This is a genomic window from Streptomyces sp. NPDC023481, assembly GCF_055560195.1.
The window spans coordinates 1-222,768 of sequence record NZ_JBVHJE010000014.1 but is presented as its reverse complement, the minus strand read 5'-3'; the positions used below and the strand labels follow the sequence as shown (position 1 = coordinate 222,768).

General features: G+C 72.5%; 203 protein-coding genes, 1 tRNA gene, 4 pseudogenes and 1 riboswitch. Of the genes and pseudogenes, 93 read left to right on the top strand and 115 right to left on the bottom strand.

What is annotated here, in order from left to right; genetic code table 11:
• From ACZ3ZD_RS26185 to ACZ3ZD_RS26170, 4 genes and pseudogenes are all read right to left on the bottom strand, one after another.
• A pseudogene (locus tag ACZ3ZD_RS26185) lies at positions 1-117 on the bottom strand (GTP 3',8-cyclase MoaA); the annotation flags it as partial.
• Positions 118-162: 45 nt separating this feature from the next.
• Positions 163-1,152 carry a GTP 3',8-cyclase MoaA gene (gene moaA / locus ACZ3ZD_RS26180; RefSeq protein WP_467401906.1) on the bottom strand — a complete coding sequence of 330 codons (990 nt, stop codon included), beginning with the start codon at positions 1,150-1,152 and terminating at the stop codon, positions 163-165.
• A gap of 170 nt (positions 1,153-1,322) precedes the next feature.
• Positions 1,323-2,948 (bottom strand): solute symporter family protein, encoded by a 1,626-nt coding sequence (locus tag ACZ3ZD_RS26175; RefSeq protein ID WP_467401904.1) that lies wholly within the window; start codon positions 2,946-2,948, stop codon positions 1,323-1,325.
• Entirely contained in the window at positions 2,945-3,301 is a 357-nt protein-coding gene (locus ACZ3ZD_RS26170) for a DUF485 domain-containing protein (protein WP_467401901.1), read from the bottom strand. The genes ACZ3ZD_RS26175 and ACZ3ZD_RS26170 overlap by 4 nt, the downstream gene beginning before the upstream one ends.
• A 284-nt stretch (positions 3,302-3,585) precedes the next feature.
• Here ACZ3ZD_RS26170 and ACZ3ZD_RS26165 point away from each other — a divergent pair, with 284 nt between their 5' ends.
• A complete protein-coding gene (locus ACZ3ZD_RS26165; RefSeq protein ID WP_467401897.1) occupies positions 3,586-5,112 on the top strand; it encodes a S8 family peptidase in 1,527 nt (508 codons plus the stop codon).
• A 66-nt stretch (positions 5,113-5,178) separates the two neighbouring features.
• The gene (locus ACZ3ZD_RS26160) at positions 5,179-6,564 is read left to right on the top strand and encodes a CoA transferase (RefSeq protein WP_467401894.1); all 1,386 of its coding nucleotides are present in this window, start codon (positions 5,179-5,181) and stop codon (positions 6,562-6,564) included.
• Positions 6,565-6,627: 63 nt separating this feature from the next.
• On the opposite strand, the gene ACZ3ZD_RS26155 is transcribed toward ACZ3ZD_RS26160, so the two are convergent.
• Together ACZ3ZD_RS26155 and ACZ3ZD_RS26150 are read right to left on the bottom strand one after the other, a co-directional pair.
• Positions 6,628-7,671 carry a zinc-dependent alcohol dehydrogenase family protein gene (locus ACZ3ZD_RS26155; RefSeq protein WP_467401892.1) on the bottom strand — a complete coding sequence of 348 codons (1,044 nt, stop codon included), beginning with the start codon at positions 7,669-7,671 and terminating at the stop codon, positions 6,628-6,630.
• Between the two features lie 133 nt (positions 7,672-7,804).
• Positions 7,805-8,515: a VIT1/CCC1 transporter family protein gene (locus ACZ3ZD_RS26150; protein ID WP_467401889.1), complete on the bottom strand. Its 711-nt coding sequence runs from the start codon at positions 8,513-8,515 to the stop codon at positions 7,805-7,807.
• A gap of 193 nt (positions 8,516-8,708) precedes the next feature.
• Between ACZ3ZD_RS26150 and ACZ3ZD_RS26145 the strand changes: the two genes are divergently transcribed.
• The 5 genes from ACZ3ZD_RS26145 (at position 8,709) to ACZ3ZD_RS26125 (ending at position 13,500) form a co-directional block, all read left to right on the top strand.
• Positions 8,709-9,692 (top strand): DEDDh family exonuclease, encoded by a 984-nt coding sequence (locus tag ACZ3ZD_RS26145; protein WP_467401887.1) that lies wholly within the window; start codon positions 8,709-8,711, stop codon positions 9,690-9,692.
• A gap of 98 nt (positions 9,693-9,790) precedes the next feature.
• Positions 9,791-10,024, top strand: a complete 234-nt coding sequence (locus ACZ3ZD_RS26140) for a hypothetical protein (RefSeq protein WP_078894583.1) — start codon at positions 9,791-9,793, stop codon at positions 10,022-10,024.
• Positions 10,025-10,073: 49 nt separating this feature from the next.
• The gene (locus ACZ3ZD_RS26135; protein ID WP_467401881.1) at positions 10,074-10,871 is read left to right on the top strand and encodes an SURF1 family cytochrome oxidase biogenesis protein; all 798 of its coding nucleotides are present in this window, start codon (positions 10,074-10,076) and stop codon (positions 10,869-10,871) included.
• Between the two features lie 83 nt (positions 10,872-10,954).
• The gene (locus ACZ3ZD_RS26130) at positions 10,955-12,739 is read left to right on the top strand and encodes a glycoside hydrolase family 15 protein (protein ID WP_467401878.1); all 1,785 of its coding nucleotides are present in this window, start codon (positions 10,955-10,957) and stop codon (positions 12,737-12,739) included.
• A 5-nt stretch (positions 12,740-12,744) separates the two neighbouring features.
• The gene (locus ACZ3ZD_RS26125; RefSeq protein WP_467401875.1) at positions 12,745-13,500 is read left to right on the top strand and encodes an SDR family oxidoreductase; all 756 of its coding nucleotides are present in this window, start codon (positions 12,745-12,747) and stop codon (positions 13,498-13,500) included.
• Between the two features lie 78 nt (positions 13,501-13,578).
• On the opposite strand, the gene ACZ3ZD_RS26120 is transcribed toward ACZ3ZD_RS26125, so the two are convergent.
• From ACZ3ZD_RS26120 to ACZ3ZD_RS26105, 4 genes are all read right to left on the bottom strand, one after another.
• Positions 13,579-14,382 carry an enoyl-CoA hydratase/isomerase family protein gene (locus ACZ3ZD_RS26120; RefSeq protein WP_467401873.1) on the bottom strand — a complete coding sequence of 268 codons (804 nt, stop codon included), beginning with the start codon at positions 14,380-14,382 and terminating at the stop codon, positions 13,579-13,581.
• Positions 14,383-14,498: 116 nt separating this feature from the next.
• Positions 14,499-14,720: a helix-turn-helix domain-containing protein gene (locus ACZ3ZD_RS26115; protein WP_004002281.1), complete on the bottom strand. Its 222-nt coding sequence runs from the start codon at positions 14,718-14,720 to the stop codon at positions 14,499-14,501.
• 334 nt (positions 14,721-15,054) lie between these two features.
• Complete coding sequence (locus ACZ3ZD_RS26110) at positions 15,055-16,653, bottom strand: ABC-F family ATP-binding cassette domain-containing protein (RefSeq protein ID WP_467401871.1); 1,599 nt, start codon at positions 16,651-16,653, stop codon at positions 15,055-15,057.
• 93 nt (positions 16,654-16,746) lie between these two features.
• On the bottom strand, positions 16,747-17,451 hold the full coding sequence (locus ACZ3ZD_RS26105; RefSeq protein ID WP_467401869.1) for a PQQ-binding-like beta-propeller repeat protein: 705 nt from the start codon (positions 17,449-17,451) through the stop codon (positions 16,747-16,749).
• Between the two features lie 189 nt (positions 17,452-17,640).
• Here ACZ3ZD_RS26105 and ACZ3ZD_RS26100 point away from each other — a divergent pair, with 189 nt between their 5' ends.
• A complete protein-coding gene (locus tag ACZ3ZD_RS26100) occupies positions 17,641-18,057 on the top strand; it encodes a VOC family protein (protein WP_467401866.1) in 417 nt (138 codons plus the stop codon).
• Between the two features lie 65 nt (positions 18,058-18,122).
• Here the strand turns inward: ACZ3ZD_RS26100 and ACZ3ZD_RS26095 are convergent, their stop codons facing one another.
• The 3 genes from ACZ3ZD_RS26095 to ACZ3ZD_RS26085 all read right to left on the bottom strand — a co-directional run bounded on the left by ACZ3ZD_RS26095 (position 18,123) and on the right by ACZ3ZD_RS26085 (position 21,683).
• Positions 18,123-19,541 (bottom strand): hypothetical protein, encoded by a 1,419-nt coding sequence (locus ACZ3ZD_RS26095; RefSeq protein WP_467401863.1) that lies wholly within the window; start codon positions 19,539-19,541, stop codon positions 18,123-18,125.
• Positions 19,542-19,708: 167 nt separating this feature from the next.
• Entirely contained in the window at positions 19,709-20,836 is a 1,128-nt protein-coding gene (locus tag ACZ3ZD_RS26090; RefSeq protein ID WP_467401860.1) for an alpha/beta hydrolase, read from the bottom strand.
• A 130-nt stretch (positions 20,837-20,966) separates the two neighbouring features.
• On the bottom strand, positions 20,967-21,683 hold the full coding sequence (locus ACZ3ZD_RS26085; protein ID WP_467401858.1) for a class II aldolase/adducin family protein: 717 nt from the start codon (positions 21,681-21,683) through the stop codon (positions 20,967-20,969).
• Between the two features lie 202 nt (positions 21,684-21,885).
• Between ACZ3ZD_RS26085 and ACZ3ZD_RS26080 the strand changes: the two genes are divergently transcribed.
• The 10 genes from ACZ3ZD_RS26080 (at position 21,886) to cobI (ending at position 35,634) form a co-directional block, all read left to right on the top strand.
• Positions 21,886-22,743, top strand: coding sequence for a lysozyme (locus ACZ3ZD_RS26080; protein ID WP_467401855.1), 858 nt, complete (start codon positions 21,886-21,888; stop codon positions 22,741-22,743).
• A gap of 143 nt (positions 22,744-22,886) precedes the next feature.
• On the top strand, positions 22,887-24,140 hold the full coding sequence (locus tag ACZ3ZD_RS26075) for an inorganic phosphate transporter (RefSeq protein WP_467401852.1): 1,254 nt from the start codon (positions 22,887-22,889) through the stop codon (positions 24,138-24,140).
• 33 nt (positions 24,141-24,173) lie between these two features.
• Positions 24,174-24,401 (top strand): hypothetical protein, encoded by a 228-nt coding sequence (locus tag ACZ3ZD_RS26070; protein ID WP_467401849.1) that lies wholly within the window; start codon positions 24,174-24,176, stop codon positions 24,399-24,401.
• Positions 24,402-24,540: 139 nt separating this feature from the next.
• Positions 24,541-24,703, top strand: a riboswitch (cobalamin riboswitch).
• A gap of 104 nt (positions 24,704-24,807) precedes the next feature.
• A complete protein-coding gene (locus ACZ3ZD_RS26065) occupies positions 24,808-25,752 on the top strand; it encodes a cobalamin biosynthesis protein (RefSeq protein WP_467401847.1) in 945 nt (314 codons plus the stop codon).
• On the top strand, positions 25,749-27,257 hold the full coding sequence (locus tag ACZ3ZD_RS26060) for a cobyric acid synthase (RefSeq protein ID WP_467401844.1): 1,509 nt from the start codon (positions 25,749-25,751) through the stop codon (positions 27,255-27,257). Before ACZ3ZD_RS26065 ends, ACZ3ZD_RS26060 begins: the two co-directional genes overlap by 4 nt.
• Positions 27,254-30,904: a cobaltochelatase subunit CobN gene (cobN, locus tag ACZ3ZD_RS26055; RefSeq protein ID WP_467401841.1), complete on the top strand. Its 3,651-nt coding sequence runs from the start codon at positions 27,254-27,256 to the stop codon at positions 30,902-30,904. The genes ACZ3ZD_RS26060 and cobN overlap by 4 nt, the downstream gene beginning before the upstream one ends.
• Positions 30,901-32,898 carry a putative cobaltochelatase gene (locus tag ACZ3ZD_RS26050; protein WP_467401838.1) on the top strand — a complete coding sequence of 666 codons (1,998 nt, stop codon included), beginning with the start codon at positions 30,901-30,903 and terminating at the stop codon, positions 32,896-32,898. Before cobN ends, ACZ3ZD_RS26050 begins: the two co-directional genes overlap by 4 nt.
• The gene (gene cobO, locus ACZ3ZD_RS26045) at positions 32,898-33,497 is read left to right on the top strand and encodes a cob(I)yrinic acid a,c-diamide adenosyltransferase (protein WP_467401835.1); all 600 of its coding nucleotides are present in this window, start codon (positions 32,898-32,900) and stop codon (positions 33,495-33,497) included. Before ACZ3ZD_RS26050 ends, cobO begins: the two co-directional genes overlap by 1 nt.
• Positions 33,491-34,906 carry a cobyrinate a,c-diamide synthase gene (locus tag ACZ3ZD_RS26040; protein ID WP_467401832.1) on the top strand — a complete coding sequence of 472 codons (1,416 nt, stop codon included), beginning with the start codon at positions 33,491-33,493 and terminating at the stop codon, positions 34,904-34,906. Before cobO ends, ACZ3ZD_RS26040 begins: the two co-directional genes overlap by 7 nt.
• On the top strand, positions 34,903-35,634 hold the full coding sequence (gene cobI / locus ACZ3ZD_RS26035) for a precorrin-2 C(20)-methyltransferase (RefSeq protein ID WP_467401829.1): 732 nt from the start codon (positions 34,903-34,905) through the stop codon (positions 35,632-35,634). The genes ACZ3ZD_RS26040 and cobI overlap by 4 nt, the downstream gene beginning before the upstream one ends.
• A gap of 14 nt (positions 35,635-35,648) precedes the next feature.
• Here the strand turns inward: cobI and ACZ3ZD_RS26030 are convergent, their stop codons facing one another.
• Positions 35,649-36,386: a ZIP family metal transporter gene (locus tag ACZ3ZD_RS26030; protein ID WP_467401827.1), complete on the bottom strand. Its 738-nt coding sequence runs from the start codon at positions 36,384-36,386 to the stop codon at positions 35,649-35,651.
• An 82-nt stretch (positions 36,387-36,468) separates the two neighbouring features.
• On the opposite strand from ACZ3ZD_RS26030, the gene cobM reads away from it, so the two are divergent.
• The 5 genes from cobM to cobC all read left to right on the top strand — a co-directional run bounded on the left by cobM (position 36,469) and on the right by cobC (position 42,594).
• Positions 36,469-37,287, top strand: coding sequence for a precorrin-4 C(11)-methyltransferase (gene cobM / locus ACZ3ZD_RS26025; RefSeq protein WP_467401824.1), 819 nt, complete (start codon positions 36,469-36,471; stop codon positions 37,285-37,287).
• Positions 37,284-38,777: a precorrin-6y C5,15-methyltransferase (decarboxylating) subunit CbiE gene (gene cbiE / locus ACZ3ZD_RS26020; protein WP_467401821.1), complete on the top strand. Its 1,494-nt coding sequence runs from the start codon at positions 37,284-37,286 to the stop codon at positions 38,775-38,777. The genes cobM and cbiE overlap by 4 nt, the downstream gene beginning before the upstream one ends.
• Positions 38,774-40,477, top strand: a complete 1,704-nt coding sequence (cobJ, locus tag ACZ3ZD_RS26015) for a precorrin-3B C(17)-methyltransferase (protein WP_467401818.1) — start codon at positions 38,774-38,776, stop codon at positions 40,475-40,477. Before cbiE ends, cobJ begins: the two co-directional genes overlap by 4 nt.
• A gap of 130 nt (positions 40,478-40,607) precedes the next feature.
• A complete protein-coding gene (locus ACZ3ZD_RS26010) occupies positions 40,608-41,525 on the top strand; it encodes a sirohydrochlorin chelatase (RefSeq protein WP_467401814.1) in 918 nt (305 codons plus the stop codon).
• Positions 41,515-42,594, top strand: coding sequence for an Rv2231c family pyridoxal phosphate-dependent protein CobC (gene cobC, locus ACZ3ZD_RS26005; protein WP_467401812.1), 1,080 nt, complete (start codon positions 41,515-41,517; stop codon positions 42,592-42,594). The genes ACZ3ZD_RS26010 and cobC overlap by 11 nt, the downstream gene beginning before the upstream one ends.
• A gap of 42 nt (positions 42,595-42,636) precedes the next feature.
• Here cobC and ACZ3ZD_RS26000 read toward each other — a convergent pair whose 3' ends face one another.
• Positions 42,637-43,428 carry a helix-turn-helix domain-containing protein gene (locus ACZ3ZD_RS26000; protein WP_467401809.1) on the bottom strand — a complete coding sequence of 264 codons (792 nt, stop codon included), beginning with the start codon at positions 43,426-43,428 and terminating at the stop codon, positions 42,637-42,639.
• A 114-nt stretch (positions 43,429-43,542) separates the two neighbouring features.
• On the opposite strand from ACZ3ZD_RS26000, the gene ACZ3ZD_RS25995 reads away from it, so the two are divergent.
• Together ACZ3ZD_RS25995 and ACZ3ZD_RS25990 are read left to right on the top strand one after the other, a co-directional pair.
• Positions 43,543-43,896, top strand: a complete 354-nt coding sequence (locus ACZ3ZD_RS25995; RefSeq protein WP_467401806.1) for a nuclear transport factor 2 family protein — start codon at positions 43,543-43,545, stop codon at positions 43,894-43,896.
• Positions 43,893-44,240 carry a DUF1330 domain-containing protein gene (locus ACZ3ZD_RS25990; RefSeq protein WP_467401803.1) on the top strand — a complete coding sequence of 116 codons (348 nt, stop codon included), beginning with the start codon at positions 43,893-43,895 and terminating at the stop codon, positions 44,238-44,240. Before ACZ3ZD_RS25995 ends, ACZ3ZD_RS25990 begins: the two co-directional genes overlap by 4 nt.
• A 45-nt stretch (positions 44,241-44,285) precedes the next feature.
• On the opposite strand, the gene ACZ3ZD_RS25985 is transcribed toward ACZ3ZD_RS25990, so the two are convergent.
• From ACZ3ZD_RS25985 to ACZ3ZD_RS25965, 5 genes are all read right to left on the bottom strand, one after another.
• Positions 44,286-45,194: an SCO1860 family LAETG-anchored protein gene (locus ACZ3ZD_RS25985; protein ID WP_467401801.1), complete on the bottom strand. Its 909-nt coding sequence runs from the start codon at positions 45,192-45,194 to the stop codon at positions 44,286-44,288.
• Between the two features lie 143 nt (positions 45,195-45,337).
• Complete coding sequence (locus tag ACZ3ZD_RS25980; protein WP_467401799.1) at positions 45,338-46,429, bottom strand: amidohydrolase family protein; 1,092 nt, start codon at positions 46,427-46,429, stop codon at positions 45,338-45,340.
• Positions 46,430-46,527: 98 nt separating this feature from the next.
• Positions 46,528-47,322, bottom strand: coding sequence for an amino acid ABC transporter ATP-binding protein (locus ACZ3ZD_RS25975; RefSeq protein WP_467401796.1), 795 nt, complete (start codon positions 47,320-47,322; stop codon positions 46,528-46,530).
• Positions 47,319-48,152, bottom strand: coding sequence for an amino acid ABC transporter permease (locus ACZ3ZD_RS25970; RefSeq protein WP_467401793.1), 834 nt, complete (start codon positions 48,150-48,152; stop codon positions 47,319-47,321). Before ACZ3ZD_RS25970 ends, ACZ3ZD_RS25975 begins: the two co-directional genes overlap by 4 nt.
• Complete coding sequence (locus ACZ3ZD_RS25965) at positions 48,149-48,997, bottom strand: transporter substrate-binding domain-containing protein (RefSeq protein ID WP_467401791.1); 849 nt, start codon at positions 48,995-48,997, stop codon at positions 48,149-48,151. The genes ACZ3ZD_RS25970 and ACZ3ZD_RS25965 overlap by 4 nt, the downstream gene beginning before the upstream one ends.
• A gap of 137 nt (positions 48,998-49,134) precedes the next feature.
• Between ACZ3ZD_RS25965 and ACZ3ZD_RS25960 the strand changes: the two genes are divergently transcribed.
• From ACZ3ZD_RS25960 to thpD, 5 genes are all read left to right on the top strand, one after another.
• Positions 49,135-50,235 (top strand): pyridoxal-phosphate-dependent aminotransferase family protein, encoded by a 1,101-nt coding sequence (locus ACZ3ZD_RS25960; RefSeq protein WP_467401789.1) that lies wholly within the window; start codon positions 49,135-49,137, stop codon positions 50,233-50,235.
• A 322-nt stretch (positions 50,236-50,557) separates the two neighbouring features.
• The gene (ectA, locus tag ACZ3ZD_RS25955) at positions 50,558-51,076 is read left to right on the top strand and encodes a diaminobutyrate acetyltransferase (RefSeq protein WP_467401786.1); all 519 of its coding nucleotides are present in this window, start codon (positions 50,558-50,560) and stop codon (positions 51,074-51,076) included.
• Between the two features lie 13 nt (positions 51,077-51,089).
• On the top strand, positions 51,090-52,361 hold the full coding sequence (gene ectB / locus ACZ3ZD_RS25950; RefSeq protein ID WP_467401785.1) for a diaminobutyrate--2-oxoglutarate transaminase: 1,272 nt from the start codon (positions 51,090-51,092) through the stop codon (positions 52,359-52,361).
• A 22-nt stretch (positions 52,362-52,383) separates the two neighbouring features.
• On the top strand, positions 52,384-52,788 hold the full coding sequence (locus tag ACZ3ZD_RS25945) for an ectoine synthase (RefSeq protein ID WP_467401782.1): 405 nt from the start codon (positions 52,384-52,386) through the stop codon (positions 52,786-52,788).
• Between the two features lie 7 nt (positions 52,789-52,795).
• The gene (gene thpD, locus ACZ3ZD_RS25940; RefSeq protein ID WP_467401779.1) at positions 52,796-53,689 is read left to right on the top strand and encodes an ectoine hydroxylase; all 894 of its coding nucleotides are present in this window, start codon (positions 52,796-52,798) and stop codon (positions 53,687-53,689) included.
• 67 nt (positions 53,690-53,756) lie between these two features.
• Here thpD and ACZ3ZD_RS25935 read toward each other — a convergent pair whose 3' ends face one another.
• From ACZ3ZD_RS25935 to ACZ3ZD_RS25915, 5 genes and pseudogenes are all read right to left on the bottom strand, one after another.
• On the bottom strand, positions 53,757-54,818 hold the full coding sequence (locus ACZ3ZD_RS25935) for an aminotransferase class V-fold PLP-dependent enzyme (protein WP_467401776.1): 1,062 nt from the start codon (positions 54,816-54,818) through the stop codon (positions 53,757-53,759).
• A gap of 96 nt (positions 54,819-54,914) precedes the next feature.
• A complete protein-coding gene (locus ACZ3ZD_RS25930) occupies positions 54,915-55,634 on the bottom strand; it encodes a DsbA family oxidoreductase (RefSeq protein ID WP_467401774.1) in 720 nt (239 codons plus the stop codon).
• Between the two features lie 76 nt (positions 55,635-55,710).
• Positions 55,711-56,183: pseudogene (locus tag ACZ3ZD_RS25925) on the bottom strand (GNAT family N-acetyltransferase).
• A gap of 86 nt (positions 56,184-56,269) precedes the next feature.
• Positions 56,270-56,878, bottom strand: a complete 609-nt coding sequence (locus ACZ3ZD_RS25920) for a DUF1349 domain-containing protein (protein WP_467401772.1) — start codon at positions 56,876-56,878, stop codon at positions 56,270-56,272.
• Positions 56,875-58,404: an aldehyde dehydrogenase (NADP(+)) gene (locus ACZ3ZD_RS25915; protein WP_467401769.1), complete on the bottom strand. Its 1,530-nt coding sequence runs from the start codon at positions 58,402-58,404 to the stop codon at positions 56,875-56,877. Before ACZ3ZD_RS25915 ends, ACZ3ZD_RS25920 begins: the two co-directional genes overlap by 4 nt.
• Positions 58,405-58,511: 107 nt before the next feature.
• On the opposite strand from ACZ3ZD_RS25915, the gene ACZ3ZD_RS25910 reads away from it, so the two are divergent.
• From ACZ3ZD_RS25910 to ACZ3ZD_RS25890, 5 genes are all read left to right on the top strand, one after another.
• Positions 58,512-59,285 carry an IclR family transcriptional regulator gene (locus ACZ3ZD_RS25910; protein WP_467401767.1) on the top strand — a complete coding sequence of 258 codons (774 nt, stop codon included), beginning with the start codon at positions 58,512-58,514 and terminating at the stop codon, positions 59,283-59,285.
• A gap of 24 nt (positions 59,286-59,309) precedes the next feature.
• Positions 59,310-59,783: a GNAT family N-acetyltransferase gene (locus tag ACZ3ZD_RS25905; protein ID WP_467401764.1), complete on the top strand. Its 474-nt coding sequence runs from the start codon at positions 59,310-59,312 to the stop codon at positions 59,781-59,783.
• Between the two features lie 65 nt (positions 59,784-59,848).
• Positions 59,849-61,303 carry a peptidoglycan D,D-transpeptidase FtsI family protein gene (locus ACZ3ZD_RS25900; protein WP_467401761.1) on the top strand — a complete coding sequence of 485 codons (1,455 nt, stop codon included), beginning with the start codon at positions 59,849-59,851 and terminating at the stop codon, positions 61,301-61,303.
• Between the two features lie 208 nt (positions 61,304-61,511).
• A complete protein-coding gene (locus tag ACZ3ZD_RS25895; protein WP_467401759.1) occupies positions 61,512-62,081 on the top strand; it encodes a SigE family RNA polymerase sigma factor in 570 nt (189 codons plus the stop codon).
• Complete coding sequence (locus tag ACZ3ZD_RS25890) at positions 62,078-62,935, top strand: hypothetical protein (RefSeq protein WP_467401756.1); 858 nt, start codon at positions 62,078-62,080, stop codon at positions 62,933-62,935. The genes ACZ3ZD_RS25895 and ACZ3ZD_RS25890 overlap by 4 nt, the downstream gene beginning before the upstream one ends.
• An 81-nt stretch (positions 62,936-63,016) precedes the next feature.
• Here ACZ3ZD_RS25890 and ACZ3ZD_RS25885 read toward each other — a convergent pair whose 3' ends face one another.
• The 16 genes from ACZ3ZD_RS25885 to ACZ3ZD_RS25810 form a co-directional block, all read right to left on the bottom strand.
• A complete protein-coding gene (locus tag ACZ3ZD_RS25885; RefSeq protein WP_467401754.1) occupies positions 63,017-63,814 on the bottom strand; it encodes an HAD family acid phosphatase in 798 nt (265 codons plus the stop codon).
• An 82-nt stretch (positions 63,815-63,896) separates the two neighbouring features.
• Entirely contained in the window at positions 63,897-65,006 is a 1,110-nt protein-coding gene (locus tag ACZ3ZD_RS25880) for a pectinesterase family protein (protein WP_467401752.1), read from the bottom strand.
• A 69-nt stretch (positions 65,007-65,075) separates the two neighbouring features.
• Complete coding sequence (locus ACZ3ZD_RS25875) at positions 65,076-66,362, bottom strand: pectate lyase family protein (protein ID WP_467401749.1); 1,287 nt, start codon at positions 66,360-66,362, stop codon at positions 65,076-65,078.
• A 56-nt stretch (positions 66,363-66,418) separates the two neighbouring features.
• The gene (locus tag ACZ3ZD_RS25870; RefSeq protein WP_467401747.1) at positions 66,419-67,198 is read right to left on the bottom strand and encodes a rhamnogalacturonan acetylesterase; all 780 of its coding nucleotides are present in this window, start codon (positions 67,196-67,198) and stop codon (positions 66,419-66,421) included.
• A gap of 16 nt (positions 67,199-67,214) precedes the next feature.
• Positions 67,215-68,558: an ABC transporter substrate-binding protein gene (locus tag ACZ3ZD_RS25865; protein WP_467401744.1), complete on the bottom strand. Its 1,344-nt coding sequence runs from the start codon at positions 68,556-68,558 to the stop codon at positions 67,215-67,217.
• A 111-nt stretch (positions 68,559-68,669) separates the two neighbouring features.
• Positions 68,670-68,804, bottom strand: a complete 135-nt coding sequence (locus ACZ3ZD_RS25860; protein ID WP_467401741.1) for a hypothetical protein — start codon at positions 68,802-68,804, stop codon at positions 68,670-68,672.
• Positions 68,801-69,646: a DUF6807 domain-containing protein gene (locus tag ACZ3ZD_RS25855; protein ID WP_467401739.1), complete on the bottom strand. Its 846-nt coding sequence runs from the start codon at positions 69,644-69,646 to the stop codon at positions 68,801-68,803. The genes ACZ3ZD_RS25860 and ACZ3ZD_RS25855 overlap by 4 nt, the downstream gene beginning before the upstream one ends.
• On the bottom strand, positions 69,643-70,785 hold the full coding sequence (locus ACZ3ZD_RS25850; protein ID WP_467401736.1) for a Gfo/Idh/MocA family protein: 1,143 nt from the start codon (positions 70,783-70,785) through the stop codon (positions 69,643-69,645). The genes ACZ3ZD_RS25855 and ACZ3ZD_RS25850 overlap by 4 nt, the downstream gene beginning before the upstream one ends.
• 181 nt (positions 70,786-70,966) lie before the next feature.
• Positions 70,967-71,851: a carbohydrate ABC transporter permease gene (locus ACZ3ZD_RS25845; protein ID WP_467401734.1), complete on the bottom strand. Its 885-nt coding sequence runs from the start codon at positions 71,849-71,851 to the stop codon at positions 70,967-70,969.
• The gene (locus ACZ3ZD_RS25840) at positions 71,848-72,783 is read right to left on the bottom strand and encodes a carbohydrate ABC transporter permease (RefSeq protein ID WP_467401730.1); all 936 of its coding nucleotides are present in this window, start codon (positions 72,781-72,783) and stop codon (positions 71,848-71,850) included. The genes ACZ3ZD_RS25845 and ACZ3ZD_RS25840 overlap by 4 nt, the downstream gene beginning before the upstream one ends.
• 131 nt (positions 72,784-72,914) lie before the next feature.
• Positions 72,915-74,648 carry an L-arabinonate dehydratase gene (gene araD / locus ACZ3ZD_RS25835; protein WP_467401728.1) on the bottom strand — a complete coding sequence of 578 codons (1,734 nt, stop codon included), beginning with the start codon at positions 74,646-74,648 and terminating at the stop codon, positions 72,915-72,917.
• A complete protein-coding gene (locus ACZ3ZD_RS25830) occupies positions 74,645-75,556 on the bottom strand; it encodes a dihydrodipicolinate synthase family protein (protein ID WP_467401725.1) in 912 nt (303 codons plus the stop codon). The genes araD and ACZ3ZD_RS25830 overlap by 4 nt, the downstream gene beginning before the upstream one ends.
• Entirely contained in the window at positions 75,553-76,209 is a 657-nt protein-coding gene (locus ACZ3ZD_RS25825; protein WP_467401723.1) for a GntR family transcriptional regulator, read from the bottom strand. The genes ACZ3ZD_RS25830 and ACZ3ZD_RS25825 overlap by 4 nt, the downstream gene beginning before the upstream one ends.
• 162 nt (positions 76,210-76,371) lie before the next feature.
• Positions 76,372-76,653, bottom strand: coding sequence for a hypothetical protein (locus tag ACZ3ZD_RS25820; protein WP_467401720.1), 282 nt, complete (start codon positions 76,651-76,653; stop codon positions 76,372-76,374).
• 38 nt (positions 76,654-76,691) lie between these two features.
• Complete coding sequence (locus tag ACZ3ZD_RS25815; RefSeq protein ID WP_467401717.1) at positions 76,692-76,997, bottom strand: hypothetical protein; 306 nt, start codon at positions 76,995-76,997, stop codon at positions 76,692-76,694.
• Positions 76,998-77,090: 93 nt separating this feature from the next.
• Positions 77,091-77,699 carry a TIGR03086 family metal-binding protein gene (locus ACZ3ZD_RS25810; protein ID WP_467401716.1) on the bottom strand — a complete coding sequence of 203 codons (609 nt, stop codon included), beginning with the start codon at positions 77,697-77,699 and terminating at the stop codon, positions 77,091-77,093.
• A 187-nt stretch (positions 77,700-77,886) separates the two neighbouring features.
• Here ACZ3ZD_RS25810 and ACZ3ZD_RS25805 point away from each other — a divergent pair, with 187 nt between their 5' ends.
• Positions 77,887-79,119 carry an MFS transporter gene (locus tag ACZ3ZD_RS25805; RefSeq protein ID WP_467401714.1) on the top strand — a complete coding sequence of 411 codons (1,233 nt, stop codon included), beginning with the start codon at positions 77,887-77,889 and terminating at the stop codon, positions 79,117-79,119.
• Here ACZ3ZD_RS25805 and ACZ3ZD_RS25800 read toward each other — a convergent pair.
• Positions 79,056-80,219: a hypothetical protein gene (locus tag ACZ3ZD_RS25800; RefSeq protein ID WP_467401711.1), complete on the bottom strand. Its 1,164-nt coding sequence runs from the start codon at positions 80,217-80,219 to the stop codon at positions 79,056-79,058. The genes ACZ3ZD_RS25805 and ACZ3ZD_RS25800 overlap by 64 nt on opposite strands.
• On the bottom strand, positions 80,216-81,157 hold the full coding sequence (locus ACZ3ZD_RS25795; RefSeq protein WP_467401708.1) for a 5-dehydro-4-deoxyglucarate dehydratase: 942 nt from the start codon (positions 81,155-81,157) through the stop codon (positions 80,216-80,218). Before ACZ3ZD_RS25795 ends, ACZ3ZD_RS25800 begins: the two co-directional genes overlap by 4 nt.
• A 264-nt stretch (positions 81,158-81,421) precedes the next feature.
• Here ACZ3ZD_RS25795 and ACZ3ZD_RS25790 point away from each other — a divergent pair, with 264 nt between their 5' ends.
• From ACZ3ZD_RS25790 to ACZ3ZD_RS25760, 7 genes are all read left to right on the top strand, one after another.
• The gene (locus tag ACZ3ZD_RS25790; protein WP_467401704.1) at positions 81,422-82,231 is read left to right on the top strand and encodes an NAD-dependent epimerase/dehydratase family protein; all 810 of its coding nucleotides are present in this window, start codon (positions 81,422-81,424) and stop codon (positions 82,229-82,231) included.
• A 285-nt stretch (positions 82,232-82,516) separates the two neighbouring features.
• On the top strand, positions 82,517-83,287 hold the full coding sequence (locus tag ACZ3ZD_RS25785; RefSeq protein WP_467401703.1) for a DeoR/GlpR family DNA-binding transcription regulator: 771 nt from the start codon (positions 82,517-82,519) through the stop codon (positions 83,285-83,287).
• A 93-nt stretch (positions 83,288-83,380) separates the two neighbouring features.
• Entirely contained in the window at positions 83,381-84,751 is a 1,371-nt protein-coding gene (locus ACZ3ZD_RS25780) for an ABC transporter substrate-binding protein (RefSeq protein ID WP_467401700.1), read from the top strand.
• Complete coding sequence (locus ACZ3ZD_RS25775) at positions 84,748-85,686, top strand: carbohydrate ABC transporter permease (RefSeq protein WP_467401698.1); 939 nt, start codon at positions 84,748-84,750, stop codon at positions 85,684-85,686. The genes ACZ3ZD_RS25780 and ACZ3ZD_RS25775 overlap by 4 nt, the downstream gene beginning before the upstream one ends.
• The gene (locus ACZ3ZD_RS25770; RefSeq protein ID WP_467401695.1) at positions 85,683-86,507 is read left to right on the top strand and encodes a carbohydrate ABC transporter permease; all 825 of its coding nucleotides are present in this window, start codon (positions 85,683-85,685) and stop codon (positions 86,505-86,507) included. The genes ACZ3ZD_RS25775 and ACZ3ZD_RS25770 overlap by 4 nt, the downstream gene beginning before the upstream one ends.
• Complete coding sequence (locus ACZ3ZD_RS25765; RefSeq protein ID WP_467401693.1) at positions 86,504-87,493, top strand: zinc-dependent alcohol dehydrogenase family protein; 990 nt, start codon at positions 86,504-86,506, stop codon at positions 87,491-87,493. The genes ACZ3ZD_RS25770 and ACZ3ZD_RS25765 overlap by 4 nt, the downstream gene beginning before the upstream one ends.
• Positions 87,494-87,573: 80 nt before the next feature.
• Positions 87,574-88,755 (top strand): TerD family protein, encoded by a 1,182-nt coding sequence (locus tag ACZ3ZD_RS25760; protein WP_467401991.1) that lies wholly within the window; start codon positions 87,574-87,576, stop codon positions 88,753-88,755.
• Positions 88,756-88,822: 67 nt separating this feature from the next.
• Here the strand turns inward: ACZ3ZD_RS25760 and ACZ3ZD_RS25755 are convergent, their stop codons facing one another.
• The 3 genes from ACZ3ZD_RS25755 to ACZ3ZD_RS25745 all read right to left on the bottom strand — a co-directional run bounded on the left by ACZ3ZD_RS25755 (position 88,823) and on the right by ACZ3ZD_RS25745 (position 92,528).
• Positions 88,823-89,395 carry a TetR/AcrR family transcriptional regulator gene (locus ACZ3ZD_RS25755; protein WP_467401690.1) on the bottom strand — a complete coding sequence of 191 codons (573 nt, stop codon included), beginning with the start codon at positions 89,393-89,395 and terminating at the stop codon, positions 88,823-88,825.
• A 67-nt stretch (positions 89,396-89,462) separates the two neighbouring features.
• Positions 89,463-90,914, bottom strand: a complete 1,452-nt coding sequence (locus ACZ3ZD_RS25750) for an alkaline phosphatase PhoX (RefSeq protein WP_467401687.1) — start codon at positions 90,912-90,914, stop codon at positions 89,463-89,465.
• Positions 90,915-91,100: 186 nt separating this feature from the next.
• Positions 91,101-92,528, bottom strand: coding sequence for a hypothetical protein (locus ACZ3ZD_RS25745; protein WP_467401684.1), 1,428 nt, complete (start codon positions 92,526-92,528; stop codon positions 91,101-91,103).
• A 265-nt stretch (positions 92,529-92,793) separates the two neighbouring features.
• Between ACZ3ZD_RS25745 and ACZ3ZD_RS25740 the strand changes: the two genes are divergently transcribed.
• Entirely contained in the window at positions 92,794-94,629 is a 1,836-nt protein-coding gene (locus ACZ3ZD_RS25740) for an endonuclease/exonuclease/phosphatase family protein (protein ID WP_467401681.1), read from the top strand.
• Between the two features lie 54 nt (positions 94,630-94,683).
• Here ACZ3ZD_RS25740 and ACZ3ZD_RS25735 read toward each other — a convergent pair whose 3' ends face one another.
• Genes ACZ3ZD_RS25735 through ACZ3ZD_RS25720 form a run of 4 tightly spaced genes read right to left on the bottom strand, consistent with a single transcriptional unit; the run spans position 94,684 to position 96,537 of the window.
• Positions 94,684-95,217, bottom strand: a complete 534-nt coding sequence (locus ACZ3ZD_RS25735) for a DUF3618 domain-containing protein (protein WP_467401677.1) — start codon at positions 95,215-95,217, stop codon at positions 94,684-94,686.
• Positions 95,214-95,633: a phage holin family protein gene (locus tag ACZ3ZD_RS25730; protein WP_467401675.1), complete on the bottom strand. Its 420-nt coding sequence runs from the start codon at positions 95,631-95,633 to the stop codon at positions 95,214-95,216. Before ACZ3ZD_RS25730 ends, ACZ3ZD_RS25735 begins: the two co-directional genes overlap by 4 nt.
• Positions 95,634-95,686: 53 nt before the next feature.
• Complete coding sequence (locus ACZ3ZD_RS25725) at positions 95,687-96,391, bottom strand: hypothetical protein (RefSeq protein ID WP_467401672.1); 705 nt, start codon at positions 96,389-96,391, stop codon at positions 95,687-95,689.
• On the bottom strand, positions 96,388-96,537 hold the full coding sequence (locus ACZ3ZD_RS25720; RefSeq protein WP_467401669.1) for a hypothetical protein: 150 nt from the start codon (positions 96,535-96,537) through the stop codon (positions 96,388-96,390). The genes ACZ3ZD_RS25725 and ACZ3ZD_RS25720 overlap by 4 nt, the downstream gene beginning before the upstream one ends.
• A gap of 171 nt (positions 96,538-96,708) precedes the next feature.
• On the opposite strand from ACZ3ZD_RS25720, the gene dapA reads away from it, so the two are divergent.
• Positions 96,709-97,632 carry a 4-hydroxy-tetrahydrodipicolinate synthase gene (gene dapA / locus ACZ3ZD_RS25715; protein ID WP_467401666.1) on the top strand — a complete coding sequence of 308 codons (924 nt, stop codon included), beginning with the start codon at positions 96,709-96,711 and terminating at the stop codon, positions 97,630-97,632.
• A 91-nt stretch (positions 97,633-97,723) separates the two neighbouring features.
• Here the strand turns inward: dapA and dapD are convergent, their stop codons facing one another.
• The 3 genes from dapD to ACZ3ZD_RS25700 all read right to left on the bottom strand — a co-directional run bounded on the left by dapD (position 97,724) and on the right by ACZ3ZD_RS25700 (position 99,635).
• On the bottom strand, positions 97,724-98,710 hold the full coding sequence (gene dapD, locus ACZ3ZD_RS25710; protein WP_467401664.1) for a 2,3,4,5-tetrahydropyridine-2,6-dicarboxylate N-succinyltransferase: 987 nt from the start codon (positions 98,708-98,710) through the stop codon (positions 97,724-97,726).
• Positions 98,711-98,775: 65 nt separating this feature from the next.
• Entirely contained in the window at positions 98,776-99,312 is a 537-nt protein-coding gene (locus ACZ3ZD_RS25705; RefSeq protein WP_467401661.1) for a TetR/AcrR family transcriptional regulator, read from the bottom strand.
• The gene (locus ACZ3ZD_RS25700) at positions 99,312-99,635 is read right to left on the bottom strand and encodes a DMT family transporter (RefSeq protein ID WP_467401659.1); all 324 of its coding nucleotides are present in this window, start codon (positions 99,633-99,635) and stop codon (positions 99,312-99,314) included. The genes ACZ3ZD_RS25705 and ACZ3ZD_RS25700 overlap by 1 nt, the downstream gene beginning before the upstream one ends.
• A gap of 106 nt (positions 99,636-99,741) precedes the next feature.
• Here ACZ3ZD_RS25700 and ACZ3ZD_RS25695 point away from each other — a divergent pair, with 106 nt between their 5' ends.
• Positions 99,742-100,491 (top strand): AbfB domain-containing protein, encoded by a 750-nt coding sequence (locus ACZ3ZD_RS25695; protein WP_467401656.1) that lies wholly within the window; start codon positions 99,742-99,744, stop codon positions 100,489-100,491.
• A 66-nt stretch (positions 100,492-100,557) separates the two neighbouring features.
• On the opposite strand, the gene ACZ3ZD_RS25690 is transcribed toward ACZ3ZD_RS25695, so the two are convergent.
• From ACZ3ZD_RS25690 to ACZ3ZD_RS25655, 8 genes are read right to left on the bottom strand one after another with little or no spacing between them, the layout of a single operon-like run.
• Entirely contained in the window at positions 100,558-100,890 is a 333-nt protein-coding gene (locus ACZ3ZD_RS25690) for a metal-sulfur cluster assembly factor (RefSeq protein ID WP_059248670.1), read from the bottom strand.
• Positions 100,887-101,354 (bottom strand): Fe-S cluster assembly sulfur transfer protein SufU, encoded by a 468-nt coding sequence (gene sufU / locus ACZ3ZD_RS25685; RefSeq protein ID WP_467401652.1) that lies wholly within the window; start codon positions 101,352-101,354, stop codon positions 100,887-100,889. The genes ACZ3ZD_RS25690 and sufU overlap by 4 nt, the downstream gene beginning before the upstream one ends.
• Before the next feature lie 18 nt (positions 101,355-101,372).
• A complete protein-coding gene (locus tag ACZ3ZD_RS25680; protein ID WP_467401650.1) occupies positions 101,373-102,629 on the bottom strand; it encodes a cysteine desulfurase in 1,257 nt (418 codons plus the stop codon).
• Positions 102,626-103,390, bottom strand: coding sequence for a Fe-S cluster assembly ATPase SufC (gene sufC, locus ACZ3ZD_RS25675; protein ID WP_467401647.1), 765 nt, complete (start codon positions 103,388-103,390; stop codon positions 102,626-102,628). Before sufC ends, ACZ3ZD_RS25680 begins: the two co-directional genes overlap by 4 nt.
• Positions 103,391-103,397: 7 nt before the next feature.
• Positions 103,398-103,724 carry a non-heme iron oxygenase ferredoxin subunit gene (locus ACZ3ZD_RS25670; RefSeq protein ID WP_467401645.1) on the bottom strand — a complete coding sequence of 109 codons (327 nt, stop codon included), beginning with the start codon at positions 103,722-103,724 and terminating at the stop codon, positions 103,398-103,400.
• Positions 103,721-104,941 (bottom strand): Fe-S cluster assembly protein SufD, encoded by a 1,221-nt coding sequence (gene sufD, locus ACZ3ZD_RS25665; protein WP_467401642.1) that lies wholly within the window; start codon positions 104,939-104,941, stop codon positions 103,721-103,723. The genes ACZ3ZD_RS25670 and sufD overlap by 4 nt, the downstream gene beginning before the upstream one ends.
• Before the next feature lie 54 nt (positions 104,942-104,995).
• Positions 104,996-106,417 (bottom strand): Fe-S cluster assembly protein SufB, encoded by a 1,422-nt coding sequence (sufB, locus tag ACZ3ZD_RS25660; protein ID WP_467401640.1) that lies wholly within the window; start codon positions 106,415-106,417, stop codon positions 104,996-104,998.
• Positions 106,414-107,148: a helix-turn-helix transcriptional regulator gene (locus ACZ3ZD_RS25655; protein ID WP_467401637.1), complete on the bottom strand. Its 735-nt coding sequence runs from the start codon at positions 107,146-107,148 to the stop codon at positions 106,414-106,416. Before ACZ3ZD_RS25655 ends, sufB begins: the two co-directional genes overlap by 4 nt.
• A 239-nt stretch (positions 107,149-107,387) precedes the next feature.
• Between ACZ3ZD_RS25655 and ACZ3ZD_RS25650 the strand changes: the two genes are divergently transcribed.
• The 4 genes from ACZ3ZD_RS25650 to ACZ3ZD_RS25635 are packed head-to-tail and all read left to right on the top strand — an operon-like array spanning position 107,388 to position 110,995.
• The gene (locus ACZ3ZD_RS25650) at positions 107,388-108,203 is read left to right on the top strand and encodes an AAC(3) family N-acetyltransferase (RefSeq protein ID WP_467401634.1); all 816 of its coding nucleotides are present in this window, start codon (positions 107,388-107,390) and stop codon (positions 108,201-108,203) included.
• A gap of 31 nt (positions 108,204-108,234) precedes the next feature.
• Positions 108,235-109,158: an ABC transporter ATP-binding protein gene (locus ACZ3ZD_RS25645; RefSeq protein ID WP_467401632.1), complete on the top strand. Its 924-nt coding sequence runs from the start codon at positions 108,235-108,237 to the stop codon at positions 109,156-109,158.
• A gap of 50 nt (positions 109,159-109,208) precedes the next feature.
• The gene (locus ACZ3ZD_RS25640; RefSeq protein WP_467401988.1) at positions 109,209-109,925 is read left to right on the top strand and encodes an ABC transporter permease; all 717 of its coding nucleotides are present in this window, start codon (positions 109,209-109,211) and stop codon (positions 109,923-109,925) included.
• Between the two features lie 59 nt (positions 109,926-109,984).
• Positions 109,985-110,995: a COX15/CtaA family protein gene (locus ACZ3ZD_RS25635; RefSeq protein WP_467401629.1), complete on the top strand. Its 1,011-nt coding sequence runs from the start codon at positions 109,985-109,987 to the stop codon at positions 110,993-110,995.
• A gap of 235 nt (positions 110,996-111,230) precedes the next feature.
• Here ACZ3ZD_RS25635 and ACZ3ZD_RS25630 read toward each other — a convergent pair whose 3' ends face one another.
• From ACZ3ZD_RS25630 to ACZ3ZD_RS25620, 3 genes are all read right to left on the bottom strand, one after another.
• Positions 111,231-112,337 carry an amidohydrolase family protein gene (locus ACZ3ZD_RS25630; RefSeq protein ID WP_467401627.1) on the bottom strand — a complete coding sequence of 369 codons (1,107 nt, stop codon included), beginning with the start codon at positions 112,335-112,337 and terminating at the stop codon, positions 111,231-111,233.
• Between the two features lie 89 nt (positions 112,338-112,426).
• On the bottom strand, positions 112,427-112,747 hold the full coding sequence (locus tag ACZ3ZD_RS25625) for a hypothetical protein (protein ID WP_467401624.1): 321 nt from the start codon (positions 112,745-112,747) through the stop codon (positions 112,427-112,429).
• A 70-nt stretch (positions 112,748-112,817) separates the two neighbouring features.
• On the bottom strand, positions 112,818-113,774 hold the full coding sequence (locus ACZ3ZD_RS25620; protein WP_467401985.1) for a heme o synthase: 957 nt from the start codon (positions 113,772-113,774) through the stop codon (positions 112,818-112,820).
• A gap of 378 nt (positions 113,775-114,152) precedes the next feature.
• Between ACZ3ZD_RS25620 and tkt the strand changes: the two genes are divergently transcribed.
• The 5 genes from tkt to pgl are packed head-to-tail and all read left to right on the top strand — an operon-like array spanning position 114,153 to position 120,784.
• Positions 114,153-116,240: a transketolase gene (gene tkt, locus ACZ3ZD_RS25615; protein ID WP_467401622.1), complete on the top strand. Its 2,088-nt coding sequence runs from the start codon at positions 114,153-114,155 to the stop codon at positions 116,238-116,240.
• 33 nt (positions 116,241-116,273) lie between these two features.
• The gene (gene tal, locus ACZ3ZD_RS25610) at positions 116,274-117,392 is read left to right on the top strand and encodes a transaldolase (RefSeq protein WP_467401620.1); all 1,119 of its coding nucleotides are present in this window, start codon (positions 116,274-116,276) and stop codon (positions 117,390-117,392) included.
• 1 nt (position 117,393) lies between these two features.
• Positions 117,394-118,932: a glucose-6-phosphate dehydrogenase gene (zwf, locus tag ACZ3ZD_RS25605; RefSeq protein WP_467401617.1), complete on the top strand. Its 1,539-nt coding sequence runs from the start codon at positions 117,394-117,396 to the stop codon at positions 118,930-118,932.
• Positions 118,929-120,005: a glucose-6-phosphate dehydrogenase assembly protein OpcA gene (gene opcA / locus ACZ3ZD_RS25600; RefSeq protein WP_467401615.1), complete on the top strand. Its 1,077-nt coding sequence runs from the start codon at positions 118,929-118,931 to the stop codon at positions 120,003-120,005. Before zwf ends, opcA begins: the two co-directional genes overlap by 4 nt.
• Positions 120,002-120,784: a 6-phosphogluconolactonase gene (gene pgl, locus ACZ3ZD_RS25595; protein WP_467401612.1), complete on the top strand. Its 783-nt coding sequence runs from the start codon at positions 120,002-120,004 to the stop codon at positions 120,782-120,784. The genes opcA and pgl overlap by 4 nt, the downstream gene beginning before the upstream one ends.
• Positions 120,785-120,831: 47 nt before the next feature.
• Here pgl and ACZ3ZD_RS25590 read toward each other — a convergent pair whose 3' ends face one another.
• The 5 genes from ACZ3ZD_RS25590 to ACZ3ZD_RS25570 all read right to left on the bottom strand — a co-directional run bounded on the left by ACZ3ZD_RS25590 (position 120,832) and on the right by ACZ3ZD_RS25570 (position 127,478).
• Positions 120,832-121,671 carry a carbohydrate ABC transporter permease gene (locus ACZ3ZD_RS25590; RefSeq protein ID WP_467401610.1) on the bottom strand — a complete coding sequence of 280 codons (840 nt, stop codon included), beginning with the start codon at positions 121,669-121,671 and terminating at the stop codon, positions 120,832-120,834.
• A 39-nt stretch (positions 121,672-121,710) separates the two neighbouring features.
• Complete coding sequence (locus ACZ3ZD_RS25585) at positions 121,711-123,063, bottom strand: ABC transporter permease (RefSeq protein WP_467401607.1); 1,353 nt, start codon at positions 123,061-123,063, stop codon at positions 121,711-121,713.
• 11 nt (positions 123,064-123,074) lie between these two features.
• Positions 123,075-124,400: an ABC transporter substrate-binding protein gene (locus tag ACZ3ZD_RS25580; RefSeq protein ID WP_467401605.1), complete on the bottom strand. Its 1,326-nt coding sequence runs from the start codon at positions 124,398-124,400 to the stop codon at positions 123,075-123,077.
• Between the two features lie 28 nt (positions 124,401-124,428).
• Complete coding sequence (locus tag ACZ3ZD_RS25575; protein ID WP_467401602.1) at positions 124,429-126,075, bottom strand: glycoside hydrolase family 13 protein; 1,647 nt, start codon at positions 126,073-126,075, stop codon at positions 124,429-124,431.
• A gap of 131 nt (positions 126,076-126,206) precedes the next feature.
• Positions 126,207-127,478, bottom strand: coding sequence for an ABC transporter substrate-binding protein (locus ACZ3ZD_RS25570; protein WP_467401600.1), 1,272 nt, complete (start codon positions 127,476-127,478; stop codon positions 126,207-126,209).
• Positions 127,479-127,611: 133 nt separating this feature from the next.
• Between ACZ3ZD_RS25570 and ACZ3ZD_RS25565 the strand changes: the two genes are divergently transcribed.
• Genes ACZ3ZD_RS25565 through ACZ3ZD_RS25555 form a run of 3 tightly spaced genes read left to right on the top strand, consistent with a single transcriptional unit; the run spans position 127,612 to position 131,170 of the window.
• The gene (locus tag ACZ3ZD_RS25565) at positions 127,612-128,118 is read left to right on the top strand and encodes a PadR family transcriptional regulator (protein WP_467401596.1); all 507 of its coding nucleotides are present in this window, start codon (positions 127,612-127,614) and stop codon (positions 128,116-128,118) included.
• A complete protein-coding gene (locus ACZ3ZD_RS25560; RefSeq protein ID WP_467401594.1) occupies positions 128,115-128,867 on the top strand; it encodes an ABC transporter ATP-binding protein in 753 nt (250 codons plus the stop codon). The genes ACZ3ZD_RS25565 and ACZ3ZD_RS25560 overlap by 4 nt, the downstream gene beginning before the upstream one ends.
• A gap of 20 nt (positions 128,868-128,887) precedes the next feature.
• Entirely contained in the window at positions 128,888-131,170 is a 2,283-nt protein-coding gene (locus tag ACZ3ZD_RS25555; protein WP_467401981.1) for an ABC transporter permease, read from the top strand.
• A 62-nt stretch (positions 131,171-131,232) separates the two neighbouring features.
• Here the strand turns inward: ACZ3ZD_RS25555 and pgi are convergent, their stop codons facing one another.
• From pgi to uvrC, 12 genes are all read right to left on the bottom strand, one after another.
• Complete coding sequence (gene pgi, locus ACZ3ZD_RS25550) at positions 131,233-132,885, bottom strand: glucose-6-phosphate isomerase (RefSeq protein ID WP_467401591.1); 1,653 nt, start codon at positions 132,883-132,885, stop codon at positions 131,233-131,235.
• Between the two features lie 52 nt (positions 132,886-132,937).
• Positions 132,938-134,191: an MFS transporter gene (locus ACZ3ZD_RS25545; RefSeq protein ID WP_467401587.1), complete on the bottom strand. Its 1,254-nt coding sequence runs from the start codon at positions 134,189-134,191 to the stop codon at positions 132,938-132,940.
• 156 nt (positions 134,192-134,347) lie between these two features.
• Complete coding sequence (locus ACZ3ZD_RS25540; RefSeq protein ID WP_003976875.1) at positions 134,348-134,683, bottom strand: RNA polymerase-binding protein RbpA; 336 nt, start codon at positions 134,681-134,683, stop codon at positions 134,348-134,350.
• 204 nt (positions 134,684-134,887) lie between these two features.
• Positions 134,888-135,124: a preprotein translocase subunit SecG gene (secG, locus tag ACZ3ZD_RS25535; RefSeq protein WP_358639936.1), complete on the bottom strand. Its 237-nt coding sequence runs from the start codon at positions 135,122-135,124 to the stop codon at positions 134,888-134,890.
• A 108-nt stretch (positions 135,125-135,232) separates the two neighbouring features.
• Positions 135,233-136,009, bottom strand: coding sequence for a triose-phosphate isomerase (gene tpiA / locus ACZ3ZD_RS25530; protein WP_467401583.1), 777 nt, complete (start codon positions 136,007-136,009; stop codon positions 135,233-135,235).
• A gap of 6 nt (positions 136,010-136,015) precedes the next feature.
• Positions 136,016-137,227 carry a phosphoglycerate kinase gene (locus ACZ3ZD_RS25525; RefSeq protein WP_467401582.1) on the bottom strand — a complete coding sequence of 404 codons (1,212 nt, stop codon included), beginning with the start codon at positions 137,225-137,227 and terminating at the stop codon, positions 136,016-136,018.
• A 134-nt stretch (positions 137,228-137,361) separates the two neighbouring features.
• On the bottom strand, positions 137,362-138,369 hold the full coding sequence (gap, locus tag ACZ3ZD_RS25520; protein ID WP_353756370.1) for a type I glyceraldehyde-3-phosphate dehydrogenase: 1,008 nt from the start codon (positions 138,367-138,369) through the stop codon (positions 137,362-137,364).
• A 310-nt stretch (positions 138,370-138,679) separates the two neighbouring features.
• The gene (locus ACZ3ZD_RS25515) at positions 138,680-141,634 is read right to left on the bottom strand and encodes a M14 family metallopeptidase (protein WP_467401578.1); all 2,955 of its coding nucleotides are present in this window, start codon (positions 141,632-141,634) and stop codon (positions 138,680-138,682) included.
• Positions 141,635-141,786: 152 nt separating this feature from the next.
• Complete coding sequence (gene whiA / locus ACZ3ZD_RS25510) at positions 141,787-142,776, bottom strand: DNA-binding protein WhiA (protein WP_467401575.1); 990 nt, start codon at positions 142,774-142,776, stop codon at positions 141,787-141,789.
• Positions 142,767-143,834, bottom strand: coding sequence for a gluconeogenesis factor YvcK family protein (locus tag ACZ3ZD_RS25505; protein ID WP_467401573.1), 1,068 nt, complete (start codon positions 143,832-143,834; stop codon positions 142,767-142,769). The genes whiA and ACZ3ZD_RS25505 overlap by 10 nt, the downstream gene beginning before the upstream one ends.
• Positions 143,831-144,874 carry an RNase adapter RapZ gene (gene rapZ, locus ACZ3ZD_RS25500; protein WP_467401570.1) on the bottom strand — a complete coding sequence of 348 codons (1,044 nt, stop codon included), beginning with the start codon at positions 144,872-144,874 and terminating at the stop codon, positions 143,831-143,833. The genes ACZ3ZD_RS25505 and rapZ overlap by 4 nt, the downstream gene beginning before the upstream one ends.
• Positions 144,871-147,180, bottom strand: a complete 2,310-nt coding sequence (gene uvrC, locus ACZ3ZD_RS25495; RefSeq protein WP_467401568.1) for an excinuclease ABC subunit UvrC — start codon at positions 147,178-147,180, stop codon at positions 144,871-144,873. The genes rapZ and uvrC overlap by 4 nt, the downstream gene beginning before the upstream one ends.
• Positions 147,181-147,615: 435 nt before the next feature.
• Between uvrC and ACZ3ZD_RS25490 the strand changes: the two genes are divergently transcribed.
• Positions 147,616-148,563 (top strand): hypothetical protein, encoded by a 948-nt coding sequence (locus ACZ3ZD_RS25490; protein ID WP_467401565.1) that lies wholly within the window; start codon positions 147,616-147,618, stop codon positions 148,561-148,563.
• Between the two features lie 21 nt (positions 148,564-148,584).
• On the opposite strand, the gene ACZ3ZD_RS25485 is transcribed toward ACZ3ZD_RS25490, so the two are convergent.
• Positions 148,585-149,013, bottom strand: coding sequence for a Rieske (2Fe-2S) protein (locus tag ACZ3ZD_RS25485; protein ID WP_467401563.1), 429 nt, complete (start codon positions 149,011-149,013; stop codon positions 148,585-148,587).
• A 320-nt stretch (positions 149,014-149,333) separates the two neighbouring features.
• Between ACZ3ZD_RS25485 and ACZ3ZD_RS25480 the strand changes: the two genes are divergently transcribed.
• Together ACZ3ZD_RS25480 and ACZ3ZD_RS25475 are read left to right on the top strand one after the other, a co-directional pair.
• The gene (locus tag ACZ3ZD_RS25480; protein WP_467401560.1) at positions 149,334-150,461 is read left to right on the top strand and encodes a LacI family DNA-binding transcriptional regulator; all 1,128 of its coding nucleotides are present in this window, start codon (positions 149,334-149,336) and stop codon (positions 150,459-150,461) included.
• Positions 150,458-151,378 (top strand): carbohydrate kinase family protein, encoded by a 921-nt coding sequence (locus ACZ3ZD_RS25475; protein ID WP_467401557.1) that lies wholly within the window; start codon positions 150,458-150,460, stop codon positions 151,376-151,378. Before ACZ3ZD_RS25480 ends, ACZ3ZD_RS25475 begins: the two co-directional genes overlap by 4 nt.
• Before the next feature lie 169 nt (positions 151,379-151,547).
• On the opposite strand, the gene uvrA is transcribed toward ACZ3ZD_RS25475, so the two are convergent.
• Complete coding sequence (gene uvrA / locus ACZ3ZD_RS25470; RefSeq protein ID WP_467401555.1) at positions 151,548-154,595, bottom strand: excinuclease ABC subunit UvrA; 3,048 nt, start codon at positions 154,593-154,595, stop codon at positions 151,548-151,550.
• A 224-nt stretch (positions 154,596-154,819) separates the two neighbouring features.
• On the opposite strand from uvrA, the gene ACZ3ZD_RS25465 reads away from it, so the two are divergent.
• The 5 genes from ACZ3ZD_RS25465 (at position 154,820) to ACZ3ZD_RS25445 (ending at position 159,282) form a co-directional block, all read left to right on the top strand.
• Positions 154,820-155,506 carry a maleylpyruvate isomerase family mycothiol-dependent enzyme gene (locus ACZ3ZD_RS25465; RefSeq protein WP_467401552.1) on the top strand — a complete coding sequence of 229 codons (687 nt, stop codon included), beginning with the start codon at positions 154,820-154,822 and terminating at the stop codon, positions 155,504-155,506.
• A gap of 104 nt (positions 155,507-155,610) precedes the next feature.
• Complete coding sequence (locus ACZ3ZD_RS25460; protein WP_467401550.1) at positions 155,611-156,267, top strand: MBL fold metallo-hydrolase; 657 nt, start codon at positions 155,611-155,613, stop codon at positions 156,265-156,267.
• A gap of 407 nt (positions 156,268-156,674) precedes the next feature.
• On the top strand, positions 156,675-157,559 hold the full coding sequence (locus ACZ3ZD_RS25455) for an ABC transporter substrate-binding protein (protein WP_467401547.1): 885 nt from the start codon (positions 156,675-156,677) through the stop codon (positions 157,557-157,559).
• Complete coding sequence (locus tag ACZ3ZD_RS25450; protein ID WP_467401545.1) at positions 157,556-158,485, top strand: amino acid ABC transporter permease; 930 nt, start codon at positions 157,556-157,558, stop codon at positions 158,483-158,485. The genes ACZ3ZD_RS25455 and ACZ3ZD_RS25450 overlap by 4 nt, the downstream gene beginning before the upstream one ends.
• A 68-nt stretch (positions 158,486-158,553) precedes the next feature.
• Positions 158,554-159,282, top strand: a complete 729-nt coding sequence (locus ACZ3ZD_RS25445; protein ID WP_467401978.1) for an amino acid ABC transporter ATP-binding protein — start codon at positions 158,554-158,556, stop codon at positions 159,280-159,282.
• Positions 159,283-159,298: 16 nt separating this feature from the next.
• Here the strand turns inward: ACZ3ZD_RS25445 and aroQ are convergent, their stop codons facing one another.
• Positions 159,299-159,772 carry a type II 3-dehydroquinate dehydratase gene (aroQ, locus tag ACZ3ZD_RS25440; protein ID WP_467401542.1) on the bottom strand — a complete coding sequence of 158 codons (474 nt, stop codon included), beginning with the start codon at positions 159,770-159,772 and terminating at the stop codon, positions 159,299-159,301.
• A 207-nt stretch (positions 159,773-159,979) separates the two neighbouring features.
• Between aroQ and ACZ3ZD_RS25435 the strand changes: the two genes are divergently transcribed.
• Positions 159,980-161,251 carry an MFS transporter gene (locus ACZ3ZD_RS25435; protein WP_467401976.1) on the top strand — a complete coding sequence of 424 codons (1,272 nt, stop codon included), beginning with the start codon at positions 159,980-159,982 and terminating at the stop codon, positions 161,249-161,251.
• 26 nt (positions 161,252-161,277) lie between these two features.
• Here the strand turns inward: ACZ3ZD_RS25435 and ACZ3ZD_RS25430 are convergent, their stop codons facing one another.
• The 5 genes from ACZ3ZD_RS25430 to ACZ3ZD_RS25410 form a co-directional block, all read right to left on the bottom strand.
• Positions 161,278-162,378, bottom strand: coding sequence for a calcium:cation antiporter (locus ACZ3ZD_RS25430; RefSeq protein ID WP_467401540.1), 1,101 nt, complete (start codon positions 162,376-162,378; stop codon positions 161,278-161,280).
• Positions 162,379-162,560: 182 nt separating this feature from the next.
• On the bottom strand, positions 162,561-163,562 hold the full coding sequence (locus tag ACZ3ZD_RS25425; RefSeq protein WP_467401974.1) for a TerC/Alx family metal homeostasis membrane protein: 1,002 nt from the start codon (positions 163,560-163,562) through the stop codon (positions 162,561-162,563).
• 325 nt (positions 163,563-163,887) lie between these two features.
• Positions 163,888-164,466: a TerD family protein gene (locus tag ACZ3ZD_RS25420; RefSeq protein ID WP_467401537.1), complete on the bottom strand. Its 579-nt coding sequence runs from the start codon at positions 164,464-164,466 to the stop codon at positions 163,888-163,890.
• A gap of 173 nt (positions 164,467-164,639) precedes the next feature.
• Positions 164,640-166,778 carry an excinuclease ABC subunit UvrB gene (uvrB, locus tag ACZ3ZD_RS25415; protein WP_467401535.1) on the bottom strand — a complete coding sequence of 713 codons (2,139 nt, stop codon included), beginning with the start codon at positions 166,776-166,778 and terminating at the stop codon, positions 164,640-164,642.
• Positions 166,779-166,818: 40 nt separating this feature from the next.
• Complete coding sequence (locus tag ACZ3ZD_RS25410) at positions 166,819-167,697, bottom strand: MHYT domain-containing protein (RefSeq protein WP_467401532.1); 879 nt, start codon at positions 167,695-167,697, stop codon at positions 166,819-166,821.
• A gap of 278 nt (positions 167,698-167,975) precedes the next feature.
• Between ACZ3ZD_RS25410 and ACZ3ZD_RS25405 the strand changes: the two genes are divergently transcribed.
• Entirely contained in the window at positions 167,976-168,848 is an 873-nt protein-coding gene (locus tag ACZ3ZD_RS25405; RefSeq protein ID WP_467401530.1) for a glycerophosphodiester phosphodiesterase, read from the top strand.
• Between the two features lie 40 nt (positions 168,849-168,888).
• Entirely contained in the window at positions 168,889-169,443 is a 555-nt protein-coding gene (locus ACZ3ZD_RS25400) for a methylated-DNA--[protein]-cysteine S-methyltransferase (RefSeq protein ID WP_467401529.1), read from the top strand.
• A 33-nt stretch (positions 169,444-169,476) separates the two neighbouring features.
• Here the strand turns inward: ACZ3ZD_RS25400 and ACZ3ZD_RS25395 are convergent, their stop codons facing one another.
• A complete protein-coding gene (locus ACZ3ZD_RS25395) occupies positions 169,477-169,908 on the bottom strand; it encodes a VOC family protein (RefSeq protein ID WP_467401526.1) in 432 nt (143 codons plus the stop codon).
• Positions 169,909-170,007: 99 nt separating this feature from the next.
• Between ACZ3ZD_RS25395 and ACZ3ZD_RS25390 the strand changes: the two genes are divergently transcribed.
• On the top strand, positions 170,008-170,916 hold the full coding sequence (locus tag ACZ3ZD_RS25390; RefSeq protein ID WP_467401524.1) for a pseudouridine-5'-phosphate glycosidase: 909 nt from the start codon (positions 170,008-170,010) through the stop codon (positions 170,914-170,916).
• Positions 170,913-171,836: a carbohydrate kinase family protein gene (locus ACZ3ZD_RS25385; RefSeq protein ID WP_467401521.1), complete on the top strand. Its 924-nt coding sequence runs from the start codon at positions 170,913-170,915 to the stop codon at positions 171,834-171,836. The genes ACZ3ZD_RS25390 and ACZ3ZD_RS25385 overlap by 4 nt, the downstream gene beginning before the upstream one ends.
• A gap of 185 nt (positions 171,837-172,021) precedes the next feature.
• Here the strand turns inward: ACZ3ZD_RS25385 and ACZ3ZD_RS25380 are convergent, their stop codons facing one another.
• Positions 172,022-172,816, bottom strand: coding sequence for a methyltransferase (locus ACZ3ZD_RS25380; RefSeq protein ID WP_467401518.1), 795 nt, complete (start codon positions 172,814-172,816; stop codon positions 172,022-172,024).
• Between the two features lie 175 nt (positions 172,817-172,991).
• Here ACZ3ZD_RS25380 and corA point away from each other — a divergent pair, with 175 nt between their 5' ends.
• On the top strand, positions 172,992-174,119 hold the full coding sequence (gene corA / locus ACZ3ZD_RS25375) for a magnesium/cobalt transporter CorA (RefSeq protein WP_467401516.1): 1,128 nt from the start codon (positions 172,992-172,994) through the stop codon (positions 174,117-174,119).
• A 72-nt stretch (positions 174,120-174,191) separates the two neighbouring features.
• On the opposite strand, the gene ACZ3ZD_RS25370 is transcribed toward corA, so the two are convergent.
• A complete protein-coding gene (locus tag ACZ3ZD_RS25370) occupies positions 174,192-174,824 on the bottom strand; it encodes a nucleoside/nucleotide kinase family protein (RefSeq protein WP_467401513.1) in 633 nt (210 codons plus the stop codon).
• A gap of 274 nt (positions 174,825-175,098) precedes the next feature.
• Positions 175,099-175,491, bottom strand: coding sequence for a winged helix-turn-helix transcriptional regulator (locus ACZ3ZD_RS25365; protein ID WP_467401511.1), 393 nt, complete (start codon positions 175,489-175,491; stop codon positions 175,099-175,101).
• A gap of 98 nt (positions 175,492-175,589) precedes the next feature.
• Between ACZ3ZD_RS25365 and ACZ3ZD_RS25360 the strand changes: the two genes are divergently transcribed.
• The 4 genes and pseudogenes from ACZ3ZD_RS25360 to ACZ3ZD_RS25345 form a co-directional block, all read left to right on the top strand.
• Positions 175,590-176,282, top strand: coding sequence for an NAD(P)-dependent oxidoreductase (locus tag ACZ3ZD_RS25360; RefSeq protein ID WP_467401508.1), 693 nt, complete (start codon positions 175,590-175,592; stop codon positions 176,280-176,282).
• 58 nt (positions 176,283-176,340) lie between these two features.
• The gene (locus tag ACZ3ZD_RS25355) at positions 176,341-177,039 is read left to right on the top strand and encodes a DUF2293 domain-containing protein (RefSeq protein WP_467401505.1); all 699 of its coding nucleotides are present in this window, start codon (positions 176,341-176,343) and stop codon (positions 177,037-177,039) included.
• 594 nt (positions 177,040-177,633) lie between these two features.
• Positions 177,634-179,121, top strand: coding sequence for a glutamate synthase subunit beta (locus ACZ3ZD_RS25350; RefSeq protein ID WP_467401503.1), 1,488 nt, complete (start codon positions 177,634-177,636; stop codon positions 179,119-179,121).
• A gap of 42 nt (positions 179,122-179,163) precedes the next feature.
• Positions 179,164-179,501: pseudogene (locus tag ACZ3ZD_RS25345) on the top strand (PLP-dependent aminotransferase family protein); the annotation flags it as partial.
• 76 nt (positions 179,502-179,577) lie between these two features.
• Here ACZ3ZD_RS25345 and ACZ3ZD_RS25340 read toward each other — a convergent pair.
• A complete protein-coding gene (locus tag ACZ3ZD_RS25340; RefSeq protein ID WP_030348027.1) occupies positions 179,578-179,832 on the bottom strand; it encodes a DUF397 domain-containing protein in 255 nt (84 codons plus the stop codon).
• Positions 179,833-180,693 (bottom strand): helix-turn-helix domain-containing protein, encoded by an 861-nt coding sequence (locus ACZ3ZD_RS25335; protein ID WP_467401499.1) that lies wholly within the window; start codon positions 180,691-180,693, stop codon positions 179,833-179,835.
• A gap of 442 nt (positions 180,694-181,135) precedes the next feature.
• Here ACZ3ZD_RS25335 and ACZ3ZD_RS25330 point away from each other — a divergent pair, with 442 nt between their 5' ends.
• The gene (locus tag ACZ3ZD_RS25330) at positions 181,136-181,960 is read left to right on the top strand and encodes an ATP-binding protein (protein ID WP_467401497.1); all 825 of its coding nucleotides are present in this window, start codon (positions 181,136-181,138) and stop codon (positions 181,958-181,960) included.
• Positions 181,961-182,013: 53 nt separating this feature from the next.
• On the top strand, positions 182,014-182,412 hold the full coding sequence (locus tag ACZ3ZD_RS25325) for a hypothetical protein (protein ID WP_467401971.1): 399 nt from the start codon (positions 182,014-182,016) through the stop codon (positions 182,410-182,412).
• An 86-nt stretch (positions 182,413-182,498) separates the two neighbouring features.
• Here ACZ3ZD_RS25325 and ACZ3ZD_RS25320 read toward each other — a convergent pair whose 3' ends face one another.
• The 4 genes from ACZ3ZD_RS25320 to ACZ3ZD_RS25305 form a co-directional block, all read right to left on the bottom strand.
• Positions 182,499-182,675 (bottom strand): hypothetical protein, encoded by a 177-nt coding sequence (locus tag ACZ3ZD_RS25320; protein WP_467401494.1) that lies wholly within the window; start codon positions 182,673-182,675, stop codon positions 182,499-182,501.
• Between the two features lie 199 nt (positions 182,676-182,874).
• The gene (locus tag ACZ3ZD_RS25315) at positions 182,875-183,519 is read right to left on the bottom strand and encodes a DUF899 domain-containing protein (protein WP_467401492.1); all 645 of its coding nucleotides are present in this window, start codon (positions 183,517-183,519) and stop codon (positions 182,875-182,877) included.
• A gap of 223 nt (positions 183,520-183,742) precedes the next feature.
• Complete coding sequence (locus ACZ3ZD_RS25310; protein WP_467401490.1) at positions 183,743-185,596, bottom strand: FUSC family protein; 1,854 nt, start codon at positions 185,594-185,596, stop codon at positions 183,743-183,745.
• A gap of 194 nt (positions 185,597-185,790) precedes the next feature.
• A complete protein-coding gene (locus ACZ3ZD_RS25305) occupies positions 185,791-186,486 on the bottom strand; it encodes a uracil-DNA glycosylase (RefSeq protein WP_467401487.1) in 696 nt (231 codons plus the stop codon).
• Between the two features lie 156 nt (positions 186,487-186,642).
• Here ACZ3ZD_RS25305 and ACZ3ZD_RS25300 point away from each other — a divergent pair, with 156 nt between their 5' ends.
• Positions 186,643-187,275, top strand: a complete 633-nt coding sequence (locus tag ACZ3ZD_RS25300; protein ID WP_467401485.1) for an RNA-binding S4 domain-containing protein — start codon at positions 186,643-186,645, stop codon at positions 187,273-187,275.
• A gap of 50 nt (positions 187,276-187,325) precedes the next feature.
• Here the strand turns inward: ACZ3ZD_RS25300 and ACZ3ZD_RS25295 are convergent, their stop codons facing one another.
• Positions 187,326-187,781, bottom strand: coding sequence for a DoxX family protein (locus tag ACZ3ZD_RS25295; protein WP_467401482.1), 456 nt, complete (start codon positions 187,779-187,781; stop codon positions 187,326-187,328).
• Positions 187,782-188,000: 219 nt separating this feature from the next.
• Positions 188,001-188,535, bottom strand: a pseudogene (locus tag ACZ3ZD_RS25290) (acyltransferase domain-containing protein).
• Between the two features lie 132 nt (positions 188,536-188,667).
• Here ACZ3ZD_RS25290 and ACZ3ZD_RS25285 point away from each other — a divergent pair.
• Positions 188,668-188,958 (top strand): DUF6343 family protein, encoded by a 291-nt coding sequence (locus ACZ3ZD_RS25285; protein WP_467401479.1) that lies wholly within the window; start codon positions 188,668-188,670, stop codon positions 188,956-188,958.
• 127 nt (positions 188,959-189,085) lie between these two features.
• On the opposite strand, the gene ACZ3ZD_RS25280 is transcribed toward ACZ3ZD_RS25285, so the two are convergent.
• The 4 genes from ACZ3ZD_RS25280 to rpsA form a co-directional block, all read right to left on the bottom strand.
• Positions 189,086-189,466, bottom strand: coding sequence for a tetratricopeptide repeat protein (locus ACZ3ZD_RS25280; protein ID WP_467401477.1), 381 nt, complete (start codon positions 189,464-189,466; stop codon positions 189,086-189,088).
• A 50-nt stretch (positions 189,467-189,516) separates the two neighbouring features.
• Positions 189,517-190,143, bottom strand: a complete 627-nt coding sequence (gene coaE, locus ACZ3ZD_RS25275; protein WP_467401474.1) for a dephospho-CoA kinase — start codon at positions 190,141-190,143, stop codon at positions 189,517-189,519.
• A 61-nt stretch (positions 190,144-190,204) separates the two neighbouring features.
• A complete protein-coding gene (locus ACZ3ZD_RS25270; protein WP_467401472.1) occupies positions 190,205-191,143 on the bottom strand; it encodes a PAC2 family protein in 939 nt (312 codons plus the stop codon).
• A gap of 247 nt (positions 191,144-191,390) precedes the next feature.
• On the bottom strand, positions 191,391-192,884 hold the full coding sequence (gene rpsA / locus ACZ3ZD_RS25265; RefSeq protein ID WP_009322963.1) for a 30S ribosomal protein S1: 1,494 nt from the start codon (positions 192,882-192,884) through the stop codon (positions 191,391-191,393).
• 221 nt (positions 192,885-193,105) lie between these two features.
• Here rpsA and ACZ3ZD_RS25260 point away from each other — a divergent pair, with 221 nt between their 5' ends.
• A complete protein-coding gene (locus ACZ3ZD_RS25260; RefSeq protein ID WP_467401467.1) occupies positions 193,106-194,098 on the top strand; it encodes a class I SAM-dependent methyltransferase in 993 nt (330 codons plus the stop codon).
• A 71-nt stretch (positions 194,099-194,169) separates the two neighbouring features.
• Positions 194,170-196,680: an ATP-dependent helicase HrpB gene (gene hrpB / locus ACZ3ZD_RS25255; RefSeq protein WP_467401464.1), complete on the top strand. Its 2,511-nt coding sequence runs from the start codon at positions 194,170-194,172 to the stop codon at positions 196,678-196,680.
• Here hrpB and pgfA read toward each other — a convergent pair.
• The 3 genes from pgfA to ACZ3ZD_RS25240 all read right to left on the bottom strand — a co-directional run bounded on the left by pgfA (position 196,670) and on the right by ACZ3ZD_RS25240 (position 199,748).
• Positions 196,670-197,662: a cell envelope lipid trafficking protein PgfA gene (pgfA, locus tag ACZ3ZD_RS25250; protein ID WP_467401461.1), complete on the bottom strand. Its 993-nt coding sequence runs from the start codon at positions 197,660-197,662 to the stop codon at positions 196,670-196,672. The two genes, hrpB and pgfA, sit on opposite strands and share 11 nt — an antisense overlap.
• 27 nt (positions 197,663-197,689) lie before the next feature.
• The gene (locus ACZ3ZD_RS25245) at positions 197,690-197,824 is read right to left on the bottom strand and encodes an SPW_0924 family protein (RefSeq protein ID WP_401388011.1); all 135 of its coding nucleotides are present in this window, start codon (positions 197,822-197,824) and stop codon (positions 197,690-197,692) included.
• 172 nt (positions 197,825-197,996) lie between these two features.
• Positions 197,997-199,748, bottom strand: a complete 1,752-nt coding sequence (locus tag ACZ3ZD_RS25240) for a lytic transglycosylase domain-containing protein (RefSeq protein WP_467401456.1) — start codon at positions 199,746-199,748, stop codon at positions 197,997-197,999.
• Between the two features lie 318 nt (positions 199,749-200,066).
• Between ACZ3ZD_RS25240 and ACZ3ZD_RS25235 the strand changes: the two genes are divergently transcribed.
• Entirely contained in the window at positions 200,067-200,936 is an 870-nt protein-coding gene (locus tag ACZ3ZD_RS25235) for a DUF4184 family protein (RefSeq protein ID WP_467401452.1), read from the top strand.
• Here the strand turns inward: ACZ3ZD_RS25235 and ACZ3ZD_RS25230 are convergent.
• Positions 200,845-201,255 carry a hypothetical protein gene (locus ACZ3ZD_RS25230; protein WP_467401449.1) on the bottom strand — a complete coding sequence of 137 codons (411 nt, stop codon included), beginning with the start codon at positions 201,253-201,255 and terminating at the stop codon, positions 200,845-200,847. The two genes, ACZ3ZD_RS25235 and ACZ3ZD_RS25230, sit on opposite strands and share 92 nt — an antisense overlap.
• 345 nt (positions 201,256-201,600) lie before the next feature.
• Positions 201,601-204,327 (bottom strand): DNA polymerase I, encoded by a 2,727-nt coding sequence (gene polA, locus ACZ3ZD_RS25225; protein ID WP_467401447.1) that lies wholly within the window; start codon positions 204,325-204,327, stop codon positions 201,601-201,603.
• Between the two features lie 377 nt (positions 204,328-204,704).
• Between polA and ACZ3ZD_RS25220 the strand changes: the two genes are divergently transcribed.
• The 8 genes from ACZ3ZD_RS25220 to ACZ3ZD_RS25185 all read left to right on the top strand — a co-directional run bounded on the left by ACZ3ZD_RS25220 (position 204,705) and on the right by ACZ3ZD_RS25185 (position 214,219).
• On the top strand, positions 204,705-207,017 hold the full coding sequence (locus ACZ3ZD_RS25220; RefSeq protein WP_467401444.1) for an FdhF/YdeP family oxidoreductase: 2,313 nt from the start codon (positions 204,705-204,707) through the stop codon (positions 207,015-207,017).
• Between the two features lie 48 nt (positions 207,018-207,065).
• Positions 207,066-207,554, top strand: coding sequence for a hotdog fold thioesterase (locus ACZ3ZD_RS25215; protein WP_467401442.1), 489 nt, complete (start codon positions 207,066-207,068; stop codon positions 207,552-207,554).
• A 49-nt stretch (positions 207,555-207,603) separates the two neighbouring features.
• Positions 207,604-207,963, top strand: a complete 360-nt coding sequence (locus ACZ3ZD_RS25210) for a hypothetical protein (RefSeq protein ID WP_467401440.1) — start codon at positions 207,604-207,606, stop codon at positions 207,961-207,963.
• A 487-nt stretch (positions 207,964-208,450) separates the two neighbouring features.
• Positions 208,451-209,683: a branched-chain amino acid ABC transporter substrate-binding protein gene (locus ACZ3ZD_RS25205; RefSeq protein ID WP_467401438.1), complete on the top strand. Its 1,233-nt coding sequence runs from the start codon at positions 208,451-208,453 to the stop codon at positions 209,681-209,683.
• Between the two features lie 111 nt (positions 209,684-209,794).
• Positions 209,795-210,724 (top strand): branched-chain amino acid ABC transporter permease, encoded by a 930-nt coding sequence (locus ACZ3ZD_RS25200; RefSeq protein ID WP_467401434.1) that lies wholly within the window; start codon positions 209,795-209,797, stop codon positions 210,722-210,724.
• 5 nt (positions 210,725-210,729) lie between these two features.
• Positions 210,730-212,556, top strand: a complete 1,827-nt coding sequence (locus ACZ3ZD_RS25195; RefSeq protein WP_467401431.1) for a branched-chain amino acid ABC transporter permease — start codon at positions 210,730-210,732, stop codon at positions 212,554-212,556.
• 5 nt (positions 212,557-212,561) lie between these two features.
• Positions 212,562-213,506, top strand: coding sequence for an ABC transporter ATP-binding protein (locus ACZ3ZD_RS25190; protein WP_467401427.1), 945 nt, complete (start codon positions 212,562-212,564; stop codon positions 213,504-213,506).
• Positions 213,503-214,219: an ABC transporter ATP-binding protein gene (locus ACZ3ZD_RS25185; RefSeq protein ID WP_467401423.1), complete on the top strand. Its 717-nt coding sequence runs from the start codon at positions 213,503-213,505 to the stop codon at positions 214,217-214,219. The genes ACZ3ZD_RS25190 and ACZ3ZD_RS25185 overlap by 4 nt, the downstream gene beginning before the upstream one ends.
• Before the next feature lie 70 nt (positions 214,220-214,289).
• On the opposite strand, the gene ACZ3ZD_RS25180 is transcribed toward ACZ3ZD_RS25185, so the two are convergent.
• Entirely contained in the window at positions 214,290-214,949 is a 660-nt protein-coding gene (locus ACZ3ZD_RS25180) for an ANTAR domain-containing response regulator (RefSeq protein ID WP_467401421.1), read from the bottom strand.
• A 101-nt stretch (positions 214,950-215,050) separates the two neighbouring features.
• Here ACZ3ZD_RS25180 and ACZ3ZD_RS25175 point away from each other — a divergent pair.
• A tRNA-Leu gene (locus ACZ3ZD_RS25175) sits at positions 215,051-215,123 on the top strand.
• Positions 215,124-215,177: 54 nt separating this feature from the next.
• Here the strand turns inward: ACZ3ZD_RS25175 and pyk are convergent.
• Positions 215,178-216,614: a pyruvate kinase gene (gene pyk, locus ACZ3ZD_RS25170; RefSeq protein ID WP_467401418.1), complete on the bottom strand. Its 1,437-nt coding sequence runs from the start codon at positions 216,612-216,614 to the stop codon at positions 215,178-215,180.
• 231 nt (positions 216,615-216,845) lie between these two features.
• Here pyk and ACZ3ZD_RS25165 point away from each other — a divergent pair, with 231 nt between their 5' ends.
• The gene (locus ACZ3ZD_RS25165; protein WP_467401414.1) at positions 216,846-218,651 is read left to right on the top strand and encodes a bifunctional metallophosphatase/5'-nucleotidase; all 1,806 of its coding nucleotides are present in this window, start codon (positions 216,846-216,848) and stop codon (positions 218,649-218,651) included.
• A 58-nt stretch (positions 218,652-218,709) separates the two neighbouring features.
• Here the strand turns inward: ACZ3ZD_RS25165 and ACZ3ZD_RS25160 are convergent, their stop codons facing one another.
• The 3 genes from ACZ3ZD_RS25160 to ACZ3ZD_RS25150 all read right to left on the bottom strand — a co-directional run bounded on the left by ACZ3ZD_RS25160 (position 218,710) and on the right by ACZ3ZD_RS25150 (position 222,567).
• Positions 218,710-220,125: a lysine N(6)-hydroxylase/L-ornithine N(5)-oxygenase family protein gene (locus ACZ3ZD_RS25160; protein WP_467401412.1), complete on the bottom strand. Its 1,416-nt coding sequence runs from the start codon at positions 220,123-220,125 to the stop codon at positions 218,710-218,712.
• Positions 220,122-221,561 (bottom strand): pyridoxal phosphate-dependent decarboxylase family protein, encoded by a 1,440-nt coding sequence (locus tag ACZ3ZD_RS25155; protein WP_467401409.1) that lies wholly within the window; start codon positions 221,559-221,561, stop codon positions 220,122-220,124. The genes ACZ3ZD_RS25160 and ACZ3ZD_RS25155 overlap by 4 nt, the downstream gene beginning before the upstream one ends.
• Positions 221,562-221,742: 181 nt before the next feature.
• The gene (locus ACZ3ZD_RS25150; RefSeq protein WP_467401407.1) at positions 221,743-222,567 is read right to left on the bottom strand and encodes an NAD(P)H-binding protein; all 825 of its coding nucleotides are present in this window, start codon (positions 222,565-222,567) and stop codon (positions 221,743-221,745) included.
• Positions 222,568-222,768 lie beyond the last annotated feature (201 nt).

Below are 222,768 nucleotides of genomic sequence, written 5' to 3'. Positions count from 1 at the left end.
GCCGCCGATCGAGGACATCGGGCGGTCCGGCTGGACGAAGGCCGGGTCGTCCAGGCCCGCGCCGGCCTTCTTGCCCCGCGTCGCCACCTTCCAGATGCGGGCGATCTCCTCTGACGGCCGGCCCGGCGACCCGCACCCAGACGAGGTCGTGAGGGCAGGGCGCTAGCCGCCGATCGAGGACATCGGGCGGTCCGGCTGGACGAAGGCCGGGTCGTCCAGGCCCGCGCCGGCCTTCTTGCCCCGCGTCGCCACCTTCCAGATACGGGCGATCTCCTCGTCCGGGGCGCCCGAGCGCAGGGCCGCGCGGAGGTCGGTCTCCTCGGTGGCGAACAGGCAGGTGCGTATCTGGCCGTCGGCCGTGAGGCGGGTGCGGTCGCAGGCGGCGCAGAACGGCCGGGTGACCGAGGCGATCACGCCGACCCGGTGCGGGCCTCCCTCCACCAGCCAGCGTTCCGCCGGTGCCGAGCCGCGCGCGTCCGCGCCCTCCGGGGTGAGGGTGAAGCGGGTGCGCAGGGAGGCGAGGATGTCGCCGGCGGTGACCATGCCCTCGCGCTTCCAGCCGTGCTGGGCGTCCAGGGGCATCTGCTCGATGAAGCGCAGCTCGTAGTCGTGCTCCACCGCCCAGGCGAGCAGGTCCGGGGCCTCGTCGTCGTTCAGGCCCGGCATCAGGACCGAGTTGACCTTGACGGGGGTGAGCCCGGCCTCGCGCGCGGCCTCCAGGCCCTCCAGGACGTCCTTGTGGCGGTCGCGGCGGGTGAGGGTTTTGAAGACGTCGGGGCGGAGGGTGTCCAGGGAGACGTTGACCCGGTTCAGGCCCGCCGCCTTCAGGGCGCTCGCGGTGCGCCTCAGGCCGATGCCGTTGGTGGTGAGGGACATCTGCGGGCGCGGGGTGAGGGCGGCGACGCGCTCGACGATGCCGACCAGGCCCGGGCGCAGCAGCGGTTCGCCGCCGGTGAAGCGGACCTCCTCGATGCCGAGCGTGCGGACCGCGATGCCGATGAGCCGGACGATCTCGTCGTCCGTGAGCAGGTCGGGCTTGGCCAGCCACTGCAGGCCTTCCTCGGGCATGCAGTAGGTGCAGCGCAGGTTGCACCGGTCGGTCAGCGAGACCCTGAGGTCGGTGGCCACCCGGCCGTAGGTGTCGATGAGCATGTGGGCCCCTCCCCTCCCGGTCGCTCACTCTCCGCCGGGCGCGGTTTCGTCCGGCACCTGCGAGCCTACGTGACGCCGCCGACAACGACAGCGACCGATCCCACGAGGTGGGTGCGACCGCGTCGTAGGACCGTACAGTCCCGCACGACGCGGTCGCCGGTGCCGCACGGTCAGTGCGCTCCGGTGCCGGTCAGGGACCGCACCTCCAGTTCCGCGTACTTGCCCGCGTCCGGAGTCTCCTTCGAGAGCAGGGTGCCCACGACGCCGAGCAGGAAGCCGACCGGGATGGAGATGATGCCGGGGTTCTCCAGCGGGAACCAGTGGAAGTCGACGTCCGGGAACATCGAGGTCGGCTTGCCGGAGACCACCGGGGAGAACAGCACCAGGCCGACCGCGGTGACCAGGCCGCCGTAGATCGACCACAGGGCGCCGGAGGTGGTGAACCGCTTCCAGAACAGGCTGTAGAGGATGGTCGGCAGGTTGGCGGAGGCGGCGACCGCGAAGGCGAGGGCGACCAGGCCGGCCACGTTCAGGTCGCGGGCCAGGGCGCCGAGGACGATCGAGACGGCGCCGATGCCGACGGTCGCCCAGCGGGCCGCGCCGATCTCCTGCTTCTCGGTGGCCCGGCCCTTCTTGATGACGTTGGCGTAGATGTCGTGCGCGAACGAGGAAGAGGAGGCCAGGGTCAGTCCGGCCACGACCGCGAGGATGGTGGCGAAGGCGACCGCGGAGATCGTGGCGAGCAGGATGGCTCCCCAGTCGGAGTCGGTGCCGCCCAGGTGGAGTGCCAGCAGGGGGGCGGCCGTGTTGCCCGCCTTGTTGGAGGCGATGATCTCGTCCGGTTTGATGAGCGCGGCGGCGCCGAAACCGAGGGCGAGGGTCATCAGGTAGAAGGCACCGATCAGGCCGATGGCCCAGATGACGGACTTCCGGGCGGCCTTGGCGGTGGGGACCGTGTAGAAGCGGATCAGGATGTGCGGCAGGCCGGCGGTGCCCAGGACCAGGGCGATGCCGAGCGAGAGGAAGTCCAGCTTGGTGGTGCCGGTGGCGCCGTACTTCAGGCCGGGTTCCAGGAAGGCGCTGCCCTTGCCGCTGTTGTCGGCGGCCTTGCCGAGCAGGTCCGAGATGTTGAAGTCGAACTTGAGCAGGACCAGGAAGGTCAGCAGCAGGGCACCGATGATCAGCAGGACCGCCTTGACCATCTGGACCCAGGTGGTGCCCTTCATGCCGCCGATGGTGACGTACACGATCATCAGTACGCCGACCAGGGCGACGATGCCGATCTTGCCGCCGTCGCTGGTGATGCCGAGGAGCAGGGAGACGAGGACGCCGGCGCCGGCCATCTGGGCCAGCAGGTAGAAGATCGACACGACGATCGTGGAGGTGCCGGCGGCCGTGCGGACGGGCCGCTGGCGCATCCGGTAGGCGAGCACGTCGCCCATCGTGTAGCGGCCGGAGTTGCGCAGCGGCTCGGCGACCAGGAGCAGCGCGACCAGCCAGGCGACGAGGAAGCCGATGGAGTACAGGAAGCCGTCGTAGCCGAACAGGGCAATGGCGCCGGCGATGCCGAGGAAGGACGCGGCGGACATGTAGTCGCCGGAGACGGCGAGGCCGTTCTGGAAGCCGGTGAACTGCCGTCCGCCGGCGTAGAAGTCGGCGGCGTCCCTGGTCTGCCGGCCGGCCCAGACGGTGATGACGAGGGTCGCGGCGACGAACATCGCGAACAGGGTGATGATCAGCGTCCGGTGCTCACTCGCCTCGCCGGCGGCCAGCAGGGTGTGCTGAACGGGGCTCATGCTCCGCCCTCCATCCGGGACTTGATGGCCTCGGCCCTGGGGTCGAGGCGGGTGGCGGCGCGGCGGGCGTACCACCAGGCGATGAGGAACGTGGTGAGGAACTGGGCGAGGCCCAGGACGAGGGCCACGTTGACGTTGCCGGCCACCTTGGTGCCCATGAAGCCGCCCGCGTAGTTCGACAGCAGGACGTACAGCAGGTACCAGGCGATGAAGGCGATGGTCAGGGGGAAGGCGAAGGAGCGGTGGGCGCGGCGCAGTTCACCGAACTCCGCGCTGCGCTGCACCTCGGTGAACTCCTCGGTGGAGGGAAGAAGGGTTTCGGGTTTGGCGGGTGGCGGCGTCTCGGTAGCCACGGGCTCTCCTCGCGTCACGGGCATGCGCTGTCTGGCCTCACAGGACCGGGGTCACGTTACCGGCAGTGGCCGGCCGATTCCGTCAGGTGATCCCGGTAGGGGCCGCGGTGGTGCCGGGCCCTCCGTCGACGGTCACGGCGCCGCGCGCGGGGCGGTTCAACTCCGTCGCGCCCTTTCGGAGATCGGGTCCGGCAGATAGCTTCGGCCTGCACCACTCGTCATGTACCTGCCCGAACACGAAGCGTGTTCCGGGCGGTTCCGTATCCGGATGATGGGGAGATCCCATGGCTCATCTGCGCTCCAGACGCCGCCTCGCGCTCGCCGTGCCGGTCGCGCTGTCACTGACCGCCTCGCTCGGCTTCCTGCCGTCGGCGGCCTCGGCGGCGCCCGCCGCGGGCACGGTGGCGCGGGCGGCGGACGGCCCGAATCTCGCCTACGTGGTCAACACCCGCGCCGACCACCGCACGGTCGAGTCCGTGCGGCGGGAGGCGGTACGCAACGGCGGTACGGTCGTGGCCTCCTACGACCGGATCGGCGTCATCGTCGTCCACTCCGCGAACCCGGACTTCGGGGCGCGGATGCGGGCGGTGCGCGGGGTCGACTCGGCGGGCGCCACCCGTACCGCGCCGCTCAGCGCGGCGGGGACGACGGACGAGGGGTCGGTGCAGGTGCTGTCCCGGGCGGAGCAGGCGCGGCTCGCGTCCGGCGCGGCGGCGGGCGAGGAGCCGCTGGAGGCGGACCAGTGGGATCTGCGGGCGATCGGCGCCGACCGGGCCGCGAAGATCAACCCGGGCAGCCGGAACGTGACGGTCGGTGTCATCGACACGGGCGTCGACGACACCCACCCGGACATCGCCCCGAACTTCTCCGCTTCCCAGTCGGCGAACTGCGTGAGCGGCAAGGCGGACACGACGTACGGCGCGTGGCGGCCGGTGGACGCCGACCACTACCACGGCACCCATGTGGCCGGTGAGATAGCCGCCGCCCGCAACGGCACAGGTGTGGCCGGTGTGGCGCCGGGCGTGAAGGTCGCGAGCATCACGGTGGCCCAGCCGGACGCGACCTCTCTGTTCTATCCGGAGAGCGTGGTCTGCGCGTTCGTGTTCGCCGCGGACCACGGCATCGAGATCACCAACAACAGTTACTACGTGGATCCATGGATGTACAACTGCATGGACGACCCCGATCAACGTGCCATCGTTGACGCGGTCAACAGGGCCCAGCTGTACGCCCAGCGCAAGGGCACGCTCAACGTGGCCTCGGCGGGCAACTCCAACGACGACCTGGACGCCGACGCGATCGTGGACGACTCCAGTCCCGACGACTCGACGGCGCGGACCCGCACCATCGACCCGCACGAGTGCTTCGACGTGCCGACCCAGCTGCCCGGTGTGGTGACCGTGAGCGCCGTGGGCGTGAAGGGCGCCAAGGCGTACTACTCCAGCTACGGCCAGGGTGTCGTCGACGTCGCGGGCCCGGGCGGCGACAAGTACCAGGTGCCGGACACGCCGTCGCGGAACGGGCGCATCCTGTCCACCCTGCCGAACGACCAGTACGGCTTCCTGCAGGGCACCTCGATGGCCTCGCCGCACGTGGCCGCGGTGGCCGCGCTGCTCAAGTCGGCGCATCCGCACGCCACTCCGGCGCAGTTGCGGGCGCTGCTGAAGGCGGAGGCGGACAACCCGGGCTGCCCGGCCGAGCCGTACGACGGCGACGGGGACGGGGTGGTGGACGCGACCTGCGTCGGCGGCGAGCGGGTGAACGGCTTCTACGGCTTCGGGGTGGTCAACGCGCTGCGCGCGGTCAGGTGACAGCGCCGAGCAGCTTGACCCCCGTCCCGCTCCATATTGATTGAATCAATACTGCATAGTGTAGTAATGACAGCAATCAATGACGCATGGGAGGCCGTGGGCGGGCGCCCCGGTTCGGCGGGGCGTGTCCCGGCCGTCGTACGCCGGGACGTGCTCGCCGCGCGGCTGCCCGTACGCGAGTTGGCCCGCGCGTGTGTGAGCGCGTGCGCGCTGGCCGCCGCCGAGCTGGGGGCGCTGCGGGCCGGACTCGCGGAGGTGCCGGCGGTCACCGTGGACGACGGCGCGGTGGCCGCCGCCTTCCACAGCGAGCGGCTCCTGAAGGTCGACGGCCGGACGCCGGACACCTTCGCGCCGCTGTCGCGGTTCTGGCGCACGGCCGACGGCTGGGTGCGCACCCACGCCAACTACCCGCACCACCGGGCGCGGTTGCTCGGTGTGCTGGGCCTGCCGGCGCAGGCCTCGGCCGAGGAGGTCGCCGGCCGGCTCGCCGAGCGCTCCGCCCGGGAGACCGAGGAGGCCGTCTACGGCGCCGGCGGTCTCGCGGTGGCCCTGCGCACGCCCGAGGAGTGGCAGGCGCATCCGCAGGCCGCCGAGGTGGCCGCCCGGCCGCTGGTGGAGCGTGCGCGGCTGGACGCGGCTCCCGCGCGCGTGCCGGCGCCCCTGGACCCGGCCGCCGCTCCCCTGCTGCCCGCCGCCGGACTGCGGGTCCTCGACCTGACCCGGGTGCTGGCGGGCCCCGTCGCCACCCGCACCCTGGCCCTGCTGGGCGCGGACGTCCTGCGCGTGGACGCGCCGTGGCTGCCCGAACTCCCGGACCAGCAGGCCGACACGGGCTTCGGCAAGCGGTCCGCCACGCTCGACCTGGCCGCCGACCGGGACACCTTGGAGGAGCTGCTGAGCGGGGCCGACGTCGTGGTGACCGGGTACCGGCCGGGCGCCCTGGACCGGTTCGGCCTCGCCCCGCGCGCGCTGGCCGAACGGCACCCCGGACTGGTCGTGGCCCAGGTGTCGGCGTGGGGCGGCTACGGGCCGTGGGCCGGGCGGCGCGGCTTCGACAGCCTGGTGCAGGTCGCGACCGGCATCGCGGTGACCGAGGGCACGGCGCGGCGGCCCGGCGCGCTGCCCGCGCAGGCCCTGGACCACGGCTCCGGCTATCTGCTGGCGGCGGCCGTGCTGCGGGCCCTGACCGAGCAGTCGTACGAGGGCGGGAGCCGGCTGGTCCGGGTGGCGCTGGCCCGGACCGCCCACTGGCTGACGCACGGCATCCGGCCGGTCCCGGCCGAGGGCCCGCCGTCCGCGCCCTATCCGGGCCCGGAGGACTGGCTGGCCGAGACGGACGGCCCGCTGGGCCGGCTGCGGCACGCCCGTCCGGCCGTGTCCTTCACCGGCGGCCCCACCGGCTGGTCCCGGCCCCCGGTGCCGTGGGGTTCGCACCCGGCCGCGTGGCGGTGAGGTGGACGACGTTGATCCAGCCCTTGACTCAGTCCATGGTGTGGCCGCGGCCGGTGCCGCCGGTCATGCCGTCACCAGCACCTTGAGGGCGGTGCGTTCGTCCATGGCCTGGTAGCCGGCGGGTACACCCGCGAGGTCGACGGTCATGTCGAACACCGGCGAGGGGTCGATCGTGCCGTCGAGGACGTCCGGCAGCAGGTCGGGGATGTAGGCGCGGACCGGGGCGACGCCACCGCGCAGCGCGATGTTCCGGTCGAACATCACGCCGAGGTCCAGGCCGGTGCCGCTGCCGTGGGGCACGCCCACGAAGCCGATGGCGCCGCCGTCACGGGTGATGCCGACGGCCGTCCGCATGGACTGCTCCGTGCCGACCGCCTCCACCACGCAGTGGGCACCCTGCCCGCGGGTCAGCTCGCGGACGGCCTCGACGGCCGCGTCCCCGCGCTCGGCGACGACGTCGGTGGCGCCGAACCGGCGCGCGATGCCGGTACGGGTCTCGTGCCGGCCGAGCGCGATGATCCGCTCGGCGCCGAGCCGCCTGGCGGCCAGGACGGCGCACAGGCCGACCGCGCCGTCACCGACGACGGCGACCGTGGCACCGGGCCGGGCGCCCGCGCCGAGGGCGGCGTGGTGGCCGGTGCCGAGGACGTCGGACAGGGTCAGCAGGGCGGACAGCAGGCGCTCGTCGGAGGCCGCGTCCTTGGGCAGCCCCACCAGGGTGCCGTCGGCGAACGGCACGCGGACGGCCTCGCCCTGGCCGCCGTCGTAGCCGACGGAGCCCCAGAAGCCGCCGTGCTCGCAGGACGTCGTCAGACCCTCCCGGCAGTAGGCGCAGACGCCGTCGGACCACATGAAGGGCGCGACCACCAGGTCGCCGCGGCGGACGGTGCTCACGTCGGAGCCGGCCTCCTCCACGATGCCGAGGAACTCGTGGCCGATCCGCTGCCCCGGCTGCCGGGCCGCCTCGCCCCGGTACGCCCACAGGTCGCTGCCGCAGATGCAGGCCCGCAGCACCCGCACGACGGCGTCGGTGGGCAACTGCACGACGGGCTCGGGCACCTCCTCCACACGCATGTCGTAGGGGGCGTGGATGGTGGTGGCGCGCATGGCGGGAATCCTTCTCGTGCGGGGTCGTGCGAGGTGGAGGGCACGCCCGGGGTGTGGGCGCCCTTCACGGTACGTCGCCCCCCGCGCGGGGCGCGCGGCGAGGTACCGGGCCCGGCGCACGGGCCCGGCCGGGTCACAGCCCCGTCGCCCCCAGCAGGCTTCCCGCCCCGTACGTCACCGCCATCGCCAGCGCCCCGCCCGCCACGTTGCGCAGGACCGCCCGCTTCGGGTCCGCCGCGCCGAGGCGGGCGCTGGACCAGCCGGTGAGGGCGAGGGCGGCGAGGACGGAGACGACGGTGACGGTCAGGCGCCAGGCGGCCGGGGGCAGGACGATGGCCAGCAGGGGCAGCAGCGCGCCCGCGGTGAACGACAGGAAGCTCGCCCAGGCCGCGTTCCAGGGATTGGTGAGCTGGTCCGGGTCGATGCCCAGCTCCACGCGCGCGTGGGCCTGCAACGCGTCCCGCGCGGTGAGCTGTTCGGCGGCTTCGCGGGCCACCGCGTGGGACAGGCCGCGCGCCTCCAGCAGGTCGGTCAGCTCCCGCAGTTCGGCCTCGGGCTGCTCGCGCAGTTCCCGTTTCTCCAGGGCCAGCGCGGCCATCTCGGAGTCGCGCTGGGTGGAGACGGAGACGTACTCACCGGCCGCCATGGACATCGAGCCGGCGAGCAGGCCGGCCAGTCCGGCGGTGAGCAGGGCGGCCCGGCTGCCGGTCGCGCCGGCCACTCCGACGACCAGTCCCGCGGTGGAGACGATGCCGTCGTTCGCGCCGAGCACGGCCGCGCGGAGCCAGTTGAGCCGGGAACCGAGGGCGCCGCCGTGGGCCTCGTCGTGGGTGGGTTCCGTCACAGCAGGGAGGATGACACCCCGGCGGACACGGCCGCCGTACCGACGCCCCGGGCGGGGCACCGGTGTTCGGCAGAGGCGAGGCCGGCGGCACACGCGCGTGCGTGCGGTGGACGAGCAGGAGGGCGAGCCGGGGCGCGTGCGGCCGGGACCTGAGGGGCCGCGCTGTCAGTCGTGGCCCGTATCCTCAGTGACCATGCTCGAAGACCGTGCGACCGCAGTGTCCTCCCCCACCCAGTGGCCGGCCGTGTATCCCCAGGGATACGCGGTCGTTGACGTGGAGACCACCGGCCTGGCCCGGGACGACCGGATCATCTCCGCGGCCGTCTACCGGCTGGACGCGCGCGGTGAGGTCGAGGACCACTGGTACACGCTGGTCAACCCGGAGCGGGATCCGGGGCCGGTGTGGATACACGGTCTGACGAGTGATGTCCTCGAAGGCGCTCCGCTGTTCGGGGACATCGCCGAGGAGTTCGCCGCCCGCCTGGACGGCCGGGTGCTCGTCGCGCACAACGCCGTCTTCGACTGGCAGATGATCGCGCGGGAGTACGCGCGCGTGCGGCGCCAGGCGCCGGTGCGGCAACGGCTGTGCACCATCGCCCTGTCGAAGGAGCTGGGGCTGCCGCTGCCCAACCACAAACTGGAGTCGCTGGCCGCGCACTTCGGGGTGGTACAGCAGCGGGCGCACCACGCGCTGGACGACGCGCGCGTGCTGGCGGAGGCGTTCCGGCCCAGTCTGCTGGCCGCGGCCGAGGGCGGTGTACGGCTGCCGCTGCTGGAGTGCCTGCCGCTGACGGAGTGGTCGGACCGGCCGGTGCCCCGGCAGTCGTCGGGTGGCTACGGCGCCTACCGGCCCGGGGGTTGGCGCCCGTCCCGCAGGAGGCCCGCGTGCCCCTACCCCAACCCGGGGCGCTACGAGGACGGCAAACGTCTCAAACAGGGCATGCGGGTGGCCTTCTCCGGCGACACCTCGACCGAGCGGGAGCTGCTGGAGGACCGCGCCACCGAGGCCGGACTGCATGTCGCCACGAGCATCTCCCGGCTGACCAGCCTGCTGGTGACCAACGACCCGGACTCGGGCACGTCGAAGACCGTCAAGGCCCGGCAGTACGGCACGCCGGTCGTGGACGAGGCCGCGTTCGGGCAGCTGCTGGGGGATGTCGAGCCCGCCGACGGATAGCCGGGCCCGCGTCCAGGGGTCGTCCGAACGGGTGATTGCCCGACGACTCACCCGGCGCCCGCTCGCCGCGTGATCGGCCGACGCCCACCCTGTGGCCCATGGCGACATGCGAAGTGTGCGGCAACGACTACGGAATGTCCTTCGAGGTGCACGCGCAGGGCGCGGTGCACGTCTTCGACTGCTTCTCCTGCGCGATCCACCGCATGGCCCCGATCTGCGAGCACTGCCGGGTGCAGATCATCGGGCAGGGCGTGGAGGTGGAGGGCCACTGGTACTGCGGCGCGCACTGCGCCCGCCAGGAGGGGAGGACCGGCATCGTCGACCGGGTGTGACCCGGTACCCGCCTGAATGCACCCCGCGCCCCGGAGGTACCGTCGTGGGGTGCACCGTTACCGCTTCCTGTCGTCCCGCCAGTGGGTGATCCTCACGCTCGTCGCGATCGCGCTGATCCCGACGATGATCCGGCTGGGTTTCTGGCAGCAGCACCGGTACGAGGAACGCACCGCCCGCAACGACCTGGTCTCCACCGCGCTGCACGCGAAGCCGGTCCCGGTCGAGCGGCTGACCTCCCCCGGGCACGCGGTGACCCGCACCGAGAAGTACCGCACGGTCACCGCGACCGGCACCTTCGACACCGCGAAGGAGGTCGTGGTCCGGCGCCGTACGAACGCCGACGGCGAGGTCGGCTTCCACGTCCTCACCCCCTTCGTCCTCGCCGACGGCAGGGTGCTGCTCGTCAACCGCGGCTGGATCCCCGCGAACGGCGCGCAGACCGCCTTCCCGAAGATCCCCGCCCCGCCGGCCGGCCGGACCACCGTCACCGGGCGGCTCATGGCCGACGAGACCACCGCGGCGAGCGGCATCAAGAACGTCGAGGGCCTGCCCGACCGGCAGATCATGCTGATCAACAGCGCCGAGGAGGCGCGGCGGCTCGACGCGCGGGTGCTCGGCGGCTACATCCAGCAGACGGCGCCCGCGGCCAAGGGCGGCTCGCCGGAGCAGATCTCCGACCCGGGCAGCGAGGACGCCCCGCTGAACTATGCGTACATGATCCAGTGGTGGCTGTTCGCGGCGGCCGTCCCGGTCGGCTGGTGGTTCCTGGTACGCCGGGAGATCCGCGACCGGGAGGAGGCCGCGGCCGAGCGGCAGCCGCGGGAGAGCGCACCGGCCGCGGTCTGAGCGCGCCCCCCTGCACGCGCCGGAGTCACTCCCCCGGGCGCACCACCTGATTGGCCCCCTGGCCTGCCGGGAAACCGCATCCCGTGAACGCGCGCATCGAGGACTACGCACTCATCGGAGACGAGCAGACCGCGGCCCTGGTCGGCAAGGACGGCTCGATCGACTGGCTGTGCCTGCCGCGCTTCGACTCCGGCGCCTGCTTCGCCCGGCTGCTGGGCGACGAGGACCACGGCTACTGGCGGATCGCACCGGCGGGGGCGGAGGTCTGCACCCGCCGCGCCTACCGGCCGGAGACCCTCGTCCTGGACACCGAGTGGGAGACCGACGAGGGCACGGTCCGCGTCACCGACCTGATGCCGCAGCGCGAGCGCGCCCCCGACGTCGTACGGATCGTGGAGGGCGTCAGCGGCCGGGTCACCGTCCGCAGCACGCTGCGCCTCCGCTTCGACTACGGCTCGATCACGCCGTGGGTGCGCCGCGCGGACGGGCACCGGGTGGCCGTCGCCGGGCCGGACTCCGCCTGGCTGCGCTCCGAGCCGCCCGTGCACACCTGGGGCGAGGACTTCGGCACCCACTCGGAGTTCACCGTCGCCGAGGGCGAGCGGGTCGCGTTCGTGCTCACCTGGCACCCCTCGCACGAGAAGCGCCCGCCGCTCATCGACCCGTACGAGGCGCTGGAGTCCAGCGTCACCGACTGGCGGCGCTGGGCCCGCCGGTGCCGGTACGACGGGCCGTACCGGGACGCCGTCGTCCGCTCCCTGATCACCCTGAAGGCGCTCACCTACGGCCCGACCGGCGGGATCGTCGCCGCGGCGACCACCTCGCTGCCCGAGAAGCCGGGCGGCGTGCGCAACTGGGACTACCGGTACTGCTGGCTGCGCGACTCCACCCTCACCCTCGGCGCGCTGCTGTCCATGGGCTTCCAGGAGGAGGCCGGGGCCTGGCGCGACTGGCTGCTGCGCGCGGTCGCCGGCGACCCGGCCGACCTGCAGATCATGTACGGCGTCGCGGGCGAGCGGCGGCTGGGGGAGAGCGAGCTGCCGTGGCTGCCCGGCTTCGCCGGCTCCTCCCCCGTACGCATCGGCAACGGGGCCGTCGAGCAGCTCCAGCTCGACGTCTACGGCGAGGTGATGGACTCGCTGTCGCTGGCCCGCGCCGCCGGACTGCCCCCCAAGCCGCACATGTGGGCCCTGCAGCGCTCGCTGATGACGTTCCTGGAGACGGTGTGGCGGCAGCCGGACGAGGGCCTGTGGGAGGTGCGCGGCGGCCGGCGCCAGTTCGTGCACTGCAAGGTGATGGTGTGGGTGGCCGCCGACCGGGCCGTGCGGACCCTGGAGCGCCATCCTGAGCTGCGCGGCGACCTGGAGGGCTGGCGCAGCCTGCGCGACGAGGTGCACCGGGAGGTGTGCGAGAAGGGCTTCGACCCGGACCGGAACACCTTCACCCAGTACTACGGCTCGCGGGAACTGGACGCCGCGCTGCTGCTCATCCCGCGCGTCGGGTTCCTGCCGCCGGACGATCCGCGGGTGGTCGGCACGGTCGACGCGATCCGCGACGACCTCGGCCACGGCGGCTTCCTGCGCCGCTACGACACCGAGGACTCGGTGGTGGACGGACTGCCGAGCGGCGAGGGCGCCTTCCTCGCCTGCTCGTTCTGGCTGGCCGACGCGCTCCACCTGACCGGCCGGACGAAGGAGGCGCGCGAACTGTTCGACCGGCTGGTGGGCCTGTGCAACGACGTCGGGCTGCTGGCCGAGGAGTACGACCCCGTGCACGGCTGCCAGCTGGGCAACTTCCCGCAGGCGTTCAGCCACATCGGCCTCGTGAACACCGCCCTCACCCTGTACGGGGAAGAGGGGGCAGGATAGGGGCCATGGATCTTGGACTGAAGGACCGGGTGTACGTCGTCACCGGAGCCACCCGGGGGCTGGGCAACGCCGCCGCGCGGCAACTCCTCGCCGACGGGGCGAAAGTGGTCGTCACCGGGCGGGACGGGGAGCAGGTCGCCGGCGCCGCCGCGGAACTGGGCCCGGACGCGGTGGGGGTGGCCGTGGACAACGCCGACGCGGAGGCGCCCGAGCGGCTGATCGCCGCCGCGCGTGAGCACTTCGGCGGCTTCCACGGGATGCTGGTGAGCGTGGGCGGGCCGCCGCCGGGGTTCGTCGCCGACACCACCGACGACCAGTGGCGCGCCGCGTTCGAGTCGGTGTTCCTCGGTGCGGTACGGCTCGCCCGCGCGGCGGCGGCCGAGCTGGACGCGGGCGGTGTCATCGGGTTCGTGCTGTCGGGGTCGGTGCACGAGCCGATCCCCGGGCTGACCATCTCCAACGGGCTGCGGCCCGGACTGGCCGGGTTCGCCAAGTCGCTCGCCGACGAGCTGGGGCCGCGCGGGATCCGGGTGGTGGGGCTGCTGCCCGGGCGGATCGACACGGACCGCGTGCGCGACCTGGACGGGCGGTCCGCGGACCCGGAGGCCACCCGGGCCGCGAACGAGTCCCGGATCCCGCTGCGCAGGTACGGGGCGCCGGAGGAGTTCGGGCGGGTGGCGGCGTTCCTGCTGTCCCCGGCGGCTTCCTACGTCACGGGGGTCATGGTGCCGGTGGACGGCGGGACACGGCACGGGTTCTGAGGGCCGCCGCCCGAGCGCTCTCGGCCCGCCGTGCCGCCCGCCATGCGGTGGGCGGCGCGGTGGGGGCCGGCCGACGGGCTAGTCGCCGAGGCCGGCCAGGTCCCGCAGGCGCCGGGCCTGCGCGGCGCGCTCGGCCGCGCGCTGCTCGTCGTACGTGCGGTCCACGGCACCACGCAGCAGCGCCTTGGTCTCCACGACCGCGTCCCGCGGCGCGGCCAGCAGGGCCGCCGCCAGGTCCTGCACGGCGCCGTCCAGTTCCGCCGCGGGCACCGCGAGGTTGGCCAGCCCGCTCGCCACCGCCTCCTCGGCACCGACGAACCGCCCGGTCGCGCAGATCTCCAGCGCGCGGGCGTATCCGACGAGCCCGACCAGCGGGTGCGTGCCGGTCAGGTCGGGTACGAGGCCGAGGCTGGTCTCGCGCATGGCGAACTGCACGTCGTCGGCGACGACCCGCAGGTCGCAGCCGAGCGCGAGCTGGAAGCCGGCGCCGATGGCATGCCCCTGGACGGCGGCGATGGACACGATGTCGGTCCGCCGCCACCAGGCGAACGCCTCCTGGAACCCGGCGATGATCTTGTCGAGCTCGGCGTCGTCACGGCGCGCCAGCTCGATGAAGGACGGCTCGCCCTCGATCCCCTCCGGGGTGAACATCCGGCGGTCCAGCCCGGCGGAGAAGGACTTGCCCTCGCCGCGCAGCACGACGACGCGGACGGAGCCCGGCAGCAGCCGCCCGGCCTCGGCGAGCGCCCGCCACAGGGCGGGGGTCTGCGCGTTGCGCTTGGCCGGGTGGGTCAGCGTCACCGTGGCGAGCGTGTCGTCGACGGTGAGCCGTACGCCGTCCTTGTCGAGTACGGGAGCGAGGTCCTGCTCGGGCGAAGCCATGGGGCGCCTCCGGTGGGTGCGGTCAGCAGAGCAAAGCTAAGTGACTGCACAGTAACCACCCGGCCGGTCGGTCTGCCGACCGGGTGGCCACCATCGAAGCCGATGGCCGCCCGGAGTCAGGACGAAGCGGCCTTCTTACCGCGGGTCGCTCCGCCACGCCCTCGCAGCGTGACGCCGGACTCGCTCAGCATCCGGTGCACGAAGCCATACGAGCGGCCGGTCTCCTCGGCCAGCGCCCGGATGCTCGCACCGGAGTCGTACTTCTTCTTCAGGTCTGCCGCGAGCTTGTCGCGCGCGGCGCCGGTCACCCGGCTGCCCTTCTTCAGAGTCTCGGCCACCCGTGCCTCCTCATGGGAAGTGCGCTCTGGTCTCCTCATGATCACCCCTAGCGGGCGTGATGGCCACCCATTCGGCAAGGTCCGTGGGACATCGTTGTGACGACAGGAGCCGATCCCCACAAGCGGAATAGGAAATTCCAAGGGGTGGGGTCCACGGCTCCGTGCGGGCGGATTCACGAAATACCAGGTCAGGAGGCAGAGCGGCCGATCCCCCGAGCATGGGGGGATCGGCCGGAAAATCCGTGTACGACACACCCCGATACGAGGAGGTCTCACACAGATGATGGATCACCGATGGGCCGAATGATCCATACGCAGTGGATCAGACCCGGGATCACGCCAGGGTGACGAGGTCCGCGTAGTCGGAGCCCCACAGGTCCTCGACGCCGTCCGGCAGCAGGATGATCCGCTCCGGCTGGAGCGCCTCGACCGCGCCCTCGTCGTGGGTGACGAGGACGACCGCGCCCTTGTAGGTGCGCAGGGCGCCGAGGATCTCCTCGCGGCTGGCCGGGTCCAGGTTGTTGGTGGGCTCGTCCAGGAGCAGCACGTTGGCCGAGGAGACCACCAGGGTCGCGAGGGCGAGACGGGTCTTCTCGCCTCCGGAGAGCACCCCGGCCGGCTTGTCGACGTCGTCGCCGGAGAACAGGAACGAGCCCAGCACCTTGCGGACCTCGACCAGGTCCATGTCGGGGGCGGCCGAGCGCATGTTCTCCAGGACCGTGCGGTCGGCGTCCAGGGTCTCGTGCTCCTGCGCGTAGTAGCCGAGCTTGAGCCCGTGACCGGGGACGACCTGGCCGGTGTCCGGCCGCTCCACGCCCGCGAGCAGCCGCAGCAGGGTGGTCTTGCCGGCGCCGTTGAGGCCCAGGATGACCACCCGGGAGCCCTTGTCGATGGCGAGGTCGACGTCGGTGAAGATCTCCAGCGAGCCGTACGACTTCGACAGGCCCTCGGCCGTCAGCGGGGTCTTGCCGCACGCCGCGGGCTCCGGGAAGCGGAGCTTGGCGACCTTGTCGGACGCCCGGACCGCCTCCAGGCCCGCGAGGAGCTTGTCGGCCCGGCGCGCCATGTTCTGCGCGGCGACGGTCTTGGTCGCCTTGGCCCGCATCTTGTCGGCCTGCGAGTGCAGCGCGGCGGCCTTCTTCTCGGCGTTGGCGCGCTCGCGCTTGCGGCGCTTCTCGTCGGCCTCGCGCTGCTGCTGGTACAGCTTCCAGCCCATGTTGTAGATGTCGATCGCGGACCGGTTCGCGTCCAGGTAGAACACCTTGTTGACGACGGTCTCCACGAGGTCGACGTCGTGGGAGATCACGATGAAGCCGCCGCGGTAGGTCTTCAGGTAGTCCCGCAGCCAGATGATCGAGTCCGCGTCGAGGTGGTTGGTCGGCTCGTCGAGCAGCAGGGTGTCGGCGTCCGAGAACAGGATCCGGGCCAGCTCGATACGGCGGCGCTGACCGCCGGAGAGCGTGTGCAGCGGCTGGCCGAGCACCCGGTCGGGCAGGTTCAGCGCGGCGGCGATGGTGGCGGCCTCGGCCTCGGCGGCGTACCCGCCCTTGGTGAGGAACTCCGTCTCCTGGCGTTCGTACTGCTTCAGGGCCTTCTCGCGGGTGGACCCCTTGCCGTTGGCGATGCGCTCCTCGTTCTCGCGCATCTTGCGGATCAGTACGTCGAGGCCGCGCGCGGAGAGGATGCGGTCGCGGGCGAGGACGTCGAGGTCGCCGGTGCGGGGGTCCTGCGGGAGGTAACCGACCTCGCCGGAGCGGGTGATCTGGCCGGCGGCCGGGATGCCCTCGCCGGCCAGGCACTTCGTCAGCGTGGTCTTGCCGGCTCCGTTGCGGCCGACGAGGCCGATGCGGTCGCCCTTGGCGACACGGAAGCTGGCGTTCTCGATGAGGACGCGCGCGCCGGCGCGCAGCTCGATACCGGAGGCGGAGATCAAGGACAGACTCCAGGGCGTACAGGGGTTGGCGGGTGGGCGGCTGAGGACGTTCCCGCCGTCTAATGCGCGAGGAGAATGGCCATGGGGACAAGTCTAACGGGGCCGGGCAAGCGGTTTTCCTGTGTCCAGGTGTCCGGGGCGGGGGCGGGGCAGGTCGTTGCCCAGCGGGGTGCGGCCGGGCGCGATCCGGCCCAGGTCGTCCAGGGCCACGAGCTGCCCGGTCCAGGCGCTGTCCGCGCACGGCTGGGCGAGCAGCAGGGCCGCGCCCCGCCGTACGGCGCCCTCGGGGCGGAACGCGCAGTCCTTCCGGGCGGGCAGCACCCAGCGCAGGTCGCCGTCGGCGGTGCGGTACGCGGTGACCCGGCGCGGGGTGACGACCGCGAGGATGCCCCGGCCGAGGGGGCGCAGCACGCCGGTGCCGCCCTGGGCCCGGAGCCACTCGGCCGCGTCGGGCAGCGCCCGGTGCCAGCGCACGGAGCGGCCGTCGGTGTCGGTGAGCAGCCCGTCGTCCCAGAGCGCGATCGCCTCCCCGCGCGCGGGGAGCACGGCAAGGGGCCGGTGCCCCGCGCGCGCGTAGCGCCACCGCAGCGCCCCGGTACGGCTGTCGTAGCCGGTCACGGCCCCGTCGCGCGCCCGTACCGACCAGGCCGGGGGGCCCGGGTGCGGCGCGCCGGAGCGGCCGGGCAGCAGCCGGTCGCCGTAGGGGGCGGGCCGCACGTGCCGGGCCAGGCCGAACAGGGCGAGGGCGACGGCGGCCGCGAGGAGGCAGGCGGCGAGACGGTGGGGTGGAGATGCCACCTTGCCCCCTTGCTTCCCACGGGAATCCACCGTCCGGGATCAGGCGCAGAGCGTAGTCACCGGCGACCTGGCGGGCGGGGCGGCCGGGCGGGCGGGGACCGGAAGTCCCCCGTTCGGCGGGGGCGTTGTCAGTGGCGCCTGCGAGACTCGAAGAGCACGGCGCAACCGATGCGCGAAGGGGTGATCGGCATGGCAGGCACGGGTGGCGGAGCACGGCCGGGCATCTGTCCGACGCTGCTGTACGCGGACGCCAGGGCGGCGATCAGACAGCTCACGGAGGCCCTCGGCTTCACCGAGCTGTCGGTGTACGAGACGCAGGACGGCACGGTGATGCACGCCGAGCTGGTCCAGGGCGGCGGCGTGGTGATGCTCGGCTCCAAGGGCCGCGGCGGCCTCTTCGACACGGTGATGGCGGACGCCGGACCCGCCGGGGTGTACGTCGTGGTGGACGACGTGGACGCACACCACCAGCGGGCCGTGGAGCACGGGGTGGAGATCCTGATGCCCCCGACGGACCAGGACTACGGCTCGCGGGACTACCTGGCCCGGGACGCCGAGGGGAACGTCTGGAGCTTCGGGACCTACGCCCCGGAGACCGGCGGCTGAGGCGCTCCCCACTCGCTCCCCCGCCGCTCGTCTCCGGCTCGTTCGCCCTCGCTCGTCCCCGCCGCTCAGCCGCCGGTGTGCACCTGGAAGGCGGCCCGGCGGACGGCCTTGGCCAGGGCCGGGTCGGGGTGCGCGGCGGCGAGCGCGACCAGGACCTGCACGGTGCGCGGGTGGCCGACGGCGCGGACCTCGTCCAGCAGCTGGGGCACGGTGGGCTGCACCGCGGACTCCAGGTGCCGCACCAGCATCGGCGCCTCGCCGTGGTCGGCGACGGCGGCGGCGGTGTCCACCCACAGCCAGGTGGCCTCCTCCCGGGTGAGCACCTCGTGGGCGTCCTCCGGGTCGATCCCGTCGTGCTCGGCGAGCCACAGCAGCGCGTACGGCCGCAGGGCCGGCTCGTCGACCACGGCCCGTACGTCGGGTTCGGCGGGGGCGCCGACGACGCGCAGCGCCTCGAAGGCCAGGCCCCGCAGCAGGGCGTCGTCGCCGCGGGCGGCGCCGATCAGCTCGGTGACGGCGCTGCCGACGGGGCGGGCGGCGAGCCAGGCGCGGTACTCGGCGCGGGCCGCGTTGGGGCGGAGCTGGGCGCAGCCGCGGAGCATGTCCTCGGCGGACTGCTCGATGTTGCCGGCGGGGCTCTGCGCGGCCACGCAGATCTGCTCCAGCTTGACCCAGACCGCCCAGCTGCCCAGCGGGGTGAGGGTGGCCTGGCCGTCGCCGTAGGTGAGGGCGCCGACGGAGGCGAGGGCGCGCAGTGCCCAGTCGAGCAGCGGGGCGAGCGGGGCGTCGCCGGCGGGTGCGGGTTCCGCGGGGCGCGGAGTGCCCGCGGGCTGTCCGGTGCCGGGCTCGTAGGCGATCTCGCAGCGTTCGGTACGCAGTTCGGTGACCCGCTGCTGGAGCAGGTCGAGCAGCTGCTCGACGGGGACGGGACCGGCGGAGAGCTGAAGGAAGGAGAGCACCTGCGGCATGGCCGAGACGACCTCGGCGACGGCGGCCGGCTCGTGCCCGTCGGGCTCGGGGCAGGCGAGCGACCAGGCGTCGAAGAGGGCGACCCAGCCGCGCAGTACGGCGCTGTCGTCGCGGTTCCAGGCGCGCAGCCGCCAGCCGGGGCGCGCGCTGTCACCGTGCACCTCGACCAGTCCGGCGAGGCGGGCGGTGTCCCAGTCGGCGCGGATCTGGGCGGCGGTCAGGCCCAGTTCGGCGGCAGCGCGCTCCGCGGTGGCGTCGGACAGGGTGGCCTTGCCGTCGGCGGTGGCGCCGGCGCGGCCGGGGCCGAGCGCGGAGTCGGCCCAGCGCGCGACCCGGGCCGCGCCGGCCAGACCGGTGCGGGCCATGACGGCCAGTTCGGCGGGGGCGGGTGTGCCCTCCGGCGGCCGGGGTGCGGGGCGCTGTGGGCGCCGCTGGTTCACAGCTCTGGGGGCGGCGGCCAGGGGTCGCGGTCGGACGAGTCGAAGCCTGGAGTCGCGCGGGATACGGGACGTCACGGGTGCAGTCTTCCGGTTGACGGTCCGAAAACCCAAACGGAATGTCACCGGGGGCGACGGGGCTGGCCAAGGCACGGGGGCCGGGACCGGTCGTGGCGGCCTGGTCGGGCCGGCCGTACGGCTTCAAACGGAATGCTCCCCACCGGTACCGGCGGGTCACGGCGGGGTCACATCAGCGGGGTCAGGAACCGGCGCAGGCGTTCCTCGTACTCGGCGGGGTCCGCGTTCCACATCGCCGCGTGCGGGGCGTGCTCGACGGTGTGCAGGGCGACGAGGTCGGCGCGGTGCCGGGCGAGTCGGCGGGAGAACTCCCAGGGGGCCACCTGGTCCTGCGGGCCGTGCACGATCAGGGTGGGCACCCGCAGCCCGTCAGGGTCGACGATCTCGGCGACCCGGTCGGCGTGCAGCCCCACCCGGCCCTGCGCGGCCCGCACGGCGAGCGGCAGCAGCGGCCCCGGGGTGTGCCGGGCCCTGGCCAGGGCCCGCAGGGTGGCCTCCCAGCTGAGCACCGGTGAGTCCAGGACGAGCCCGGCGATGCGGTCACGGACCGCGGAGTGCTCGGCGGCGCGCAGGGCCATGGTGGCGCCGGTGGACCAGCCGAGCAGGACGACCCGCTGGGCGCCGTGGCGCACGGCGTGGCGGATCGCGGCCTCGACGTCCCGCCACTCGGTCTCGCCGAGGTGGTTCAGCCCGTCCGGCGAGCGCGGGGCGCCGAGGTCGCCGCGGTAGGCGAGGGCGAGGACGGGCAGCCGCCGGTGGTGCAGGAAGCCCATGACGTTCATGGCCTGCTCCCGGGTGGTGCCCAGGCCGTGCACGGCGATCACCCAGGTGTCCCGGTGGCCCGGCACGAACCAGGCGGGCAGCGGGCCGAGTTCGCCGGGCACGTGGACGTCCTCGTGGTCCAGGCCGATGGCCGCGCGGGGGTTGCCGACGTACACGTTCGGGGTGAGCCACACCGCGTCGCCGGGGGCGAGGGCGCCGTGGGTGACGCGTTCCAGGCGGCGCACGACGGTGTCGGCGCTGTGCGCGGCCGCGTCCAGGAGGGGGCCGACGACCGCGTGGGAGCCGTCGCCGGCGAGGCCGTAGATGCCGGGGCGCAGCGCGGCCAGGTCGCGGGTGAGCGCGATCTGCCCGGCGGCCGCGCGGTGCACGGTGAGGCGGGGCTCGGTGGGCAGGGGCCGGCCCGGCGGTGCCTTCAGCGCGGCGTCGCTGGCGAGCCGGCCGGCGACCACGGAGGCCGTGCCGGCGGCCAGGGCCGCGGTGAGTGCGGTGGCGGTCGCCTTCACAGTGCGCACGGCACCAGTGTCGGTGGGGTGACGTCCGTCGGCCAGCGGAAACGCCGACCGTGCGGGCGCGGGCGGTTTCGGCACCGCCGGGAGGCCGCGCCGCCACCTGGCGCGGAACGGGTTGCTGCTCGGCAAGGGGTCACCTCCGTTGGCCGTATCCCTTCAAGCGTTCCCCCGCCTCGCGGAGTTGTGCCTCCGTCAGCAGGGACGGCGTCAGGCCCGGCACCGAGGACGCCGTCAGCCACAGGCGGCACATCCACTCCAGCTGGGCGGTGCGGTCGTAGGCCTGGTCGAGGGTGGCGCCGTAGGTGATCGTGCCGTGGTTGCGCAGCAGGCAGCCGGAGCGGCCGGCGAGGGCGCGGAGCATGCCCTCGGCCAGTTCGTCGGTGCCGTAGGTGGCGTAGGGGGCGACCCTGACCGGGCCGCCGAGGGCGCCGGCCATGTAGTGCACCGGGGGCAGCTCGGCGACGAGCGTGGAGACCGCGGTCGCGTGCACGGCGTGGGTGTGGACGACGGCGCGGGCGTCGGTGGTGCGGTAGACGGCGAGGTGCATGGGCAGCTCGCTGGTCGGCACGAGGGTGCCGAGCACCTGGCGCCCGGTGAGGTCGACGCCGGTGATGTCGGCGGGGGTGAGCCGGTCGTAGGGGACGCCCGACGGGGTGACCAGCACGAGGTCACCGGTGCGCGCGGAGACGTTGCCGGAGGTGCCGACGACGAGCCCCTCGACGACGGTCCGGCGCGCCGTCGCGACGACCTCCGCCCACAGCCGGGCGACGTCCTGCCGCCCGGCCCCCTCACCCGCCGGGTCTGCCGCCCGGTGTGCCTCGTCGTCCGTGTTCCGCAGCGGTTCGGCCATGCCGTGATCCTGCCAGCCGGATCACCGGTGAGCGGGTCGGATCGGCCGCTTCCGCGGGGAGACCGTACGGCCGAACGGGCGGATCCAGTGATGAAACGCCCGAAATCCGCCCGTATGCGGCGATCCCCGGGCCTTCAATGGCCTCTCTTGCCCACGGGACGACCGCCGCCGCCCGCGGTCGTCCGCCACCCCGGGGAGACGCATGGCCCGTGAACGCACCCTTGTCCGCCGCCGCGCCGGTGTTCTCGTGGCGGCCACCGCGGCCCTCGCCCTCGCGGGCACCGCGCCCGCGTCGGCCGGCCCGGCGGGACCCGGGGCACCGGCCGGACCGGTCGGGACGGCCGGGACGGCCGGGACCCAGGCGGTCGGCCTCGCACGGCCGGACGGGATCCTGCTGGCCGCAGGAACGTCACTGCCCGCCGGTCTGCCCCGGGGGCACGACGTCTCGTCGCACCAGAAGCGCGTCGACTGGGCCGCCGCCGCGGCGAAGGGCGCCCGGTTCGCGTACGTCAAGGCGACCGAGTCCACGACCTACCGCAACCCCTACTTCTCCGGGCAGTACTCGGGCGCCCGCACGGCCGGGCTGCTGCGCGGCGCGTACCACTTCGCCCTGCCCGACCGGTCCTCCGGCACCCGGCAGGCCGCGTACTTCGTGCGGTACGGCGGCGGCTGGCGGGCGGACGGCTGGACGCTGCCGCCCGCGCTGGACATCGAGTACAACCCGTACAGCACGCGGCACAAGTGCTACGGGCTGGGCAAGGCCAGGATGGTGCGCTGGATCCGGTCCTTCAGCGACGAGGTCAAGCGGGAGACGGGCCGCCGCCCGGTCATCTACACCACGACCCAGTGGTGGAAGCTGTGCACCGGCAACAGCCGCGCCTTCTCCGCCTCCAACCCCCTCTGGATCGCCCGGCACGGCACCTCGCGGCCGGGGGCGCTGCCGGGCGGCTGGCACTACTGGACGTTCTGGCAGTACGCCGGCGCGGGCAGGCTGCCGGGTGACCAGAATCTCTTCAACGGCTCCCTGAGCCGGCTGCGGATCCTGGCGCGGAACCGGTAGCCAAGGGGCGTCTGGGGCGAGGGGGCCAAGCGGAATCTCTCGCGCGCGTTACTGACACCCCCACGCCCGTCCCAGTTCATCTTCCGTTCACCCAGGTTGCCTACGTTCGACCCGCCAATGACCTCGAACGATTGCCTGGGTAAATGGAAAGCTTCTCGCTGATCCTCGCGATAGTGGTCGTCACCGCTCTCGCGTTCGATTTCACGAACGGTTTCCACGACACCGCGAACGCGATGGCCACCACCATCTCCACAGGCGCCCTGAAGCCGAAGATCGCGGTCACCATGTCGGCCGCCCTCAATCTGGTGGGCGCCTTCCTCTCCGTGGAGGTCGCGAACACGATCTCCAAGGGTCTCGTCGACGAGACCGGCATCCGTCCCGAGGTCATCTTCGCCGCCCTGGTCGGCGCGATCCTCTGGAACCTGCTGACCTGGCTGGTGGGCCTGCCCTCCAGCTCCTCGCACGCCCTGATGGGCGGCCTGGTCGGCGCCACCGTCGCCTCCGCCGGCTTCGGCGCCGTCCACGGTGACGTACTGGTCACCAAGGTGCTGCTGCCGGCCGTCGCCGCGCCGATCGTGGCGGGCCTGGCCTCGCTGCTGGCCACCCGGTTCTCCTACGGCATCGGCGGCACCGCGGACGGCGAGGCCACCCGCAAGGGCTACCGCGCCGGCCAGATCGCCTCCGCCGGCCTGGTCTCCCTGGCCCACGGCACCAACGACGCCCAGAAGACGATGGGCATCATCACCCTCGCCCTCGTGGCCGGCGGCTCGCTCGCCCCCGGCTCCAACCCTCCCACCTGGGTGATCCTCTCCGCCGGCCTGGCCATCGCGCTCGGCACCTACATCGGCGGCTGGCGCATCATCCGCACCATGGGCAAGGGCCTGACCGACCTGGAGCCGCGCCAGGGCTTCGCCGCGCAGACCAGCGCCGCGACCGCCATCCTGGCCTCCTCGCACCTCGGCTTCTCCCTCTCCACCACGCACGTCGTCTCCGGCTCGGTGATGGGCGCGGGTCTGGGCCGCAAGGGCGGTGTGGTCCGCTGGTCCACCGCGACGCGCATGTTCGTCGCCTGGGCGCTGACCCTGCCGGCCGCCGCGCTGGTCGGCGCCGGTGCCGAGTCCGTCACCGGCCTCGGTGACTGGGGCACCGCCGCCGTCGCCGTCTTCCTCGTCGCCGCGAGCGCCGCGATCTGGAAGATCTCCCGCCGCGAGGTCGTCGACCACACCAACGTGGTCGAGGAGCCCGACGAGCCGGCCGGTGTGGTCACCACCGCCATCGCCGCCGTGATCCCGCCGCCCACCGGCACGGTCGCCCCCGACCTGGGCCTCACGTTCCCGCAGCAGACCACCGCCCCCGCCGAACCGGCCCCGGCCGGCCCGCCGGCCGCCACGGTCTGACCCCGCGTCACGGTTACTGAAGGAAGCATCCCCATGAAGATCGACTGGGCGGCCCTCGGCTCCGTCTTCGGCGTCAGCCTCGCGTTCACCGTGGGCCTGGTGGCCCTGTTCACCCTCGGCATCAACGGCCTGGCCCGGCGCGAGAAGGCCGCGGCCCAGGGCGGCTCCGCCGGGCTGGCGGTGACCGGTGCGTACGTGTGCTTCGCGGCCTGCGCGGCGGCGGTGGCGTACGGCATCCACCTGATCGTCGCCAAGTCCTGACGGCCTCGTCCACCTCATCGCCGCCACACCCCGACGGTCCCGGACCGTCCCCCAGGCCCTGCCGGGCGCCCCCTCCAGCGGGGCCCGGCAGGGCCTGGGCGTGTCGGCGGTGTGGGCCTCAGCACAGTCCGGCGTCCCAGGTCAAAGGCAGGTTGACGGTCGTTTGGGGCGCGTGGTGGACTGCCTGGGCCAACTACGGCGGCAGGAGAGGAAGCCGGTGCGAATCCGGCGCGGTCCCGCCACTGTCACCGGGGAGACGAACCCCGGGAGCCAGGAACTCTCACCGTCGATTCACGTCGTATTACCAGGGCGCGGACACCCTGAGTGAGGACACATATCGCCATGCCCGGCTGCCGAACGACGACCCCTACCAGGCCCGTTCCCGTCCCCACGGCCGGCTGAACCGATGGGTGCCGATCGCACGTACGCGTACGGCGCCGCCGCCGGCGTCCTCGGGGACCTGCTTCTCGGCGATCCGCGCCGCGGGCATCCCGTCGCCGCGTTCGGCCGGGCGGCGGGCGCCGTGGAAGGCGCGTTGTGGCACGACCACCGTGGCTGGGGCGCCCTGCACACCGCCCTGTGCGCCGGCGGCTCCGTCGCACTCGGCGCGCTGGCCGCGCGTGCCGTACGCCCCTCCCCTGCCGCCTCCGTCGCGCTGACCGCCGCCGCCACCTGGGCCGTCGTGGGGGGCACCTCGCTGGTCCGGGAGGCCCGCGTGATCGGGCGTGCCCTGGAGTCCGGGGACGTCGAGGCGGCTCGGGCGCGGCTGCCCCATCTGTGCGGCCGGGACCCGCAGTCGCTGGACGCCGACGGGATCGCCCGGGCCGTGGTCGAGTCGGTCGCCGAGAACACCTCCGACGCGGTGGTGGGCGCCCTGGTGTGGGGCGCGGTGGCCGGGGTCCCGGGGCTGCTCGGCTTCCGCGCGGTCAACACCCTGGACGCGATGGTGGGGCACAGGTCGCCGCGTTTCCGGCGGTTCGGCTGGGCCTCCGCCCGCCTGGACGACGTGGCCGGCTGGCCGGGGGCCCGGCTGACCGCCGTACTCGCCGCCGCGTCCGGACCGGATCCGCGTGGCGCCCTGCGCGCCTGGCGGGCGGACGCGCGCCGGCACCCCAGTCCCAACGCCGGGCCCGTGGAGGCCTCCTTCGCGGGTGCCCTCGGCGTCCGCCTGGGCGGGACGCTCTCCTACGGCGGCCGGGTCGAGCACCGCCCGGTGCTCAACGGCGCCACCGGACGGCCGGTCCGGGTCACCGACATCGACCGGGCCGTACGGCTCTCCCGCCGGGTCGGCCTGCTCGCCCTCGGCAGCACGCTTCTCGCGCGCCGAATCCTGAAGGGACGCGGCAAGTGAACGGTGGTCTCCTCGTCGCCGGCACCACCTCCGACGCCGGCAAGAGCGTCGTGACGGCCGGCATCTGCCGCTGGCTGGTCCGCCAGGGCGTGAAGGTCGCGCCGTTCAAGGCGCAGAACATGTCCCTCAACTCGTTCGTGACGCGCGAGGGTGCCGAGATCGGCCGGGCGCAGGCGATGCAGGCCCAGGCCTGCCGGGTCGAGCCGACCGCGCTGATGAACCCGGTGCTGCTCAAGCCCGGCGGCGAACAGAGCAGCCAGGTGGTGCTGCTGGGCAGACCGGTGGGCGAGCTGAGCGCGCGCGGGTACCACGGCGGGCGCCAACAGCGGCTGCTGGGCACGGTGCTGGACTGCCTGGCCGAGTTGCGGGGCACGTATGACGCGGTGATCTGTGAGGGGGCGGGCAGCCCGGCCGAGATCAATCTGCGGCGGACCGACATCGTCAACATGGGGATCGCGCGGGGCGCGCGGCTGCCCGTGCTCGTCGTCGGCGACATCGACCGCGGGGGCGTCTTCGCCTCCTTCTTCGGCACGGTCGCCCTGCTCTCCCCCGAGGACCAGGAGCTGGTCGCCGGCTTCCTGGTGAACAAGTTCCGCGGCGATGTCGGCCTGCTGGAGCCCGGCCTGGACATGCTCCGGGACCTCACCGGGCGGCGGACGTACGGCGTGCTGCCGTTCCGGCACGGGCTCGGCATCGACGAGGAGGACGGGCTGCGGGTGTCCCTGCGGGGCACCGTACGGGAGTCCACGGTCACTCCCCCGGTCGGCGAGGACGTGCTGCGGGTCGCCGTGTGCGCGATCCCGCTGATGTCCAACTTCACCGACGTGGACGCGCTGGCGGCCGAACCGGGTGTCGTGGTGCGGTTCGTGGACCGGCCGGAGGAGCTGGCGGACGCCGACCTCGTGGTGGTCCCGGGCACGCGCGGGACCGTACGGGCGCTGGCGTGGCTGCGGGAGCGGGGGCTGGCCGACGCCCTGGTCCGGCGGGCCGCCGAAGGGCGCCCGGTCCTCGGCGTCTGCGGTGGCTTCCAGATCCTCGGCGAGCACATCGAGGACGACGTCGAGTCCCGCGCCGGGGCCGTCCCCGGCCTGGGCGTGCTGCCCGTCCGGGTGCGCTTCGCCCGCGAGAAGACCCTCACCCGGCCGAGCGGCGAGGCCCTCGGCGAGCGGGTCGACGGCTACGAGATCCACCACGGCGTGGCCACCGTCGAGGGCGGCGAACCCTTCCTGGACGGCTGCCGGGTCGGCCAGACCTGGGGCACCCACTGGCACGGCTCGCTGGAGTCGGACGGCTTCCGGCGGGCCTTCCTGCGCGAGGTGGCCGCCGCCGCGGGCCGCCGCTTCGTGCCCGCGCCCGGTACCTCCTTCGCCGCGCTGCGCGAGGAGCAGCTCGACCGGCTCGGCGACCTGATCGAACAGCACGCGGACACGGACGCGCTCTGGCGGCTCATCGAGTCGGGCGCGCCGCAAGGACTGCCTTTCATTCCACCGGGAGCGCCCGCATGAGCACAGTGTTGTTGTTGTCGACCGCCGACACGGACCTGCTGGCGGCCCGGGCCGCCGGCGCCGGTTACCGCATCGGCAACCCCACCCGGGTCGATGTCGCCGGGGAGCTGCCGGGCCTGATCGAGGGCGCGGACCTCGCCGTCGTACGGCTGCTGGGCGGCAAGCGGGCCTGGGAGGACGGGCTGGCCGCACTGAAGGCGGCCGGGATCCCGACCGTGCTGCTGGGCGGCGAGGCCGTGCCGGACGCCGAGTTGATGGCCGAGTCGTCGGTGCCGGCCGGTGTGGTCGCGGAGGCGCTGAAGTACCTGGTCGAGGGCGGCCCCGCGAACCTGCTGGAGCTGTCCCGGTTCCTGTCCGACACCGTGCTGCTGACCGGCGAGGGCTTCGAGGAGCCGCGCGGGATGCCGGAGTTCGGCGTGCACGGCTCGTACGAGGTCCGGGACGGCCGCCCGACCGTAAGCGTGCTGTTCTACCGGGCGCACGAACTGAGCGGGAACACCGCTTTCGTGGACACCCTGTGCGAGGCGATCGAGGCGCAGGGCGCCAACGCCCTCCCGGTGTACTGCGGTTCGCTGCGCGGCGCGGACCCCGCGCTGTACGAGCTGCTGGGCCGGGCCGACGCGCTGGTGGCCACCGTGCTCGCGGCCGGCGGCACGCACGCCTCCCAGGCCTCGGCGGGCGGTGACGAGGAGGCCTGGGACATCGGCGCGCTCGCCGACCTGGACGTCCCGGTGCTGCAGGGGCTGTGCCTCACCTCCTCGCGGGCCGCGTGGCAGGAGTCCGACGCGGCCCTGTCCCCCATGGACGCGGCGATGCAGGTCGCGATCCCGGAGTTCGACGGCCGGCTGGTCACCGTGCCGTTCTCCTTCAAGGAGCAGGGCCCCGACGAGGTCCCGGTGTACGTCGCCGACCCCGAGCGGGCCGCCCGGGTGGCCGGGATCGCCGTCCGGCACGCCCGGCTGAGGCACAAGCCGAACGCCGACAAACGGATCGCCCTGGTCTTCACGGCGTACCCGACCAAGCACTCCCGGGTCGGCAACGCGGTCGGCCTGGACACGCCCGCCTCGGCGGTACGGGTGCTGGACGCGCTGCGGGACGCCGGGTACGGCGTCAGCGGACACCCGTCCGAGGGCGACGAGTTGATCCACCGGCTGATCGAGGCCGGCGGCCACGACGTCGAGTGGCTGACCGAGGACCAGCTGGCCGCCGCGCCCGCCCGGGTGCCGCTGGCCGACTACCGGGCGTGGTTCGGGAAGCTGGACCCGGAGCTGCGGGACGCCATGACCGAGGCGTGGGGCGAGCCACCGGGCAGCCTCTACGTGGACGGTGACGACATCGTGCTGGCGTCCCTGCAGTTCGGGAACGTCGTCGTGATGATCCAGCCGCCGCGCGGCTTCGGGGAGAACCCGATCGCGATCTACCACGACCCGGACATGCCGCCGTCGCACCACTACATGGCCGCCTACCGGTGGCTGGAGAACACGTTCGGCGCGGACGCGGTCGTGCACATGGGCAAGCACGGCACGATGGAGTGGCTGCCCGGCAAGGGGCTGGGCCTCGGTGCGGGCTGCGCGCCCGACGCCGTCCTCGGCGATCTTCCGCTGATCTACCCGTTCATCGTGAACGATCCCGGCGAGGGCACCCAGGCCAAGCGGCGCGGGCACGCCACGGTGGTCGACCACCTGGTGCCGCCGATGGCCCGCGCGGACACCTACGGCGACCTGGCCAAGCTGGAGCAGCTGCTGGACGAGTACGCGCTCGTCTCCGACCTGGACCCGGTGAAGGCCCCCGCGGTCCGCGCCCAGATCTGGACCCTGGTCAAGGCGGCCGAACTCCACCACGACCTGCACGTGGACGAGCAGCCGGACGACGAGGCGTTCGACGAGTTCGTCATGCACATCGACGGCTATCTGTGCGAGATCAAGGACGTGCAGATCCGGGACGGCCTGCACATCCTGGGCGGCGGACCGGTCGGCGAGCCGCGGGTGAACCTCGTGCTGGCCGTGCTGCGCGCCTCGCAGGTGTGGGGCGGCAAGGCCGACGCGCTGCCGGGCCTCAGGGCCTGCCTCGCGGCCCACTTCGGGCTGGTGGAGAAGGAGTTGCTGGCCGAGCCGGGCGCGCCGGTGAAGGTGCCGGTGGAGCTGACCGACCTGGTCGAGGGTCCGGCCCGGTCCGCCGCCGACACGATCGACCTGCTGGAGCAGCTGTGCCGGCGGATCGCGGAGGGCATGGAGGCGCGGGCGTGGGACCGCGCGGTCGTCCCGGCGCTGCTGCGGGGCGTGCTCGGCACCGAACTCCCGGACGCGGTCGCGGTGCTGGAGTTCGCGTGCGACGAGGTCGTACCGCGGCTGGCGCGGACCACCGACGAGATCGGGCACATCCTGCGGGCCCTGGACGGCGGTTACGTCCCGGCCGGCCCGTCGGGCTCGCCGACCCGCGGTCTGGTGAACGTGCTGCCGACGGGCCGGAACTTCTACTCGGTCGACCCCAAGGCCATCCCGTCCCGGCTGAGCTGGGAGGTCGGCCAGTCGCTCGCGGACTCGCTGGTCGCCCGCTACCTCCAGGACACCGGCGCGTACCCGAAGTCGGTGGGCCTGACCGTGTGGGGTACGTCCGCGATGCGCACCCAGGGTGACGACATCGCCGAGATCCTGGCGCTGCTGGGCTGCCGCCCGGTGTGGGACGACGCCTCGCGCCGGGTGACCGGCTTCGAGGTGATCCCCCTGGCGGAGCTGGGGCGCCCCCGCATCGACGTCACCGTCCGGATCTCCGGGTTCTTCCGGGACGCGTTCCCGCACGTGGTCGGGCTGATCGACGACGCGGTGCGGGCGGTGGCCGAGCTGGACGAGCCGGCCGACCGGAACTTCGTCCGGGCGCACGTGGACGAGGACAGCGCCGGGCACGGCGACCGGCGCCGGGCCACGGCTCGTATCTTCGGCTCCAAGCCGGGCGCGTACGGCGCCGGTCTGCTGCCGCTGATCGACGCCCGCAACTGGCGCAGCGACGCCGACCTCGCCGAGGTGTACGCGGTGTGGGGCGGCTACGCGTACGGGCGGGGGCTCGACGGGCGGGCGGCGCGCGGCGACATGGAGACCGCGTTCAAGCGGATCGCCGTGGCGGCGAAGAACGTCGACACCCGCGAGCACGACCTGGTCGACGCCGACGACTACTTCCAGTACCACGGCGGCATGGTCGCCATGGTCCGGCACCTGACCGGCGCCAACCCCGAGGCGTACGTGGGCGATTCGGCCGTACCGGACCAGGTGAGGACGCGCACCCTCGGCGAGGAGACCCACCGTGTCTTCCGGGCGCGGGTGGTCAACCCGCGCTGGATGGCGGCCATGCGCCGGCACGGCTACAAGGGCGCCTTCGAGATGGCGGCGACCGTGGACTACCTGTTCGGCTACGACGCGACGGCGGGCGTGGTCGACGACTGGATGTACGAGAAGCTCAGCGCGGAGTACGTGTTCGACCCGGAGAACCGGGACTTCATGAAGAAGTCCAACCCGTGGGCGCTGCGCGGCATCACCGAGCGCCTGCTGGAGGCGGCGGACCGCGGCCTGTGGGCGGAGCCGGACCAGGAGACCCTGGAGCGGCTGCGCGCCACGTACCTGGAGCTCGAAGGCGACCTGGAGGGCGACCAGTGACCACCCCGTTCCCCTTCACGGCCGTCGTCGGCCAGGACGACCTGCGGCTCGCGCTGCTGCTGAACGCCGTCTCGCCGGCGGTCGGCGGTGTGCTGGTGCGCGGCGAGAAGGGCACCGCGAAGTCCACGGCGGTACGGGCGCTGTCGGCGCTGCTGCCGGCGGTGGCCGTGGTGCCCGGCTGCCGTTTCTCGTGTGATCCGGCCGCCCCGGACCCGGGGTGCCCGGACGGGCCGCACGAGACCGGCACCGGCACCGAGCGCCCCGCGCGGATGGTCGAGCTGCCCGTCGGCGCCTCCGAGGACCGGCTGGTCGGCGCGCTGGACATCGAGCGGGCGCTCGCGGAGGGCGTGAAGGCCTTCGAGCCGGGCCTGCTGGCCGACGCGCACCGCGGGATCCTCTACGTCGACGAGGTCAACCTGCTCCACGACCACCTGGTGGACCTGCTGCTGGACGCGGCGGCGATGGGCGCCTCGTACGTGGAGCGCGAGGGTGTGTCCGTACGGCATGCCGCGAAGTTCCTGCTCGTGGGCACCATGAACCCCGAAGAGGGCGAGCTGCGGCCGCAGTTGCTCGACCGGTTCGGGCTGACCGTGGAGGTCGCGGCCTCGCGGGAGCCCGACCAGCGGGTGGAGGTCGTCCGGCGCCGGCTGGCGTACGACGACGACCCGGCCGGCTTCGCCGCGCGGTGGGCGGCGGAGGAGGCCGCCGTACGGCAGCGGATCGTGGCGGCACGGGAGGTGCTGCCGCGGGTGCGGCTGGGCGACGGGGCGCTGCGGCAGATCGCGGCGACCTGCGCCGCCTTCGAGGTGGACGGCATGCGCGCCGACATCGTGATGGCACGGACCGCGACCGCGCTGGCCGCGTGGGCCGGGCGGACCGACGTACTCGCGGAGGACGTGCGGCAGGCGGCCCTGCTGGCGCTGCCGCACCGGCGCCGGCGCAACCCGTTCGACGCGCCGGGCCTGGACGAGGACAAGCTGGACGAGACGCTGGAGCAGTCCTCCGGGGAGTCCCCCGACGACGACCCGGACCCCGACGGCCCCGGCGGGGGCGGCGGCCGGCCGGCGCCCGACAGCGGTCCTCAGAGCGACGGCGACGGCGCCGGCGACGCCCGGCCCGAGACCGGCGAGGGCGGGCAGCCGGGACCCTCCGGCGGGCAGGAGCAGTCGGCCGTACGGGCCGCCGAGCCGTTCCGGACGAGGATGCTGAGCGTGCCCGGGATCGGTGAGGGCGCCGCCGGACGGCGCTCGCGGGCCCGGACGGAGCACGGGCGGACCACCGGGGCCCGGCGGCCCGAGGGGACGCTGACCAAGCTGCACCTGGCCGCGACCGTGCAGGCCGCCGCGCCGCATCAGCGGGCGCGGGGCCGGTCCGGGCCGGGGCTGGTGGTCCGCCGGGACGATCTGCGGCAGGCGACCCGGGAGGGGCGCGAGGGCAACCTCGTGCTGTTCGTGGTGGACGCCTCCGGGTCCATGGCCGCGCGGCAGCGGATGAGCGCCGTGAAGGGCGCCGTGCTGTCGCTGCTGCTCGACGCCTACCAGCGCCGGGACAAGGTGGGTCTGGTGACCTTCCGGGGCTCGGCGGCCGAGGTCGCGCTGCCGCCGACGTCCTCCGTCGACGCGGCCGCCGCGCGGCTGGAGTCGCTGCCGACCGGGGGGCGTACCCCGCTGGCGGCCGGGCTGCTCAGGGCGCACGAGGTGCTGCGCGTGGAGCGGCTGCGGGATCCGGCGCGACGGGCGCTGGTGGTCGTGGTGACGGACGGCCGGGCCACCGGCGGCCCGGAGCCGGTCGCCCTCGCGGGGCGCGCGGCACGGCTGTTCGCAGCCGCGCAGGTCGCCTCGGTGGTCGTGGACTGCGAGTCGGGGCCGGTGCGGCTCGGGCTCGCCGGGCAGCTGGCCGGGGAGCTGGGCGGTACGGCGGTGACGCTGGACGAGCTGCGGGCGGACTCGATCGCCGGGCTGGTAAAGGGAATGCAGAGCGGGAGGGCCGCGTAATGCCGCAGGGACAGCCGAGTGTCGTACCGGACGACGGACTGACGACCCGCCAGCGCCGCAACCGGCCGCTGGTCGTCGTGCACACGGGCGTCGGCAAGGGCAAGTCCACCGCCGCGTTCGGGCTCGCGCTGCGCGCCTGGAACCAGGGCTGGCCCATCGGGGTGTTCCAGTTCGTCAAGTCGGCGAAGTGGAAGGTCGGCGAGGAGAACGCGCTGCGCGTGCTCGGCGCCTCCGGCGAGGGCGGCACCGTCGCCTGGCACAAGATGGGCGAGGGCTGGTCCTGGGTCCAGCGGGACGCGCAGATGGACAACGAGGAGAAGGCCCGGGAGGGCTGGGAGCAGGTCAAGCGGGACCTGGCCGCCGAGACGTACCGGCTGTACGTGCTGGACGAGTTCGCGTACCCGATGCACTGGGGCTGGGTCGACACCGACGAGGTCGTGGAGGTGCTGCGCAACCGTCCCGGCACCCAGCACGTGGTGATCACCGGGCGGAACGCGCCGCGGCAGCTGGTGGACCACGCCGACCTCGTCACCGACATGTCCAAGGTCAAGCACCCCATGGACGCGGGCCAGAAGGGCCAGAAGGGCATCGAGTGGTGAGTGCCGTTCCCCGGCTGGTCGTCGCCGCGCCCTCCTCGGGCAGCGGCAAGACCACCGTCGCCACGGGGCTGATGGCCGCGTTCGCCGCGCGGGGGCTCGCCGTGTCCCCGCACAAGGTCGGGCCGGACTACATCGACCCCGGGTACCACGCCCTGGCCACCGGGCGGGTGGGGCGCAACCTGGACGCGTACCTGTGCGGGCCGGAGCTGGTCGCTCCGCTGTTCCTGCACGGGGCGCGCGGGTGCGACCTGGCCGTCATCGAGGGTGTGATGGGGCTGTACGACGGTGCCGCCGGCGAGGGCGAGCTGGCGTCCACCGCGCAGGTCGCCAAGCTGCTGCGGGCGCCGGTGGTGCTCGTCGTGGACGCGTCGTCGCAGTCGCGGTCGGTGGCGGCGCTGGTGCACGGGTTCGCGTCCTGGGACCCCGGGGTGCGGATCGGGGGCGTGATCCTCAACAAGGTGGGGTCCGACCGGCACGAGGCGTTGCTGCGGGAGGCGCTGGACTCCTCGGGCGTGCCGGTGCTGGGCGCCCTGCGGCGGGCCGAGCGGGTCGACGTGCCCTCACGGCATCTGGGTCTGGTGCCGGTCGCGGAGCGGCAGTCCGCCGCGGTGGAGGCCGTCGCGGCGATGGCGGCGGCGGTGTCCGAGGGATGTGATCTGGCCGCCCTCGAAGCGCTGGCCCGTTCCGCGGCCGACCTGCCGGGGGGCTCCGCTCCCTGGACCCCCGCCCCGCCCGGCCGGCTCCCGGCCCGGTCGGCCGAGAAGGGGGAGCCGAAGGAGCCGTCGGCCCGGTCGGGCGGCGAGCGGCCGCCCGTTGTCGCCGTTGCCGGGGGGCCCGCGTTCACCTTCTCCTACGCCGAGCACGGCGAGCTGCTCGCCGCCGCCGGCGCCGAGGTCGTCACCTTCGATCCGCTGCGGGACGAGGAACTGCCCGACGGGACCGCCGCCTTGGTGATCGGCGGCGGCTTCCCGGAGGTCTACGCGGCCGAGCTGTCCGCCAACGAGCCGTTGCGGGCGGCCGTCGCGGACCTCGCGCTCTCCGGCGCGCCCGTGGCCGCCGAGTGCGCCGGACTGCTCTACCTGTGCCGCGAGCTGGACGGGCGGCCCATGTGCGGGGTGCTCGACGCCACCGCGCGGATGACCGGACGGCTGACGCTCGGCTACCGGGACGCCGTGGCCGTCGGTGACAGCGCGCTGGCGGTGGCCGGGACGCGGATGCGGGGGCACGAGTTCCACCGCACGGTCGTCGAGCCCTGCGCCGGTGCGGCTCCCGCCTGGGGGGTGCGCGCCCCGGTGCGGCGCGTGGAGGGTTTCGTACAGCAGGGCGTGCACGCGAGTTATCTGCACACGCACTGGGCGTCCGAGCCCGGTGTCGCCCGTCGGTTCGTCGAGAGGTGCCGGACGTCATGAGCAGCAGGCTGGTCGGGGTCGGGGTCGGTCCCGGTGATCCGGAGCTGGTGACCGTCAAGGGGGTCAACGCGCTGCGGGCCGCCGATGTCGTCGTCGTACCGGTGATGGACACCGGGGAGCGGGGGCGGGCCGAGGCGACGGTGCTGCACTACGTGCCCGTGGAGAAGGTCGTCCGGGTGGTGTTCGCACTGAACGAGCGGACCGACCGGGCGCGCCGGGAGGCGGCCTGGGACGCGGCCGGTGCCCGGGTCGCCGAGCTGCTGGCCCGGCACGGGTCCGTCGCGTTCGCCACCATCGGGGACCCGAACGTGTACTCGACGTTCACCTATCTGGCGCAGACCATCGGGGAGCTGGTGCCGGGTGTCGTCGTGGAGACCGTGCCCGGGATCACCGCCATGCAGGACCTCGCGGCGCGGTCGGGTGCCGTGCTGACCGAGGGCACCGAGCCGCTCACCCTCGTACCGGTGACGGCCGGGTCGGCCGTGCTGAAGGAGGCGCTGGCCGGGCCGGGGACCGTGGTGGCGTACAAGTTCGGGCGGCAGGCCGCCGAGGTGGCCGAGGCGCTGGCGCAGACCGGGCGGCTCGGGAACGCGGTGTGGGGGTCGGCGCTGGGGCTGCCGGAGGAGTCGGTGCGGCCGGCCGCCGAGCTGGACGGGACGCCGCTGCCGTATCTGTCGACGCTGATCGCGCCCCCGCGGCGGGACGGCGGGCGGGGCGGGAAGCTGTGAGGCGGCCGGCCGGGTCAGCCGCCGGAGAGGCCCACCACCAGCCAGATGAACGCGGCGCCGGCCACCGTGCACAGCAGGGTGGAGCGGGCCGGGTGCTCGTGGTGGGCCTCGGGCAGGATCTCGGCGGCGGCCAGGTAGAGCAGGACGCCGCCGAAGAGGCCCAGATAGCCGCCGAGCACCGGCGCCGGGATGTGGAAGAAGGCCGTGGACAGCGCGCCCAGCACGGGTGCGCAGGCGTCCGCGACCAGCATGGCGACGGCCCGGCGGCGCGCGTTGCCGTACAGGCGGGTGAGGGTGAAGGTGTTGAAGCCGTCGGCGAAGTCGTGGGCGACCACGGCGAGCGCGACGGCCGTGCCCATGCCGCCGCCCACCTGGAAGGCCGCGCCGATCGCCACGCCGTCCAGGGCGCTGTGCCCGACCATCGCGCCGGCCGCGGCCAGGCCCACCTCGGGCGCCCGGTGGTGGCCGTGCCCCTCGGCGCCGCCGTGCGCCGCCTGGCGGGCGGCCAGGGTGCGTTCCACCAGATGGGCGAGCAGGAACCCGGCCACGAACAGCAGCAGGGCGGCGGGCACGCCGAAGACCGCGCGGTCGGCCGCGCGCAGCGCCTCCGGCAGCAGGTCCAGGCCGACCACGCCCAGCATCAGCCCGCCGGCCAGGCCCAGCACCAGATGGCGGCGGTCGGTCACGCGCTGTGCCGTCCAGCCGCCGGCCAGCGTCATCAGGAACGCGCCGAGCGCGACGAGGACCGCCATAGGCCCTTGCTATCGGATCGACCCGCGTTCCCGCACGTCCGACGGCAACAACCGCAGTATTCGTAGGAGAGGACCTCTTCCCATGGCCGAAGCCCCCACCGGCAAGGTGACCTTCGTCGGTGCCGGCCCCGGCGCCGCCGACCTGCTGACGTTCCGTGCCGCGCGCGCCATCGCCGAGGCCGACGTGGTGATCTGGGCCGCGAGCCTGGTCCAGGCCGAGGTCCTGGACCACGCGGGCGAGAACGCCGAGATCCTGGACTCGGCGACCATGTCCCTGGAGGACGTCGTCGCCGTGTACCGACGTGCGTTCGAGGAGGGTCTGAAGGTCGCCCGGATCCACTCCGGCGACCCGGCCCTGTGGGGCGGCACGCAGGAGCAGCTGGACCGCTGCCAGGAGATCGGGATCGCCACCGAAGTCGTCCCGGGTGTGTCGTCGTTCTCCGCGGTGGCCGCGCTCGCGCAGCGCGAGCTGACGATCCCCGAGGTCGCGCAGTCGGTGGTGCTGACCCGGCTGGGCGGCGGCAAGACGCCGATGCCGCCCGGTGAGGAGGTGCGCGAGTTCGCGCGCCACGGCACGACGATGGCGGTCTTCCTGTCGGCGGCGCGCAGCGGGCAGCTGGTGCGCGAGCTGCTGGAGGGCGGCTACCCGACGGACACCCCGGTGGTCGTCGCCTACCAGGCGACCTGGCCGGAGGAGCTGGTCGTGCGGTGCACGATCGGCACCCTGGAGGAGACCGTCAAGGAGCACCGGCTGTGGAAGCACACGCTGTTCCTGGTCGGCCCGGCGCTGGACGCACACGGGACGCGGTCGCACCTGTACCACCCGGGTCACTTCCACGGTTACCGGAAGGCCGACCCGGAGGCGCGGCGGGCGCTGCGCGAGCAGAGGGCGAAGAGTTGATCACGGTCATCGGGACGGGTACGGGGGCGGGTGCGCCCGTGCCCGAGGACGTCCTCGCGGGTGCGGCCCTGGTCGTCGGCGGCCGCCGGCACCTGGACGCGGTGCGGCTGCCGGAGGGTGCCGAGCGGGTCGTGCTCGGGCCGCCGGCGCCGGCGCTCGACGTCATCGAGCGGCACCTGGAGAAGGCGGGCCGGGTGGTCGTGCTGGCCTCCGGTGACCCGGGGTTCTTCGGGATCGTGCGGATGCTGGCCGAGCGGTTCGGGCCGGCGCTGCTGGACGTACGGCCGGGGGTGTCCTCGGTGGCGACCGCGTTCGCCCGGGCCGGGCTGCCGTGGGACGACGCGGTGGTGGTCAGCGCGCACGGGCGGGAGCTGCGCACGGCGGTCAACGTGTGCCGGGCACGGCCGAAGGTGGCGGTACTGACGGGCCCGGGCGCGGGCCCGGCGGAGCTGGGGGCGGCACTGCTGCACGATCCGGACACGCCCGCGCCCGCGCAGGCCTCCGCCGGTCCGGTGCCCGCGTCGGCGGACGCGGGCGGTGAGCGAGTGCTCGGGTCGGCGCACGCTCCCGGTGAGCGGGTGCCCGCGTCGACTGACACGGCCGGTGAGCGGGCGGCGGACGTACCCCGTGGGCAGATGCCCGCCTCGGCGCACGCTCCCGGTGGGCAAGTGCCCGCGTCGACGGACACGGCCGGTGAGCGGGTGCCCGCGTCGGCGGGCGCGGGCGGTGGGCGGGTGTTGGTTGTCGCCTCCGGTCTCGGCTCCGCGCGGGAGCGGGTCGAGCGGGTCACGCCCGCCGAGGCCGCGGCCCGGGACTGGGGCACGGACGTCAGCGTGGTGCTGTGCCTGGACGAGGCACGGGCGCTCGGCGGGGTCCGTACGGTCGCGGGGGCGCCGGCCGGCCCCGACGGCTGGGCCCTGGACGAGGGCGCCTTCGCCCACCGGGACTCGATGATCACCAAGTTCGAGGTGCGGGCGCTGGCCCTGGCCCGGCTGGGGCCGCGCCTCGGCGACCTGGTCTGGGACGTGGGTGCCGGGTCGGGCTCGGTCGCGGTGGAGTGCGCGCGGCTCGGCGCGGCCGTCGTCGCCGTCGAGAAGGCCCCGGACGGGGTGGCGCGGATCCGCGCCAACGCGGACGCCCACGGCGTGGACGTACGGGTGGTGCACGGTTCGGCTCCCTCCGCCCTGGCGGGGCTGGACGATCCGGACGCCGTCTTCGTCGGCGGCGGAGGGCGCGAACTGCCCGCCGTGGTCGGCGCGTGCGCGCGGCGGGCCCGGCGGACCGTGGTCGTCGCCATGGCCGCCCTCGACCGGGTGCCGGCCGCGCGCCAGGCGCTCACCGCCGCCGGGTTCACCTGTGACGGGGTGCTGTTGCAGTCCTCGCGGCTGGCGCCGCTGCCCGGGGACGTGACCCGGCTCGCGGCCACCAATCCTGTGTTCCTGCTGTGGGGCGTGCGCACCCCGGCATCCAGTGAAGGAGTTGCCCAGTGATCGGCCTCATTTCCGCCACGGCGGCGGGAGCCGCGGCGCGGGACCGGCTGGCCGCGGCCTGGCCGGACCGGACGCGCGTGTACGACGGTCCCGTCGGGGAGGCCGTACGGGCCGCGTTCGCCGAGTGCGAGCAGCTGGTGTGCTTCCTGGCCACGGGCGCGGTGGTACGGCTGCTCGCGCCGCTGCTCGGTGACAAGGCGGCCGACCCGGGCGTGGTCTGCGTGGACGAGAGCGGCCGATTCGCGGTGTCGCTGGTCGGCGGGCACGGCGGCGGAGCCAACGAACTGGCCCGCGAGGTCGGGGAGTCGCTGGGCGCCGAACCGGTGGTGACGACGGCGACGGACTGCGCCGGGCTGCCGGGTCTGGACACGCTCGGGCTGCCGTACGAGGGTGCTGTCGCCGCGGTCTCCCGGGCGCTGCTGGACGGCGAGCCGGTCGCGCTGGAGGCGGAGGTGGCGTGGCCGCTGCCGCCGCTGCCGGTCGCGCCGCAGGGGTCGTACACGATCCGGCTCACCGACCGGGCCGTGCCGCCCGGCGAGCGGGAGGTGCTGCTCAGGCCGCCGTCGCTGGTGGTCGGGGTCGGCGCGTCGAAGGGCGCGCCGGCCGAGGAGATCCTCGCCCTGGTCGAGGAGGCACTGCGGACGGCGGGGCTGGCGCCGCGGTCGGTCGGCGAGCTGGCCACCGTGGACGCCAAGGCCGGGGAGCCCGGCCTGGTGGCCGCCGCCGAGCGGCTCGGGGTGCCCCTGGTGACGTACTCGGCCGAGGAGCTGGCGGGCGTGGCGGTGCCCAATCCGTCGGCGGCGCCGCTCGCGGCCGTCGGCACGCCGTCGGTCGCCGAGGCCGCCGCCCTGGTGCGCGGCGGTGAACTCCTCGTGCCCAAGCGGAAGTCCGAGCGTGCCGACGGACGGCCGGCGATGGCCACCTGTGCCGTGGTGCGGCGGCCGGCGCGGGGGCGACTCGCGGTGGTCGGGCTCGGCCCGGGCGCCCGGGACCTGCTCACCCCGCGCGCGGCGGCGGAGCTGCGGCGGGCCTCGGTGCTGGTCGGGCTCGACCAGTACGTGGACCAGATCCGCGACCTGCTGCGGCCCGGTACCCGGGTGCTGGAGTCGGGGCTCGGCGCGGAGGAGGAACGGGCCCGTACGGCCGTCGCCGAGGCCCGTAAGGGTCAGGCGGTGGCGCTGATCGGCAGCGGGGACGCGGGCGTGTACGCCATGGCCTCCCCGGCGCTCGCCGAGGCGTCCGACGACATCGACGTGGTCGGGGTGCCCGGGGTGACGGCCGCGCTGGCCGCCGGGGCGGTCCTCGGCGCACCGCTGGGCCACGACCACGTGTCCATCAGCCTGTCCGACCTGCACACGCCGTGGGAGGTCATCGAGCGCCGGGTGCGCGCCGCGGCCGAGGCGGACCTCGTCGTCACCTTCTACAACCCGCGCTCCCGGGGCCGCGACTGGCAGCTGCCCAAGGCCCTCGCGATCCTCGCCGGGCACCGTGCACCGGCCACGCCCGTCGGGGTCGTGCGCAACGCCTCCCGGCCGGACGAGTCCAGCCGGGTCACCACGCTCGCCGGGCTCGACCCGGCGACCGTCGACATGATGACGGTCGTCACCGTGGGCAACACCGCGACCCGGACGGTGGCGGGGCGCATGGTGACCCCGCGCGGCTACCGCTGGCAGGAGAGCACCCGGGAGGAGATCCGGTGACCCGGCCCCTGCCCCGCCCGCCGTTTCCACCGGCCACACCGGTCTCACCGGCCACACCGGCCCTGCGGCCCACCCCGTTCCCGCCGTACCCGTCCGTTCCACCGGTCGGCACCGAATCCGAGGAGATCTCGTGACCACCCCGCCCGCCCTGCTCATCGCCGGACACGGCACCCGCGACGACGCCGGAGCCGAGGCGTTCCGCGACTTCGTCCGGGAGCTGGGGTCCCGCCACCCCGGGCTGCCCGTCGCCGGCGGCTTCATCGAACTGTCCCCGCCGCCGCTGGGCGAGGCCGTCACCGAGCTGGTCGAACGCGGCGTACGCCGGTTCGCCGCCGTGCCGCTGATGCTGGTGTCCGCCGGGCACGCCAAGGGTGACATCCCGGCCGCGCTGGCCCGGGAGAAGGAGCGGCACCCCGGCATCTCGTACACCTACGGCCGCCCGCTGGGCCCGCACCCGGCGCTGCTGCAGGTGCTGGAGCGGCGGCTGGACGAGGTGCTGGGCGACACGGACCGCTCGGAGGTGACCGTGCTGCTGGTCGGGCGCGGCTCGACCGACCCGGACGCCAACGCCGAGGTGTTCAAGGCGGCCCGGCTGCTGTGGGAGGGCCGCGGGTACGCCGGCGTGGAGACGGCGTTCGTGTCGCTGGCGGCGCCGGACGTGCCGAGCGGCCTGGACCGGTGCGTGGCGCTGGGCGCGCGGAAGGTCGTCGTGCTGCCGTACTTCCTGTTCACCGGCATCCTGCCGGACCGGGTGCGGCGGCAGACCGAGGACTGGGCCGCCGCGCACCCGGGGACCGACGTGCGGTCGGCCGACGTCATCGGGCCCGAGCCGGAGCTGCTGGACCTGGTGATGGAGCGGTACGAGGAGGCCGTCAAGGGCGATCTGCGCATGAACTGCGACTCGTGCGTGTACCGGATCGCGCTGCCGGGCTTCGAGGACAAGGTGGGGCTGCCGCAGCAGCCGCACTTCCACCCGGACGACGACGACCACCACCACGGGCACGGGCACCACCATCACGGGGGGCACGCGCACAGCCATGCCCACTGAGCCGACCGGCGGGTCCGGACACGATCTGCGGCATCACGGGGACGCCGAAGTACGCGACGGCGGGGCCGCGTTGGTCGACCTCGCCGTCAACGTCCGCGCGGACACGCCCCCGGCGTGGCTGCGGGAGGAGATCGCCGGCTCGCTGTCGTCCCTCGCGGCCTACCCGGACGGGCGGCCCGCGCGGGCGGCGGTGGCGGCGCGGCACGGGCTGCCGGTGGAGCGGGTGCTGCTGACGGCGGGGGCGGCGGAGGCGTTCGTGCTGCTCGCCCGCGCGCTGAAGGTGCGCCGGCCGGTCGTCGTGCATCCGCAGTTCACGGAGCCGGAGGCGGCGCTGCGCGACGCCGGGCACACCGTGGACCGGGTGCTGCTGCGGGAGGCGGACGGGTTCCGGCTGGACCCGGCGGCGGTGCCGGAGGACGCCGACCTGGTGGTGATCGGCAATCCCACCAATCCGACGTCGGTGCTGCATCCGGCGGAGGCGGTCGCCGGGCTCGCCCGGCCCGGGCGGACGCTGGTGGTGGACGAGGCGTTCATGGACGCGGTGCCGGGTGAGCGGGAGGCGCTGGCCGGGCGGACCGGGGTGCCGGGGCTCGTCGTGCTGCGCAGCCTCACCAAGACCTGGGGGCTGGCCGGGCTGCGCATCGGGTACGTGCTGGCCGCGCCCGAGGTCATCGCCGAGCTGGAGCGGGCCCAGCCGCTGTGGCCGGTGTCCACGCCGGCGCTGGCCGCGGCGCGGGCCTGTGTGGCGCCGCGCGCGCTGGCCGAGGCGGGGCACGCGGCGCACCGCGTCGCCGGGGACCGTGCCCACCTGGTGGCCGGCCTGGCCGCGTTCGCCTCCCGCGGGGTGCGGGTGGTGCAGCCGGCGGAGGGGCCGTTCGTCCTGGTCCGCATGCCGGGCGCGGCGGCGGTACGGCAACGGTTGCGGCACCTCGGCTACGCGGTGCGGCGGGGCGACACGTTCCCGGGCCTCGACGCGGACTGGGTCCGGATGGCCGTACGCGACCGCACGACGACGAACGGCTTCCTGAACGCCTTGTCGGCCGCGCTGGAGCCGCTCCCGTCCGGCTGAGCGTCACGGCTGGGCGTCACGGCTGGGCGTCACGGCTGGGCGTCACGGCGTGGCCTGCCGCTGGTCGAACCGGCGCCGGGTCTCGTCGTCGGCCGGCAGGAACGTCTCCAGATGCAGCCCCTCCAAGGCGGCGTCGGTGGCGGTGCTGAGGGTGGCGGAGGTGCTGAAGAACCGGAGCGGGTCGCCGTCGACCGCGATTTCGAGGGTGATCACCGGCCCCGTGCGGGGGACGGGGACATCGGTTGTGCCCAGGTATCCGGCGATCTCCGCGGCAAGCTCGTGGTGGCGCTGGTCATGGGTGCGCTCGGCCCGGTGGCTCACCTGCTGCAGCAGATGGCCGCCCCACTCCGCGAGGTTGCCGATCCGGCGGGCCAGCCCGTCCGGATGGAGGCAGACGCGGACCACGTTGACCGGCGGCTCCAGCAACTCCGGCGCGCACCCGGCCAGCAGCTGGTCGACGGCGGCGTTGGCGTCGACGATGTCCCAGTGATCGTCCAGCAGGAGCGCGGGGTACGGCAGGTGGGCGTCGAGGAGCCGGCGCAGACCGTCCATCACCACGGCGATCGATGCGTCGTCCCACCGGTGTTCCTGATAGCGCGGTGCGTAGCCGGCGGCCAGCAGGAGCCGGTTGCGATCCCGCAGCGGCACGTCGAGGTTGTCGGAGAGACGCATGAGCATCTCCGGCGTCGGGTGCGCCTTGCCGGTCTCCACGCGGCTGAGGTGCCGGGTGGAGACCCGCGATCGGTTGGACAGCTCCTGCTGGCTGAACCGGCGCCGTTCACGCCAGGTCCGCAACAGCGCGCCCACCGGCGGAACTTCGACTGCAACGCTCATACCCGTGAGCCTAAGGGACCGTGTCCGGGCGGCCATGACCTGTGAGGTCATGGATCCGCCGGCCGAGCCCGGGTCAGGATACCGGCAGCCGACCGGAACGAACGGGAGAAAACGATGACGAAGGCTGTCGTTCAGCAGTACCTGGCCACCTGGAACGCGACCGGCGACGAGCGGGCGAGGCTGCTCGGCGAGCACTGGTCGCCCGAGGTGACCTACACCGACCCGATGGCCGAGGTCTCCGGCCACGAGGGGATCGCGGCGGTCGTCGACGGCGTCCAGGCGCAGTTCCCCGGGTTCGTGTTCACCCAGGTCGGCGAGGCCGACGCCCACCACCGCCAGGTGCGCTTCCGCTGGGGCCTGGGCCCGGAGGGAGCCGAGCCGCTGGTGGTCGGATTCGACGTCCTGGTGCTGGACGAGTCGGGCCGGATCCAGGACGTACGCGGCTTCCTGGACAAGGTGCCGGCATGACGGCGCCCCGTGCGTACGCGATCGCCTACCTGAAGGACGTCGAGGCCGGCCCGGACATCGTGGAATACGTCGAGCGGATCGAGGCCACGATGGCGCCGTACGGGGGTCGCTACCTCGTGCACGGCGGGCAGCTCGTCGGGCACGAGGGTGCCTGGGACGGCGACGTCGTGATCCTGGAGTTCCCCGATCTGGCCAGCGCCCGGGAGTGGTACACGTCGCCGGACTACCAGGCGATCCTGCCGCTCCGCACCGAGCACTCGACCTCGATGCTCGCCCTGGTCGAGGGGGTACCCGACGGGTACCGCGCCATCGACAAGATCGCGCAGCTGGGCCCCCGTCGGTGAGGCCGCTCCCGCCCCGGGGGACCGCCGGGGCGGGAGCGGCGCGGCTCAGTGCTTCCTGCGGCGCGCCAGCGCCGCCGCTCCCCCGCCCGCCAGCAGGAGGGCCAGTGCGGCGCCCGCGACGTACGGGGTCGCCGAGCTGCCGCCGGTCTCCGCGAGGCCGGCCTCGGTGGCGCCGCCCTGGGGGCGGGGGCCGGCGGCCGGGTCGCGGCTCGGCGCCGGCCTGCCGGTGGGCGCGGCCACCGGAGACTCGCAGGCTGCCTTGGCCAGGGTGACCGTGCCCTCGACCTCGGCCACGTCGAGCTTCAACGGGTTGACGGAGACCCGCAGTTCGAGGGCGGTCGCGGCGGCCGTACGGGTCGTGGTGCGCCGCTGGGACAGGTCGAGGCGGACCTCGCCGACGCCGGGCACCTTCACCTCGGCCGGCCCTCCGGCGGTGAGGGTGACGCGCTTGCCGAGGACGGTGACGCCGCCGAGGACGTTCGCGGCGGCGGTGGGGGCCGCGCCGGCCGTGCAGGTCGCCTTCGCGGTGACGGTGTCGGCCTCGATCAGGGACAGCAGGGGCAGGCCCGGCAGGTGCAGCCGGGCGTGGGCGACCCGGACCGAGCCCTCGGCCCGTCGGGCCGTCACGGTGGCACGCGCCTCGGCGACGTCCGCGTCGAGGACGCTGAACGGCCTGCCCCCGTCGACGCCGTCGAGCCGGGCGGACAGCGCCGTGCGGTCGGCGTTCCCCGGCGCCTGGACCTCGTTCAGGGAGACCGCGAGCGGGACGTTCACGGTCTTGTGGAGCAGGGACACGTCGAGCCCGGTGCGCAGGACGACGGCGGAGGCGCGACCGTGCTCACCGGTGGCGTGCGCGGCGCCCGCGCCCAGGACCGCGGGCGCCGCGGTGAGGGCGGTGACCGTCGCGAGCGCGGCGAGACGGCGTGCGGGCAGGCGGAAGTTGTTGCTGTTCAAGGCGGTGGGACCCCCAGACGGGACATGCTTGGGACCCGTCAACCTTGTCCCCGGTACGGGTGAACGGTCAGCGTTCCGGACCTACTTCACCCGAACGTGGTTTTCCCGCACGGTCATTCGAAACACCGGCACCATGGGTACGTCTACTCGACGATCCGCCCGTTCAGCACCACCCGCCGCGGCGCCGCCAGCACCCGTACGTCGGCCCGCGGATCGGCCTCGTACACCACGAGGTCGGCCGGGGCGCCCTCCTCCAGTCCGGGCCGGCCCAGCCACCCGCGGGCGGCCCAGCTGGTGGCGGCGAGGGCGTCGAGGGCCGGGATGCCGGCGGTGACCAGTTCGGCGACCTCCTCCGCCACCAGCCCGTGGGCCAGTGAGCCGCCGGCGTCCGTGCCGACGAAGACCGGGATGCCGGCGTCGTAGGCGGCGCGGACGGTGTCGTAGCGCCGCTCGTGCAGCCGGCGCATGTGCGCGGACCAGCGGGGGAACTTCTCGTCTCCGCCGGCGGCGAGCCGCGGGAAGGTGGCGATGTTGACGAGGGTCGGGACGATCGCGACGCCCCGCTCGGCGAACAGCGGGATCAGGTCCTCGGTGAGGCCGGTCGCGTGCTCGATGCAGTCGATGCCCGCCTCGACCAGGTCGCGCAGGGAACTCTCGGCGAAGCAGTGCGCGGTGACGCGGGCGCCGAGCCGGTGGGCCTCGGCGATCGCCGCCCGCACCGCCTCGCGCGGCCAGCAGGGGGCGAGGTCGCCGAGGTCGCGGTCGATCCAGTCGCCGACCAGCTTGACCCAGCCGTCGCCGCGCCGGGCCTCCTGGTTGACGTAGGCGACGAGGTCGTCCGGCTCGATCTCCCAGGCGTAGTTGCGGATGTAGCGGCGGGTGCGGGCGATGTGCCGGCCCGCCCGGATGATCTTCGGCAGGTCGTCCCGGTCGTCGATCCAGCGGGTGTCGGAGGGCGAGCCCGCGTCCCGGATCAGCAGGGTGCCCGCCTCCCGGTCGGTGAGCGCCTGCTTCTCGGCGGTCTCGGCGTCCACCGGGCCGTGCGCGTCGAGGCCCACGTGGCAGTGCGCGTCGACCAGGCCGGGCAGCGCCCAGCCCGTGACCGTGGTGACGTCGCGGGCGCCGGCGGGGCGGTCGTAGGAGATCCGGCCGCCGACCACCCACAGCTCGTCCCGGACATCGTCCGGTCCGACCAGGACCCGGCCCTTCACGTGCAGCACCGCGCCATCGCTCATGGCGGCACCCTAGGCCCTCTCTTCCGGATCTTGCCAGCGTCGGCCGGCAGGCACCGCCGTCCGAAGCCGGCCCGATCCGGGAAGAAAAGCCCGGCGGCCTACGGCTCGGACGTCCCCACCTGGTCGGAGGTCTCCTCCTCGACCTCGGCCATCGCGGGGTCGAGCAGCCGGGACAGGAAGTGCCGGGTGCGTTCGTGCTGCGGGTCGCCGATCACCCGGCCGGGACTGCCGTCCTCCACGATCACACCGCCGTCCATGAAGACGACCCGGTCGGCGACCTCGCGGGCGAAGGTCATCTCGTGCGTGACGACCATCATCGTCATGCCCTCCTGCGCGAGCCGGCGCATGACGGCGAGGACGTCGCCGACCAGCTCGGGGTCGAGCGCGGAGGTCGGCTCGTCGAAGAGCATCACCTCCGGGCCCATGGCGAGGGCACGGGCGATGGCGACGCGCTGCTGCTGGCCGCCGGAGAGGGAGGACGGGTAGGCGTCCGCCTTCTCGGACAGGCCGACGCGGGCGAGGTTCTCGGCGGCGACCCGCGCGGCCGTCGCCTTGTCCCGCCCGAGGACCCGGCGCTGGGGCAGCGTGAGGTTCTCGGTGACGCTCAGGTGCGGGAAGAGGTTGAACTGCTGGAAGACCATGCCGATACGGCGGCGTACGGCGTCGATGTCGACGTCGGGATCGGTCACCTCGGTGCCGCCGACGAAGACCTGGCCCTTGGTGGGCTCCTCCAGCAGGTTCACGCAGCGCAGCAGCGTCGACTTGCCCGAGCCGGAGGGGCCGATGACGCAGACGACCTCGCCCTGGCCGATCTCCAGGTCGATGCCGCGCAGCACCTCGTTGTCGCCGAAGGACTTGTGCAGTCCGCGGACCTCGATCTCGGGGCGGCTCACCTAATCGCCTCCTGGGCCTTGGCTTCCATACGGCGGACGACGAAGCTGAGCGGGATGGTGACCAGCAGGTAGCACAGGCCCGCGACCAGGATCGGCGTGGAGTTGGCGGTCGTACTGGCGAGGTCGCGGCCGAACTTGGACAGTTCGCGCTCCTCCAGGGTGACGCCGAGGAACAGCACCAGCGAGGAGTCCTTGAAGAGCAGGACGAGTTCGTTGGTGAGCGGCGGCAGGATGATCCGGAAGGCCTGCGGGACGATGATCGAGACCATGGCCTTCGCCGGCGAGAAGCCGAGCGAACGGGCCGCCTCCGTCTGCCCCTTGGGCACCGCCTGGATGCCGGCCCTGATGGTCTCGGCCATGTAGGCCGCGGAGACCAGGCCGAGCGCGATGGCGACCTTGCCGTAGGTGCCGCCGGGGATCTCCGTGCCGGGGAAGGCGAGCGGGACGGCCACGCCGACGAAGATGAAGATCAGCAGGGCGGGCAGGCCGCGGAAGATCTCGATGTAGACGCCCGCCAGCCAGCGGTACGGGCCGACGGAGGACAGCCGCATCAGCGCGATGACCATGCCGAGGACGAGACCGACGACGAAGCCGGACAGCGTGTAGAGCACGGTGTTCTTCAGCGCCAGCGTGATGACGTCCGGGAACATCTGCCGGGCGATGTCCGCCTGGGCGAACTGGTTCTGCAGCCGGCCCCAGTCCGCCGTGACCGCGAAGGCGATCACGGCGGCGGCGAAGACGGCGTACTGCACGCCCCGCGAGAGGGCCCGCTTCCGGCGCCGGGTCAGTCCCTTTTTCTTCGGTTGCAGTCGTACGTCGGTGTCGGTCATGAGGCGGCGGGGGAGGCCACGGACGGGTTGTACGGGCCGATCCACTTCTCGTAGATCTTCTTGTAGGTGCCGTCGGCCTTGGCGTCCTTGAGGGCCTTGTCGATGGCGTCGAGCAGCGCCTTGTTGCCCTTCTTGACCGTGAAGCCGTACTGCTCACCGGTCTTGAGGTTGTCGACGATCTTGAACTTGTCCGCGTTGGCCTTGTCCTTCAGCCAGCCCTGGACGACCGGGTAGTCGATGACGACGGCCTGGACCTGGCCGGTGCGCAGACCGTTGAGGACGGCGTCGGAGGACTCGAAGGAGATCGGGTCGTAGCCCTTGCCCTTGACGTAGTCCTCGCCGGTGGTCTGCGCCTGGGCGCCGAGCTTCCTGCCCTTGGCCCTGACGTCGGCAAGCGAGTTGATCCCGCTGCTCTTGTCGACGAGGACGGCCTGGGTGGCCTCGAAGTACGGGTCGGAGAAGTCGACGTTCTTCTTGCGCTCGGCGGTGATGGTCATGCCGGCGGCGGCCAGGTCGCACTCGCCGGAGTTCAGGAAGGCGCCGGTCTTGAAGTTCTCGAAGGGCGTGTCGAGGATCTGCTGCTTGACGCCGAGGTTCTTGGCGACGAGGTCCACGAGGGAGACGTCGAAGCCCTGCACCTTGCCGTTCACCTCCGACTGGAACGGCGGGTAGGGCAGGTGGGTGCAGGTGGTCAGCTGGCCGGCCTTGGCGAGGTGGACGCCCTTGACGGTGGTCTTGCCGCTCCCCGAGTCGCTGGAGGAGCAGCCGGCCGCGACGAGCACGAGTGCGGCGGTCGCGGTGGTGGCGGCCAGGAGGCGGATCCGGCGCCCTGCGAGCGTTTTCATGGGGAGATCTCCTGTGGGGGAACTGAGGCTTCTGATTATAAGGAAGGGTTTGAGTCTCTCAAATCAAACCGATGGCTCCGAGGCCTTTCGACCTAAGATCGGTGGAGTCGACCTCCGAGAGCGAAGAGAGCCCCGCCGTGACCCACCCCTTCCTCGACCTGCCCCCGCTCACCGCCGAGCGTTTCGCCGCCATCGAGGACGGCGTGGCCCGGCTGCTGGACACCCGGCAGGACGTCCTGGTCACGCAGGGCGAGGCGCTGCTGCCGCTGGAGGGCGCGATCCGCGCGGCGGCCGGTCCGGGCACGGTGGCGCTGAACGTGATCACGGGCCCCTACGGCCAGACCTTCGGCGGCTGGCTGCGCGACGCCGGCGCCACGGTGTACGACCTCTCCGTCCCCTTCCACACGGCGGTGACCGCCGAGCAGGTCCGGGAGGCGTTCGCCGAGCACCCGGAGATCGACTTCGTGTCCCTGGTGCACGCCGAGGCGGCGACCGGCAACACCAACCCGGTCGCGGAGATCGGCGAGGTGGTACGGGCCCAGGGCGCCGTCTTCTACCTGGACGCGGTGGCCTCCGTGGGCGCGGAGCCGGTGCTGCCGGACGCGTGGGGCGTGGACCTGTGCGTGATCGGGGCGCAGAAGGCGATGGGCGGGCCGGCCGGGGTGTCGGCGATCTCGGTGAGCGAGCGGGCGTGGGCCCGGATGGCCGCCAACCCGAACGCCCCGCGCCGCTCCTACCTGTCCCTTCTGGACTGGAAGGAGCGCTGGCTCGACGCCGGCCGCAGGGCGCTGCCGCACGCTCCGGCGCAGCTGGAGATGCTGGCGCTGCAGGCGTGTCTGGAGCGGATCGAGTCGGCCGGCTTGGAGGCGGTGATGGCCCGGCACCGGGGCGCCGCGCGGGCGACCCGGGCGGGCGCGGTGGCGCTGGGCGGGGGCCTGGAGCCGTACGTGTACGAGGAGCGGGACGCGGCGCCGGTCGCCACGACCCTGCGGGTGCCGTCCGGGGTGGTGGCCTCGGACCTGGTGGCCCGCGCCCTGGCGGCCGACCCGGCGCTGCCGCTGGCGGCCGGGGGCGGCGCCCTGGCGAAGGAGATGGTCCGCGTCAACCACTACGGCCCCGACGCCACCCCGGGCGCGGTCCGCGACACGCTGGCCGCCCTGGGTGGGGCGCTCGCGGAGCAGGGCCGGCCGGTGGATCCGGCCGCCGCCCTGCGGGCCGCGGAGCACGCCTGGCGTTAGTCCCCGTTCGGTGAACGCTTCGGCGGGGCCGCGGGCGAACGCTTCCGCGGGGTCACAGGACAGGGAATTCAATTCGCCTTCACAATCCCCGCCAATTTCCCCGGACGTTAGCTTCCCGTATTCTTCTGCCCGCTTTTTGCAGAGCTAAACAGCAGAGTTTGCTGGCCGGTTTGCGGCGCTTTTCGCGCTGTGACGGAGTCCACAACGTGGGCGATTTGCACCGATTTTCCTGGGGCTATATCGGACATATCGCCGAACCGGGCGGTCACCCCGGCGGTCACTGCCGTGCATTTTCGAATTCGCCTCGCTAAATTCGTGCCGCATGACCGCCGCACCAGCAGACCTGCTCATCGAACAGCCGGCGATGACCGACGGAGCCGCGCTCTGGCGTCTCGCCAAGGACTCGAAAACCCTCGACCTCAACTCCTCCTACAGCTATGTGCTGTGGTGCCGGGACTTCGCCGGCACCTCGGCGGTGGCGCGCGGTGCGGACGGGGAGCCGGTCGGCTTCGTCACCGGATACCTGCGGCCGGACCGCCCCCGCACCCTGCTCGTCTGGCAGGTGGCCGTCGACCCCGGGCACCGGGGCCTCGGCATCGCCGCCAGGCTGCTGGACGGGCTGACCGCCCGGCTCACCGCCGAGCACGGCATCACCGGCCTGGAGACCACCATCACGCCCGGCAACACCGCCTCCGAGCGGCTGTTCACCTCGTTCGCCGAGCGGCACGGCGCCGTGGTCACCCGCGAGGTGCTGTTCCCCGCCGAGGTGTTCCCGGACGGCCCGCACGACCCCGAAGTGCTGTACCGCATCGGCCCGCTGACCGACTCCACCCCCCACTGAGGAGCGAATCACCGTGACCATCACCCAGCCCGACCTCAGCGTCTTCGAGACCGTCGAGTCCGAGGTGCGCAGCTACTGCCGCGGCTGGCCCACCGTCTTCGACCGGGCACAGGGCAGCCGGATGTACGACGAGGACGGCCACGCGTACCTCGACTTCTTCGCCGGTGCCGGATCGCTGAACTACGGTCACAACAACCCCGTGCTCAAACGGGCGTTGATCGACTACCTGGAGCGTGACGGTGTCACGCACGGTCTGGACATGTCGACCACGGCCAAGCGGTCCTTCCTGCGGGCGTTCCAGGACCTGGTGCTGCGCCCGCGCGACCTGCCGTACAAGGTCATGTTCCCGGGCCCGACGGGCACCAACGCCGTGGAGTCGGCGCTGAAACTGGCGCGGAAGGTGAAGGGGCGCGAGGCGATCGTGTCCTTCACCAACGCCTTCCACGGCATGTCCCTGGGGTCGCTGGCCGTGACCGGCAACGCGTTCAAGCGGGCCGGCGCCGGCATTCCGCTGGTGCACGGCACGCCCATGCCGTTCGACAACTACTTCGACGGCAAGGTCCCGGACTTCCTGTGGTTCGAGCGGCTGCTGGAGGACCAGGGCTCCGGGCTCAACAAGCCCGCCGCCGTCATCGTGGAGACCGTGCAGGGCGAGGGCGGCATCAACGTGGCCCGGCCCGAGTGGCTGCGCGCGCTGAAGGAGCTGTGCGAGCGGCAGGACATGCTGCTGATCGTCGACGACATCCAGATGGGCTGCGGCCGTACCGGCGCCTTCTTCTCCTTCGAGGAGGCCGGGATCACCCCGGACATCGTCACGGTGTCGAAGTCGATCAGCGGTTACGGGCTGCCGATGTCGCTGTGCCTGTTCAAGCCCGAGCTGGACGTGTGGGAGCCGGGCGAGCACAACGGCACCTTCCGCGGCAACAACCCCGCCTTCGTCACCGCCACCGCCGCCCTGGAGACCTACTGGGCCGACGGCTCCGCCATGGAGAAGCAGACCCGCGCCCGTGGCGAACAGGTCGAGCAGGCCCTCATCTCGATCACCGAGGAGAACCTCGCCGACGTGAAGGAGTACCGCGGGCGCGGGCTCGTGTGGGGCCTGGAGTTCCGCGACAAGGAGCGGGCCTCGCGGGTCGCGCGGCGCGCCTTCGAACTCGGGCTGCTCATCGAGACGTCCGGACCCGAGAGCGAGGTCGTCAAGCTGCTGCCCGCCCTCACCATCACCCCCGACGAGCTGGACGAGGGCCTGAGCATCCTCGCCCGCGCCGTCCGGGAAACCGCCTGACAGCAAGGAGGAAACGCACCCCATGATCGTCCGATCCTTCAAGGACATCGAAGGCACCGACCGGCACGTCAGGGCCAAGTCCGGCACCTGGGAGAGCAAGCGGATCGTCCTCGCCCAGGAGCGGGTCGGCTTCTCCCTGCACGAGACGATTCTGTACGCCGGGACCGAGACGTCGATGTGGTACGCCAACCACATCGAGGCCGTCGTCTGTACCAAGGGCGAGGCCGAGCTCACCGACCACGAGGCCGGGGAGACCTACACCATCACCCCCGGCACGATGTACCTCCTCGACGGGCACGAGCGGCACACGCTGCGCGTCAAGGAGGACTTCCACTGCCTCTGCGTGTTCAACCCGCCGGTCACCGGCCGGGAGGACCACGACGAGAACGGCGTCTACCCGCTGCTCACCGAGCCCGAGGAGGTGTGACACACCCATGACCACCGCCATCACCACCGATCTGTACCCCACCCGCGGCGCTGGCGAGGTGACCGTCCCGCGCCAGGACCCGGTCGTCTGGGGCTCCCCGGACAGCCCCGGGCCGGCCTCGGTGGCCGACCTCCAGGCGTACGAGCGTGACGGCTTCCTCGCCGTCGACCAGCTGATCACCCCGGACGAGGTCGAGGTGTACCGGAGTGAGCTGGACCGGCTGGTCGCCGATCCGGCGATCCGCGCCGACGAGCGCTCCATCGTGGAGCCGAAGACCCAGGAGATCCGCTCGGTCTTCGAGGTGCACCGGATCAGCGAGGTGTTCGCGAAGCTGGTCCGCGATCCGCGCGTGGTCGGCCGGGCCCGGCAGATCCTCGGTTCGGACGTGTACGTCCACCAGTCGCGGATCAACGTCAAGCCGGGCTTCGGCGCGAGCGGCTTCTACTGGCACTCGGACTTCGAGACCTGGCACGCCGAGGACGGCCTGCCGAACATGCGCACGGTGTCCGTCTCGATCGCGCTGACCGAGAACCACGACACCAACGGCGGCCTGATGATCATGCCGGGTTCGCACAAGACGTTCCTGGGCTGTGCCGGTGCCACGCCGAAGGACAACTACAAGAAGTCGCTGCAGATGCAGGACGCGGGCACGCCGTCGGACGAGGCGCTGACCGCGCTGGCGAGCGAGTACGGCATCCGGCTGTTCACCGGCAAGGCCGGCTCGGCGACCTGGTTCGACTGCAACGCCATGCACGGCTCCGGCGACAACATCACGCCGTTCCCGCGCAGCAACGTCTTCATCGTGTTCAACAGCGTGGAGAACACGGCGGTGGAGCCCTTCGCGGCACCGATCCGCCGGCCGGAGTTCATCGGCGCCCGGGACTTCACCCCGGTGCGCTGACCACCCTGATCACCGGGCCGGGGCCTCCTCGTGGGACGGGAGGCCCCGGCCCGGTCATGTCCGCGTGTCAGCCGGACAGCGCGTCCAGCAGCCGGTCCACGTCCGCGGTCGTGGTGTAGAGGTGGAAGGCCGCGCGCAGGTTGCCGGCCCGGTCGGAGACCTCGATGCCCGCCGCGCTCAACTCCGGCTGCCGGAAGCCGAGTCCGGGGACGGAGACGATCGCCGAGCCGGGGGCGGGCAGCGGCTCGTGGCCGAGGCCGGCGAGACCCGCCCGGAACCTCTCGGCCAGGGCCACGTCATGGGCGTGTACGGCGTCCACGCCGAGCTCCTCGATCAGCTCCAGGGAGGGCCGCAGCGCCGCGTAGGTGAACAGGGCGTGGGTGAGGTCGAACCGGCGGGCGGAGTGGGCGAGTTCGGGAACCGGGCCGTAGCAGCTGTCCCACGGCCGCTCCGCCGCGACCCAGCCCGCGAGCAGCGGGGTCAGCCCGCCGAAGTCCTCGGGGACGGTGAGGAAGGCCGCGCCGTTCGGGCCGAGCAGCCACTTGTAGGTGACGGCGGCGGTGAAGTCGTAGGCGTCCGCGTCCATCGGCAGCCAGCCGACGGCCTGGGAGAAGTCGACGTAGGTGCGGGCGCCGTGGGCGCGGGCGGCCTCGCGCAGGGCGGGCAGGTCGGCGATCCGCCCGTCGGCGGACTGGGCGGCACTGACCGCGACCAGCGCGGTGCCGGGGCGGACGGACTCGGCGATCCGCTCCAGCGGGACCGTGCGGACCTTGAGGTCGCCGCGGACGTGGAACGGGTTGAGCACGGAGGTGAAGTCGTCCTCGGCGGTGAGGACTTCGGCGCCCGCGGGCAGCGAGGCGGCGATCACGCCGGTGTGCGCGGCGACCGAGGCGCCCGTCGCGACCCGGCTCGCCGGGACGCCGGCGAGCCGGGCGAACGCGGCCCGGCACGTCTCCACGTCCTCGTACAGCGAGGTCAGCGGCCGGCCCTCGGCCCGCAGCAGCGCCGCCTCGTTCAGGGCGGCGACGGCGCGGGCGGGCAGCAGGCCGTTGCTCGCGGTGTTGAGGTAGGTGCTCTTCGGACGGAACTCGGCGCGGACGAGGCTTTCGAACGTCTCCGTGGTCTGCATGGCTCCACTCTGCGGCCCGGGGAGTCCGCCCGTCCATGGCGAACTCTCGCATGGCGCCTCTTAGCGGCGCTTATACGACCCCTCCGACCTGCGGTTTCAGCCGTGCTGCGGCACCGCGCACCCGTCCGGGCCGCAGGCGTCGGCGTCACCCTGGTCGACCGGCTTCACAGGGGAGCGCTCGTTCCAGGCCTGGGCCAGCGCCCGGGTGAAGACCTCGGCGGGCTGGGCGCCGGAGACGCCGTACGCGCGGTCGAGGACGAAGAACGGCACACCGGTGGCGCCGAGCCGGGCGGCCTCGCGCTCGTCGGCGCGGACCTCGTCGGCGTACGCGTCCGGGTCGGCGAGTACCGTGCGGGCGGCCTCCGGGTCCAGGCCGGCCTCGGCGGCCAGCGTCGGCAGGAGCTCGTCGCCCTCGGTGAAGAGGGACCGCTCCTCGGCGAAGTTCGCCCGGTAGAGGAGCTGGATCAGCTGGTCCTGCCGGCCGTGTTCCCTGGCGAAGTGCAGCAGGCGGTGCATGTCGAAGGTGTTGCCGTGGTCGCGGCCCCGGGTGCGGTAGTCCAGGCCCTCGGCGGCGGCCTGCGCGCCCAGGTTGTCCTCGCCGGCCTGGGCCTGCGCCTCGCTCATGCCGTACTTCCTGGTCAGCATGGTGAGGACCGGCTCGACGTCACCCTTGGCGCGGCCCGGGTCCAGCTCGAAGGAGCGGTGCACCACCTCGACCTGCTCGCGGTGCGGGAAGGCGGCGAGCGCCTTCTCGAAGCGGGCCTTGCCCACGTAGCACCAGGGGCAGGCGATGTCGCTCCAGATCTCGACGCGCATGTCTTCCGCTCATTCCGGGTCGTACGGGCGCGGGGGCTCTCCCCGGGCCGGTACGTGAACGTTCAAGCAGGGCGTTTCATTCCCGGGGCACGGTGTAGTGCAGGAAGAGGTGGTGATCGCCGTCGGCGGGCGGGTTCGCGGGGTCCGGGAGCCAGCCCTGGCGGGCGTAGAAGGCCTGGGCGCGCCGGTTGTCCACGTGCACGTCGAGGACGGCCCTGCGCCTGCCCTCGGCCCGCCACTGCTCGACGCAGGCCGCGTGCAGGGCGGTACCGGTGCCGCGGCGCCAGCGGTCGGGGTCGACGTGGAACTGGTACAGCTTGACCGTGCCGACGGAGGCCCCTGCGGCCGCCGGAGGGAGGCCGTCGCGGTGATCGCGCCCTCCTCCACGGCACACAGCACCTGCCCGTCGGCGCGCTCCACGGCACCACGCCAGGCGGCGACCCAGTCGATGCCGTCCTCCGGCAGACCCTCGGGGTAGTACGTCGAGCGGGCCCGGCGGTGCAGCGCGGCGATCCCCTCGACATCGGCGGGCACGGCGGTACGGATCACGCGGCGCCCCTGGCACGGTCAGCGATCATGCAACGGGGGACGCGCCCGGCCACCGCCCGGTTCCGCGGTCCTGCCGGGCGGTGCCCTCAGCTGCCGTCCCGCAGGTCGGTCGGGGCTCCCGGGCCGAAGGTGATGTGGTCGTACGTCACCGTGCAGCCCTCCCCCACCGGCGACTGGGCCAGGAAGCCTGCCAGGGCCGTGCGGCTCTCCTCCTCGCCGAGGGTGAACAGGCGGACGAAGGTCCAGCGTTCGCCGTCCGGGGAGGCGTGGAAGGCGAAGGCGCGGCCGGTGCGGCTGACCCGCAGCCAGAGCGAGTCGCCGTCCACCGTGAAGGAGTTGGCGTCGTCGGAGTGGTCCCGGGTGACCACCGTGCAGACGGTCGGCACGTCCGGGGAGTACTCCAGGCACAGCTTGGCCCAGGCCCTGTCCCCCGCGTGGACGTACAGCGCCCCGGCGTCGAAGGCGGCGCGGAAGCCCACGGTGACCCGCGCGGCCAGCCGGAAGTCCCCCTCGGGCGCGCCGAGCAGCCGGGGCGCGTCCGAGGCGGGTCCGAGGCTCTCCCCGGTGGGCGGCACGAACCGGTCCTGCCGGGGGCCGGCCGAGCCGGTGAGCACACCGTCCGCGTAAGTCCAGCCGCCCTCCGGCCCGTACGCCGTGAGCGGGAAGGGCAGTTCAGGAAGCTCCCACCCCGTCACCGCTCCAGGACCCCGTTGAACCGGCGCGGCAACCCCAGCGGGTTGTCGTCCTTCAGCTCGGCCGGCAGCAGGGCCTCGGGCGCGTTCTGGTACGCGACGGGCCGCAGCCACCGCTCGATGGCCGTACCGCCCACCGAGGTGGACGTGGAGGTGGTCGCGGGGTACGGCCCCCCGTGGTGCTGGGCCGGCGCCACGGCGACCCCCGTCGGCCAGCCGTTGACCAGCACCCGTCCGGCCAGCGGCGTCAGCTCGGCCAGCAGCTCCGGCCCCCGCCCCTGCCCCGCGGCCTCCTCGGAGGACACCTGGACGGTCGCCGTGAGGTTGCCCGGCAGCCGCGACAGCACTGCCGTCGCCTCGGCCTCGGACGCGTAGCGGGCCACCACGGTGACCGGCCCGAAGCACTCCTCCAGCAGCAGGTCGTACGCCCCCTCCTCGGCCAGCTTCTCCGCCGGCACCGTGAGGAATCCCGCGCTGACCGAGTGTTCGCCGCCCGCGCCCGGGGTGACCGGCGCGTCCACGTCCGGGAGTTGCGCGCGCTCGGCCACGCCGGCGATGAAGTCGTCCCGCATGCGGTGGTCGAGCAGCACCCCGGCGTCGGTGTCGCTGACGGCGTCCGTCAGCGACTTCACCAGCCGGTCGCCGGCCGCGCCGGACGGCACCAGCACCAGTCCGGGCTTGACGCAGAACTGGCCGACGCCCAGGGTCATCGAGCCGGCGAGCCCGCCGCCGATCTCCTCGGCCCGCTCGGCGGCGGCGGCCTCGGTGACCAGGACGGGGTTCAGCGACCCCAGTTCGCCGTGGAACGGGATCGGCACCGCACGCGCGGCGGCGGCGTCGAAGAGGGCCCGCCCGCCCCGTACCGAGCCGGTGAAGCCGGCCGCGGCGACCAGCGGGTGCCTGATCAGCTCGATGCCCGCCTCGAAGCCGTGCACGAGGCCGACCACGCCCTCGGGGACGCCGTGTTCGGCGGCGGCCCGGCGCAGCACCTTGGCGACCAGCTCGGACAGGCCCGGGTGGTCCGGGTGCGACTTGACCACGACCGGGCAGCCCGCTGCCAGCGCGCTCGCGGTGTCGCCGCCGGCGACGGAGAAGGCGAAGGGGAAGTTCGAGGCGGAGTAGACGGCGACGACACCGAGCGGCACCTTGTACCGGCGCAGGTCCGGGATGGGCGGGGTGGCCGTGTCGTCGGGGTGGTCGATGATGACGTCGAGAAAGGCGCCCTCGTCGACGATGCCGGCGAAGGCCCGCAACTGGTAGGTGGTCCGGGCGAGTTCCCCGGTCAGCCGGGTCGGACCGAGCGCGGTCTCGGCGTCCGCGGTCTCGACCAGGCCGTCCCGGGCCGCGTCCAGGCCCGCGGCGGCGGAGCGCAGGAAGGCGGCGCGGACCGTGCGGTCGGCCAGGGCGCCGCGCGCCGCGTCGGCCGCCCGGACCGCCGCGTCCACCTCCTGGGCTGTGGCCTCCACCGCAACCTGTTCACGCTGCTTCCCGGTGCGCGGGTCGACACTCCAGACTGGTGCTGCTGCCACCGCGGATCCCTCCCGGGCGTTCGATATACTGAACGCCGTCTCTGGTCGTGAATATGCTGCTCGGAGACTATATAACTCGGTCCTCGTCGAACGAAGGGGTCAGGTCGATGACGGCAGGCGACACAGGCGGCGGGGCACAGGTCAAGTCCGCGGTACGGACCGTGGAACTGCTGGAGTTCTTCGCGGGCCGGCCCGGTATGCACTCCCTCGCGGCCGTCCAGGAGGCCGTGGGGTACCCCAAGTCCAGCCTCTACATGCTACTGCGCACCCTCGTGGAGCTGGGCTGGGTGGAGACGGACGCGACGGGCACGCGGTACGGCATCGGGGTACGGGCGCTGCTGGTCGGCACGTCGTACATCGACGGCGACGAGGTGGTGGCGGCCGCCCGTCCGACCCTGGACCGGCTCTCCGACGACACCACGGAGACCATCCACCTGGCCCGGCTCGACGGGACGAACGTGGTGTACCTGGCCACCCGCCAGTCCCAGCACTACCTGCGCCCCTTCACCCGCGTCGGGCGCCGGCTCCCCGCCCACTCCACCTCGCTCGGCAAGGCGATCCTCGCCACCTACACCGACGAGCAGGTCCGCAAACTGCTGCCGGAGACGCTGCCCGCGCTCACCGAGCACACCCTCACCGACCGGGAGCGGCTCATCGAGGAGCTGCACCAGATCCGGGAGCAGGGCTTCGCGGTCGACCGCGAGGAGAACACCCTGGGCCTGCGCTGCTTCGGCGTGGCGATCCCGTACCGCACGCCCGCGCGCGACGCCGTCAGCTGCTCGGTGCCGGTGGCCCGGCTCACCCCCGCCCACGAACAGATGATCAAGGACGCGCTGTTCGACGCGCGGGACCGGCTGACCCTGGCGACCCGCAGGCTCTGAGCGCGGGGCCGTAGGCTCGACGGCATGGAGATCACGCTGCGGGCCGTGGAGGACGACGATCTGGCCGTCTTCCGGCGGCAGATGACCGACCCGAAGGCCGCGAGGATGGCCGCCTTCGGCCCCGAGGCCCCCTATGACGAGGAGGCCTTCGCGGCCCACTGGCGGCGGCTGCGGAACTCCTCCGACGTGCTGCGCACGGTCCTGGCCGACGGGGAGGTGGCCGGCAGCGCGGCCGTGTACGGGGTGGCCGGCGAGCGCGAGGTGACGTACTGGATCGACCGCGCCTTCTGGGGCCGGGGCGTGGCGACGGCCGCGCTGCGTGCCCTGCTCGCCGAGGTCCCGGAACGGCCGCTGTACGCGCGGGCGGCCGCCGACAACGGCGCGTCGCTGCGGGTGCTGGAGAAGTGCGGCTTCCGCGAGGCGGCCCGGGCCCAGGGGTACGCGACCGCGCGGGGCCGGGAGATCGAGGAGGTCGTGCTGGTGCTGGCCGCCGCCTGAGCGCCGGATGAGAAATCCGGTCGTACGGGAACGTTCCCCCCGGTCCCGCTCGTCTATCCAGCGGGATGAACAAGACGATCAGGCGGGCGTCCGTCTTCGCTCTGCTGCTCGTGCTGGCCCTGCTGGTCAGGGCGACATGGCTGCAGTTCTACGACGGCAAGGCCCTCGCGGACGACAACCAGAACCGGCGGAACGCGATCGCGACCTACTCGCGGCCCCTCGGGAACATCATCGTCGCCGGGGATTCGATCACCGGCTCGGCGCGGACGAAGGGAAGCGATCTCGCGTACAAGCGGACGTACGAGGACGGCAAGCTGTACGCGGCCGTGACGGGCTACGCCTCGCAGGCGTACGCCCCCACCCAGCTGGAGGGTGTCTACAAGGACCTGCTCAACGGCACGGACGACCGGCTGAGGACGGTGATGGACACCGTCACCGGGGAGCGGGCCGATCCGGGCGACGTCGTCACCACGGTCGACCCGGCCGTGCAGAAGGCGGCCTACCGCGCGCTGGGCGGCAACAAGGGCGCGGCCGTCGCGATCGACCCGAAGACCGGCAGGATCCTCGCGGTGGCGTCGACGCCGTCGTACGACCCCTCCTCGCTCACCGACGCGAACACGGCCGGCCCGGCCTGGAAGACGCTCAACGCCGACGAGGAGAAGCCGCTCACCAACCGCGCGCTGCGCCAGCCGCTGCCGCCGGGCTCGACGTTCAAGCTGGTCGTCGCGGCCGCCGCGCTGGAGGACGGGCTGTACAAGAACGTGGACGAGCCCACCGACAGCCCCTCTCCGTACATCATGCCGGGCACGGTGCGCGAGCTGCCGAACGAGAGCAAGTCGGCGCCGTGCAGGAACGCCTCGATCCGGGTCGCCCTGCGGTACTCGTGCAACAACGTCTTCGGTCACATGGCCGTCGTGCTGGGGCAGGACAAGGTCAGGGCCATGGCCGAGAGGTTCGGCTTCAACAACGAGAAGCAGGACGTGCCGGTGCGGGCCTACCCGAGCGTCTACCCCTCGGACATGGACAAGTCCCAGACGGCCCTGTCCGGCATCGGCCAGTTCGACGTCACGGCCACCCCCCTGCAGATGGCCATGGTGTCCGCGGCCATCGCCAACGGCGGCAAGCTGGTGTCGCCCCATATGGTGTCGCAGATCACCGACAGCGGCGGTGATGTGCTGGAGGACTACGACGACAGCGCGGACGCGACGCAGGTCGTCAGCTCCGGCACCGCCGAGCAGCTCCAGTCCGCCATGGAGACGGTGGTCAAGGACGGAACCGGCACGAACGCGCTGATCGACGGGGTGACCGTCGGCGGCAAGACCGGCACCGCGCAGCACGGCGAGAACAACAGCAAGACGCCGTACGCCTGGTTCACCTCCTACGGCAAGTCCGACAGCAACGGCAAGGAGGTGGCCGTCGCCGTGATGGTGGAGCAGTCGGACGCGGCGCGGTCCGAGGTCAGCGGCAACGGGCTGGCGGCGCCGGTCGCCCGGGCGATGATGCAGGCCGCACTCAAGTAGCGCACCCGGAGGGGCCGTTCCGCATACCGCGGAACGGCCCCTTCCGTGTGCCGTCATGAGGTTCGACCCGGCATACGGTGTCCGACCCCCCGCACAAGCAAGGAAAACGATCACTGCTACGCTTCCGGATCTCCGTCCGGGCCTCCCCCGGACCCCCGCATGTCATTTACATGACAGACACAGAGCGTGTATCGAGAAGAGGTCACCCGTGGGCACAGTCGTCGACGACGCAGCCTCCGTGGAGTTCCATGCCTTCTTCGAACGGCACTACGCCGAACTCGCCCGCTTCGCCCACCTGCTGACCGGGGAGGCGGACGCCGCCGACGACCTGGCGGCGGACGCGCTGCTGGCGCTGTGGCACCGCTGGGACCGGGTGCGCGCGGCCGACCGTCCGGTGGCGTACGCGCGGGGCGTGGTCGCCAACCTGGCCCGCACCCGGATCCGCGGCGCGGTGCGCGAGCGGCGGCGTATCGCGCTGTTCTGGCCGCGCGGCGAGGAGCGGACCGAGAACCCGGACGTCGCCGGTGTGGTGGACGTCCAGGGGGCGCTGCGCCGGCTGCCGTTCCGGAAACGGGCGTGCGTGGTGCTCCGGCACGCGTTCGACCTGTCGGAGAAGGACACCGCGCTCGCGCTCGGGATCTCGGTGGGTACGGTTAAGAGCCAGACGTCCAAGGGGATGGCCGAACTGCAGCGGCTGCTCGGCGCGCAGGGCGACCCGCGGCGGGTGCACGCCGCGATGGCAGCCCGGGCCGGCGAGAGCGGAGGAAGGAACCGATGAGGCGGCAGGACGTGCACGACGAGCTGCGCGCCCGGCTGCACGAGGCGGCCGGGGCCCACGAGCCCGACCGCGCGCGCATCCTGGCCCGGGTGGAGCGCGGCATGGCCGCGGGGTCCCGCCCCGGCCACCGGGCCGTGCGCCGGCCGGTGTTCGGCTGGGTCCGGGTGGCCACCGCGACGGCCGCGGTCGCCGGCGTCCTCGCCGTCGGGGGGTACGCGGTGGCGTCCGCGGTGAAGGACGACCCGCCGGCCGAACAGACGGTGGCGGTGTCACCGACCCCCTCCCGGCCCCCCGCGCCGACCACCCGTCCCCCGTCCCGCCCCGCGGACCCGACGCCCGGCGAGTCCGCCGGACGGCCGTCCCGCACAGCGGGCGCCTCCCCCTCCCCGACGCCGCACGGCACCGCCACCGCGCGGCCGCCGGCGGCGCGCGCCGAACGGAACGGGCCCCTGTGGTCGGACGGTTCGGTGGACCCGGACAGCAACGACTACTGGGCGCAGAGCGATGTGACCCTCAAGACGTCCCGGCCGCTGTCGTCCCTGACGGTCGAGTTGAAGATCGCCAGGACCAGCGGGGTCAGGTCGACCGGCGCGTGGCGGTCGCTGCCGGAGGGGGACTTCACCCAGAGCGTGGCGGAGAAGGACGGCTTCGTCGTCTACACGTGGACGCTGAAGCAGGGACGCACGGTACCGGCGGGGCAGTGGGTGTTCGCGGGGCAGTACGACCATACGCGCGGGGGGCGGGACGCCGGCGCCGACAGCTACGTGATGACCGGTGTGGCCGCAGGACATAGGTATGCGGTGACCGGTGACTTCGCCGTACACACGCGGGACGGGTCGGGCGACGGCTCGTAGGACCCGGGCCCCCGGCACGGCGCGGTGGCGCCGGCGACGGGGGCCGGGTGCGAGCGGCTGCTCAGAACGTACGGATCAGGTTCAGCCGACGAAGTACGTCGGGTTCGGCAGCTTGTACGTGCGGTTCGCGTAACCGCCGTCCAGGTCCGAGTACTGGTCGCCGAAGTTGGCGATGATCTCGTAGCCCAGGTCGTCCTCGATGTGCCTGCGCGTCCCGGACTTGTACTGCACGGTCGTGCAGTTCCAGGTGCCGGGGACGGCGCAGTCCTTCAGGTACGCCGGCGGGTTGGCCTTGTCCTTGAGGAACATGTGGCCGGCGTCGAGGTTCACGTCGGCGCCGACCTTCTTCAGGTTCTCCACGGCGGCGGAGCGCTGGGCCTCGGTCAGACCGGAGTTGTAGAAGACCGTGACACCCTTGGACTCGGCGTACCGCACCAGCTCGGGGCTGCCGAAGACGGCCGGGCGGTCGGCCTTGTTCACGTAGTCGTTCCACGTGGTGCCGTTGTACGTGTAGTTGGTGCGCTTCTCGTAGTCGAGGCTGAGCAGCAGCGTGTCGTCGATGTCGAAGACGACGGCCGGCTTCTCGCCCTTGTGCCGCGCCTTGCGGGCCGCCTGGTCGATGTAGTGCCTGGCGTCGGCGTCGATGTGCGCCAGGTCCTCGGCGTACGGGCTGTCCGGAGACGCCTGGTAGACGCCGTCGCCGTCGGCGGTGGTGCCGTAGTAGGTGTCGATGTCCTTCACCAACTGACCGATGTTGTACGGCTCGTGGGTGGAGTTGGCCGTCGACTGACGGGCGCCGGCCGCACCCGCGCCGTACAGCGCCGCACCGGCGACGACACAGGCGGCACCGGCCGCGGCCACCTTGAGGGACTTCCGCATGGATTCTCCGGATCTGGTGAATAGGGTTGACGTACCAGGTCACGGACTGTCTACGCGCATCACAACGTTACGGCGACCCCTGTTATCCGATCGATATCGGCGAGGGAGGCGTCCAGTCCCCCAGCCAGGCCGCCCTGGTCGCCGACGCGGCCTGTGCGGCGGGCAGTTGGGGGCGGTTTTCCGGGGCGGTGACACGGGCGCCGGGACCGGTGTTGCGGTACTCGGCGAAGCGCTGGTCCTGCCAGGGATGGGACGCCGACATGTCGGTGTAGGGGGCGGTCGCGTCGATGCCGGGGCCCAGCCAGGTGTCGCGGACGGTGAGCATCGGGCGGGCGGTGGGGTCGGTGCTGGGGACCCAGGGGCGGGCCAGTTTGTAGGAGGCGTCCGGGGCGGCGCTGGTGACACGGCCGCGGACGACCAGGTAGCCGCGCGGGTTGGCGGCGGCCGTGGACGGCGCGAACACGAAGCCGTAGGGCGGCGCGGCCAGGTCGGTCCGGTTCAGGGTGTGGAAGTGGCAGTGCTCGTACACGGCGCTGGCCCGCCCGAAGACGAAGTCGACGTCTCCCTCGGCGTAGCAGTGGGCGTAGTACTGGCGGGCGACGGCGCCGAGGGCCGCGGAGTCGGCGTACAGGGTGTCCTGGTGGCCGAGGAAGCGGCAGTGCAGGAAGGCGCTGCGGTCGCCCTGGACCTTGAGGGCGACGGCCTGGGTGCCGCTGGTGTCCGGGTGGCCGGCGCGCAGCCAGTCGTTGGCGAAGGTGATCCGGCGGGCGGTGAACCCGTCGGCCTGCACGGTGGTCGTCGCCGAGCCGCTGGTGCCGTACGTGCCGCCGCCGGGCTTGGGGGTGCCGGCCGCGTTGTCGTACACGATCACGACGTCGCGGGGGTTCTCGGAGGCGCCGATCCAGGTCATGCCCGTACGGCCGGCGTCGACGGCGACCGTCTCCCGGTAGCGGCCGGGGGCGATCACCAGGGTCCGGCCGGTGCCGGTGGCGGCGGTGACAGCGGCCTGGACGGAGGTGAAGTCGCCGCGGCCGTGCGGGTCGACGTACAGGGTGCCCGGGGTGAGGCGGCGGGCCGGTGAGCCGTAGCGGCCGAACGGGCGGGGGCGTGCGTGTGCGGGGGCGGCCGACAGGACGAGCGCGGCGGCGGTCCCGGCGCTCGCGGTGAGCAGACCCCGTCGGGTCAGGGGCATGGGCGTGCTCCTTCCAAGGGCTGTGGGGCGCGGGGGCGGCCGGGGCGGGGCGCGCCCCGGCCGGTGGGGTCAGCGCACGTGGCCGGCGCCCGCGCAGTGGTCGACGAGGCCGGGGACGGCCTGCGGCCGGTCGACCCGGGTCCGCAGGACGGGTGTCCAGCCGGCGCCGGACTGGAGGATCTCGCCGGGCACCTGCGCGTTGTGGACGGCGACGAGGTCGGTCGGCCGGCCGTTGACGTAGTTGTCGCCGGCGGTGACGGGTGCCTCCTTCCACTTCTTCAGGATCGAGCCGGCCTGGACGCCGTCGGGCAGGGTGAACGCGTTGTGCTCGGCGACGAGCCGGGACTCCATGCCGATGCCGTAGCTGTAGGAGTAGCCGTCACCGGCGACGAAGTGGTTGTTGTACGAGTCGACCTGTCCGAAGCGGACGCGCGGGGCCCGCTCGACCAGGTTCCGGAACAGGTTGTGGTGGAAGGTGGCCTTCAGGTGTCCGCGGTCGACGGCGGCGGTGGACGCGCTGTCGCTGTTGCCGACGAGGATCGTCTTGTCGTGGTCCTCGAAGACGTTCCAGGAGGCGGTGACGTAGTCGGCGCCCTTGACGATGTCCAGTTCGCCGTCGTGCTGTTCGTAGATCCGGCCGTAGTACGACGGCAGGGTGCTGTCCGGGTGGTCCCCGTCGGTGAACGTGTCGTGGTCGATCCACACATGGGTCGAGCCGTGGACGACGGCGCTGTCGTACTCGGAGTTCCAGTTGCCGTCGGCGGTGTCGGTCGGGTCCCACTGCGGGAAGCAGTCCAGGGGGCTCTCGAAGGCCAGATTGCGGACGATGACGTTGTCGACGCCCTCGATCTGGAGGCTGGCGCCCTTGAAGCCGGCGTTCCCGCCGACGCCGATGATGGTGGTGTTGGCCGGGACGTCCGCCTTGACGAAGGCGTCCTGGCGGGCGGCGGAGGCGCGGCGCAGGCCCTCGGGGCTGTCGTCGGGTTCGCCGTCGAGGTTCGTGGTACGGCCCCACACCGCCGGGTCGTAGGTCCTGAGATAGGTGGCGAAGTCGTAGCCGGGTACGGCGAACGCGTCGCAGCCCGGCCCGTCGGCGTCGATCGTGCCCGTGACCCGGACGATCTTCGGCGCGCTGCCGCCGTCGGCCAGAGCGGCCTTGAACTGCTCCCAGGTGGTGACGGTGTACACATGGGCCGGGTCGGCGGCGGCTCCGCCGGTCGTGCCGGTGCCGTAGGCCGCCCAACCGTCCCTGGCGGGCAGCACCTGCCGGTCGGGGCCGGCCCGGTGGAAGGCCTGCGCGGACGCGGTGCCGGTGACGGCGAGGACGAGGGCCGTGCCGCCCACCAGGGCGTTCATGACCCGTCCATGACATCTCGATATACGCACGGTGCGGCTCTCCTCTTGACGTTGGGTCAGGACGTGGTGGCCGGCGGCCAGGTGATCCAGGACGCCGGGATGTTCTCGTGCAGCCGTACGACGTCGTGCCGTGCCAGCACCCGGGCGCGCGACAGCTCCCGCGCCACCAGCCGGGCCACGGCGATGGCGCCCGGCGGGTTGAAGTGGGTGTTGTCCTGCTCGGTGGCGGTCCAGTTGAAGTAGGTCTTCGTCTCCTCCACCCCGAGCCGCTGCCACAGCGCGAGCGACAGCGCCTCGATGTCGAGCAGCGCCACCTCCTCCCGTGCGGCCAGCGCCCGCATGGCCGCCGGGTAGTCGCCGTGGGTGGGCTGGGCGTTGCCGCCGGCGTCGAACCGGCGGCGCTCCACGGGGGTGGCGAGGACGGGCCGGGCCCCGCGGGACCGGGCGCCGTCGAGGTACAGCCGCAGGTACCGCTGGTACGTCGTCCACGGCTCGGTGTACCGGGCGGGGTCGGTGGCTTTCTCGTCGTTGTGCGCGAACTGGACGAGGAGCAGGTCGCCGGGGCGGATGACCGAGAGGATCGCGTCCAGCCTCCCCTCGTCGACGAAGCTCTTCGAACTCCGCCCGTTCACGGCGTGGTTGGCGACCCGCACCTCCTCGCGGAGGAAGAAGGGGAGTACCATCCCCCACCCGGTCTCGGGAGCGGCGTCGGCGTACTTCTGTGCGGCGGTGGAGTCGCCCGCGATGTGGAGCGTGCGGGACGCACGGGGGGAACGCCCGGCGAGGGGGACGGCGGCGAGCGCGGCGGACGTGATCTGTCTGCGCGTGAGGGACACGGCCTGTGCCTTTCGACTAGTGGTTCTTCTTCCAGTCGGCCTGCGCCTTGTTCAGCTGGTCGGCCAGCGTGTCCAGGAAGTCCTTGGCGCTCGTCTTCCCGAGCAGCAGCCTCTGGAAGTTGGGCTCGTTGTCCGCCTTCGAGATGGTGTTCCAGTCGGGCAGGTAGTACGGCAGCTGCACGATCTTCGTGTCGGCCCCGTTCAGCGCCTCGGCCGCGAGCTTCGTCGGCTCGGCCCGCTGGATCCACGCGTCCCCGGCCGCGTCGGTGTTCGCCGGGACCTGTCCCGCCGCCTGGTTGAACTTGGAGTTCTCCTTGGCGGAGACGGCGAACTCGATGAACTTCCAGGCGGCCGCCTTGTTCTTGCTCGACTTGAACAGGCTGAGCCCGTCCACCGGGTTGGAGACCTGCACCCGGGTGCCGTCGTCCAGCGTGGGGTTCGGAACGCCCCGGAACCTGCCCTTGCCGAGCGCCTTGAGATGGTCCTGGTACGAGCCCAGGTTGTGGCTCAGCATGCCGATCGTGCCGCTGTCCCACTGGGCGACCATCTTGGTGAAGTCGTTGTTCACGTCGGCGGACGGGGTGTCCTTCTTGTAGAGCGCGACGTACTTCTCCAGCGCGGCCACGTTCCTGGGGTCGTTGACGGTGGTCCTGTCGCCGTTCCAGAACGAGGTGATGCCGCTCTGGCCGTACACCGCGTCGAGGGCCGGCGCGATGGCGCCCTCGCCGCCGCGGATGGTGAAGCCGAACCGGTTCCTGCCCTTGTCGGTGAGCTTGCCGGCGGCCTCGTAGAACTTCGACCAGGTGGTCGGCGCGTCCAGGCCGGCCTTCTTGAACAGGTCGGTCCGGTACCACAGCGTGCCGTTGTTCGCGGAGGTCGGCACCTGGTACAGCGCCCGGCCGCCGCCCGCCGCCTTGCTGACGTCGATCAGGTTCCGGCTCAGCCTGCCCTTCAGCGGGCTCCTGGCCAGCCGGCCGTCCAGCGGTTCCAGGGCGCCCTGGACCGCGACCTCGGCGAGCATCGCGGTGCCCACACCGCCGACGTCCGGGAGGCCGCCGCCCTGGATGGCGGTGTCGTACTTGGACTGGGCGGAGGCCGCCGGGATGCCGACGTACCTGACCTTGATGTCCGGGTTCGCGTGCTGGAAGTCGGCGATGATCTGCTTCCAGATGTCGGTGCGGACACCGCCGTTGTTGTCCCAGAAGGTGATCGTGCCCTTGCCGGAACCCTCGTTCCCCTTCTCCCCCGCGCTGCCGCTGCCGTCGTCGCCGCAGGCGGTGGCGGTCAGCGCGAGGACGGAGCCCAGGGCGACGGCCAGGGCGGCGCGCCTGCTTCTGCGGATGCGGATGCTGCTTGTCATGGTCGGCTCTCTTCTTGTGGATCGGGCGGTGGTGCGGCTGTGGGCCCCACCCATTCGGCGGCGGGCCGGAACGGTGCCGGGACCGCGGGGGGCGGCCGGCGGGCCGGTGGCTTACCGGGCGTGATCCGGAAGCGGGTGAACGTCGCGGACCCCGCTGGAGGCGGTGAGGTGGACGTCGTCGCCGACGCGGACGGCGTCCGGGCCGGACCGGTCGGCGGCCAGGACCGGGTCGGTGCGGGTGGTCACCGGGTCACCGCCGTGCGCACCAGGGCCGCCGCCTCGTGGCGGGTGAGGGCGCCGTCGGCGACGACCGTGACGATCCGGCGTACGGCGGTCCCGCCGGGCGGGACGGTCAGCCGCTCGGAGTGGGCGAGGCAGGAGCCCACTCCGGGGTATTCGGCGGCCCGGACGAACCACGGGTCCCTGCGGGTGTCCGCGGTGGCCCCGGCGAAGACCAGTGTCCAGCCGGCGCCGGCCAGCGCGAGCCAGTCGGCGCGGGTGCCGTGCACCGCGGCCTCGCCGTCCCGGTCGGCGGTGAACACCTCGGGTGCCCTCTCCTCCTTGCGGGCGCGCCAGAAGAAGCCGCCGTAGGGCGCGCCGGGCCGGCCGTTGGTGGCGGGGCTGCCGATCGACAGGGGCGCCGCGGTGACGTTGGTGAGGGAGAAGGTGAAGTCCAGCGCCCAGGACGCGGGGTCGAGTCCGGTGACCGCGACGGTACGGCGCTCGCGCAGCAGCTCGGTGCCGGCGGCGACCCAGCGCAGCTCCTCCACGAAGCCGTCGGGGTCGCGGAGCTGGAAGCCGGCGTGCCGCTGGGCGCCGTGGTCGTCGCGTTCGGTCGGGCCCCGGTCGCGGACGAAGGTCCGGCCGCCCCAGAAGTTGTGTCCCTCGACGTCGGGAACGGCGACACCGACGCCGAGGTGGTGTGCGTGGTCGGCGGGGCTCAGCTCGGTGACCGCCGTGCCGGCCAGGGTGGTGACGGGGTGCAGGTAGGGGCGCGGGGCGAGGCGGGCGGGCAGTTCGGGCCGGACGACGTAACGGGCGACGGGGCGGCCCGCGACCCGCAGGACCGGGCTGTCGGGGGATGTCATCGGGTGCTCACCTCGTTCGGCGGGGCCCAGGGGGCGCCCAGTTCGGAGTAGAGGGCGAGGGTGTCGGCGGACGCGGCGACCAGGCCGTCGACGCCGGGCACGATCCGGCGGTGTTCGGCGGGCAGCAGCCGCCAGGCGTGCTCGGGCAGCGGCGCCGGGTCGGGGGCGGTCCGCACGGCCTCGACGACCCGCATGAAGGCGCCGGTCTCGTCGGGCGGTACCAGCAGCGCGGTACCGCCGTCCAGGTGCCCGAGGAGGTTCTCCAGCAGGTCGGTGCGGCCGTACTCGGTCTCCTCCGGGCCGTGGCCGGTGCGCTGGAGCAGCACCCGGTCCTGCTTGTACCAGAAGGTGATCCGGCCGGTGGTGCCGTGCACCATCAGGTAGGGCTCCCCGGGGTGTTCGGCGCACAGGGTCGCCGCGACCGTGAGCGGTCCGTGCGGGGTGCGGACGCGGACGCAGGAGGTGTCGTCGGACTCGATGGCGTTGGCGCGCAGCAGCTCGGTCTCGATGCCGGTGACGTCCTCGGCGCGGGTGGTGCCGAGCAGCGCGAGCCCGGTGGCGACGGCGTGGGCGAGGGGGTTGGTGAGGACCCCGTCGACCACGTCGGCGCCGTTCAGCCGGCGCCGGCCCGCCCAGGGGGCCCGCCGGTAGTAGGCCTCGTCGCGGGCCCAGGAGCCGGCCCCGCCGACCCCGGTGACCTCGCCGATGGCGCCCTCGGCGACGAGCCGCCGGATCGCGGGCAGCGCGTGCGAGCCGAGCGACTGGAAGCCGATCTGGCAGGCCACGCCGGCCCGCGCGACCCCGTCGGCCATGCGGCGGAACTCGGCGTAGGAGGGCGCGGGCGGCTTCTCCAGCAGCAGGTGCACCCCGCGCTCGGCGGCGGTGAGCGCCAGGTCGGTGTGGGTGGGGATCGGGGTGCAGACGACCGCGATCCGCGCACCGGTGGCGTCCAGGAGCGCGCCGAGATCGGCGGACTGCTCGGGCGTGCCGAGCCCGTCGGGGATCTCCGCCGCGGTCAGCGGGGTCGGTTCGCAGATCCCGGCCAGCCGCACGCGCCCCGCGGCCTGGAGCCGGCGGATGTTCCCCAGGTGCCAGCGACCGTGCCCGCGGGCCCCCGCCAGAACGACGGGCACACTCATCGCGGCCTCCCCACGCCCGCGCCTGCGCCCACGCCGGGTGCCGCCGGCGCGGTACCGCCGCTGCTGCCGCCGCCGCCGAGGGGGCGGTGGCGTCCGGCGCGGCCGGTCACCGGGTGCGGACGCCTGTCGTCGGCGCACGCGCCGCGCGGGGTGCCGGTGCCGAGCCCGGCAGGGCGGAGCCTCATCCCTTCACCGCCCCCGCGCTGAACCCGGTGATCAGCCATTTCTGGATGAAGGCGAACACGATCACCACCGGTACGGCCGCGATGATGCCGCCGGCGGCCAGGGCGCCCAGGTCGACGCTGTCCGCGCTCATCAGGGTGTTGAGGCCGACCGGGATGGTCTGCTTGTCCGGGTCGGACAGGAACATCAGGGCGAACAGGAAGTGGTTCCAGGCGTGCACGAAGGCGAAGGAGCCGACGGCGATCAGCCCGGGCCGCAGCAGCGGCAGCACCACGATCCGGAAGGCGGTGAACCGGTTGCAGCCGTCCACCCAGGCGGCCTCCTCCAGCGAGGGCGGCACGTTCCGGATGAACCCGCTGATCAGGATCATCGACAGCGGCAGCTGGAAGACGGTCTCGGCGAGGACGACGCTGCCCAGCGAGTTGATCATCGACAGCTTGGCGAAGATCTGGAACAGCGGCACCAGCAGCAGCGCGCCCGGCACGAACTGGGAGCACAGCAGGGCCAGCATGAAGCCGCGCTTGAGCCGGAAGTCGAAGCGGGCGAGCGCGTAGCCCCCGGCCAGGGCGACCACGGTGGTCAGCACCAGGGTGGCGAGGCCGACGTAGACGCTGTTGGTGAAGTAGGTGCCGAAGCCGCGCTCGGTCCACACCTTCTGGAAGTGCTCGAAGGTCATCGGCCAGGGCACCAGCGAGGTGGAACCGGCCGGGCGGAGCGCGAAGAGCAGGATCCAGTAGAACGGGATCAGGGTGAACAGGAGGTAGACGGTCAGGGGGAGGTAGATCTGCCAGCGCGGGACCTCGTCCCAGGCGCGGCGCCGGCCCCCGGGCCGGACGGGTTCGTCCGCGACCCGTGCGGGCGCGGGAGCGATCTCGGTGATCACTTGGAGTCGCCTCCGAACTTGCTCAGCCGCAGGTAGACGATCGAGCAGAAGAGCAGGATCACGAACGCCACCGTGGTCAGTGCGGAGGCGTAGCCGAAGTTGTGGGCGTCGACGCTGGTGTTGGCGATGTAGAGGGGGAGGGTCGTGGTCTCCCCGGCGGGGCCGCCGCCCGTCAGCGTGTACAGCAGGTCGACGTTGTTGAACTCCCACACCGCGCGCAGCAGCGTGGACAGGACGATGGCGTCCTTCAGGTGGGGCAGGGTGATGTGCCGGAACTGCTGGAGCCGGCTCGCCCCGTCGACCTCGGCGGCCTCGTACAGGTCCCGGGAGACGGACTGGAGGTCGGCGAGGATGAGGATCGCGAAGAACGGCACCCCGCGCCACAGGTCGGCGACCACGGCGGCCGGGAACACCGTGGAGGTGTCCGACAGCCAGCTGGTGCCGTAGGAGCCGAGGCCCGCGTCGGCCAGGTAACGGGTGATGCCCGTCTGGGAGTTGTAGAGCAGCACCCAGATGGCGGAGGTCAGCACGCCGGAGACGGCCCAGGGGGAGAAGACGAGCGCGCGGCCGAGGGCCCGCCCGGCGAAGGTCTGGTTCACGATGAGCGCCAGCGCCAGGCCGAAGAGCAGTTGCAGCCCGACCTCCACCACGACCCACTTGGCGCTGAAGGTCAGCGTGTCCCGGAACTGGGGGTCGTGGGCGAAGGCCTGGGTGAAGTTGGCGAGGCCCGCGAAACCGTTCCGCCATGGCTTGGTGGGGTTGTAGTCCTGCAGGCTGTAGTAGAAGACGCTGAGCACCGGGTAGGCGATGAAGCCCAGCATCAGCAGGGCCGCCGGGGCGATCAGCAGGTACGGCAGCCTGCGCGGGGTCGCGGAGGCACGGCGCCGCCGGGGTGGCGCGGGCGGTTTCGCCACGGCTGCGGCTTGGGCCATGACTGTTCTCCGTTCACGGGTGCGTTCACAGGTAGGGGGCACGGGGGGACGTGCAGGGAGGGCGTGCACAGCGGGTACAGGAAGCGCTTGCTGTACGGGCGTGCGTCGGCCTCGGCGGGACGGGGGCGCGGTCAGCCGGCGTACGGGTCCGCGACGGTGCCCGGCCGGGCCAGGAACTCGAAGTCGCAGCCGGTGTCGGCCTGGGTGATCTGCTCGTTGTAGAGGGCGCCGTAGCCGCGCTCGTACCGGGCGGGCGGCGGGGTCCACCCGGCCCGCCTGCGGTCCAGCTCCGCGTCGTCCACGTGGAGGTGGAGGCTGCGCGCGCCGACGTCCAGGGTGATGAGGTCGCCGGTGCGCACCAGCGCCAGCGGGCCGCCGACGTACGACTCCGGGGCCACGTGCAGCACGCAGGCGCCGTAACTCGTGCCGCTCATCCGGGCGTCGGAGATCCGCACCATGTCCCGCACGCCCTGCTTGAGCAGGTGGTCCGGGATCGGCAGCATGCCGTACTCGGGCATGCCCGGGCCGCCCTTGGGGCCGGCGTTGCGCAGCACCAGGACGTGGTCGGCGGTGATGCCGAGCGCCGGGTCGTTGATGGTGCGCTGCATGGTCCGGTAGTCGTCGAAGACGACGGCCGGGCCGGTGTGCTGGAGCAGGTGGGGTTCGGCGGCGATGTGCTTGATGACCGCGCCGTCCGGGCACAGGTTGCCGCGCAGTACGGCGACCCCGCCCTCGCTGGCGACCGGGTTCTCCCGGGTGCGGATGACGTCGTCGTGGTGCACCCGGGCGCCCCGCAGCTGCTCGCGCAGGGTGTCGTGCGACACCGTCGGCCGGTCCAGGTGGAGCAGGTCGGTGATCCGGGACAGGAAGCCGGGCAGGCCGCCGGCGAAGTGGAAGTCCTCCATCAGGTAGGTCCGGCCGCCGGGGCGGACGTTGGCGAGGACCGGGACCGTGCGGGCGACGCGGTCGAAGTCGTCCAGGGTGAGCCGGACGCCCGCCCGGCCGGCCATGGCGATCAGGTGGATCACGGCGTTGGTGGAGCCGCCGAGGCCGAGCACGGTGGTGACCGCGTCCTCGAACGCCTCGGCGGTGAGGATGTCGGACAGCCCGCGGTCCCGGTGGACCAGTTCGACGGCGGTCAGGCCGGCCTTCGCCGCCATCCGGTCGTGCCCGGAGTCCACCGCCGGGATGCTGGACGCGCCCGGCACGGTCACCCCGAGCGCCTCGGCCGCGGCGGTGAGCGTGGAGGCCGTCCCCATCGTCATGCAGTGGCCGGGCGAACGGGCCAGGCCGCTCTCCAGCTCGCTCATCTCGCAGTCGCCGATGAGGCCGGCCCGCTTGTCGTCCCAGTACTTCCACATGTCGGTGCCGGAGCCGAGGGTCTCGCCGCGCCAGTGGCCCGGCAGCATCGGCCCGGCCGGTACGAAGACGGCGGGCAGGCCGACGGAGGCGGCGCCCATCAGCAGCGCGGGCGTGGACTTGTCGCAGCCGCCCATCAGGACCGCGCCGTCGACCGGGTAGGAGCGCAGCAGCTCCTCGGTCTCCATGGCGAGCAGGTTGCGGTAGAGCATGGGGGTCGGCTTCTGGAAGGTCTCGCTCAGGGTGGAGACCGGGAACTCCAGCGGGAAGCCGCCCGCCTGCCACACCCCGCGCTTGACGGCCTGGGCGCGGTCGCGGAGGTGGACGTGGCAGGGGTTGATGTCGGACCAGGTGTTGAGGATCGCGATGACCGGCTTGCCCAGGTGTTCCTCGGGCAGGTAGCCGAGCTGGCGGGTGCGGGCGCGGTGGCTGAAGGAGCGGAGCCCGTCGGTGCCGTACCACTGGTGGCTGCGCAGTTCCCCGGGCTTCCTGCGGGGGGTGTTCATATCGACCACCCGGCGGCGATGGCGGCGACCTCGGCGCGCTCGTCCTCGGGCAGCGCCCTGCTGGGCGGGCGGACGTCGCGGCGGCACAGGCCGAGCGCGGCGAGGGCCTCCTTGACGACGGTGACGTTGTTGGCGTTGCCGTGCGCGGCGCGCAGTTCCTCGAAGCGGCGGATCTGCTCCCAGACCTTCATGGCGGCCGGGTAGTCGCCGGCGCGCAGCGCTTCGATCATGTTCAGGGAGACGGCCGGGGCGACGTTCACGAGGCCGGAGGTGAAGCCGGTGGCACCGGCGGAGAAGTAGCCGGGGGCGTACGGTTCGGCGAGGCCGGCGACCCAGACGAAGCGCTCCAGGCCCGCGTCCCGGGCGAAGGCGGCGAACCGGGCGGCGTCCGGGACGGCGTACTTGACGCCGATGACGTTCGGGCAGTGGTCGGCGAGTTCGGCCAGCCGGGCGCCGGGCAGCTGGGCGTTGCGCAGGTAGGGCACCACGCCGAGTTCGGGGACGGCCTCGGCGATGGCGCGGTGGTAGTCGACCCAGCCGGCCGCCGAGACGTACGGGTGCACCGGCTGGTGGACCATGACCATGGCGGCCCCGAGGTCGCGGGCGTGCCGGGCGGAGGCGATCGCGGTGGGCAGGTCGTGCCCGACGCCGACCAGCAGGGTGGCGCGGTCGCCGGCCTCGTCGACGGTCAGCTCGGTGACGAGGCGGCGCTCCTCGGGGGTGAGGGCGTAGAACTCGCCGGTGTTGCCGTTGGGGGTGAGGGTGGTGATCCCGCCGTCGAGCACGCGGCGCAGCAGGGCCCGGTGGGCGCCCTTGTCGACGGAGCCGTCCGCGGCGAAGGGGGTCACCGGGATGGCCACCACGTCGGCCAGGGCCGCCCGTTGGGTCTCGAACGTGACGCTGCTCATTGGTGACCTTCCTCGGGGAGGGGCTCCGGGAACGCACGGCGTACGAAGGACGCGATGTGGGCGTGCAGCGCGTGCGCGGCGCCGTCGGCGTCGCCGTCCAGCGCGAGCCGCAGGATCTCCCGGTGCTCGGCGGCCTCGCGGTCCCAGGAGGGGTCGGCGGACCAGGCGACGGCGGAGACGAGGGCGGCCTGGTCGCGGACCTCGTCCAGCATCCGGCCGAGCAGCGGGTTGCCGCACGGCAGGTAGAGGGCGCGGTGGAACTCCCGGTTGGCGAGGGAGCGTTCGGCGGTGTCGGTGGCGGTGTCGGCGCGGGTGAGCGCGTCCCGGGCGGCGTCGAGGCGGGCGCCCCGGGCGACGGCCCGGCGCAGCGCCTCGGGTTCGAGCAGCAGCCGCACGTCGTAGACCTCGCGCGCCATGTCCGCGTCCACCATGCGCACCGTGACGCCCTTGTACTGGCTCATCACGACCAGCCCGGTCCCGGCGAGCGTCTTCAGCGCCTCGCGCACCGGGGTCTTGGACACCCCGAACTGCGCGGCCAGTTCCGTTTCCACCAAGGGCTGACCGGGCGTCAGCTGCCCGGTGAGGATGCGGTGTTTGATCGCGTCGAGCACGTACTGCGTGCGGGACGGGATCGGGGTGGGCACAGAGGTCATGCGGCCCTCTCGGATCTCACATATCGCGTCTCATATATGACGTACGAAGTACGACGCGTTGACCGTAGGAGGGGGGCCGTGATTCGTCAATGCTTCTGACAAAGGAAAGTCACGCGGTGGCCCCGGCGGCTGCCCGGAGGCTTCTCGGGGCTTCCTGGAGGCTCAGATCTCCATCACCGCGGCACAGTCCGGGCAGACCGCGGAGGCGTACTCCTCGGGGTACCAGGGCTCCCCGGGGCTCCCGGCCGGTGTGCGGCGTGCTCTCACCATGGCGAAGGTGTCCTTGCCGCACAGGGTGCGCGGACCGACCACGTCGGGCCGGCCGGGGGCGGCGGGAGCCGCGTGCACCCGGTGCGGGAGGCGTTCGGCGCCGGGCGGCCCGGCCGCGGGGGCGTGCCCGGCGGCCGGGTGCTCCAGCTCGTACACGACGACGATCCCGCTCATGTCTCCACCGTAGGCAGGGCGGTCCGCGGCGGACGCGGTCAGCCGCGGGCGGTGGTGGGCAGGGTGAGCTCGCGGCCGCGGTAGAAGCCCTCGCGCTCCTCGGCGACGTACGGGGCCATGGCCGCGCGCCGCCGCGCCTCCGACTCGGAGTTCCGCCACGCGTCGCAGGACTCCCGGGAGTCCCAGAACGACACCCCGGTGACCTCCCGGCCGTCCTCGGACCAGTAGGCGTAGGCCCGGTGCAGGCCCTGCGGTGCGGGTTCCGGACGCCAGGCCCGCTCGAAGTCGTCCAGCGCGTCCGGCTGAAGGCGGCGCGTCGTCACCCACACGTAGTGCTCCTGCATGGCGGCTTCCTCCGTACCCGTTCGGCGTGCCCCCTCTCAGGGCCACCGTAGGCCCGGCCCGCCGCTTCTGCCGCCCGGCTTCCGCCGGTCGGCTCAGGCCCCGGCCGCCGGGGGCCCGCCCCGGTGCGGCCACGCCGGGTCCCGGCCGCTCAGGCCCACCGCGCGGTCCAGCAGCGGCGCGTGGGCGGGGACCGGGACGGCGGGGCCGAAGATGCCGCCGCCGCGGGTGGGGTCGTCGGCCGCGGCCCGCAGGAACGCGAGGGCCGAGTCGAGGGCGGCCGGGTCGGGGGTGTAGGCCTGGCCGGTGGCGCGGGCCAGGTCCCAGGCGTGGATCACCAGCTCGTCGGCGACGACGGCACCGGCGACCGCGCCCGGCAGGTCCACCCCGCCGGCGCGGGTGTCCCCGGTCCAGGCGCCCGGATCCCGCCACGCCTCGGCCAGCTCGTCCAGCGCCTCGGGCAGCCGCGCGCGCCAGTCGGGGCCGATGTCCGGCAGGGCGGCGGTGGGGCTGGTGTCGGTCGTCGTACCGAGGTCCTTGCGGGCGGCGTCCCGGAAGGCCACGGACAGCATCAGCAGATGTCCCAGCAGGTGGCGCACCGCGAGGTCCGGGCACGGTGTGGCGGCGGTCAGCTGCTCGTCGGTCACGGACGCGGCGAGCCGCGCCACGATCCGGGTCTGGGGGCCGAGGTCCACCATGGTCATGACTTACTCCTTCGCGGTCGCGCTTGCCGTTCGAACCGTTCGAGCCGTTCGAAAGGTTCGTAGGGGTGACCGGCCGGCGCCCGGAAACTCATCGGTGCCGGATCCGGCGTCCCCGGGCGTCCCGCGCCGGAAACCCGGGCATCCTCCCGATCCCGGGACACCCGCCTTAGCCGCACGATGACCAGGCATGACGACTTCCCCGACCGTGTTCCGCGTGCTGCGGGACCGCAACGCGCGGCTGTACCTCGCCGCCCTGCTGGTGTCCGGCTTCGGCACCTCCTCGCTGTGGCTCGCGTCGGGCGTGTGGGTCGAGGACCTCACCGGGTCCGACGGCCTGGCCGCCCTGTCCGTGCTCGCGATGTGGGCGCCCACCGCGGCCGGCCCCGCCCTGGGCCCGCTCGCCGACCGGTACCGCCGAAAACCCCTGGTCATCGCCCTGAACCTGGGCCTCGCCGCGCTGCTGCCCACCCTGTTCACCGTCGACTCCCCCGGCCGCCTGTGGCTGCTGTTCGCGGTGCTGTTCCTGTACGGCACCGCCGGTACCGTGTCCGACGCGGCCGAGTCGGCGCTGGTCACCGCCGTGGTCGGCCCGGACCTGATGGGCGACGTCAACGGGCTGCGGACGGCCCTCACCGAGGGCGTGAAGCTCGTTGCCCCGCTGACCGGCGCGGGCCTCTACACGGTCTGCGGCGGTCCGGGCGTGGCCTGCCTGGACGCCGTCACCTTCCTGCTGGCGGCCGGGCTGTGCGGGCTGCTGCGGGTGCGCGAGGAGTGGCCCGCCCCGGCCGGCGGGAGCTGGCGGCGCCAGACCGCGGACGGCGTCCGGTATCTGTGGCGCCACCCCGGGCTGCGTCCGCTGGTCGCGGCGGGCGGGACGACCATGCTGCTGTCCGCGCTGGCCGGCACGACGGTGTACGCGGTGGCCGGCCGCCTCGGCCACTCCCCCGCCTACGTCGGCGTGCTGTACGCCGCCCAGGGCGCCGGCTCGGTGACCGCCGGGCTGCTCGCCGGGCCGGCGCTGCGGCGGCTGGGCGCCCGGCGGTTCGCGGCGGCCGGGATCGCGCTGACGGGGGCCGCGGTGGTGGCGCGGGCGGTGCCCTGGGAGCCGGTGGCCCTGGCCACCGGCGTGGCGTGCGGCCTCGGCCTGCCCTGTGTGCTGGTCGCCGCGCTCACCGCGGTGCAGCAGCGGACCCCGGGCCCGCTGCTCGGCCGGGTGACGGCCACCGCGCACACGCTGCTCTTCGCCCCGACCGCGCTCGGCCTCGCCGCCGGGGCCGCTCTGGTCGAACCGGCCGGCCCCGGCCTGCTGCTGCCCCTGTGCGGCGCGGCACTCCTCCTGACGGCGCTGCCGCTGCTTCAGCGCCCCGCGAGCGCCTCCCGGACCGCCCTGACGTCCCCGTCGGACGCCAACCCGGCGTGATACAGCCGCAGTTCCGTCGCCCCGTCGGCACGCGCGCGTGCCGCGTCCGCCGCGAGCGTGCCGGGGCTGCCGCCCATGCCGGACACGATGGTGAGGTTGGCGGCCAGCACCGTGCCCTCCCGGGCCCGCGCGGCGAACGGCGCGAGGAGGGACGCACCGCCGGTGCAGGGCACCACGACGCCGTCGGCCACGGTCAGGATGTGGGCGGGGTCGACGCCCGCGTTGGCGCCGCAGTGGTAGGGGACCGGGTCGGCGTGCAGCAGGACCTGGAAGCAGTCCGGGGCGGCGGCCCGTACGGCGGCGACGGCCTCCTCCTGGAGGGTGCGGGCGGTGGTGTCCCGCCACGCGCGCGTGGCGGCCGCGGTGTCCTGCCCCAGCAGCTTCTCCACCGTCGGCCAGCCCTCGTCGCCGCCCGTGCCCCGCCACAGCGGTTCCAGCGCCGCGCGCACGGCGGCAGCCAGCGCGTCGGCGTCCAGGCCCTGTGCGCCGTAGCCGGCCCGGCAGGAAGGGCAGAAGCACAGGGACATCAGGTAGTGCCCGGCGTCCCCGAGTGCGACGCCGGCCGTCTTGTCGTGGGCGTGCAGGTGCTGGAGCCCGTACCAGCCGAGGGACTCCAGTTCGGTGCCGTGCGCGCCGGGGCGTACGGCGGCCTCGGCGGCCAGGTCGACCAGGTACGCGCGGGTGGCGGGCTGGGCGATGCAGGGCGCCCACGGGTAGCGGTCGCCGTAGGCGTTGACGACCGAGGTGTCCGGGTGTTCGGCGCCCATGCGGGAGTTGTGGGCGAGCACGACCCAGGTGTGCACCTGGAGGCCGGCCGCGGCGAGCGCCTCTGCGGCCTCGCCGAAGGCGTCGCCGGGGGCCCAGCGGCCGGCGGGGTAGGGCCGCAGGCCGCGGCCCGCCCAGCGGTGGCCCGGCGGGTAGAGCACGGCCGCGTACTCGGCGGTGACGATGCGGTGGCGGGGATGGCGCGGGGTCAGCGCGCGGGTGGAGTGGTAGGCGGCGGCGAGGGTGACCTGCTCGACGCCGAGTCCGGCGATGCGGGCGGGGGCCTCGGGGTCGCCGTTGACGTCCCAGGGGTAGACGAACGCCGATGCCCTCACGCGTCCTCCTCCAGCAGGGCGTGGCCGCGCTCGATGAGCCGGGCGAGCTGCTTGACGTGCTCCTCGGCCGGCTCGTGCAGCGGCGGCCGGACCTCGCCGACGTCCAGGCCGCGCAGCCGCACCCCCGCCTTGACCAGGGAGACGGCGTATCCGCGGCCCTGGGCGCGCAGTTCCACGAACGGGCGGTAGAAGCCGTCCAGGAGGCGGTGGGCGACGGGCAGGTCGCCGGTCTCCAGGGCGCGGTGGAAGGCGAGCGCGATCTCCGGCGCGAAGCAGAACACGGCCGAGGAGTACAGGGTGATGCCGAGGGCGCGGTAGGCGAGCTGGGTCTGCTCGGCGGTGGGCAGGCCGTTGAAGTACAGGAAGTCGCCGGGGGCCTCGGTGCGGACGGCGCTGACGAAGCGCTGCACGAGGTCGAGGTCGCCGAGGCCGTCCTTGAGGCCGATGACGCCCTCGGTGCGGGCCAGTTCGACCACGGTCCGCGGGGTGAGGACGGCGTTGTCGCGCTGGTAGACGATCACCGGCAGGCCGGCGCCCGCGGTGACCTCCCGGTAGTGCCGCAGCAGGCCCTCCTGCCCGGCGCGCACCAGGTAGGGCGGCATGGCGAGGAGGCCGTCGGCGCCCGCGGCCGCGGCGAGGCGGGCGTAGCGGACGGCGAGCGCGGTGCCGTAGCCGGCGCCCGCGACGACCGGGACGCGCCCCTCGGCCGCCTCGACGGCCACCGTGACCGCGGCCTCGAACTCCTCCGGCAGCAGCGCGTGGAACTCCCCGGTGCCGCAGCAGGCGAAGACGGCGGCGGCACCCGCCTCGACACCGCGGCGCACATGGGTGCGGTAGGTGTCCGGGTCGAGGGAGCCGTCGGGGCCGAAGGCCGTGACGGGGAAGAAGAGCGGCCCGCCCGGCTCGCGGAGCCGGGCGGCGAGAGGGGCTGGCGTCACGGGCGCTCCCTGTCGGTGCAAGCTTCTGATCGACGTCTACATCTCTGAACAACGTCACGCTACGGGCCGCCCTCGGGGCGGGTCAAGCGCCCGAACGGGCAACACTGCGGCGGATTTCCGCGTGTCAGGGCACACTTGACGGGGTGTGCGACGGCTCCCTAGCGTGTCCACGCATGTGAATGCCGGACACGCACACGGACTCAGGCTCACGCACTCACGGACCTACGGACCCACGGCTGTCGAGGACCCCAAGGAGATCGAAGGATGCCCGCTCCCCGCACGATCCTGCTCACCGGCGCCGCCGGCGGGCTCGGCACCCTCATGCGGTCCCTGCTGCCGGAGTACGGCTACACGCTGCGCCTGTTCGACGTGCGGCCCGTCGAGGGCGAGCCGGACGCGATCACCGCGGACCTCGGCGACCGGGACGCGGTGCGGGAGGCCGTGCGGGGCGTCGACGCGGTCCTGCACCTGGCGGGGATCTCCCTGGAGGCCCCCTTCGAGAAGATCCTGAAGTCGAACATCGAGGGCACCTACCACCTGTACGAGGCGGCCCGCGAGGAGGGCGTGCCGCGGATCGTCTTCGCCTCCTCCAACCACGCCGTGGGCTTCACCCCGGCCCCGCGCCCGGGCGAGCCGCCGATCCCCGTCGACACCCCGCGCCGCCCGGACACCTTCTACGGCCTGTCGAAGTCCTTCGGCGAGGACCTGGCCCAGTTCTACTGGGACAAGCACGGCCTGGAGACCGTCTCCGTGCGCATCGGCTCCTGCTTCCCGGAGCCCACCAGCGTCCGCATGCTCTCGGTGTGGATGAGCCCGGCCGACGGCGCCCGCCTCTTCCACGCGGCCCTGACCGCCGAGCGGGTCGGCCACACGGTCGTCTACGGCTCCTCCGCCAACACCCGCCTGTGGTGGGACCTGACCACCGCGCGGGCGCTCGGCTACGAACCCCGGGACGACTCCGAGCCGTTCGCCGGGAAGCTGATCGCCGAACAGGGCGAGCTGGATCCGGAGAACCCGGCCCACAGCCACCTGGGCGGCCCCTTCGTGACCGACCCGCCCATCTGGCCGTACTGAGCCCCAAACGGGCCCCGGGCGGCTTCCGGCGGCCGGAAACGATCGTCCACGCGCGCGGGCGGGCACCGAACGGGCCCGCCCGCGGCCGTGTCCGGGCATCCGCGGTGCCCGCTCCCACCCGGCCCCGGACGGCCGCGCAGGTCCGCGGCGGGCACGGCGCTTGGTGAAGCGGGCCCAAGCGGGCAGTTTCGGGCCCGCAACAGGCCTGGTCAGCGCCGTCCACCGGCGGTAGAACTTCCCCCAGAGGCCCGAACGGGCAGCGCGAAGAGGGAGGTGGGTGACGACATGACCGCCAGGACGGCGGAGGACCGCCGGCGCGAGATCGTGCGGGCCGCCCGCGCCACCGGCTCGGTGGACGTCACCGCGCTCGCCGCCGCACTGGGCGTGGCCAAGGAGACCGTCCGGCGCGACCTGCGCGCCCTGGAGGACCACGGCCTGGTCCGCCGCACCCACGGCGGCGCCTACCCGGTGGAGAGCGCCGGCTTCGAGACGACGCTCGCCTTCCGCGCCACCAGCCACGTGCCCGAGAAGCGCCGGATCGCCACCGCGGCGGCCGAGCTGCTCGGCGACGCCGAGACCGTCTTCGTCGACGAGGGCTTCACCCCGCAGCTCATCGCCGAGGCGCTGCCCAGGGACCGGCCGCTGACCGTGGTCACCGCGTCCCTGCCGGTCGCGGGGGCCCTGGCCGAGGCGGACCAGATCTGCGTCCTGCTGCTGGGCGGCCGGGTCCGCGCGGGCACCCTGGCCACCGTCGACCACTGGACGACCAGGATGCTGGCCGGGTTCGTGCTCGACCTGGCCTACATCGGGGCCAACGGCATCTCCCGCGAACACGGACTGACCACCCCCGACCCGGCCGTCGGCGAGGTCAAGGCGCAGGCCGTCCGGGCCGCCCGCCGCACGGTCTTCGCGGGGGTGCACACCAAGTTCGGCGCGGTCGGCTTCTGCCGCTTCGCCGAGGTCGGCGCGCTGGAGGCGATCGTGACCAGCACCCTGCTCCCGGCCGCCGAGGCCCACCGCTACTCCCTGCTGGGCCCGCAGGTCATCCGGGTCTGAACCGCCACCCCCACTCCTCCGCGGGGCGCCCGCACCACCGAGCGCCCCTTATGTCCCCATGTCCCCGTATTCCGACACCTCCAGGAGCGATCCATGCGCACCCCGAGCCGACGGCGGCCGCGAGCCACGCTCGCCCTGGCCGCCGCAGGGACGCTGCTCGCCCCGCTGCTCTCCGGCTGCTGGGCCGGCGCCGGCGGGACCGGTTCCGGCGGCGACTCCATCAACGTGCTGATGGTCAACAACCCCCAGATGACCGAGCTGCAGAAGCTGACCGCCGCCCACTTCACCAAGAACACCGGCATCAGGGTCAACTTCACGGTCCTGCCCGAGAACGACGTACGCGACAAGATCAGCCAGGACTTCGCCAACCAGGCCGGCCAGTACGACGTGGCCACCCTGTCCAACTACGAGATACCGATCTACGCCCGCAACGGCTGGCTGCACGAGATGGACTCCTACGCCGCGCGGGACCGGTCGTACGACGAGCAGGACGTGCTGAAGCCGATGCGCCAGTCCCTCACCGGCGACGACGGAAAGCTCTACGGGCAGCCGTTCTACGGCGAGTCGTCCTTCCTGATGTACCGCAAGGACGTGTTCGCGGCGAAGGGCCTGACCATGCCCGCCCACCCCACCTGGCGGCAGGTCGCCGGCCTGGCCGCGAAGGCGGACGGCGCCCGGCCCGGCATGCGGGGCATCTGCCTGCGCGGGCTGCCCGGCTGGGGCGAGCTGATGGCACCGCTCACGACGGTCCTGAACACCTTCGGCGGCACCTGGTTCGACAAGGACTGGAAGGCGCGGCTGGACTCCCCCGCCTTCGAGGAGGCGACGAGGTTCTACGTCGGCCTGGTCCGCGAGCACGGCGAGTCCGGCGCCGCCCAGTCCGGTTTCGCCGAGTGCCTGAACGACATGACCCAGGGCAAGGTCGCCATGTGGTACGACGCCACCTCCGCGGCCGGACTGCTGGAGGCGGCCGGCTCCCCGGTCAAGGGCAGGCTCGGCTACGCCCCCGCCCCCGTCGAGCGCACCAAGTCCTCCGGCTGGCTCTACACCTGGGCCTGGGGCATCCAGCAGGCCTCCCGCAACCCCGACAAGGCCTGGAAGTTCGTCTCCTGGGCGTCGGGCAAGGGCTACGAGCAGCTGGTCGGCGAGACCAGCGGCTGGTCGAACGTCCCGGCGGGCAAACGGGCCTCCACCTACACCAACGCCGCCTACCGCAGGTCGGCCGCCGCGTTCCAGGAGATGACCAGGGAGGCCATCGAGAGCGCCCGGCCGGACGACCCCGGGGTGCAGCCGAGGCCCGCGCCCGGCATCCAGTTCGTCGGCATCCCCGAGTTCACCGACCTGGGCACCCGAGTCTCGCAGGAGATCAGCGCGGCCATCGCCGGACACCGGTCCGTCGACTCGGCCCTGCGGAAGGCACAGGCGCTCGCCGAGAAGATCTCCGAGGAGTACGAGGGACGATGACAGCGACGACCACGGCTCCGCATCCCGCCCCTTCCGCACGGGTGGCCGGGCGGCCCCCGGCCCGGCTGCGCGCCTGGGCCACCCGGGCCCCGCTGCTGCCCGCCCTCGTCTTCATGATCGTGGTGACCCAGCTGCCGTTCGTGGCCACGCTGGTGATCTCCTTCTTCGACTGGAACGCCCTCTATCCCAGGGCGCGCCACTTCACCGGCCTGGACAACTACCGCCAGGTGCTGACCGACACGGACCTGCGCCACTCGGTGTGGACGACCGTGCTGCTCACGGCGGCGGTGGTGCTGGCCAGCCTGGTCCTGGGCCTCGCCCTCGCGCTGCTGCTGGACCGCAGGTTCCGCGGCCGGGGCCTGGTCCGCACCCTGCTCATCGCGCCCTTCCTGGTGGTGCCCGTGGCCGCGGCCCTGCTCTGGAAGCATGTGCTCTACAACCCTGAGTACGGCCTGTTGAACGGCTTGCTGCACTACGTGGGCGGCCCCCAGCCGGACTGGGTGTCCCGCACGCCGCTGCTCGCGGTCGAGGCCTCCCTGGTGTGGCAGTGGACGCCGTTCATGATGCTGATCCTGCTGGCCGGGCTGCAGAGCCGGGACCAGCAGCAGATCGAGGCCGCCCGGGTAGACGGGGCGAACGGCTGGCAGATCTTCCGCCATCTGACGCTGCCCCACCTGCGCCGCTACCTGGAACTGGGCGCCCTGCTGGGCTCGATCTACATCGTCCAGAACTTCGACGCGGTCTTCACGATCACCTCCGGCGGGCTGGGCACCGCCAACCTGCCGTACACCGTCTACCAGAGCTTCTACCAGGCCCACGAGAACGGTCTGGCCTCGGCCGCCGGGGTCCTGGTGGTCATCGGCTCCATCGTCATCGCGACCTTCGCCCTGCGCGTGGTGTCGTCCCTGTTCCGCGAGGAGGTGTCCCGCGCATGAACGCGCTGCGCCGGGGCGGGCCCGGCCTGGTGGCCTGGCTGGCCGGCATCGTCTTCTTCCTGCCCGTCGCCTGGATGGCCCTGACGTCCTTCCACTCCGAGGCGGACGCGGCGACGAACCCGCCGTCCTTCACCGCCTCCCTGACCCTCGACGGCTACCGCGAGTTCTTCGGCACCGGCGGCGGGGCGAGCCCCTGGCCGGCGCTGGTCAACTCCGCGGTGGCGTCGGTCGCCTCGACCCTGCTCGTCCTCCTGCTGGCCCTGCCGGCCGCCTACGCGCTGTCGATCCGGCCGGTGCGCAAGTGGACGGACGTCCTGTTCTTCTTCCTCTCCACGAAGATGCTGCCGGCCGTGGCGGGCCTGCTGCCGGTCTACCTGTTCGCCAGGAACGCAGGGCTCCTCGACAACATCTGGCTGCTCGTCGTCCTCTACACGTCCATGAACCTGCCGATCGCGGTGTGGATGATGCAGTCGTTCCTCGCCGAGGTGCCGGTCGCCGTCATCGAGGCGGCGCGGGTGGACGGCGCCCGGCTGCCCACGGTCCTCGCGCGCGTGGTCGCCCCGATCGCCCTTCCCGGCATCGCCGCCACCGCCCTGATCTGCTTCATCTTCAGCTGGAACGAACTGCTCTTCGCCCGGGTCCTGACGGGCGTGGTCGCCGAGACCGCCCCCGTCTTCCTCACCGGCTTCATCACCAGCCAGGGCCTGTTCCTGGCCAAGGTGTGCGCCGCGTCGCTCGTCATCTCCCTGCCGGTGCTCGCCGCGGGGTTCGCCGCCCAGGACAAACTGGTCCAGGGCCTGTCGTTGGGAGCCGTGAAATGAAGGCCGCCGTCATCGAGTCCGTGGGCCGTGCCGTCGTCACCGAGGTCCCGGACCCGGCACCCGGCCCGCGCGAGGTCGTCGTCGAGGTGGCGGCCTGCGGACTGTGCGGCACGGATCTGCACATCCTCCAGGGCGAGTTCGCGCCCAGGCTGCCGATCGTGCCCGGACACGAGTTCGCGGGCGAGGTCGTCGGGGTCGGCACCCGGGTCACCGAGGTGTCCGTCGGCGACCGGGTGGCCGTCGACCCGTCCCTGTACTGCCACGAGTGCCGGTACTGCCGCACCGGCCACAACAACCTGTGCGAGCGGTGGGCCGCGATCGGGGTGACGACGGCGGGCGGCGCCGCGCGGTACGCGCTGGCCCCGGTCGCCAACTGCGTGAAGCTGCCCGAGCACGTGCGCACCGAGGACGCGGCCCTGGTGGAGCCGCTGTCCTGCGCGGTGCGCGGCTACGACGTGCTGCGCGCCCGCCTCGGCGCGCACGTGCTGATCTACGGCTCCGGGACCATGGGCCTGATGATGCTGGAGCTGGCCAAGCGGACCGGCGCGGCGAGCGTGGACGTGGTCGACGTGAACCCGGCCCGGCTGGAGACGGCCCGGCTGCTCGGCGTGTCGGGCGCGGCGGGCAGCGCGGACGAGCTGGACCGGCCGCGGGGCTGGGACGTGGTGGTGGACGCCACCGGCAACGCGGCGGCGATCCAGGACGGCCTGGACCGGGTGGCCAAGGCGGGTACGTTCCTGCAGTTCGGGGTGGCCGACTACGCGACGCGGGTGACGATCGACCCGTACCGGATCTACAACCAGGAGATCACGATCACCGGGTCCATGGCGGTGCTGCACAGCTTCGAGCGGGCGGCGGAGCTGTTCGCGAACGGGGTACTGGACCCGGACGTCTTCATCAGCGACCGGCTCCCGCTGGAGCGGTACCCGCAGGCGCTGGAGCAGTTCGCGGCGGGGGTGGGGCGGAAGATCGTGGTGGTGCCGTAGGCCGTTTCACGCGGGGGGGACCCGTTCGGCCGGTAAGGGAACGGTAAAGCGGTCTCGTTCGTTCACCCGGCATGACAGCTATGACCCCTGGCTCGAACATCCCTCTTCCGGCCGCGCGCGTGACGGTGGACGTCTCCGCCCCGGTGCGGCTCGACGTGTCGGGCCTGCTGCTCACCGGCGACGGCAAGGTGCGCTCCGACGACGACTTCATCTTCTACAACCAGCCGAGCGGGCCGGGCGTGACGTACCGGTCGGGCGGCGGTTCGGCTCCGGACGCGGTCACGGTGGACACCGGTGCCGTGCCGCCGGAGATCGAGAAGATCGTCGTCACGGCCAGCCCGGACGCGGCGGGCCAGACCTTCCAGGGCGTCGAGCCGACGGCGACGATCCGGGACGCGGACGGCGGTGCCGTGCTGGCGACGTTCACCCCGCCGCAGCTCGGCGCGGAGACCGCGCTGGTGGTCGTGGAGATCTACCGCCGGGGCGGCGCGTGGAAGGCACGGGCGGTGGGCCAGGGGTACGCGAACGGCCTCGCGGGCATCGCGACGGACTTCGGAGTGACGGTGGAGGAGCCGGCCGCGGCCCCGGCGGCCCCCGCGCCGCCGGCGGCCCCGCCGCAGCCGGTGGCACAGCCGCAGCCGGCGACCCCGGCTCCCGCTCCCGCCGCTCCCGCTCCGGGCGCCGGGAAGATCAACCTGGACAAGGGCCGGGTCAGCCTCCAGAAGAACCAGACCGTGTCCCTCGTCAAGGGCGGCCGGCCGCTGCTGTCCCAGGTGCGGATGGGGCTCGGCTGGGAGCCGGCGTTCCGGGGCAGGGACATCGACCTGGACGCCTCGGTCATCGCCTACGGCCCGCAGCGCAACCACATCGACAGCTGCTACTTCGGCAAGCTGTCGATCCTGAACGGCGCGGTCAAGCACTCCGGTGACAACCTCACCGGTGAGGGCGGCGGCGACGACGAGGTGATCGTGGTCGACCTCGGCCGCCTCCCCCAGGAGGTCACCGGCCTGGTCTTCACGGTCAACTCCTTCTCCGGCCAGAAGTTCACGGAGGTCGCCAAGGCCTACTGCCGCCTGGTCGACGCGGCCACCGACGAGGAACTGGTCCGCTTCGACCTCACCGGCGCCGAGCCCCAGACCGGCGTTCTCATGGCCAGGCTCGTCCGCCAGTTCTCCGGCGAGTGGGACATGACGGCCCTCGGCACCTTCGTCAAGGCCCGCACGGTCCGCAACATGACGGACCCGGGCGCCCGGGCCCTGTAGCGACGGTGGGGGGCTGCCGTGGTGGACCGACGCCACGGCTCCCCCCATCAGCCCGGGCGGGGGGTGTTCAGGCGGGTCGCAGGCCCTCTGTCAGAAAGGACAGGTAGCGGCGGAGTTCGGGGGTGCCCGTGCCTGCCAGCTCCGCGGCCGTCGCCACCCCGTGCACCAGCCGCAGTACGTCGACCGGCTCCAGGTCCCGGCGCAGCGTTCCCTCCGCCTGGGCGGCCGCCACGAGCCGGTCCGCCGCGCCCTTCACCACGGTGGCGCACACCGTGTGCGCCGGCGTCGCGCCGGCGTCCGTCACCGCCGAGCCGAGCAGCGCCTTCATGCCCCGCACCTGGAGCGTGCGGGCCGCCAGCTCGTACAGCCACTCCATGAGCGCCTCGCCCGGCGGCAGCCGAGCGGCCAGCTCGTCGGCCCGCACGCCGAGCTCCTCGATCCGGTCCACGTACGCCGCCTCCAGCAGCGCCCGCCGGGTCGGGAAGTGCCGGTACAGCGTGCCCGAGCCGACGCCCGCCCGCCTGGCGATGTCGTCGAGTGACGCGTTCTCCCCGTGCTCGGCGAAGGCCTCCGCCGCCACCTTCAGCAACCGCTCGTGGTTGCGCCGAGCGTCCACCCGCATGGGCCTGCCCTGCGCCATCCACCCACTCCTCGCCGACCGGGGACCCTCTCCGCATCCTAGGTCCCCCGTCGGCCGCACCGCCGGCTCAGGCGCGCTTGTGCCGCTTCCAGGGGCCGGTGATGGCGAGCATGATGCCGGGCGTCTGGATGTTGGCGAACAGGGTCCTGCCGTCGGGCGAGAAGGTGACGCCGGTGAACTCGCTGTACTCGGGCTCCTCCGCGCTGCCGATGTTCAGCTCGTTGCGGGCGATCGGGTACGTCCGGCCGCTCTCGGTGGCGCCGAACAGGTGCTGGACGCCCTCGCCGTCCTCGGCGATGACCAGGCCGCCGTACGGGGAGACGGTGATGTTGTCCGGGCCGTCGAAGGCGCCGTCCGCCGCCGGGTCCGGGTTGACGCCGAGCAGCACCTTCAGGGTCAGCGTGCGGCGCTTGGGGTCGTAGAACCAGACCTGCCCGTCGTGCTGCACCGGGCTCTCCTGGCGGGCGTAGGAGGAGACGACGTAGACGCCGCCGTCGCCCCACCACATGCCCTCCAGCTTGCGGGCGCGGGTGACCTCGCCGTCGGTGAACTGCTTGCGCACCGAAACGGTCCGGGCGTCACGGTCGGGAACGTCCACCCAGTCGACGCCGTACACGGTGCCGGTCCTGGTGGCGCGGGAGAGGTCGTCCACGAACCGGCCGCCGGAGTCGAAGCACGTGAACGCCTGGAGCACGCCCGCGTCGTCGGCGAGGGTGCGCAGCCTGCCGCGGCCGTGGTGGAAGCCCGCCGGCGGGGTCCAGCGGTAGAACAGGCCGTTGGGGCCGGAGGCGTCCTCGGTGAGGTAGAGGTGGCCGCGCCCGGGGTCCACGACGACGGCCTCGTGGGCGTAGCGGCCCAGGGCCTTGACCGGCTTGGGGTCGCGGTTGGCGCGCCGGTCCTCGGGGTCGACCTCGAAGACGTAGCCGTGGTCCTTGGTGAAACCGTTCCTGCCGGCCTTGTCCTCGGTCTCCTCGCAGGTCAGCCAGGTGCCCCAGGGGGTGCTGCCGCCGGCGCAGTTGGTGGCGGTGCCGGCGATGCCCACCCACTCGGCGACCTCGCCGCCGCGGCGGACCTCGACCACCGTGCAGCCGCCGGCCGCCGCCGGGTCGTAGACGAGGCCCTCGGTGAGCGGGACGGGGTGCGGCCACTGGGCGCGGGCGCCGGCCAGCTCGTGGTTGTTCACGAGCAGGGTGGTGCCGCGCGGGCCGGCGAAGGTGGCGGTGCCGTCGTGGTGGGACGGGGTGTACTCGCCGGACTCCAGCCTGGTCCTGCCGCTGTAGGTGACGATTTTGTAGGTGAAGCCGGCGGGCAGGGCGAGGATGCCGTTCGGGTCGGCGATCAGCGGGCCGTAGCCGACGCCGTGGTGGCCCCCGTGCGCGGACTCGGCCCCGGCGCTCTCGGTCTCCGTGGCGGCGAGGGCGTTCGGCGCGGTGGCGAGGGCGCCGACGCTGCCCGCCAGGGCGACCCCGGCCCCGGTGACCGCGGATGTTCTGGCGAAGTCCCTGCGGGTGAGCGACATGGTGTCTCCTGTGACGACGATGGCGGTGCCGTGGAGGGTGGGGCCTCGGTTCGGCGCACACGCTGCCGCCCGGGTGTGAACGCGGACTGAACGCCGGACCACTGCACGGGTCCTTGTTCAAGAATCCGTACGCACCACCCCATCGACAGGAAAAGCCCCGGCCGGGCGCGTGACCCGGCCGCGCTCTCAACCTCCTTGCTGGGAGCGGGCCTTGAACGCCGCCTTCCGCGCCTGTTTGGCCACCTTCTTGTCCGGGTGCAGCCGGCCCATCGCGTCCAGCACCTCGGCGGTGGCGGGGTGATCCACCCGCCAGGCCGCCGCGAAGAACCCGCTGTGCTGGGCGGCCAGCCCCTCCACCAGGGCCTGCAGTTCCTCGGAGTTGCCCTCGGCGGCCAGCTGGGCGGCCAGGGTGTCGACGGTGAGCCAGAACACCAGCTCCTCGGACGGCGCCGGGACGTCGGCGGCGCCCCGCTCGCTCAGCCACACCCGGGCGAGCCCGCCGAGTTCGGGGTCGTCCAGCACCTCCCGCAGCGCGGGTTCGGCCTCGGCGCCCACCAGCGACAGCGCCTGCTGGCAGCGCAGCCGGCGCAGCGGGGCCCCGGCGTCCGCGCCGCGTGCCGCCGCCAGCAACTCCCGTGCCGCGGCGAGCGGTTCGCGGCGGGTGAGCCACTGCTCGGTCTCGAACCGGGCGGCGTCCCGGCCGAACCGGGCGGTGCCGTCGAGCAGCGCGTCCGCGCCCTTGTCGGCGAGGTCCCCGACGGCCGGCGCCTCGAACCCGGCCTCCAGCAGCCGCGCCCGCACGCCGTACGCGCCGAGCGGGGTGAGCCGGACCATGCCGTAGCGGGAGACGTCGGTGTCGTCCACCGGCGCCGCGGGCTCCTCGTCGGCGTCGGCCATGAGCGCCTCGTCCACCGGCTGGTAGGCCACGAGCCCGACCGGTTCCAGCGTCCGGAACTGGTCGTCCAGTCGCATCATGGCGTCGGAGACCTGCTCCAGGACGTCGTTGGTGGGTTCGCCCATGTCGTCGGGTACGAGCATGGAGGCGGCGAGGGCGGGCAGCGGGACGGGCCCGTCGCCGGCGCCGTCCTCACTGACGGTCAGCAGGTAGAGGTTGCCGAGGACGCCGTCGAGGAACTCCGCCTCGGCCTCCGGGTCCCAGTCGAGTGACGAGAAATCGATCTCCCCGCCGTCGTCGAGCGCGTCGACCAGGTCGTCCAGATCGGGGACGGCCGCGTCGGCGAGGACGGTCTCCAGGGCGGCGAGCCACACGGTGAGCACGTCCTGCGGGGAGCCGCCGGTGAGCAGCTTCAGCTCCTCCCCCGCCCGGACCGTGCCGGCCTCCTCGTCGACGATCTCCACCAGGCCGGTGTCCACCGCGATCCGCCAGGCCTCGCTCGCGTACGCGGCCGCGTCCTCACCGGCCAGTCCGAGCAGTTCGGCGGCGGCCGGCAGCTGCTCCTCGGCCAGCTCGCCGCCGGCGTCGACACGGGTGTCGGGTCCGGCCCAGCGGGCGAGTCGGGCGGCCCGGGACAGCAACGGCGTGGACAGCGCGGCACGCGCCAGCTCCGCTTCGGGGTGCAGCCGTACGGGCGGCAGGGGGGAGCTGTCTGACATCGGCTGGTTCTCCTCGGACCGTGAACGGACTCAGCCGCTCAGCCTAGACGGATATCCACCCATGCCGCCCGGTTCATCTCCCCGTAAGCAGTCGTCCATGGCCGAAACCTTGACAACTCCCCTCGGCAGGCAGGAGATTGACGCGCGTAGAAGTTGGGGGGACAACTGTTCACTCGGCTCTATGCGTGTGACAGAGGGCTACGAGCCCCACACGCTCCCGTTCCACCCTCGTCCCGGCGCATCGTCACGTCCCCGGAGGGATCCCTTGCCGAGCAGGTCTTCCGCGCGCCTCGCCGCGCTCACCGTCGCCGCCGTCTGCAGCGCGGCGGCGGTCAGCCAGATAGTCGTCGTCCCCACGCCCGCGCACGCCGACTCGGTGCGTGTCCACGACATCCAGGGCACGACCCGGATGTCCCCGTTCGCCGGGCAGAAGGTGACGGACGTACCCGGCATCGTCACGGCCACGCGCACGTACGGCTCGTCCAAGGGGTTCTGGCTCCAGGACCCGACCCCGGACGACAACCCGGCCACCAGCGAGGGCGTGTTCGTCTTCACCAGCTCCGCGCCCAAGGTCGCGGCCGGCGACGCGGTGACGGTGACCGGAACGGTCTCGGAGTACGTCCCGGGCGGCACCTCCTCCGGCAACCAGTCGGTCACGGAGATCACCAAGCCGGTCGTCACCACCGTCTCCACCGGCAACCCGGTCCCGGCGCCGGTCGTCGTCGACGCGCACTCGGTGCCGGACGCGTACGCGCCCACCGGTGACAGCGCCGCGGCCGGCTCGATCAACGGCCTCACCCTGGACCCGTCGGCGTACGCCCTGGACTACTACGAGTCCCTGGAGGGCATGAACGTCCAGGTCGCCGACGCCCGCGTGGTCACCGCGACCGACCCGTACAGCGAGCTGTGGGTCACCGTGAAGCCGAAGGAGCACCGCAGCCGCCGCGGCGGCACGGTCTACGGCTCCTACGACTCCCAGAACACCGGCCGGCTCCAGATCCAGTCGCTGGGCGCCACCGCCGACTTCCCGAAGGCGGACGTCGGCGACACCCTGGAGGGCACCACCACCGGCCCGCTGGACTACAACCAGTTCGGCGGGTACACCCTCGTCGCGAGCAAGCTCGGCGCGCTGGAGAGCGGCGGCCTGCAGCGCGAGACGACCCGCAGGCAGTCGAGCCGCGAGCTGGCGGTGGCGACGTACAACGTCGAGAACCTCGACCCGTCGGACGCCACCTTCGCCCAGCACGCCTCCGCGATCGTCAACAACCTGCGCTCGCCCGACATCGTGTCCCTGGAGGAGATCCAGGACAACAACGGTGCCAAGGACGACGGCACGGTCGACGCGGACCAGACGGTGACCAAGCTGATCGACGCGATCACCGCGGCGGGCGGGCCGGCGTACGAGTGGCGCTCGGTCAACCCGGTCAACGACCAGGACGGCGGCGAGCCCGGCGGCAACATCCGCCAGGTGTTCCTGTTCAACCCCGCGCGGGTGTCCTTCGTGGACCGCCCCGGCGGCGACTCGACCACCGCGGTCGGCGTCACCAAGGTGCACGGCAAGGCGCAGCTGACGGTCTCCCCGGGCCGGATCGACCCGGCGAACGCGGCCTGGACCAACAGCCGCAAGCCGCTCGCGGGCGAGTTCGTCTTCCGCGGCAGGACGGTCTTCGTGATCGCCAACCACCTCACGTCCAAGGGCGGCGACCAGGGGCTGACCGCGCAGTACCAGCCGCCGGTGCGCAGCTCGGAGGTCCAGCGGCACGCCCAGGCGACCGAGGTGAACGCGTTCGTCAAGGACATCCTGTCCGCGCAGAAGGACGCGGACGTCATCGCGCTCGGCGACATGAACGACTTCGAGTTCTCCGGGACCGCGAAGATCCTGGAGGGCGACGGCGAGCTGTGGTCGGCGATCAAGTCGCTGCCGAAGCGGGAGCGTTACACGTACGACTACCAGGGCAACCAGCAGGTCCTGGACCAGATCCTGATCAGCCCGGCGATCCGCCGCGGCCGGGACTTCGACTACGACAGCGTGCACATCAACGCGGAGTTCCACGACCAGATCAGCGACCACGACCCGCAGGTGCTGCGGTTCCGTCCGTGACCCGGCGGCGGGACCGGCCGGACGCGCCGTCCGGCCGGTCCCGCCGGCACGGTGTCACTGCCCGCGGTCGACGCGGCGCCAGATGACGGCGGCGCCGACGAGGGCGGCGCCCGCCGCGCCCAGCAGGAGTGCCGGCCGCGGATGCCGCCGGGCGGCGCCCACGACGTACCGCAGCGGGCGCGGCACCCGGACGTCGTGCTCCATGGAGTGCCCGGCGTGCGCGGCACGGTCCTGCAGGGTGTGCCGGCCGTGTCCGGTGCGGTCCTGCACCAGGTGGCCGGCCCTGGTCACCCGTTCCTGCGCGGTGTGGCCGGCCCGTGTGGCGCGGTCCTGCACCAGGTGCCCCGCCTTGGCCGCCCGGTCCTGCACGCCGTGCCCCGCCTGGGCGGCGCCGGCGCGCAGCTGGACGGTCATGGCGCCGGCCTTGTCCTTCAGGTCGGCGGCCCGGGCGCGGGCCCGGCCCTTCACATCGGCCCGGCCGACCAGCTGGGCGACGGTGTCGCCGAGCTGGCTGCGGGTCTGTTCGATCTGCTGCCGCAGCTCGTCGGGGCCCTTGGCGCCCGTGCCGTGCGGTTTCCTGTGCGTCATCGGTGTGCCCTTTCCCTGATCGCGTCGACGTCCGCCCTGACGCTGCCCAGCGTCTCCTCGGGTGCGGGCGGGGCGGCGCGGCGCAGCTGGGCGCGTCCGGTCGCGGCCAGCAGTCCGGCCACGGCGAAGAACACCGCGGCCACGATCAGCGCCGCCGCCCACACGGGCAGTGCCAGAGCGAGGGCGGCGGTGGCCGCGGCGGCCAGGGTGATCAGCCCGACGTAGCCGACGGCACCGGCGGCGCCCAGCAGTCCGCCGCCGCGTCCGGCCCGGCGTCCCTTCTCGGCCAGCTCCTCCTTGGCGAGGGCGATCTCCTGCCGCAGCAGCCGGGAGAGCTGCTCGGTGGCCCGGCTGACGAGCTCGCCCGTGGAGGTGTGCCCGTCGGACGCGGGCCGGGTGTGCGAGGTCACGGTCACGGCGTTCCGCCTCCTTCCTGTGCGGAACGTCCGGGTACCCGGGCCGGAGGTCCTCACCCCTGCCCGGCGCCGCCGGTCCCGCGGTCGCCGAGGCGCGCGAGTTGGGACTGGAACCAGTCCAGGCGCGCCTGCAACAGGGCTGCTTCGGCGACGAGTTCGGGTACGCCGGGTTCGGCGGCGGGCGCCAACTCGGCGGCGGGGCCCGGCCGGGCGGCCGGGGCGCCGGCGCCCGCGACCACCCGCAGGCCCTGCCCGGCCAGCCGGGCGAAGGCCGCGAGCGAGACGGACGGGCGCCCGCACAGGCAGCCCGCGCAGGCGGGGGCCAGGACCCGCCAGCCGGGCCGGCCCCAGCCGGCGTCGGCCAGCGCGACGGCGCCGGCGCCGCAGCCGCAGGGGCCGACCGTGGCGGTGCGCACCCGCTGCCGGGCGTAGCGGAAGCCGCGTTCGAAGCGGATGTAGGCGCCGAGGACGGAGACCTCCAGCAGGACGGCGGCGCGGTGTTCGGCGGTGCTCAGCAGCGCCTCGGCGGCCGTCCGGTCGTGCACGCAGTGGAAGCCGCAGTCGCAGCGCCGCGCGGGCGGGCGGTGCCGCAGGCCGTAGACGCAGGAGGCGTCGTCGAGAACGGCGTACGGCAGCGCGCCGCCGAGCGACACACCGGTGAACCCGGCCCGGGTGCCGTCCTGGGACAGCACCGGGTGGGCGATCTTGTAGCCGGTCGGCGGCTCCGTCGGGTGTTCCGCCGGGAGCCGCATCCTCATCGGGCGGCCGGGACCTCTGCGCGGGCCGGCTCGGCCGTCCGCTCCTGGAGGGTCTCCTCGGGGCTTCGCCGCTCCTCCTCGGGCACGAGGTGGTCGGCCGGCCGCTCCTCGGCGACCCCGGTGGCCAGTGCCTTGCCCAGCTTCATGGCGCCTCCCATGACCTGACGTCGGTGACCCTCCCGCCATAGTGACCCATCAGGTACCGGCTTGGACACCGGACCTCCGGCCGCATCCCCTCCGACAGATCAGCAGTCCTTAACGATTACTCGTAGGAGAATTAAGTAGTTCTTCACCATCGATCCGCCGAGACTACTCCCATGACGACTCCCCGCACGGCCGCTCCCTTCGGCCGCACGCTCTGCGCCATGATCACGCCGTTCACCGGGGCGGGCGCCCTCGACCTGGACGGCGCCCGGCGGCTGGCCGCGCACCTGGTGACCCGGGGCTGCGACGGCCTCGTCCTCGGCGGCACCACGGGCGAGTCGCCCACCACCACCGACGAGGAGAAGGGCCGCCTGGTCGAGGCCGTACGGGAGGCGGTCGGCGACGGGGTCGCGCTGGTCGCGGGCGTGGGCACCGCCGACACCCGGCACACCATGGAGCTGGCGCTCGCGGCCGGGAAGGCGGGCGCCGACGGCGTCCTGGTGGCGACGCCGTACTACAGCCGGCCCCCGCAGGACGCCGTGGCCGCCCACTTCCGGGCGGTCGCCGACGCGAGCGAGCTGCCGGTGATGCTCTACGACATCCCGGGCCGCACCGGTACCCGGATCGCCCCCGACACCATGATCGAGCTCGCCGGGCACCCGCGGATCGTGGCCGTCAAGGACTGCTCCTACGACCTCCTCGGCACCCAGAAGGTGCTGGCGCGGACGGGGCTGGCGTACTACGCGGGCTGCGACGAGCATGTGCTGGCGCTGTACGCCATCGGCGCGGTGGGCTGTGTGAGCACGGTCGCGAACGCCGTACCGGACCGGGTCGCCGCGGTCCTGGACGCGTTCGACGCCGGCGACACCGACCGGGCGGCCGCCCTCCAGCTGGCCCTCACACCGCTGACCGAGGCGATGACGGACGCGGGCCTGCCCGGCACGGTCACCGCGAAGGCCCTGCTGGCCCGCCTCGGCCTGCCCGCGGGACCGGTCCGCGCACCGCTGCTGCCCGCCGACCGGGAGACGTCCGACGGACTGCTGGCGCTGTACGAGGCACTCACCGCGGACCGGCCCACGACCCCCGGCGGGCGCTGACCGGTCGGAGGCGCGCGAAGACGGACCGCCCGGCCGACGACGGAGCGCCCCCCACCATGCGGTGGGGGGCGCTCCGGACGGACGGGCCGCGTCAGTTGTGGCTGTGCAGGATGTCGTTCAGGCCGCCCCAGACCGCGTTGTTCGGGCGGGCCTCGACCGTGCCGGTGACCGAGTTGCGGCGGAAGAGGATGTTCGAGGCGCCGTTCAGGTCGCGGGCCTTGACGATCTGGCCGTCGGGCATGGTGACGCGAGTGCCCGCGGTGATGTACAGGCCCGCCTCCACCACGCACTCGTCGCCGAGCGCGATGCCGACGCCCGCCTCGGCACCGACCAGGCAGCGCTCGCCGATGGAGATGATCACGTTGCCGCCACCGGACAGGGTGCCCATGGTGGAGGCGCCGCCGCCGATGTCGGAGCCGTCGCCGACGACGACACCCGCGGAGATCCGGCCCTCGACCATGGAGGTGCCGAGGGTGCCGGCGTTGAAGTTGACGAAGCCCTCGTGCATGACCGTGGTGCCGGCCGCGAGGTGCGCGCCCAGGCGGACCCGGTCGGCGTCGGCGATGCGCACGCCCTTGGGGGCGACGTAGTCCGTCATGCGCGGGAACTTGTCGACCGAGGTCACCTGGAGGTGCAGGCCCTCGGCGCGGGCGTTCAGGCGCACCTTCTCGACGTCGTCCACGGCGACCGGGCCGAGCGAGGTCCAGGCGACGTTGGCGAGGTGGCCGAAGATGCCGTCCAGGTTCTGGCCGTGCGGCTTGACCAGGCGGTGCGAGAGCAGGTGCAGGCGCAGGTAGACGTCGTGCGCGTCGAGCGGCTTGTCGTCCAGCGAGGCGATGACCGTGCGGACCGCGACCACCTCGACACCCCGGCGGGCGTCCGGGCCGGTCGCCGCGGTCGCGCCGCCGCCGAGCAGCTGGGCCGCCTGCTCGGCGGTGAGCCGCTCGGTGCCGGCCGGTCCCGGCGCCTCGACCAGCTCGGGGGCCGGGAACCAGGTGTCGAGCACGGTGCCGTCGGAGGCGATCGTGGCGAGGCCGGCGGCGACGGCGCCGGTGGTACGGGTTGCAGACTCGGTCATGGAGGAAAACCTAACGTGGGCGGGGCGCTGAGGGCGAACCGCGTCTCACGTGCCGGGCGGGGGTTTCAGCGGATCAGCCGGGCCAGTGCGGCGCGCGCGGACCCCTCGTCGTAGGAAGCGCCCGCCAGCAGCACCTGGAGGCAGATGCCGTCCATCAGCGCGAGCAGGGCGCGCGCGGTGGCCGGGTCGGTGCGGCGGGCCAGCAGCGCCGCCGCCCGCTCGGTCCGCTCGGCGGCGACGGGCCTGAGGGCGGGGCGGCGCAGCGCCGCCAGGTACAGCTCGTACTCCAGCTCCACGCCGGTGCGCCCGCCCGCCAGCCGGCGGCCCAGTGCCCGGGCGAGGTCCGCGGCCAGGTCGCCCGGGCCGCCGTCCTGCGGCAGCTGCTCGGCCGGCATCCCGCCGAACCCCACGCTCGCCTGCCGCAGCGCCGCCACCAGCAGTTCCTCCAGGCTGGCGAAGTGGTACGTCGTGGAGCCGAGCGGTACGTCCGCCTCCGCGGCGACCGTACGGTGGCTCAGCCCGGCGATGCCGTCCCGGCCGACCACGCGGATGGCCGCGTCGATGATCCGCTGCCGGCGGCCGGGGTCGTACCGGCGGGGCATCAGTGCGCCGCTCCGCCGAGGTTCAGCACCACGACTCCCCCGATGATCAGCAGGATGCCCGCGACCTTCGCCGGGTTCAGGCCCTCGCCGAACAGCAGCAGGCCGAGGACGGCGATGGCCGCGGTGCCCACGCCGGACCAGATGGCGTAGGCGGTGCCGATCTGCACGGTCCTCAGCGTCCTGGCGAGCAGCGCGAACGAGACGACGTAGCCGAGTGCCGTCACGAGCGAGGGCCAGAGCCGGCTGAAGCCCTCGCTGTACTTCATCGCCGTGGTGGCGGCGACCTCGGCGGCGATGGCGCCCGCGAGCAGCAGGTATCCCATGCGTACGAGCGTACAAAAGGGCTGCGTACGGCCGTACACAACGGGAAGGTTTCACTTTCATAGAAACCGCTCGCATCCGGCCCCGCCTCCACTACTGTGCGGGCCCGTGCCTGAAAACACCCCCCGCGCCCGAAGACTCGGGCTGGCCGTCGCACTGGCCCTGGCGGTCGCCGGCGCCTGCGTGGCCGTGACCGCCCTGAACGACCGGCCCACGGAAACGAAGGCCACCGCGCCGGCGACACCGCCCGACAACGGCCCCGGCCTGCTCTCCTTCGCCTCCCCGTCCACCGCGCCGGCGAACTCGCCGGTCCCCGCGAGGAACCGCACGGACCCGTCCGCGCCGTCGCTCTCGCCGTCCGCCTCCCGGTCCGCCGCCCCGCCGCGGCACACGCCCGCCAAGTCCTCCACGCCCACGGCCGGTTCTCCCCGCCCGGCGGAGCACGGGACGTCCGTGCGGTCCCTCAACTACCCGGACCGCTACTGGCACGTCAGCGGCGGTCTGGTGAAACTCGACCCCGTCAGCTCGGACGCCGACCGCCGTGCCGCCACCTTCACCGTGGTCAAGGGCCTGGCCGACGCCCGCTGTTACTCCTTCACCACGGCCGACGGCGGTTACCTGCGCCACCGCGAGTTCCTGCTGCGGGCCGAACGCGCCGACGGCTCGGCCCTGTTCAGGCAGGACGCCACGTTCTGTCCCCGCGCCTCCGTCTTCAGCGGCGCCGTCATGCTGGAGTCGGTCAACTATCCCGGCCGCTTCCTGCGCCACCGCGACTTCCAGCTGCGGCTGGCCCCGTACCAGGACACCGGCCTCTACCGGGCCGACTCAGCGTTCCTGCTGGTGGACGGGCGGGCCTGAACACACGGAAGCGGCGGCACCCGGCAGGTGCCGCCGCTTCACGCACGCGGATCAGGCGTGGTGGGATCAGACGTTGAACCCGAGCGCCCGCAGCTGCTCGCGGCCGTCGTCCGTGATCTTGTCCGGGCCCCACGGCGGCATCCAGACCCAGTTGATGCGCAGCTCGTTGACCAGGCCGTCGGTGGCCGACTTGGCCTGGTCCTCGATCACGTCCGTCAGCGGGCAGGCCGCCGAGGTCAGGGTCATGTCCACGGTCGCGATATTGGAGTCGTCGATGTGGATGCCGTAGATCAGGCCGAGGTTGACGACGTCGATGCCCAGCTCGGGGTCGACGACGTCCATCAGGGCCTCGCGGAGTTCCTCCTCGGAGGCCGGCTTCATCTCGACGGTGTCGCTCATGCGGTCTTCCTTTCGGCTTCGGCGCCATCCAGCGCCTGGGCCGTCGCGTCCTTCCACGCCATCCAGCTCAGGAGGGCGCACTTGACCCGCGCGGGGTACTTGGAGACACCGGCGAACGCGACCGCGTCCTCCAGGATCTCCTCCATCGCGTCGTCGGGCTCGATCCTGCCCTTGGACTGCATCAGCTCCAGGAAGGTCTCCTGGATCCTGCGTGCCTCGGCCAGGTCCTTGCCGACCAGCAGTTCGTTCAGCACGGACGCGGAGGCCTGGCTGATGGAGCAGCCCTGGCCCTCGTAGGAGACGTCCTCGATCGTCGTGCCGTCGTACTTCACGCGCAGGGTGATCTCGTCGCCGCACGTCGGGTTCACGTGGTGCACCTCGGCGTCGCCATCCCGCAAGCCCCGCCCGTGCGGGTTCTTGTAGTGGTCCAGGATGACGTCCTGGTACATCGAGTCCAGCTTCACGGTGTCAGCTCACGCCTCTCAGCCGAAGAAGTTCCGTACGTGCTCCAGCCCCTCGACCAGTGCGTCGATCTCGGCCGGCGTGGAGTACAGATAGAACGACGCTCGCGTGGTCGCGGGAATTCCGTAGCGCAGGCAGACCGGGCGGGCGCAGTGGTGGCCGACCCGGACCGCGATGCCCTGCTCGTCCAGGACCTGCCCCACGTCGTGCGGGTGGATGTCCCCGAGGGTGAAGGAGATCGCCGCGCCGCGGTCCTCGGCCGTCGTCGGGCCGATGATCCGCAGGTCGGGGACCTCGGTCAGGCGCCGCACCGCGTACTCCGTCAGCGCGTGCTCATGGGCGAGGACCTTGTCCATGCCGATCGACTGCAGGTAGTCGATCGCCGCGCCGAGCCCGACCGCCTGGGCGATCGGGGGCGTGCCCGCCTCGAACTTGTGCGGCGCCGGAGCGTAGGTGGACGAGTGCATCGAGACCGTCTCGATCATCTCGCCGCCACCGAGGAACGGGGGCAGGTCCTCCAGCAGCTCCTGGCGGCCCCACAGGACGCCGATGCCGGTCGGGCCGCACATCTTGTGGCCGGTGAAGGCCACGAAGTCGGCCTGCAGGGCCTGCACGTCCAGCGGCATGTGCGGGGCGGCCTGGGAGGCGTCGATGCAGACGAGGGCGCCGACCTCCTGGGCGCGGCGGATGATCGTCTCGACCGGGTTGACCGTGCCCAGGATGTTCGACACCAGCACGAAGGAGACGATCTTCGTCTTCTCCGTGATGACCTCGTCGATGTTGGACAGGTCGAGCCGGCCGTCGTCGGTGAGGCCGAACCACTTCAGCTTCGCGCCCGTGCGCTGCGCCAGCAGCTGCCACGGCACGATGTTGGAGTGGTGCTCCATCTCCGTGATGACGATCTCGGTCTCGTGGTCCACCCGGTAGGGCTCGTCGGCCCAGCCCAGCATGTTCGCCACGAGGTTCAGCGACTCGGAGGCGTTCTTGGTGAAGATCACCTCGTCACGGCTGGGCGCGTTGACGAACTCCGCGACCTTGTCGCGCGCGCCCTCGTACAGCGCCGTGGCCTCCTCGGCGAGCACATGCACACCGCGGTGGACGTTGGCGTTGTAGCGCTCGTAGTACTCGCTCAGGGCGTCCAGCACCTGGCGCGGCTTCTGCGAGGTCGCCGCGTTGTCCAGGTACACGAGCTTCCTGCCGTCGTGGACCTGACGGTCCAGGATGGGGAAGTCCTTGCGGATCGCCTCGGTGTCGAGGAGGCCCGGCAGCTGCGTCACGCGGATACGCCACCCTTCGTGTATGCCTCGTAGCCCTCGTCCTCCAGCTTGTCGGCGAGCTCGGCGCCGCCGGACTCCACGATCCGGCCGGCGGAGAAGACGTGGACGAAGTCGGGCTTGATGTAGCGCAGGATGCGCGTGTAGTGCGTGATCAGCAGGGTGCCGACCTCGCCGGTCTCGCGGACGCGGTTGACGCCCTCGGAGACGATCCGCAGCGCGTCCACGTCGAGGCCGGAGTCGGTCTCGTCCAGGATCGCGACCTTCGGCTTGAGCAGCTCCAGCTGGAGGATCTCGTGGCGCTTCTTCTCACCGCCGGAGAAGCCCTCGTTCACGTTGCGCTCGGCGAAGGACGGGTCCATGTTGAGGCGCTCCATGGCCCCCTTGACCTCCTTCACCCAGGTGCGCAGCTTGGGGGCCTCGCCGCGGACGGCGGTGGCGGAGGTGCGCAGGAAGTTGGAGACCGAGACGCCGGGGACCTCGACCGGGTACTGCATCGCGAGGAACAGGCCGGCGCGGGCCCGCTCGTCGACGGACATCGCCAGGACGTCCTCGCCGTCGAGCAGCACGGTGCCGCTGGTGATCGTGTACTTCGGGTGACCCGCGAGGGAGTAGGCGAGGGTCGACTTGCCGGAGCCGTTGGGGCCCATGATGGCGTGCGTCTCGCCCTGCTTCACGGTGAGGTCGACGCCCTTGAGGATCTCCTTCGTGGCGTTGTCGGCCTCGACGGTGACGTGCAGGTCTCGGATTTCAAGCGTTGCCATGGGTGCCTCAGGACTCCTGGGTGAGGGAGACGAGAACGTCGTCCCCTTCGATCTTTACGGGGTATACGGGGACGGGGCGCGTCGCGGGGAGGCCGGACGGCTTGCCGGTGCGCAGGTCGAAGCTGGAGCCGTGCAGCCAGCACTCGATCTGGCAGTCCTCCACCTCGCCCTCGGACAGGGAGACGTTCGCGTGCGAGCAGATGTCGTGGATCGCGAACACCTCGCCCTCGGTCTTCACGACCGAGACCGGCGTGCCGTCGAGTTCCACCCGCTTCGGGGTGTCCTCCTCCAGCTCGCTCAGCCCGCAGGCGCGTACGAACGACGAGGCTGTCATGCGACCGAAGCCTCCAGCTCCTCCTCGATCTTGGTGAGCAGCCGCTCCTCGATGTCGGCGACACCGATCTGCTGGACCAGCTCGGCGAAGAAGCCGCGGACCACCAGGCGGCGGGCCTCGTGCTCCGGGATGCCGCGGGCCATCAGGTAGAAGAGCTGCTCGTCGTCGAAGCGGCCGGTGGCGGAGGCGTGGCCGGCGCCGACGATCTCGCCGGTCTCGATCTCCAGGTTCGGCACCGAGTCGACGCGCGCGCCGTCGGTGAGGACCAGGTTGCGGTTCATCTCGTAGGTGTCCGTGCCCTCGGCCTTGGCCTCGATGAGCACGTCGCCGATCCAGACCGCGTGCGCGTCGTCGCCCTGGAGCGCGCCCTTGTAGACGACGTTCGACTTGCAGTGCGGGGTGTTGTGGGTGACCAGCAGGCGGTGCTCCTGGTGCTGCCCGGCATCGGTGAAGTACAGGCCGAACAGCTCTGCCTCGCCGCCGGGGCCGGCGTACTCCACGCGCGGGTTCAGGCGCACCACGTCACCGCCGAAGGTGACGACCACGGACTTGAAGGCGGCGTCCCGGCCGACCAGCGCGTTGTGCTGGGCGACGTGGACGGCCTTGTCGTCCCAGTCCTGGACGGAGACGACGGTCAGCTTGGCGCCGTCCCCGAGGACGTAGTCGACGTTGGCGGCGAGCACCGCGTCGCCGGTGTGGTCGATGACCACGACGGCCTCGGCGAAGGCGCCCAGCTCGATCACCTGGTGGCCGAAGGCGGTGCCGCCCTGGCCGTGCACCGCGACGCGGATCGGCTCGGTGAGGACGGTCTCCTTCGGGACGGTCACGACCGAGGCCTTGTCGAAGGCCGAGTACGCCTGCGCGGCGACGCGGTCCACCGGGGTGCCCGCCCTGCCGAGCCGCGCGTCGTCACGGCCGACGGTCTCGACGGTGACGCCCTCGGGGGCCTGGATGTCGACCTTCACACCGTCGCCGTTCGCGACGGCGGTGCCGTCGTGCAGACCGCGCAGGCGCTCCAGCGGGGTGAACCGCCACTCCTCCTCGCGGCCGTGCGGGACCGGGAAGTCCGCGACGTCGAAGGACGGGGGCGCGCTCATGCGCGAGACGACGGTCGACTCCGCGGCGACCGCGATCGAGCCGGCGGTGGTCGAGCCCACCGGTGGGGGTCCCCCCGCGCGAGCGGAGCCGAGCGTCGGGGAGTTCTGGGCCTCAGCCATGGCTGTCGTAGTGCTCTCTTTCCTGAGTAAGGCGTCTGCTGGCGAGGGCGGCGGTCAGCCGACCGCGCCCTCCATCTGCAGCTCGATAAGCCGGTTGAGCTCCAGCGCGTACTCCATGGGCAGCTCCTTGGCGATCGGCTCGACGAATCCGCGCACGATCATCGCCATGGCCTCGTCCTCGGACAGGCCGCGGCTCATCAGGTAGAAGAGCTGGTCCTCGGAGACCTTGGAGACGGTGGCCTCGTGGCCCATGGACACGTCGTCCTCGCGGACGTCGACGTACGGGTACGTGTCCGACCGGGAGATGGTGTCCACCAGCAGCGCGTCGCACAGCACGTTGGACTTCGACCCGGCGGCGCCCTCGCCGATCTCGATCAGACCGCGGTAGGACGTACGGCCGCCACCGCGCGCGACCGACTTGGAGACGATGTTGGACGAGGTGTTCGGCGCCATGTGGACCATCTTGGCGCCGGCGTCCTGGTGCTGCCCCTCGCCCGCGAAGGCGATGGAGAGCGTCTCGCCCTTGGCGTGCTCGCCCATCAGGTAGACGGCCGGGTACTTCATCGTCACCTTGGAGCCGATGTTGCCGTCGATCCACTCCATGGTCGCGCCCTCGTAGGCGACGGCGCGCTTGGTGACCAGGTTGTAGACGTTGTTCGACCAGTTCTGGATGGTCGTGTAACGGCAGCGGGCGTTCTTCTTGACGATGATCTCGACCACGGCGCTGTGCAGCGAGTCCGACTTGTAGATCGGGGCCGTGCACCCCTCGACGTAGTGCACGTAGGCACCCTCGTCGACGATGATCAGGGTCCGCTCGAACTGGCCCATGTTCTCCGTGTTGATGCGGAAGTAGGCCTGGAGCGGGATCTCGACGTGCACGCCCTTCGGCACGTAGATGAAGGAGCCGCCGGACCACACGGCGGTGTTCAGCGCGGCGAACTTGTTGTCGCCGGCCGGGATCACCGTGCCGAAGTACTCCTTGAAGAGCTCGGGGTGCTCCTTCAGCGCGGTGTCGGTGTCGAGGAAGATGACGCCCTGCTCCTCCAGGTCCTCGCGGATCTGGTGGTAGACGACCTCCGACTCGTACTGGGCGGCGACACCGGCGACGAGGCGCTGCTTCTCGGCCTCCGGGATGCCCAGCTTGTCGTAGGTGTTCTTGATGTCCTCGGGCAGGTCCTCCCAGGACTCCGCCTGCTTCTCCGTGGAGCGCACGAAGTACTTGATGTTGTCGAAGTCGATGCCCGAGAGGTCGGAGCCCCAGTTCGGCATCGGCTTCTTCGCGAAGAGCTTCAGGCCCTTCAGGCGCAGCTTGGTCATCCACTCCGGCTCGGACTTCTTGCCCGAGATGTCACGGACGACGTCCTCGTTGAGGCCGCGCCGTGCGGAGGCACCGGCCACGTCGGAGTCGGCCCAGCCGTATTCGTACTTGCCCAGGCCCTCGAGTTCGGGGTGGGCAGTCTCCGTGGGGAGAGTCATGCGGGGTTCCTCCCGGCCGTGCTTGCAGGTGCGTCAGTGGAAATCTTGGGGATGAACGTCGTGCAGACGCCGTCGCCGTGCGCGATGGTCGCCAGCCGCTGGACGTGAGTACCCAGCAGCTCGGCGAAGATCTCCGTCTCCGCCTCGCACAGCTGCGGGAACTGTTCCGCGACGTGGGCGACCGGGCAGTGGTGCTGGCAGAGCTGCTCGCCGACCGGTGCGCTGCGCGCCGTAGCAGCGTACCCGTCGACGCTCAAGGCCTTGGCCAGCGCTTCGGCGCGTTTGTCGGGCGTCACGGCTTCGACCGCCTCGCGGTACGCGCTCGCCTGGGCGGCGATACGGGCGCGGGCGAAGGCGGCGACCGCCTCGGGGCCGCCCTCGCGCTCGGCGATCCAGCGCAGCGCGTCCGCGGCGAGCTTGTCGTACGACTGGTCGAAGGCGTCCCGGCCGCAGTCCGTGAGCGCGAAGACCTTGGCGGGGCGGCCACGCGTGCGCGTGCCGTAGACCCGCTGTTCACGGGGCTCCACGACGTCGTCCGCGACCAGCGCGTCCAGGTGACGCCGGACGGCCGCCTGGGTCAGTCCCAGCCGGCCGGCGAGTTCGGCGACGGTCGACGGGCCGTGGTCCAGGATGGACCGCGCGACCCGGTTGCGCGTGGAGCGCTCACCGGTCGCTAGCTCCTCCTGAGGGGTCCCCGTGGGGGTCTCCCGAGCCTCGCCGACGTTTTTCACAACGCCATTGTTGCGTAATTCCGCGGAGCCTGACAAGCGCCGTCCGGATCACCGCGCGGTGCCCTGCGTCACTTAGGCATACCTAATCCGACCTGGGAAAACGATCTCCCGACCGCTCGTTCCCGGGGTTTTCGGGGGATCGGCCGGGGATCGGCCAGAGATCTCGCCGGGAACGTTCCGGGATCTTTCCCGGGCCTATTCGGTAGCGCCCCGCCGCCGCGTCGGGAAGACTCCTCACCATGTCCACACCCCCTCCGACCGGCCCTCTTGTCACCCGCGACAGCCTCGCGGCAGGCTTGCGTCTGCTCGGGGTGGAGTCCGGCGAGACCCTTCTCGTACATTCCTCGCTCAGTTCCCTCGGCTGGGTGAACGGCGGCGCCGTCGCCGTCGTCCAGGCCCTCCTGGACGCGCTCGGCCCCTCCGGCACGATCGTCGTCCCCACCCAGACCGGCGACCAGTCCGACCCCGCCCTGTGGGGGAACCCGCCGGTGCCCGTCGAGTGGTGGGACCGGATCCGCGCCACCATGCCCCCGTACGACCCCCTGATCACCCCCTCGCGCGGGGTCGGCGTCCTCCCCGAGACCGTGCGGACCTGGCCAGGCGCCCTGCGCAGCGCGCACCCGCAGACCTCCTTCGCCGCCCTCGGCCCCCGCGCGCCGGAGATCACCGACGGCCACGCCCCCGACTGCCGGCTCGGCGAGCGCAGCCCGCTGGCCCGGCTGGAGAAGCTGGGCGCCCGGGTGCTGCTGCTCGGCGCGGGCTACGACGCCTGCACCGCCTTCCACCTCGCCGAGTACCGCATCCCCGCGCCCCGCGTGGAGGTCGGCCGGCCCGCTCCCGGCGGCGGCTGGGAGACCGTGGTGGAGGTCTCGATCACCTCCGACCGGTTCGACGAGCTGGGGCACGACTACGAACGGGACCGGCCCGTGGTGCGCGGGACGGTCGGCGCGGCGGACACCCGGCTGTTCCCGCTGGCGGACGCCGTGGCCTACGCCGAGCGGTGGCTGCCGCTGCACCGGCCCCGTGCGGAGGACTTGCCCCACCCCCGCGCCTGAGGGGCGAGCGGTCTCCCTAGACTCTGGTGCCATGCGAAGTGAGCCTGTGGTCCAGATCCAGGCCCTGGTGAAGGGGTACGGCGCGAAAACCGCGGTGGACGGCCTCGACCTGGTGGCCGAAGCGGGCGTGACCGCCGTACTCGGCCCCAACGGGGCGGGGAAGACGACCACGGTCGAGACGTGCGAGGGGTACCGGAGGCCGGACTCCGGCACGGTGCGCGTCCTGGGCCTCGACCCGGTCCGGGACTCCGCCGAGCTGCGGCCCCGCATCGGCGTGATGCTCCAGTCCGGCGGTGTCTACTCGGGCGCCCGCGCCGACGAGATGCTCCGGCACGTGGCGAAGCTGCACGCGCACCCGCTGGACGTCGACGCCCTCATCGAGCGCCTCGGCCTCGGCTCCTGCGGCCGGACCGGTTACCGGCGGCTTTCCGGCGGCCAGCAGCAGCGGCTCGCGCTCGCCATGGCCGTCGTGGGCCGCCCCGAACTGGTCTTCCTGGACGAGCCGACCGCCGGCCTCGACCCGCAGGCCCGCCGCGCCACCTGGGACCTGGTCCGGGACCTGCGCGCCGACGGCGTCTCGGTGATCCTCACCACCCACCACATGGACGAGGCGGAGCAGCTCGCCGACGACGTCGCCATCATCGACGGCGGCCGGGTCATCGCCCAGGGCTCCCCGGAGCGGCTGTGCAGGGGCGGCGCCGAGAACACCCTGCGCTTCACCGGCCGCCCCGGCCTCGACGTCGGCTCCCTGCTCAAGGCGCTCCCGGCCGACTGCACGGCCGCCGAGCTGTCCCCGGGCTCCTACCGGGTCGTCGGCAAGGTCGACCCCCAGCTGCTGGCCACGGTCACCTCCTGGTGCGCCCAGCACGGGGTGATGCCGGACCGGATCTCGGTGGAGCGGCACACCCTGGAGGACGTCTTCCTGGAGCTGACCGGCAAGGAGCTGCGCTCGTGACCACGACGGGTACGTACACCCCGAAGCCCGGAGCCGCCCCGCTCCCCCGCATGATCGCGGCGCAGGCGGCACTGGAGACGAAGATGCTGCTGCGCAACGGCGAGCAGCTGCTGCTGACGGTCGTCATCCCCACCCTGCTGCTGGTCCTCTTCAGCTCGGTCGACATCGTGGACACCGGTAGCGGCGCGGCCGTCGACTTCCTCGCCCCCGGCATCCTGGCGCTGGCCGTGATGTCGACGGCGTTCACCGGCCAGGCCATCGCCACCGGCTTCGAGCGCCGCTACGGCGTGCTGAAGCGGCTCGCCTCCTCGCCGCTGCCCCGCTGGGGCCTGATGACCGCCAAGACGGTGTCGGTGCTGGTCACCGAGGTCCTCCAGGTCGCCCTGCTGACCGTCATCGCCTTCGCGCTGGGCTGGTCCCCGCACGGCAACCCGGCGGCCGTCCTGCTTCTGCTGCTCCTCGGCACGGCCGCGTTCTCCGGCCTCGGCCTGCTGATGGCGGGCACGCTGAGGGCGGAGGCCACGCTGGCCGCAGCCAACCTGGTGTTCCTGCTGCTGCTGGTGGGCGGCGGGGTCATCGTGCCGCTGGAGAAGTTCGGCTCGGCGGGGCAGCACGTGCTCGGTCTGCTGCCGATCTCCGCCCTGTCGGACGGCCTCCGGGACGTCCTCCAGCACGGCGCCGGCACCCCCTGGGCCGACCTGGGCGTTCTCGCCGTCTGGGCGGTGGTGGGCCTGGCCGCCGCGGGCAGGTTCTTCCGCTGGGAGTGACCAGCGCCGCACCCTCGGGGGGCGACCCTCGTGAACGCGTGCACAAGCGGCGGCCTACGATGGTGCGCGTGCCCAAGCTGAACCGCGCCGACACCGAGGCCGCCCTGCGCAACCCCCTCGCCTTCCTCGCCGACCGCTGGACCCCGGATCCCCGGACGGTCCGGCAGGCGGCGCTCGCCGCGCTCGTGATGTCGGTGGTCATCGTCGTCACCGGCGGCGCCGTCCGCCTCACCGGCTCGGGCCTCGGCTGCCCGACCTGGCCCACCTGCACCGAGGACTCGCTGACCACCACCCGGGCCATGGGCTTCCACGGGGCCATCGAGTTCGGCAACCGCATGCTGACGTACGTGCTGTGCGCGGCCGTCGGCTGGGCGATCATCGCCGCCCGTGCCGCGAAGCCGTGGCGGCGGGACCTGACCCGGCTGGGCTGGGCCCAGTTCTGGGTGGTCATGGGCAACGCGGTGCTCGGCGGCATCGTCGTCCTGGTCGGCCTCAACCCGTACACGGTCGCCGCGCACTTCCTGCTCTCCTCGGCGCTGATCGCCGTCGCCACCGTGATGTGGCAGCGCACCCGGGAAGGCGCCGGGGCGCCGCGTCCCCTGGTCGGCTCGGCGGTGCAGCAGCTGGTGTGGTTCCTGGTGGCCGCGACCGTGCTGCTCATCGCGGTCGGCACGGTGGTGACCGGCGCCGGGCCGCACGCGGGGGACTCCAGCGAGGTCGACCGCATCCACGTCACCTGGGAGACGGTCGCCAAGCTGCACGCGGTGCTCGCCTGGATCGTGGTGACGCTGACGTTCGCCCTGTGGTTCCTCCTGAAGGCGGTGGACGCCCCGGCGGGCCCCCTCGCGCGGACGCGGGAGCTGTTCGTGGTCCTGCTCGCGCAGGGAGTGATCGGTTACGTGCAGTACTTCACCCACCTGCCCGAGCTGCTGGTCGGCCTGCACATGTTCGGCTCGTGCCTGATCTGGATCGCCACCCTGCGCGTACTGCTCTCGCTGCGCGAGCGCCCGGATGCCGCCCTGGACGTGCCGGGCCCCTCGGCCGGGGTGACGGTGGGCACCCGCGCCTGACTCACCCGCAGGCGGTGGTCGGCGCGTCGGTCCCGGGCCGCTCGGTCCGGCGGAAGCACGGCGGGGAACGGCCCCGCACCACCGGCTGCGGCGGCACCCGCCCCGGGCACACAACGGTCCACGGCGCCGCGGCAGCACCCCCGTCGCCCGGCGCGGGCGGCACGGGCAGGCGCCGGGCGGTCCGCCGCCGGGACCGCACCTCCGTCCGGACGGCCCACCCCGCGCCGTACACCCCTCACTCCAGCCCGTACACCCGCCGCGCGTTGTCCGCCGCGATCAGGCGGGCCACCCGCTGGGCGTCCTCCAGGGACCAGGCGCCCTCCGCCACCCAGCCGCCCAGTACCCGGCCGAGGGCCTCCCGGAAGAGGCGGGCGCCGACGACGTGCAGTTCGGGCAGGCCCTGGGCGCCGGTGGAGAACAAAACCTTGCCGAAGGGGGCCAGCTCCAGGATCTCGGCGAGGACCGTGGCCGCCCCGGCACCGGTGCGCACCAGGGCGGCGCCCGAGTCGGCGTAGACGTGCGGGAAGACCCCGGCCAGGTGGGCGGCGTGGCGGTGGTACGGGTAGCCGTACAGCAGGATCAGGTCGGTGCCGAGGCCGGCGGTGGCCCGGACGAAGTCGGTGAGCAGCACCGGGTCCGTGCGGTCGGTGCGCGAGCCGGGCTCGCCGAGGCCGGCGTGCAGTTGCAGCGGCAGCCCCGAGGCGACCGCGATCCACAGCAGGTGGCGCAGCAGCACCGGGTCGGTGAGCGGGCCGCCGACCCGCCGCCCGGCCAGCCAGCGGCCCGCCGCGCCCCGCACCTCCCCGGGGCCGGGCGGCTCGGGCGCGAGGGCCAGGCCGTGCCGCAGGCCGGCGACGGAGGTGAAGGCGACGGCGGTCGCCGCGGCGCCGTGCACCGACTCGGCGAGGTTGGCCAGGAAGGACTCGACGGTGCCGGAGGTGTCGGCGACCTGCTCGGCGAGCGGCTCCAGCCGGATGACCTCGTGGGCCCGGGCCGCCGCGGCCGAGGCCAGTTCGGCGGGACCCGTGAGGTCGCCGGGCAGGCCCGAGTCGACCAGGTACGTCGTGATGCCGCTGCCGCGCAGCAGCCGGCGCCCCGCCTCCAGGGCGCCCAGCTCCCGGCGCCGGGCCAGATAGCGGGCGGGCGGGCAGTGCGGTTCGAGGCCGAGCAGGGGCGGGCACCAGCGCCGTACGGCGAAGCCGGTCTGGGTGTCGAAGAGGGTGGTGCCGGGGGCCGGTGGCCCCTCGGTGCGGGCCAGCTGGGCCTCGAAGGTGCCGAGGCCCAGTTCCGTCCGCAGTACGCCGTGGCAGTACTGGTCCACGAGGGACGGCGTCTCGATCATCCCGGCCTCCCGTGTGCGCTGGCTTTCACCGCCTAACGGGTGAACGGGGCGTGAGGTCGCGGCCGGACCGGCACTGCCTTCGGCGGAGGTCAGCCGCCGATCTGCAGACCGGCCATCCGCTTCCACTCGTAGGAACCCGTCCGCACCTTGGCCGCGAAGTCACCGTCGAAGGACTCGTGGACCGTGATGCCGGCCTTCTCCACCGCCTGCCGGGCGATCTCGGTGCTGGGCGCCACCAGGTCGCCCCAGCCGCCGTCCTCGCCGACCAGGACGATACGGGCGCCGCGTTCGCCGATGTGGGCCACCTGGCCCTCCGCGCCGCCGTGCGCCTTCGCGAAGGCGGTGATCCGGTGGGCGAGCCGGGACACTGTGCGCTCGGCCCGCGCGTCAACCTGCTGCGTGTCTGCCATGCCCAGGATGCTACCGACGGGTAGCCCGACTGGCGAGGTCAGGGCGCTGTGACATACGACCGCCGTGGCCTCAGCGCAGGAACGGGTCCACCGCGATCGCCACGAACAGCAGGGACACGTAGGTGATGGACCAGTGGAAGAGCCGCATCTCCTTCAGCTTCCCGCCCGTGACCTCGGCCTTGGCCCGGTTCTGCAGGGCGTGCGCCTCCCACAGCCACCAGCCGCCCGCGGCCAGGGCGACGGCCGTGTAGAACCAGCCGGTGTAGCCGAGCGGGGTGAGCAGCAGGGAGACGGCGACCATCACCCAGCTGTAGATGACGATCTGCCGGGCGACGACCTTGTTGGACGCGATGACCGGCAGCATCGGCACGCCCACGCGCGCGTAGTCCTCCTTGACCTTCATGGACAGCGGCCAGTAGTGCGGCGGCGTCCAGAAGAAGATCACCAGGAAGAGGATGAGCGGCGCCCAGGAGAGTGAGTCCGTCACGGCCGACCAGCCGATCAGCACCGGCATGCAGCCCGCGATGCCGCCCCACACGATGTTCTGCGCCGTACGCCGCTTGAGGAGCATCGTGTAGACGACGACGTAGAAGAGGAGGGCCCCGAGCGAGAGCCAGGCGCTCAGCCAGTTGACGGTGAGGCCGAACAGCAGCGTCGAGCCGACGGCCAGGGTGATGCCGAAGGCCAGGCACTCGCGCGGGCTGACCATGCCGGTGACCAGGGGCCGCTGCGAGGTGCGGTCCATCAGGGCGTCGATGTCCCGGTCGATGTACATGTTGAGCGCGTTGGCGCCGCCCGCGGACAGATAGCCGCCGACGCAGGTGAGCAGGACCAGCAGGAGGTCGGGCACGCCCTGCTGCGCCAGGAACATCACCGGAACGGTGGTGATGAGCAGCAGTTCGATGATCCGCGGCTTGGTCAGCGCCACGAACGCCTTGACACGGGCCCCGAACGGCCGATGAGCCGGACCCTGGCTCGCACCACCGAGCAAAGCCGCTGGACGGGATTCGACGGCCGTCACGCACACCCCTGACAGAGACATCCCAGCGAGCCTCCCCCTGTGAAGTACCGGTAAAGGCTCGCGCGTACCACGCCACTTTAGACGTTGCCCATACCCCGCCCTTCGCGGGGGTGGGGTCGTGTTGGAGCGCGCCCCATAAGAGGGGAGCGGGCACTCGATTGAGCGCTCAGATGACCGCCTCCGTATTCATGTGCCGAACGGCTCCCCGGCCGGCCGGGAGGCGGATCGCACCGAGTCCCGGCAGTCTGTAAACACTCGAAAAAACGCACGTCCTCACGGGGGTAGGCTCGACAACGGCCGGTGGGCGCCACGCCCTCCGGCGGCCGGATGGGCGCACGCCCCGACGACCGGCGACCGACATGTGGAGAGGAGCCCTGACCCAGGGTGAGCACCAAGCCGACCACCACAGACCTTGAGTGGACCGAGCTGGACCAGCGGGCCGTGGACACCGCCCGGGTCCTGGCCGCAGACGCCGTACAGAAGGTCGGCAACGGCCATCCCGGTACGGCGATGAGCCTGGCCCCGGCCGCCTACACCCTCTTCCAGAAGGTGATGCGGCACGACCCGGCCGACCCCGAGTGGGTGGGGCGCGACCGTTTCGTGCTGTCCGCCGGCCACTCGTCCCTGACCCTCTACACCCAGCTCTACCTGGCCGGCTTCGGCCTGGAGCTGGACGACCTGAAGGCGTTCCGCACGTGGGGTTCGAAGACCCCCGGTCACCCGGAGTACGGGCACACCAAGGGTGTCGAGACCACCACGGGTCCGCTGGGCCAGGGTGTGGCCAACGCGGTGGGCATGGCGATGGCCGCCCGCTACGAGCGCGGCCTGTTCGACCCGGAGGCCCCGGCCGGCGAGTCGCCCTTCGACCACTTCGTCTACTGCATCGCCGGTGACGGCTGCCTCCAGGAGGGCATCTCCGCCGAGGCGTCCTCGCTGGCCGGCCACCAGAAGCTGGGCAACCTGATCCTGCTGTGGGACGACAACCACATCTCGATCGAGGGCGACACCGAGACGGCCGTCTCCGAGGACACCGTCAAGCGGTACGAGGCCTACGGCTGGCACGTGCAGCGGGTGGAGGCCAAGGCCGACGGCGACCTGGACCCGCAGGCGATCTTCGCCGCGATCCAGGAGGCGAAGAAGGTCACGGACCGGCCGTCCTTCATCGCGATGCGCTCGATCATCGCCTGGCCCGCCCCGAACGCGCAGAACACCGAGGCCGCGCACGGCTCGGCGCTGGGCGAGGAGGAGGTCGCGGCCACCAAGCGCGTCCTCGGCTTCGACCCGGAGCGGAGCTTCGAGGTCGCCGACGAGGTCATCGGGCACACCCGCAAGGCTCTGGAGCGGGGCGCCGAGGCGAAGGCCGAGTGGGAGAAGTCCCTCCAGGTGTGGCGGGACGCCAACCCGGAGCGGGCCGCCGAGTTCGACCGGATCAGCAAGGGCGAGCTGCCCACCGGCTGGGAGGAGAAGCTCCCGGTCTTCGAGCCCGGCAAGGCCGTCGCGACGCGTGCCGCGTCCGGCAAGGTGCTGCAGGCGCTCGGCGCGGTGATCCCCGAGCTGTGGGGCGGCTCCGCCGACCTGGCCGGCTCGAACAACACCACGATCGACAAGGACAGCTCGTTCCTGCCCGAAGGCAACCCGCTGCCGGAGGCCAACCCGTACGGCCGCACGATCCACTTCGGCATCCGCGAGCACTCCATGGGCGCGGAGCTGAACGGCATCACGCTGCACGGCAACACCCGGGTGTACGGCGGCACCTTCCTCGTCTTCTCCGACTACATGCGCAACGCGGTGCGCCTGTCGGCCCTGATGCACCTGCCGGTGACGTTCGTGTGGACGCACGACTCCATCGGTCTGGGCGAGGACGGCCCGACCCACCAGCCGGTCGAGCACCTGGCCTCGCTGCGCGCGATCCCGGGCCTGAACGTCGTACGGCCGGCGGACGCCAACGAGACCGCGATCGCCTGGCGCGAGATCCTCACGCGCTGGACGAAGGAGTTCGGCAAGGGCCAGCCGCACGGCCTGGCGCTCACCCGTCAGGGCGTGCCGGCGTACGAGCCGAACGAGGATGCCGCGCGTGGCGGCTACGTCCTGTTCGAGGCCGAGGGCGGCGAGGCGCAGGTCGTCCTGATCGCCACCGGTTCCGAGGTGCACGTGGCCGTCGAGGCGCGCGAGCGGCTCCAGGCCGACGGCGTCCCGACCCGCGTCGTCTCCATGCCGTGCGTGGAGTGGTTCGAGCAGCAGGACCAGGGGTACCGGGACTCCGTGCTGCCGCCGTCCCTCAGGGCCCGCGTCGCCGTCGAGGCGGGCATCGGTCTGACGTGGCACAAGTACGTCGGTGACGCCGGCCGCATCGTTTCCCTGGAGCACTTCGGTGCCTCCGCGGACGGCAAGCTGCTGTTCAAGGAGTTCGGCTTCACCGCGGAGAACGTGGCCGCGAAGGCGCGGGAATCCCTCGCCGACGCCCAGCGCTGACGCTCATATACGACACGTAGGAGATGTAATTCCATGACAGACGCACTCAAGCGCCTCTCCGACGAAGGCGTCGCGATCTGGCTGGACGACCTGTCGCGCAAGCGGATCACGTCCGGCAACCTCGCCGAGCTGATCGACCAGCAGCACGTCGTGGGCGTCACCACCAACCCGACGATCTTCCAGAAGGCGATCTCGCAGGGCGACGGCTACGACCAGCAGCTGTCGGACCTCGCCGCCCGCAAGGTCACCGTCGAAGAGGCCATCCGCATGATCACCACGGCGGACGTCCGCGACGCGGCCGACATCCTGCGCCCGGTCTTCGACGCCACCAACGGCCAGGACGGCCGGGTCTCCATCGAGGTCGACCCCCGTCTCGCGCACAACGAGCACGCCACCGTCGCCGAGGCCAAGCAGCTGGCCTGGCTGGTGGACCGCCCGAACACCCTCATCAAGATCCCGGCCACCTTGGCGGGCGTCCCGGCGATCACCGAGGTCATCGGCCTCGGCATCAGCGTCAACGTCACGCTGATCTTCTCGCTGGAGCGCTACCGCGCGGTCATGGACGCCTACCTCAGCGGTCTGGAGAAGGCCAAGGAGCGCGGCCTGGACCTGTCCAGGATCCACTCGGTGGCGTCCTTCTTCGTGTCCCGCGTGGACACCGAGATCGACAAGCGCCTGGACTCGATCGGCACCGACGAGGCCAAGGCGCTGCGCGGCAAGGCCGCCGTCGCCAACGCGCGGCTGGCGTACCAGGCGTACGAGGAGGTCTTCTCCTCGGACCGCTGGAGCGCCCTGGAGAACGCGGGCGCCAACAAGCAGCGTCCGCTGTGGGCGTCGACCGGCGTGAAGGACCCGGCGTACCCGGACACCCTGTACGTCACCGAGCTGGTCGCCCCGAACACGGTCAACACCATGCCGGAGGCCACGCTGGAGGCCACCGAGGACCACGGTGAGATCACCGGCAACACGGTCGCCGGCACCTACGAGCAGGCGCGCGCCGACCTCGACGCGTTGGAGAAGCTCGGCATCGCGTACGACGACGTCGTGCGGGTGCTGGAGGACGAGGGCGTCGAGAAGTTCGAGGCGTCCTGGAACGACCTGCTCAAGTCGACCCAGGCGGAGCTCGAGCGCCTCGCCCCTTCGGAGGGCTGAGTTGTCACCCGTTTCCGGTTCCGGGGCGAACCCGCTTCGTGACCCGGCAGACCGACGGCTCCCGCGCATCGCGGGGCCGTCGGGCCTGGTCATTTTCGGGGTCACGGGCGACCTGTCGCGCAAGAAGCTGATGCCCGCGGTGTACGACCTCGCCAACCGGGGTCTGCTGCCGCCGGGCTTCTCGCTGGTGGGCTTCGCCCGCCGCGACTGGGAGCACGAGGACTTCGCCGAGGTCGTCCACGACGCGGTCAAGGAGCACTCGCGCACCCCCTTCCGCGAGGAGGTCTGGCAGCAGCTCATCCAGGGGATGCGCTTCGTGCAGGGCACCTTCGACGACGACGACGCCTTCGAGCGGCTGCGCGCCACCATCGAGGAGCTGGACAAGGCGCAGGGCACGGGCGGGAACTTCGCCTTCTACCTGTCGGTGCCGCCGCGGTCCTTCCCGGTGGTCATCCAGCAGCTGAAGAAGCACGGTCTGGCCGACCAGACCGGCGGTTCCTGGCGGCGCGCGGTCATCGAGAAGCCGTTCGGACACGACCTGGCGTCGGCCGAGGAGCTGAACAAGGTCGTGCACGAGGTGTTCGAGCCGGACCAGGTGTTCCGGATCGACCACTACCTCGGCAAGGAGACCGTCCAGAACATCCTGGCGCTGCGCTTCGCCAACACGATGTTCGAGCCGATCTGGAACCGGTCCTTCGTGGACCACGTGCAGATCACGATGGCCGAGGACATCGGCATCGGCGGCCGGGCCGGCTACTACGACGGCATCGGCGCCGCCCGGGACGTCATCCAGAACCACCTGCTGCAGCTGATGGCGCTGACCGCCATGGAGGAGCCCGCCTCCTTCGGCGCGGACGCGCTGGCGGCGGAGAAGGAGAAGGTGCTCGGCGCCGTCCGGCTGCCGAAGGACCTGGGCGCCAACACCGTGCGCGGGCAGTACGCGGCGGGCTGGCAGGGCGGCCAGCAGGTGATCGGCTACCTCGAAGAGGACGGCATCGACCCCAAGTCGAAGACCGACACCTACGCCGCGGTCAAGCTGGAGGTCGACAACCGCCGCTGGGCGGGCGTCCCCTTCTACCTGCGCACCGGCAAGCGGCTGGGCCGCCGGGTCACCGAGATCGCGGTCGTCTTCCAGCGGGCCCCGCACTCCCCGTTCGACACCACGGCGACGGAGGAGCTTGGCCAGAACGCGATCGTCATCCGCGTCCAGCCGGACGAGGGCGTCACGGTCCGCTTCGGCTCCAAGGTGCCGGGCACCTCGATGGAGATCCGGGACGTCTCCATGGACTTCGCCTACGGCGAGTCGTTCACGGAGTCCAGCCCGGAGGCGTACGAGCGGCTGATCCTCGACGTGCTGCTCGGCGACGCCAACCTCTTCCCGCGCACGGAGGAGGTCGAGCTGTCCTGGAAGATCCTCGACCCGATCGAGGAGTACTGGGACAAGCACGGCAGGCCCGCACAGTACAAGTCGGGCACCTGGGGTCCCGTGGAGGCGGACGAGATGCTCGCACGAGACGGACGGAGCTGGCGGCGGCCATGAAGATAGACCTGACCGACACCACCGCCGGAGAGATCAACAAGGCACTCGTGCGGGGCCGCCGCGCCATCGGCACCCCCGCCGTCGGCATGGTCCTCACCCTCGTCATCGTCACCGACGAGGAGAACGCCTACGACTCCCTCAAGGCCGCCAACGACGCCTCGCGCGAGCACCCCTCGCGCACCCTGGTGGTCATCAAGCGGGTCTCGCGTTCGCCGCGCGACCGCACGTCCTCCAGGCTGGACGCCGAGGTGCGGGTGGGCGCGGAGGCGGGCACCGGCGAGACGGTCGTCCTGCGGCTGTACGGCGAGGCCGCGGACCATGCCGACTCGGTGGTCCTGCCGCTGCTGCTGCCGGACGCCCCGGTGGTCGTGTGGTGGCCGGTGAACGCCCCGCTCGACCCGGCGAAGGACCCGCTGGGCGCGCTCGCCCAGCGCCGGGTCACCGACACCTACGCGGCCGAGGAGCCGGTGCGGGAGCTGTCCGCCCGCGCCTCGGCCTACACGCCCGGCGACACCGACCTGTCCTGGACCCGGATCACGCCGTGGCGCTCGATGCTCGCGGCCGCCCTGGACCAGGTCACCTGTGAGGTGAAGGCCGTCGAGGTGGAGGGCGAGGAGTTCAACCCGAGCTGTGAGCTGCTGGCGATGTGGCTCGCGGACCGGCTGGACGTGCCCGTGAGGCGTTCGCTGTCCTCCGGTCCGGGTCTGACGGCGGTCCGCATGGACACCACCCACGGCCCGATCGTGCTGGACCGGGCGGACGGCTCGCTGGCCACGCTGTCCATCGAGGGCCAGCCGGCCCGCGCGGTGGCGCTGAAGCGGCGGGACACCGCCGAGCTGATCGCGGAGGAGCTGCGCCGGCTGGACCCGGACGACACCTACGCGTCGGCGCTGCGCTATGGCGTGGAGCGGCTGGACACGGTTCCGCGGCAGGCCGCCGAGCCGGCCGCGGAGGAGCCGGCCGGGCCGGTCGCCGAGCCGGAGCCGGTCGAGGAGGCCGCGAAGGCGCCCGCGAAGAAGGCGGCGGCCAAGACCGCGAAGAAGGCACCGGCGAGGAAGGCGGCGGCGAAGTGAGCACTCCGCAGCTGGTCGTCCACCACGACAAGGAGCTGATGGCGCAGGCCGCCGCGGCCCGCCTGATCACGAAGATCGTGGACGCGCAGGCCTCCCGGGGCACGGCGTCCGTGGTCCTGACGGGCGGCCGCAACGGCAACGGCCTGCTGGCCGCGCTGGCGGCGGCTCCCGCCCGGGACGCCGTCGACTGGGGCCGGCTCGACCTGTGGTGGGGCGACGAGCGCTTCCTGCCGGAGGGCGACCCCGAGCGCAATGTCACGCAGGCCCGCGAGGCCCTGCTGGACTCGGTGCCGCTGGACCCGGAGCGCGTGCACGCCATGCCCGCCTCCGACGGCCCGTACGGCACGGACGTCGAGGCGGCGGCGGAGGCGTACGCGGCGGAGCTGGCGAAGGCGGCCGGTCCGGAGAACCACGGCCCGGTGCCGACCTTCGACGTCCTGCTGCTGGGTCTCGGCCCGGACACCCATGTGGCCTCGCTCTTCCCGGAGCTGCCCGCGGTCCGGGAGACGGAGCGCACGGTGGTCGGCGTGCACGGCGCTCCCAAGCCGCCGCCCACCCGGATCTCGCTGACCCTCCCGGCGATCCGCGCGGCCCGTGAGGTCTGGCTCCTCGCGGCCGGCGAGGACAAGGCGGAGGCCGCGGCCATCGCCCTGTCCGGCGCGGGCGAGATCCAGGCCCCGGCGGCGGGTGCGTACGGCCGCTCGCGCACCCTGTGGCTGCTGGACTCGGCGGCGGCCTCCCGGCTGCCGAGGTCGCTGTACCCGCCGGCGTCCGCGTGACACCGGCGCACGGCTGACGGAGGCGGGGGCCCCGGCCCCCGCCTCCGCTATTTCACCGACCCCGCCATCACGCCCTGCACGAAGTGCCGCTGGAAGGCGAAGAACACCACGACCGGCACGATCAGGGACAGGAACGCGCCCGGCGCGAGGACGTCGATGTTGCTCCCGAACTGGCGGATCTGCGACTGGAGTTCCACGGTCAGTGGCTGGGCGGAGCTGTCCGCGAAGAGCAGGGCGACCAGCATGTCGTTCCACACCCACAGGAACTGGAAGATGGCGAGCGAGGCGATCGCCGGGCGGCCCACCGGCAGCACCAGCCGGGTGAAGATGCGCCACTCGCTGCCGCCGTCCATCCGGGCGGCCTCCAGCATCTCCTTCGGGATGTCCGCGAAGTAGTTGCGCAGCAGGAACACGGCGAACGGCAGGCCGTAGGCCACGTGGAAGAGGACGACCCCTGGGATCGTGCCGAACAGGCCCAGCGCGCCGAAGAGTTTGGCGACGGGCAGCAGACCGATCTGGACCGGCACCACCAACAGGGCGACCACCAGCAGGAACAGGGGTTCCCGCAGCGGGAAGTCCAGCCAGGCGAAGGCGTATCCGGCGAGGGCCGCGATGACGACGACCAGGGTGGTGGCCGGCACCGAGATCAGCACGGTGTTCCAGAACGCCTGGGTCATCCCGGCGTTCTTCAGCAGCGCCGAGTAGTTGTCGAAGGACAGCTGGCCGGGGCTGGTCAGCGCCGTCCACCAGCCGCCCTTCGCGGTGTCCTGGGCCGAGCGCAGGGAGGACACGAACAGTCCGGCCAGCGGGGTCAGCCAGACCAGGCCGACGACCACCAGGAAGGCCTGCACCAGGCTGCTGCCCAGGCCGCGCCTGATCGCGTTCATCGCCGGCTCCTCGTCGTTGGCTCGTCCATCACTGACTCCTCATCGCTGACTGCTGCGGAAACGGCGGACGTTGAAGACCATCGCGGGGATCACCAGGAGCAGGAGCAGCACACCGAGGGCGCTGCCGAGGCCCTGGTCGTTGCCGCCGCCGAAGGAGACCAGCCACATCTGGGTGGCGAGGACGGTGGCGTCCTCCTGCACCGGTCCCGGCGCGATGATGTAGACGAGGTCGAAGACCTTCATCACGTTGATCACGAGGGTCACGAAGACGACCGTGAGCACGGGCGCGAGCAGCGGCACGGTGATCCGGCGGAAGATCTGCCACTCGTTCGCGCCGTCCATCCGGGCCGCCTCCAGCGCGTCCCGGGGCAGCGAGGAGAGGCCGGCGCCGATCAGGACCATCGCGAAGCCGGTCCAGATCCACAGGTACGCGCCGATGATCGCCGGGGTGACGAGGGTCGGGCCGAGCCAGGAGACGCCCTGGTAGGGCGGGGCGAAGTTCGACTCGGGCAGTTTCACGGTGTACGGGCCCCGCGCCAGTCCGGAGAAGCGGAAGGCGCCGTCGGCGGCGGTCGTGGTGCTCGCGACCGTCTTCCCGTCGCGCACCGCCTGGACCGTCATGCCGGGCAGGCCGCTCTCCTTCGGGTCGACCGCGCCCTGCCTGCCGCCCCCGCCGGGGGTGAAGTCCAGGTAGACGACCCCGCGGAGCTCGTCGGGAGCGGCTTTTTCGCCGGCCGCCGCGCGGGCGGGTGAGGCGTCGCGGGGCAGGTCCTTCGGCAGGACGCCCACCATTGGGAGGACCACCGAGTCGCCCGCCGAGGCGGTCGTGCGGTAGGAGCCGCCCGGGTCCTGGGTGAGGGCTCCGGCGCGGCCGCGGGCGGTCGGGTAGGTCGACGTGCCCTGGAAGGCGTCGTGGACGGAGACGACGGCCGCGTTCAGTACGCCCTTGTCCGGGTCCTCGTCGTAGGCGAGCCGGAAGATGATGCCGGCGGCGAGGAAGGACACCGCCATCGGCATGAACAGGAGCAGCTTGAAGGCGGTCGCCCAGCGGACCTTCTCCACCAGGACGGCCAGGATCAGGCCGAGGCCGGTGAGCAGGGCGGGCGCGACGACGACCCAGATGGTGGTGTTGCGGACGGCCTTGAGGGTGGCCGGGTCGCGGAACATCTCGGCGTAGTTGGCGCCGCCGACGAACCGGGTGCCGGAGGCGTCGAAGAAGCTGCGGCCGACGGAGAACAGCACCGGGTAGACGACGAGGGCGCCGAGCAGGAGCAGCGCGGGGAAGACGAACAGCAGGGCGACGAGCCGGCCGCGGCGCCGGCCGCGGCGCGCGGGCGCCGGGCCGGCGGCCCGCGGGCCCGCCTGCTGCTTCACAGCGGTGGTGGCGGTCATGGTGCTGCCGCTCAGTCCTGGTAGGCCTTGGCCGCCGCGGCTTCCAGTTTCGCCGCGGTGCCCTTCGGGTCGGACGGGTCGCGCAGGAAGTCCTGGAGCAGCTTCCACTCGCCGGCCCCCTTGGTGCCGCCGAAGGCCGCCGGCGCCTGGTCGGACATGTCGAAGCGGACCGAGTCCCCGGCGCCGACCAGGGACTTGGCGGTGGCGCGGGTGACGTCGTCGCCGTACGCGGAGGGGTCCAGCTTCCTGTTCGGGGACAGGAAGCCGCCCGCCTTGGCCCAGACGGCCGCGGCCTCGGGGGTGGCGAGGTACTCCAGGAGCTTCATGCCGGCCTTGGCGTTCTTGGCGTCCTTGAGGACGACGGCCGCGTCACCGCCGCTGACGACCGGGGCGGTGCCGCCGTCGACCGCGGGGAAGGGGAAGAAGTCGGCGTCCTTGCCGACGGTCCTGCCGTACTGGTCGTGGGCGACCCCGGCGACGAAGTCGCCCTCGTAGACCATGCCGGCCTCGGGCCTGGGTCCGAAGACCTTCTCCACGGAGCCGGGGAAGTCCGTGTTCAGGGCGCCCTGCCGGCCGCCCGCGATCAGCTGCTTGTCCTTGAACAGCTTGCCGAGGGTGGTGAGCGCCCTGACCACGGTCGGGTCGGTCCACTTGAGCCGGTGGGCGGCGAGGGCGTCGTACTTCTCGGGGCCGGCCTGGGAGAGGTAGACGTTCTCGAACCAGTCGGTGAGGGTCCAGCCGTCCTGTCCGGCGACGGCGAAGGCGGCGAGTCCGGAGTCGGAGACGGTGTGCCCGGCCTTGAGCAGGTCGGCGTAGGTCTTCGGGGGGCGGACCCCGGCCTGGGTGAGGGCGTCGGGGCTGTACCAGACCGTCGACTTGTGGGCGGCCTTGAAGTAGAGGCCGTAGAGGGTGCCGTCGACGCTGCCGTACTTCTGCCAGACGGGGGCGTAGTCGGCGCCGATGGTCTGCCGGGCGGTCGGCGAGAGCGGCCGGAGCCAGCCCTTCTTCGCGAACTGCTGCAGGACGCCGACCTGCGGGACCATCACGACGTCGGGTGCGTTGCCGCCCTCGATCTTGCTGCCGACGACGGTGGAGACGTTGTCGCCGGTCGACACGAACTGGGTCTTCGCGCCGGTCTTCTCGGTGAACGCGTCCAGGACCTTCTGGAAGTTCTTCTGCTCGCTGCCGGACCAGACGCCGGCGACGGTGACGGTCTGGCCGCTCAGGGCCTTGTCGCCGCCGCCGGCGGAGACGTCCCCGCCGCCGCAGGCGGTGGCGCCGAGGGCGAGCGTGAGGGCAATGCAGCCGGTGAGCAGGGGGGTACGTCGTCGCATCATCGTTGATGTCCCTTCGGGAGGCGGTGGATCAGAGGTCGTTCAGCCACCAGGCCGCCGTGGCGCCGGGCAGGACGCCGGGCGGGCAGGGGCCGCTGGACAGCAGGGGGGTGCCGGAGACCGGCGCGGGTGTGGGGGCCGTACCGAAGTTGACGGCGCAGACCAGGCCGTCGCCGCGGACGAAGGCGAGGACGCCCGGTGGGGTGTCCAGCCAGTCCAGCGGGCCCTCGCCCAGTTGGGGCAGGGTCTGGCGCAGGTGCAGGCCCTCCCGGTACAGGTGCCAGAAGGAGCGGGTGTCGGCGAGGGCGCGGTCGGTGGCGTACTCGGCGAAGTACTCGGGCTGAGGCAGCCAGGGCCTGGCGCCCTCGGCGCCGGAGCTGAAGCCGAACGGGGAGGCCTGCCCGGACCAGGGCAGCGGCACCCGGCAGCCGTCGCGGATCCGGGCGCGGCTGCCGGTGCGCCGGAAGATCGGGTCGGTGAGCACGTCGTCGGGCAGGTCGACGACCTCGGGCAGGCCGAGTTCCTCGCCCTGGTAGATGTACGCGGCTCCGGGCAGCGCCAGCATCAGCAGTGCGGCGGCGCGGGCGCGGGCGGCGCCGAGGCCGCTGCCCCCGGGGACGGGCTCGCCGTAGCGGGTGACGGTGCGGACCTGGTCGTGGTTGTTGAGGACCCAGGTGACGGTGGAGCCGGTGCCGGCGATGTCCTGCATGGCCTCGGAGACGACCTTGCGGAAGGCGTCGGCGTCCCAGGGGGCGCCGAGCAGGTCGAAGAAGAAGGCCTGGTGGAGTTCGTCGGGGCGGACGTACAGGGCGTGTTCGCGGGCGGTGGGGACGGAGACCTCACCGACGAGCAGGCGTTCACGGCCGTCGCGGGCGCCGTACTCCTCGCAGAGGGCGCGCCAGCGGCGCCACACCCCGTGCACCTCGGGCTGGTTCCAGGCGAGCGGGTTGACGGAGTCGCGGGTGCGGGCGTCGGCCTCCGGGTCGTCGGAGTCCGGCAGGCCGGGGTGTTTGAACAGGCCGGCGGCGACGTCGATGCGGAAGCCGTCCACGCCCCGGTCGAGCCAGAACCGCAGGGTGCGGTCGAACTCGTCGGGGATCTCGGGGTTGCGCCAGTTCCAGTCGGGCTGCTCGGGCGTGAACATGTGCAGGTACCACTGGCCGTCGGGGACGCGGGTCCAGGCCGGTCCGCCGAACATGGCGTGCCAGTTGTTGGGCGGTTCGGCGCCGTCGGGGCCGCGGCCGTCGGCGAAGTGGAAACGGGCGCGGGCCGGGCTGCCGGGGGCGCTGTCGAGGGCCTCGCGGAACCAGGGGTGCTCGCTGGAGCAGTGGTTGGGGACGATGTCGAGGAGCACCTTGATGCCGAGCCGCCGGGCGGCCGCCATCAGCAGGTCGAACTCGGCGAGGTCGCCGAAGACCGGGTCGACGTCGCGGTAGTCGGCGACGTCGTAGCCGTGGTCGTGCTGCGGCGAGGGGTAGAACGGGCTCAGCCAGATCCCGTCGACGCCGAGCTTCTTCAGGTACGGCAGCCCGGCCCGGACGCCCGCGAGGTCGCCGATGCCGTCGCCGGTGCTGTCCAGGAAGCTGCGGACGTACACCTGGTAGATCACGGCGTCCCGCCACCAATGATGCCTGTTCAACCCTTGGTACCTGTCTCTGGAAGGGGGGCTGTTATGCATGCATGTTAGGTAGGAGGCTCACGCAGGTGTCAACGAAATGAACAGAAGATACCGGCCAGTTGAGCTGGCAAACGTCGACAAATCACCCCAACACGACAGCAGTCGTGATGGTGGCGTTACTTAACAAGTAACTAGCGGTGGGCGATGGCGTCGAGTTCGCGCGCCAGCCGGCACACGGCCTGCCCGGGCGTCTGGCGCCCGGTCAGCGCGTCCTGCGCGACCGCCTGCACCGCCAGGCTGACCTGGTCGTAGTGCGGGCTCTTGGGGCGAGGCCGGGCGGTGAGCACGGCGGTGCGCAGGGTCGGCAGATAGGGGAACCGCTTGATGAGCGCGGGATCCTCGTACAGCCCGGCGCGCACCGGGGGCAGCGCGCCCCGCGTGAGCACCTCGCGTTGCACGGGCGCGCTGGTGAGGTAGGCGATCAGGCGCGCGGCGGAGTCCGGGTGCCGGGCGTGGGAGTTGATCGCGAGGTTGGAGCCGCCGAGGACGCTCGTTCCGGGGCCGTCGGGGCCGGGCAGCGGTACGGCGCCGATCCGGCCGGCGACCTTCGAGCCCCGTTCCGAGGCGACGGCGTAGGCGTAGGGCCAGTTGCGCAGGAAGAGCAGCCGGCCGTCCTGGAAGGCCTGTTTGGACTCCTCCTCCTTGTAGGTCAGCGCCCGCTTCGGGATCCAGCCCTCGCGCAGGCCGCGGGCGAGGAAGCCGATGCCCTCGCGGGCGGCGGCCGAGTCGACGGTGACGCGGGTGCCCTCGCCGCCGAGGATGGTGCCGCCGGCCGAGTACACCGCCTCGGCCGCGTTCACGGTCAGGCCCTCGTAGGGCAGGAACTGGCCCGCGTAGCCGTCGAGTCCGTACTTCGGCGCGATGGTCTTCGCGTCGCGCTCCAACTCGGCCCAGGTGTGCGGCGGGGACACGCCTTCCTTGGCGAGTATGTCCTTGCGATACAGGAGAAGTCCGGCATTCGTGACGTACGGGACCGCGTACAGCCGTCCTTCGTACGTGGCCGTGTCCACGACCGGCGGCAGGAAGCTGTCCAGCGGGAAGCGGTCGCGGGGCAGCGGCCGGATCCAGCCGGCCGCCGCGAACTCCGAGGTCCAGTCGACGTCGATGTTCAGCACGTCGAACCGGCCCCGGTCGCCACCGCGCAGGTCGGTCGTCATCTGCGCGTGCGTCTCGTCGGCGGAGTCCGGCAGCTCGACCAGGGTGACCTTCTCGCCGGGATGCGTGCGGTTCCAGCCCTTCAGCAGCGGGCCGAGATAGCCGGTCAGGTCGCCGGCGGTGGCCAGGGTGAGCGGGCCGCGCCCGCCGCCGGCCGCCTCGCCGGCGCGGGCGCCGGAGGTGACGTACCCGGCCAGGAGCACCACGAGAACCAGAAGGCCCCTACCGGCGGCGTGTATCCACCGCATAGGTTCCTCCCTGTACACCGGTACCACGGGCACCCTTGCCCACCCTCGTCCGAGGACCGAGGCCATGTATACCCGTTAGGTATGCGCGATACTAGGGCCTGGAGCACATGGAGCAGACAGGAGGACAGCACGAGTGCGCCTGCCCCTCCTGGCACTCCTCGCCCGCGGCCCGGCCCACGGCTACGAGCTGAAGCAGGACCTTGAGCTACTGCTGGGCGCCGCGTACCCTCAGCCGAACGTCGGCCAGATCTACGTCACCCTCGGCCGCCTGGAGAAGTCCGGGCTGATCGCGGGCGAGGACGTCGAGCAGTCCAGCCGGCCCAACAAGAAGGTCTACCACCTCACCGAGGCCGGGCGTGAGGCGCTGCGCGTCTGGTTCGAGGAGACCGAGGACGAGCCGCGGGTGCGGGACGAGTTCTTCATGAAGCTCGCCCTGGCCTCGGAGACCGGTCTCGCCGACCGGATCGCCCTCATCAACCGGCAGCGGCGCCAGTACCTCAACACCATGCGCGACCTGTCGAAACTGGCCGCGGCCGAGAACCGGGACAACCGAATCGCCCAGCTGCTGATCGAGGGCGCGATGCTGCACCTGCAGGCCGACCTCGACTGGCTGGAGCGGTGCCAGGAGGAACTGGAATGACCGAGCAGCCCACCGAGGTGCTGCGCGCCGAGGGCCTGGTGAAGACCCACCACGGCGAGGGCGCGCCCGCGCACGCCGTGCGCGGGGTGGAGCTGAGCGTGGCCCGCGGCGAGTTCGTGGCGATCACCGGGCCCTCCGGGGCCGGCAAGTCCACGCTGCTGCACCTGCTCGGCGGCCTGCAGCGGCCGGACGCGGGCAGCGTCTGGCTCGACGGCCGGTGCACGGACTCCTTCAGCGAGGCCCGCTGGGCGGTGGAGCGCCGCAAGGCCATCGGGATCGTCTTCCAGTTCTTCAACCTGGTGTCGAACCTGTCCGTCGCCGACAACGTCGAGCTGCCCGCACTGCTGGCCGGCGTCCCGCCGAGGAAGGCCCGCGCGGAGCGGGAGGCGCTCCTGGCCGAGCTCGGCCTGGAGGGCAAGGAGCGCAGCATGCCGGGCGAGCTGTCCGGCGGCGAACAGCAGCGGGTCGCGCTGGCCCGGGCACTGGTCAACCATCCGCCGCTGCTGCTCGCCGACGAGCCGGCCGGCAGTCTGGACAGCAGGGGCACCCGCGAGGTGATGCGGCTGCTGTCCCGCTTCCACGCGCGCGGCCAGAGCATCGTCCTGGTCACCCACGACGCCCGGCTGGCCAGCGCCGCGGACCGGGTGATCAGCTTCTTCGACGGCCGCATCGCCGACGACGCGACCCTGGACGCGACGCCGTCGCCCCGGCGGCCCGGCATCTCCGGGGTCCTGGAGCTGAGGGACTGACCGTGCCGGACCTGAGGGACATGCGGGCCACGCTGCGCTGGGCGCACTCCGACCTGCGGACACACCGCGGCGAGGCGCTGTTCCTGGTGCTGGCCACCGCCGGCATCGTCGCCTCCCTGCTGCTGGCCACCGCCTTGTTCGGCTACGCCACCAACCCCTGGCAGCGGACCTTCGCCGAGACGCGCGGGGCCCACGTGTGGCTGCATACCGCGCCCTCCGCCGACGCCCGCCGGCTGGCCCGGCTCGACGGCGTCACCTCCGTCGCCGGCCCCTACCGCACCGAGCCCGCCACCGTCGCCGTCCGCGGCGCCCGCGCCTCCGTCGAGCTGCGCGGCACTCCCCGCCCGCCCACCGTCGGCCGGCCCCTGCTCACCGCCGGACACTGGCTGAACCCGGCCGCGCCGGACGGGGTGGTACTGGAGAGCAGCCTGGCCCGTGCCCTGCTGGCCGAGCCCGGCGACACCCTGTCCCTGCCCGGCACCGCCCGCACCCTCACCGTCGAGGGCATCGCCGACAGCGCCGACCCCCCGTACCGCCCCGGCGAGCAGCCGGGCCTGGTGTGGGCGTTGCCGTCCGCGGTGCGCGCCCCCGCCGGCCAGATCATCGGACTGCGACTCGACGATCCCGCCGACACCGACTACGCCGTCCAGCGCGCCGTCACCGTACTGGGCGCCGGCGCGGTCGGCGAGGTCTCCACCTGGCAGCAGGCCCGCGCCGAGGCCCAGGGCGCCGGCCGGCTGCTGGGCCAGGTGCTCGGGCTGTTCGGACTGGGCGCGCTGGTCGCCGCCGGGTTCGCGGTGCACGGCGCGATCGCCACCCGCATCCGCGGACACCTGCGCGACCTGTCGGTGCTGAAGGCGATCGGCTTCACGCCCGGCCAGGTCGTACGGATCTTCCTGCTCCAGCACCTGGCGTACGCCCTGCTCGGGGCGGTGGCCGCGGCGGCCCTCACCGAGATGCTGGGCAGCCGGGTCCCGGGACGGCTCGGGGACGCGGTGGGGGTGTGGCAGGGGCTGCCCGGGCACACCCTGGCGCTGTGCGCGGTACCGGCGGGCGCGGTGCTGTTCATCGGCCTGACCACGGGGCTCGCGGCCTGGCGGGCGGGCCGGGTGCCGCCGGTTCCGGTGCCGCGCCCGGCCGCGACGAGGGGCGGGGGACTGACCGGACCGGCCCGGCGGGCGCTGGGCCTGCGGCTGCCGGCCGCGCTGGTCCTCGGCTGCCACAAGGCGTTCGCCGGGCGCGGCCGGTCCCTGGCCACCGTGGCCCGGCTGACCCTGCCGCTGCTGCTGATCGTCGTGGCGCTCAGCGCCTGGACCACGCTCGACCGCTTCCACAGCAGCCCCGAGCGGGTCGGACTGCCGACGACGCTCACGGTCCGCTCGGACGGCGCCCTGGACGCGTCCGGCGTACGGGCCGTGCTCACGCGCGACTCCCGGGTCCGCGCCGCCTACCCGGGTGTCGAGGTGGCCGCGCTGGTCCCCGGCCAGACCGGCACCATCGCCCTGCGCGGCGTCGGCACCCGCGCCGAGCCCTACCCGTACGCCCTCGCCGAGGGCCGCGCCCCCCGCGGACCGGACGAAGCGGTGGCCGGCCAGGGCCTGCTCGACGTGCTGCACGCGCGGGTCGGCGACTGGGTGCGGATGACGGTGGGCGACCGGCCGCAGATCCTGCACATCGTGGGCCGCACCCTCGAACCGCGCAACGCCGGCCGGGTCGTGACCACCTCCCTGGACACCCTCCGCGAGAACGACCCCGGTCTGGCCCCCGCCTTCTACGAGCTGCGGCTGCGCCCCGGCGCCGACCCGCACCGCGTGGCCACCGCGCTCGCCTCCGCCGGCCGCGGCCACCTGGAGGTGCACCCCGTGACGAACCCCGCCGACGGGCTGTCCCCGCTGCGCGGTGTCGTCGCCGGGCTGATCGCCGTCCTGGCCCTCATCGGACTGGTCGAGCTGCTCACCGCGATCGGCGGCACCGTCCGGGAGGGCGAGCGGGACGTCCTGGCGCTCCGGGCGATCGGCATGTCTCCCCGGCAGATCACCGCGATCACCGTGACCGCGACGAGCTGTACGGCCCTGGCGGCGGTCGTCGCCGGTATCGCGCTCGGGCTGCCGCTGGCCCGCCGGCTGATCGACGCCCAGGGCGGCTCCAGCGGCATCGGCGCCGGAATCGCCCAGTCCCCCTCCCCCGGCCTGCTGCTCCTGCTGGGCACGTCCGCCGTCCTGGGCGCGGCGGCCCTGGCCACCCTGCCGGCGACCCGCTCGGCCCACCGCCGCCTCGCGGACACGCTGAGCGCGGTGGGATAGCGGGGGCTGAGCGAGGGCTGAGCGGGCAGGGCCGTGCGGTGGGCGGGGCGGTGGCCGCGGGCTCAGCTCCGGCCGCGCAGCTCCCGGTACCTGGCGACCAGCGCCCTGGTCGACGCGTCCAGACCCGGGACCTCGGCGCCCTCGGTGAGCGCGGGCTCGATCCGCTTGGCGAGGACCTTGCCCAGCTCCACGCCCCACTGGTCGAAGGAGTCGATGTTCCACACCGCGCCCTGCACGAACACCTTGTGCTCGTAGAGGGCGACGAGCTGGCCGAGCACGGACGGGGTCAGCTCCCGGGCGAGGATCGTGGTCGTCGGCCGGTCGCCCTGGAAGGTCTTGTGCGGTACCAGCTCCTCGGGCACGCCCTCCGCGCGGACCTCCTCGGCGGTCTTGCCGAAGGCGAGCGCCTGCGTCTGGGCGAAGAAGTTGGCCATCAGCAGGTCGTGCTGGGCCTTGAGTTCACCGCTCAGCTCGGCGACCGGCTCGGCGAAGCCGATGAAGTCCGCCGGGATGAGCCTGGTGCCCTGGTGGATCAACTGGTAGTAGGCGTGCTGCCCGTTGGTGCCGGGCGTGCCCCACACCACCGGTCCGGTCTGCCACTCGACCCGCTTGCCGTCCCGGGCGACGGACTTGCCGTTGGACTCCATGTCCAGCTGCTGGAGGTAGGCGGTGAACCGGGAGAGGTAGTGGCTGTACGGCAGCACCGCGTGCGACTGGGCGTCGTGGAAGTTGCCGTACCAGATGCCCAACAGCCCGAGCAGCAGTGGGACGTTGGCTTCGGCGGGCGCGGTGCGGAAGTGGTCGTCGACGATCCGGAAACCGTCGAGCATCTCGCGGAAGCGGTCCGGACCGATGGCGATCATCAGGGACAGACCGATCGCTGAGTCGTACGAGTACCGTCCGCCGACCCAGTCCCAGAACTCGAACATGTTGTCCGGGTCGATGCCGAACTCGGCGACCTTCTCCGCGTTCGTGGACAGCGCCACGAAGTGCCGGGCCACCGCCGCCTTGTCACCGAGCGCGTCCAGCAGCCACTTCCGGGCGGAGGTCGCGTTGGTGATGGTCTCGATGGTGGTGAAGGTCTTGGAGGCGATGATGAACAGCGTCTCCGCCGGGTCCAGGTCCCGCGTGGCCTCGTGCAGGTCGGCGCCGTCCACGTTGGAGACGAAGCGGACGGTGAGGTCGCGGTCGGTGAAGGCGCGCAGCACCTCGTAGGCCATCGCGGGGCCGAGGTCGGAACCGCCGATGCCGATGTTGACGACGTTCCGGATGCGCTTGCCGGTGTGGCCGGTCCACTCGCCGGAGCGGACCCGGTCGGCGAAGCCGGCCATCTTGTCGAGCACGGCGTGCACGGCCGGCACCACGTTCTCGCCGTCGACCTCGATCACCGCGTCGCGCGGGGCGCGCAGCGCGGTGTGCAGCACGGCCCGGTTCTCGGTGACGTTGATCTTCTCGCCGCGGAACATGGCGTCACGGAGGCCGAAGACGTCCGTGGCCGCGGCCAGCTCGCGCAGCAGCCGCAGCGTCTCGTCGGTGACCAGGTGCTTGGAGTAGTCGAGGTACAGGTCGCCGACCTGGAGTGTGTACCCCGTGCCGCGCGCGGGGTCGGCGGCGAACAGGTCCCGCAGGTGGGTGTCCGCCAGCTCCTCCCGGTGCTTGGCGAGCGCGGTCCATTCGGGCGTCTGGTGGAGCCTGGTGCGGCCGTCTGCGTTCATATCCGACTTCAGCCTTCTTTCGTGCCTGTCCCAGCTGTTCCAACCTAATTGATCACCGCACGGCGTGAGCCGCGGTGACGCCGTCGTCCGGCGCGACCACAGGTACGTCCGCCGCGCGGACCGGTATCAGCGCGATGACGGACAGGACGAAGAACGCGGCCGTGAGCAGGGCCGGCGTGCCGGGCCCCCAGACCGTGGCCACGGCACCGCCGAGCAGCGCGCCCAGCGGGGCACCCGCGACGGCCAGGGTGCGGAAGGCCGAGCCGACCCGGCCGAGCAGGCCGGCGGGGGTGCGTTGCTGCATCAGGGTGGTGGAGTTGACGTTCCACAGCATGCCCATGAACCCGAAGACCGCGAGGGCGGCCATCAGGGCGGCCAGGCTGCGCACGGTGCCCATGACGACGAGGGCGCCGATCTGCACGGTGCCGGCGAGCAGCACGGCCCGCAGGGCGCCGGTGCGGGCCGTGATCCGCCGGTTCGCCACTCCCCCGGCCAGCCCGCCGACGGTGTACGCGGTGGCCGCCGCCGCGTATCCGCCGCTGCCCGCGTCCAGCCGGCCGGTCACGAGGACCACCAGGGTGGCGATCAGGGCGCCCATGCCGATGTTGCACAGGGCCGTGGAGGCGCACAGCCCGCGCAGGGCCCGGTCGTGCCACAGGGTGCGCAGCCCCTCGGCGATGTCCCGGCGCAGGGTGGCGCCCGCCGGAGCCGGCGCCCGCTCGGGCGCGCCGGTCCGCAGGGACGCGACCAGCGCGGCGGCCACGAGGAAGGTGACCGCGTCGGCCGCGAAGGGCGCGGCCATCCCGGCGGCGATCAGGACCGGCACGGCGGGCGCCCCGAGCAGACCGCCGCTGATCCTCTGCCCGGTCAGCAGCCGGGCGTTGGCACCGCCCAGGGCCTCCCGGTCCACCAGCGCGGGCAGCAGGGCCGTGGCCGCGTTGTCGAAGAGGGTCTGAAGGGTGGTCAGTGCGAAGGCGAGGGCGATGAGCAGGCCGATCGAGGCGTGTCCCAGGGCGACGGCCACCGCGAAGGCGGCGACCAGCAGTCCGCGTGCCGCGTCCGCCGTCCACATCGCCCGCCGCTGGTCCACGCGGTCGGCGACCGCCCCGCCGAACAGGCCGAAGACGATCCACGGCAGGTAGCCGCAGGCGGTCACGGCGGCGATGGGCAGGGGCCGGTCGGTCAGCGAGGCCGCGAGCAGCGGCAGCGCGGCCGTACGCAGCGCGTCACCGAAGCTGGAGAGCACTGCGGCGCTCCACAGCCGTCCGAAACCCCCGCGCCACGCGGGCGCACGCCGCTCCGCCATCCCGACCGCCCCGACCGCCCCGACCGCTGTCACAACTCCCCCTCACGGTTCACGCCTTCACGCAAAACCGTAGAGGAGACCACTGACAATCGGTCGGCACCGCCGGGCGGATACGGCTCCGGCCGGACGCCCACGGGGGCCCGGCCGGTGAAAGTCCTAGATCTCGCCGCGCAGTTTGGCGAGCGCCTCGGCAAGGATCGCCTCGCCGTCCGCGTCGCTGCGCCGCTCCCGCACGTACGCGAGGTGCGTCTTGTACGGCTCGGTACGCGGCGGGTCCGGCGGGTTGTCCCGGTCCTGGCCGGCCGGGAAGCCGCAGCGCGGGCAGTCCCAGGTCTCGGGAACCTGCGCGTCGCTGGCGAAGCTGGGCTGCGTCTCGTGCCCGTTGGAGCACCAGAAGGAGATGCGCAGACGCGGCGCGGACTCGCCGCGCTCGGCCTCGCCCATCGGCCCCGCCCCGACCCGGCTACCTCGGATCGCGTTGCCACTTGCCACGGTCGTAACTCCCTGCGTGATGGTGCCGCGAAGCGAGTCGGCGTTTCGCTTCGCTGCGAGCGCCTCAGTCTACGTAAGGCCCAACGCGCGTCCAGTGATTGGAGTTACCGGCCCCCCATATCCAGACGCAAGCCCCATGATAGGCCGCGCTCGGGGGCGCGTACCCAACATGGGGCTTTACGAGCGGAATGTGCTGTTCGGTTGTCAGCTGGTCGTCTTCATCAGCATGCCGAGGACGATGATGCACGCGAACCACAGCAGGCCGACCACGATGGTGATCCGGTCGAGGTTGCGCTCGGCGACCGAGGAGCCGCCGACGGAGGACTGCATGCCGCCGCCGAACATGTCGGAGAGGCCGCCGCCCTTCCCCTTGTGCATCAGCACCAGCAGCATCAGCAGCAGGCTGAAGATGATCAGGGCGATCGAGAACCCCAAAACCACGGCTGGACCAACTTCCTCGGATTCGGATGGACGACGGGGGCACAGCACCTCGGCTGTGCCCCCGCAAGGGTACGACGTATCGCGGCTACCGCCTACTCACAACCGGGATCACTGGTCGCGGAAGCGCACGATCTTGACGAACTCGTCGGCGTCCAGCGAGGCACCGCCGACCAGGGCGCCGTCGATGTCGGCCTTGGCCATGATCTCGGCGACGTTGCCGGACTTCACGGAGCCGCCGTACTGGATGCGGACCTTGTCGGCCACGTCCTGCGAGTACAGCTCTGCGAGCTTGGCGCGGATCGCGGCGCAGACCTCCTGCGCGTCGTCGGCGCCGCAGACCTGGCCGGTGCCGATGGCCCACACGGGCTCGTAGGCGATCACGACGGTCTCGGCCTGCTCGGCCGGCAGGTCCTTCAGACCGCCCTCCAGCTGGGCGAGGGTGTGGGCGACGTGGTTGCCGGCCTGGCGGACGTCCAGCTCCTCGCCGACGCACAGGATCGGGGTCAGGCCGTGCCGGTAGGCCGCCTTGACCTTGGCGTTGACGGTCTCGTCGGTCTCCTGGTGGTACTGGCGGCGCTCGGAGTGGCCGATGACCACGTAGGTGCACTTGAGCTTGGTCAGCATCGGGCCGGAGATCTCACCCGTGTAGGCGCCGGAGTCGTGCGGGGAGATGTCCTGGGCGCCGTACCTGATCTTGAGCTTGTCGCCGTCGACCAGGGTCTGCACCGAGCGCAGGTCGGTGAAGGGGGGCAGGACGGCGACCTCGACGGCCTCGTAGTCCTTGTCGGCCAGGGCGAAGGCGAGCTTCTGGACGTGTGCGATGGCCTCGAGGTGGTTGAGGTTCATCTTCCAGTTGCCCGCCATCAGCGGCGTGCGGGTCGTCATGCGGGGTCAGTCCTCCAGTGCGGCGAGGCCGGGGAGCGTCTTGCCCTCGAGGTATTCGAGGGAGGCGCCGCCACCGGTCGAGATGTGGCCGAAGGCGTTCTCGTCGAAGCCGAGCGTACGCACGGCAGCGGCGGAGTCACCACCGCCGACGACGCTGAAGCCGGACGAGTCGACGAGCGCCTGGGCGACCGCCTTGGTGCCCTCGGCGTAGTCGGGGTGCTCGAAGACGCCCATGGGACCGTTCCAGAAGACGGTCGCGGCGTCGGCGAGCTTCGAGGCGTACAGCTCTCGGGTCTTCGGGCCGATGTCCAGGCCCTCCTGGTCGGCGGGGATGCTGTCCGCGTCGACCACGGTGTTCTCGGTGGGCGCCTTGGTCTTCAGGTCCGGGAACTCCCGGGAGACCACGACGTCGACGGGGAGCACCAGCTCCACGCCCTGCTTCTCGGCGCGCTCCAGGTACTCGGTGACGGCGGGGACCTGGTCCTCCTGCAGGAGGGAGATGCCGACCTCGTAGCCCTTGGCCTTGAGGAAGGTGTAGGCCATGCCGCCGCCGATGAGCAGCCGGTCGGCCTTGCCGAGCAGCTGGTCGATGACGGCGAGCTTGTCGGAGACCTTGGCGCCGCCGAGCGCGACGACGTAGGGGCGCTTGACGTCCTCGGTGAGCTTCTTCAGGACGCCGACCTCGGTGGCGATCAGGGAGCCGGCGTAGTGCGGCAGCCGGGCCGGGAGGTCGTACACGGACGCGTGCTTGCGGTGCACCGCGCCGAAGCCGTCGCCGACGTAGACGTCGGCGAGGGCGGCCAGCCGGTCGGCGAACTCGCCGCGCTCGGTGTCGTCCTTGGCGGTCTCGCCGGGGTTGAAGCGCAGGTTCTCGATGACCGCGACCTGGCCGGGCTGGAGGCCGTCGACGGCGTCGTGGGCGGCCGGGCCGACGGTGTCCTCGGCGAAGGCGACCGGCGCGCCGAGGAGTTCACCGAGACGCTCGGCGGCGGGCAGCAGCGAGAAGGCGGGGTCGGGGGCGCCCTTGGGGCGGCCCAGGTGCGAGGCGACGATCACCTTGGCGCCGGCGTCGGCGAGGGCCTTGATGGTCGGCAGGACGGCGCGGATGCGGCCGTCGTCGGTGATCGTCCCGTCGGCCAGCGGCACGTTGAGGTCGGCGCGGACGAAGACCCGCTTGCCGCTCACGCCGTCGGCGAGAAGTTCGTCGATCGTCTTCATTGAGTGGACTCCTACAGGAGGGCTCGTGGTGCACCTGATCGTAAAAGGACGTGGTCAGTACGTGAGAGCAGGGCCCGGGCAGCGCGGCGGTGCGCTGCACGGGCCCTGCTCTCACTTCGGGGTCCTGCTGGCGATCAGAGCTGGTTGCCGACGAAGACCGTGAGGTCGACGAGGCGGTTGGAGTAGCCCCACTCGTTGTCGTACCAGCCGATGACCTTCACGTTCTTGCCCTCCTGGACCATGGTCAGGGAGGAGTCGAAGGTGCAGGAGGCCGGGGCGTTGACGATGTCCGAGGAGACGATCGGGTCCTCGGTGTAGTCGAGGAGGCCCTTCAGCTCGCCCTCGGCGGCCTTCTGGAAGGCGGCGTTGACCTCTTCCTTGGTGACCTCGCGGCCCAGCTCCACGACCAGGTCGGTGACGGAGCCGGTCGGGACCGGGACGCGCATGGCGATGCCGTCCAGCTTGCCCTTCAGCTGCGGCAGGACCAGGGCGGTGGCCTTGGCGGCACCGGTGGTGGTCGGGATGATGTTCTCGGCGGCGGCACGGGCGCGGCGCAGGTCCTTGTGCGGGAAGTCCAGGATGCGCTGGTCGTTCGTGTACGCGTGCACCGTGGTCATCAGACCCTTGACGATGCCGAAGTTCTCGTCGAGGACCTTCGCCATCGGCGCCACGCAGTTGGTGGTGCAGGAGGCGTTGGAGATGACGTGGTGGTTCGCCGGGTCGTACTTGTCCTGGTTGACGCCCATCACGATGGTGATGTCCTCGTCCTTGGCCGGAGCCGAGATGAGGACCTTCTTGGCGCCGCCGGCGATGTGCTTCGCGGCGTCTTCCTTCTTGGTGAAGATGCCGGTGGACTCGATGACGATGTCGACACCCAGCTCCCCCCAGGGGATGTCCGCCGGGTTGCGCTCGGACAGCACCTTGATGGTGTGGCCGTCGACCGTGATGGTGTCGGCGGTGTGGGTGACCTCCTGCTTGAGGCGGCCCAGGATGGTGTCGTACTTGAGCAGGTGGGCGGTGGTCGCGGTGTCACCCAGGTCGTTGACCGCCACGACCTCGATGTCCGCCCCCTGCTCCAGCAGCGCGCGGAAGTAGTTACGCCCGATGCGGCCGAAGCCGTTGATGCCTACGCGGATCGTCACGAACCGATCTCCTCGTTGGTACGCCGGCCATGCGGTGCCGGCGAGCTCTGTTTGGGATGTCCCCGACCACCACCGACCCTACCTCTCTGAGGGCCCCGAGGTGACATCGAGATGTCCCATACACGGGCAGGCGGTCCGTACCCGCCAGTAGGGGTACGGACCGCCTCGGATCGGCAGCGGTTTCATCCGTATTCCTTACGGAATGCGGGGCACTTCTGACGGTTCCTTCACTCGTTCGTGAGCGGGTCGGCTCAGTTGATGAGTACCCCGTCCGCGCACCGTTGAGAGGGGGTTCCGCTCACCTGTCGGGTCACCTGTCGAGCGCGTGGTACGCCTTCCGCAGCAGAGCCGCCCGGTCGGCCGCGGACGGCACCTGTTCCAGGCCGAAACCGAGCAGCACGGTGTCGTCCGTGGTGACCGCTCCATAGGTCTGGAACAGGGTTCCGGTGCGCGTCCAGTCCTTGAGCACCGCCGGGCTGCCGGCGGGCGGGCCGGCCGCCCTCCAGGCGCCCAGGGACGACTCGAAGCCCTCGGTCTCCCGCGCCGCGCCGCCCACGACCAGCGAGGCGTCGTCGGCGAGGACACCGTGGCCGCCGGTGCCGGGGTCGGTGATGTAGCTGATCGAGACCTCGACGGACCGGCCGGCGTACGCGCTCAGGTCGAAGCTCACCTGCTGCCAGCCGGCGGAGCTCCCGGTGAGGCTGTGCCAGGAGCCGGTGGTGCCGGTGGCGGTGCAGGTGTTGCCCGAGAGCGTCAGGTAGTGCTTCAGCCAGGGGTGCTCGCCGATCAGGAACCCGGCCCCGCAGTCCACCGGCACGGCCGTCCCCGTGGCCCCTCCGGCCTCCGGCAGGGTCGTCCAGTCGTCGGCGCCCACGGTGTGCGCCTCGACCACCGCGTGGTCGTAGCCGGGCTCGGTGTCCCACAGCAGGCGGGTGGTCAGGGCCGGCTTGTCGGCCGCGGTCACACCGGTGAGGTCGATGGTGCGCATGAGGCGCTTGTAGGCGTCGTCGGTGTGCACGGCGGCCGCCATGCCGGAGCCCGCGTACGGCCCGTACGGGTTGACGGTCCCGGCGAAGGTGCCCGCGCCCGCGCTCCGGAACTGCGGGTACCGGGCGACCGGCAGCTCGTCGGAGGTGACGCCGTAGGTACCGGCCTTGTCGAGCGGGTTGCCGGGCGCGTCGCCGAGGGCGCCGGTGAAGCCGCCGAGCGCACCGGAGCCGGTGAATCCGGTGGCCCCCTTGGTCGACGTACGGCTGTAGGCGCCCAGGTAGTACTGGCTGAAGTCGTCCGAGAGGGTGCCGTCGCCCAGGTCGACGCTGCCGCCGGCCAGTTCGCCGGCCTCGATCAGCCTGCCGCCCTCGTTGAGGTAGGCGCGCAGCTGGAGCTGGGTGGCGTTGGCGGGGCCGTTCGCACCGGAGTAGTGCACGACCGTCCGGAAGTGCTTCAGCACGCCGAGTGCGTCCGGGGCGCCCTGCGTGGCCACGTCCCAGACGAGGGCCCGGTGCCCCGCGGCCTTCAGCGCGTCCACGTACGTCTGCGCCCGTGTGGCGGCCGTGCCCTCCTCGGCGACCACGAGGGTGTCGGCCCGCGGCCGCTCGGCGACGGTGTAGGTGAAGCGGGTGCTGGAGACCTTCTTCCCCTTCCCGGTCTCGCCGGTGAACCACACCTGGACCCTGTCGCCGGGCCTCCCGCCCTTCACTGTGGCGCGGTACTCGTCGAAGTACAGGTTGTCCCCGCCGCCGTAGGTCTGACCGCCCTTCCAGGGCTTCAGTGCCCGGTCGTGCGTACGGCCGCCGTTGACGCGGTACTTCACCTGCTTGTGCCGGACCGCCTTGCGGATGACGGCGGAGACCTCCTGGCCGGTGCCCCGCGAGTACGACGTCGGGAACGCGGCCGGGGTGAAGTCGGCGGCGCTCAGCCCGACCGAGGAGGCCGGCCTGTCGGGGTGTACGGCGGTCTCGGCGACGGAGAGCGCGAACGGGACGTTTTTGGCGAACTCCTGCTGGATCAGCTTCTCGTCGTCGGGGAAGTTGAAGACCGACTGGCAGTCCTGGCTCTTCCAGGCGTCGTCCGGATCGGCGTCCGACGCGGTCTGGCAGGTCGACATCTCCGGGGTGAACATCGCCATCCCGTTGACGTTCGACGCGTGGCCGTCCGCCTCGCCGTTGGTGGTGTACAGCTCCGAGGAGACCTGCGGGTGGTAGCCGGGGACGGCGGAGTGGCCGGGGGTGCCGGCCAGCGCCTTGTAGAGGACGTCGTCGGGGGTGGGGGTGGCCACCTGCCAGCCGACGCCGTACAGGAGCAGTTCGGCCGCGGAGTGGTAGTTGACGGCGTACCGGAAGCCGACGCGTTTCTCGAAGCCGTCCAGCGCCCTGGTCTCCGGCTCGGACCCGGGGCTCGCGCCGCGGTAGGTCTCGCTGGTGGGGTTGGGGGACGAACCCTCGTCGTCGTAACCCCACTTGTAGGGGAAGTTGCGGTTCAGGTCGACGCCGTCACCGGTGCCGATGACCCCGTCGCCGTTGACGTCCCGCAGGTTCTTGCGCCACAGGCGGGTGCCGGCGTCCTTGAAGGTGTAGTCGTAGCCGTCCGGGTTGGCCGAGAGGACGAACCACAGCTCCGTCGAGTCGACGATCTTCTTGATCCGCTTGTCGGTCCGGTAGTGGTCCAGGTAGTAGTGCATCAGCCGCCGGGTCATCTCGGGCGTGATCCACTCGCGCGCGTGCTGGTTGGACAGGTACAGCACCGAGGGCTTGGAGCCGTCCCTCGACTTCTTCGCGTCGCTGGTCAGTTTGAGCGCGAGGATGTCCTGGCCCCTGACGGTCCTGCCGATGGACTCGACCTTGGTGAGGCCGGGATGGGCCTGGGCGGTCCGCAGGATCTCCTGCTTGAGCCCGCCGCTGCCGCTGTACGGGCGGAACACGTGCTGCGCGGCGCCCTCGACCCGGGCCTCCGTCCGCGCCGACAGGGTGTGCTCGGTGAGGGTGACGCCCTGCTTGCGCAGCCGGGCGGCCTGCTGGTCGGTGAGGTAGACCTCCACCCAGGTCCTGCCGCCCGGAGCGGCCTGCTCACCGAGTTCGTGGGCGTCCTGGCCGGCCTTGAGCAGCAGGGGTACCTGCTGCCGGGTGACCTCGGCGCGGAAGACCTTGACCTGGTCCGACCCGGAGGGTGCCGGGCGCGCGCTGTGTGCCTGGGCTGTGGGTGCGAGGCTCGCTCCGCCGATCAGAAGCGCGCCGACAGCGAGGATCGATCTCGCTCTGTGTCTCATGAACCCCCCTAGCGGTGGTCCGCCACAGCGGCGAACAAGGTGCCAGGCTCATGTCACTTCATGATCGAGTCAAGAGCGCCTCACGGACACGGAAACGCCGGTGCCGACCACCCGATCGGGGGACGGCACCGGCGAGTTGACGCTCCGTCGGATCAGCCGGCCAGGTTCTCCGCGAGCTCCTCGGAGAGGTTCGCCTCGGTGCTCGGGATGCCCAGGTCGGCGGCCCGCTTGTCGGCCATCGCCAGCAGCCGGCGGATACGGCCCGCGACCGCGTCCTTGGTCAGCGGCGGGTCGGCGAGCGCGCCCAGCTCCTCCAGGGAGGCCTGCTTGTGCTCCATGCGCAGCCGGCCGGCGGCCGCGAGGTGCTCGGGAACCTCGTCGCCCAGGATCTCCAGGGCGCGCTGCACCCGGGCCCCGGCGGCCACGGCGGCACGGGCCGAGCGGCGCAGGTTGGCGTCGTCGAAGTTGGCGAGCCGGTTGGCCGTGGCCCGCACCTCGCGGCGCATCCGGCGCTCCTCCCAGGCCAGCACCGACTCGTGGGCACCCAGCCGGGTGAGCAGGGCGCCGATCGCGTCGCCGTCACGGACGACCACCCGGTCCACCCCGCGCACCTCGCGGGCCTTCGCGGCGATCGACAGTCTGCGGGCGGCCCCGACCAGCGCGAGCGCCGCCTCCGGGCCAGGGCAGGTCACCTCCAGGGAGGAGGAACGGCCCGGCTCGGTGAGCGAGCCGTGCGCCAGGAAGGCCCCGCGCCAGGCCGCCTCCGCGTCACAGGTGGCCCCCGAGACCACCTGCGGGGGCAGCCCGCGGATCGGCCGGCCCCGCCCGTCGACCAGGCCCGTCTGCCGGGCCAGCTGGTCACCGCCCGCGACGACCCGGACGACGTACCGCGAGCCGCGGCGCAGCCCGCCGGGCGCCATCACGATCAGCTCGGAGCTGTGCCCGAAGATCTCCAGGATGTCCCGTTTGAGCCGGCGCGCCGCCATCGCGGTGTCCAGCTCCGCCTCGATCACGATGCGTCCGCTCACCAGGTGGAGGCCGCCGGCGAACCGCAGGATGGCGGAGACCTCCGCCTTCCTGCAGCAGGTCCGGGTGACGGGGAGCCGGGAGATCTCATCCTTCACCGCTGCCGTCATCGCCATGGGCCGATCCTTCCATGCATCCGAAAAATACGGTCGTACGCGGCGGCCAACAGCTCCGGGTCGTGCCGGGGGGAACCGTCGGGCCTGGCCACCGGCGCCAGCTCCACCGCGGCTCCCAGCCGCTTGGCGGCCTCGGTGAGCAAGTCGCGGTCGGGCACGGCGGCCTCGTCGGCCAGCACCACGTCCAGGGCGAGTTTAGGGGCGTGTCGCCCCAAAACCTCCAAATGACGCTGCGGGGAGAAGCCCTCGGTTTCTCCCGGCTGCGGCGCCAGGTTGAGGGAGAGCACACGGCGTGCCTTGGTCTCGGTGAGGGCGTCCAGCAGCTCTGGCACCAGCAGGTGCGGGATGACCGAGGAGAACCAGGAGCCGGGACCGAGCACCACCCAGTCCGCGTCCAGCACCGCGGCCACCGCCTCGGGGACGGCGGGCGGGTCGTGCGGCACGAGATGCACCGACTGCACCTCGCCGGGCGTCAGGGCCACGGTCGCCTGCCCGCGCACCGTGTCCACGTCCTCGGGACGCTCCGGGTCGTGCCCCTTGACCAGGGCCTGCAGCTCCAGCGGTACGGCCGACATGGGCAGCACCCGCCCGTGCGCGCCAAGCAGCTTGCCGACCAGGTCCAGGGCCTGCACATGGTCGCCGAGCTGCTCCCACAGGGCGACGATCAGCAGGTTGCCGACCGCGTGGTCGTGCAGGTCGCCGTGGGAGGCGAAGCGGTGCTGGATGACCCGGGCCCAGGTCTGGCCCCAGTCGTCGTCGCCGCACAGCGCGGCCAGCGCCTTGCGCAGGTCGCCGGGCGGCAGCACGCCCAGCTCGTCGCGCAGGCGCCCGCTGGAGCCGCCGTCGTCGGCGACGGTGACGACGGCGGTGAGGTCACCGGTGATCCGGCGCAGCGCGGCGAGCGACGCGGACAGGCCCATGCCGCCGCCGAGCGCGACCACCTTGGGCTGGGTGCCGCGGCGGCGGGGCCGGCCCCCGCGGGCCTCGGCCGGGCGGCCGGCGCGCGCGTCGGGCACCATCCGGCGCAGCCTGCCCAGCCGCGGTGTACGTCCCGTCATTCCCGTCCCATGTCCCGGTGCACGACCACCGTCTCCACGCCCTCGGCCGCGAGGCGCGCGGCGAGCTTCTCCGACATCGCGACCGAGCGGTGCTTGCCGCCGGTACAGCCGATGGCGATGGTCACGTAGCGCTTGCCCTCGCGCCGGTAGCCGGCCGCGATGAGCCGCAGCAGCTCGGCGTACCGGTCGAGGAACTCCTTCGCGCCGGGCTGGTTGAAGACATAGGCGGCGACCTCCTCGTTGAGGCCGGTGTAGGGGCGCAGCTCCGGGACCCAGTGCGGGTTGGGCAGGAACCGCATGTCGGCGACCAGATCGGCGTCGACCGGCAGGCCGTACTTGAAGCCGAACGACATCACGGTGGCCCGCAGCTCGGGCTCCTCCTCGCCGGCGAACTGGGCGTCCATCTTGGCGCGCAGCTCGTGCACGTTGAGGCTGGACGTGTCGATCACCAGGTCGGCGTCGCCGCGCAGCTCGCGCAGCAGTTCCCGCTCGGCGGCGATGCCGTCCACGATGCGCCCGTCGCCCTGGAGCGGGTGCGGGCGGCGGACCGACTCGAAGCGGCGGACCAGGGCCTCGTCGGAGGACTCCAGGAAGACGATCCGCCGGGTGACGCCCCGGGTGTCGAGGTCGGCGAGGGACTCGCGCAGATTGTCGAAGAAGCGCCGGCCACGGACGTCGACGACGACCGCGATCCGCGCCACGTTGCCCTGCGAGCGGGCGCCCAGCTCCACCATCGTGGGGATGAGGGCGGGCGGCAGGTTGTCCACGACGAACCAGCCGAGGTCCTCCAGACACTTGGCGGCCGTGGACCGGCCGGCCCCGGACATGCCGGAGATGATCACCAGCTCGGGGATGGCCGCCTCGGGGGCCCCGGCTGTCTCGCTGCCCGTACTCACCTGTGCTCCGTTGTCCTGGCCCGTCGGCCGGCCGGCGTCCTGCCGGCTGGTGTCCTGGCCGGTGTCGTGCCGGACGACGTCGTCGCCCGTGGCGCCGTGCGCCTGATCTCGTTGTGTCGTGGGCTGTGCGTCGTGCTCGGTCATGTCTCCTGCCCCCGTCGTTCGTCCGGGGAGCCCGCGGTCACGGGCTCCCCCGAGGAACCCCCCGTCGTGTCGGGTTCCTCGTCCTCAATGATCTCTCCGGTCGCCGTGTTCACGGCGGGTGCGGCCGGGGCCGCCTGGGCCAGGGCCACGGCGATGGTCTCGGCCGTCTTCCGGCCTATCCCGGGCACTTCCTGGATCTGCTCGATTGTGGCGGACCGCAGCTTCTTCACCGAGCCGAAATGCTTGATGAGCGCCTGTTTGCGGGTCTCGCCGAGGCCGGGGACATCGTCCAGCGGGCCCGCGCGGAACCGCTTGGCGCGCTTGGTGCGCTGGTAGGTGATCGCGAACCGGTGGGCCTCGTCGCGGACGCGCTGGAGCAGGTAGAGGCCCTCGCTGGTGCGGGGCAGGACCACCGGGTCGTCCTCGCCGGGCACCCAGACCTCCTCCAGGCGCTTGGCGAGACCGCAGACGGCGATGTCGTCGATACCCAGCTCGTCCAGGGCCCGCCGGGCCGCCGCCACCTGCGGCTGACCACCGTCGACCACCACCAGCTGGGGCGGATAGGCGAACTTCCTGGGCCGACCGTCGTCGTCCTTGAGGGAGTCGGTGATGTCCTCCTCCGCACCGGCGAGCAGGGCATCGCCGACGGGGAGGGGGGCCGGGGCACCGTGGCCGTCCGGGGAGGGGGCCGCCGGTTCCGGGCCGGCGGGAAGGGGGGCTCCGGTGCCGGTGGCGCCGGTGGCGGGGGCCGTCGGGACGGGCGCCTGGGTTGCGGTGCCACCGGTGGCGGGGACGGCGGCGGCGGGGACGGCGGCGGAGATGCCGTCCATGCCGGAGGCAGCGGCGGAGGTGCCGTCGATGCCGGTGCCGTCGGCGGAGGCGCCGTCGGCCCACTCCCCCGTCCGCTCCTTCTCGGCGAGGTAGCGCCGGAAGCGGCGGGTGATCACCTCGTGCATGGAGCGGACGTCGTCCTGGCCGGCGAAGCCCTTGATCTGGAAGCGGCGGTACTCGCTCTTGCGCTGCAGCCCGTCCTCGAAGACGACCATGGAAGCCACCACGTCGTCGCCCTGGAGGTGCGAGATGTCGTAGCACTCGATGCGCAGCGGGGCGCTGTCCAGGTCGAGGGCCTCGGCGATCTCCTCCAGGGCGCGCGAGCGCGTGGTCAGGTCGGAGGCGCGCTTGGTCTTGTGCAGCGCCAAGGCCTGCAGGGCGTTGCGCTGCACGGTCTCCATGAGCGCCTTCTTGTCGCCGCGCTGCGGGATGCGCAGCGACACGTTCGCCCCGCGGCGGCCGGTCAGCCACTCCTGGACCGGCTCGACCGGCTCGGGCAGCGCCGGGACCAGCACCTCCTTGGGAACCGCGTCCCCGCTCTCCTCGCCGTACAGCTGCTGCAGCGCGTGCTCGACCAGCGCCCCGGTGGTGACCTCCTCGACCTTGTCGGTCACCCAGCCGCGCTGACCGCGCACCCGGCCACCGCGCACGTGGAAGATCTGCACAGCCGCCTCCAGCTCGTCCTCGGCGACGGCGATGAGGTCGGCGTCGGTCGCGTCGGCGAGCACGACCGCGTTCTTCTCCATGGCCTTCTTCAGGGCCTCGATGTCGTCGCGCAGACGGGCCGCCCGCTCGTACTCCATCTCCTCGGCCGCCTCCATCATCTGCTTCTCCAGACGGCGGAGGTAGGTGCCCGTGCGGCCGGCCATGAAGTCGCAGAACTCCTCGGCCAGCTCCCTGTGCTCCTCGGGTGTGATCCGCCCGACGCAGGGCGCGGAGCACTTGCCGATGTAGCCGAGCAGACAGGGGCGACCGGTGCGGGCGGCGTTCTTGAAGACGCCCGCCGAGCAGGTGCGCACCGGGAACACCCGCAGCAGCAGGTCCACGGTGTCCCGGATGGCCCACGCGTGCGCGTACGGCCCGAAGTAGCGCACGCCCTTCTTCTTGTGACCGCGCATCACCTGCACGCGCGGGAACTGCTCACCCATCGTGACCGCGAGGTACGGGTAGCTCTTGTCGTCGCGGTACTTGACGTTGAACCGGGGGTCGTACTCCTTGATCCAGGAGTACTCCAGCTGCAGCGCCTCCACCTCGGTGGACACCACGGTCCACTCCACGGACGCGGCGGTGGTCACCATAGTCCGGGTGCGCGGGTGCAGGTTCGCCAGATCCTGGAAGTAGTTCGCCAGGCGCTGGCGCAGGCTTTTCGCCTTTCCGACGTAGATCACCCGGCGGTGCTCGTCGCGGAACCTGTACACCCCGGGAGAGTCCGGGATGTCTCCCGGCCTGGGGCGGTAGCTGGAGGGGTCTGCCATATCTCACACCCTACTAACGAGCACCGACAGCGCGTCGGGCCTGTGGACAACGCCCGCCCCGCACGGCCCCGCGCGCTGCCCCGGGGCGCGGGCGCCGGCCGCGGATCGTGAGCTGGGGCCCTGTCCTGGGCGGACCGCGCTTCCGTCTCCGTCCCCCGGCGAGGTCCTTGATCAGGCGCGGCGGCGGCCCGCACTGGGCCCCTCCCTCGTCCGGGGCACGGCGGGGTCCGGCCAGTCGTCCGGAACGGCCGGCCCGAGGTGTTGTCGGGTTCTGGTCAACACGCTTCAATGCGGGGGAACTCGGGGCCGTGCACACATGCGTACGGGCGCGGCGTGCCCGGCCACGGGCGTCCGCAGTGTCCACCGGGGTGGCCCCGCACACCCGCACAGGCGGTCTGACCAGCCGTAGCGACACCTCACAGAAAGGCCCTCGGCATGCGGCATGCCACAGAGCACGCGGACGTCCCCACCGCGGAACTGGACACGGCCCTGCGCGGCGGCCCCTTCCACGTGGCACTGCGCGCCGCGATCGCCGCACGGGGCCTGCCGCTCCAGCGCGTCCAGCACCATCTGTCGCGCCACGGGGTCAAGGTGGGCGTCACCAGCCTGAGTTACTGGCAACAGGGTGCCCGCCGCCCGCAGCGTCCCGAGTCGCTGCGGGCCGTACGGGCGCTGGAGGAGATCCTCCGGCTTCCGGAGGAGTCCCTGATCCGCCTGCTCGCCGAGCCCGACGAGCCCACGCCGGCCGGCCGCCCGGCGGGCCGCTCCTACCGCTCCCTGGTCGAGGCCTCCGATGTCGTGAACCGGCTCACCGTCGACCTCGGCCGGCCCCTGGACGGCGGACTGCACACCCTGGGCCGGCACGAGTGCGTCCGGATCGGTGCCCGGCGCGAGCTGGCGAGCCGCGAAGCCCATCACATCGTCCGCGCCCACCGCGACGGCGTCGACCGCTTCCTCGCCGTCCACCACGGCGACCCCGGCTGCGACCCGCGTCGCATCGGCGTGCACGCGCTCGAGAACTGCCGCACCGGTCGCCTCCACTGGGACCAGGACACCGGGGTCCTGGTGGCCGAGCTGCTCTTCGGCACCCGGCTGGGTTCCGGCGACACCTTCCTCTTCCGGTACGGCATCGAGGACGGAACGGCCGGCCCCTCCCGCGAGTATCTCCAGCGGTTCGACTGCCCCGGTGGCCAGTACGCGCTCCAGGTGCGCTTCGACACGGCCGCCCTTCCGGTGCGCTGCCACCGCTTCACCCAGCACTCGGCGGCGGCCCCGCGCAACGGCCGGCGGCAACTGGCCGTGACCGACCCGCACCACTCGGCCCACGTGGTCGAGCCGCGGATCCGGCCCGGCATCGTGGGGATCGCCTGGGACTGGGAGTGAGCGGCGGCTGCGCTCTTCGGTTCAGTTCGCCGGACCGGCGACGATCCTGCCGTTCACGGCCTTCACCGACAGCTCGTTCAGGGGCTCGGTGGCCGGTGCCTGGACCACCTTGCCCGTCACGGCATCGAACTCGCTGCCGTGGCAGGGGCAGATCAGGGTGGTTCCCTGCAGTTTGTTGATGGGGCACCCCGCGTGCGTGCAGACCGTGCTGTACGCCTTCAGCGTGCCGTCGCCGTCGCGGCTGACGACCACGTTGTGATCCCGGTAGAGCTTGGCCGCGCCCTTGGCGACCTCGCTCTCGGCACCGAGGTCGACCGGCGCGGTCGGGGTGGCCGCGGCCGCACCACTCCCGCCGGGCGCCGAACACGCGGCCAGGCCGAGCCCGGCGACCGGGGCCACGGCGGCCCCTCGTAGGACGGTACGACGACTCGCGGAGGAACGGGGGGGCATCTGGTACTCCACTGTTCAAGGGGCGTGCAGGGCGACGATACCCGGACAGAGGGGTCGGGCCGGCGGTGGGGGTGAGTGGACTCGGGAGGGCGTAAACGCTTGCGTAAGCGTTTACGCGGGGCGAGTGCATGGGATAGCGTCCCGGCCGGAAGACCGGAAGCCGGCACAACGCGGGCCGCGGGCCGCGGGCCGCATCCGCAGGCGTAGACCGCAGACCTCAGACCGCAGACCGCAGACCGCAGACCGCAGACCGCAGACCGCAGACCGCAGACCGCAGACCGCAGACGACCGAGGCATGCCCCCTCGGGGAAGGGAGCGCCATGGCCACCATGGCGGATGTCGCCCGGAGTGCCGGGGTCTCCGTGGCGACCGTCTCCCATGTCCTCAACGGCACCCGGCCGGTGCTTCCCCAAACCCGCCAGGCCGTGCTCGACGCCGTCGACGCCCTGGGCTACACCCCCAACACCCTGGCCCGCTCCCTGGTGACCTCGCGCACCCGCTCCATCGGCCTCGCGGTGTCCGCCATCAGCAACCCGTACTTCACCGAGATCCTGCAAGGCGTCGAGGCCGCTGCCCTGGAGGCCGGCTACAGCCTGCTCATCGCCGATCCGCACGACGACCCCCGGCACGAGCGCAAGGTCGTCCAGCTCCTCCATGAGCGCCGGGTGGACGGCATGATCGTCGCCCCGTCCGCGGACCCCGGTGACCTCGTCGGCTACCTGCGCCGGCACGCGGTACCGACGGTCTTCCTGGACCGGCTGGTCGACGCGAGCGTGCCGGAGGGTGCTCCAGCGGACGACGGCGGGGGTGCCGCGCCCGGCCTCGGCGCGCCGGGTTTCGACCAGGTCTGTGCCGAGAGTGCCGCGCCGACGGCCCTGCTCGTCACCCACCTCGCCGGACTCGGGCACCGCCGGATCGCTCTGATCGCCGGCCTGCCCGGGCTCAGCACGACCAGTGAACGTGTCACCGGCTACCAGGAGGGCCTCGCCGCCGCCGGTCTGCCGTACGACGAGCGGCTCCTCGTCTCCGGCAACTCCGAGTCCATCGGTGCCGAGCAGGCCACAGCCGCCCTGCTCGACCTGCCCGACCCACCCACGGCCCTCGTCACCGCCAACAACGCGATGACCCTCGGCGCCCTGCGCGCGCTGCGCCGGCACGGCCGGTCCGTGCCGGACGACGTCGCCCTGTGCTGCTTCGACGACTTCGCCTGGGCCGACCTGTTCTCGCCCCGGCTGACGGCCATCGCCCAGCCCAGCCGGGAGCTGGGCGCCCGGGCCGTCCGGGTGCTCCTGGACCGGCTGGCCGAGCCGCGGCGTCCGGCCCGCACGCTCCGGCTGCCGTGCACGTTCGTCCACCGCACGTCCTGCGGCTGCCCGGAGGAGCGGGGCTCCGGAGCGGACGGGCACACCGCGTCATCCCCGCTGTCCGAGAAGGGAACCACCACGTGATCGTCGTCGCCGGTGAGGCACTGATCGACCTGGTACCGCAGGGCCCCGGTGCCCTCGCGGGCCTGAAGCCGGCGCTCGGCGGCGGCCCGTACAACACCGCCGTGGCCCTCGGCCGGCTCGGTTCCCCCACCGCCTTCTGCTCCCGGACGTCGGACGACGCCTTCGGTGAGGCCCTGCTCGACGGGCTGCGGCGGGCCGGCGTCGACGTGTCCGGCGTGCAGCGGGGGCCGGAGCCGACGACCCTCGCCGTCGCCACGATCGACGCCGCCGGCTCGGCCGCCTACTCCTTCTATGTGGACGGCACCGCCGACCGTCTGTTCACCGTCCCCGCCTCGCTCCCCGCCGGTACGCGCGCGGTGTCCTTCGGTACCTGCTCACTCGCCCTGGAACCGGGGGCGAGCGCGTACGAGGAGTTGATGCGCACCGCTGCCGGGCAGGGGCTGTTCACCGCGCTGGATCCCAACATCCGGGCGGGGCTGATCCCGGACGCGGACGCCTACCGGGCGCGTTTCAGGAGCTGGCTGCCCTCGGTGACGCTGCTGAAGCTGTCCGCGGAGGACGCGGCATGGCTTGGCGGCGGCCCGCGCGAGTGGCTGTCCGCGGGACCGGCGGCCGTGGTGGTCACGCGGGGCGGCGACGGCCTGACCGTCTTCACCCGGGACGGCGGGGAGCTTTCCGTACCGGGTGAGAAGGTCGATGTCGTGGACACCATCGGCGCCGGTGACACGGTGAACGCGGCCCTGCTGCACGGACTGGCCGTCCGGGACGCGCTGTCCCCGCAAGCGCTGGCCGCCCTTGGGACGGGGGGCTGGACACGGCTGCTGCGCTTCGCTGCACGGGCGGCGGCGATCACCTGCTCGCGGGCGGGTGCCGAGCCGCCGTACGCGGCGGAGCTGGGCGAGCCGACCGCTCTGTGAGCGGCTGATCTCCCTGTGCTGTTGACAAGGTACGGCCGGGCCTGCGGGGTGCGGGACCTGTCGGACCGCTGGACCGGTCTGGCTGATAGGGGAACGAACGGCGCCCCGCGGGGAGTTCCCGCGGGGCGCCGGTTTTCTGATCCGCCGTCAGGCGTCTTCCGAGGCGATGTCAGGAGGCCTTACGGGCCCGGGTCGCCTTCTTCGTGGCCGTCGTCTTCTTCGTGGCCGTCGCCTTCTTCGTGGCCGTGGCGGCCTTCTTGGTCGGCGTGTTGTTGGCCTTGGCCGTCACCGTCTTCCGCGCCGACGACTTGGCCGCGGCCGTCTTCCGGGCCGTACCACCACGCTGTGCCGGGACCGGCTCGGCGTCGCTGATGCGGTCAGCGCCGAGGATCTCGCGCAGGAACTTGCCCGTGTGGCTGGCCGGAACCCCGGCGACCTCCTCCGGCGTGCCCTCGGCGACCACCAGGCCGCCGCCGGCACCGCCCTCGGGGCCCATGTCCACGATCCAGTCGGCGGTCTTGATCACGTCGAGGTTGTGCTCGATGACGATGACCGTGTTGCCCTTGTCGACGAGCCCGCCGAGGACCTTGAGCAGCTTGCTGATGTCCTCGAAGTGCAGACCGGTGGTCGGCTCGTCCAGGACGTAGACCGTGCGTCCGGTGGACCGCTTCTGCAGTTCGCTGGCGAGCTTGACGCGCTGCGCCTCACCGCCGGAGAGAGTGGTGGCGGACTGGCCGAGGCGGACGTAGCCGAGGCCGACGTCGTGCAGCGTCCTCAGGTGGCGGGAGATCGCCGGTACCGCCTCGAAGAAGTGCATGGCCTCCTCGATCGGCATGTTCAGGACCTCGGCGATGGACTTGCCCTTGTAGTGCACCTCCAGCGTTTCCCGGTTGTACCGGGCGCCGTGGCAGACCTCGCACGGGACGTAGACGTCCGGGAGGAAGTTCATCTCGATCTTGATCGTGCCGTCGCCCGCGCAGTTCTCGCAGCGGCCGCCCTTGACGTTGAAGGAGAAGCGGCCGGGCAGGTAGCCCCGGACCTTCGCCTCGGTGGTCTCGGCGAACAGCTTGCGGATGTGGTCGAAGACACCGGTGTAGGTGGCCGGGTTGGACCGCGGGGTGCGGCCGATCGGCGACTGGTCCACGTGCACGACCTTGTCGACCAGGTCGTCGCCGTCCACGCGCGTGTGCCGTCCGGGGACGGTCCGGGCGCCGTTCAGCTCGCGGGCCAGGTGCGTGTACAGGATGTCGTTTACCAGGGTTGACTTACCAGAGCCGGAGACACCGGTGACGGCCGTGAACACGCCCAGTGGGAAGGACACGTCGATGTCCTGCAGGTTGTTCTCCCGGGCGCCGTGCACGGTGAGCTGCCGGGACCGGTCACGGGGGCGGCGCACGTCCGGGAGCGGGATCGCCTTGCGGCCGGCGAGATAGGCGCCGGTCTGCGACTCGGTGTTGGCCAGCAGCTCCTTCAGCGAGCCGCTGTGCACCACCTTGCCGCCGTGCTCGCCGGCGCCGGGGCCGATGTCCACGATCCAGTCGGCGACCTTGATGGTGTCCTCGTCATGCTCCACAACGATGAGCGTGTTGCCCATGTCGCGCAGCCGTACCAGGGTCTCGATCAGACGGTGGTTGTCCCGCTGGTGCAGACCGATGGACGGCTCGTCCAGGACGTACAGGACGCCGACGAGGCCGGAGCCGATCTGGGTGGCCAGCCGGATGCGCTGGGCCTCGCCGCCGGAGAGGGTGCCCGCCGCGCGGTTGAGCGAGAGGTAGTCCAGGCCGACGTCGACCAGGAAGCGCAGCCGCTCGTTGACCTCCTTCAGGACCCGCTCGGCGATCTTCTTGTCGCGGGCGCTGAGCTTGAGTTCGCCCAGGAAGTCCGCGCAGTCGCTGATCGACATCGCGGCGACCTCGGCGATCGACTTCTCCATGATCGTGACCGCGAGGACGATCGGCTTCAGGCGCGTGCCCTCGCAGGAGGGGCAGGGCACCTCGCGCATGTAGCCCTCGAAGCGCTCGCGGCTGGCGTCGCTCTCCGCCTCGCTGTGCCGGCGCTTGACGAAGGGCACCGCGCCCTCGAACGGGGTGGTGTAGACGCGCTCCCGGCCGTACCGGTTGCGGTAGCGCACCTCGATCTGGGTCTTGTGGCCGTGGAGCAGGGCCTTCCTGGCGCGCTGCGGCAGCCCCGCGAAGGGGATGTCCGTGCGGAAGCCGAGGGCGTCGGCGAGTGCCCCGATCAGGCGGCTGAAGTAGTCCTTGGTGTGCCCGTGCGACCAGGGGTGGATGGCGCCCTCGTCCAGGGACTTGTCCTCGTCCGGGACGATCAGTTCCGGGTCGACCTCCATGCGCGTGCCGATGCCGGTGCACTCGGGGCAGGCGCCGAAGGGCGAGTTGAAGGAGAAGGAGCGCGGCTCCAGCTCCTCGAAGGACAGGTCGTCGTACGGGCAGTACAGGTGCTCCGAGTACATGCGCTCGCGCTCGGGGTCGTCCTCGGGGAGGTCGACGAAGTCGAGCACGACCATGCCGCCGGACAGGCCGAGGGCGGTCTCCACGGAGTCGGTGAGGCGGCGCTTGGCGGAGTCCTTCACCGTGAGGCGGTCCACGACCACCTCGATGGTGTGCTTCTCCTGCTTCTTCAGGACCGGCGGTTCGGACAGCTGGACGGTCTGGCCGTCCACGCGCGCGCGGGAGTAGCCCTTGGTCTGGAGGTCGGCGAAGAGGTCGACGAACTCGCCCTTGCGCTCGCGCACGAGCGGGGACAGCACCTGGAAGCGGCTCCCCTCCGGCAGCTCCAGGACCTTGTCCACGATGGCCTGCGGCGACTGGCGCGAGATCGGACGGCCGCACTCGGGGCAGTGCGGCTTGCCGATGCGCGCGAAGAGCAGACGCAGGTAGTCGTAGACCTCGGTGATCGTGCCGACCGTCGAGCGCGGGTTGCGCGAGGTCGACTTCTGGTCGATGGAGACCGCCGGGGAGAGGCCCTCGATGAAGTCGACGTCGGGCTTGTCCATCTGGCCGAGGAACTGCCGTGCGTACGAGGAGAGCGACTCCACGTAGCGCCGCTGGCCCTCCGCGAAGATCGTGTCGAAGGCCAGGGAGGACTTGCCCGACCCGGACAGGCCCGTGAAGACGATGAGCGAGTCGCGAGGCAGGTCGAGCGAGACATTCTTGAGGTTGTGCTCGCGCGCGCCACGGACGATGAGACGGTCGGCCACGCCGGTCCGCACCTTTCTTGAGAGAAGTGACAGGGGCGGGGCCCCCGTGCTTCTTCAGACTAGGGGGAGCCACTGACAACGCCGGTCGGATTGCCCGGTTGCATAACAACTCCCGGCCTTCCAGCATGCCCGACGCCGCCTTCGACCATATAGCACGTGCATTCGATTAGCGGTCGAGGTCCAGCACCTTCACCCGAAGGTGTGACCGGGCTAGGGTCAGCGGCATGACTGATCACGCTCATGACCTGGCCCGTGTACGGGAAGCGACCGAACGGCTGCTCACCGCGGTCGCGAAACTGGACAACGCCACTCTGGCCGAGCCGTCACGGCTCCCGGGCTGGAGCCGCGGACACGTCCTCGCCCACCTCGCCCGGAACGCGGACGCGCTCGTGAACGCCCTCCAGGGTCGTCCCATGTACGCCAGCGCCGAGGCGCGGGACGCCGACATCGAGCAGGGCGCGCCGCGGCCCGTGGAGATGCAGGCCGCCGACCTCCGGGAGAGCGCGGCCCGCTTCCAGGCGACCGGGGACGAGCCGGCGGACTGGACGCGCATCCTGGAGCTGCGCAACGGGGTCACCGACTCCGCGTCCCGGCTGCCGTTCCGCCGGTGGGCGGAGGTGGAGCTGCACCACGTCGACCTGGGGATCGGGTACGAGCTGGAGGATCTTCCGGCCGAGTTCCTGGAGCGGGAGACCGACTTCCTCGCGGACCGGTTCTCCGGGCACCCCGACGTGCCGGCGACCCGCCTCACGGACGGCACGCGCGCGTGGAGCACGGGGCGTGCGGCGGACGAGCCCGAGATCACGGTCACCGGCCGGCCGGCGGACCTGCTGGGCTGGCTCGCCGGGCGCCGCGACGGGACGGCGCTCGAGGTGCAGGGCGGCGCCCTGCCGAAGCTGCCTCCGCTGTAGCCGGAGCAGTCCTCGCCGCCGCCTCGCGGGCAGCGCGACGACCCGTCCGCGGGGCCCGTGCGGACGGCCGTCCACCGGGGCCTTCCCGCTATAGGCTGGCGGTCATGACGTACTCCGGAGAGGTCAGGGTCGGCGGACCGGCGGATGTGCACGAGCTGAAAGACCTGATGATCACCAAGATCGCGGTCGGCCCGATGGACAACAACGCCTATCTGCTGCGCTGCCGGGCCACCGACGAGCAGCTCCTGATCGACGCCGCCAACGAGGCGGAGACGCTCCTCGGCATGATCGGTGACGACGGCATCGCCTCCGTCGTCACCACGCATCAGCACGGCGACCACTGGCAGGCGCTCGCCGAGGTCGTCGCGGCCACGCGCGCGCGTACGTACGCCGGCCGCGAGGACGCCCCCGGCATCCCGGTGCCGACGGACGTCCTCGTGGACGACGGCGACGTCATCAGGGTGGGCCGCGTGGAGCTCACCGCGCGGCACCTGGTCGGGCACACCCCCGGGTCGATCGCGCTGGTCTACGACGACCCGCACGGCCACCCGCACGTCTTCACCGGCGACTGCCTGTTCCCGGGCGGTGTCGGCAACACACGCAAGGATCCGAAGGCGTTCGCCAGTCTGATCCACGACGTGGAGACGAAGATCTTCGACGTGCTCCCGGACGAGACGTGGATCTACCCGGGACACGGCGACGACACCACGCTGGGCGCGGAACGGCCGCATCTGCCGGAGTGGCACGCGCGCGGGTGGTGAGCGGGCGGCTGTCCCCTCGGGAGCATCCCCGGGCGCCAAGAGGGTCCTAGCCGGTCGCTCACAGGGACGTCGCGCATGCGCCGGGCGTACTCCTCGCGCGCACTCCCGGCGTGCACGACCCCTGCGCGCGCCCCGTGTGAACCTTTCGCACGCGCCGGGCCCCTGTGCGCGCTCCCGCCGGGCCGCCGCCCGCGGTCAACTGGTAGCAGCCCCGCACAGGACGACGGCTCCTGAGCGGTAGGGGCCGCCGGTCACCACCCCGCCCTCGGCCGGCGGCCCAGGCCCCGGCACGCGCGCGCGTGGGCTGCGCGCGACCGCGTTCACACGGCCGCAACACACGTTCCCAGCATGCGGACAACTACCGCTGTGACCTGGACAAACGCCGAGTTCACTGCCACTCTCCCGCCATGCATGCTGCCCCTCGCGCTCTGCGCCGCGCCCTCGCCGCGGTCACCGTAGCCCTGCTCGCCACCGCTGTCGGCTGTGCTCCGCAGCCCGAGGAGAACGCGTCGGCCGCCCCGTCCGGTTCGGCCGCGAACAGCTGCGCCAAGGGCAAGCTCCCTACCAAGACGTCCGGAAAGCTGACGGTCGCGACGGACGAACCGGCGTACGAGCCCTGGTTCAAGGACGACAAGCCCGCCAACGGCAAGGGCTACGAGTCGGCGGTCGCCTACGCCGTCGCCAAGCGGCTGGGATACGACAGGAGTGCGGTCGTCTGGCAGAGCGTGCCCTTCAACAAGGCGTTCGCGCCGGGGGTGAAGACCTTCGACTTCGACATCAACCAGGTGTCGATCAGCGCCGAGCGCAGGAAGGCGGTGGACTTCTCCTCCGGCTACTACGACGTGCGCCAGGCCGTCATCGCGCTGAAGGGCAGCAAGGCCGCCAAGGCGAAGAGCGTCGCGGATCTGAGGAAGCTCAAGCTCGGCGCCCAAGTCGGCACCACGAGCCTCGACTACATCAGCGACCTCGTGAAGCCGACCCGGCAGGCAGCCGTCTACGCCAAGAACGACCAGGCCAAGTCCGCCCTGAAGAACGGGCAGGTCGACGCGATCGTCACCGACCTGCCGACCGCGTTCTACATCACCGCGGCCGAGGTGACGGACGCCGAGATCGTCGGCCAGTTCGAGAACCAGGGCGGCGCGCCCGAGCAGTTCGGGCTCGTGCTGGACAAGGGCAGCGCGCTGACGTCGTGCGTGACCGCCGCCGTCGACGCCCTGCGCAAGGACGGCACGCTGGCCGGCATCGAGAAGCAGTGGCTCTCGGACGCCGTCGACGCCCCGGTGCTCAAGTGACGGTCACCAGGGGCGAGTCGGCCCGGGAAGGGGCGGACGGCAAAGGCGACATGGCCAAAGGCGCCGACGCCTTCGACGACGGCTACGCCCCGTCCGAACGGCGGCTGGCGCGCGAACGCCACCGACGCGCGCGGGCCCGCCGCGCCACCGCGATCGCGGCCCTGTCGACCCTCGTCACGGCCGCCGTGCTCTACCTCGTCGTCGTCCACGCACCGGGCTGGCCCCGCACCAAGGAGACCTTCTTCAGCGCGCACTACGCGCGCGAGGCGCTGCCGAAGGTCCTCGACGGGCTGTGGCTGAACGTCCGCCTGCTGCTGGTCTGCGGTGCCGCCGTCCTGGTCCTCGGCATGCTGATCGCCATCGCGCGGACCCTGCGCGGCCCGGTCTTCTTCCCGCTCCGGGCGCTGGCGGCGGCGTACACCGACTTCTTCCGCGGTCTGCCGCTCATCATCAACCTGATGATCGTGGTGCTCGGTGTGCCGGCGCTGCGGCTGCAGGGCGTCACGGTCGATCCGGTGCTGCTCGGCGGTACGGCGCTGACACTGACGTACGCGGCGTACGTGGCAGAGGTGTTCCGGGCCGGCATCGAGTCCATCCATCCCTCGCAGCGCGCGGCGGCCCGCTCGCTGGGGCTGACCAACCGGCAGGCCCTGCGCTACGTCGTCCTGCCGCAGGCGGTGCGCCGCCAGGTACCGCCGCTGCTCAACGACCTGGTGTCGCTGCAGAAGGACACCGGTCTGGTGTCCATCGGGGGTGCGGTGGACGCCGTACGGGCGTCCGACATCATCGTGGGCCGCAGTCTGAACTACACGCCGTACATCGTCGCGGGGCTGGTGTTCGTCGCGCTGACCATTCCGATGACCCGGTTCACCGACTGGGTGACGGCCCGGATGGACCGGCGCCGGGCCCAGGGAGGGTCCCTGTGAGCACCCGGGGAGGAGTGCCTGTGAGCACGACGGAGAGCACGTCCGTGAGTGACGCGCCCGTCCTGCGGATGGAGTCGGTCCGCAAGACCTTCGGCGGTTCGGTCGTCCTGCGGGACGTCGATCTGGAGGTCGCCCCGCACACGGTGACCGCGCTGATCGGCGCCTCCGGGTCGGGCAAGTCGACGCTGCTGCGCTGCGCCAACCTCCTGGAGGAGATCGACGACGGCGCCATCTGGCTGGACGGCGAGGAGATCACCGACCCGCGCGCGGACCAGGACGCGGTACGGCGTCGGATCGGCGCCGTCTTCCAGGCGTACAACCTCTTCCCGCACATGACCGTGCTCGACAACATCACGCTCGCGCCGCGCCGGGTGCACGGCGTCTCCCGCGCGGAGGCCGAGGAACGGGCCAGGGGGCTGCTGGAGCGCCTCGGACTGGCCGGCAAGGCGGATGCCTACCCCGACCGGCTCAGCGGCGGTCAGCAGCAGCGTGTGGCGATCGTACGGGCCCTCGCCGTGCGGCCCCGGCTGTTGCTGCTGGACGAGATCACGGCCGCGCTCGACCCGGAACTCGTCGGCGAGGTGCTGGACGTGGTCCGCGGTCTGAAGGACGAGGGCATGACCATGGTGCTGGCGACGCACGAGATGGGCTTCGCCCGGGACGTCGCCGACCAGGTGTGCTTCCTGGACGGCGGGGTCGTGCTGGAGCGCGGCAGCGCCGAGCAGGTGTTCGGCGAACCGGAGCAGGAGCGCACCCGGCGCTTCCTCCGGCGGATCGTGGAGGCGGGCCGGCTGTAGTCCCGCGCGCGGGCGGTCAGGCCTCCGTCCGCGCCGCCCCGGCCAGCGCCGCAACCCGCTCCACACCGAACACGTAGCCCTGCACGCCGCACCCGGCGATCACGCCGTCCGCACGCAGCGAGACGTAGGAGTGGTGCCGGAACGATTCGCGCTGGTGGATGTTGGAGATGTGCACCTCCAGCACGGGCATGCCGTCGCAGGTGTTGAGCGCGTCCAGGATGGCGACCGAGGTGTGCGAGTAGGCGCCGGGATTGATGACGATCCCGCAGTGGTTCAGCCGCGCCTCGTGGATCCAGTCGACCAGTTCGCCCTCGTGGTTGGACTGCCGGAAGTCCACCGTGCCGCCGTGCGCGGCCGCCGCCTTGGCGCACAGCGCCTCCACGTCGGCCAGCGTGTCCCTGCCGTAGATCTCGGGCTGGCGCTGGCCGAGCAGGTTCAGGTTGGGCCCGTTGAGGATCATGATCGGGGCGTTGGCCAGGGTGCGGGGCACGGTTCCTCCGGTCGGCTCGGGCGGTGCGTCTACGACCGCTCGCACCCGGTCTATCACGCCGGCCAGGACGGGCAGCGTGCCGTGCGCGCCGGTCGCCCGGGCGTGCGCTCCGGTCCCATGATCGCCTCCACACGCCCCCCGTAACCCGCGATCACCGAGGGTAGTTGACGCGACATGCACCGTGTACGCGCCGTGAACACCCCGTCCATGCCGAGGCTCGCCGCCGCCTCACTGATCGGCACAGCGATCGAGTTCTACGACTTCTTCGTGTACGGGACCGCGGCGGCCCTGGTCCTGGGGCCGCTGTTCTTCCCGACGTTCTCGCCGCTCGCCGGGACGCTGGCGGCGTTCGCGACGTTCGGGGTGGGGTTCGTGGCCCGGCCGTTGGGCTCGGTGCTGTTCGGGCACCTCGGGGACCGGCGCGGGCGGCGGCCGGTGCTCGTCGCCTCCCTGCTGCTCACCGGCGCCTCGACGGTCGCGGTCGGCTGTGTGCCGTCCTACGGGTCCCTCGGCATGGCCGCGCCCGTGCTGCTGCTCGTGCTGCGCTTCCTGCAGGGGCTGGGGCTCGGCGGGGAGTGGGGTGGAGCGGTCCTGCTGACCGCCGAACACGCTCCCGCCCGGCGGCGTGCCCTGTGGTCGAGCTTCCCCCAGATGGGGCCGGCGCTCGGGTTCGTCCTGGCCAACGGGGTGATGCTCGCTCTGTCGGCGGCCCTGTCCGACGCGGAGTTCGCGCGCTGGGGCTGGCGTGTGCCGTTCTGGGCGGCGGGCGCGCCGGCGCTGGCCGGCCTGTGGCTGCGTTCGTCCCTGGCGGAGAGCCCCCGGTTCCTGGAGATCGACGACCACGCGCGCGTGCCGCTCGTCGAGGTCGTACGGCACCACGGGCGGCTGGTGCTGCTGACGGCCGGGGCGCTGGCGGTCGGCTACGCGGTGTTCTACGCGGTGACGACCTGGTCGCTGGCGTACGCGACGGAACGGCTCGGCGTGAGCCGTACGGTGATGTTGGTGTGCGTCATGGGCGCGGTGGTCGTGCAGGGCGCGCTGACGCCCGTCGCGGCGCTGTGCGGCGACCGCTACGGGCGCCGGACCATGTGTCTGACGGGGTGCGCGGCCTGCGTCCTGTGGATGCTCCCGATGGTGGCGTTGCTGTCGACCGGTGAGCCGCTGCTGATGTTCCTCGCCATCCTGGGTGCCCTGCTCGCCTTCGTCGTCATGTTCGCGGTGATCGCCGCCTATCTGCCCGAGCTGTACGAGCCCCGGGTGCGCTGCACGGGCGCCGCCGTGGGCTACAACCTCGGCGGTGTCTTCGGGGGTGCCCTCACCCCGATCGTGGCCACGGCGCTCGCCGAGCGGGGCGGGCGGGTGCCGTGGGGCGTCGGCGTGTACCTGACGTGCATCGCGCTCATCAGCCTGGTGTGCTGCGCGCTGCTGCCCGAGACACGCCCGGTGCCCGTGCCGGCGGCGGAGCCGGCCAGGAGCTGACCGGTCACGCCGGGCGCGGTCGCCGGCTACGGGTTGATCGCCAGTTCGAGGTAGGCCGCGAACAGCACCAGGTGGACGCCTCCCTGCAGCGGTGTGGCCCGCCCCGGAACCACGGTCAGGGAGCTGACCACCACCGTCAGCGCGAGCAGCAGCATGTGGGTGGAGCCGAGGCCCAGGACGAGCGGACCGGACAGCCACACGGAGGCGAGCGCCACGGCCGGGATGGTCAGGCCGATGCTGGCCATCGCGGAGCCGAGCGCGAGGTTGAGGCTGGTCTGCACCCGGTCGCGGCGGGCGGAGCGCAGCGCGGCGATCGTCTCGGGCAGCAGGACGAGCAGGGCGATGACCACACCGACGACGGCGTGGTGCAGACCTGCCGCGGCCACACCCGACTCGATCGCCGGCGACACGCCCTTGGCCAGGCCGACCACACCGATCAGGGCCAGCGCGAGCAGGCCGAGGCTGGTCCAGGCGGTGCGCGCGGACGGGGGCTGGGCGTGGTCGTCGGTGGTGATGACCTCGCCCTGCCGGCTGACCGGCAGGAAGTAGTCGCGGTGGCGCACGGTCTGGGTGGCCACGAACAGCGCGTACAGGACCAGTGAGGACAGCGCGGCGAAGGTCAGCTGGACGGTGGAGAACTCCGGCCCGGGCTTGCTCGTGGTGAACGTCGGCAGCACCAGGCTGAGGGTGGCCAGCGTCGCCACGGTCGCCAGCGCCGCGCCGGTGCCTTCGGGGTTGAAGACCGCGGTGCCGTGCCGCAGGGAGGCCACCAGCAGGCTGATGCCGACGACCCCGTTACATGTGATCATCACCGCGGCGAAGACGGTGTCCCGGGCCAGGGTGGAACTCTTGTCGCCGCCGTCGGCCATGAGGGTGACGATGAGGGCCACTTCGATGATCGTGACGGCGATGGCGAGCACCAGGGAGCCGAAGGGCTCGCCGACCCGGTGGGCGACCACCTCGGCGTGGTGCACCGCCGCCAGGACGGACCCGGCGAGGACGGCGGACACCAGGCCGACGATCAGGCCGGGCAGGTCCCGGCCCCACGTGAGGGCCAGCAGGACGACCGCGAGCACCGGCACGATGATCGTCCATGAACGGGTGAGCGACCGGAGCCGAGTGATCATGCGGCGATGGTCGCAGAGGCTTACAGGGTTTGCATTCCGTCCTTTTCGGATTACCTCTCATCCTTTCCGGTGCGGGCGCTTTCCGGTGCGGGGGCCCGGTGCCGGTGGGACCGGGCCCCCGCGTCGCGACGAATCTCCCGCTGAGGGGTTATGTGAGAGCGAGGTCTCCCACGGCGCGGCCGTCAGACGTCGACGCTGTTCTTCCGGGTGCCCTCGCCGCCGGCGTGCTCCGTCTCGGCGGCGGCCTGCCTCCGGGTGGCCAGCAGGCTGGTGACCGTCGTGATGACGAGCACCGCGCAGATCACGCCGAGCGAGACCGGGATGCTGATCTCGGGCACGTGGACCCCGGACTCGTGCAGAGCGTGCAGCACCAGCTTCACGCCGATGAAGCCGAGGATGATCGACAGCCCGTACGAGAGGTGGACCAGCTTCTTGAGCAGCCCGCCGATGAGGAAGTACAGCTGGCGCAGGCCCATCAGGGCGAAGGCGTTGGCGGTGAAGACGATGTACGGGTCCTGGGTCAGCCCGAAGATCGCGGGGATGGAGTCGAGGGCGAACAGCACGTCCGTGGTACCGATGGCGAGCATCACGACCAGCATCGGGGTCATGACGCGCTTGCCGTTCTGCTGGATCCACAGCTTGGTGCCGTGGTACCGGTCGGCCACGCCGAACCTGCGCTCCGCGGCCTTCAGCAGCTTGTTCTCCTCGTACTCCTCGTCCTCCTCGTCGGCGCGGGCCTCTTGGACGAGCTTCCAGGCAGTCCAGATCAGGAAGGCACCGAAGAGGTAGAACACCCAGGAGAAGCTGGCGATGATCGCGGCCCCGGCGGCGATGAAGACGGCCCGCAGCACCAGGGCTATGAGGACACCGACGAGCAGGACGCGCTGCTGGTACTGGGTGGGCACGGCGAACTTCGCCATGATCAGGACGAAGACGAAGAGGTTGTCGACGCTCAGGGACTTCTCGGTGATGAAGCCGGCGAAGAACTCTCCGGCCGGTTGTCCACCGCCGAACACGAGCAGGCCGAGACCGAAGAGGCCGGCCAGGGCGATCCAGACGACCGTCCAGACGCCCGCTTCCTTGATCGACACCTCATGCGGCTTGCGGCCGATGAAGAAGTCGACGGCGATCAGGGCGGCGAGGCCCACGATGGTGAGGACCCACAGGCCCATGGAGACTTCCACTGCACCCTCCGGCATAACGAGACGGCAAACACATCAGCGTTGTCGCTGCCGGAGGTCTCTTCCACCCGCGATGGGCCGACGCCCCGGGACCGGAACCGGTCCGTACTGACGGGTGCGCCGCAGTCAGGGAGTACTCCCCTCCGCACGGAAAACTGTACCCCAATCACCAAGGAAAGGTAAAGTGAAAGGTAAAAAAGTCACCATATCTGCTGGTCAGAGCGATTTACCATTGCTTGGCACGGACCCTGGCCACCTCGGTGAGCCCCTTCTCCAGGATCCGGCCGCCGTGCGGGCCGCGCGCCGGGCCGGGCGGCCCGGCCCGGTCCTAGAGGTGCGGCACGATCGACGGCATCAGGTCCTGGAAGGTGCGTCCGTTGGCCGGGGCGCCGATGGCGGTCATCGTCCAGCCCGAGCCCGCCCGGTGCACCTTGGCCATGATCTGCGCGGTGTACTCGCCGCCGCCGGCCAGCGTGTAGCGGGCGAGTTCCTGGCCGTTGGTCTCGTCGACGAGCCGGCAGAACGCGTTCTGCACTTCCTGGAAGGTCTGCCCGGTGAAGGAGTTCACCGTGAAGACGATCTGGTCGATGTGGGCCGGGACGCGCTGCAGGTCCACCAGGATCGCCTCGTCATCGCCGCCCTGGCCGGCGCCGCCGACGAGGTTGTCACCGGTGTGGCGCACGGAACCGTCGTCGCTCACCAGATGGCGGAAGAAGACGACGTCCTTCGGCTCGGCGCCGGCGAACAGGACCGCCGACGCGTCCAGGTCGATCTCGCGGGTGCGGGAGCCGAACAGCCCGCGCCGCTTCGCCGCCTGCCAGCCGAGCCCCATGCGGACCGCGGTCAGGATGGCCCCGTCCTTCTTCTCCAGGCTGATGGCCTGACCCTTGGACAAGTTGACGGACACGGCTGAATCCCCTCTCGACGCTCCCCTGTCGCCGCACCGGGCTGTCACTGCGCGCCCACGCGGTCGCTCAGCAGCCTATGCAGGGCCACTGGCAGTACCGGCCCTCGGCTCGTGCTTTGTGTCGGTGTTGCAACACTTGGCGCTTATGCCGAGGGACGGCACCGGGCGGGGACTCAGGCGATCCCCGCCTCCCGCATCTGGCGCAGCTCCTTCTTCATCTCGGAGACCTCGTCGCGCAGCCGGGCCGCGATCTCGAACTGCAGCTCCGCGGCGGCGGCGCGCATGCGTTCGGTCATCTCCTCGATCTGCTCCGCCAGTTCGGCCGCCGGGCGGTCCGTGGGCACCGCCTTGCCCTTGGCCGCCTTGCCGGCCTTCGCACCCTTGGCCGCCTTGTCGCCGAGCGAGGGGACGGGCGCCTTGGCGGCCTTGCCGTCCTTCGACTTGCGGTAGCCGGAACCGAGAAGCTGTTCGGTGTCGACCTCCTCGCGGGCGATCTGCGCGACGATGTCGTTGATCTTCTTGCGCAGGGGCTGGGGGTCGACGCCGTTCGCCTTGTTGTAGGCGACCTGCTTCTCCCGGCGGCGGTTGGTCTCCTCGATGGCCTTCTCCATCGCCGGGGTGATCTTGTCGGCGTACATGTGGACCTGGCCGGAGACGTTGCGCGCCGCGCGGCCGATGGTCTGGATCAGCGAGGTGCCCGAGCGGAGGAAGCCCTCCTTGTCGGCGTCGAGGATCGCGACCAGGGACACCTCGGGCAGGTCGAGGCCCTCACGGAGGAGGTTGATGCCGACCAGGACGTCGTACTCACCGGAGCGCAGCTCGCGCAGCAGCTCGACGCGGCGCAGGGTGTCGACGTCGCTGTGCAGGTAGCGCACCTGGATGCCGAGTTCCAGGAAGTAGTCGGTGAGGTCCTCGGCCATCTTCTTGGTCAGGGTGGTGACGAGGACCCGCTCGTCCTTCTCGGTGCGCTTGCGGATCTCGTGCACGAGGTCGTCGATCTGCCCCTCGGTGGGCTTGACCACTACCTCCGGGTCGACCAGGCCGGTCGGGCGGATGATCTGCTCGACGACACCGTCCGAGCGGGACAGCTCGTAGGTGCCCGGGGTGGCCGACAGGTAGACGGTCTGCCCGATGCGCTCCTGGAACTCCTCCCACTTCAGGGGGCGGTTGTCCAGGGCCGAGGGCAGCCGGAAGCCGTGGTCCACGAGGGTGCGCTTACGGGAGGCGTCGCCCTCGTACATCGCGCCGATCTGCGGGACGGTGACGTGCGACTCGTCGATGACGAGCAGGAAGTCGTCCGGGAAGTAGTCCAGCAGGGTGTTGGGCGGGGAGCCGGGCAGACGCCCGTCGAAGTGCATCGAGTAGTTCTCGACACCGGAGCAGGTGCCGATCTGGCGGAGCATCTCGATGTCGTACGTGGTGCGCATCCGCAGCCGCTGGGCCTCCAGGAGCTTGCCCTGCTTCTCCAGCTCGGCCAGCCGCTCCCCCAGCTCCTTCTCGATGTCGTTGACGGCCCGCTCCATGCGCTCGGGGCCGGCGACGTAGTGGGAGGCGGGGAAGACGTAGAGCTGCTGGTCGTCGCTGATGATCTCGCCGGTGAGCGGGTGCAGCGTGGAGAGCGCCTCGATCTCGTCGCCGAACATCTCGATACGGACGGCCAGCTCCTCGTAGACCGGGAAGATCTCGATGGTGTCGCCGCGGACCCGGAAGGTGCCGCGGGTGAAGGCCAGGTCGTTGCGCGTGTACTGGATGTCCACGAAGCGGCGCAGCAGCTCGTCCCGGTCGATCTCGTCGCCGACCCTCAGGGGAACCATCCGGTCCACGTACTCCTGCGGAGTACCGAGGCCGTAGATGCAGGACACCGAGGCGACCACGATGACGTCGCGGCGGGTGAGCAGCGAGTTCGTCGCCGAGTGGCGCAGGCGCTCGACCTCCTCGTTGATCGAGGAGTCCTTCTCGATGTAGGTGTCCGACTGGGGGACGTAGGCCTCGGGCTGGTAGTAGTCGTAGTAGGAGACGAAGTACTCGACCGCGTTGTTCGGCAGGAGCTCGCGGAACTCGTTGGCCAGCTGCGCGGCCAGCGTCTTGTTCGGCGCCATCACGAGGGTGGGGCGCTGGAGCTTCTCGATCATCCACGCGGTGGTGGCGGACTTGCCGGTGCCGGTCGCGCCCAGGAGGACGACATCCTTCTCACCGGCCTCGATGCGCTTGGCCAGCTCGGCGATGGCCGCCGGCTGGTCGCCGCTGGGCTGGTAGGGGCTGACGACCTCGAAGGGCGCCACCGTGCGTTCGATGTGGGAAACGGGCCGCATGCCATCAACCGTACGACCCCGCACTGACAACGGGCTCCGGTCAGCGGTTCTGCGGAGTGCGGGGGCGGTGGTGCTCGGGCCGGCGGGCCGGCCCGCGGCCCTGGTGGAGGGCGGGGCGGCGGTCGGTGTGGGCGACCACGGCGGCGGCCGGGACGCCCGGTTTGTGCTCGACGGGCGTCCGCCGGGGCCGGCCCATGATCATGAACGGGTCGAGAACCACGACGACGCCGGCGAGGAGCAGGAAGGAGAGCGGGCCGATCAGCATCGGCGCGAGCACGGACGCCTCGGGCGCACCCCCGCCGGTGTGGGCGGCCCCGTCGAGGTGGACGCCGAGCGCGGCCATGCCGGTGTAGTGCATGCCGCTGACCGCGAGCCCCATGACGAGGCTCGCCCCCACGCTCCACAGGAAGCCCCGCACCTGCCCGGCGGCCCACAGGGCGGCGGTGGCGGCCACGACCGCTATGACGACGGAGGCCGCGACCGTGAGCGTGTTGTACGTGAACCGCCCGTGGAAGCGGACCCCTGCCATCCCGAGGTAGTGCATGGAGGCGACACCCAGACCGGTGATCGTGCCGCCGGTGAACAGGGGGGTGCCGGTGGCGCCCCGGTAGCCGACGATGAAGATCCCCACGCCGACCATGACGATGGCGAGGCCGAGGCTCGCGTAGGTGATCGGCTTGTCGTAGTGGAGGGGCGCCTCCTTGACGGTGAAGCCCATCATGGCGACGAAGTGCATGGTCCATATGCCGGAGCCGATCGCCGCCGAGCCGAGGGCCAGCCAGGCGGGCCGCCAGGAGTGCGTGACCAGCAGTGACCGTGTGGTGCAGCGCAGGCCGAGGGCACCACCCAGGCACGCCATCAGGTAGGCCACCAACGGGGTGACGGCCCCGTAGCCGAATCCGTCGACCGTGCCTTGCATCCGCGGCTGCCCTTCCGCCTTCTTGCGTCCCGGAATCCCTGCATATGCCCCCGTCCCAGGACCGCACGGGCGGCCAGGGTTGTCGCAGAGAGTATGACCCCCACCGGAACGGTCGAACGATTTTCCGGAAAAGAAACACGCCCTTGCCGCAGTTGTGCGGCACCGGTGAGCGGACCTGGACAGCACCATTCGATGTGTGGTCATCGTGCGCCCGCGTGCCGTTGACCCTTTGCTGTCAGTCTGGTGCTGTCGGTATCCGCTCGTTGCGAGGAGGACGCATGTACGCGCGTGTAGTCGCCGCCACCGTCGTCGCCACCCTGGGGACGGCGGTGGCCCTGTTGAGCCCCACCTCCGACGCCCGGGCCCGGGAGGTCCGGGTGCCCACGGTGGTCGCCCACCGGGGTGCCTCCGCCTACGCACCCGAGAACACCCTGGCCTCCATCGACAAGGCCGCCCGGATGGGTTTCCGCTGGGTCGAGAACGACGTCCAGCGCACCAGGGACGGTGAGCTGGTCGTCCTGCACGACGACAGCCTGCAGCGCACCACGAACGTGGAGAAGGTCTTCCCCGGCCGGGCGCCCTGGAAGGTGAAGGACTTCACCGCCGCCGAGATCTCCCGGCTGGACGCGGGCAGCTGGTTCTCCCCCGCCTACGCGGGCACGCGCGTGCCGACGCTGCAGCAGTACATGCGCCGGGTCGAGCACAACCACGAGAAGCTGCTCCTGGAGATCAAGAACCCCGAGCTGTACCCGGGCATCGAGCAGCAGACGCTGAAGCTCCTCGGCAACGAGGGCTGGCTGGACCACCGGCACCTGGGGCGGTTGATCGTGCAGAGCTTCAGCGCCGACAGCGTGCGGACCGTGCACGAGCTGAAGCCCGCGGTGATCACCGCCTACCTCGGCACTCCCACCGTGGCGCAGCTGCACCGCTTGGCGCGCTTCACCGATCTGGTCAACCCCTCGTACGGCTCGCTGTCCCGGGGCTATGTCGCGGTCGTGCACGCCTTCGACGGGGCGCACGGCAAGCCGCTCGGCGTGTTCACGTGGACAGTGAACGACGCGGCCACCGCCCGCAAGGCGGCCGGTTACGGAGTCGACGGGCTCATCAGCAACAAGCCGGACGTGGTGCGGGTGGCGCTGGGTTCGCACTGAACGGGCGGGCGTTGTCAGTGGCGGGTCGTACCGTGGGCACATGGACAGCCATGGGCAGGATGAGCAGCGGGTGGTGTGGGCCGTCGTGAGCACGGACATCGGCCCGTTGATGCTGGCGGCGACCAGCAACGGCCTGGTCAACGTCGTCTTCCACGCGTCGGACGCGGCGCGGGACCGGGCGCTGGAGCGGCTTGCCTCCCGGCTGGGCGGCCGGCCCGTGGAGGATCCGGAGTCGCCGCTGCTGGCGGAGCCGATACGCCAGCTGCGGGCGTACTTGGCGGGCGAGCGGCACGACTTCGACCTGCCCCTGGACTGGTCGCTGATCTCCGGGTTCAACCGGCAGGTCCTGCGCGAACTGGCCTCCGGCGTGCCGTACGGCACCGTGGTGGGGTACGGCGATCTGGCCGGGCGGGTCGGGCAGCCCGGCGGGGCCCAGGCGGTCGGGGCGGCGATGGGCGCCAATCCGCTGCCGGTGGTCGTGCCGTGCCATCGGGTGGTGGAGAGCGGCGGCGGCATCGGCGGTTTCGGGGGCGGTCTGGAGACCAAGCGGAAGCTGCTCGCCCTGGAGGGTGTGCTGCCCGAGCCGCTGTTCTGACCGATCCGGTGTCCTGACCGGCTCGGGGTGCCGCTAGTCGTCGTAGTGCCGGGCCTCGAAGACGTTGCCGTCGGGGTCGCGGAAGTAGAAGCTGCGCGTGGCGTCGCCGCGGGCGCCGGACAGCCCGTGGTCGATGTCCGAGACCGGGACGCCGCGGTCCTGCAGGCGGGCGCGCAGGGCGTCGAAGGCGTCGGCCGGCAGCGACAGACAGACGTGGTTGACCGGGTGGCCCGCGCTGGCGGCGGAGCCGGGCAGCATCCTCATCCGTTCGGCCACGGTGTGCGGGGCGAGGTCGAGGATGGTCTCCTCGTTGACGCGTACGGAGGGGAAGGTCACCTTCCCCTGCACGAACTCGGCGACCCTGATCGGCTCCAGTCCTACGGCCGTCTCGTAGAAGGCGGCCGCGGCGGCCGGGTCGGCCACCCACAGGACGACGTGGTCGAGGCGCGTGGTGTCGTTCGTCATGTGACCCAGGCTGGTGGTCTGCGCCACGGGCCACAAGCGTTTAGCCGTGGCCGGCGCCCGCCAGAGATGAGGAAGGACCGACGGACAGGAGGCGGGCACGTGGTGCTGGTGGTGTCGGAAGAAGTCCGCGAGGCGATCGACGCGCGGCGGCCGGTGGTGGCCCTGGAGTCCACGATCATCGCGCACGGCCTGCCCCGCCCGCGCAACCTGCAGGTGGCGCTGGAACTGGAGGAGGCGGTCCGGCGGGAGGGTGCCGTACCGGCGACCATCGCCGTGCTCGACGGGCGGCCCTTGGTCGGCCTGGACAAACAGCAGTTGGAGCGGGTCGCGAACGAGGACGGCATCCGCAAGCTGGGCCACCGTGATCTGCCGCTCGCGGTGGCGGCGGGGGCGAGCGGGGCGACCACCGTGTCGGCGACGGCCCAGTTGGCGGCGCTGGCCGGGGTACGGGTGTTCGCCACCGGCGGTCTGGGGGGCGTGCACCGCGAGTGGACGGTGACGCAGGACGAGTCGGCCGACCTGGGGCTGCTTGCCAGCACCCGGATCACGGTGGTGTGCGCCGGCGTGAAGTCGATTCTCGACGTTCCGGCGACGCTGCAGCGGCTGGAGACGCTGGGTGTGGCCGTCGCCGGATACGGCACGGACCGGTTCCCCGGCTTCTATCTGTCGGACTCGGGGCATCCGGTCGACTGGCGACTGGACACCCCGGAGCAGGTCGCCGCCGTGATGCGCGCCCAAGACGGGATCGACGCTCCGGAGTCGGCGCTGATCGTCGCCAACCCCGTCCCGGAAGCGGAACAGCTCGATCCAGAGCTGCACGCGCGTGTGCTCGCCGACGCGCTGCGCGCCTGCGAGGAGCGGAGGGTCACCGGGCAGGCGGTGACCCCATTCCTGCTGGACTACCTGGTCCGGCACACGGACGGTGCCTCGCTGCGCGCCAACCTGGCGGCGGTGCGCGGCAACGTACGGGTGGCGGCGCGGATCGCCACGGCGTGGACCAGGGGGTGACCGCGGACGGGAACGGAGCGCTGCTGGTCGTCGGGGACGTGGTCACGGATGTAGTCGCCCGGCACCGGGGTCCGCTCGCGGCCGGCACCGACACGGCCGCCGTGATCCGGACCCTGCCGGGCGGCGCGGGCGCCAACGTGGCCTGCTGGGCGGCGCACGCGGGCTGCCCGGACGTACGCCTGCTCGGGCGGGTGGGCGCGGACGCCGCCGACTGGCACGAGCGGGAGTTGGTCGCGACCGGGGTACGGCCCTCGCTCGTGGTGGACCAGGAGGCGGCGACCGGGACGGTGATCTGTCTCGTCGACACGGGCGCGGCGGCCGAACGGACGTTTCTGACGGACAGCGGGGCGTCCCTGCGGCTGAGCCCCGCCGACTGGTCGGACACGCTGCTCGACGGGGTGTCCCGGCTGCATCTGTCGGGCTATCTGCTGTTCACGGAACCGAGCCGGGCGCTCGCGGAGACGGCGCTCACGGCGGCACGCGCGCGGGGTGTGCCGGTCAGCCTGGATCCGGCGTCGGCCGGCTTCCTGGTGGAGCTGGGGGTGGACCGCTTCCTGGCGTTCGCGGAGGGGTTGGACCTGCTGCTGCCCAGCCGGGACGAGGCCTGTCTGCTGACGGGACTGCCGGATCCGGCGGACGCGGCGGCCAAGTTGAGCCGGCTCGTGCCGCTGGTGGTGGTCAAGGCAGGTGCGGACGGAGCGCTGGTGGCCCGTTCCGGGGCCGTGGTGTCCCGGGTCCCGGCCGTACCGGCGGCGCCCCGCGACACCACGGGCGCGGGTGACGCCTTCACCGGCGCGTTCCTCGCCGCCCTGCTGGCGGGCGCGGGCCCGCGGGAGGCGGCGGCAGAGGGGTGCCGTGCGGGCGCGGAGGCGGTACAACGGGTGGGCGGTAGGCCGCCGCATCCGGTGAGCGAGGGTTAGAGCCGCTTCCCAACCGCCGGTCGCCAGGCGGCAGGCGGCAGGCGGCAGGTGGCAGGCGGCAGGCGGCAGGCGGCAGGCGGCAGGCGGCAGGCGGCAGGCGGCAGGCGGCAGGCGGCAGGCGGCAGGCGGCAGGCGGCAGGCGGCAGGGAGACGATCCGGCGCCTGGGAGGGTGCGGCTTCGGCGGCTATCCCTTGCGGCCCCACGCCGAGAACATCGGTGCCGTGGTCAGGTCCATCGTGCCGGTCGCCACATGGGCCAGGTGCTGGTCGATCTCCTCGTCGGTGGCCAGACCGGCGGCCACGAGCCGAGCGCGAATCTGACGTACCGTCGCGGCCTCCAGCGCGGTGCAGGCGGGCGAGGCCACGGGGAAGTAAGCGTCGGCTTCGACGTCGTGCAGTCCGGCCTCGCGGAGCAGTCGCGGGAGTTTACGGCCGTAGGAGAGGTCGGCGCCACGGTCGGCGAGGAGCTTGCGGAAGCCCTGGCGCAGCCGGTTGGCGAGCCGCTGCTCGGGCCCGTACTCCTCGGGGCAGGTCAGCGGCTGGAGGGCGGGGTCGGCGTCCTCGATCAGCAATCGGCCGCCCGGGCGCAGGGCGTTGATCATGGATCGCAGCGCCCGTTCCCGGTCGGGTACGTGGACGAGGACCAGCCGCGCGTGGACGAGGTCGAAGCCTTCGCCCGGCGGTTGCTCGGCGCCCACGTCGTGGACGCGGACCTCTACCGGTGGGCGGGCCGCGGCGGCGAGCCGGGAGGTGTCGATGTCGGTGGCGACCACCTCGCCGGAGGGCCCCACCTTCGCGGCGAGCCAGGACACGACGGAGGTCCCGCCGGCCCCGACTTCCCAGCAGCGCCAGCCGGGACCGACGCCGAGTCCTTCCAGGTGCCGGAAGGTCGTGGGGTCGAAGAGCGCGGTGAAGGCGTCGAAGCGTTCCCCCGCCTCGTTCTGCTGGTTGTCCAGGAGGTATCCGTCCGGTCGCGTCATGCCTCGATCATCGCAGTCCGAGGGTCTCGTGGCCCGTTCGTCCCGTTGTCCACAGACGGGAACCAAGCGGAACTCGCTGTTCACACAGGCTTGCCCACGCTTTGCCCGGGACTGGCAGACTTGCCGGGCAAGGCGCGAAAGCGTTGAGCCGGGAGATCCATACGAGGGGATCCAGATGTCCATGGCAGGGAATCTGCGGAAGGTCACGGGACTGGGCAGGGTCGGCGGCCTGCGCAAGGTGGCGCGGCTGGCCCGGCGCCGGCCACGCGTGGACCTGAGCCATCCCGCCAGGTCGCCGCTGGGCTCGTCGGTGGTGAACTGCGTGACGTATCAGGACGGGGTGCGCGTGCCCGGGTGCGCCGACCTGGTGGATGCCGTGCGGCTGGTGCGCAAGACCGGCGAGGGCTTCGTCTGGCTCGGGTTGCACGAGCCGACAGACCGCGAGTTCGCGGGCATCGCCGAGCTGTTCGACCTGCACCCGCTGGCGGTGGAGGACGCGGTCGAGGCACATCAGCGGCCGAAACTGGAGCACTACGGGGAGACGCTCTTCGCGGTGTTCAAGACCGTCTGCTACGTGGAGCACGAGCAGTTGACGGCGACCAGCGAGGTGGTGGACACCGGCGAGATCATGGTGTTCGTCGGCACGGACTTCGTGATCACGGTGCGGCACGGCCGGCACGGCTCGCTGGGACCGCTGCGCGAGGAACTGGAGGCGGCCCCCCAGCAGCTCGCCAAGGGGCCTGCAGCGGTGCTGCACGCGATCGCGGACCACGTGGTCGACGACTACCTGAGCGTCACGGACGCGGTGCAGGCCGACATCGACCAGGTGGAGACGGACGTGTTCTCGGAGAACGGAGCGCGTGTGGATCCGGGCCGCATCTATCAGATGAAGCGTGAACTGCTGGAGCTGAAGCGGGCAGTGGTGCCGCTGGGCCGCCCCGTGGAGGACCTGGCCACCCGACCGATACGGGTCGTCGCCCCGGAGATACAGGCGTACTTCCGGGATGTGTTCGACCATCTGATCCGGGCGAAGGACCAGATCGCCGCGTTCGACGAGCTGCTCAACTCCATTCTGCAGGCGCATCTCGCGCAGGTGACCGTCGCACAGAACGAGGACATGCGGAAGATCACGGCCTGGGCCGCGGTGATCGCCGTGCCGACGATGGTGTGCGGGGTGTACGGGATGAACTTCGACCACATGCCGGAGTTGCACTGGTCGTTCGGATACCCGCTGGTCATGGCGGTGATGGCGACGGCGTGCCTGGTGTTGTACCGCGGCTTCCGGCGCAACGGCTGGCTCTGAGCTGAAGCTGCGGGGCTGCGGGGCTGCGGGGCTGCGGGGCTGCGGGAGCGCTGGTCCCCTGGGGCATGCGGATCAGCCGCTCCAGGCGGGGTGACGCGGGTCGTCGGCACGGACCAGGACGTCCGCCGTACCCGCCGGGTCGGTCTCTGCCTCGTAGCGCTCGAAGGCGGGCAGGGTCCAGTGGTCGGCCTCGGGGGTGCGGCGGCGCAGGGCGCCCGGGGAGAGAAGGAGGTGCACGGTCAGGTCGAAGGGGAACCAGTGGCGCAGCAGGAGGGGTCCGTGGAGCAACAGGATCCCGCCGGGCGGGAGTTGGACGTAGGGGCTGCGCGTGGCCCGGTCGGTGGCCGGATCCCACAGGTCGGGCAGGATCCGTCCGCTGCCTCCGGGATCGAGCGGGCCGAAGACCTCGCGCCACAGGGCGCCCGTGTCGAACCAACCGCTGTAGTACGACTCCGCGTCCCGCCGCCCGTGCTCCAGGCGGAGGGAGGCGGGGCGCAGGTAGCCCTCGGTGCCGACCACGAGGGAGGGCCGGCCGCGCACCCGCAGCGCCTCCCCGACCCGCGCGGCGAGGTCCCCGGGCCGGGCGGCCGGGGCACCGTCGAAGCCGACGCGCGGCCAGGTCCCCCCATCGGCCGGCACCGCACCGGCCAGCCGGTCGGCGAGCCGCTCGGCCAGCCGGTCCCAGGTGATCGCTTCGAGTCGCACAGGGCCCATGATGCCGGGTCGCCGGGGAGAGCGGCGGAGGTGTCCGCGACGGAGGCGGTGATACGGGGAGGTGGTGGCGCGGATAGATGATGACAGTGACAGGGCGTCACGGGTTGCGGGTCAGGCCCGGACGGTGCCGGCCGCGCCGGGCCAGGACGGTACCGGTTGGCGCGGCGACACGCCGGCACAGTCCCGGGCCAGGCGCCCCACAGCACGGGCACCACGGTCGGTGGAGCGGCGCGCCCAGACGATCCGGCACCGGTGGCGTGACGGGTCAGGTGAGGTCGTCGGCGGTGCGGCGGGCCGCGAGCAGGGCGGGGAGGTGGGTCTCGCTCCAGGTGCGGGCCGCGTCGAGAAGGGGGATCAGAGTGCGGCCGAGCGGGGTGAGGGCGTATTCGACGCGCGGCGGATTCTCGTCGTAGGCGGTACGGGTCACCAGGCCGTCGCGTTCCATCGCGCGGAGCGTCTCGCTGAGGACCTTGGGCGTGACGGCCCTGAGCGGGGCCCGGAGTTCACCGAAGCGGCGTGGCCCTTCCTGGAGGCACCGGATCACCATGCCGGACCACTTGTCGCCGATCCGGAAGGGCATCGCGGAGGACGGGCAGAGGGGGTGGAACAGGTCGGGATCGAGGGGTGCGGGCCGGTCGCGGTCCGTCGCGTCGGTCATCCGCCGAGGGTAGCGCCGATTCCGTTGCGGTAACCGGGGGTCTGCTCCCTAACGTCTCGGCCGGACGTGAAAAGCCTTAGGGCACTGGGAGGTTGGGGATGAGCGGGATCGTGGTGTTCGGGGCCGGGGGACGGGCCGGGCGGGCGGTGACGGCCGAGGCTCGCGCGCGGGGGCACGCGGTGACGGCGGTGGTGCGGGATCCGGCGCGGTATCCGGATCTCGGGGCGGAGGGCGTCACGGTGGTACGGGGTGACGTCACCGATGCCGGGTCGGTCGCCGAGGCCGCTGCCGGGCACATCGGTGCCGTGCACGCCGTCTCGCCGTTCAGCGGGCCGGAGCAGGGCTTCGCCACGTTGGACCCCGGGTTCTTCGTGAAGGCGGCCGACGCGCTGCTCGACGGGCTCGCCACGGCCGGCGTGGGCCGGCTCGTCGCGGTGGGTCTGGGGGCGAATCTGCTCGGCGCGGACGGGCGTCCGGTGATGGACGATCCGGTCGCGTTCCCGGCGGAGATCAGGCCGTTCGCGCTGGCGCACACCGCTGGGCTCGACCGGCTGCGCGAACGCAGGGGCGGCCCTGTCGACTGGGTGATGCTCACGCCTGCCGGGCACCTGGAACACGGCGGCGCCCGGACGGGCCGGTACCGCGTCGGCGGGGAGCGGCTGCCGGGGGTGGAGGGTGAGCCGTGGCTGTCGTACGCGGATCTCGCGGTGGCGGTCGTGGACGAGACGGAGCAACCGGTGCGGCACCGTACGCGGGTGTCGGTGTTCAACTTCCGGGAGGAGGAGAACTGAACCCGGTGGCCGAGGACAGGCAGGGGAGGCAGGGGTGGTGACGGGGAAAGTACCGTGTATGGCGCTTCCCGCAACTCCCCACTCCCCCGGTCGGCTTGTCGTCGTCCAGGCGCTGAAGCGCAAGCGGTGTGCCCGCTGCCGGCGGGGTCCGCTGTCCCTGCTGGTGCTGACGGACGGAGCGCCGTGGTGCCTGGTCTGTGCGGATCTCGGGCACCTGGTGTTCCTGCCGCGTGGTGACACGGCCCTGACCCGCAGGTCGCGGGAGGAGAGCACGCTGTCGGCGGTGGTGGTGCGGTTCAACCGGCGAAAGAGCCGCTACGAACGCCAAGGGCTGCTCGTGGAGGAGGACGCGCTGGCCCGGGCCGAGACGCGGTGTCTGGCGGACGCGGAGGCGCGGCGCCGGCGGCGGGCTCGGGACGCGCGGCGCAGAGCCGCGGAGGACGAGCGGTTCGTGGCGGCGTTCGCGGCCGAGATCCTGCGGCTGTTCCCCGGTTGTCCGGCCGAGCGGGCCCGGGCGATCGCTGCCCACGCGTCGGTGCGGGGCAGCGGCCGCGTCGGGCGCAGTACGGCCGGGCGGGCGCTGGCCGAGGGGGCGGTGATCTCGGCGGTCGTGGCGGGCGTACGGCATGGGGAGACGCCCTACGATCAGCTGCTGATGCGCGGGGTGCCGTGGAATGAGGCTCGACGCCGGATCGCCCCGGCGGTGGAGCGGGTGCTGCGGGCGTGGCAGGGGGCCGGGCAGGCGGACGCGGGCTGAAGCCTGCGGAAAAGGCGAAAACAGGGTCGGCGGGTGCGGTCGTGGGGCTCGCTCGGCCCTGGCCCGGTTCCGGTGCAGGGGGCTCACCCGGGTGGCGGGCGAACCGATGCCGGGTAGTGGACCGGGTGGGGCGGAACGGGGGTGTGGAGATGATCGAAAAGCCGTTCTGCGTGCTCGTCGGCGCGGGGATCCCCGGGACCGGGCTGGTGGCCGGTGTCTACCGCGGGTTCTCGGCACCTCGCTGTACCTGGCCGGTTCGTTCGGGCTGAACGATCGTCGCGAACGTGCCCCGCAACGACCGGCCGGCCAGGCTCACCCCCGGCGCGCCGGAGGCCGGCGCGTACTGGCCGGCCGTACGTGCGCGAGTGGACCTTCTGGAACCACGCCCGGGCCAGCGCCTCGGCCGCGGCGGCCCTGGTCCACACAGCGGCCCTCACCTGAGCGGGCCCGTTCTGGTTTTCCGGGAGAAAGCGCTGTCCGCCACTCTGCGCGGGTGCCGGACGGGACGTATCGTGGCCCGAAGAGTGCCGCCCGATGTCGCACGGCCCTTCGTACACCCGGTGCCTCCGGTGCCCGTACGCGAGGAAGACGCCCATGGCCGATCCCAAGGGGTTCATGACCACGCCGCGCCAGGAGTGGCCGCGGCGGCCCGTCGAGCAGCGGGTGCGGGACTGGGACGAGGTGTACGTCCCGGGCGCGCTGCTGCCCATCATCAGCAAGCAGGCCGACCGCTGCATGGACTGCGGTGTCCCGTTCTGCCACCAGGCCTGCCCGCTGGGCAATCTCATCCCCGAGTGGAACGACCTGGTGTCGCGGGAGGACTGGCGGGCCGCGAGCGACCGGCTGCACGCCACGAACAACTTCCCGGAGTTCACCGGTCGGCTGTGTCCGGCGCCGTGCGAGGCGGGGTGCGTGCTGGCGATCAACCAGCCGGCCGTCACCATCAAGAACGTCGAGTGCGCGATCGCCGACCGGGCGTGGGACGAGGGGTTCACGCCGCCCCGGCCGCCCGAGCGGCTGTCCGGGAAGACGGTCGCCGTCATCGGTTCGGGACCCACCGGCCTCGCCGCCGCGCAGCAGCTGACCCGGGCCGGGCACACGGTCGCGGTGTACGAGAAGGACGACCGGATCGGCGGGCTCATGCGGTACGGCATCCCCGCGTTCAAGATGGAGAAGCGGCATCTGGAGCGGCGCATCGGGCAGATGCGCGACGAGGGGACGAAGTTCCGTACGTCGACGGCGGTCGGCCGGGACGTGCCGGCCGACGAGCTGCGCACCCGGTACGACGCGGTGGTGATCGCCACGGGAGCGACGGCGTGGCGGGAACTTCCGGTGCCGGGCCGGGCGTTGAACGGGATACACCAGGCGATGGAATATCTGCCTTTGGCCAACCGGGTGTGTGAGGGGGATCTGGAGGTTTCACCGCTGTCGGCCGCCGGCAAGCACGTCGTGATCGTCGGCGGCGGGGACACCGGGGCGGACTGTCTGGGCACCGCGGTGCGTGACGGGGCCGCGTCCGTGACCCAGCTGGACATCTACACGCAGCCGGGTGCCGAGCGCGACGAGGACACCGAGCCGTGGCCGACGTACCCGAAGATCTACCGGCTGTCGGCCGCGCACGAGGAGGCACGGGAGCTGCGTACGGCACCGGCGGCGGACGCGGACGCGCGGCTGTTCGCGGCGTCCACCCTTCGCTTCACCGGGGACGAGAGGGGGAATGTGCGGTCACTGCATCTCGTGGAGGTCGACGAGCGGAGGCTCGCGGTGCCGGGTACCGGGCGGACGCTCCCCGCCGACCTGGTACTGCTCGCTCTCGGCTTCTCCGGGCCGGACCAGGGGGACGGGATGATCGAGCAGTTGGGGCTGGCACTGCAGCCGCGGGGCACGATCGCCCGGGACGACGGGTTCGCGACCAACGTCCCCGGGGTGTTCGCCGCGGGAGACGCGGCGCGCGGGCAGTCGCTCATCGTGTGGGCGATAGCGGAGGGGCGAGCGGTCGCGGCGGCCGTCGACCGTTATCTGACGGGGAGTTCCCGGCTTCCGGCCCCGATAGCGGCGACGGACCGGCCGATGGTGGTCTGAGCGGCGGCACCACCGGCCCGGCGGCACCGTCCGGTCGGGCCCCATCCGCGGCGAATGCGGCAGCGGTACCGGTGCCGGCGTGACCGGCTCGTCGCCGCGTTCGCCGCGCAGGCGCCGCAAATCGAGGTGACGGGCATCGCGGCCGGGCTGCGCGCGGTGCTGCGGCTGCCGCCCGGCACGGAGCGGTCGACGGTGCAGGCCGCCGTGTGACAGGGCGTTACCCTCGGCCCGGCACCCCCCGCTGCGGGCTCGCCGGGTTCCGGTATCCGCAGAGTCCGACGGCGGCCGGCGACGGCCTGGTGGAGGGGTATGCGACCCCGGCCGAACACACCTACGGGGCGGCGCTGGAGGCGCTGTGCGGGGTGCTGCCGCCGGAGTGACACCCACCGGCGGCAGCCTGGGACCAACTCGTCAAGTTCAGGAGGAATGTGCGATAGAAAACAACACCCAGGGAGCTCAGGACAGCAGGAAGTCGGCCTCCCCCGCCTTGGCGCCCTCGATGAACGCGGTCATCTCGTCCATGGTGTAGATCAGCGCCGGGCCGTCCGGATCGGTCGACTGGCGTACCGCGATCCGGCCGTCGGCCAGTTTCATCGCCTCCAGGCAGTTCCCGCCGTTGCCGCCGCTCCAGGGCTTGTGCCACCCCTCGCTGCCCAACTCCCGCGCGGGCATGCCGTTGTAGACACGTCCGCGCGGCTTGATGCGATCCATTCACAGCTCCTTGCGGAGATCCCGGAGGATCTCCTTCGTGCGTTGTGCCGTGGCGGCCTGCGCCGCCATGCGGTCCATGACCTCCAGATGGGTCGCCACCTCGGTGCGCGCGTCCAGGTAGACGGCGCCGGTCAGGTACTCGCTGTAGACCATGTCCGGCAGTTCCGACACGGCGAATCGGAACAGCACGAAGGGCCCGTACGTGCCCGGGTGCGGCCCGTTGGCGAACGGGGCGACCTGGAGGGTCACATGGGGCAGCTCCGTGGCCTCGAGCAACCTGTCGATCTGCGCACGCATCACCTCCGGTCCGCCGACCGGGCGGCGCAGGGCGGTCTCGTCCATCACCGCCCAGAAGCGGGGCGCGTCGGGACGGGTGAGCAGTTGCTGGCGTTGCATGCGCAACGCGACGTGCCGCTCGATGTCGTCCGGGCTCGTCTGGCCGACGGCGCCGGAGTTCAGCACGGCGCGCGCGTAGTCCTCGGTCTGCAGCAGGCCGGGGATGAAGTGCGGCTCGTAGGAGCGGATGAGCGCGGCCGCGCCCTCCAGGCTGACGTACATCGAGAACCAGCCCGGCAGGATGTCGTGGAACCGCTGCCACCAGCCGGGCCTGTTCGCCTCCTCGGCCAGCTGGACGAAGACCTCGGCCTCGTCGTCGGGGACGCCGTAGGCCTTCAGGAGCAGTTGCAGGTAGGGGATTTTGAGGGCGACCTCGGCCGTCTCCATGCGGCGGACGGTGGCGGGGGCGACGCGGAGCACGCGGGCGGCCTCCTCGCGCTTCAGTCCGGCGCGTTCCCGCAGGTCCAGCAGGCGCCGGCCGAGGACCACCTGGCCCACCGTCGGCGCGGACCGCGGTTCGCTCACGCTCCACCTCCACCGCACGCCTCTCGCCGAGGCTTCTTGCGAACTTTCCTGCCCGCACTTCTTGCCAAAGCTCCTTGCCGAAGCTTCTTGCCCGCTCTTCTGGCCGGGACCTCTGCCGATGCCCGTGGCCCTGAAGGTCCCTGACAGCCCTGCGGCGCCGTTCGAAGGTGCATTCGAAGATCGGGTCGGATCTCCGACGACTTCAATTGGCGCCGCGTGAGGTGCTGTTGCGAGCAGTGTGCCACGGCCGCCTACGGAGTCACACAGCACTCTGCAATTTTCAGAGTGACTCTTGCCAAGTGTCCGTGTCAGGGCGATAGTGGCAAGCGTGATTCCGTCCGCGCCCTTAGGAACAGACGCGGCCACAGACCCTTCCGGTCTGGGCGCCGCGGCGGGAGCAACCCCCCAACGGGGCGCTGCCGAGCGCAGGTTCCGCTTCGAGTTGGCCGCACGCCCCGGTTCCGTCGCCCAGGCCAGACGTCTGACGCGCGCCCGGCTGGCCGGCTGGTCGGTCTGCGCGGACACCTGTGACAACGCGGCTCTCGTCATCTCAGAGCTGGTCACCAACGCGATCGTGCACACCGTGAGCAGCCGGGTCGTGTGCGAGTTGCTCGACCACGACGACGTGGTGCGCATAGCCGTACAGGACCAGGGCCGTGCTCCTGGCGAACCCTGCCCGTCCCCGCAGCGAGCCGATGAGGAGCACGGGAGGGGGTTGCTTCTCGTGGACGCGCTGTGCCGGGCCTGGGGTGCCCAGGAGCACGGCCCCGGGCTGTCGGTCTGGGCGGAACTGCCCCGCCAGGCCGACGCCGCCCGGGACACCGCGGAACCGCGCGGTGACCTGGGCTGGGGTGCCCGGCCCAAGCCGGACCGCCCGGACGACACCGACGAGGACCGGCCGGCCGAGGCGAGCGGGCGCGAGCCGGAGCGGTGTCGTCGGGGGGAGACGGGGCCGCACGGGGAACCGGGGGCGCAGGGGGGACCGGGACCGCTCGGGAACACCGGGCCGCACGGTGGCCCGGGGCCGTACGGCCAGGAGGATGCGGAGTACCACCGACACGTACCCGCCGGTCAGCCGCCGCGCCGGACACCCGAACAGCACCGGTACGGGGTGGTGGACCCGCACGGGCACGCCGCGCATCCGGTGCAGCAGCGGCCCACCGGGCAGCCGGGCCGGCACGGGTACACCGCGCCCCCGGACCGGCAGCCGCCCACCACACCCGTGGACCGAGCGGCCGAGCATCCTCTCCCCGGAGAGCGGACGTGACCGGCGCCGGTGGGACACGCGCCGGGGCCGGTGGGACCGGTGAGGAGCAGGCCATCGGTCTGAACACCCTGGTACGGCTGCAGCGCCGGCGGTCGGCCCCGGAAGCGGACCGCCGTCTGTCGCTGCCGGACGGCATGACCGCCCCGCTCGGCTTCGACGCCGTGGCCGTACCCGATCGCCTCGGGCCGCTCGTCGTACCCTGGCTGCCGCGGGTGGGGTGTGTGTACGCCGACGGTTCCCGCTGGTGGTGGATCGTTCCGTCGGACTCCGACTACGCCCTCCCCTGGCCCTCCCCGGCCCACTACGCCACCGGCGCCCTGATCACCGACACCGCCCGCCTGATCCACCGCCCGGAGGGTACGGTCCCGTACACCCCGCCGATCCCCCTCTACCTGGCCCTGTGCCGGGTGACGGGCACCGCCCCGGACTGGTCCCGGACCGTGCCGGCCTGACCAACCCGTCAATCCAACGCCTCGACGGCACGATCCCGGCTCCCTGACCTGGCCCTGCGTCGGCTGCCAGGGCCGCCGAGCCGGCCTCAGTCGGCGATCTTCGCGCCGCGGACGATCACCAGGAACGCGTCCGTCGCGAGGTCCATGACGACCTCGGCGGCCAGGCCCTCCTGACGTCGCGCGTGCGCGAACTCCTCCGCGGGCCAGGATCCCCGCGGACCGCCGGCGGGAAAGCGTTCGAGCACCGTTCGCCCGTTCACCATCTCGCACCTCCACAAAGCGTCGTACGTGTAAGGAGTTAACGCCCTGGAGAGGGAAACGGCTCGCTCGGTGACGCTACTGAGACAATGGCGATACCCGGTCCGCGCGGACCGTGAGGATCCGTTCACCTTGTGACACGAAGCGGACAGGAAGCGGACCCTCCGTGTCGACTACGGCACGTTTGGTGGCCGTACTCGGAAATCAGTCGTCGTACTCGTCGTGGAGGCGGAGCCCTTCACTGCCGGCGGGGCCGCGGCCGAGCGCGGTCAGGTCGAGCAGGGCCGCGGTGGCGCCCAGGACGTCCAGCCCGTCGTCGTACACCGAGTAGGTGTGGAAGACCCGGCTGTGGTCGCGCAGGAAGCAGCTGAGGCCGGCCCGTTCGACGAGGTCGCCGCCCGAGTCGACGGTGGCCTCGAAGTCCCGGTTGAAGTCGCTGTGCGCCGAGGAGTACCACGGCACCGCCCAGCCCATCCGCGCCTTGAACGGCAGGATCCGGGTGAAGGGTGCCCGGGAGACGGCCGCGAAGGCGGTGTTCCGGGCGCGCAGGTGGGCGAGGTGGCCGATCTGGTCCAGGAAGGCGGCGCAGCACGGGCAGCCGGACTCCCACTCCGGGGCGAACATGAAGTGGTGTACGACGAGTTGGGCCCGCTCCTCGAAGAGGTCGAGCAGGGTGGTCTTGCCGTCGCCGCCCTCGAAGACGTACTCCGGGTCGACCTCCACCATGGGCAGCCGCCGGCGCTCGGCGGCCAGCACCTCACGCGCTCGTGTGACCGCCTCCTCCTTGCGCAGCAACTCCTCGCGCGCCGCGCGCCACTGCTCGCGCGAGACGATCCGGGGATGCGACATGTGCCCTCCTGTCCGACGGTCGGTTCGGGGTGGTGACCGTCGACGGGAGCGGAACTCATCGCTCGGCACCCGGAATTCTCCGGCGGCCCGGCGCGGCGGCCTTCTTCGCTGGGAGACACCCTCGGACACGCTCGGGGACGTTCGGAGCCCCAGAGCCATCACGAGCCGGGCGTACCGCCGGCCGATGGCCGACGGACACCCCACGTACAAACGGCGGGCGCGGCTACACGGCGGCGGGCAGCGGCACCCGTACGCCCCGCTGCTCCAGCTCCGCCAGGGCCTCGCGCAGTTGGTGGAGGTGCCGGGGGGTGAGCCGTCCGGTGTCGTCGAGGTGGACGGCGCAGGCGGTGGTGGTGTCCACGAGCCGTTCCAGCACCTCGGCGACGGCGTCCGTGCCCTCGGTGTGCCGGGCGAGGGCGGGCAGTTCGGCGGCGGCGAGGGAGATGGCGGTCCGGGCCTCGGCGAGGGTCCGGTAGGCCTCCCGGCGCAGCGCCCACCGTTCGGCGCGGTCACCGGACTCGCCGAGGACGTGCAGGAGGTAGGCGTGCGCGGCGCCGCCGGCCGCCGTGAGCCGGGCCCGTACCCCGCCGCCCCGCTCCCCCGGCATCGGCAGATGCCCCACGACCAGCACGAGCGCGCAGGCCAGCAGGGTCTCGCCGATCCGGCTGACCGAGGCCTGCGGCTCCCCGCCGGCCATGACCAGGGCGAGGACGAGGACGGTGACGACCGTGGTGAGCGCGGCGAAGTTCCGGGTGGCGACCGGCAGGACGGCGCCGCACACCGCCACCAGCACGATCAGCCCGGCCGGCCGCGGCAGCAGCGCGGCGAGGCCGGCGAACACCACGGCGCCGAGCACGGTGCCGGCGGCCCGGGACAGTACGCGGGAGGCGAGCGGGCCGAGGTCGGGCTTGACGAGGAAGACGGCGGTGGCGGGCAGCCAGTACCAGTGCGTGTGCTGGCCGTACCAGCGGCTGTGGTGCAGGGCCTGGGCGATGGCCGCGCTGGCGCCGAAGCAGAGGGCGACGCGCAGCCCGTACTCGCGCCCGCCGACACCGAGCGCGGCCCGCAGCGCGTGCCCGACGCTCCGGCGCCGGCCGAGCAGTCCGCGGTGGGCGCCCTCGCCCCGGTCGAAGGCGTCGGCGGCGCGCAGCAGGGCGTCGTCCAAGGCGCGCAGGGCGGGCGCGGCCCGGTGCGGGGCGGGCAGCGGGCCGGTGCCGGTGTTGCCGCGAACCGCGGCGGCGAGCCGCCGGGGCCCCTGCGCCGCCCGCGCCGGAACCGGCTCCCCCGCCCAGTACAGGGCGGTGGCGGCCTCGGCGAGGGGCAGGGCCGCCGCGAACCGGGCGTGCAGCCGGCGCTCGGTGACCGAGCCGGTGTACCGGCGCAGCCGGGGCCCGGTGAGGGCGTCCTGGGCGTGGTCCAGTGCGGCGGTGAGCGCGGCCCGCCGGGCGGTGGCGTGCTCCCCGCCCACGGCGGCGACGAGCGCGGCGATCGCGTCGTACACGTCGGCGACCGCCTCCCGCTCCCCGTCGAAGCGGAAGTCCCCGGCGAGCGAGCCGGGGGTGGGCAGGGCGAGCCGCAGCGCCATCAGCCAGCCGGCGCCGGTCAGGAAGGCGAGGGCCCGCAGCCAGCCGCTCTCGGCGGCCGGCATTCCGGCGCCGACGGCCGCGGCGACGAGCAGCTGCGTGCCGGCGGCGGAGGCGACGGGCCCGACGGCGCTGACACCGCCGGCGACCAGCCCCAGCGCGGTGAGCGCCAGGGTCAGCGGTACGGCGGCCAGACCCTGCCCGGCGTACGTCCCGAGGAGCAGCCCCAGCGCTCCGGCCAGCGCGGGCACGCCGAGCCGCTGCACCGACGCCCGTCGGCTGCCGGGACGGTCGTTGATGCCGGCGAGCATCGCGGCGATGGCGGCGATCACCGCGAGCGCCGTCTGCCCGGCGAGCTCCCCCGCGGCCAGCAGCGGCCCGGCGGCGAGCGCACCCCGGCAGACCGCGCTCCAGGGGACGGGGCCACGCTGGGTACGGAAGGCGTGGGCGAGCCAGAGGGGTACGGCGGGCCGGGACACGGGGCTCCTGTTCATTCGAGGGCGGGGGTGGGCCTTCGGACGACGGTGGCCGGTGGCCGGTGGCCGGTGGATGAACCTCCACGGTAGACCGGGTGCCCCCGGCACACGGGATGATGATGTTTCGCCCATGTGAAAGCTGCCGGTACAGCTGCTTTCTTTATGAACGCAATGCCCTTCGCGATGCCCCGGACGAGCGCACCGAGCCGGCTCTACGGCAGCCCGGCCGCGTCCGCGGCCGTGCGCAGCACCTCGCGGAGCATCTCGGTGGTGAGCCGGCCGGTGAAGGTGTTGCGCTGGCTCACGTGGAAGCAGCCGAAGAGGTCCAGGCCGTCGAGCCCGACCCGGGCGCCGTGGGCGAAGGCGGGGCGGGGGCGGGGCACGCTCCAGCCCGCCTCCGCGAACGCGGGCAGCGCCGCCTGCCAGCCGAAGGCACCCAGGACGACCGCGGCCCGCACGGTCGGCCGGAGCAGCGTCAGCTCCTGGACCAGCCAGGGCCGGCAGGTGTCCCGCTCACCCGGGGTCGGCTTGTTGGCGGGCGGGGCGCAGTGCACCGGTGCCGTGACCCGCACGCCGTACAACTCCAGTCCGTCGTCGGCCTGGACGGAGGTGGGCTGCGAGGCCAGCCCCACGTCGTACAGCGCCTGGTACAGCACGTCTCCCGAACGGTCGCCGGTGAACATGCGGCCGGTGCGGTTGCCGCCGTGCGCGGCCGGGGCCAGGCCGATGATCACCAGCCGGGCGTCGGCCGGCCCGAAACCGGGCACCGGCCGCCCCCAGTACGTCCAGTCGGCGAACGCGGCCCGTTTGGTACGGGCCACCTCCTCACGCCAGTCGACCAGCCGGGGGCAGGCCCGGCAGTCGGCGACGCGCCGGTCGAGCCTGGCGAGCGCGCTGCTGTCGTCCATACCGTCACCGTATGCCCCGGGGAACCGCCACCGTATGCACGGAAACCGGGCCCTCGTACCGGGGCCCGCGCCAGGTACGCCCGGGGAGGCGGGGTCCTGCGCGGGTGTCGGGAAAAGGCTTCCTGCATCGCGGCCTCTCGGCGTTAGGGTCGGGGCATGGCTTCCGAGGATGCGGACGAGAACGTGGACCGTGGGACCGGCGAGGGAACAGGCGCGCCGGGCGGGGCGGACCCCGCCCCTACCCCCTCTGACCAGCCGCTCGACCCGAAGATCGCCGCCGCGGTGGCCGCCGCCGAGGCCGCCGGGCCCGGCAGCGGCGAGACCGTCCGCATCGACAGCTGGATCTGGGCCGTCCGCCTGATCAAGACCCGCTCCCTCGGCGCCACCGCCTGCCGGGGCGGGCATGTGCACGTGAACGGCGAGCGCGTGAAGCCCGCCTACTCCCTGCGCGTCGGCGACGAGGTACGGCTGCGGAACGAGGGCCGGGAACGGGTCGTGATCGTCAAGCGCCTGATCCGCAAGCGGGTCGGCGCGCCCGTGGCCGTCCAGTGCTACGTCGACAACTCGCCTCCGCCCCCGCCCCGCGAGGCCGTCGCCCCCGCCGGCCTGCGCGACCGCGGTGCCGGCCGCCCCACCAAGCGGGACCGCCGCGAACTCGAGCGCCTGCGCGGCCTGTCCGCCGCCGGCACCCCCACGGCCTACCCGCCGGTCCCCGGCTTCGGCAATCCCGGACCCTCCGGCGGACGCGGTGCCGCCGGAGGGTCCGGGGGGCGGTCCCGCGGGCGGTGAGCCGGGGAGGGCCCTCCGGAAGGCCGGTGGGGGCGGTGTCAGCGCCGGTGTCACCGGCGGCGCAGCAGTCGTATCAGGTCGGCGTTGTGGGTCCGGCGGGTCCAGGCGATCAGGGTGAGCGGCACGATCAGGATCACCGGGGTCGCCGCGTTCTGCCCGTCGAACGCGGTGAGCTGGACGATGAACGCCCCCACCATCAGCGTGCTCAGGGCGATCGCCGCCGCGGACTGCAGGACCGGCACCAGCAGGGCTATTCCTCCGGCGAGTTCGAGCGCGCCGATGGTGTACATGGCCCCGCTGCCCCAGCCGATCCGGTCGAAGGACTCGACGGCCGTCGGGTGGGCGATGAGCTTGGGCAGGGCGCTGGCGAGCCCGTAGAACAGGGCGAGCAGGACCTGCAGCGTGCGCAGCGCGATCCGGGCGGCACGCACCCGGCCGGTGCGCGGGGTGGCGGGGGCCGTGGACGTCGTCATCGGGGAGCCGGCGGGGGCGGTGGTCTCGGACACGGTGTCTCCTGGTGTGGCGGTGCCGGATGCTTGTACGGACGTAGACCGGTCCGGAGCCGGGAACTCATCGCGCGAGCGGCAATGTGTGCCGTGCAGCCCTCCGGCTGACCGCGCCGGGTCCCCTGCCCGCGCGGTCCGCACGCATCTCGATCCTCATACCCGCACAACGGCCCGCGGCGGCACGCCCGTTCCCCTCCTCCCCCGGTTCACCCCTTCGAGCTATCCCGCCCGGAACGGGAACCATCCGTGCCCGATGTACCAGTGGCCGCCCGCCCGCAGGTGGTCCCCGACGGCCCGCTCCACGGACGTGCGGCGGGGCAGGTCGGCCACCGGCAGGTCCGGGTCACCGAAGACGAAGCGGACGGGTACGGTGTCGGCCGGCTCGGTCTCGCAGGCGATGCGGAACCGTTCCTGGAAGCGGACGATGTGGGAGTCGGCGGGCAGGTGAGATCTCGGCCGGGGCGCCGACCGCCCGGTGGCAGGCCCGGGTCCGCGGGAGCGCCGCGAGGAAGACGTACACGGGGAAGATCTCGGCCAGTTCGGCCGGGACCGAGGCGAGCGGGCCGTCGAGGTCGGGGGTGCGGCCGGTGTGCTGCGGCTCGCGGAAGATCTCCTCGACGCAGTTGCCGAGGAGTTCGCGCAGGTCCGGGTCCCGGGCCACCGTGTGCCACCGGGCGACGAGTTCGTTGATGTCCTCGTGCGGAACGGCCAGGTCGAGGAGGAGTTCGGGCAGGTCGTCGGCGTCCGGCTGCACGGGCGGTCCCCCTTCGGTCTCGACGGGCGGCGTCACCCCGGTGCGCCGTCTCGGCGACCGGTCGCGCCGCCGGGTCGAGTGTTGATGCGGGTCGTCGGCGGAGAGTACGTTGCAAGAAGGAGTGGTGATCCGATGCGTACGGGCAGTGAACCGGTGACTGCGCGCAGTCCCCTGCGGGCACGGTTCTGGCTGTGCCTGTGGGGACTGGGCTGGGCGGCCTTCGGCACGGCGGCGTTCGCGGCGGTGGGGCGGGTGGCCTGGGCCGTTGCCTGCGGGGTGCTGTTGCTCCTCGTCGGCATCGACATGGCCATGATCCTCCGGCACATCCGGCAGGGCCCGCACTACCAGCCGGGCCGTGACGTCCCGCCGTACCAGCCGCCGGACGCCGGACCACCGTATCCGAGGCGGCACAGGCACCCGTGACCCGGTCCGAGGCGGCACAGGCATCCGGGGCCGGGCCCGTGGCGGCACAGGCACCCCTGACCGCGTCCGAGGCGTCACAGGCACCCGTGACCGGCCGTGACGGCCCCCTCGGAATCGACCGCACGCGTCAGTCGTCGAAGCGTGCCGCCTTCAGGTACTCCGGGTTGGGGTCGAGCGCGGCGGCCAGCCGGAAGTGGCGCTTGGCCTGGTCGGGGCGGCCTTGGCGCTCGTAGGTGCGGGCCAGGGCGAAGTGCGCGAACGCGTTGTCCGGCTCGCGCTCCAGCACGATGGTGAACTCCAGCTCCGCCGGCCGCAGTTGCGCCGCGGCGAAGAAGGCCCGCGCGCGCAGCAGCCGGGCGGCGGTGTTCTCGGGGTGCGCGGCGATGACTCCGTCGAGCAGTTTCACCGCGCCCCGCGGGTCCCGCGCGTTGAGCAGGTGCTCGGCGGCACGGAAGTCGATGACATGCGTCTCCGGCGTACGTCCGGTGGAACCGCTGATCTCGGGCACGACAGAGTCCTTCCCTCGCTGTCGTGCTTTCAACGCGCCGGTCCGGACGGCTATTCCGCGTCCTGCGCGCCCGCGTCGCGCTGCCGGGCCCGGCGGGCGAGGTCGTCCCACACCTCGGCGACGCGCTTCTCCAGCGCGTCCAGGGGTACGTCGTTGTCGATCAGGATGTCCGCGATCTCCCGGCGCTGTGCGCGGGTCGCCTGCGCGGCCATGCGCGCGCGTGCGTCCTCCTCGGTCATCCCGCGCAGCCGGACCAGCCGGTCGAGCTGGGTGTCGGGGCTCGCGTCCACGACGACCACGACGTCGTAGAGGGGGGCGAGGCCGTTCTCCGTGAGCAGGGGCACGTCGTGGACGACCACGGCGTCCTCGGCCGCGGCGCTCTCCAGTTCGCGGGAGCGGGCACCGACCAGGGGGTGCACGATCGCGTTCAGGACGGCGAGCTTGTCGGGGTCGGCGAAGACGATCGAGCCGAGCCGCGGCCGGTCCAGGCTGCCGTCGGCGGCGAGGACGTCGGCCCCGAAGGCGTCGACCACGGCCGCGAGCCCGGGCGTGCCGGGTGCCACGACCTCGCGCGCGATGCGGTCTGCGTCGATGAGCACGGCCCCGTGCCGCACGAGCAGCCGTGACACCTCGCTCTTGCCGGCGCCGATCCCGCCGGTCAGGCCCACTGTCAGCATGACCGGAAGCCTAGACGCTCCGCACCCGCGCCCCGTAGGGCAGGTGTGGGCCGGGCGCGGGTCAGTTGTCGCCCTCGCGTTCCGCCAGGAAGCGCTCGAACTCGCGCCCGATCTCGTCGGCCGACGGGATCTCCACGGGCTCGGCGAGCATGTTGCCCCGGGTCTCGGCGCCGGCCGCGGCGTCGTACTGGTGCTCCAGGCCCTGCACGAGCGCGGTGAGTTCCTCGTCGCCCTCCTGGATCTGCCGGTCGATCTCGGTCTGCGTGCGGTGCGCGTCCGTCCGCAGGGAATGGGCGACACCGGGCAGGACCAGGCCGGTGGCGGCCGTGACGGCCTCCAGGACGGTCAGGGCGGCGTCCGGGTACGCGGAACGGGCGATGTAGTGCGGGACGTGGGCGGCGAGGCCCAGGACGTCCTGCCCGGCCTCCATGAGGCGGTACTCGACCAGCGACTCGGCGCTGCCGGGCACCTGGGCCTCCTCGAAGGGGCTGCGGTGACCGGGAACGAGGTCGCTGCGGTTGCCGTGCGGGGTCAGGCCCACCGGGCGGGTGTGCGGGACGCCCATGGGGATGCCGTGGAAGTTCACGGACAGGCGCACGCCGAGCCGCTCCACGATCTGCCGCACCGCCGCCGCGAACCGCTCCCACTCCACGTCCGGTTCGGGACCGGACAGCAGCAGGAAGGGGGCGCCGGTGGCGTCCTGGACGAGGCGGACCTCGATGGCCGGGACCTCGTACCCGGTCCAGCGGTCCCGCTTGAAGGTCAGCAGGGGGCGCCGGGCCCGGTAGTCCACGAGCCGGTCGTGGTCGAACCGGGCCACGACCTGGTGGGGCAGTGAGTCGAGCAGCCGGTCGACGATCTGGTCGCCGGTCTCGCCCGCGTCGATGTATCCGTCGAAGTGGTAGAGCATGACAAGGCCGGCCGACTCCTGGGCGAGCGCCATGTCGACCACGGCGAGGCCCTTCGGCTCCCATGCGTACAAACCCTGCGGATCAAGCACTGTGACCGCCCCTCCTCGTGTTCCTCAGGGACAACGCGCCCTGGAGCAGCGGAATTCCCGCGACACGCCGCTGAGTGACGATCGCCTGCGGCGCGTCACTTCTGTGGACGGCTGCGGGGCCGTAGGAACGGCTGAAGAGCAGCCACAGGCACAGGGAGGAGTCGTACGCACGGCTGAGGGGCCGTACCTCGAAAGGTACGACCCCTCAGTCAGCTGTCGGCCAAGCCCTGGCGGGCAGCCGGCTGCGTCAGCTCTGGCCGCCGGCCAGCTTCTCGCGCAGCGCGGCCAGCGCCTCGTCCGAGGCCAGGGCACCGGAGGTGTCCGCGCCCTCGGAGGAGTACGAACCGCCACCGGACGCGGCCGGAGCGGCAGCCTCGCCGCCCTCGGCGGCAGCGGCGGCGTCGGCCTCGCGGGACTTGATGACCTGCTGCTGGTGCTGCTCGAAGCGGGACTGCGCCTCGGCGTACTGGCGCTCCCACTCCTCGCGCTGCTTCTCGTAGCCCTCGAGCCAGTCGTTGGTCTCGGGGTCGAAGCCCTCGGGGTAGATGTAGTTGCCCTGGTCGTCGTAGGACGCGGCCATGCCGTACAGGGTCGGGTCGAACTCGACCGACGCCGGGTCGGCACCGAAGGACTCGTTGGCCTGCTTCAGCGAGAGGCTGATGCGGCGACGCTCGAGGTCGATGTCGATGACCTTGACGAAGATCTCGTCGTTGACCTGGACGACCTGCTCCGGGATCTCCACGTGGCGCTCGGCCAGCTCGGAGATGTGGACCAGACCCTCGATGCCCTCGTCCACGCGGACGAACGCACCGAACGGCACCAGCTTCGTGACCTTGCCGGGCACGACCTGGCCGATCTGGTGGGTGCGGGCGAACTGCTGCCACGGGTCTTCCTGGGTCGCCTTCAGCGACAGGGAGACGCGCTCGCGGTCCATGTCGACGTCGAGGACCTCGACGGTGACCTCCTGGCCGACCTCGACGACCTCGGAGGGGTGGTCGATGTGCTTCCAGGACAGCTCGGAGACGTGGACCAGACCGTCGACGCCACCCAGGTCCACGAAGGCACCGAAGTTGACGATCGAGGAGACCACACCGGAACGGACCTGACCCTTCTGGAGGGTCGTGAGGAACGTCTGGCGGACCTCGGACTGGGTCTGCTCCAGCCAGGCACGGCGGGACAGGACCACGTTGTTGCGGTTCTTGTCCAGCTCGATGATCTTGGCCTCGAGCTCCTTGCCCACGTAGGGCTGGAGGTCGCGGACGCGGCGCATCTCGACCAGGGAGGCCGGGAGGAAGCCACGGAGGCCGATGTCGAGGATGAGACCACCCTTGACGACCTCGATGACGGTACCGGTGACGATGCCGTCCTCTTCCTTGATCTTCTCGATGGTGCCCCAGGCACGCTCGTACTGGGCGCGCTTCTTCGAGAGGATCAGGCGGCCTTCCTTGTCCTCCTTCTGGAGGACCAGGGCCTCGATCTCGTCGCCGACGGCGACGACCTCGTTGGGGTCGACGTCGTGCTTGATCGAGAGCTCTCGGCTCGGGATGACACCTTCGGTCTTGTAACCGATGTCGAGCAGGACCTCGTCCCGGTCGACCTTCACGATGACGCCGTCGACGATGTCGCCGTCGTTGAAGTACTTGATCGTCTCGTCGATCGCGGCGAGGAAGGCTTCCTCGTTACCGATGTCGTTGACCGCAACCTGCGGGGTGGTGGCGGTGGTCTCGGTGCTGCTCGTCATGTGGGAAAGGGCTCCGGTACGGACATTGAAGTCGTAGGTACTGCTTACGCCGGGAGCCCGTTTCGCTCTGCAGAAGCCGGACAGCCAAGGAAGCGCCCCACCAGGAACTGGTGATGGCGCCTCGACAACCGAGGGGACATACAACAGATGCGAGCGCAGCCTGCTACGTCTGAGGTGCGCAGGCCCGCAGCGCAACTTGTAGCATACGGGGGCGGCCGGACATGGTCAATGCGCGAAGGCGCGCACCGGGGGCGGATCGCCGCATTCCGGGCAGAAGAAACGTCCCGGCAGGCCACGCGGGCCCCTGGGAACCCTTCGCGGGGACCCTTGGCGGGAGCCCCCGGCGGGCTGGACGGAAGAGTACGACGAGGGAGCCGATCATCCAAGAGCCGGAAGCGTACGACCCGGAGGGGCCCGGGGGTTTCGAGCCGGAGGCCACCCGGCGTGACGCGGATGTCACCGAGAGCGCCCGGGCCAACCGGGGCTGGTGGGACCGCAACGCGGACGAGTACCAGACCGAGCACGGCACGTTCCTCGGCGACGACCGCTTCGTGTGGGGCCCGGAGGGGCTGGACGAGGTGGAGGCCGAGCTGCTGGGCCCGCCGGAGGAGCTGAAGGGCAGGGACGTCCTGGAGATCGGCGCGGGAGCGGCGCAGTGCGCGCGCTGGCTGGCCGCCCAGGGCGCGCGTCCGGTGGCCCTGGACCTGTCGCACCGGCAGTTGCAGCACGCGCTGCGGATCGGTGGATCGTTTCCGCTGGTCTGTGCCGACGCCGGCGCGCTGCCCTTCGCGGACGGCTCCTTCGACCTGGCGTGCTCCGCGTACGGGGCGCTGCCGTTCGTGGCCGACCCGCGGCTGGTGCTGCGCGAGGTGCACCGGGTGCTGCGGCCGGGCGGCCGGTTCGTGTTCTCGGTGACGCATCCGATCCGCTGGGCGTTCCCGGACGAGCCGGGCCCGGAGGGCCTGACGGTGCACTCGTCGTACTTCGACCGCACGCCCTATGTGGAGCAGGACGAGGAGGGCCACGCGGTCTACGTGGAGCACCACAGGACGCTCGGCGACCGGGTGCGGGACGTCGTGGCCAGCGGTTTCCGGCTGGTGGACCTGGTGGAGCCGCAGTGGCCGGCCTGGAACACCGCCGAGTGGGGCGGCTGGTCGCCCCTGCGCGGGAACCTGATCCCGGGCACGGCGATCTTCGTGTGCGAGCGGAGCTAGGTCCTCTCTTCAGGCACATGCCGTGTACGCGCGCGTAGGGGCCGTTTCCCGGGGCGTACGACACTGGGGGCGTGATCCGTTACGACGCTCTGGACGCGCTGCCCGTGGGCTCCGCCCTGCCCGCCCTGGCCGACGCCCTGGCGGGTGAGGGCACCGCCGTGCTGGTGGCGCCGCCCGGCACCGGCAAGACGACGCTGGTGCCGCTGGTGCTGGCGGGGCTGGTCGGGGGTGGTCCGGCCCGGCGGGTCGTGGTGGCCGAACCGCGGCGGATCGCGGCGCGTGCGGCGGCCCGGCGGATGGCGTGGCTGCTGGGCGAGCGGACCGGGGAGAGCGTCGGCTTCACGGTGCGCGGGGAACGGGCGGTGGGGCGGCACACGCGCGTGGAGGTCGTGACGACCGGTGTCCTGCTGCAACGGCTCCAGCGCGACCAGGAGCTGGCCGGGGTGGACGTCGTCGTCCTGGACGAGTGCCACGAGCGGCACCTGGACGCGGACACGGCGGCCGCGTTCCTGTGGGACGTGCGGCAGACGCTGCGGCCGGAGCTGCGGCTGGTGGCGGCGTCGGCGACCACGGACGCCGAGGGCTGGGCGCGGCTGCTCGGCGGGGCGCCGGTGGTCGAGGCGGTGGGTGCGGCGCATCCGGTCGAGGTGGTGTGGGCGCCGCCGGCGCGTCCGGTGCGGCCGCCGCACGGGATGTGGGTGGATCCGGCACTGCAGGCGCATGTGGCGTCGGTGGTGCGGCGGGCGCTGGCCGAGCGGGCCGGGGACGTGCTGTGCTTCCTGCCCGGGGTGGGTGAGATCGCGCGCGTGGCGGGTCTGCTGGGGGATCCGGGGGACGTCGAGGTGCTCCAGGTGCACGGGCGGGCGCCGGCCGCGGTGCAGGACGCCGTGCTGGCCGCGGGGACCCGGCGCCGGGTGGTGCTGGTGACGTCCGTGGCAGAGTCGTCGCTGACGGTTCCCGGGGTGCGGGTGGTGGTCGACTCGGGGTTGGCGCGGGAGCCGCGGGTGGACCACGCGCGCGGGCTGAGCGGGCTGGCGACGGTACGGGCGTCGCGGGCGGCCGGGCGGCAGCGGGCGGGGCGGGCCGGGCGTGAGGCGCCGGGGGCGGTGTACCGGTGCTGGGCGGAGGCCGAGGACGGCCGTCTGCCGGCTTTTCCGGCGCCGGAGATCAAGGTGGCCGATCTGACCGCGTTCGCCCTTCAGACGGCCTGCTGGGGCGATCCGGACGCCTCCGGGCTGGCGTTGCTGGATCCGCCGCCGGGCGGGGCGATGGCGGCGGCGCGCGCCACGCTGGCCGCGGTGGGGGCGGTGGACTCCGCCGGGCGGGCCACGCCGACCGGGGGGCGGCTGGCCCGGCTCGGGGTGCACCCCCGGCTGGGGCGGGCGCTGCTCGACACCTCCGGTGCGGGTGCCCCGGTCGTCGCCCTGCTGTCCGAGGAGGTACCGCGGGAGTACGGGGATGACCTCGCGGGTGCGCTGCGGCGGGCCCGGGGCGGGGGTGACGCGTACGCGGGGCGGTGGGCCGCGGAGGTGCGGCGGCTGCGGGCCGTCGCCGGCGAGCCCTCCGGGCCGTCCGCCGGGCACGGTGAGCTTCTCGGGGCGGCCGCCGGTGACGACGGGCTCGCCGGGCTGGTCACCGCGCTCGCCTTTCCCGAGCGGGTCGCCAGGCTCGACGGCGGGTCGTACCTCATGGCGTCCGGGACGCGGGCGGAGTTGCCTCAGGGGTCCGCGCTGCGCGGTGCTCCCTGGATCGTCGTGGCCGTCGCCGACCGGCCCACCGGGAAGGGGCACGCGCGCGTGCGGCTCGGGGCGGCCGTGGCGGAGGACGTGGCGCGTGTCGCCGCCGGGGCGCTGTTCGCCGAGCGGGACGAGGTGCGCTGGGCCGACGGGGACGTGACGGCCCGGCACGTCGAGCGGCTCGGGGCGATCGAGCTGGCCGTACGCCCCCTGAGGAACCCCGGACCCGGCCTCGTACGGGCCGCCCTGCTCGACGGGCTCAGGCAGGACGGGTTCGGGCTGCTGCGCTGGTCGCCGGAGGCGGAGGTGCTGCGGCAGCGGCTGGCGTTCCTGCGCGCGCACCTCGGGGAGCCCTGGCCGGAGGTGTCGGACGCGGCGCTGCACGCGCGCGTGGACGAGTGGCTGGAGCCGGAGTTGGGCAAGGCGCGGCGGCGGGCCGATCTGGCCCGGATCGACGCCGGGCAGGCGCTGGCGCGTCTGCTGCCGTGGGCGGGCGGGGAGGCGGGCCGGCTGGACGAGCTGGCGCCCGAGCGGATCACCGTGCCGAGCGGGTCCAGGGTCCGGGTCGACTACCGGGATCCCGAGCGGCCGGTCCTGGCCGTCAAGCTGCAGGAGATGTTCGGGCTGCGTCGGACGCCGGCTGTCGCGGGTGTGCCGCTGCTCGTGCATCTGCTCTCGCCCGCCGGGCGGCCCGCCGCCGTCACGGCCGACCTGGCCTCGTTCTGGCAGGACGGCTATCGCGCCGTCCGGGCGGAGCTGCGCGGCCGTTACCCCAGGCACCCCTGGCCGGAGGACCCGGCGGCCGCCGAGCCCACCCGGCACACCAACGCGCGGCTCAGGCGCTGACCGGTTCGGGCTCCTGCGCCTGCGTGGGCGCGGGGCCGTCGGGGCGGCGGGCGCGGGTCTCCAGGGAGAGGGAGAGCGCGAGGAGCAGCACGGCGAGGCCGAGGGAGGTCCAGGGGACGTAGGAGGTGAGGGCCAGGACGAGGGTGCGGTTGTGCTCGACCAGGGCGACGGTGTGGTCGATGTAGTCCTCGCGCATCCTCACGTGCCCGGCGAACGCGGTGACCTTGGCGCGGTCGCCGAGCAGGGTGCCGCCGCGCAGTTCCTCCCGGTGGATCTCCTCGCCGTAGACGGGTGCACCGGTGACCGGTTCGACCCAGAATCTGCGGACGGTGGTGTACCAGCGGGTGGTGCCGGTCCTGGCGATCGATTCCGGTGTGATGCCCTGCACGGGCAGGGTCTTCGGCATCGGGACCCTGGTCCAGGGGATGGTCTGCTCGAAGTAGTAGACGGTCAGGCCGCGGAACGTGCGGGTGCCGCGGTAGTGGATGGGGTTGGTGGTGCGGGTCTGGGCGTCGAAGTACTCGTAGTCCCGTTTGCGGGTCAGGAAGGGCCACTTGAACTCGATGCCCCGGCGGGTGACCGGGTCGCCGTCGACCATCTCGCCGGCGGCGTGGACGGGGTCCTGGCTGTGGGCGTCGAAGATGTAGCGTTCGGGCACCTTGGAGACCATCTTGCCGTCGGGGCCCTGGACGTAGGACAGGCCGTCCCAGACGACGACCGGTCGGCCGGCCGCCTTCCCGATCTTCTCCGCGGCCTCCACGTCGCCCTTGAGGGTCTGCACGATGGTGACCTCGGGGACCTTCCTGGCGCGCATGGTGCCGTAGTCGAGGAGGGTGGCGTCCTTGGCCTCCAGGACCATGTCCTGGTACTGGTCGGCGGGGATCCGGGCCAGGCGCGGGAAGGCGTACCAGCGCAGCAGCGGGGACAGCGCCGCGCAGAACACGGCGCAGGCGAGCAGGACCAGGCTTGCCTTGCGGCGCATTGCGGCCTCCCTCCCGGACGGGCGCGGCTAGGGGTGCGCGGGCACCGTCGTCAGCAGCGGCTTGGGGGACGTCCGGCCCGACGGCGCGCCCAGCGCGCTGATCGCGAGGACCAGGGCGAACGCGAGGGCGAGACCGGTCGCGGCGGCGATGAGGGCGCGCATGCGGGGCCTCCCGGCGGGCGGTCGGTGTCCTGGCGGTTTCCGGCGGTGTCCTGATGGGTCGTCAGGTCCGGCACCGTAGCAACGGGCGGACGAGATGAGAACAGCGGTGCGCGCACGAACGAGGGCGCCCCTTCCCGCCGCGGCGGAGGGGCGCCCTGTGTGCGGCCGTGGGTCAGGAGGCGGACTCGCTCGGGGCCGGGTCCGCCGGGGTGTCGGCGGCGACCTTCAGTTCCACGGTGAGCGTGGCGCCGCCGGTGGTGGTGACGCGGAGCAGGAAAATGCCCGTGGTGTCGTCCGCGTACAGCTTCGGGAGGGTGAGCAGGCCCTTTGCGTCCGTCTGGAGGCCGGTGAGGGTGCGTACGGCCTTGCCGTCGGCGTCCTTGAAGTAGGGGCCCTTGTCGTTCTCCGTGGCGTCCGTGCCGGACGTGATCAGTGTGGCGGTGGCCGCGACCTTGTCCGCGACGGCGCCCTTGTACGTCGCCTTCACCTGGACCTGGTCGGCGAACTCGCCGCCGGGGGTGCAGGTCAACGGGGTGTCACCGGTGCGGGTCAGGGTGTCGGCGGCACGGGCGGTGACCGTGGCGGTGAAGTGGACGCCCGTGACCGAGCGGCCCACGACGGCCGCGCGGACCTCGAAGTCGCCTGTTTTCTCACCGGCTTGGAGGGCCGGGGCCGTGGCGAGGCCCTTGGCGTCGGTGACGACCGTGGCCACGGTCTCGCCGCCGGCGAACGTGGCGTCCGTGTCGCCGGTGATGGTGAACCTGATCCTGACCTTGGCGACGGACTTGCCGACCTTGGTCTGTGCGCGGACGGCGACGGGGTCGGCGAAGGGGTCGCCGGCTGTCGCGGTGAGCTTTCCGGTGCCCAGGCCCTGCAGGTGGTCCACGAGGTCGGTGGGGGTCTGCGGGGGCGCGGGCGGGGTGGGCGGCGTCGGGACGGGGGGCTTCGGGGGCGTGGGGGTCTCGTGGCCGCCGTTGCCTTTGCCGTCGCCGCCGGGCTGGTGGGGCTTGGGGTGCGGCCTGGTCGTGTGCGGGGGCGTGGGGCTCGGTGACGTGGGGCTCGGGGAGGTGGTGCGGTGGGAGCCGTCGTCGCTGCGGTGCTCGGGTTCGCCGCCGGTGCCGTCGGGGATGGCGTGGCTGCCCTTGCGGTAGTACTCCAGCCAGTTCAGGACCAGGTCGAGGTAGTCCTGCGAGTTGTTGTAGCTGAGGATCGCGCTGCGCAGGCCGCTGTCGGTGGACAGGTCCCAGTCGTTGCGGCACAGGTAGTGCCCGGCGGCGAGGGCCGCGTCGTAGACGTTGTTGGGGTCCTTCTTGCCGTCGCCGTTGCCGTCGCGGCCGGCCCAGGCCCAGGTGGACGGGATGAACTGCATGGGGCCGACGGCCTGGTCGTAGAGGCTGTTGCCGTCGTACGCGCCGCCGTCGGTGTCCGGGATGAGCGCGAAGCCGTTGCCGTCGAGTTGCGGACCGAGGATCCGGCCGATGGTGGTGCCGTCGGCGTCGACCCGGCCGCCGCGGGCATGTCCCGACTCGACGTTGCCGATGGCGGCGAGCAGTTGCCAGGGCAGGTTGCAGCCGGGCTTGGTGGAGCGGAGTTCGGCCTCGGCCTTCTTGTAGGCGTCGAGGACCGTCGCCGGGATGCCGGCCTGGGAGTCACCCCGGGAGACGGGGGTGCCGGCGCTCGGCGAGGGGCTGGGAGCGGGGCTCTTCAGCGGCGGCAGGTCCGTGTAGTAGGGCGAGTTGCCGGTGGCGTTGTCGGCGGCGGGCCCGTCCGGTACGGGGGCGGTGGCGCCGGCCGCCGTCGGTCTGCCGTGGTCCTCGCCGGTCGCTCCCGGAGCCTGGGACGCGGAGAGAGCCGCGACCGCCGCCGCGGCCACGGCGGTGGTCGCCGCTCCCTTGCGCAGCCGCCTGCCGAAATGCGCCGCCATAGAGTGAACCCCTCCCATGGACGTCCGTGCGTCCGTCTCCGTCTGTCTGCCTCGCTCTGGTGTGACGGTCGTCCCCGTGATCTGGTTGCCCCCGTACCGCCCTTTCCTGCGTGCGTCGCGTGTACGGCCGTGCGCCCGGCACGGCGACGCAGGTGACCCTACGACAACTTGCTGTGAGCGGGCACCCGTTCGCGCCCGGTTTTCACCGGTTGGCCAACTGTCGTCGTCCCGCGTGGGCGTGGCCGGTGGTCACGCATACTGGGCGCGACCGATCGCCGGCGCCGAAGTACGCGCCGTCGCACGCTCCGGGGGGATCCTGTGCCGTTCACGCTCAGCCATGCGGCGGCCGTGCTGCCCGCCATCCGGCGGGACGGCAGCGGCCGGGGCCGGCTGGTGCCGGCGGTGCTCGTCGCGGGCTCCTTCGCGCCCGACATGCCGTTCTACGCGGCCGGTGTGCTGCCCGGCGGCATGGAGTTCGGCACGGTCACGCACGCGTTCGCCGGGGTCGTCACCGTCGACGTGCTCATCGCCTGGGCCCTGACGGGGCTGTGGCTGCTTCTCCGGGAGCCGTTGCCGGCGCTGCTGCCACGGGCCCGGCAGGGCAGGCCGGCCGCCCTGCTGCGCTGCGGTGCGCCCCGCGCGCGCGTGCGGGCCGCGTCGGTGGGCCGGTGGTACGGCTCCGCGGTGTTCGGCGCGCTCACCCATGTGGTGTGGGACGCGTTCACACACCACGACCGGTGGGGGACCCGGTTGGTTCCGGCCATCGGCCGGGACCGCCCGGCCGGCCTGCCGCTGTTCACCTGGCTGCAGTACGGCTCCTCGCTGGCCGGAGCCGTGGCGCTCGCGGTGTTCGTGGTCCGGGCGCTGCGGCGGGCGCCGGGCGGGGCACCGGCGGGGGTGCCGGTGCTCTCCGCGCGGGACCGGTGGTACGCGCTCGCGGTGATCGGCGGCTGCGCGCTGGCGGGGGCGGCACAGCGGACGGCGCGGTGGTGGGAGCGGCGGGATACGGCCGCCGGGCCGTGGGACGCGGTGCCCGCCCTGTGTTTCGGCGTGGGCGCCGGTGTGATCCTGGGGCTGCTGCTGTACGCCGTCGGGGTCAGGATCTGGCGTCCGGCCGGGGGTTCTGGGGGCCCCGGGGGTCCCGGTGAGGTGGTCGGTGCGGGCCCGCGGCGGCCGGTCGCTCGGTGAGGGACGCGACGAAGACCGTGAGCGTGGGCCGGGGGCGGGCTCTCGGCAGCAGGGTGAGGACGAGGGCGAGATAGCCGCGGGCCAGGTCGGTCCACTGGCGCCAGTCGGGGGCGGGGACCGGGTGTCCGGCGAGCCCGCGCCGGAGGCGCCGGGTGACGTGGCGGACGGTCGTGGCCAGGTCGGCCGGGATGCGGGCGGTGCTTGCGTCGGCCGCGAGGGCCGGGACCGGCGAGGCGGGCAGGGCCTGCGCCGAGACGGTGTCCGCCCAGGCCCCGGTGGCTGCCTCGGCCGTCCGGCGGTGAAGCATGCGTATACCCATGCCCGCAGTGTTGCGGCTGCGGGGGGTGGGGTGCGTTCTGACGGGGGCCACGAGAGTGACGGTGCCCTCCGGGCCTTCGGCGGGATCGGGGGCGGGTGGGGTGGGGGTGTGCTGGTCGGGGTGGTTGCCCTGATTCCCTCTGGGACGGGTGCCCTGTGGGGTGGGTTCCGTATGGGTGGGTGCCGTGGAGGAGCGCGGGGGGCGGCACCGCCGGGATGCGCCGTGGGGGTTGATCGCCGTTGCGGCGGTGAGGAGGGGCCGGAGAGGGGGCCGGGCCTGGGCGGGCGAGGGCCCGGGCAGGGTCGCTCGCCCGCCCTCCCCGGCCCCAGGCCGCCCCCGCTTCCGCTAGTGCGCTGCCGACTCCCAGTCCGGGCCGACGCCTACCGAGACGTCCAGGGGGGCCCTGAGGTGGACGGCGTCGGACATTTCGCGGCGGACGAGTTCCTCGGCGGCCGCCCGCTCGCCGGGGGCGATCTCCAGGACGATTTCGTCGTGGACCTGGAGGAGCATGCGGGACTTCAGGTCCGCCGCCCGCAGCGCGTTGTCCACCTTGAGCATGGCGAACTTCACGATGTCCGCCGCCGTGCCCTGGATGGGCGCGTTCAGGGCCATGCGCTCGGCCGCCTCACGCCGCTGGCGGTTGTCGCTGTTGAGGTCGGGCAGGTAGCGGCGGCGCCCGAAGAGCGTCGCCGTGTAGCCCGTCGCCCGCGCCTCGTCGACCGCGCGGCGCAGATAGTCCCGGACCCCGCCGAAGCGCTCGAAGTACGCGTCCATCAGCGCCCGGGCCTCGGCCGCCTCGATGTTCAGCTGCTGGGAGAGGCCGAACGCGGACAGGCCGTAGGCCAGGCCGTACGACATCGCCTTGATCTTGCGCCGCATCTCCGCGTCCACCGCGCCGGGCTCGACGCCGAACACCTGGGAGGCGGCCGTGGTGTGCAGGTCCTCGCCGGAGGTGAACGCCTGGATCAGGCCCTCGTCCTCGGAGAGGTGGGCCATCACGCGCAGTTCGATCTGGCTGTAGTCCGCGGTCATCAGGGACTCGAAGCCCTCGCCGACCACGAAGCCCCGGCGGATCGCCCGGCCCTCGTCCGTGCGGACGGGGATGTTCTGCAGGTTGGGGTCCGTGGAGGAGAGGCGTCCGGTCGCGGCCACCGTCTGGTTGAAGGTGGTGTGGATACGGCCGTCGCCGGCGATGGTCTTGATCAGGCCCTCGACGGTGACGCGCAGCTTGGCCTGCTCACGGTGCCGGAGCATGATCACCGGCAGTTCGTTGTCGGTCTGGGTGGCGAGCCAGGCCAGCGCGTCGGCGTCGGTGGTGTAGCCGGTCTTGGTCTTCTTCGTCTTCGGCAGCGCCAGCTCGCCGAAGAGGACCTCCTGGAGCTGCTTGGGCGAGCCCAGGTTGAACTCGTGGCCGGCCGCGGCGTGCGCCTCCTTCACGGCCTGCTGCACCGCGCCCGCGAACATCTGTTCCATCGCTTCGAGGTGCGGCCGGTCCGCCGCGATGCCGTGCCGCTCCATGCGAGCGAGCAGCGCGGAGGTGGGCAGCTCCATGTCCCGGAGCAGGTCCGCTGCGCCGACCTCGGCGAGGCGGCCCTCGAAGGCCTCGCCGAGATCCAGGACGGCGCGGGCCTGGACCATCAGGGCCTCGGCCTCGGCGCCCTCGTCCGCACCGAAGGCCAGCTGGCCGTCGGCCGCGGCGGCGGGGGCCAGCTCGCGGTGCAGGTACTCCAGGGACAGCGCGTCCAGGTCGAAGGAACGGCGGCCGGGCTTGACCAGGTAGGCGGCGAGCGCGGTGTCCATGGTCACGCCCTCGACGCTCCAGCCGTGCTCGGCGAAGACGCGCATGGCGCCCTTGGCGTTGTGGAACACCTTGGGGCGGCCGGCGTCGGCCAGCCAGGCCGCGAACGCGTTCTCGTCGGCCTCGTCCAGCTCGGCCGGGTCGAACCAGGCCGCCGCTCCCCCGGCCGCGGCGAGGGCGACCTCGGCGACCGAGCCGGCGCCGAGCGCCCAGGTGTCGACGGTGGCGACGCCCAGGGTGCCTGCGCCGTGCCCGGCGAGCCAGGGGGCCAGCTCGCCGGTGCGCAGGACGCGGCCGTCGATCTCCACGCCCTCGGTGGCGACCGGGGTGGCCTCGGCCTCCTCGGTGCCGGGGTCGACGGCGAAGAGGCGCTCACGCAGGGACGGGTTGCGGATCTCCAGGGTGTCCAGGACCATCGCGACGGCCTTGCGGTCGTACGGGGCCCGCTCCAGGTCGGCGACCGTCCTCGGCAGCTCGACCTGGCGCTCCAGCTCGGTGAGGACGCGGTTGAGCTTGACGGACTCCAGGTGGTCGCGGAGGTTCTGCCCGGCCTTGCCCTTGACCTCCTCGACCCGCTCGACCAGCTCGGCGAACGAGCCGAACTGGTTGATCCACTTCGCGGCGGTCTTCTCGCCGACGCCGGGGATGCCGGGGAGGTTGTCGGACGGGTCGCCGCGCAGGGCCGCGAAGTCCGGGTACTGGGCGGGCGTCAAGCCGTACTTCTCGAAGACCTTCTCCGGGGTGAACCGGGTCAGCTCCGAGACGCCCTTCGTCGGATAGAGCACGGTGGTGTGCTCGCTGACCAGCTGGAAGGAGTCCCGGTCGCCGGTGACGATCAGCACCTCGAAGCCCTCGGCCTCGGCCTGGGTGGCGAGGGTGGCGATGACGTCGTCCGCCTCGAAGCCCTCGACGGCGAAGCGCGGGGCGTGCATCGCGTCGAGCAGCTCGCCGATCAGCTCGACCTGGCCCTTGAACTCGTCCGGGGTCTTGGAGCGGTTCGCCTTGTACTCCACGAACCGCTCGGAGCGCCAGGTCTTGCGGGAGACGTCGAAGGCCACCGCGAAGTGCGTGGGCGCCTCGTCACGCAGGGTGTTGGCCAGCATCGACGCGAAGCCGTAGATCGCGTTCGTCGGCTGGCCGGTCGCCATCGTGAAGTTCTCCGCGGGCAGCGCGAAGAACGCGCGGTAGGCCAGCGAGTGCCCGTCCATGAGCATCAGCCGGGGACGGGTACCGCCGGGGGTCTTGTCGGTCTGCTTCGCTGCTGTCTCTGCCACGTCCCCGATCCTGCCACGCCGCACTGACAGTCCGGGCCGGGCGGCTCCCGCCCGGGTACGGCCGGCCGCGCTCCGGTCGCGTGCCGTACGGTCGGCCGCGCTCCGGTCACGTGCCGTACGGTCGGCCACGCTCCGGTCACGTGCCGTACGGTCGGCCGCGCTCCGGTCACGTGCCGTACGGTCGGCCACGCTCCGGTCACGTGCCGTACGGTCGGCCGCGCTCCGGTCGCGTGCCGAACGGTCGCCGCGCTCCGGTCACCCGCCGTAACGGTGGCGCGCGAGCAGTGCCGCCGTCCGTCACCGCCCGGTTCCGTTGTCAGTGCGCCGTGGGAGGATCGTCCGCGTACTTCTCACACGCAGTCGAAGGGGACCGTGCGATGGCGACGAAGCCGCCCAAGGGTGATCCGGTTCAGGACGCGCCGCAGGTCGCGGAGCCGAAGCACGCGGCGGCGGGGCTGCCCGCCATCGGGCACACGCTGCGCATCGCCCAGCAGCAGATGGGTGTGCGGCGCACGGCGCTGACGCTGCTGCGGGTGAACCAGAAGGACGGCTTCGACTGCCCGGGCTGCGCCTGGCCGGAGCCGGACCACCGGCACGCGGCGGAGTTCTGCGAGAACGGCGCCAAGGCGGTGGCCGAGGAGGCCACCCTGCGCCGGGTCACGCCCGAGTTCTTCGCCACGCACTCCGTCGCCGACCTGTCCGGGCGCAGCGGCTACTGGCTGGGCCAGCAGGGCCGGCTCACGCACCCCATGTACCTCCCCGAGGGCGGCACGCACTACGAGCCGGTCACCTGGGAGCGGGCCTTCGACATCATCGCCGAGGAGATCGCCGCGCTCGGCTCCCCGGACGAGGCCGTCTTCTACACCTCGGGGCGCACCAGCAACGAGGCGGCGTTCCTGTACCAGCTCTTCGCGCGCGAGCTGGGCACGAACAACCTGCCGGACTGCTCGAACATGTGCCACGAGTCGTCCGGGTCCGCGCTGAACGAGACCATCGGCATCGGCAAGGGCAGCGTCCTGCTGGAGGATCTGTACCAGGCCGACCTGATCATCGTCGCGGGCCAGAACCCGGGCACGAACCATCCGCGGATGCTCTCCGCGCTGGAGAAGGCCAAGGCGAACGGCGCTCGGATCATCAGCGTCAATCCGCTGCCCGAGGCGGGCCTGGAGCGCTTCAAGAACCCGCAGACCCCGCAGGGCATGTTCAGGGGCGCCGCCCTCACCGACCTGTTCCTGCAGATCCGGATCGGCGGTGACCAGGCGCTCTTCCGGCTCCTGAACCGGCTTGTCCTGGAGACGGACGGCGCGGTCGACGAGGAGTTCGTGCGCGAACATACGCACGGTTTCGAGGAGTTCGCGAAGGCCGCCCGGGACGCCGACTGGGACGAGACGCTGACCGCGACCGGTCTCACGCGCGCGGAGATCGAGCGGGCCCTCGGCATGGTCCTCGCCTCGAAGCGGACCATCGTCTGCTGGGCCATGGGCCTCACCCAGCACAAGCACGCCGTCCCGACCATCCGCGAGGTGGTCAACTTCCTGCTGCTGCGCGGCAACATCGGCCGCCCGGGCGCGGGCCTGTGCCCGGTGCGCGGGCACAGCAACGTGCAGGGCGACCGCACCATGGGCATCTTCGAGCGGCCCGCCCCGGCCTTCCTGGACGCCCTGGAGCAGGAGTTCGGGTTCGCGCCGCCGCGCGAGCACGGCTTCGACGTCGTACGGGCGATCCGCGCGCTGCGCGACGGCGAGGCGAAGGTGTTCTTCGCCATGGGCGGCAACTTCGTCTCCGCCTCGCCCGACACCGAGGTCACCGAGGCCGCGATGCGCCGCGCGCGGCTGACGGTGCACGTGTCGACCAAGCTGAACCGCTCGCACGTGGTCACGGGCGCGCGGGCGCTGATCCTGCCCACCCTGGGCCGGACGGAGCGCGATGTGCAGGGCGGTGGCGAGCAGTTCGTGACGGTCGAGGACTCCATGGGCATGGTGCACGCCTCGCGCGGACGCCTGAAGCCCGCGAGCCCGTTGCTGCGGTCGGAGCCGGCCATCGTCTGCGGGCTCGCGCGCCGGGTGCTCGGCGAGCGCAGTGTCGTGCCGTGGGAGGAGTTCGCGCGGGACTACGCGGCGATCCGGGACCGCATCGCGCGCGTGATCCCCGGTTTCGAGGACTTCAACGCGCGCGTGGCGCGGCCCGGCGGTTTCGCGCTGCCGCACGCCCCGCGCGACGAGCGCCGCTTCCCGACCGCCACGGGCAAGGCGAACTTCACGGCGGCCCCGGTGGAGTTCCCGGCGCTGCCCGAGGGACGGCTGCTGCTGCAGACCCTGCGCTCGCACGACCAGTACAACACCACGATCTACGGCCTGGACGACCGGTACCGGGGCATCACCGGCGGGCGCCGGGTGGTGCTGGTGCACCCCGAGGACGCCCGCGCGCTCGGGGTCGCCGAGGGGGCGTACGTCGACCTGGTGAGCGAGTGGCAGGACGGGGTGGAGCGGCGGGCGCCCGGCTTCCGGGTGGTGCTGTACCCGACGGCCCGGGGGTGTGCGGCGGCCTACTACCCGGAGACGAACGTGCTGGTGCCGCTGGACGCCACCGCCGACACCAGCAACACCCCGGCCAGCAAGTCCGTCGTCGTGCGCCTGGAGAACCCCGCGGGGGAGACGCCGGGCCGTCTGGAACAATCGGCGGCCGACTGAGCGTTTGCTCAGCGAGCAGCCAGCTGGACGACGAACGGAGCCGGATCCATGGGTGAGCAGCAGCGAGTGAAGTTCCCGCAGAAGGTCCTCGACGAGTACGCGGCGCTCGGTGTGGACCTGCCCTCCCTGTTCTCGGCCGGGCACCTGGGCACGCGTATGGGTGTGGAGATCCTGGAGGCCTCGGCGGACAAGGTCGTCGGGACGATGCCGGTGGAGGGCAACACCCAGCCGTACGGCCTGCTGCACGGCGGCGCCTCCGCGGTGCTCGCCGAGACCCTGGGCTCGGTCGGCTCGATGCTGCACGGCGGCTCCTCGAAGATCGCGGTCGGGGTGGACCTGAACTGCACGCACCACCGCGGGGTCCGCTCGGGCCTGGTGACGGGCGTGGCCACGCCGGTGCACCGGGGCCGGTCGACGGCGACGTACGAGATCGTGATCAGCGACGAGGAGGGCCGCCGGGTCTGCACCGCCCGGCTGACCTGCCTGCTGCGGGACGTACGGCCGGGCGACGGGCCCGCAGAGCCCGCCGGCAGCTGAGTCCGACCGGAGCGTTGCCCCTCGCCCTCCCTCCCCTTAGCTTCGGCACATGGGACGGCGAGGAGGCCCCCGGCCGGGGATGGGGTTCCTGGTGCTCGCGCTGGCACTGTGCGCGCCGGGCTGCGCCCAGCGGGCCCCCGCACACCCCACCCCCGACGCCGACCTGTGCGCGCGGCTCGTCACCTACTGGTCGCGCGAGGTCCTCGCCGGTGACTCCTACGGCGACTACCAGTCGATGGGCCTGTCCCACGGTCAGTACGAGATCCTGCGGGACGTGGTGGACGCCGCCCGGTCCGTGAAACGACGTCAGGGAGCTGCGACGGCCGATGAGTTGATCATCCGTCAGGCGCGCACCGCGTGCACCGAGCGCTACCGCCACGGGACCCCGGGCGGAGCTCCCTGGGCATGAGCGGCACCCGTGCTCCGGAGCACGCAGCCGACAGTCCACTCCCGAAAAGCCCCCGAGGAACGCCGGACTCCCTTTCCTGGACGTAACTCTGCGTAATGCGCACGTAATACAGACGCGCAGCTCCATCCCGCGGACGCACTACGCACAGAACCTCTCCCACGTCATGCGAGTAGCCCGCGGCAACAGAACTCGGTCATCACCAAAACAGCCGAGACGCCTGGAATGATCATGGCGAGTCCTGCGGATTCTCAGAATGTGGACGGCGCGAATCCACCTGAATTCCCCCTTCCAACCCACGCAGTACCGCTCTGTATTACGTCGTGTCATAACAAGAGCGTCACAGCCTCCGCCAGACACTCCTCCACGTTCCCCACACACGCTTAGAGTCACGGCCAGTCACCGCGCCTTCGGATTGTCCAAAATCAGCGCGGCGCGCGACTCGGCCGCTTCCACGGGGAGGCGGTTGTGCCTGGGGAAAGGACTGATCGTGCGTCAACGTTCGCTTATCGCCATCACCGCCGCGCTGGCGGCGGGAGCGCTCACCCTCACCGCCTGCGGCTCGCGCGACAGCGGCGACAAGGGATCCGGCTCCGGCAACGACGGCAACACCGTCGTCATCGGTGTCGACGCCCCCCTGACCGGCGACCTGTCCGCCATGGGCCTGGGCATCAAGAACTCGGCGGACCTCGCCGTCCGGAACGCCAACAAGCAGAAGACCGTCAAGGGCATCACCTTCAAGATCGAATCCCTCGACGACCAGGCGCAGCCGTCCGCCGGCCAGCAGAACGCCTCGAAATTCGTCTCCGAGCCGGGCGTCCTGGGCGTCGTCGGCCCGCTGAACTCCTCGGTCGCCGAGTCGATGCAGAAGGTCTTCGACGACGCCAAACTGGTGCAGGTCTCCCCGGCCAACACCGGGCCGGCCCTGACCCAGGGCCCGGACTGGCAGACCAAGAAGGTCCGCCCGTACAAGGCGTACTTCCGCACCGCGACCACGGACGCCATCCAGGGCCCGTTCGCCGCCCAGTACGTCTACAACACCGCCAAGAAGAAGAAGGTCTTCGTCATCGACGACAAGAAGACCTACGGCTCCGGCCTCGCCGCGACCTTCACCTCGGAGTTCAAGAAGCTCGGCGGCAAGGTGGTCGGCACCGAGCACATCAACCCCGACGCCAAGGACTTCTCCGCCATCGCCACCAAGGTGAAGAACTCCGGTGCCGAGGTCGTCTACTACGGCGGCGAGTACCCGCAGGCCGGACCGCTGAGCAAGCAGATCAAGGCCGCCGGCGCCAAGATCCCGCTGGTCGGCGGCGACGGCATCAAGGACGACACGTTCATGAAGCTGGCGGGCCCCGAGGCCACCGGCGACCTGGCCACCTCCGTCGGCGCCCCCGTCGAGGACCTGCCCTCCGCCAAGCAGTACGTGACGGACTACAAGGCCGCCGGCTACAAGGAGGAGTTCTCCGCCTACGGCGGCTACGCCTACGACTCCGCGTGGGCGATCATCGAGGCAGTGAAGAAGGTCGTCGACGCCAACGGCGGCAAGCTCCCCGACGACGCCCGCGCCAAGGTCACCGAGGCCATGCAGGGCGTGGCCTTCGACGGCGTGACCGGCAAGGTCTCCTTCGACGAGTTCGGCGACGCCACCAACAAGCAGCTGACCGTGTACGCCGTGAAGAACGGTGCCTGGACGCCCGTCAAGTCCGGTACCTACACCGGCTGATCCACGCCCGACCCCCTCAAGAGCCGCGCGGGGCGCTGTTCCACTGGCGTCCCGCGCGGACTCGCATCCGGCCACATCCCTCGCACTTTCCGAACGCTCGGAGGACATGCGGTGAACGAACTGCCGCAGCAGCTGGTCAACGGCCTGCTACTAGGATCCATGTACGGGCTGGTCGCCATCGGCTACACCATGGTCTACGGCATTGTCCAGCTCATCAACTTCGCCCACGGCGAGATATTCATGACCGGCGCGTTCGGCGCCCTCACGGTCTGGCTCTGGCTGCCCGGCGGCACCAGCATGTGGCTCGCGCTGCCGCTGATGATCGTGGGCGCCGTCGTCGTCGCGGTCGCCATCGCCGTCGGAGCGGAACGATTCGCCTACCGGCCCCTCCGCACCGCCCCGCGCCTCGCCCCCCTGATCACCGCCATCGGCCTCTCGCTGGCCCTGCAGCAGGCGGTGTGGGCCTGGTACCCGGAGGCGAAGTCCGCGCGCACCTTCCCGCAGATCTCCGGCGGCCCCTTCGAGATCGGCAGCGTCACCATCCAGACCGGCGACATCTTCCTCGTCTGCGCGGCACCGATCAGCATGGCGGTCCTCGCCTGGTTCGTACTGAAGACCCGCACCGGGCGCGGTATGCAGGCCACCGCGCAGGATCCGGACACCGCGAAGCTGATGGGCGTCAACACCGACCGCATCATCGTGATCGCGTTCGCGCTCGGCGCCGCGTTCGCCGCCGTCGGAGCCGTCGCCTACGGCCTGAAGTACGGCGAGATCAACTTCCGTATGGGCTTCATCCTCGGTCTGAAGGCGTTCACCGCGGCCGTCCTCGGCGGCATCGGCAACATCTACGGCGCCATGATCGGCGGCGTGGTCCTCGGCGTGGCCGAGACCCTGGCCACCGCCTACATCGCCGACATCCCCGGCATGGACAAGTTCGGCAGCCAGTCCTGGGCCGACGTCTGGGCCTTCGTACTCCTCATCCTCGTACTGCTGTTCAGGCCACAGGGCCTGCTCGGCGAGCGCGTCGCGGACAGGGCGTGAGACCGATGACCACACAGACCACCGCGCCCGACACCCCCGGCGCTCGCGGGACCGACACCCCGGCCGGGCTGCTGCCCCTGCCGGAGAAGGCCGCCCGTGCCCTCGCCCTCGGCGGCAGCGCCGTGACCATCGTCTCCACCTTCCTCGCCTGGACCTGGACCTCCGACTTCCCCGGCGACCTCACCGTCTACGGCTACCCGGGCGGCCTGCAGGTCCTCGTGCTCATCGGCGCGGCCCTCGCCACCCTCTTCTCGCTGGCCTCCTACGGCGTGCGGGGCCTCGGCTGGCTGGTGCCCGCCGGTCCCGACGCGGCCCTGAAGTTCGCGACCCTGGCGACCTTCGCCACCGCGTGGTTCACGGTCATCGCGATCAGCGTCGACCTCGGCGGCGTCGTCAACCTCGAACCCGGCGGCATCCTCGTCGCCGTCGCCAGCCTCGCCGCGTTCGCCGGCGCGCTGTCCCTGCCCTTCCGCCGGCCCGAGGCCGACCCGGTCGACCCCGACGACACCGGCCGGGAGAAGTTCCGGCAAGGCGCCGCGCACAAGTGGGAGATCACCAAGGCGGTCTTCGCCGCCGGCTCCCCCCGCCCCGTGGCCGCGCTCCCGTCGTACGCCGAGATCCTGATCATCGTGGTGATGCTCGCGCTCGGCCTGGTCGTCTTCACCTACGGCATCGGCACCGAGTACGACGAGCTGTTCATCGGCTTCCTCATCACCGCGGGCTTCGGCTTCGCCGCCCTCAACAAGGCCGGTGTGATCGCCCACGCCTCGCAGATCGCCTCCCGCCACTCGAACATCACCATCTGCGGCGCCTTCGTCGCGGCGGCGCTGTTCCCCTTCACCCAGACCGACGACCAGTACGCGACCCTCGGCGTCTACATCCTGATCTTCGCCACCGTCGCCCTCGGCCTGAACATCGTCGTCGGCCTCGCCGGCCTCCTCGACCTCGGTTACGTCGCCTTCCTCGGCGTCGGCGCCTACGCGGCCGCCCTGGTGTCCGGCTCCCCCAGCTCCCCCTTCCACGTGCACTTCCCGTTCTGGGCCGCCGTCCTGGTCGGCGCCGCCGCCTCGCTCGTCTTCGGCGTCCTCATCGGCGCCCCGACGCTGCGGCTGCGCGGCGACTACCTCGCCATCGTCACCCTCGGCTTCGGTGAGATCTTCCGCATCACGGCGAACAACCTCGACGGCACCTCCGGGCCCGACATCACCAACGGCTCCAACGGCATCTCGTCCATCCCGAACCTCGACGTCCTCGGCTTCGACTTCGGCGCCCAGCACGACATGGGCGGCTTCACCATCGGCCGGTTCGCCAACTACTTCTTCCTGATGCTGGTCATCACCGCGGTCGTGGTGCTGGTCTTCCGCCGCAGCGGCAACTCCCGCATCGGACGCGCCTGGGTGGCCATCCGCGAGGACGAGACCGCCGCGCTCGCCATGGGCATCAACGGCTTCCGGGTCAAGCTCATCGCCTTCGCCGTCGGCGCCTCGCTCGCCGGTCTGGCCGGCACCGTCCAGGCCCACGTCACCTACACCGTGACCCCCGAGCAGTACCTGTTCGCCGGGCCCATCCCGCCCAACTCGGCGTTCCTGCTCGCCGCGGTCGTCCTCGGCGGCATGGGCACCATCAGCGGCCCGCTGATCGGCGCGGCCCTGCTCTTCCTCATCCCGAACAAGCTCCAGTTCCTCGGCAACTACCAGCTCTTCGCCTTCGGGCTCGCGCTCATCCTGCTGATGCGGTTCCGCCCCGAGGGCCTCATCCCCAACCGGCGCCGCCAGCTCGAGTTCCACGAGGACGCGGAAGCACCCACCCTCCTGACGAAGGCGGGGGCCTGACCACCATGACCACCGACACCACCCCCAAGGGCACCACCCCCGGCGCCGCCGCGCCCGGCGAGACCGTCCTCGACGCCCGCGGCGTGACCATGCGCTTCGGCGGCCTGACCGCCGTACGCGGCGTCGACCTCTCCGTCGGCGCCGGCGAGATCGTCGGCCTCATCGGCCCCAACGGCGCCGGCAAGACCACCTTCTTCAACTGCCTGACCGGCCTGTACGTCCCCACAGAAGGCGAAGTCCGGTACAAGGGCACCGTCCTGCCGCCCAAGTCCTTCAAGGTCACCGCGGCCGGCATCGCGCGCACCTTCCAGAACATCCGGCTGTTCGCCAACATGACCGTCCTGGAGAACGTGCTCGTCGGCCGGCACACCCGCACCAAGGAGGGCTTCTGGTCCGCCGTGCTGCGCGGCCCCGGATTCCACCGGGCCGAAAAGGCCTCCCGGGACCGGTCCATGGAACTGCTGGCGTTCGTCGGCCTGGAACACAAGGCCGACCACCTCGCCCGCAACCTGCCCTACGGCGAACAGCGCAAGCTGGAGATCGCCCGCGCCCTGGCCAGCGAGCCCGGGCTGCTGCTGCTCGACGAGCCGACGGCCGGCATGAACCCGCAGGAGACCCGGGCCACCGAGGAACTGGTCTTCGCCGTCCGGGACATGGGCATCGCCGTCCTCGTCATCGAGCACGACATGCGCTTCATCTTCAACCTGTGCGACCGCGTGGCCGTGCTCGTGCAGGGCGAGAAGCTGATCGAGGGGGACAGCGCCACCGTCCAGGGCGACGAACGCGTGGTCGCGGCCTACCTCGGCGAGCCCTTCGAGAACGCGCCCGGCGCCGAAGAGGTGGCCGAGGTCGAGGCCGCCGAAGCGCACGCCGAGACCACGGCCGAGGCCTCCGGCGCACGCGCCGACACCACGACCGACGCCGCGCCCGGCAAGGAGAACGACCGATGACCGCACTGCTGGAAGTCGAGGACCTGAGAGTCGCCTACGGCAAGATCGAGGCCGTCAAGGGCATCTCCTTCAAGGTCGAGGCCGGTCAGGTCGTCACCCTCATCGGCACCAACGGCGCCGGCAAGACCACCACCCTGCGCACGCTCTCCGGGCTGCTGAAGCCGGTCGGCGGACAGATCAGGTTCAACGGCAGGTCACTGAAGAAGGTGCCCGCCCACCAGGTGGTCTCCCTGGGCCTCGCCCACTCCCCCGAGGGCCGGCACATCTTCCCGCGCATGAGCATCGAGGACAACCTGCGCCTCGGCGCGTTCCTGCGCAACGACAAGCCGGGCATCGAGAAGGACATCCAGCGCGCCTACGACCTCTTCCCCATCCTCGGGGAGCGGCGCAAGCAGGCCGCGGGCACCCTCTCCGGCGGCGAGCAGCAGATGCTCGCCATGGGCAGGGCACTGATGTCCCAGCCGAAGCTGCTGATGCTGGACGAGCCGTCGATGGGCCTGTCGCCGATCATGATGCAGAAGATCATGGCGACGATCGCGGAGCTGAAGGCGCAGGGCACCACGATCCTGCTGGTCGAGCAGAACGCCCAGGCCGCGCTCTCCCTCGCCGACCAGGGCCATGTCATGGACGTCGGCACCATCGTCCTGTCCGGCACCGGGCAGGACCTGCTGCACGACGAGTCCGTCCGCAAGGCCTACCTCGGCGAGGACTGACCCGTCAGCGCGCGAGGCCCGCGCCCCCTTCTCCGGGGCGCGGGCCTCGTCGTACGCGATGGGGCGGCGGTCAGCTCTTCTTGGCCGCCTTCTTCTCGTCGTTGTCCGCGATGACCGCCTCCGCGACCTGCTGCATCGACATGCGGCGGTCCATGGAGGTCTTCTGGATCCAGCGGAACGCGGCCGGCTCGGTCAGCCCGTACTCGGTCTGCAGGATGGACTTGGCCCGGTCGACCAGCTTGCGGGTCTCCAGCCGCAGGGTGAGGTCGGCGACCTCCTGCTCCAGCTGCTTCAGCTCGGTGAACCGGGAGACGGCCATCTCGATCGCGGGGACGACGTCGCTCTTGCTGAACGGCTTCACCAGGTAGGCCATGGCACCGGCGTCCCGGGCGCGCTCGACCAGGTCGCGCTGCGAGAAGGCGGTGAGCATCAGGACCGGCGCGATGGACTCCTCGGCGATCTTCTCGGCCGCGGAGATGCCGTCCAGCTTGGGCATCTTCACGTCCAGGATGACCAGGTCCGGCCTGTGCTCGCGGGCCAGCTCCACCGCCTGCTCACCGTCCCCGGCCTCGCCGACGACCGTGTACCCCTCCTCCTCCAGCATCTCCTTGAGGTCGAGCCGGATCAGGGCCTCGTCCTCGGCGATGACGACACGGGTCGTCAGCGGAGGCACGTGCGACTTGTCGTCGTCGGGCGCGTCTACGGGCTGGGGCGACTCGGGGGCGGTCACGGGGGCTCCTCGTTCAGGGCAGGGGTACTGCTGACAAGAGCCTACCTAGCTGCGGTAAGGTAGAGCACGGCGGGTGACCGCCGATCTTCGTTTCAGAGGAAGCCCCGGTAGTCCAGCGGTAGAGACACGGTGCTCAAACCACCGACAGCGTGGGTTCGAATCCCACCCGGGGTACTTTTCCTTTCTTTTCAAGGTCGAGCCGTTGTCGCCCCGAATGGGCCCCGCCTCTCACCTGGGGCTGTCGTCCTCCCCGATGTGGTGGACCCGGACCATGTTGGTCGAGCCGGAGACCCCCGGCGGCGAGCCGGCCGTGATCACCACGACATCCCCCTTCCGGCAGCGGCCGAACTTCAGCAGCAGCTCGTCCACCTGGTCGACCATCGCGTCCGTGGACTCCACGTGCGGGCCGAGGTAGGTCTCCGTACCCCAGGAGAGGCTGAGCTGGGAGCGGGTGGCCGGCTCGGGGGTGAAGGCCAGGAGCGGGATCGGGGAGCGGTAGCGGGAGAGACGGCGGGCGGTATCGCCCGACTGGGTGAACGCCACCAGGAACTTCGCGCCGAGGAAGTCGCCCATCTCGGCGGCGGCCCGGGCGACCGCGCCGCCCTGGGTGCGCGGCTTGTTCCGCTCGGTCAGCGGCGGCAGACCCTTGGCCAGCACCTCCTCCTCGGCCGCCGCGACGATCTTCGCCATGGTGCGCACGGTCTCGACCGGGTACTTGCCGACGCTGGTCTCGCCGGAGAGCATCACCGCGTCGGTGCCGTCGAGGACCGCGTTGGCGACGTCGGACGCCTCCGCGCGGGTGGGCCGGGAGTTCTCGATCATCGAGTCGAGCATCTGGGTGGCGACGATCACCGGCTTGGCGTTGCGCCTGGCGAGGCCGACGGCGCGCTTCTGGACGATGGGCACCTGCTCCAGCGGCATCTCGACACCCAGGTCGCCGCGGGCCACCATCAGCCCGTCGAAGGCGGCCACGATGCCGTCGAGGTTCTGTACGGCCTGCGGCTTCTCGATCTTGGCGATCACCGGGAGGCGGCGGCCCTCGTCGGCCATGATCCGGTGCACGTCCGCGGCGTCGTCGCCGCTGCGGACGAAGGACAGGGCGATCACGTCGAAGCCGGTGCGCAGCGCCCAGCGCAGGTCGTCGCGGTCCTTCTCGGACAGGGCGGGCACGGAGACGGCCACGCCGGGCAGGTTCAGGCCCTTGTGGTCGGAGACGACACCGCCTTCGAGGACCCGGGTGCGCACGCGGGGGCCGTCGACGGCGGTGACCTCCAGGCAGACCCTGCCGTCGTCCACGAGGATGCGCTCGCCGGGGGTGACGTCGGCGGCGAGACCGGCGTACGTGGTGCCGCACTGGTGGCGGTCGCCCTCGACGCCGTCCTCCACGGTGATGGTGAAGGTGTCGCCGCGTTCAAGCAGTACCGGTCCTTCGGCGAAACGGCCGAGCCGGATCTTCGGGCCCTGAAGGTCGGCGAGGATCCCTACGCTGCGGCCGGTCTCGTCGGCCGCCTTTCGCACGCGCTGGTAACGCGCCTCGTGCTCGGCGTGCGTGCCGTGGCTGAGGTTGAAGCGGGCGACGTCCATTCCGGCCTCGACCAGTGCCTTGATCTGGTCGTACGAGTCGGTGGCGGGCCCCAATGTACAGACGATCTTTGCTCGGCGCATGGGTCGAGCCTAGGGCTTACCCGCGGGTAGGGAATTGGCGTCGTGTGACTACTCAACAGACTTTGGGCAAAGGCTTATTGACAACTGTTGAATTGTGCGGGGGTTCGCTCCTCTGAGCGATGGTCACCAGATCGCAACCTTCCGGACCTGTTATCGGAAGTCATGCTCAGGTCAGAATCTACGCGCATCATCTACGCGCGTTGTTCGACCATCGCCAAGGAGATCCGAGATATGCCGTTGAACCGCCGGAGGTTCCTGAAGAAGTCCGCCGCCACAGGAGCGGGAGTGGCGGTCGCCGGTGCGGCGGCGGCCCCGGCGGCCGAGGCGGCGGAGGCCGGGAAGCCCGGACGCGCCCCGAAGCGGTACTCCCTGACCGTCATGGGCACCACCGACCTGCACGGGCACGTCTTCAACTGGGACTACTTCAAGGACGCGGAGTACTCCGACGCGGCGGGCAACGCGACGGGCCTCGCCCGGATCTCCACCCTGGTCGAGCAGGTACGCAAGGAGAAGGGCCGCCGCAACACCCTGCTGCTGGACGCCGGTGACACCATCCAGGGCACCCCGCTGACGTACTACTACGCCAAGGTGGACCCGATCACCGCCAAGGGCGGCCCCGTGCACCCGATGGCGCAGGCGATGAACGCGATCGGGTACGACGCGGCGGCCCTCGGCAACCACGAGTTCAACTACGGCATCGAGACGCTGCGCACCTTCGAGCGCCAGCTCCACTTCCCGCTGCTCGGCGCCAACGCCGTCGACGCCAAGACGCTGAGGCCCGCGTTCCCGCCGTACTTCATGAAGACGTTCCACGTGCCGGGCGCCAAGCCGGTCAAGGTCGCCGTGCTGGGCCTGACCAACCCGGGCATCGCGATCTGGGACAAGGCCTACGTCCAGGGCAGGCTGGCGTTCCCGGGCCTGGAGGAGCAGGCCGCCAAGTGGGTGCCGAAGCTGCGGTCGATGGGCGCGGACGTGGTCGTCGTCTCCGCGCACTCGGGCACCTCGGGCACGTCGTCGTACGGCGACCAGGTGCCGTACGTGGAGAACGCGGCGGCCAACGTGGCGCGGCAGGTGCCCGGGATCGACGCGATCCTGGTCGGCCACGCGCACGTGGAGATCCCGGAGATGAAGGTCGTCAACGAGCGGACCGGCCGGACGGTCGTCCTGTCCGAGCCGCTGTGCTTCGCCGAGCGGCTCACCCTCTTCGACATCGAGCTGGCGTTCGTCAAGGGCCGCTGGGAGGTCGAGTCGGTCTCCGCGTCCCTGCGAAACTCCAACTCCGTCGCCGACGACCCGAAGATCACCAGGTTGCTCACCGACGAGCACCGGAAGGTCGTCGCGTACGTCAACCAGGTCGTGGGCCGGGCCACCGAGACCCTGACGACGGCCGAGGCCCGCTATAAGGACGCCCCGATCATCGACCTGATCACCAAGGTCCAGGAGGACGTGGTCAAGGCGGCGCTCGCGGGCACCGAGTACGCCTCGCTGCCGGTAATCGCCCAGGCCTCGCCGTTCTCCCGGACCTCCGAGATCCCGGCCGGCGACGTCACCATCCGGGACCTGTCGGGCCTGTACGTCTACGACAACACGCTGGTCGCCAAGCTGCTGACGGGCGCCCAGGTGCGGGCCTACCTGGAGTACTCGGCGCAGTACTACGTCCAGACGGCCGCCGACGCCCCGGTCGACGTGGACAAGCTGACCAACGCCGGCGACCGCCCGGACTACAACTACGACTACGTCTCGGGGCTGTCGTACGACATCGACATCGCCCAGCCGGCCGGGTCGCGGATCAGGAACCTGACCTACGGCGGCGCCCCGCTGGCCGACGACCGGCAGTTCGTGCTCGCGGTGAACAACTACCGGGCCAACGGCGGTGGTGCCTTCCCGTACGTCGCCGCCGCCAAGGAACTGTGGTCGGAGTCGACGGAGATCCGCACCCGGATCGCGGAGTGGGTGACCGCGAAGGGTGTCCTGGACCCGAAGGACTTCGCGTCGGTGGACTGGAAGCTGGTGCGGGACGGCAAGCCGGTCTTCTAGACCCACGGAGTGGCAGGTCGCCGGCGGTGGCCGGGGCGCCCGCGCGGGCCCCGGCCGCTCACCTCCCGTCGACGAGCGGGGTGAGCTGTCTCGGCTGCCTGCCCTGCGGCACCCGGGCGGTCTGCTGCTCCAGGCCGAAGGAGGTGAAGGCCGTGCGCTGTGGCAGCGGGTACGGCTCCTTGCCGGTGAGCGAGTTGAGGATGGTGGCGCTGCGCCACGCGGCCAGGCCGAGGTCGGGGGCGCCGACGCCGTGCGTGTGCAGTTCGGCGTTCTGCACGTAGACGGAGCCGGTGACCGAGGGGTCGAGTACGAGACGGAACTCCGCGTCCACACGCGGGCGTTCGCCGCTGTCACGGCGGATGTAAGGGTCGAGTCCGGCGAGAAGGCGGTCGAGCGGACGGTCCCGGTAGCCGGTGGCGAGGACGACGGCATCGGTGGTGAGCCGGGAGCGGCTGCCCTGCTGGAGGTGCTCCAGGTGCAGTTCGACCCCGGTGGTGGCGATGCGGCCGGCGGTGCGGACACGGACGCCGGGGGTGAGGACGGCGTCGGGCCAGCCGCCGTCCAGGGTGCGCCGGTACAGCTCGTCGTGGATGGCGGCGAGGGTGCCGGCGTCGACGCCCTTGTGCAGCTGCCACTGGGCGGCGGTCAGCCGGTCGCGGACGGGTTCGGCGAGGGCGTGGAAGTAGCGCGTGTAGTCGGGCGTGAAGTGCTCCAGGCCGAGCTTGGAGTACTCCATGGGCGCGAACGCCTCGGTCCGGCCGATCCAGTGCAGCTTCTCCCGGCCGGCCGGGCGGTGCCGGAGCAGGTCGAGGAAGACCTCGGCGCCGGACTGCCCCGAGCCGACGACGGTGACGTGCCCGGCGGTGAGGATGCGGTCGCGGTGGTCGAGGTAGTCGGCGGCGTGGACGACGGGCACGCCGGGGGCGTCCACCAGGGGCCGCAGGGGGTCGGGGACGTGCGGCTCGCTGCCGATGCCGAGGACGACGTTGCGGGTGTGGACGCGGCCGGGTTCCTCGGCCTCGCCCTCGGCGTCGAGCCGGGTGAAGTCGACCTCGAACACGTCCTGTTCGGGGTTCCAGCCGACGGCGTCGACCTGGTGGCGGAAGCGCAGCCCGGGCAGGGACTGCGCGACCCAGCGGCAGTAGGCGTCGTAGTCGGCGCGCTGGGCGTGGAAGCGCTCGGCGAAGTAGAAGGGGAAAAGCCGCTCGCGGGTCCTGAGGTAGTTGAGGAAGCTCCAGGGGCTGGTGGGGTCGGCGAGGGTCACCAGGTCGGCGAGGAAGGGCACCTGGACGGTGGCGCCCTCGATGAGCAGTCCGGGGTGCCAGTCGAAGCGGGGGCGCTGTTCGTAGAAGACGGCGTCGAGTTCGGCGAGCGGGTGGGCGAGCGCGGCGAGGGAGAGGTTGCACGGGCCGATGCCGATGCCGACCAGGTCGCGGGGGGCGGCGGGGTCGTGGTGTGGGGGGTGGGTGGTCATGCGGGGGTGTGTCCTTCGGCGAGGGCGGCGAGGTCGGCGGGTCCGGCTGCGTCGGCGGCTCCGGCCGGTCCGGCGGGTTCGGCCTGCCGGGCGGGGTCGGCGAGTTCGAGCAGCTGGGCCAGGTCGTCCGGCCGGGTGTGGGGGTTGAGGACGGTGGCCTTGAGCCAGAGCCGGCCGTCGATCCGGGCGCGGCCGAGGACGGCCCGGCCGTCGTGCAGCAGCCGGCGGCGGACGGCGGCCACGGTGGTGTCGTCGGCGCCGGCCGGGCGGAACAGGACGGTGCTGATGACCGGATGGTCGTACAGCTCGAAGCCGGGGTGTCGGCCGACGAGCGCGGCGAACTCGCGGGCCCGGGCGCAGACCTGGTCGGTCAGGGCGCCGAGCCCGCCGCGGCCCAGCGTCTTGAGGGTGACGGCGATCTTCAGGACGTCGGGGCGGCGGCTGGTGCGCGGGGAGCGGCCGAGCAGGTCGGGGAGTCCGGCCTCGGTGTCGTCGTCGGCGTTCAGGTAGTCGGCGCGCTGGTGGAGGGCGGCGAGTTCGTGCGGGCGGGCGAGGGCGAGGAGCCCGGCGGCGACCGGCTGCCAGCCGAGCTTGTGCAGGTCGAGGGTGAGGGTGTGGGCGGCTTCGAGGCCGGCGAGTCGGTCGCGGTGCCGGTCGCTGAACAGGAGGCCGCCGCCGTAGGCCGCGTCGATGTGCAGTCGGGCGCCGTGGGCGGTGCACAGGCCGGCGATCTCGGGCAGCGGGTCGATGAGTCCGGCGGCGGTGGTGCCGGCGGTGGCGGCGACGAGCAGCGGGCCGGGGAGCGCGGTGAGCGCCTCGTCGAGGGCGGCCGGGTCCAGAGTGCCGTTCGGCGTGGGGATCACGACCGGGTCGGGCAGGCCGAGCAGCCAGGCGGCGCGGGGCAGCGAGTGGTGGGCGTTGGCGCCGCACACCAGGCGCACGCTGCCGCCGTGCGCCTCGCGGGCCAGCAGCACGGCGAGTTGGTTGGACTCGGTGCCGCCGGTGGTGACGAGGGCGTCGGCGAGGCCGGCGGTGCGGGCGAGGGTGCGGGCGACCGCGGCTTCCAGGGCGGAGGCGGAGGGTGCCTGGTCCCAGGAGTCCAGTGAGGGGTTGAGGACGCTCGCGGCGAGGTCGGCGGCGGCGGCCACGGCGAGCGGCGGGCAGTGCAGATGGGCCGCGCACAGCGGGTCGGCGGGGTCGGCGGCGCCCGCGGCGAGCACCCGTACGAGGGTGTGCAGGGCGTCCGGGTCGCCGGTGTCCGGCAGGACGTCCCCGAGGGCGTCGGCGACGCGGGCGGCGACGGCGTCAGGTCCGCCGGCGGGCAGGGGTCCGCCACGCTCGCGGGCGCCGGCCGCGAGGGCGTCGAGCACGGTGGCGAGGAGGGGCCGCAGGGCGTCGGGGCCGCCGGGGCCCGAGGCCAGGGGTGGCGTGCTCATGAACCCTCCTCCGCTCACGCACCCCGCCTCGGGTCCGGGCTTCCGGTGTGGCTCCGGGCTTCCGGCTGGGGGTGGAGTTCCAGCTTGTACCGGAAGGGAGCCCTGTGTCCCGAAAGCCCGGCGAACCGAACCCGAAAGTGTGTACTGCCGTGCCCGGCGGAGGTGTTGGGCCGGTTCCCGGCTACCCCCGGAAGTCCTCGGCGTGGTCCCGGGCCCACTGGGCGAAGGTGCGGGCCGGGGTGCCGGTCAGCTCCTCGACGGTGCCGGTGATCTCCGGGGGGACGCCGACGGTCTCGGCGAAGGTCTGCAGCAGCCGTTCGAGCATGGGCGGCGGCACGTGCGGGAACAGCTCCGGTCCCGCTTCGGCCGGGTCGGTCTCGACGAACGTCAGCTTCCGGCCGAGGACCTCGCCGATCGTCGCGACCTGGTCGGCGTTGCTGGTCGCCTCGGGCCCGGTGAGCCGGTACGCGGCGCCCTCGTGGCCGCTGTCGAGCAGGGCGCGTTCGGCGACGGCCGCGATGTCGTCCTCGTGGATGGGCGCGGAGAGGCCGTCCGCGAAGACGCCGCGCACGGTGTCGCCCGCGCGGATCTGCGGGGCGTACTGGAGCGCGTTGGTGGCGAAGGCGTTGGGGCGCAGGAACGTCCAGGCCAGTCCGCTGTCGCGGATCTGCCGCTCGACGGTGGCGTGCATGATGTGGATGGGGTGGGTCTCGTCGGCGCCCTCCTGGATGACGCCGCTGGAGAGCAGCACGACGTGGCGTACGCCGTGTTCGCGGGCCGCCGCCAGCAGCGGGGCCGTGTCCGCCTGGGCGTACAGGAAGAGCTTCGTCGCCCCGGTGAACAGGGCGGCGGGGTCGTCCGTCCGGTACCGCACCACCTCGGCCCGCTCGGGCAGGGCGGCCCGCTCGGGGTCGCGGGTCAGGGCCCGCACGGGCTGTCCCGCGGCGAGGAGACGCTCGACGAGGGCACGGCCGACGTTGCCGGTCGCGCCGGTCACTACGATCACGGTGCTGCCTCCGGTGCTCGGTTGATCGCTGACGGCCCGAGCCTAGGAACGGCGGCCGCTCCACCGCATCGTCGGCAGGGACCAGCAGCGCCCTACGTCCTGCGACCTAGGTGTTCTGTCCGGGGAGGTTGTGGACGGGTGAGTCAGATCTCGGCTGAGGGATCTTGAACGGGTGAGGGCCTTCCGGTTCGGTGTGGATTG

Bases quoted from the DNA above. Each gene is read 5' to 3' on its own strand.
- moaA (WP_467401906.1), bottom strand. From the start codon at position 1,152: ATGCTCATCGACACCTACGGCCGGGTGGCCACCGACCTCAGGGTCTCG.
- ACZ3ZD_RS26175 (WP_467401904.1), bottom strand. From the start codon at position 2,948: ATGAGCCCCGTTCAGCACACCCTGCTGGCCGCCGGCGAGGCGAGTGAG.
- ACZ3ZD_RS26165 (WP_467401897.1), top strand. From the start codon at position 3,586: ATGGCTCATCTGCGCTCCAGACGCCGCCTCGCGCTCGCCGTGCCGGTC.
- ACZ3ZD_RS26160 (WP_467401894.1), top strand. From the start codon at position 5,179: ATGACAGCAATCAATGACGCATGGGAGGCCGTGGGCGGGCGCCCCGGT.
- ACZ3ZD_RS26155 (WP_467401892.1), bottom strand. From the start codon at position 7,671: ATGCGCGCCACCACCATCCACGCCCCCTACGACATGCGTGTGGAGGAG.
- ACZ3ZD_RS26145 (WP_467401887.1), top strand. From the start codon at position 8,709: ATGCTCGAAGACCGTGCGACCGCAGTGTCCTCCCCCACCCAGTGGCCG.
- ACZ3ZD_RS26140 (WP_078894583.1), top strand. From the start codon at position 9,791: ATGGCGACATGCGAAGTGTGCGGCAACGACTACGGAATGTCCTTCGAG.
- ACZ3ZD_RS26125 (WP_467401875.1), top strand. From the start codon at position 12,745: ATGGATCTTGGACTGAAGGACCGGGTGTACGTCGTCACCGGAGCCACC.
- ACZ3ZD_RS26120 (WP_467401873.1), bottom strand. From the start codon at position 14,382: ATGGCTTCGCCCGAGCAGGACCTCGCTCCCGTACTCGACAAGGACGGC.
- ACZ3ZD_RS26100 (WP_467401866.1), top strand. From the start codon at position 17,641: ATGGCAGGCACGGGTGGCGGAGCACGGCCGGGCATCTGTCCGACGCTG.
- ACZ3ZD_RS26085 (WP_467401858.1), bottom strand. From the start codon at position 21,683: ATGGCCGAACCGCTGCGGAACACGGACGACGAGGCACACCGGGCGGCA.
- ACZ3ZD_RS26080 (WP_467401855.1), top strand. From the start codon at position 21,886: ATGGCCCGTGAACGCACCCTTGTCCGCCGCCGCGCCGGTGTTCTCGTG.
- ACZ3ZD_RS26075 (WP_467401852.1), top strand. From the start codon at position 22,887: ATGGAAAGCTTCTCGCTGATCCTCGCGATAGTGGTCGTCACCGCTCTC.
- ACZ3ZD_RS26070 (WP_467401849.1), top strand. From the start codon at position 24,174: ATGAAGATCGACTGGGCGGCCCTCGGCTCCGTCTTCGGCGTCAGCCTC.
- ACZ3ZD_RS26065 (WP_467401847.1), top strand. From the start codon at position 24,808: ATGGGTGCCGATCGCACGTACGCGTACGGCGCCGCCGCCGGCGTCCTC.
- cobN (WP_467401841.1), top strand. From the start codon at position 27,254: ATGAGCACAGTGTTGTTGTTGTCGACCGCCGACACGGACCTGCTGGCG.
- cobO (WP_467401835.1), top strand. From the start codon at position 32,898: ATGCCGCAGGGACAGCCGAGTGTCGTACCGGACGACGGACTGACGACC.
- cobI (WP_467401829.1), top strand. From the start codon at position 34,903: ATGAGCAGCAGGCTGGTCGGGGTCGGGGTCGGTCCCGGTGATCCGGAG.
- ACZ3ZD_RS26030 (WP_467401827.1), bottom strand. From the start codon at position 36,386: ATGGCGGTCCTCGTCGCGCTCGGCGCGTTCCTGATGACGCTGGCCGGC.
- cobM (WP_467401824.1), top strand. From the start codon at position 36,469: ATGGCCGAAGCCCCCACCGGCAAGGTGACCTTCGTCGGTGCCGGCCCC.
- cobC (WP_467401812.1), top strand. From the start codon at position 41,515: ATGCCCACTGAGCCGACCGGCGGGTCCGGACACGATCTGCGGCATCAC.
- ACZ3ZD_RS26000 (WP_467401809.1), bottom strand. From the start codon at position 43,428: ATGAGCGTTGCAGTCGAAGTTCCGCCGGTGGGCGCGCTGTTGCGGACC.
- ACZ3ZD_RS25995 (WP_467401806.1), top strand. From the start codon at position 43,543: ATGACGAAGGCTGTCGTTCAGCAGTACCTGGCCACCTGGAACGCGACC.
- ACZ3ZD_RS25990 (WP_467401803.1), top strand. From the start codon at position 43,893: ATGACGGCGCCCCGTGCGTACGCGATCGCCTACCTGAAGGACGTCGAG.
- ACZ3ZD_RS25980 (WP_467401799.1), bottom strand. From the start codon at position 46,429: ATGAGCGATGGCGCGGTGCTGCACGTGAAGGGCCGGGTCCTGGTCGGA.
- ACZ3ZD_RS25970 (WP_467401793.1), bottom strand. From the start codon at position 48,152: ATGACCGACACCGACGTACGACTGCAACCGAAGAAAAAGGGACTGACC.
- ACZ3ZD_RS25965 (WP_467401791.1), bottom strand. From the start codon at position 48,997: ATGAAAACGCTCGCAGGGCGCCGGATCCGCCTCCTGGCCGCCACCACC.
- ectA (WP_467401786.1), top strand. From the start codon at position 50,558: ATGACCGCCGCACCAGCAGACCTGCTCATCGAACAGCCGGCGATGACC.
- ACZ3ZD_RS25945 (WP_467401782.1), top strand. From the start codon at position 52,384: ATGATCGTCCGATCCTTCAAGGACATCGAAGGCACCGACCGGCACGTC.
- thpD (WP_467401779.1), top strand. From the start codon at position 52,796: ATGACCACCGCCATCACCACCGATCTGTACCCCACCCGCGGCGCTGGC.
- ACZ3ZD_RS25935 (WP_467401776.1), bottom strand. From the start codon at position 54,818: ATGCAGACCACGGAGACGTTCGAAAGCCTCGTCCGCGCCGAGTTCCGT.
- ACZ3ZD_RS25930 (WP_467401774.1), bottom strand. From the start codon at position 55,634: ATGCGCGTCGAGATCTGGAGCGACATCGCCTGCCCCTGGTGCTACGTG.
- ACZ3ZD_RS25910 (WP_467401767.1), top strand. From the start codon at position 58,512: ATGACGGCAGGCGACACAGGCGGCGGGGCACAGGTCAAGTCCGCGGTA.
- ACZ3ZD_RS25905 (WP_467401764.1), top strand. From the start codon at position 59,310: ATGGAGATCACGCTGCGGGCCGTGGAGGACGACGATCTGGCCGTCTTC.
- ACZ3ZD_RS25900 (WP_467401761.1), top strand. From the start codon at position 59,849: ATGAACAAGACGATCAGGCGGGCGTCCGTCTTCGCTCTGCTGCTCGTG.
- ACZ3ZD_RS25890 (WP_467401756.1), top strand. From the start codon at position 62,078: ATGAGGCGGCAGGACGTGCACGACGAGCTGCGCGCCCGGCTGCACGAG.
- ACZ3ZD_RS25885 (WP_467401754.1), bottom strand. From the start codon at position 63,814: ATGCGGAAGTCCCTCAAGGTGGCCGCGGCCGGTGCCGCCTGTGTCGTC.
- ACZ3ZD_RS25880 (WP_467401752.1), bottom strand. From the start codon at position 65,006: ATGCCCCTGACCCGACGGGGTCTGCTCACCGCGAGCGCCGGGACCGCC.
- ACZ3ZD_RS25875 (WP_467401749.1), bottom strand. From the start codon at position 66,362: ATGAACGCCCTGGTGGGCGGCACGGCCCTCGTCCTCGCCGTCACCGGC.
- ACZ3ZD_RS25865 (WP_467401744.1), bottom strand. From the start codon at position 68,558: ATGACAAGCAGCATCCGCATCCGCAGAAGCAGGCGCGCCGCCCTGGCC.
- ACZ3ZD_RS25855 (WP_467401739.1), bottom strand. From the start codon at position 69,646: ATGACATCCCCCGACAGCCCGGTCCTGCGGGTCGCGGGCCGCCCCGTC.
- ACZ3ZD_RS25850 (WP_467401736.1), bottom strand. From the start codon at position 70,785: ATGAGTGTGCCCGTCGTTCTGGCGGGGGCCCGCGGGCACGGTCGCTGG.
- ACZ3ZD_RS25840 (WP_467401730.1), bottom strand. From the start codon at position 72,783: ATGGCCCAAGCCGCAGCCGTGGCGAAACCGCCCGCGCCACCCCGGCGG.
- araD (WP_467401728.1), bottom strand. From the start codon at position 74,648: ATGAACACCCCCCGCAGGAAGCCCGGGGAACTGCGCAGCCACCAGTGG.
- ACZ3ZD_RS25830 (WP_467401725.1), bottom strand. From the start codon at position 75,556: ATGAGCAGCGTCACGTTCGAGACCCAACGGGCGGCCCTGGCCGACGTG.
- ACZ3ZD_RS25825 (WP_467401723.1), bottom strand. From the start codon at position 76,209: ATGACCTCTGTGCCCACCCCGATCCCGTCCCGCACGCAGTACGTGCTC.
- ACZ3ZD_RS25820 (WP_467401720.1), bottom strand. From the start codon at position 76,653: ATGAGCGGGATCGTCGTCGTGTACGAGCTGGAGCACCCGGCCGCCGGG.
- ACZ3ZD_RS25815 (WP_467401717.1), bottom strand. From the start codon at position 76,997: ATGCAGGAGCACTACGTGTGGGTGACGACGCGCCGCCTTCAGCCGGAC.
- ACZ3ZD_RS25810 (WP_467401716.1), bottom strand. From the start codon at position 77,699: ATGACCATGGTGGACCTCGGCCCCCAGACCCGGATCGTGGCGCGGCTC.
- ACZ3ZD_RS25805 (WP_467401714.1), top strand. From the start codon at position 77,887: ATGACGACTTCCCCGACCGTGTTCCGCGTGCTGCGGGACCGCAACGCG.
- ACZ3ZD_RS25790 (WP_467401704.1), top strand. From the start codon at position 81,422: ATGCCCGCTCCCCGCACGATCCTGCTCACCGGCGCCGCCGGCGGGCTC.
- ACZ3ZD_RS25785 (WP_467401703.1), top strand. From the start codon at position 82,517: ATGACCGCCAGGACGGCGGAGGACCGCCGGCGCGAGATCGTGCGGGCC.
- ACZ3ZD_RS25780 (WP_467401700.1), top strand. From the start codon at position 83,381: ATGCGCACCCCGAGCCGACGGCGGCCGCGAGCCACGCTCGCCCTGGCC.
- ACZ3ZD_RS25775 (WP_467401698.1), top strand. From the start codon at position 84,748: ATGACAGCGACGACCACGGCTCCGCATCCCGCCCCTTCCGCACGGGTG.
- ACZ3ZD_RS25770 (WP_467401695.1), top strand. From the start codon at position 85,683: ATGAACGCGCTGCGCCGGGGCGGGCCCGGCCTGGTGGCCTGGCTGGCC.
- ACZ3ZD_RS25765 (WP_467401693.1), top strand. From the start codon at position 86,504: ATGAAGGCCGCCGTCATCGAGTCCGTGGGCCGTGCCGTCGTCACCGAG.
- ACZ3ZD_RS25760 (WP_467401991.1), top strand. From the start codon at position 87,574: ATGACCCCTGGCTCGAACATCCCTCTTCCGGCCGCGCGCGTGACGGTG.
- ACZ3ZD_RS25755 (WP_467401690.1), bottom strand. From the start codon at position 89,395: ATGGCGCAGGGCAGGCCCATGCGGGTGGACGCTCGGCGCAACCACGAG.
- ACZ3ZD_RS25750 (WP_467401687.1), bottom strand. From the start codon at position 90,914: ATGTCGCTCACCCGCAGGGACTTCGCCAGAACATCCGCGGTCACCGGG.
- ACZ3ZD_RS25745 (WP_467401684.1), bottom strand. From the start codon at position 92,528: ATGTCAGACAGCTCCCCCCTGCCGCCCGTACGGCTGCACCCCGAAGCG.
- ACZ3ZD_RS25735 (WP_467401677.1), bottom strand. From the start codon at position 95,217: ATGACGCACAGGAAACCGCACGGCACGGGCGCCAAGGGCCCCGACGAG.
- ACZ3ZD_RS25725 (WP_467401672.1), bottom strand. From the start codon at position 96,391: ATGAGGATGCGGCTCCCGGCGGAACACCCGACGGAGCCGCCGACCGGC.
- ACZ3ZD_RS25720 (WP_467401669.1), bottom strand. From the start codon at position 96,537: ATGAAGCTGGGCAAGGCACTGGCCACCGGGGTCGCCGAGGAGCGGCCG.
- dapA (WP_467401666.1), top strand. From the start codon at position 96,709: ATGACGACTCCCCGCACGGCCGCTCCCTTCGGCCGCACGCTCTGCGCC.
- dapD (WP_467401664.1), bottom strand. From the start codon at position 98,710: ATGACCGAGTCTGCAACCCGTACCACCGGCGCCGTCGCCGCCGGCCTC.
- ACZ3ZD_RS25705 (WP_467401661.1), bottom strand. From the start codon at position 99,312: ATGCCCCGCCGGTACGACCCCGGCCGCCGGCAGCGGATCATCGACGCG.
- ACZ3ZD_RS25700 (WP_467401659.1), bottom strand. From the start codon at position 99,635: ATGGGATACCTGCTGCTCGCGGGCGCCATCGCCGCCGAGGTCGCCGCC.
- ACZ3ZD_RS25690 (WP_059248670.1), bottom strand. From the start codon at position 100,890: ATGAGCGACACCGTCGAGATGAAGCCGGCCTCCGAGGAGGAACTCCGC.
- sufC (WP_467401647.1), bottom strand. From the start codon at position 103,390: ATGGCAACGCTTGAAATCCGAGACCTGCACGTCACCGTCGAGGCCGAC.
- ACZ3ZD_RS25670 (WP_467401645.1), bottom strand. From the start codon at position 103,724: ATGACAGCCTCGTCGTTCGTACGCGCCTGCGGGCTGAGCGAGCTGGAG.
- sufD (WP_467401642.1), bottom strand. From the start codon at position 104,941: ATGGCTGAGGCCCAGAACTCCCCGACGCTCGGCTCCGCTCGCGCGGGG.
- sufB (WP_467401640.1), bottom strand. From the start codon at position 106,417: ATGACTCTCCCCACGGAGACTGCCCACCCCGAACTCGAGGGCCTGGGC.
- ACZ3ZD_RS25650 (WP_467401634.1), top strand. From the start codon at position 107,388: ATGTCCACACCCCCTCCGACCGGCCCTCTTGTCACCCGCGACAGCCTC.
- ACZ3ZD_RS25645 (WP_467401632.1), top strand. From the start codon at position 108,235: ATGCGAAGTGAGCCTGTGGTCCAGATCCAGGCCCTGGTGAAGGGGTAC.
- ACZ3ZD_RS25640 (WP_467401988.1), top strand. From the start codon at position 109,209: ATGATCGCGGCGCAGGCGGCACTGGAGACGAAGATGCTGCTGCGCAAC.
- ACZ3ZD_RS25635 (WP_467401629.1), top strand. From the start codon at position 109,985: ATGGTGCGCGTGCCCAAGCTGAACCGCGCCGACACCGAGGCCGCCCTG.
- ACZ3ZD_RS25630 (WP_467401627.1), bottom strand. From the start codon at position 112,337: ATGATCGAGACGCCGTCCCTCGTGGACCAGTACTGCCACGGCGTACTG.
- ACZ3ZD_RS25625 (WP_467401624.1), bottom strand. From the start codon at position 112,747: ATGGCAGACACGCAGCAGGTTGACGCGCGGGCCGAGCGCACAGTGTCC.
- tal (WP_467401620.1), top strand. From the start codon at position 116,274: ATGACAGACGCACTCAAGCGCCTCTCCGACGAAGGCGTCGCGATCTGG.
- opcA (WP_467401615.1), top strand. From the start codon at position 118,929: ATGAAGATAGACCTGACCGACACCACCGCCGGAGAGATCAACAAGGCA.
- ACZ3ZD_RS25590 (WP_467401610.1), bottom strand. From the start codon at position 121,671: ATGAACGCGATCAGGCGCGGCCTGGGCAGCAGCCTGGTGCAGGCCTTC.
- ACZ3ZD_RS25585 (WP_467401607.1), bottom strand. From the start codon at position 123,063: ATGACCGCCACCACCGCTGTGAAGCAGCAGGCGGGCCCGCGGGCCGCC.
- ACZ3ZD_RS25580 (WP_467401605.1), bottom strand. From the start codon at position 124,400: ATGATGCGACGACGTACCCCCCTGCTCACCGGCTGCATTGCCCTCACG.
- ACZ3ZD_RS25575 (WP_467401602.1), bottom strand. From the start codon at position 126,075: ATGCATAACAGCCCCCCTTCCAGAGACAGGTACCAAGGGTTGAACAGG.
- ACZ3ZD_RS25570 (WP_467401600.1), bottom strand. From the start codon at position 127,478: ATGCGGTGGATACACGCCGCCGGTAGGGGCCTTCTGGTTCTCGTGGTG.
- ACZ3ZD_RS25560 (WP_467401594.1), top strand. From the start codon at position 128,115: ATGACCGAGCAGCCCACCGAGGTGCTGCGCGCCGAGGGCCTGGTGAAG.
- ACZ3ZD_RS25555 (WP_467401981.1), top strand. From the start codon at position 128,888: ATGCGGGCCACGCTGCGCTGGGCGCACTCCGACCTGCGGACACACCGC.
- pgi (WP_467401591.1), bottom strand. From the start codon at position 132,885: ATGAACGCAGACGGCCGCACCAGGCTCCACCAGACGCCCGAATGGACC.
- ACZ3ZD_RS25545 (WP_467401587.1), bottom strand. From the start codon at position 134,191: ATGGCGGAGCGGCGTGCGCCCGCGTGGCGCGGGGGTTTCGGACGGCTG.
- tpiA (WP_467401583.1), bottom strand. From the start codon at position 136,009: ATGACGACCCGCACGCCGCTGATGGCGGGCAACTGGAAGATGAACCTC.
- ACZ3ZD_RS25525 (WP_467401582.1), bottom strand. From the start codon at position 137,227: ATGAAGACGATCGACGAACTTCTCGCCGACGGCGTGAGCGGCAAGCGG.
- ACZ3ZD_RS25515 (WP_467401578.1), bottom strand. From the start codon at position 141,634: ATGAGACACAGAGCGAGATCGATCCTCGCTGTCGGCGCGCTTCTGATC.
- whiA (WP_467401575.1), bottom strand. From the start codon at position 142,776: ATGGCGATGACGGCAGCGGTGAAGGATGAGATCTCCCGGCTCCCCGTC.
- ACZ3ZD_RS25505 (WP_467401573.1), bottom strand. From the start codon at position 143,834: ATGACGGGACGTACACCGCGGCTGGGCAGGCTGCGCCGGATGGTGCCC.
- rapZ (WP_467401570.1), bottom strand. From the start codon at position 144,874: ATGACCGAGCACGACGCACAGCCCACGACACAACGAGATCAGGCGCAC.
- uvrC (WP_467401568.1), bottom strand. From the start codon at position 147,180: ATGGCAGACCCCTCCAGCTACCGCCCCAGGCCGGGAGACATCCCGGAC.
- ACZ3ZD_RS25490 (WP_467401565.1), top strand. From the start codon at position 147,616: ATGCGGCATGCCACAGAGCACGCGGACGTCCCCACCGCGGAACTGGAC.
- ACZ3ZD_RS25485 (WP_467401563.1), bottom strand. From the start codon at position 149,013: ATGCCCCCCCGTTCCTCCGCGAGTCGTCGTACCGTCCTACGAGGGGCC.
- ACZ3ZD_RS25480 (WP_467401560.1), top strand. From the start codon at position 149,334: ATGGCCACCATGGCGGATGTCGCCCGGAGTGCCGGGGTCTCCGTGGCG.
- ACZ3ZD_RS25465 (WP_467401552.1), top strand. From the start codon at position 154,820: ATGACTGATCACGCTCATGACCTGGCCCGTGTACGGGAAGCGACCGAA.
- ACZ3ZD_RS25460 (WP_467401550.1), top strand. From the start codon at position 155,611: ATGACGTACTCCGGAGAGGTCAGGGTCGGCGGACCGGCGGATGTGCAC.
- ACZ3ZD_RS25455 (WP_467401547.1), top strand. From the start codon at position 156,675: ATGCATGCTGCCCCTCGCGCTCTGCGCCGCGCCCTCGCCGCGGTCACC.
- ACZ3ZD_RS25445 (WP_467401978.1), top strand. From the start codon at position 158,554: ATGGAGTCGGTCCGCAAGACCTTCGGCGGTTCGGTCGTCCTGCGGGAC.
- ACZ3ZD_RS25435 (WP_467401976.1), top strand. From the start codon at position 159,980: ATGCCGAGGCTCGCCGCCGCCTCACTGATCGGCACAGCGATCGAGTTC.
- ACZ3ZD_RS25430 (WP_467401540.1), bottom strand. From the start codon at position 162,378: ATGATCACTCGGCTCCGGTCGCTCACCCGTTCATGGACGATCATCGTG.
- uvrB (WP_467401535.1), bottom strand. From the start codon at position 166,778: ATGCGGCCCGTTTCCCACATCGAACGCACGGTGGCGCCCTTCGAGGTC.
- ACZ3ZD_RS25410 (WP_467401532.1), bottom strand. From the start codon at position 167,697: ATGCAAGGCACGGTCGACGGATTCGGCTACGGGGCCGTCACCCCGTTG.
- ACZ3ZD_RS25405 (WP_467401530.1), top strand. From the start codon at position 167,976: ATGTACGCGCGTGTAGTCGCCGCCACCGTCGTCGCCACCCTGGGGACG.
- ACZ3ZD_RS25400 (WP_467401529.1), top strand. From the start codon at position 168,889: ATGGACAGCCATGGGCAGGATGAGCAGCGGGTGGTGTGGGCCGTCGTG.
- ACZ3ZD_RS25395 (WP_467401526.1), bottom strand. From the start codon at position 169,908: ATGACGAACGACACCACGCGCCTCGACCACGTCGTCCTGTGGGTGGCC.
- ACZ3ZD_RS25380 (WP_467401518.1), bottom strand. From the start codon at position 172,816: ATGACGCGACCGGACGGATACCTCCTGGACAACCAGCAGAACGAGGCG.
- corA (WP_467401516.1), top strand. From the start codon at position 172,992: ATGTCCATGGCAGGGAATCTGCGGAAGGTCACGGGACTGGGCAGGGTC.
- ACZ3ZD_RS25365 (WP_467401511.1), bottom strand. From the start codon at position 175,491: ATGACCGACGCGACGGACCGCGACCGGCCCGCACCCCTCGATCCCGAC.
- ACZ3ZD_RS25360 (WP_467401508.1), top strand. From the start codon at position 175,590: ATGAGCGGGATCGTGGTGTTCGGGGCCGGGGGACGGGCCGGGCGGGCG.
- ACZ3ZD_RS25355 (WP_467401505.1), top strand. From the start codon at position 176,341: ATGGCGCTTCCCGCAACTCCCCACTCCCCCGGTCGGCTTGTCGTCGTC.
- ACZ3ZD_RS25350 (WP_467401503.1), top strand. From the start codon at position 177,634: ATGGCCGATCCCAAGGGGTTCATGACCACGCCGCGCCAGGAGTGGCCG.
- ACZ3ZD_RS25340 (WP_030348027.1), bottom strand. From the start codon at position 179,832: ATGGATCGCATCAAGCCGCGCGGACGTGTCTACAACGGCATGCCCGCG.
- ACZ3ZD_RS25320 (WP_467401494.1), bottom strand. From the start codon at position 182,675: ATGGTGAACGGGCGAACGGTGCTCGAACGCTTTCCCGCCGGCGGTCCG.
- ACZ3ZD_RS25315 (WP_467401492.1), bottom strand. From the start codon at position 183,519: ATGTCGCATCCCCGGATCGTCTCGCGCGAGCAGTGGCGCGCGGCGCGC.
- ACZ3ZD_RS25310 (WP_467401490.1), bottom strand. From the start codon at position 185,596: ATGAACAGGAGCCCCGTGTCCCGGCCCGCCGTACCCCTCTGGCTCGCC.
- ACZ3ZD_RS25305 (WP_467401487.1), bottom strand. From the start codon at position 186,486: ATGGACGACAGCAGCGCGCTCGCCAGGCTCGACCGGCGCGTCGCCGAC.
- ACZ3ZD_RS25300 (WP_467401485.1), top strand. From the start codon at position 186,643: ATGGCTTCCGAGGATGCGGACGAGAACGTGGACCGTGGGACCGGCGAG.
- ACZ3ZD_RS25285 (WP_467401479.1), top strand. From the start codon at position 188,668: ATGCGTACGGGCAGTGAACCGGTGACTGCGCGCAGTCCCCTGCGGGCA.
- coaE (WP_467401474.1), bottom strand. From the start codon at position 190,143: ATGCTGACAGTGGGCCTGACCGGCGGGATCGGCGCCGGCAAGAGCGAG.
- rpsA (WP_009322963.1), bottom strand. From the start codon at position 192,884: ATGACGAGCAGCACCGAGACCACCGCCACCACCCCGCAGGTTGCGGTC.
- ACZ3ZD_RS25260 (WP_467401467.1), top strand. From the start codon at position 193,106: ATGGTCAATGCGCGAAGGCGCGCACCGGGGGCGGATCGCCGCATTCCG.
- pgfA (WP_467401461.1), bottom strand. From the start codon at position 197,662: ATGCGCCGCAAGGCAAGCCTGGTCCTGCTCGCCTGCGCCGTGTTCTGC.
- ACZ3ZD_RS25245 (WP_401388011.1), bottom strand. From the start codon at position 197,824: ATGCGCGCCCTCATCGCCGCCGCGACCGGTCTCGCCCTCGCGTTCGCC.
- ACZ3ZD_RS25240 (WP_467401456.1), bottom strand. From the start codon at position 199,748: ATGGCGGCGCATTTCGGCAGGCGGCTGCGCAAGGGAGCGGCGACCACC.
- ACZ3ZD_RS25230 (WP_467401449.1), bottom strand. From the start codon at position 201,255: ATGGGTATACGCATGCTTCACCGCCGGACGGCCGAGGCAGCCACCGGG.
- ACZ3ZD_RS25220 (WP_467401444.1), top strand. From the start codon at position 204,705: ATGGCGACGAAGCCGCCCAAGGGTGATCCGGTTCAGGACGCGCCGCAG.
- ACZ3ZD_RS25215 (WP_467401442.1), top strand. From the start codon at position 207,066: ATGGGTGAGCAGCAGCGAGTGAAGTTCCCGCAGAAGGTCCTCGACGAG.
- ACZ3ZD_RS25210 (WP_467401440.1), top strand. From the start codon at position 207,604: ATGGGACGGCGAGGAGGCCCCCGGCCGGGGATGGGGTTCCTGGTGCTC.
- ACZ3ZD_RS25195 (WP_467401431.1), top strand. From the start codon at position 210,730: ATGACCACACAGACCACCGCGCCCGACACCCCCGGCGCTCGCGGGACC.
- ACZ3ZD_RS25190 (WP_467401427.1), top strand. From the start codon at position 212,562: ATGACCACCGACACCACCCCCAAGGGCACCACCCCCGGCGCCGCCGCG.
- ACZ3ZD_RS25185 (WP_467401423.1), top strand. From the start codon at position 213,503: ATGACCGCACTGCTGGAAGTCGAGGACCTGAGAGTCGCCTACGGCAAG.
- pyk (WP_467401418.1), bottom strand. From the start codon at position 216,614: ATGCGCCGAGCAAAGATCGTCTGTACATTGGGGCCCGCCACCGACTCG.
- ACZ3ZD_RS25165 (WP_467401414.1), top strand. From the start codon at position 216,846: ATGCCGTTGAACCGCCGGAGGTTCCTGAAGAAGTCCGCCGCCACAGGA.
- ACZ3ZD_RS25160 (WP_467401412.1), bottom strand. From the start codon at position 220,125: ATGACCACCCACCCCCCACACCACGACCCCGCCGCCCCCCGCGACCTG.
- ACZ3ZD_RS25155 (WP_467401409.1), bottom strand. From the start codon at position 221,561: ATGAGCACGCCACCCCTGGCCTCGGGCCCCGGCGGCCCCGACGCCCTG.